This is a genomic window from Hansschlegelia plantiphila (assembly GCF_027922265.1).
Lineage (GTDB): Bacteria > Pseudomonadota > Alphaproteobacteria > Rhizobiales > Methylopilaceae > Methylopila > Methylopila plantiphila.
Window position 1 is genome coordinate 333384 of the sequence record NZ_BSFI01000007.1, and the last position, 220756, is coordinate 554139.

The window sequence follows — 220756 nt, forward strand, 5'->3', positions numbered from 1 at the left end:
CGGCGGTCTTCCGGAAGGCCGAGGATGTTGCGGTTGGCGAGCCAGGTGAGCTGGGCTGCGAACTTGTCGCGCTTGCGGATCGTTGCGCCGACGGTCATCGCGAAGCCGTTTGCGATCGGGCGCACCATCACGCCCTCGACGCGGCCGATGTGGTCGAGATAGACCACGACGCGCTCGCCCTGCTGCGCGGGAACGGGGGCGATCAGAGCGAGGCCGCCGGGCGACATGTCGAGCGACTGGCAGGGGTATTCGCGCCGCGACGACAGCATGTACCGGCCAAGCAGCGCGACCTTCACCCGCTGATGCCGGCGGCGCTCGTCCGACATCGGGATCTTGAGCGAAAACATCGGGGTTGTTCCCGTGGGCGCGACGCCTGTGTTCGCCCGATACCGGACGCCAGAGCGACGCTAGACCAGCGGGGTTAACGCGTCGTAACTCTGTTACGTGCGATCATCTGCCGCCGTCGAACACCAGGAAGCGGCCGATGCGCCGGCCAAGACCCGCGATCGCGCTCGGCTCGGGCAGAGCAGGCTCCAGGTCGTCGTCATGCGAGCTCGCAAGAGGCTTCCGGCGTCCGCTTGGCCATATCATCCGCAGCGACGTCAGCTCGAACCGGGTCACCGCGCAGGCGCCGAGCCAGTACGGCGTCTCGACGGGAGCCACGGAGCCGAGCACGCGGGAATGCGTGCGCCCGCGGTGCCGCAGCGGCAACAGCGCGAGCTCGAGATCGATCTTGCGGTTGAGATCGGTCGACCCTTGCGCTCCGACCACGGCGACGGCGGCGTCGTCCGAGACCGTTGAAAGCGCGCCGAGCAGCGTCGCCCGGTCCGGGCCGCTCCACAGGCCGAGGAACTGCTCGCCCTTCATCTCGTGCCCCGTTATGGCGCAGATCCGGGAGCCAGCGAGCCGGAACGGGAATCCGCTCGTCGCGTCCGCCTCGAGGATGAAGGTGTCGCTCAGGATCGACCGGATCTGGCCGGGGTCGACGTCGGATCGCTCGGGCGCCGCGCGGGCGCCGCGGATGCGGTTCCAGTAGCCGAACAGCTCCTTGGTGGCGGCGGATTTCATACTCTTGACGTTCCTTGGCATCCGTTTGGGCCGCCGGATGTGCCGGTATGGCACGGACCCGGCCGCCGAATGGCGATTAACCAGTTATTCAGCACGAGCCGTGCCACGGCTCCTCCAGCACGCCGCCTTGCATTCGCCCGAACTTTCCGCGAGCACTCGGTTTCCTGTCTCCCAGGTGGGCGAAACCCCACGAAACGATTGGTCCGAAGGCACGTGCGATCCTCCCGCGAACCGGCCTTCAATGCGCCACGCATCATCATCGCGACCCTGGCCGCGTTCGCCGCGGTCCACGTCGCACGCATGTTTCTGAGCGACGAGCAGGACGTGCGGATCCTGCTGCGCTTCGCCTTCATCCCCGGACGCTACGACCCAGACTTCGCCTATGCCGACGAGCTGCTGGGAGGGGAGGGCGCTAAAGTCTGGACCTTTGTGACCTACGCTTTCCTGCACGGCAACCTGACTCATCTCGCTGTCAACAGCGTTTGGCTGCTCGCCTTCGGAAGCGCGCTCGCATGGCGTGTCGGGCCCTGGCGTTTCGCCTTGTTTTCGGTCGTGACCGCCGCGGCGGGGGCCGCCACGCATCTCGCTCTGCACCCTGGCGAAGCGGTCCCGGTGGTCGGCGCGTCGGCCGCGATCTCCGGCCATATGGCGGCGGCGATGCGTTTCATGTTCGAGACCGGCGGGCCGCTCGGCGCGTTTCGCCGTCACGGCCGCGAGGCGTTCTCCGTGCCGGCTGAGCCCCTCAGGGTCACGCTCCGTCGCCCTCAGGTCCTGGCCTTTCTGTTCGTCTGGTTCGGCGCGAACGCGCTGTTCGGCCTCGGCGGGATCGCGATCGGCCAGGGCGACGCCAACGTCGCCTGGGAGGCGCATATCGGCGGCTTCCTCGCCGGCATGCTGCTGTTCCCGCTGATCGACCCGGCCGCCCGGCGGAGCAGCCCTGCAGCCCCCCTCCAGGAGGAGGGGTTGCAGGGCTCGCCGCAGCCCCCGCATGATGGCGACACGAGGGCCGGAGACCCCAGCTGAGATCGTCACGAGCGCCGCACGTCGGCGCCTGTTGATCGGAGGTCCGTCCGGCCCGACGACGAGAGCACGTCGAAGGGAGGACGAGATGAGAGTTCGCGCAATTCTCGAGGCCAAGGGCCACGCTGTCGTCACGGCCGCGCCAAGCGCCACGGTGACCGAGCTGGTCGACGTGCTGGCGCGGAAGAGCATCGGCGCCGTCGTAATCGACGACGGGGAGGGCGGCCTCGCGGGCATCATGACCGAGCGTGACGTGGTCCGGGCGCTCGCGGCGCACGGCCCCTCGGCGCTCGATCGGCCGGTCGCCGACTTCATGACCCGCGACGTGGTGACGGCGGGCTTCGAGGAGACGGTCGACGAGATCATGGACCGCATGACCAACGGCAAGTTCCGCCACGTCCCGATCATGGACGGCGTCCGGCTCGCCGGCATGGTGTCGATCGGCGACGTCGTGAAATGCCGGATGGAGCTGATCGAGGCGGAAGCCTCCGCGATGCGGGACTACATCGCGACGGCGTGAGGGAGCGGACGCGTGGGCGGCGTCTTACCCGAAGCGGACGCCGCGTCGACAGCTCTGCGCGCCGGCGGCTTCAGCATTCGCCTGGAACGCTGAGACCAGGCGGCGCCAAGCCTTGGCCGGCGCCGCGCGGAATTACAGATCCAGCAGTTCCGCCGCATTGTCCGGCAGGCGGCCTTCCATCGGCTTGTGGGGCGTGACGGCCCGCGCCCGCTTGAGGTCGGGCGGGGTCGCCTCGTCGACCAGCGAGGCGAGGCAGGCGTCGAGCGACATCGGCGTCTGGTTCTGCGAGCCGAGACGGCGGACCGAGACCGAGCGCGTCTCGGCCTCCTTCCGGCCGACCACGACCAGGGCCGGAACCTTGGCCAGCGAGTGCTCGCGGACCTTGTAGTTGATCTTCTCGTTCCGGACGTCGAGATCGACCCGCAGGCCCGCCGCCCTGAGCTCGGCGGCGACTTCGGCGGCGTAGTCGTCGGCCTCCGACGTGATCGTCGTCACCACGACCTGCACGGGCGCGAGCCACAGCGGGAAGTGGCCGGCGAAATGCTCGATCAGGATGCCGGTGAAACGCTCGAGCGACCCGAAGATCGCACGGTGGATCATCACGGGATGGTGCTTGTCGCTGTCGGCGCCGATGTAGAACGCGCCGAACCGCTCCGGCAGGTTGAAGTCCACCTGGATCGTGCCGCATTGCCAGTCGCGGCCGATGGCGTCGCGCAGCACATATTCGAACTTCGGGCCGTAGAAGGCGCCTTCGCCGGGATTGACCTCGGTGGTCACCCGGTCGCCGTGCAGGCGCGCAATCTCCTTCAGCGCGTCGCCCATCACCTGCTCGGCGCGGTCCCACAACGCATCGGAGCCGACGCGCTTCTCCGGTCGCGTCGAGAGCTTCAGCACGATGCGGTCGAAGCCGAAGTCGGCGTACATCGACAGGATCAGCTCGTTGAGGGCGAGCGTCTCGTCCATGAACTGCTCGTCGGTGCAGAAGATGTGCGCGTCGTCCTGCGTGAAGGCGCGCACCCGCATCATGCCGTGCAGCGCGCCCGAGGGCTCGTAGCGATGGACAATGCCGAACTCGCCCATCCGGATCGGCAGCTCGCGGTAGCTGCGCAGCCCGTGCTTGAAGATCTGGACGTGGCCGGGGCAGTTCATCGGCTTGATCGCGAAGACGCGGTCGTCCTCGGTCTTCGTGACGAACATGTTCTCGCGATACCAGTCCCAGTGGCCGGACGTCTGCCACAGCGAATGGTCGAGAATCTGAGGCGTGTTGACCTCGACGAAGCCCGAGCCCGCGGTGCGGCGCCGGGAGTAGTCCATCAGCGTGCGGAACAGCGTCCAGCCCTTCGGGTGCCAGAACACGGCGCCGGGGCCTTCCTCCTGGAAGTGGAACAGGTCCATCTCGCGGCCGAGCCGCCGATGGTCGCGCTTCTCGGCCTCCTCCAGCATGTGGAGATAGGCGTCGAGCGCGGCGCGGTCGGGGAAGGCAGTGCCGTAGATGCGCTGGAGCATCGGGTTGTTCGAGTCGCCGCGCCAATAGGCGCCCGCGACCTTCATCAGCTTGAACGCGTCGCCGACCTTGCCGGTCGACGTCATGTGCGGGCCCCGGCAGAGGTCCATCCACTCGCCCTGCGCATACATCTTGAGCGCCTGGTCGGCGGGGATCGCGTCGACCAGCTCGACCTTGAAGGTCTCGCCCTTGGCGGCGAACCAGTCCCTTGCCCGGTCGCGGGACCAGACGTCCTTCGTGAAGGGCTTGTCGCGCGCGATGATGCGGCGCATCTCGGCCTCGATCGCGGCGATGTCGCCCGTCGAAAACGGCTCCTCGCGCGCGAAGTCGTAATAGAAGCCGTTCTCGATCACCGGGCCGATCGTGACCTGGGTCTCCGGCCACAGCGTCTGCACGGCCTCCGCCAGCACATGGGCGCAGTCGTGGCGGATCAGCTCCAGCGCCCGCGGGTCGTTGCGATCGAGGAACTCGATGCGGGCGTCGCGCTCGATCGGATCGGCGAGGTCGACGACCACGCCGTCGAGCGCCATGGCCACGGTGCGCTTCAGCAGCGACTTCGAGATTTCGCCCGCGATCGCGGCGCCGGTCGTGCCGGCGTGATAGGATTTCTGCGCGCCGTCAGGGAATGTCAGGATGGGCATGGCGTCTCTCCGCTCACTCTCTGCCTACGAATGCAGGTAAGCGCTTCAGGGGTTCATCCGGCGGCCGTCGGATCCCTCCGGGACGGCCTCGCAGACCGGCGTTTCCGCCCGGCCCGCATAGGCCCACGGCCTAGACCAGCGGGCGTTCGATGGCAATTCCCGCGGCACGGGATCGTAGCCCGATCCGCCCCACGGGTGGCACCGGCAGATGCGCGCGCCTGCGATCCAGCCGCCGGCCCATGCGCCGTGCCGCGCGATCGCCTCGTCGGCGTATTCCGAGCATGTCGGCAGATAGCGGCACCGCCGGCCGATCAGCATGGAGAGCGAATAGCGGTAGGCGAGGATGACGAGGCGCATGAGCGTCGCCACGGGCGCGCGCAGAAGGCCGGCCGTCGAGGAGCGCCATCGGAACGTCATCGAAGCGCTTCTAGCATGCGCGGATCAAAGCCATCTTCGGAAGTGAAATCCATGCGCGCCTTTATCGCCGCCTGCTCGTTCGCGCTGATCGTCTTTACGGGACCCGCGCATGCCGACCCGAAGCCGGACGGCTTCTATGTGAAGAGCGCCGACATCGACCTCGTCGCCCTGTTGCCGCCGGCGCCGGTCGCCGGCTCGCCGACCGACAAGGCCGACATCGCGGCGGTCCAGGCCTACGAGAAGGCCCGTACGCCCGAGACTTCCGAACGGGCCAAGGCCGACAACGAGATGACCGTCTTCCGCCTCGCGGGCGTCGTCCTCGGTGCGGATTTCACGCCCGAGAAGCTGCCGGTCACGACCGCCTTTTTCGCCAGGGTGAAGCTCGATTCCGGCCAGCCGACCGAAGCCGCGAAGGCCTATTACAATCGCCCGCGGCCTTCCGTCGCCGAGCCGTCGATCCAGCCTCTGCTGCCCCTGCCCAAGAACGCCGCCTATCCGAGCGGCCACACGACATGGTCGCGGCTGAACGCCATCGTGCTCGCCGGCATGGTCCCCGAGAAGCGCGTCGAGATCTTCGCCCGCGCCGACGAATACGCCGACGACCGGATCGTGGCTGGCGTGCACTACCCGACCGACATCGCCGCGGGGAAGGTCGCGGGCTCGCTGATCGCCCAGAAGGAGCTCGAAAATCCCGACTTCCACAAGGATTTCGAGGCGGCGAAAGCCGAGCTGCGCTCAGTGCTGAAGCTCAACGCGACGCAGTGACCGCTCACGCCGCGGCGCGCTTGGCCTCAATCTGGTCGAGCGCGTCGACGACGGCGTCGAACGTCAGCATCGTCGAGGCGTGCCGCGCCTTGTAGTCGCGCACCGGCTCGAGCGCGGCCAGATCGGACCAGGCGCCGTCCGGCGGCGCGCCATTTTCCTTCAGCATCCGGCGCATGGTCTCGCGGATCCCACGCAGTTCATCCGCCGACCGCCCGACGATCGTGCGCGCCATCACCGAGGAGGACGCCTGCCCGAGCGCGCAGGCGCGAACCTCGTGCGCAAAGTCGGTCACACGCTCGCCGTCGTAGGCGAGATCGATGGTGACGGTCGAGCCGCAGAGCTTGGAATGGGCGGTCGCGCTCGCGTCCGCCGCGGGCAGGCGGCCGAGCCGCGGGATGTCGGCCGCGAGCTCGAGGATCTTTCTGTTATAGATGTCGTCGATCATGATCGGCTTGGTCCGGTCGGCGGCTCTTTCCCTCGACAAGATCGATTGTTCGCCGCCGCTGGTCCATTATATAAGCGTCGCCGGCGGCGTCGCCATGTCCTTGCGGGTCGCCATGTCCTTGCGGGAAGCCCTCCTGGGAACGTTGCTTTGATTTATGTCGCCGGGCGTTGAGGGATGGATAATCCCCCGAAGAGGTTTCTCATGGACGCTGTCGTTCAGCACCCGTTTGCGCGCGTGCCCATTCCCGCTCCCAAGGGCCACCAGACCTTCCGCAAACCGACGCGCGAAGAGGCGGAGGCCGCCGTCCGCACGCTGATCGCATGGGCCGGCGACAATCCGACGCGCGAAGGCCTGATCGATACGCCCAAGCGCGTGGTCAAGGCCTATGCCGAGCTGTTCGGCGGCTACGCTAACGACGCGGCGAAGGACCTCGAACGGGTGTTCGAGGACGTGCAGGGCTACGACGACATGGTCGTGCTGCGCGACATTCCGTATTTCTCGCATTGCGAGCACCACATGGTGCCGTTCTTCGGCAAGGCGCACGTCGCCTATTTCCCGATGAACGGCGTCGTCGGCCTGTCGAAGATCGCCCGCGTGGTGGACACCTACGCCAAGCGCCTGCAGACGCAGGAGACGCTGACCGCGCAGATCACGGCGGCGATCGACGAGCACCTCCAGCCGCGCGGCGTCGCCGTGATGCTCGAGGGCGAGCACATGTGCATGTCGATGCGCGGCATCCAGAAGGTCGGCGTCTCGACGGTGACGACGCAGTTCACCGGCCTGTTCCGCGACGACCCCGCCGAGCAGGCGCGCTTCATCAGCCTCGTCCGCGCCGGCCATCCGCCACGCTGACGGGGCGCCGCCGAGCCGGGTCGCCCGCGCGCTCGGCCTTCGTGGCGATCGCCGATGACATCCTCCTTCTTAGCTCCCGGCTCCCATGACGAGCTCGAGGAAGGGCTTCAGCTGACGCCCAAATTCGACCGGGACGGCCTCGTCGCGGCGATCGTCACCGACGCCGACGGCGGCGGCGTGCTGATGTTCGCCCACATGAACGCTGAGGCGCTCCGGGCCACGATCGCGACCGGCGTCGCGCACTTCTGGTCGCGCTCGCGCGGCAAGCTTTGGCGCAAGGGCGAGACCAGCGGCCACGAGATGACCGTGCTCGAGTTGCGCGTCGACTGCGACCAGGACGCGCTGTGGCTCTCCGTGCGCGTCGCCGGAACAGGCGCGGCCTGCCACACAGGTCGAAGATCCTGCTTCTACCGCGTTGTTCCCACCGGCGAAAATGCAGCTGGCCGATCTCTGGAGCCGGTTGACGACGAGCGCCTGTTCGACCCCAAGACCGTTTATTCCGGCTGAGGCGCTCGCGGGCGCCTAGCGCGCCTCGACCTCGACCGCTTCCTCGACGCCGGTCTTCACCGCGAAGTTGCGCTGGAACATTCGCCCGTCATGGCGGGCGATGGCGGTGTAGTCGCCCTCCGCCAGCACGATCTTCGGCAGCGCCCCGATCGAATCCCGGATGACGTCGCCGCCGGGCGTCAGGATGGTCCACGAGGTGTCGCCGAGTTCGGGGCCGCCCGGCCGGTCGACCAGCCGCAGAGTGACCGGCGCCGCCTTGTGGTGGACCTGCGCGTTGGTGAGCTTGCCGGCCGCCACCTGGAGGTCGACCTCGACGGTGGCGTTGGCGTCGCCGTAGTTCGAGACGACGTGATAGGAGCCCGCCGGCAGGCGGAGCAGGACGCCGGGCTTCACCTTCTCGGCGACGGCGTGCATGACCCCGCCCTCGTCGCGCGAGAGCGTGAAGGAGATGTCGCGGTCCGGTGGCGTGTGCTCGCCGACGAAGCCCGAGAGCCTCAGTCCCCCTGCGTTCAGCACCAGCTTTTGGGCGCTCGGTGTGGTCGGGGAGATCGTCACGAATTTCGCCGCGCTGACCAGTCCATAGACGGCGTGGACGATGTAGTTGCCGGGGTCGAGCTCGAACCTCGGCGCGGCGTCATTCGACTCGGCGACCAGCAGATGCTCGCCATTCGCGTCCGGCTGGTCGGTGAAGACGCGCCATTTGACGCCGCCCGGCACCTTGGCGTCGTTCTCGCCGAACGTCGCGGTGAGCGCCAGCGGCTGCTTCACGACCGGCGCGGTCAGCGCCGGCGACGGGAGCGCGGCCTCCATCGGCGCAGGGGCCGGGGCCGCCGGCATGTCGGCCGGGCGAGGCGCCCGCAAGGGACCGCGCGGGTCGAGCTTCGGCATCTTGATGCCGTCGATCACCGAAGGCGCGATCCTGTCGAGCCGTTCGGGGGTGAACATAGAATTTGACGGGAGCTCGGTCGCCGGCAGTCCGGAGGTCGGGCCAGTCTCCGTCGTCGGCGGCCCGATCAGGTTCATCCGGCCGCCGATCTGGCCGCCGAACGAGCGCCGGTCTTCGCGCGCGCCGGGACCGGATCGCGGCGCCGACATGCCGCCGCCGCCGACGCCCGGCGCGCCTTGCGCGGTCACGGCGCAGGGCGTCCAGGCGAGCGCAGCGCCGAACGCCGATGCGGCCAGGAGACGCGCGAGATGGCGAAAGCGACCCATGACCGGAGCGATGCCATCGACGGCGGTTCGTGGCAAGCCGGTCGACCGCATGCTTTCAGGCCGCCCGGGTTCCGAGCGGCTTCCTCGCCGCGAGCAGTAGAGAAGCGCGCCCGTCGCCCGCCCGCTGGGATGTCCTGCCGGGCCGGGCATTTTTGTGGGCGCGCGCGCGGGGTTTACGGGTCGCCGCGGGACCGCCGCCAGTTTATTCATGCCTCGGTCGCGCGTGTCGAAACGCGCGCAAACCTTGAGACGAGCGAGACCCAATGACCGAGACCCTCCATCTGCTGGCGGCCCGCCGGTCCGTCCCCGCCAACGCGCTGGGCGAGCCCGCGCCGTCGCAGGACGAGCTCGACCGCATGCTCACGGTCGCCGCCCGCGTGCCCGACCACGGCAAGCTCGCGCCCTGGCGCTTCATCGTGATCGAGGGCGAGGGACGGGCAGAGCTCGGGGCGAGGCTCGCGGCGCTCATGAAGGAGATAGACCCCGAGACGCCCGAGGCGAAGGTGCAGGCGCAGTCGAAGGTCTTCTCGCAGTCGGCGCTCGTCGTCGCGGTCGTCAGCCGCGCGGCGCCCCATGTGAAGATCCCCGAATGGGAGCAGGTTCTGTCCGCCGGCGCGGTCTGCATGAACCTCTCTATCGCGGCCACCGCTCTCGGCTACGGCGCGCAGTGGCTGACCGGCTGGGCGGCGTATGAGAAGCGGGCGCTCGAGGCGCTCGGACTTCAGCCAGGCGAGCGGATCGCGGGCTTCATCCATATCGGCGCCCCGACCGAGCGCTGGCCGGACCGGCCGCGCCCGGCGCTCTCCGACGTCGTCACCCGGTGGCGCGCCTGACGTGTTCTACGAGACCGCGCGCGGCCACGGACTGCCGCACGACCCGTTCAAGGCGATCGTCGCGCCGCGGCCCATTGGCTGGATATCGACGCGCGACCTCGAAGGCCGCGCCAACCTCGCGCCCTACAGCTTCTTCAACGGCGTCGGCGGCGAGCCGCCGATGGTGATGTTCTCCTCCGAGGGCTGGAAGCATTCGGCGGCGAACGCGCAGGCGACCGGCGAGTTCGTCTGCAATTTCGCGAGCTACGCTCTCCGCGACGCGATGAACGCCAGTTCCGCGCCGCTCGGCGCAGGCGAGGACGAGTTCGCCTTCGCCGGGCTCGAGCCCGCGCCGTGCCGGCTCGTGCGAGCGCCGCGCGTGGCGCTCAGCCCGGCGGCGCTCGAGTGCCGTACGCTGAGCGTGACGGAACTGACCACGATCGACGGCGTGAAGACGGGCCGCTTCGTGGTCATGGGGCAGGTGGTCGGCGTCCATATCGATGAGGAGTTCCTGACCGACGGGATGTTCGACACCGCGAAGGCCGTGGCGCTGGCGCGCTGCGGCTATCGCGATTACGCCGCGGTGTTCGAGACCTTCGGGATGACGAGGCCGACGGGCGCCTGAGACGCCTCAGCCGCGCATCCAGACCGCGCGAACGGCCTCGATCTGCCCGGGGTCGCCAGCGATCTTCGCGGCGAAGCCGTCGCGACGGGCTTGCTCCGCTTCGCGGCGGAAAGCCTCCTGATCGTCGCCGACGAACGGACAGTCGATCGCCGGCAGCCCGGCCGCGGCGGCGGCGGCGAGCGTCAGGCTGCGGGCCGTGCGGCAGGGATCGATCCAGTCTCCGTCGTCGCCGCGGGCGGAGGCCGCGCCGATGTCGTGCGCAAGGGCGTCCGCGTCCCAGCAGACGGCGCGGAGCCGGTCGCTGGCGCCCGCGAACGTCGCGAGGCGCAGAAGGCCGGCGCCGGACGCGATCTCGGCGACGATTCCGATCGAACCGTCCTCAAGTCCGATCCGCGCCTCGACGACCGCGAGCGAGGCGGCGAGATTCTGCACCTCCGCTCCGTCCGCGGCCCTGCCGAGCACGACGCCCGCGAGGCGGCTGGAGGCGGCGGCCGCTAGGTCGCCAGCAAGGCTCGGGACGAGCCCGTCGATCCGGAGATAGATCCCGAGTTCGGACGGCGCGGGGCGGGCGTCCGCCACTTCGCGCGCCTGTCCGATGTCGAGGATCACCGCGTCGGCTCCGCTGCGCCAAGCGGCGTCCAGGGCGGCTTCGGACAACGGCTGGACGAGCAGCGGGGCGCGCGGCCTCGGGCCGTTCGGATCGCGCAGCCGAGCCTCCGGTGTGTTCATACTTTCTCCCCGTTCGGCCGCGCCGTTAACGCGCGGTTTACCATACCGGACCGATCGTTTCGGCGATGGCTCCGCTTCGCGCGCCGCGAGTGGCGTCGCCAGAACGTTGGCCGACGGACGTTCATCGATGCAGCTCATCTCTCCGGCGGACGCCGCCGGGCGCGTGACGGCCGCGCTCAGCCACGCCGCCCAGGCGACGGGCGCGGGCCTTGAATACCTTCTCCAGACGGCGAAACGCGAATCGTCGCTGAGCGCCGCCGCGCAGGCCCCGACGTCCTCAGCCCGCGGCCTGTTCCAGTTCATCGATCAGACCTGGCTGCAGGTCCTGAAGGAAGAAGGCCCGAGCCCCGGACCTGCGGGCGAGGCGGCGGACGTCTCGCGGACCGCGTCCGGCAAATACGCCGTCGCCGATCCGCGGCGCCGCGCCGAACCGCTCGCGCTGCGCGACGATCCGACCGCGTCCGCTCTGCTCGAGCCTGCCGTTTCGCTCCCGTCCCCGGCCCCGTTCCGGGCCTTCCGGATCGCCCGCCAATGATCATCCAGCGCTATTTCGAATGGGCCGCCTCCGCTTCCGCCGATCTGAGGGCGGAGGCCGCCGGCGCGCTCGCGCGGTCCTACCTCCACGGCGATCTCGAGCCCGAGGTGCGGAGCGGCGTCGCGGACGTGCTGACCCGAAGTCTCGACGACCCGGCGCTTTCGGTGCGCTGTGCGATCGCCGAGGCGTTCGCCTCATCGCCCGAAGCGCCCCACGCGATCGTGCTCTCGCTCGCCCAGGACGCGGCGGACGTGGCCGAGCCGGTGTTGCTGCGATCGCCGCTGCTGAGCGACCTCGAACTCGTCGACCTCGCGGCGCAGAGCGCCCCGCGCGCCCAGATCGCGATCGCCCGCCGCGCCGAAGTCTCCGCGCCGCTCGCCGCAGCAATTTCCGAGGTCGCCGGCGCTCGCGCCTGCGAGGCGCTTCTCAAGAATTCCGGCGCCCGGATGACGCGCTCCGCGGCCGCCCGCATCGCCGCCCGTCACGGGGACGACGGCGCGGTGCGGGACGCGCTGCTCGCGCATGACGGCGTCGGCGTCGAGCTCCGGCTCATCCTGATGCGTTCCGTCGCGGCGGCGTTGTCCTCCTTCGTCGCGCAATGCGGCTGGCTCGGGCAGGACCGGGCGCGCCGCACCGCTGACGAGGCGTGCGACCGCGGCGCGCTCGCGATCGCGGCGGACGCCGACGATGCGCAGGGCTTCGTGCTGACGCTCGCCGAGCGCGGCGAATTTTCGCCGGTGTTCGCGCTCCGGGCTCTGCTCTGCGGCAACGTCGCGCTGTTCGAGGCGGCGCTTGCCGCGCTCTCCGGACAGTCGTCCCGGCGGGTCGCCGGCTTCGTGCGGGATTTCGGGGGACGGGGCTTCGAGGCGCTCTATCGCCAGGCCGGCTTCCCGCCCTCGGCGCTGCCGGTGTTTCGCGCCGCTCTGGAGGCTGGTCGCGAGGTGGGATTCGTCGGGTCGACGGCCGGCGGGCTCGCCTTGTCGCGGCGCATGGTGGAACGCGCGCTCAGCGCCTGCGAGGGCGCGGACATCGATGCGGAGCCGCTGCGCGCGCTGCTCCGCCGCTTCGCAGCCGAAGCTGCGCGCGAAGACGCACGCCGCAGTTTTGCCGAGCCGAGGCTCACGGTCGCCGAGGCGGCCTGACGGGCGCAGACGGAGACCGCCGAAGCGGCGGCCTCATTTCACCGCGAGGCGCGTCGCGACCGCCTCGCGGAGTTCTGCGAGATGGCCGACGAGCGCGACGCCGACAGGATTGTCCCGACTGCGCACCTGTTCCCGCACCATGGCGCGGATCGCCTCGACATGAGGATCGACCACGGTCGGCGGCGGCGGCAGGTCGCCCAGCCGCTCCATCAGGCTGCACAGCCCGTCGGCGATCTCGCCCACCAGCGGGAAGCCGAGCGTGGCTGCCTGGCCTCTGAGGTCGTGGACTGATCGGTAGAGCGCCTCGGTCGCGGGCTTCGACCGGGTCTGCGCGAGGTCGATCCTCGCCTGCTCCAGGCGCTCCATTTCGACGTCCATCCAGACGTCGAACTCCTGCGACAGCAGCTTGAGCGCGTGCTCGGCGCGGACGACGACCGCGCGTTCGCCGCCGTCGCGGACCTGAGCCGGCCGGGCGGCCTTCGCCCCCAATTCGTTGGGCGGGCGGATGACGACATGATCGGCGAACACCTCCGTCGGGACGGGATCGGCGGCGGCAGGCCTGAAGGCGTCGGGAGGCGTCTGCTGCACGGGATCGGCCCTCAGGAGATCGCGCTGTCGCGCAGCTGCAACGGGGCGGTGTCGACGACCATTGCGTCGTCGGATAGGCGCCGCTCCTCCCCGGCATAGACGCCGCTCACGTTGCGGCGGCGATCGGGTCCGAAATAGTCGCGGGTCTTGATGAACGGCCGCGGGTTGAGCACGCAGTTCAGCAGCCGCTGATGCAGCGACTTGGCCGAAATCGGCTTGCACAGGAACTCGGTCACGCCGGCGTCGCGCGCGCGCATCACCTTGCTCTTCTCGGAATGTCCGGTGAGCATGATGATCGGCACATACGGGTTCACCGCGCTGTCCGGGCGGCGGATCATGCCCGTCAATTCGATCCCGTCCAAGATCGGCATCGACCAGTCGACGATGATGATGTCCGGCAGATGGGTGGCGAACAGTTCGAGCCCGGCTGCGCCGTCCCCGGCCTCGTAAACTTCGCGCGCGCCGAAGCCGTGAAGCAGCGTGCGGACGATGCGGCGCATATGCGCGTTGTCGTCCACCACGAGAAACCGAAGCTTGGTAAAATCGACGCGCATCATCCTGCAGGCAGGATTTACGGCAACGTCCTTAACGCCCCGTTTGCGACGTGGAGGCGGCTCCCCGTCACCAGCCGAATTGTTCGGACAGGATCCGTTCGTCGAGCCCGTGGCCGGGGTCATGAAGCATGGTCAGGCTGGTCTTGCGGTCGAGCGAGATCTCGACCCGTTTGACGTCGCGGAATTCGGTGTTGTCGGCCACCGCGGCGACCGGCCGCTTTTCGGGCTCCAGGACCTCGATTGCGACCGCCACGCGGTCCGGCAACAGGGCGCCGCGCCAGCGCCTGGGGCGGAACGGCGAGATCGGCGTCATCGCAAGCAGCGGGCTTGCGAGCGGCAGCAGGGGGCCATGGGCGGAAAGATTGTAGGCGGTGGAGCCTGTAGGCGTGGCGACCAGGATGCCGTCGCAGATCAGCTCGGCCAGCCGCGGCGTGCCGTCAACCTCGATCTTGAGCTTCGCCGCCTGGAAGCTCTGGCGCCAGAGCTGGACTTCGTTGATCGCCTTCGCGACATGGATGCGGCCCTCGCGATCGCGCGCGCGCATCGTCAGCGGGTGGATCACGGTGCGCTCCGCCGCCTCGAGGCGTTCCAGCAGGTCGTCTTCCGCATATTCGTTCATGAGGAAGCCGACCGAGCCGCGGTTCATGCCGTAGATCGGCAGGCCGCGTCCCATCACGTCGTGCAGCGTCTGGAGCATCATGCCGTCGCCGCCGAGCGCCACGATCGCCTGCGCGTCGGCGAGCGGCGCGTCGCCGTAGCGCGACACGAGCGAGACGCGCGCGGCTTCGGCGTCTTCGGCCGCGCTCGCGACGAAAGCGATGCGTTCGAAACGTCGGTCGGTCATACGCCGGAGCCTGCCTTCTCTTACGCCGGGGAGGGCGTGAGGTGCTTTACACGCCGGACCGGCGGAACGTCCATGCGGGAGGCCGACGAGCCGACGTCAGAGCGCCGGGTTCCACATCACGGGCACGAAGTCGTAGTCGGTGCCGCGGCGGGCGATGTGCCCGACTGCGGGGAAGGGGAAGTGATAGCCCGCGACGAGCGACTGGTCGGCGGCGACCATGTCGAGCATCCGCCGCCGCGTGGTCTCGGCAAGATCCGGATCGATGTCGAACACCGCATGCCAGCCGGGATGGCGGACGAACAGCGCCGGATGGTTGGTCGTGTCCGACCAGATAATGAGATCCTGGCTGTTCGAGCTCAGGCGGAAGGCGGTGTGTCCGGGCGTATGGCCGGGGGCCGGTATGGCGACGATCCCGGGGGCGACCTCGGCGTCCCGCTGGAAGCGGCGGACCTCCTTGGTCATCGGTCCGAACACGCGGCGCGCCATCTTGAAGGCCGGTTGCAGCGCCTCCGGCGCGCGGCTCATCTGGCCGTCGTCCATCCAGAACGCCCACTCCGCGTCGGGGACGACGACCTCGGCGTTGGGAAAGGCGAGGCTCCCGTCCTTCAGCCGGACGCCGCCGATGTGGTCCGCGTGGAAATGCGACACCAGCACGGTGTCGATCGCGCGCTGGTCGACCCCGGCAGCGGCCAGGTTCTCGTAGAGCTGCCCTGCGGTGGGCGCGAGGAAGCCGCCAGTGCCGGCGTCGATCAGGATGAGCCGGGCGCCGGTGTTCACGACGACCGCCGTGAACGAGATCGGCACCTTGCCGTCCTCGGCCAGGAACGCGTCGGCGAGGGCCTCGCGCACCCGCTCGATCGGCGCGTTGCGCACCAGGCTGTCGTCGAGCGGCCGGCGGGCGACGCCGTCGGTGATCGCCGTCACCTCGAAAGCGCCCACCTTGTAACGATAGACGCCAGGGGCCTGGCGGCCGGCCGCAGGGATCGCGGCGTTCGCCACGCCCGGCGCTGACGCCGCGGTCGCCGCCGCGGTCGCCGCGGCCAGGACGGTCCTTCTCGACATGACGTTCATTCTCGTCGGTCTCCGGCGTCCGCGGACGGCGCAACCGTCCTCGCGCACGACGGATAGGTCAGCGCCTTGGCGCGGGCAATCCGCTACCCCGCCATACGGCTCAATCCTGCGTGACGCCGCGGCGAAGAGTCGGTCTCGGAAGCCGGTTATGGCGCGGGCGAGGCCGGGGCGCCACCCGCCCGGAGGCGGCGAAATCACGCGGCGGCGTGGTCCCAGCCGAAGGCTGCGGTCTTCACGATGTCGCCCGCGACCGCCTCCGCGTGCCGCGCGACCTCGGGCAGGCCCATCAGTTCGCCGACCGAGCCGCGGGCGAGCGGCCCCGCGATCCAGAAGGTCGGCGACGCCGATCCATCGGCGCCGATCGCCCGGTTCTGCGGGTCGACGGCGAGGCCGAGGCCCACCGTGTCGAGCCCGATGACGCCGGCCTTCGCGAGACCGGAGATCAGCGGATCGTCGTGAACGAGGCTGCGATGGCCGGGGCCCGTGGCGAGCATGACCGCGTCGAAGGTTCGAATCTCCGTCGCGCCGCCGCGGCGCCGAAGCGTGACGGAAATCCCGTCGGCGGACGCGGCGGAGGAGACGGGTTCGCCGACCACGATCTCGAGGCTTCCCTCCTCGCGGCGGCGGCGCAGGACCGCCTCGACCTGCGGGGCGACACGGAAGCGGTGGACGTCCCAGAACGGGCGGAGCCGGCGGACGATCTTGCGGCGCTCGCTCTCGGGCAGGTTCGCCCAAATCGCGTGGCCCTGCGCGCGCACGGCGTCCAGCACGTGCTGCCAGGGCCGCCCCTCCGCTCGGGCGGCGGCGACCGTGCGCCGGATGCGCCGGAGGATCGCAATCGCGGTCCTGCTGGGCGGGTCGGAGAAGACGCCGTATTCGTCGCCTGGCGTCTCGGCGTGTCCGCGCGAGAGCAGTCCGCGGCGCGACACGGCCACGATCGGTCCCCGGTGGCCGCGGGCGTCGAGCGAAGCGACGATGTCGGCCATCGTGAGCCCGGTCCCGACGATCAGGACGCGCGCGTCCGTGGCGACGCCGTCGAGCGAACCGCGGGGCTGCGTGTCCTGAACGAGGCGCGGATCGTCCGCAATCGGACGGAACGCGGGGAGCAGCGAGGGCGCGGGGTGGCTGGCCGCGAGCACGACGTAGTCCGCCCGAAGCGCGCCGCCGTCAGAAAGGGCGATGTCGTATCCGGCGGCCGGGTCGCCGCCGATCGCGCTTGCGCGCGCGCAGAGATGTTCGATCTGTCCCGCCAGCAGATAGGGCTCGATGGTCTCGGCCACGTAGCGTCCGAACACCGATCGGCTGGGAAACGCGCGGCGATCCGGAAGCAGCGCCTCGGGATCGTTGCCCAGCGCGCCGTCGGCCTTAAGCCAGCGGTCGAAATGACAGGGGTCCGACTGGATCAAGGTCATCCGCGACGCCGGCACGTTGATGCGGTGCGCCGGGTTGGGGGTCGAATAGGCCACGCCCGCCCCCAGGCGCTCGCGCGGCTCGATCACGACAATGCGGAACGCGCCCGGCGCGCGCCGGGCGAGCTGATGGGCGACCGCCGCGCCCGTGAATCCGCCCCCGACGATCGCGACGGTCGGCGCGTCGTCACGCCGCCCGTCGCGGAAGGGGCCGGCGGCGGCGTTCACGACTGGGCGACCCTCAGGGCGGGCCGCGAGGTGTTCGCGATGGTCTCGCCGAACGGTCCCATGTTGACGCTGGTCGCCTCCGGCTGGGTTGCGGTGGACAGGGGCAGCAGCGGGAACACGAGCTCCGCGAAGCGATAGGCCTCCTCGAGATGGGGGTACCCGGACAGGATGAAGGTGTCGATCCCGATCGCCATGTATTCCCGGATGCGCGCGGCGACCGTCTCGGGATCGCCGACCAGGGCGGTGCCTGCGCCGCCGCGGACGAGGCCGACGCCGGCCCAGAGGTTCGGGCTGACCTCGAGCTTGTCGCGCCGTCCGCCGTGGAGCGCAGCCATGCGTTGCTGGCCCACCGAATCCATGCGGGCGTAGACCTTCTGGGCGGCGGCGATGGTCTCGTCGTCGAGATGGCTGATCAGCCGGTCGGCGGCGGCCCAGGCCTCCTCATTGGTCTCGCGCACGATGACATGCAGCCGGATGCCGAACGACACGTCGCGTCCCTGCGCCTCGGCGAGCGCGCGGACGACGCCCAGCTTCTCGGCGACGGCGGCGGGCGGCTCGCCCCAGGTGAGGTACTTGTCGATGGTCTTCGCCGCGACGTCGTTTGCCGCCGCCGACGAACCGCCGAAATAGAGCGGCGGCCCGTTGTCCTGGTAAGGCGCGAACAGCAGCTTGCCTTGTTCAATGCGGAGGTGCTCGCCTTCGAAGTCGACGGTTTCGCCCGCGAGCAGGCCTCGGTAGACCTCAAGGAATTCGCGAGTCACCGCGTAGCGCTGGTCATGGTCCAGGAAGACGCCGTCGGCCGCGTTCTCCGCAGGATCGCCGCCGGTGACGACGTTGATCAGCAGCCGGCCGTTCGAGATCCGATCGAGCGTCGCCGTCATGCGGGCCGCCAGCGTCGGAGACTGCAGGCCGGGCCTGACCGCAACGAGGTAGCGGAGACGCTCCGTCAATGGGACCAGCGCGGAGGCGACGACCCACGAATCCTCGCAGGAGCGGCCGGTCGGCAGCAGCACGCCGAAATAGCCGAGCCTGTCGGCCGCCTGAGCGACCTGCGCGAGATAAGGAAGATCGACCAGGCGGCCGCCCTTGGTCGTGCCGAGATAGCGGCCGTCGCCGTGGGTCGGGAGGAACCAGAGGACGTTCGCCTGCTCGGCGGCCGGGATCTTCGCGGTCATTGGGTCACCTGCACGATCGCATCGGAAACCGTGATGGGTTTCGGCAGCAGCTTGAGCTCGAGGAAGGTGTCCGCGATCTTCTGCTGCTGCGCGGCGACTTCCGGCGTCACCGGCTTCACGCCGAACCCCTGGCGGGCGATGGCTTTCTCAAGCAGCGGCGCCGGAATGCCGACGATCGGGGACAATTCCTCCGCGGCCGCCTTCGGCTCGGCGATCACCCAATCGTCGATCTTCTTGAGCTCCTCGAGGGTGGCGCGGATGATATCGCTGTTCTTTTCGACGTAGCGACGGTCCGACAGGAAGAACTGATAGTTCTGCACGATGCCGTCGCCGTCCGTCAGCGTACGGGCGCCCGCCGCTTCCGCAGCGGCGTAATGAGGGTCCCATATCGCCCAGGCGTCGACAGAGCCGTTCTGGAACGCGGCGCGCGCATCGGCGGGCGCGAGATAGGCCAGCTTGACGTCGGCGAGGCTGAGGCCGCCCTTTTCGAGCGCCTTCACGAGGAAATAGTGGGTGTTGGAGCCCTTGGCGACGGCGACGGTCTTGCCCTTGAGTTCGGCGATCGACTTGATCTCGCTCTTGCCGGGGACCAGGAGCGCTTCGCTCTTGGACGACGGCGGATCGTTCGCGACATAGGCGAAGTTCGGGCTGGCGACCTGCGCGAAAACGGGCGGCGACTCGCCGGTCGTGGCGAAATCGATCGCCCCTGCGTTCAGCGCCTCGAGCATGGGCGGTCCGAACTGGAACTCGGCCCATTTGACGCTGACGCCGAGCGGCTTGAGTCGCTCTTCGAGGGCGCCTTTCCCCTTGAGCAGGATCAGCGCGCCGGACTTCTGGTAGCCGATCCGGATCTCGCGATCGGCGGCGCTTGCGGTCGCCGCGCCCAGGCCGGCGAGCAGCAAGCCTGCGGCGAGCAGCTTCGCGGGGAGGGCGAAGCGGGAGAGGGTGGTCATCTCGGGGTTCCTGTCGGCGCGTGGCTGGGTCGTGAGGTGATCTTGGAATCTCAGGCTGCGACCGACTGCCGGGCGAGGGCGGCGGTGGCTTCGTGCACCAGCCGGTCGATCCGCGCCTGAACCGCCTCGTCCGTCACGCGGCCGTCGGCGATGTCGCGGTCGACGACGAATACGGCGGTCGGCAGCGTGTGGGCGTCGAAGGAGCCGAACAGCGGCCGCATCTGATGCTCGACCGCGAGCGCATGCCGGTCGCTGCCGCCGGTGGCGAGCAGGGCGACCGGCGCGCCCGCCAGCGAGCGGTAGTCGACGAGGTCGATCAGATGCTTGAAGAACCCGGTGTAGGAGCCTTTGTAGATTGGAGAACCGGCGACGATGATGTCGGCGTTCTCGATCGCCTTCAGCGCGTCTTCGAGCGCCGCGGTGGCGGCCGGACGCGAATAGCTGCGGCCGAGATCCGGCGCGAGTTCCGCGACGTCGATGATGGTGAGGCTCGCAGCGCTCGCGGCCTGAATGCGGCGCGCGACGTCTTCGACGAGGCGACGGGTGCGCGACGGCCGGGACAGGCTGCCGGCGATTGCGACGATCTTGCGCTGGGTCACGCCACAGCCTCCCGATGGAGCGGCGACTCGTCGGTCGGCCGCTCGATGTCTCCAAAAAGCTTGTCGAGGATGGCGCCCTCGAGCTTCGCGATCTCGACCGAGCCGCGCCGACGCGGTCGGGGCAGGTCCACCGCGACGTCGAGCGCGATCGCGCCGTTCTCGATCAGCACGACACGGTCGGCGAGCGCGAGCGCTTCCGAGACGTCGTGGGTGACGAGCACGGCGGTGAAGCCCTGTTCGCGCCAGACCCGCTCGAGCAGGGTCTGCATTTCGATCCGCGTCAGCGCGTCGAGCGCGCCGAGCGGTTCGTCGAGGGCGAGAACCTGCGGATGGCTGACCAGCGCCCGGGCGAGCGCGACGCGCTGCTTCTGCCCGCCGGAGAGGACGGAGGGCCACTCGCCGGCGCGGTCGGCGAGGCCGACCTCGTCGAGCGCCGCCAGCGCAGCCTTGCGGGCGTCGGCTTTCGATCCGCCGTTGCGGACGCCCACCCGCACATTGTCGACGATGCGCGCCCAGGGAAGCAGGCGCGGCTCCTGAAACATGATGCGGCCGGCGTCGGAGCGGCCGCCCGCCACTTGGATCGTTCCCGACGACGGCCCTTCGAGGCCGACGATCGTGCGGAGCAGCGTGCTCTTGCCGCAGCCGCTGCGGCCGACGATCGCCAGGAACTGGCCAGCCGGCACATGCAGGTCGATGTCGCGGAGCACCGGCTTGTCGCCGAACGACTTCGACAGGCCGCGCAGCGTGATCGAGGCGTTCGGGGCGTCGCGTCGCAGCGCGACCGGCCGGCCGACGCCGGGCGCGAAAGCGACGGTGGAAAGGGAGCGTGCGGTCATCGGGGAGGGGCCTTCAGACGGAGAGATAGGCCGGGTGCCAGGACAGGGTCGCGCGTTCGAGCAGCTTCGCCGCGGAATCCGCGAGCTTGCCGAGCAGCGCGTAGATCAGGATCGACAGCACCACGACGTCGACCATCATGAATTCGCGGGCGTTCATCGCCATGTAGCCGAGGCCCGAGGAGGCCGAGATCGTCTCGGCGACGATCAGCGTTAGCCACATGATGCCGAGCGCATAGCGCAGGCCGACGAAGATCGAGGGCAGGGCGCCCGGCAGAACCACCCGGGTGAACAGCGCCCAGTTCGACATGCCGTAGGCCCGACCCATCTCGACCAGCTGGCTGTCGACCGTGCGGATGCCGTGAAGCGTGTTGAGATAGACAGGGAAGAACACGCCGAGCGCGACGAGGAAGATCTTGGCGGTCTCGTCGATGCCGAACCACAGGATCACGAGCGGGATCATCGCCAGGTGCGGGATGGTGCGGATCATCTGCAGGGTCGGGTCGGTCAGCCGCTCGAAGAGTCGGGACGCGCCGTTCGCGAGGCCGAGCGTGAAGCCGATGCCGCCGCCGATCGCCAGGCCGATCGCCGCGCGCCAGGCGCTGACGCCGATGTTGCTCCAGAGCTCGCCGGAAAGCGCGAGCCGCCAGCCGGCCGCGAACACCGCGGTCGGCGCCGGCAGCACCGTTCCCGAGATCTCGCCGGCGGTCGCGAGCGCCTGCCAGACGAGAATCAGTCCGACGGGGATGATGAAGGACTGGAGAGACCGGAGATCGAGCCGCATCGCATTTCCTGGATCTGGTTTCGCCGCCCCCAGACGTGGCGTCGTCAGGGAACTCAGGGGCGCCCGGACGCGGCGAAGTCATCGTATTCCACACAGTCTATAGATCGTGTCAACTTTGAATTCGAAATTGGCATGTGGGCGCCCGGGTCGGCTTTTCAAACGATCCCGGGTGGATAACGCCGCTCGAATCCGCCAAGGACGGATGGAGCCCGTGGATCGTCCGCCGGCCTGACGTCAGGGATCGCGGTGTCCGAACACTCGCAAGCCCAAGCGACCGATCGTCGCCCGCCCGCCTCGACCCTCGCCAAGCGGCTGGCCAGCGGCCTGCTCGGTTACGCTTCCGGCCTGCCGTTCCTGCTGGTGCTGTCGACGCTCGCGATCTGGCTGCGCGAGCGCGGCGTCGGGCTGACCGAGATCGGCCTGATGTCGTGGGCGAGCGTCGCCTACAGCCTGAAATTCCTCATCGCCCCCTTCATCGACGCCTATGCGCTCGGGCCGATCGGCCGGCTGATCGGCCGCCGCCGGGCGTGGATCGCGGTCACGCAGATCGGCGTCGCGTTCGGGCTCGTGCTGATGTCGATGACGGACCCCGGCCTGAACCTGTGGGTCGTCGCCGCCGCGGCGTTCGCCACTGCGATGTTCTCCGCCGTGCAGGATGCGGCGATCGACGGCTGGCGGATCGACGTCGCCGAGGTCGAGGAGCAGGGTCTGCTCGCCGCCGGCTACCAGCTCGGCTATCGCCTTGCGGTGCTGACCTCGGGCGCCGGGGCGTTGCTGCTGGCCGAAGGCTTCGGCTGGTCGACGGCCTATCTTTCGATGGCTGCGATCATGATCGCGGTCGCGGCGCTGACGGTGTCGCTGATCCCTTCGGTCGAGAAGCCGGTGGCCCGCGCGGAGGGACCGGTCCTCGCCGCGCCGCTGCGCGATCTGAAGGATCTCTTGAAGACCGTCCCGATCGCAGTTCTCGCACTGATCGCCTGCTACCGCGCCCCTGACCTGCTGGCCGGCGCGATGGCGTCCGCGCTCTATGTCGACGCCGGCTTCACAAAGGCGGAAATCGCCAGCGTCACAAAGGTGTTCGGCGTGCTGCTGACGATCGTCGGCTTCTTCGTCGGCGGCTTCATGCTGAAGCGCTATTCGATGCGCACGACGCTGATCGTCGGCATCGTGGCGTCGTCCGCCACCAACCTGTTCTTCTCCGCGCTTTCGGCGGTCGGCCACAGCATTCCGATGCTGATCGCAGCGATCTCGTTCGACAACGTCGCCTCGGGGATCGCGGGCACCGTGCTGATCGCCTTCATGTCGAAGCTCGCGTCGTCCGGATTCTCCGCGACGCGCTATGCGGTGCTGAGCTCGATCTACGCGCTGCCGGGCCACCTCGTCGGCGGCGCCTCGGGCAAGGCGGTCGAGACCTTCGGCTTCGGGACCTATTTCGTTCTGACCTTCCTGTCGGGCGTTCCCGCGCTGCTGCTCTGCCTGATGGTGAAGGAGGCCAGGGAGCCTAGACCGCCCGGCGCCTGATCGCGCCCGCCACCGCCCCGACCGTCAGCGCGAGCCAGCTGAGGATCAGGATCGCGCCGCCGGTCGGCGCCGCGATCGGCAGCGGGCTCGACCCATGGATCACCCGCACCAGCAGGTCGCCGCAGAACAGCAGCGTTCCGAGCGCCAGCCCCCATGCGGGCGCCAGAGCGAGCCAGCTGAGGCCGAGCGCTGCGCTCGCCGCAACGACCGCGGGCAGGGCGGCGGCGTGGAGCATGAGAAAGGTCGCGACCGTCGCCAGACGCGGATCGCCGGACATGTGCGCGCCGGCCGCGGCGGCCGCGACGCCTAGGGCGCCGTAGACGCCGGCGACGGCGATGAGGATGAGAGCGGAGCGGGGCATGGCGGGATCCTGAGGCCGTGCGTGCGGGTCGTCCAGGCGCTCAAAGCGGCGCGCAGGCCGATTCCAGCCAAATCCGCGTCGCTTCGTCGACCAGCGGCCCGACCTCCGCGAGAACACGCGCGTGGTAGCGGTCGAGCCAGGCGCGCTCTTGGCGGTCGAGGAGCGCCGGCTCGATCCCGCGCTTGTCGATCGGAGCGAGCGTCAGCGTCTCGAAGCCGTACATCTCCCGTTCGGCGCCGGGAATCGCTCGGCGTTCGACCAGCACCAGCGTCTCGATGCGGATGCCGTAATGGCCTTCGCGGTAATAGCCGGGCTCGTTCGAGAGGATCATTCCGGGCTCGAGCGGAGTCGTGCCGAGCTTCGAGATGCGCTGCGGGCCCTCGTGAACCGAGAGGTAGGAGCCGACGCCGTGGCCCGTGCCATGGTCGAAGTCGAGCCCGGCCTCCCACAGCGGCCGACGCGCGAAGCCGTCGATCTGCGCGCCGCTGACGCCCTTCGGGAACACGGCCGTCGAGATCGCGATGTGGCCTTTCAGCACGCGGGTGAAGCGGTCGCGCATCTCGTCAGTCGCGGCGCCGATCACCACGGTGCGGGTGACGTCGGTCGTGCCGTCCTCGTACTGCGCCCCGGAATCGATGAGGTAGAAGCCAGGCGTCAGCTTGATGTTGGTCGCGCGGGTCACGCGGTAGTGCGGCAGGGCGGCGTTGGGACCGGCGGCCGAGATCGACGCGAACGAGACGTCCTTGAGCTTGCCGGTCTCGCGTCGGAAGGTCTCGAGCGCTTCCGCCGCTCCGATCTCGTCGAGCGCGCCCTTCGGCGCTTCTGCGTCGAGCCAGGCGAGAAAGCGGCAGAGAGCGGCGGCGTCGCGAAGCTGAGCGGCGCGGGCGCCCGCGATTTCGGCGACGTTCTTCACGGCCTTGAGCTTCGCGATCGGGTCCGCCCCGCGTTGAAGCAGCGCGCCGGCTTTTTCGAGGGTCCGCGCGAAGGCGACGGCCGAACCGGCGGGGTCGAGCCGCACCGTCGCCTGCTCGGCGCCGAGCGTCTGCAGCGCGTCGGCGAGGGCGGAGGGCTCCGCGATTTCCGACGCCTCCGACAGCGCGTCGCGCACGGCGTTCGAGAGCTTGCGGCCGTCGAGGAAGACGCTCGGACGCCCCTTGGCGGGGATGACGGCGAAGCCGAGCGGTAGCGGGGTGTGCGCGACGTCGCTTCCCCTGATGTTGAACGCCCAGGCGAGGCAGTGCGCGTCGGTCACGAGCAGCGCGTCGGCGCGCGCCTTGGCGAGCTCGGCCTGAATGCGGCCGAGCTTGGCCGCGACGCCTTCTCCGGCGAAGGATTCGTCGTGCAGCGAGACCGCCGACAGCGGCGGGGCCGGGCGGTCGGCCCAGAGAGCGTCGACCGGGTTGGCGTCGAGCGGGATCAGTTCGACGCCCGCGGCCTTCGCCGCCTTCTCGAAGCGCTCGAAGCCGTCGAGGGTGTGCAGCGTCGGGTCGTACCCGATGCGCTGGCCCGACGCGGCGTTGTCCCTCAGCCAGTCGGCGGGCGACGAGTCCGCGACGTTGACGGCCGCGAACGCGGCGGGATCGACCTGCGCGCGGGCCTGCACGGTGTAGCGGCCATCGACGAACAGCGCCGCCTTCTGCGGCAGGACGATCACGAAGCCGAAAGAGCCGGTGAAGCCGGTCAGCCACGCCAGCCGCTCGGCGGAAGGCGGCAGATATTCGTTCTGATGCTCGTCCGCCCGCGGCAGCAGGAAGCCGTCGAGGCCTTTTTCGGAAAGCGCGGCGCGGAGCGCCGCCAGCCGAGGGACGCCCTGGCTCGGATCGGCGGTCTCGTCGAACGACTGGTAACGGGCTTCGAACATCAGGACGATCCTAGGGCGCAGCGCGTTTACCGACCAAGCACCAGCGTCGACCAGCCTTCCAGCCTGCGCGCGGACGTGACGTTCAGCCCCTGCGCCGCATAGGCCGCGGAGACTCGGTCCTCCTCCTCGTTCATCAGGCCCGAAAGCACCACGGCGCCGCCCGGCGCGAGATGCGCCGCCACGTCGCCGGACAGATCGACCAGCGGGCCGGCGAGGATGTTGGCGACGATCAGGTCGAACGGGCCGCGCTCGGCGAACAGCGGATGGTCGAAGCTCGTCGCATGGATCGATTCGACGAACTGGCCGGCGCCGTTCGCCTCGGCGTTCTCCTGCGCGATCCGCGCGGAGACCTCGTCGATGTCGGTCGCGAGCACCGGCGTCTGCTGGGCGATCGCGATCGCGATCGCCAACACGCCGGTGCCGGAGCCGAGGTCGAGCACGCGCTCGAAGCGGCGTTGGGTCAGAAGCTCGTCGATCGCCAGCAGGCAGCCGCGCGTCGTGCCGTGATGGCCGGTGCCGAAGGCCAGCGCCGCCTCGATCTCGATGCCGATGACGTCGGCCGGGATCTTGTCGCGGTCGTGGGAGCCATGGACCACGAAACGGCCGGCCGGCACGGGGTCGAGCCCCGCGAGGCTCTTTGCGACCCAGTCCGCCTCGTCGATCGCGCCCGCCTCGATGCGCAGTCCCGCGCTTTCCGGCCCAAGCGCCTCGCGCATCGCGGCGGCGAGTTCGTCGGTGGAGAGCTCGGGGCTTCCATAGACTTCGACCGACCAGGCGTCCTTGCCCGTCTCGAAGGCCGAGATCGACGTCTCGCCGAACGGGAAGGCGTCCTCCAGCACATCGACGACGCGTTTGGCGGTGGCCTCGTCGAGATGGAGGCGGATGACGGGGGTTTGGGTCAAGGCGGCGTTCCGGATGCGGAGGAGGCGGGAGCCATAAACGCTGTTGGCGAAGGAAGGAACCGGCGGGCTATCTTCGTGGGGCCCAGGCGCAAGACGGTCGCAGGGATCCGCGCGATGACGACGCTCGACGAAGACGCGAGAGCCAAGCTTGTCGAAAACGAGCGCATCAAGCTGAGCGCCGCCTTTTTGAATGGCGCTGCGGTCGCCATATTCGCAGTCGGGTCGTTCGCTCCCATGGTGACTGCGATGGCGCAGCAGCATTCCGGATTATTTCCGTTCGTAATTGGATTGGTCAGCCTGATTTTTTCGATTTACACTCATTTTCAGGCCCGCAGGACGCTCAGGGACCTCAAGCCATGAACTGGATACAGATCGGTTCAATGCTGTTCATGCCAGCGGCTGGTGCGCTGACCGCCTTCATCATGCGCGTGGCGCTTCACCGACGTGCAGAGAGAATGGAGGCGGAGCGGATTCACGCGACGCATCCTGCGCTCGTTCGAAAGCGATAATCCCCGCCGTCGGCTGTCAGGACAATACGGCTCACGCCGCCTTCACGAACCCGTCGAGCACCTTCTTGTGCCCCGCCTTGTCGAAGGCGACGGTGAGCTTGTTGCCGTCGATCTCGACCACCGTTCCGTTGCCGAACTTCTGGTGGAACACGCGCGAGCCGCGCGAGAACCCGGCCGACTTCGCGCTCGACGAGGCGACCAACTCGCCCTCGATGGTCATCGGGCCGCTCCTGCGCGCGCCGGGGCCGGGGGAGGGCTGAGTTCCCCGTTCCTGCGCGCGGCGCCAGCCCGGCGTGTCGTAGGTCGAGTTGAAGGGCTCGGCGCGGTCGAAGCGGCTCGCGCCATAGGAGCCGCCCATGCCTCCGCCGCCGCCGAAGGTCGCCGGCGCCTCGATCACGTCGACATCGGCCTCCGGCAGTTCGTCGAGGAAGCGCGAGGGGATCGAGGACTGCCACATGCCGTGGATGCGGCGGTTCGAGGCGAACCACACCTTGGCGCGGCGCTTCGCGCGCGTCAGGCCGACATAAGCGAGCCGCCGCTCCTCCTCGAGGCCGGCCCTGCCGCTCTCGTCGAGCGAGCGCTGGTGGGGAAACAGGCCTTCCTCCCATCCGGGAAGGAACACGGTGTCGTATTCGAGTCCCTTCGCCGCGTGCAGCGTCATGATGGTGACGGCGTCTTCGCCAGGTCCGCGGTCGGCGTCCATCACCAGCGAGACATGCTCGAGGAAGCCGCGAAGGTTCTCGAACGGCTCCATCGACCGCACCAGCTCCTTGAGGTTCTCAAGCCGGCCCTGCGCTTCCGCCGTGCGGTCCTTGGCCCACATGTCGGTGTAGCCGCTTTCCTCCAGCACCGTCTCTGCGAGCTGGGTGTGGGGGATCCTGTCGATCTGGCCGGACCAGCGGTCGAAGGACAGCACCAGATCCTTCAGCGCCGAACGGGCCTTCGGCTTCAGCTCGCCGCCGTCGCAGAGGCGCCGCGAGGCTTCGACCAGCGTGATCCCGTCGGCGCGGGCGCGGTCGTGGATCAGCTTGACCGTCGCGTCGCCGAGCCCCCGCTTCGGCGTGTTCACGATGCGCTCGAAGGCGAGCGCGTCCGCCGGGCTCGCGATCACCCTGAGATAGGCCATCGCGTCGCGCACTTCGGCGCGCTCGTAGAACCGCGGGCCGCCGATGACGCGATAGGGCAGGCCGAGCGTGATGAAGCGCTCCTCGAATTCACGCATCTGGAACGAGGCCCGCACCAGGATCGCCATGTCGTCGAGCTTGCAGCCCTTCGACTGCAGCGCCTCGATCTCGTCGCCGATCGCCCGCGCCTCCTCGCCGGAATCCCACGAGCCGGCGACCGTCACCTTCTCGCCGAGCTCGCTCTGCGGCCTGAGCGTCTTGCCGAGCCGGCCCGCGTTCTTCGCGATCAGGCCGGAGGCGGCGTTCAGGATGTGCCCGGTTGAGCGGTAGTTGCGCTCCAGCCGGACGACCTTGGCGCCCGGGAAATCCTTGTCGAAGCGCAGGATGTTCTCGACCTCGGCGCCGCGCCAGCCATAGATCGACTGGTCGTCGTCGCCGACGCAGGCGAGGTTCTTGGAGCCCTGGGCGAGCAGCCTCAGCCACAGATACTGCGCGACGTTGGTGTCCTGGTACTCGTCGACCAGCATGTAGCGGAAACGGCGGTGATACTGCTCCAGTACGTCCGGGTGCTCGCGGAACAGCCGGATCGGCTCCAGCAGCAGGTCGCCGAAGTCGGTCGCGTTCAGCTGCTTCAGCCGCGCCTGGTAGATCGCGTAGAGCTCGGCCCCGCGCCCCGCCGCGAAGGCCTGCGCCTCGCCGGCCGGCACGTCCTTCGGCTGCAGGGCCCGGTTCTTCCAGCCGTCGATCGCGAAGGCGAGCTGGCGCGCCGGCCAGCGCTTGTCGTCGATGTTCTCGGCGGCGAGCACCTGCTTCAGCAGCCGGATCTGGTCGTCGGTGTCGAGGATTGTGAAGCTCGACGACAGGCCGACAAGCTCCGCGTGCCGCCGCAGGATGCGCGTGCCGATCGAATGGAAGGTGCCGAGCCACTGCATGCCCTCGGCGGCCTGGCCGAGCAGCTTGCCGACGCGTTCTCGCATCTCGCGCGCGGCCTTGTTGGTGAAAGTGACCGCAAGGATCTCGAAAGGCCGGGCCTTGCCGAGCGCGAGGATGTGGGCGATGCGGGTCGTCAGCACCCGGGTCTTGCCCGTGCCTGCGCCGGCCAGCACTAGCAGCGGTCCGTCGAGCGTCTCGACCGCCTCGCGTTGCTCGGGATTAAGGCCGAGCAGATAGTCGGGCCCTGTCGCCCTCAGGCCTGCTGCGGCGCGCGCGGCGATGCCGCCCGGCCGGGGGGGCGGGGCGTCCGCGGACAGGCTATCGGGATAGGACTCGGCCAAGAGCAGGCGACGCTCCGTCTGGATTTTCGCTAAGGCGAATCGGCCGCGCCGACACGAGCCCAACATGGCGCCGCCCGCGCGCGATTTCGAGGGCGCGACGATAAAGGCGTCGGTCAGCCGCGCCGCATCGACACCCGGCGCCCGAGCCAGTCGAGCCCCGCCGCCGCTTCGGCGTCGCGCGCCACGACCGCTTCGATGCGGGCGCGGACGTCGTCGGGGAACGGGGCGACCCGCCGGGACTCGGCCGACACGGAGAGCGACACGCCTTCGGCGGTCGTGACGACGGCGCCGTCCGACGCGCGGATGATCTCCACCGCCCAAAGCGCCCGCTTGGCGTCGCTCTCGACCAGGATCACCCGGCCGCGCACTTCGTCCTCGGCGTTCACCTCGCGGAGGTAGCGGACGTGCACCTCGCCGGCGAAGGTCGTCATGCCCCGCCCGGCGAGATAATTCGGGCCCTTCAGCGGCTCGAAGGCGAGGTCGAGCGCGCGGTCGACCAGCACGAGGTGGTAGGCCATGTTGACGTGGCCGTTGTGGTCGAGGAACGCCTGCTCGATGGCGAGCGGCGGCGAGACGAAGGCGTCGGCCAAGCTGCTGGGCTCCGGCGTCGTTGCTGGGCAGAGCGGCCCATAGCACGGCTGCCGGCGCTAAACATCGTCCGTCCGGGCGAGATCGTGATTCCGTGAAGCGCGCTCGACCGTATAGTGAGGCGGCGGGAAGGCGGCGCAACGCCGTCGTCGAGGGAAAGCGGTCGGGCGCACGTGAACAATACGCTCACCGGTCTTGGTCTTGCGCTGGTGATTGCGCTGGTCGCGGCGCTGATCGGACCTCAGTTCATCAACTGGACCGCCTATCGCGGAGATTTCGCGGGCGCCGCGAGCGCCGTGCTCGGCGCGCCGGTGACCGTCGCAGGCTCGGTGGACGCACGGCTGCTGCCGAGCCCCTATGTCCGCTTTCGCGACGTCACCGCCGGCGCCGGCAAGCAGCGTCTCGCCGTCGCCGAAGTCGAGATCCAGCTTGCGGTCGCTCCGCTGCTGCGCGGCGAGTTCAAGGCCGAGCGCCTGAAGCTTCGCCGCCCCCGGCTCGATGTCGCGGCGGCCGCCGACGGGACGGTCGAAACGCCGTTTTCGAGCAGCGGTCGGGGTTCGGGCGAGGCCGAACGAATCTCGTTCGATCGCGCCGAGATCGTCGACGGCGCCGTGACGGTGGCGTCGCCGGCGGGCTTGGTCATGATCCACCACATCGACGGCGTCGCGGAGGCGGGCTCGCTCAAGGGCCCGTTCCGCTTCGAGGGGGTCGCGCGGTCGCGAGGCGTGACTGCGGCCGTCCGGCTTTCGACGGGCCGCGTCGACCCGGACGGGGCGATCAGGCTCAAGCTCGACGCGGCGCCCGAGGGGCGGCCGGAGACAGTCGCGCTCGACGGCGCGCTGACGCTGTCGGGACGGCCAGCCTTCGACGGCCAGATCGTCCTCGCGCGTCCCCAAGCCAAGGCCGCCGAGGGTGGTTCTCCGGTTGAGCCATGGCGGATGGCGGCGCGGCTGAAGGGCGACGCCGCCAAGCTTTCGATCGGGTCGCTCGACCTGTCCTACGGTCCGGACGAACGCGGCCTGCGCCTGGCGGGACAGGGCTCGGTCACGCTCGGCGCTTCGCCGCGCTTCGATCTCGCCGTCGAAGGCCGTCAGCTCGATCTCGATCGTTTGACCGGCGCCGGCGGTCCGCGCGCGCCGGGGGACATGCTCGCGGCTCTCGGATCCCGCTTCGCCGCGATCGTCCAGCCGCCTCTGCCGGGGCGGATGACCGTCGATCTCGGCGGCGTCCTGATTGCGGGCGACGTCGTCCAGGATTTCAGCGCCGCGCTGTCGGCCAAGGACGGCGGGTGGAGGATCGAAAGCCTGTCGGCGGAGCTTCCGGGCGCGGCGTCGATCAAGACTGCCGGAGCGGTCGCCTTTGGCGAGGCCGGGCCGGGATTCGCCGGCCGGGTCGACTTCGGCTCGCGCGACCTTGCCGGCTTCCGGCGCTGGCTCGCCGCCGGGCCCGACCAGAGCGGCGGCGCGGGCGTCGTCAAGCGGGTCGCGATCGGCGGCGACGTCACCGCACGGATCGGATCGGTCGCGGTCGAGAACGCCGTGGTGACGGTCGATGGCGCCGCCTCGAAGGGCCGCGTCGCCTGGCGCGGCGGGAACGATCGCCCGCAGATCGAAGCGTCGCTCGTTTCCGACCGGCTGGATCTTGACGCCCTGGGACTCGACCGCCTCGTCACTGCGGGCCTCCACGGCGCCGCCGCGGCGGATGTCGCGCTGTCGCTCGACGCCAAATCGCTGGTGTTCGGCGGCGTGACGATGAGCGGTGTCCGGATCGACGGCGCTCTCGATGAGCAGGGCGTCGACCTGACACGTCTGAACGTCGCGGACGTGCAGGGCGCGGCGCTCTCCGGCTCCGGCCGGGCGGAGCTCGGGGATGGGGCGGGCGACGGCAAGTTCGACTTTCAGGTTTCTGCCCGTAGCCTTGCGCCGTTCGCGGCGCTCGCGCGGGCTGCGGGCGCGCCTGAAACGGCGGTCGCGGCCTTCGAGGCGCGGGCCTCGGCGCTGGCCCCGCTGAAGCTTCAGATCGGCCTGAAGGCTGACGCCGACGGGTCGCGTCTCGTCGCGACCGGCGACGGCGCCGGAGGCTCGATCGAACTCGCGCTGTCGTCCGCGGCGCTTTCGCCCGACGCCGAGAGCGACCTTACCCTGAAGATCGCCTCGCCCGACGGAAAGCGCCTCGCGTCGCTCATCGGCCTCGAACTCGGCCCGCTTGCTGATCCCGCCGGCGGAGAAATCTCTCTCAAGCTCAAGGGAGCTCCCTCGACCGGCATGCGGGGCGAAGGGCGTTTCTCAAGTCTTGGCCTTGAGCTCTCAGGGCGTGGGGCCGTGGCCCTTGCGCCATTGGCGGGCCTTAGCGCCGAGGGAGACGTCGCGCTGAAAAGCGACGATCTGTCGGCGCTCGGCGAGGCGCTCGGTCGGTTCACGCCCGGCGTCGCGCCCGCCCTGCCTGTCGCGCTGACGGCCAAGGCGCGGTTCGGCGCCGAAGAGGCGAGCTTCGAAGGCGTGAAAGGCGAGGTGGCGGGTCGCGCCCTGAGCGGCTCGATCGTCGTCCCCTACGACGCCCGCGCCGGATTCCGCGGCGAGGCGTCGCTCGACAGACTGTCCTTCGCGGAGCTGGCGGGCCTCGCCGTTTCGCCCGACGCGTTCGGAAGGGCCGTCGACCGGCGCTCGGCGTGGCCGGCCGCCACGTTCGCGCCGTCGCCCGCGCGGGGGCTTTCGGGACGGATGAACCTCGCGGTGGCCGAGGCCGCGCTGACCGGCGGTCAGGTCGCGACCGGGGCGCGTTTCACGCTTGCTTTCCGCCCGAACGCCGTCTCGGTCGACGGGTTCTCCGGCGATCTCGACGGCGGCCGCCTCACCGGCTCGCTCTCCATCAGCCGTTCGGGTCCCGACGCTTCGGTGGCGCTGAACGGCGCGCTTTCAGGCGTCTCCGCCGACCGCCTGCTTGGGCTTGCGCCGACCTCGTCGCCCTTGTCGGGCGCGGCTGATATCGCACTGGAGGCGCAGGGTGCGGGACGGGGGCTCGCAGGGATCGTCGCGTCGCTCAATGGCGCGGGGTCGGCGACGCTCTCGAACGGCGCGATCAGGCGGCTCGACCCCGCGGCTATCGAGGGCGTCGAGCCGCAGGTCGAAGCCGGCCTCGCGCTGGAGGCGCCGAAGATCGCACAGGCGATCGATCGCGCCCTGGGAGGCGCGGATCTTCCGGTCGCGCGAGCGACGCTGCCCTTCACGATGGCTGGCGGCGTCGTGCGCTCGGGCGCGCTTGCAAGCGACGGTCCGGCCGCAAAACTCGGCGGCGGCGTGGTTCTCGACCTGAACCGACTGACGCTCGACGCCGACCTGACGCTCTCGCCGGCGCCTCCGGACGCCCCGCAGATCGGCGTCTCGTTCGAGGGGCCGCTTGCAGCGCCCCGCAGGCGCGTCGACGCGACTTCGTTCACGGGTTGGCTGTCGGTGCGGGCCGTGGAGCGGGAGACGCGACGGATCGAGGTGATGGAGGCCGACATGCGCGCGCGCGCGCAGGCGGCGCGTCAGCGCGCGGACGAAGCGCGCCAGAAAGCCGAGGAAGCCCGACAGAAAGCTGAGGCCGAACGCAGGAAACAGGAGGCCGAAGACCGTGCGCTGATCGACGCCATGCCCCGGCCTGCGTCGCCCGCGACGCCGGCCCCGATCGCGCCCTACAGTTCTCCGGCGCTGCCGTCGCCCATGATCATCAGCCCGACGGGCCGGTGATCAGCCGGCCGCTATGCTGATCGCTGCGCCTGCCCGACGGCGGTAGTGGTCGAGCACGAACAGCCGGACAGCCGAGGACAGGTTGCCGCCGCTGCGGCCCGAGTCGATCTCCGCGACGAGCCCGCGCAGCGACTGTCTGCGCTCCCGCGCGATGTCCTTCAGGGCGTGCCAGAACGCGTCCTCGAGGCTGACGCTGGTCTTGTGACCGGCGACCACGATCGACCGCTTGACGATGTCCGGATTGAGTTCGTTCGCCGCGACGCCCCCCGGCGTCGAAGAGGCTTCGGACAGGATCTCCTGCACGACCACGCCCTCGGCCCCTTGCGACGGCACGGCCCGGAGTCCGCTGTCCGACGCAGGTTCGCCGATCTCGATTTTGATGCCAGGTTCGCTCATCAGTCCGCGTCGCCCCCGTTTTCGCGACGATGTTCGTCAAGACGCCGCTCGGTCCGCGCGCGACGCGCCGACTCGAGCGTCTTCTCCTGCTTCGTCGTCCCGAACCGGACGCGGTTCTCCGCGGCCTGCTTCTCGGACGCTGCGCGCTGATGCTGTTTCCGCGCGCGTCGCAGATTGACGATCTCAGCCATGCTTCCGCTCTTTACACGGAGCGGCTGTGAAAATCGAGCGCCGGGAGCGACAAGCCGGCCTGCTTTCCGAACATGGTCATTCAGCCGGGCCGGATCATCGCCTCGGGCCGTACGATCCGGTCGAAGTCTTCCGCCGTCACGAGGCCGAGACGCACGGCCTCTTCCCGCAGCGTGGTGCCGTTCTTGTGCGCGGTCTTCGCGACCTTGGTCGCGTTGTCATAGCCGATGGTCGGGGCGAGCGCCGTGACGAGCATCAGCGAACGACTCATCAGATCGGCGATCCGCGTCTCGTCGGCCTCGATCCCGACCACGCAATTGTCGGCGAAGCTGATCGAGGCGTCGGCGATCAGCCGGATCGACTGCAGCATGTCGTAGGCCAGCACCGGCTTGTAGACGTTGAGCTCGAAATGGCCCTGGCTGCCGGCGAAGGTGATCGTCGTGTGGTTGCCGAACACCTGCGCGCAGACCATCGTCAGCGCCTCGCACTGCGTCGGGTTCACCTTGCCCGGCATGATCGAGGAGCCCGGCTCGTTCTCGGGAAGCTTGAGCTCTCCGAGACCCGACCGCGGCCCGGAGCCCAGCAGCCTGATGTCGTTCGCGATCTTGAACAGGCCGACGGCGACCGAGTTGAGCGCTCCGTGGGCGTAGACATAGGCGTCGTGGGCCGCGAGCGCCTCGAACTTGTTGGGCGCGGTGACGAAGGGCAGGCCGGTGATCTCCGCCGCCTTTTCCGCGAAGCTCTCGGCGAAGCCGACCTTGGCGTTGATCCCTGTGCCGACCGCCGTGCCGCCCTGCGCCAGCGGCCAGAGATGCTGGAGGCCTTCCTTCACGCGGGTGATTCCAAGCCTGACCTGCGCGACGTAGCCGGAGAACTCCTGGCCGAGCGTCAGCGGCGTCGCGTCCTGCGTGTGGGTGCGGCCGATCTTGATGATGTGCTCGAAGGCTTTCGCCTTGTCGTCGAGCGCGGCTGCGAGATGTTCGAGCGCGGGGATCAGGCGGCGTTCGATCTCCTCGGCCGCGGCGATGTGCATGGCCGTCGGGAACGTGTCGTTCGACGACTGGCTCATATTGACGTGATCGTTCGGATGGATCGGCTTCTTGGAGCCCAGCTCGCCTCCGAGCATCTCGATCGCCCGGTTCGAGACGACCTCGTTGGCGTTCATGTTGGACTGCGTGCCGGAGCCGGTCTGCCAGACGACCAGCGGGAAATGATCGTCGAGCTTGCCGTCGATCACCTCCTGCGCCGCCGCGGCGATGGCGTCGGCGAGGTCGGGCTTCAGGACGCCGAGGTCTCTGTTGGCGAGCGCGGCGGCGCGCTTGATGATCCCGAGCGCGCGGATCAGCGGCTTCGGCATGGTCTCGCCGCCGATCTTGAAATTCTGTAGAGACCGTTGGGTCTGCGCGCCCCAGTAGCGGTCGGAGGGAACCTCCAGCGGACCGAAGCTGTCGGTTTCGGTGCGGGAAGCGGTCATCTCGGGTGCTCGCGGCTGGATGCGTCGATGCGCCGGGGCTCGATCCGCCCGGCGCAGCGTCACTAGCACGCAGTCTCGCCCGCCGTCACGAGGACGGCGGAAGGCCCGTTATTTCTTGCGGAACTTGTCGAGGCTCACGACCTCGGCGCCGCCTTCGGGCGGGGCGGGCTTGTCCGAATCGTCCGCATTCTCGGCTGCGGCGGCGGGCTCCGGCGCGTTCAGAGGCTCGATCGTGGCCGACGTCTCCGCCTCTTCGGCGCCGGCTTCAGCGTCCGGATTGTCGAACTTCAGCCCGAACTGCACCGACGGATCGAAGAATCCGGTGATCGACGCGAAGGGAACGACGAGCTTCTCCGGAATATTCTGAAAGGAGAGGCCGACCTCGAACCCGTCGTCGCGAACCTCGAGATCCCAGAACTGGTGCTGCAGGACGATCGTCATTTCGGCCGGATACTTCTGGCGAAGCCGCGAAGACACCTTCACGTCCGGGTCCGTCGTGCGGAAGGAGATGTAGAAGTGGTGGTCGCCCGGCGCGCCTTCGCGGGAGACGCGCACGAGCACGTCGTGCACCACGCCGCGCAACGCCTTCTGAGTCAGAAGGTCGTAGCGGATGAAGTCCTGGGCGGGCGGGCTCGGGGGCGGCGTGCTCATGAGTGCTACATAGTGGGATTCGTCGGCGGGGAAACATAGCGACCGCTCGTCGCGCAGGACGAGACCGGCCGGTATTTGGCTTGAACCGTCGGCTCAGGTCGGGCGAACTCCCATTCTCCAGCAGTTAACCCGCCCGCAGCCTAGCCGGGGACGGGAGATGATTTCCAGTTAAGCGTGAGGTAATTCGATGCCAATCGACGATCCGGTCGGCGCATTCGTGGCTCATGGCCGCGTCGAGCGCGAGGGCGCCCCCTCCGGTCCGCTCGCCGGCCTCACCTTCGCGCTGAAGGATCTTTTCGATCTCGACGGCGTCCCGACCGGCGCCGGCAACCCGGACTGGCTGTCGAGCCACGAGGTCCCGACCCGGACCGCGCCGGTCGTTCAGCGGCTGCTCGACGCCGGGGCGCGGCTGGTGGGCAAGACCCACACCGACGAGATCGCCTGGAGCCTGAACGGCGAGAACTTCCACTACGGCGCGCCGGTCAACGTCGCCGCGCCCGGACGCATTCCGGGCGGCTCGTCGTCGGGGTCCGCGGCGGCGGTCGCGGCGGGACTGGTCGACTTCGCGATCGGCAGCGACACCGGCGGCTCGGTCCGGCTGCCGGCGAGCTATTGCGGGCTCTACGGCCTCAGGCCCACCCACGGCCGAATCCCGATCGACGGCGCCGTGGCGCTGGCGCCGAGCTACGACGTCGTCGGCTGGTTCTCGCGCGACCCCGAGCTTTTCGCGAAGGTCGGCAAGGTGTTGCTGGGCGAGCCCGAGACGCCGCCCGAGCCGACGCGGCTGCTGATCGCCGACGACATGTTCGAGAAGGCCGAGCCCGCAGTCCGCGAGGCGCTGAGGCCGGCGCTCGAGCGCATCGAGGCGCTGTTCGGCGAGGTCGAGCATGTGGTGGTCGCGGGCGAGCGGGCGTCAGCGTGGCGCGACGTGTTCCGCGTCCTCCAGTCGAGCGAGGCCTGGGCGCTCCACGGCGAATGGGTCGAACGGGTGCGGCCGTCCTTCGGGCCGGGCGTGAAGGAGCGCTTCGAGGCCGCCTCGAAGCTCACCGCCGCCGAGATCGGCGCGGCTCAGGCGGCGCGCGCCGAGATCAAAGCGCGGATGGAGGACCTTGTGCCGCCGGGCTCGATCCTCGTGCTGCCGACGACGCCGGGGATCGCGCCGCTCCTCAACACTCCCGAGCCCGAGCTCAACGTCTTCCGCGCCCGCGCGCTGGAGATGCTCTGCCCGGCCGGTCACGCCGGCATGCCGCAGATCTCGCTGCCGTTTGCGACCGTCGACGGCTGCCCGGTCGGCCTCTCGCTCCTAGCGCCCCGCTTCCACGACGAGACGCTGCTGGAGCTCGCGATCAAGACGAGCGCGACGACGCGGATCGTCTGACGGTTCCAGCCGTCTCAGGCTGAATCACCATCGTCATCCCGGGCTTCAACGACGCGGGTGTGCAATCAGTCGCGTCTAACCCGGTCAGGCTGTCACGGCCTGCGGGCGATCAGGTCGATCTCGATCAGCGCGTCATAGGCGAGGCCGGTGACGCCGACGCAGGTGCGCGCGGGCAGGCGCCCCTCCGCGAAGAAGCTGCGATAGACCGCGTTCATCTCGGCGTAGTCCTCCTTGAAGCGCGTGATGTAGACCCGCGCCATCACGACGTGTTCGAGGCCGAGCCCAAGCCCGCCGAGCACCGTCGCAAGGTTCGCCATGACGTTCCTGGTCTGCGCGGCGATCCCCTCCGGAAGCACGCCGGGGGCGTCGGGCGTGTCGGGCATCTGGCCGGTGACGAAGACGAAGCCGTCGGTCTCGACCGCATGGCTGAAGGGGGCGACCGGCTGCGGGCCGCCGGCGATCATGTGGAACAGCATGGGAGCCTCGCTCAGTCGTTCGCTTTGAAACAGACCATGTCGATCTCGACGAGCGCCTTACGGCCGAGCGCGGAGACGCCGACGGTGGTGCGGCTCGGGAGCGGCTGGTCCTGAGGAAAATGGCGGACATAGACGCCGTTGAAGGCCGCGAAGTCGCGCTCGAAGTCCGAGAGGTAGATGCGGACGAACATCGCGTCGGAGAGCGCGTAGCCGGCGTGGGCCAGGATGCGGCGCAGGTTCTCGAAGCACATCCCGGCCTGCGCCTCGACGCCCTCGACGAGCGGCGCGTCGGGCGCGTCGGGGTCGGTCGGGAGCTGGCCGGTGACGTAGAGGAAGCCGTTCGCCTCGACCGCGTGGGAATAGAGCGAGGACGGCGGCGGCGGCGCGGCGTCGGGAACGACGTGATGGATTTTGGGGGGCATGCGGGTGTCCTGGAGGTCTATCGGCTCATACGGAGCCACGGCGTCATGCCCGGCGCAGCCCGGTATCCACGCCTGGATCGTGAAGCTCGACGCCGAAGGCGTGGATACCCGCGAAGGCGCGGGCATGACGGCGTGTTTCCGAGTGAAACGCCCACCCCCTCAAATCCCGTAGCGCGTCAGGAAGCGGCGGGCGCGGTCGGTCTGCGGGGCGGTGAAGAACGCCTTCGGGTCGCCGGTCTCGATCACCCGGCCGGCGTCGAAAAAGGCGATGGTGTCGGCGACGTCGCGGGCGAAGGCCATCTCGTGGGTCACCACCATCATGGTCATGCCCTCCTTCGCGAGATCGCGCATCACCTCCAGCACCTCGCCGACCATTTCCGGGTCGAGCGCGCTGGTCGGCTCGTCGAACAGCAGCACCTCGGGCTTCATCGCGAGCGCCCGGCTGATCGCAACGCGCTGCTTCTGGCCGCCGGAGAGCGTGTGCGGAAAGGCGTCGGCCTTGGCCTCCAGCCCGACGCGCGCGAGCAGGCGGCGCGCGTCCTCGACCGCCTCGTCCCTCGGGCGGCCGAGGACGTGGACGGGCGCCTCGATGACGTTGCCGAGCACGGTGAGGTGCGGCCAGAGCGCGAAATGCTGGAACACCATGCTGACGCGGGTGCGGGCGAGCGCCAGCTCCTTCGCCGTCATCGGCCGCGTCCCGCCCTTCGGGGAGGGGACGACGCCCATCGGCGCGCCGTTCAGCAAAATCTGCCCCGTGGTCGGCTGCTCCAGCCAGTTCACGCAGCGCAGGAAGGTCGACTTGCCGGAGCCGCTCGGGCCGACGATGCAGGCGGTCGAGCCCTTCGCGACGTCGAGGGAGACGTCGCGCAGCACCTCGATCCCGTCGAACTGCTTGCAGACGAGGCGTGCGGAGACGGCGGGCGCGGCGTCAGCCATATCGGAGGCGCGCTCCCGAGGCGACGCGGCGCACCCAGGCTTCGACGATAAGAGACAGCATCCAGTACATCCCGATGGCGACGACGAAGGGGGCGAAGGGCGTGAAATAGTTGGCGTTGATCGAGTTCGCGGCGAACGAGATCTCGCGGACGGTGATGATCATCAGCAGGGCGCTGTCCTTGATCATGACGATGATCTGGCCGCCGACCAGCGGCGCCGAGGCGTAGGCGATCTGCGGCAGCACGATCCTTCGGTACAGGGTCGCCGGCCGGAAGCCATAGGCGCGCGCCGCCTCGAAACCCTCCTTCGGCAGAGCGAGCCACGCCGAGCGGAAGATCTCGGCGAGATAGGCGGCGTTGTAGAGCGTCATGGTGACGAGGCCGGCCCACCAGGCGTCGAAGCGGAGGCCGAGCTGCGGCAGGCCGTAATAGATCACGTAGGCGAGCAGCAGGAACGGCACGCAGCGCGTCAGGTCGATCAGCGCGCGCGCCAGGCGGGCGACAGGCCTCGGCGCCTCGACCAGCACGACGGCGCCAAGCGCGCTCAAAGGCACGCTGATCGCGATCGCGGCGACCACGAGGGAGACCGTGTTCCAGAGTCCTTCGAGGAACAGCGCGCGCTCCTGCCAGACGATCGCGAATCCGTTCATGGCGCGGCGTATCCGTAGCGGCGGGCGATCAGCGCCTCGATGACCCGCTGGGCCTGCACGATGACGGCGATCAGCAGGGTGTAGATCACGGTCGCGGCGAGGAAGGGCGGCAGCGGGTCGTAGGTCGCAGCGCCGATGCGGCTCGCGGCCCGCGTGATCTCGACGACGCCGATGACGGCGACGGCGGGCGTCGCCTTCAGCAGGATGGTCATCTCGCTGACGAGCGGCCCGAGGCAGACCCGCCAGAGCTGCGGCGCGACGATGCGCCGGAACGCCAGCGTCCGCGTCATGCCGCAGGCTTCCGCCGCCTCCAGCTGGTCGCGCGGGAAGTTGGTGAGCCCCGCCCGCCAGATCTCGCAGTTGAACGGCGCGGTGTTGAGCGCGAGCGTGACGATCGCGGCCGGGACGGGGTCGAGCTCCAGGCCCATCGTCGGCAGCACGAAGAACACGAACAGCACGAAGGTCAGCAGCGGCGTCGCGCGGACGAGGCTGACATAGGTCGCGACCAGCTGGTCGGCGACCGGAATCCGCGCCCAGCGGATCAGCGCGAGCGCGAGGCCGAGCGGCACGCCGATCGCGAGCCCCGCAAGGGACAGCGCCACGGTGGTTCCCGCGCCGGTCAGCAGTGTCTCGAAAGCGGCCCAGGTCATGGTGGTGCGCCGGGTAGGACTCTAGGGAAGCGAGACTTCGGTTGGTCGGGTCTCGCGGGCTGGTTCGGCGAAAAAGACCCTCACCCGGGCCTTCGGCCCGACCTCTCCCCACCGGGGAGAGGTGAAGGAAGAGCGCCGCCGCCTCTACACCTCTCCCCGGCGGGGAGAGGTCGACATGGCGAAGCCATGGCGGGTGAGGGGGCCCTTCGATCTCCGGAGATGTCCGCCTTACTTCGTCACGGTCTCCGGCATGTCCTCGAACGACTTGCCGAGCCACTTCTTCTGCAGCGCGTAGAGCGTGCCGTCCTTGCGCTTGGCGAGGAGGAAGGCGTTGACGTAGTCGAGCAGCGCGTCGTTGCCCTTGGCGACGGCCCACGCCGCGTAGCTCGGCGCGGTCACGGCCTGGCCGAGCTTGAAGCGCGTCGGCGCGTCGTTGGTGATGCTGACCGAGTTGACGACGCCGTTGACGACGTAGTCGACGCGGCCGGACGCCAGATCCTGATAGGCCTCGGGGAAGGAGGTGTATTCGACCACCTTGCCGACCTTGCCGCCGGTCTTCTCCAGGATCGGCTCGAGCTCCTTGATCGCGAGCGCCGAGGCGCCGCCGGACTGCACCGCCGCCGTCTTGCCGGAGAGGTCGGCGACGCTCTTGATGCTGTCGTCGTCGGCTCGCGCCACATAGTAATGCGTCGCTTCCGCGATCGGCGACGCGAAGCTCAGGCTCTTGACCCGATCGCCGGTGATGACGACGGCGGTCAGCGCCATGTCGTACTTCCCCGTCGAGACGCCGGCGAGCAGGCCGGTCCACGGGATGATCTGCTGCCTGATCTCGAACGGCGCCTCCTTGCGCAGCAGGGCGAGGAGTTCGTGGTCGAGGCCCATCGGCTTGCCGTCCTCGATGAATTCGAACGGCTTGTAGCTGTCCTCCGTCGCGACCGTCATGCCCTTGCCGGCCTTGATCTCGTCGAGGGTGGCGGCCTGCGCGGCCGTTCCGATCATGAGAAGCGCCAGAGCGGCGAGGCCGCGGCGAAGGAGGGTGTGACTGGTCATTGAACATCCCTGATCATGTTTTGCGCAGAATACGCAGTATGCCCCGTAATTCGGGGCGGACGCCGGCGGCTTGGGATGGTTCAAGCAAGGCCCACGCCATCCACCGCCGTCATGCCGGCCGAAGCGCCGGCATCCAGACGCACGACCATGAATCCAGTCCGGCGCCGTCGGTGCGTCTGGACCCCGGGACAAGCCCGGGGCGACGGCGGCGGTTTCGTTATTCTACAGGAAGGTGGAGGCGATCTCGGGGGCTTCCGTCAGCGCGTGGGCCATGAACTCCAGCGCCCGGCGGATGTCGGCGCGTGAGGTCGGGCCGCCGAGGCAGACGCGCACCGCTTCGGTCGGCGCCCCGTTCGCGCAGAAGGCGTCGCTCGCGACCACGCCGACGCCGGTCGCCCGCATATGGCCGACGAAGGCCGAGCGGGTCCACGGCTCGGGCAGGGGAACCCAGAGGTTGAAGCTGAGCGGATCGGCCCGGAACGAGCCGCCCGGCAGGATCTCGGTCGCGAGCGCCTGCCGGGCGGTCGTCTCTGCGCGGATGAAGCGCAGCATGATGTCGGCCGTGCCGTCCTCGATCCAGCGGGTGGCGAGCGCGACCGTCAGCGGCGAGGCCATGACGTTCGCGACCCGGAGCGCCGCCGCGAACGGCCAGGCCGCGCGGGCGCTCGGCGCCACGACATAGGCCGCGCGAAGCCCCGCGCCGATGCATTTCGCGAGGCCCGCGACGTGCCAGGTGATGTCGGGCGCGATCGCGGCGAAGGGCGAGATCTTCGACGTCGGGATGAAGCCGTAGGCGTCGTCCTCGACGATCGGCACGCCGAACTGGCGGGCGACGGCCGCGAGCGCCGTCCGCCGCTCCTCGGGGATGGTGAGCGTGGTCGGGTTCTGCAGCGTCGGGTTGAGGTAGATCGCCTTTGGGGAAAATCGCCCGCAGGCTTGCGTGAACGCGTCGGGCGTGACGCCGTCCTCGTCCATCTCCAGCCCGACGAGCTTCAGACCGAGCTGGGCCGCGATCGAGCGCGCGCCGGGATAGGTCACGGCCTCGCACAGCACGACGTCGCCGGGCTTCGCGAGAATGCCGAAGACGCCGAGCAAAGCGGGGTGGGCGCCCGGCGTCACGAACAGCCGGTCCTGGCTCGGCACCAGCGCGCGGCGGCCGAGCCATGCGGTCGCGGCGTCCTTGTCGGCCGGCGAGCCGCCGAAACCCTGATAGCGCAGCAGCGAGACGAGGTTGCGGCCGACCTCGGCCAGCCCCTCGCGCATGAGGTCGATGAGCTCCGGATCGTCCGGCTCGGGCGGCAGGTTCATCGAGAGGTCGACAAGCTCGGGGCGCGCCGGCGCCGCGGCGCGCGAGCGGCTGGGACGACCGCTGACGAAGGTGCCCTGGCCGACGCGCGACTCCACCAGCCCGCGCTTCTGCGCCTCGACATAGCCGCGGGCGACGGTGGTGAAGTCGATCGCCAGGCGGCTCGCGAGCTTGCGCTGGGGCGGGAGGCGGTCGCCGATCGACAGACGGCCGGCCTTGACGTCGTCCTCGATCAGGTCGGCGATCGCGAGATAGCGCGGCTTGTCACTTTTCGTCAGGTCCGGCGTCCAGTCGCGCATGGTCGTCCCCCAGTTCCCGCATCGGGCGCCGATCTCAGTGGCGCCGAAATTGACTGTATAGTGTTGCACGCGATTTTTGTCACGCCGGAAAGTCAGGGTAGGGGAGAGGGCGGGCCGGATTGTCGGTCTCCATCTCCGTCCATGGCGCCTGTGTTTTGAACAGGAGATCGCTCGTTTTATGGGCGTGCGAGGCGGTCCGTCGGCCACGTAAACCGACGCAAGACGGCTTATTGAATGCATTATTGAATGGCTTTTGACTGTTATCGCGCGGGTTGACGCATTCCATCAATTGGCACGGCCGTTGCACCGTCGTCGCCAGACCGGCGGCCGACGTGAGGGCCGCTCGCACCGAGGAGACTGCGATGCCAGCCGTAACGAAGGAAGCCAACAAGAAGGGCGATTTCCTGGTCGACTACGAGACCAAGGTGTTCGAGGACGTGAAGGCCGAGCCCGGCGAAAAGGCGCTCGTCACCTTCCACACCGTCGCCTTCGAAGGCTCGATCGGCCTCGTAAACCTGCTGCAGGCCTCCCGGCTGATCCAGAAGGGCTTCGAGACCTCCGTCCTGCTCTACGGCCCCGGCGTCACGCTCGGCGTGCAGCGCGGCTTCCCGACCCTCGGCGACGAGGCCTTTCCCGGCCACCTCAACTTCAACAACCGCATCGAGAAGATCATCGCCGACGGCGGCAAGGTCTACGCCTGCCGCTTCGCGCTGCAGGCGCTCTACGGCCACGGCGAGGGCGCGCTGATCCCGGGCGTGATCCCGATCAGCCCGCTCGACGTGCTCGACGTCGTGCTGCTGCACCGCAAGGCGAACGCCTTCATTCTCGACACCTGGACGCTGTGATCCCGGCGTCGTCCCGGCCGAAGCGAAGCGCAGAGCCGGGATCGCGCGCCGGATGAGCGCCTGAGATGTCCGCCTCTTTCTGAGAACGATCCCGGATCGGCGGCGATGTCGCCGTCCGGGATGACGAGGACATGAGCATGACCGACAAACGCACCGTCCGCGCCGCGGCGGTCCAGATCGCGCCGGACCTCGACGACGGCGCCGGCACGCTCGGTCGCGTGCTGGCCGCGCTCGACGAGGCGGCGGGCAAGGGCGCCCAGCTCGTGGCGTTCCCCGAGACCCTTCTGCCCTGGTACCCCTACTTCTCCTTCGTGCACCCGCCGGTCGCGACCGGCGCGGAGCATCTGCGGCTCTACGAGCACGCGGTCGTCGTGCCCGGCCCGGCGACGGACGCCGTGTCGGCGGCCGCGCGCCGCCATGGAATCGTGGTCGCGCTCGGGGTGAACGAGCGCGACCACGGCTCGCTCTACAACGCGCAGCTGATCTTCGACGCCGACGGCTCGATCCGGCTCAAGCGCCGCAAGATCACGCCGACCTATCACGAGCGGATGATCTGGGGGCAGGGCGACGGATCGGGGCTCAAGGTGGTCGACACCGCCGTCGGCCGGGTCGGGGCGCTCGCCTGCTGGGAGCACTACAACCCGCTCGCCCGCTACGCCCTGATGGCGCAGCACGAGGAGATCCACGTCGCGCAGTTTCCGGGCTCGATGGTCGGGCCGATCTTCGCCGACCAGATGGAGGTGACGATCCGTCACCACGCGCTCGAAAGCGGCTGCTTCGTCGTCAACGCCACGGGATGGCTGACCGACGAGCAGCGCGCGCGGATCTCTCCCGACGAGAAGCTCCGCAAGGCGCTGACCGGCGGCTGCATGACGGCGATCGTCTCGCCGGAGGGCGCCCATCTCGCGCCCCCGCTCACCTCTGGCGAGGGCGTCCTGATCGCCGACCTCGACATGGCGCTGATCACCAAGCGCAAGCGGATGATGGATTCGGTCGGCCACTACGCCCGTCCCGAGCTCCTCAGCCTTCTCCTCGACGACCGGCCGCAGCCGACCGTCCGACAGTTCGCCGAAACCGCCGCCACGACCTCAGGGAGCGCGCGCGATGAAGCCGATTCCACGCAAGCCCACGACCAGCCTCTCGACGGAGGAGCTGATCAACGAATTGCAGTCCTTCGGGGTGCGGCTCGTCGACCCTAGGGCCGGCGCCGACAGCAGGCGGGGAGGGGCCGGCCCCTCCGACCACAAGGCGATCACGATCGACGGCATGACGGTCATGGCGCCGGTGCACACCGCCCCGTCGTTCGACAGCCCCTATCTCGTCGAGAAGCCCGACGCCTTCGGCCGCAGCCGCGTGACCCGCGACGGCGAAGCCCTGGGCGAGGTCAGCTTTCCGATGCGGCCGCGGTTCTATGAGCTGACGACGGCGGAGGGCGTGCCCTACGGCCATATCGCGACCCTGCACGGCCGCGACGTGCTGGCGACGACGGTGCTTCAGACCTGCATCCGCTACGCCAGCCGCACCAAGACCTGCCAGTTCTGCGCGATCGGCCAGTCGCTCGCGGCGGGCCGCACCATCGCCCACAAGACGCCGGCCCAGCTCGGCGAGGTGGCGGAAGCCGCGGTCCGGCTCGACGGCGTGCGCCACATGGTGATGACGACCGGCACCCCGAAGGGCTCCGATCGCGGCGCCGCCGTGCTCACTGATAGCTGCGTCGGCGTGAAGGCGCGGGTCGATCTGGCCATCCAGGTGCAGTGCGAGCCGCCGGACGACGACGCCTGGTTTGGCCGGATGCGCGACGCCGGCGCCGACGCGCTCGGCATGCATCTGGAGGCCGTCACCGAGGAGGTCCGAGCCCGCGTGATGCCGGGCAAGGCGCAGGTCTCGGTCGCGCGCTACTTCGAGGCCTTCGCCGCTTCCGTTCCGGTGTTCGGGCGGGGGCAGGTCTCGACCTACATCCTGGCCGGGCTCGGCGACAGCCGCGAGGACATCCTGTCGGTCTGCGAGCGGCTGGTTTCGCTCGGCGTCTATCCCTTCGTCGTGCCGTTCACGCCGATTTCGGGCACGCCGCTCGAAAGCCACCCGACGCCGGGCTCGGGCTTCATGGCGTCGATCCTCGCGCCGCTCGCGGGAATGCTCGTGAAGGGCGGCCTCAAGGCGACCGACGTGAAGGCGGGCTGCGCCAAATGCGGCGCCTGCTCGGCGCTCGCGACCTATGAACGGAGGCTCGCCTCCTGATCGCTTTCGTCTTTCAGGCCTGACCGTTCCAGGTCGCTCTGGTCGTCATGCCCGCCTTCGCGGGCAACCACGACTTCGTCGCGCACAGCGCCGCCCAAGTCGTGGACACCCGGCTGCGCCGGGCATGACGGCGGTGGGCCGCGTCAGGCGCTTGTTTATCGGGAGCCATCGGCGAGATGGCCGCCTCCTGAACGCATGGCATGCCCGTCACCCCTCATCGCCCTGGCCCCAACGAGGTCCGGGAGGAGTTCGCTCTCATGACCGGAAATGCATCCAACCACAGGACGGTCGCCGTGATCGGCGGCGGACAGGCCGGGCTTTCGATCAGCTACTGGCTTCAGCAGCGCGGGATCGATCATCTGGTGTTCGAGAAGCGCACGGCCGCCCACACCTGGGAGACGCAGCGCTGGGACACGTTCTGCCTCGTGACGCCGAACTGGCAGTGTCAGCTGCCGGGCCACCCCTATGAGGGCGCAGACCCCGACGGCTTCATGAAGAAGGACGAGATCGTCCGATATCTGAAGGGCTTCGTCGCCAAGGTGAACCCGCCGATCCGCGAGGGCGTCTCGGTCACGCGCGTCGCGCCCCGCGCCGAAGGCGGCTTCGACGTCGCGACCTCCGAGGGCGACTTCACCGCAGACGAGATCGTGGTGGCGTCGGGCGGCTACCACACGCCGATCATCCCCCGCATGGCCGAGAAGCTCCCGAAGAGCGTCACGCAGATCCACTCCGAACAGTACCGCAACCCGGCGCAACTCCCCGAGGGCGCCGTCATGGTCGTCGGCTCCGGCCAGTCGGGCGCGCAGATCGCGGAGGATCTGCATCTCGCCGGCCGCAAGGTCCATCTCGCGATCGGCGACGCTCCCCGCTGCGCCCGGTTCTATCGCGGCCGCGACGTCGTCGCCTGGCTCGCGGACATGGGCTATTACGAGATGGGCGTGGACGAGCACCCCTTGAGGGAGGGCGTGCGCGACAACACCAACCACTACGTCACCGGCCGCGACGGCGGCCGTGACATCGACCTGCGGAAATTCGCGAGCGAAGGCATGGAGCTGTTCGGCGCCCTCGAGGATTTCGAGCACGGAGAGCTCCGCTTCCGCGACAATCTCGCCCGCAGCCTCGACGCAGCCGACCAGACCTACAACGGCATCAACGCGGCGATCGACAAGCACATCGCGGAGGCCGGCGTCGAGGCGCCGCCGCCCTCCCGCTACGAGCCAGTCTGGACGCCTGGCGAGCCGCGGCTGTCGCTCGATCTCGCGGCGTCGGGGATCGCTTCGGTGATCTGGTGCATCGGCTTCCGACCGGACTTCCGCTGGCTCGACGTTTCCGTGTTCAACGGCGCGGGCCATCCGAAGCACCGCCGCGGCGTGACGGCTCATCCCGGCGTCTCCTTCATCGGGCTGCCCTGGCTGCACACCTGGGGCTCCGGCCGCTTCGGCGCGGTCGGCCGCGACGCCGAGCATGTGGTGGCGAAGATCGCCGAGCGGCTCGGGAGCGAGCGCGCCCCTTTGGCGATGGCGGGTTGAGCCGGTGAACGTCGCCGTCTCTCCGCGACTGTTGACCGGCGCCCTGCCGGTCGAGCCCCGGCGCCGCCCGATGCTTCGCAGCGCGCTCACCCTCGGCATGCCGCAGCTCGGACCCGCAGGGGTCTCGGAGACGTGGCTGCTGAAGGAGTGCGGTGACCGACACTGGCGGCTGCTCGGTGAGCTCGCGGGGGCGACCGGCGCCGGCTTTCGGGACGAGACCGGCGCTCCGGTCTACGCCGCGTTCTGCGCGGTCTCGGCCGAAGGGCTCAAGCTCGACGCTTTCGCCGAACACGACGCGCTCGAGATCCAGTCCAGCATCGAGCGGTCGTCGCGGACGCGTTTCGTCAGCCGGCACGCCCTGTCGCGCCACGGCGCGCCGGCGGGCGAGATCGAACTGCTGTCGGCTTTCGTCCGACGGACCGAGCCCGGCCGCAACCGCTCGATCGCCCGCGTCGCGCTCGACGGATTTCCCGAGGTCGAGCCCGCACAGCCGCCCGGCCGGGCGCTCCGGCTCGCCGCGCATCTGCGCGCCGATCGCTGGAGCTCGCATATGGGGTTTGAGCGCGACGGCGCGCGCCCGTTGGTCAGAACGACGATCCGGCCGTGCCCTTCGCAGGACTTCAACGGCGCCGGCCTGATGTATTTTGTCTCGTTCCAGTCGCTCGCCGACCGGGCCGAATGGGAGCTGCTCGACCCGCCCGCCACTGGAGTGACGACCCGTGCGCGGGACATCGTCTATTACGGCAACGTCGAGCCGGGCGAGCGCCTGTCCTTCTCGGTGATGGCCGCGAGACGAACCGGAACGGCGCTCGACCACTGGATCCGCATCGAGCGCGAAGCTGCTCCGATTGCAGACGTATTCACCTCCCGCGGATTCTGACTCCGAACCGCGGGCGCGCTCACGCGCTGACGCGGCGCATCACGGCGATCCGGACGAGATCCTGCAGGGTCGTCGCCTTCAGTTTCTCCTTGAGGTTCGAGCAGGTGTTGGCGACGGTCTTGTAGCTGATGCCCAGTTCGTCGGCGATCTGGCCATAGGCCTTGCCCTCGCCGAGCAGCGCGAGGGTCTGGATCTCGCGCGCCGTCAGGTTCGACGGGTCGCGGCGCGCGCGGCTGCCGAGCAGCGCGACCTGCACCGCCATCTCGTGGCCGATATAGGGCTGGCTGCGCCGCACCTTCTCGATGGCCTCGAGGAAGGTCTTCGGCCCCATGTCCTTGGCGAGGAAGCCGGTGGCGCCGGCCTTGAACGCCCGGCTCGCGATGATCGGGTCGCCATGCATGCTGAAGACGAGGATCGGGGTCGTCTCGTCGTGCAGGCGCAGGCGCCGGATCAGCGACAGGCCCGCGAGACCCGAACCGCGGATCGCGAGGTCCACGATCACCAGCTCCGGGCGGAACTGCCGGTAGAGCTGAAAGCCGGAGAGCACGGTCGCGGCCTCCAGCACCTCCTGGAAGCCGGCGTCGAGCAGCACGCGGCGGCAGCCTTCGAGGACGATGGGATGATCGTCGATCACCAGAGCGCGGTTCATTGGCCTGGGCTCCGGCTGTCGCGGGCGATCGGGATCGTCACCTCGAGCGCGGCGCCCTGCGGCGTCGTGCGCAGTTCGAAGCCGCCCTGCAGAGCCTGCAGGCGGTCGCGCAAGCCGACGAGCCCGAAGCCGGCGGACGCCGCGTCCGGCACGCCCTCGCCGTCGTCGACGACCCTCACCAGAATGTCGCCGTCGCGCTCCCGGACATGGACCGAGACCGCCGAGCACGCCGCGTGGCGGAGCGCGTTGGTGACGCCCTCCTGCACCGAGCGGTAGACCGTGAGGTCGGCGACGTCGCCATAGCCATTGGCGAGATCCTCGGCGAACAGGGCGAAGCCGTGCCTCGGATGGTGGCGCTCGAACTCCGCGAGCAGGCCGGCGAGCACCTCCGCCAGCGGCGCCTCGCCGAGCGCCATGGGCCTCAGCTTGCGCAGCAGCCTGCCGTTCACGCTCTGCAGCCGCTCCGCAATCTCGACCGCCGCTTCAAACCGGTCCCTCGAATCGCTCCCTATGAGTCCGGAGTCGATGTCGCGTCCGAGCAGGCCGAGATTGGCCCGCAGGCCGAACAGGCAGGGCCCGAGCTCGTCATGCAGCTCCGCCGCGATCTGGCGGCGTTCGTCGTCCTGCAGCGTGACCATCCGGCGCGACAGCAGCGCATTGGTCTCGCGCTCCGCGGAGAGCGCCTTCGCGAGCGCGTTGAAGCGTCTGGCGAGCGCCGCGAATTCGAAGATGCGCGGAATCGAGAGACGGCGTTCGAGCCGCTGCCGCTCGAGGTCCGAGAGCCCGTCGGCGAGCGCTCCGAGCGGCGCCAGAATGCGGCCGAGCGCCAGCGCGAAGGCGGCGAGCCCGACCCCGTTCAGAATCGCGAACAGGATCGCGAGGCTCGTCATGTCCTCCCAGACCTCGGCGATCTCGTCGGAGGCCTCTCCGTGGATCGCCACCAGCGCAACCGGATTGCCGGCGACGATGACCGGGATCGCGAGCCGCTCCACCTCGCCGGAGATCAGCGCCGCGAACCACGCCGGCGCGCGCTCGGCGTCGGAGACCTGCGCGGGCTCGCGCGAGCCGATGAGCGAGCCGTCCGGACGGTGGACCGCGATCCGGACGTGACGGATGCCGGGGAGGGCGAACTGCAGGTCGGAGACGTCGCGGCCGACGTCGCGCTGGAAGCTCGTCACCGTCTCCCGCACCAGCGGCTCGGCGATCTCGAGCGAGGCCGCCATCTCGACCCTTGTGGCGCGGCGGGCGTTGACGATCTCGACAGCGGCGGCCGCGAGGCAGCAGCCGACGTCGATCAGCACGACGACGGTGAGAATCCGCCGCCTCAGCGTTTCGGCCGGTCGCGCCTCGGGGGTCCTGCCGGCGCGCGAGATCGGCGGCGCTGCGCCGACGGCCGCTCCGCCGTCGATCGCGCTCATCGCTCGTCGCTTTCGACGGGGGCGGGCAGACCCTTGCGCTTCAGCAACGCGAGCGCGTCGGGCCGCGACAGGCCCTGGACGCGCGACGTCACGTAATGCTGGCAGGTCTCGCCGAAGCCCGCATGCTCGCCGGGCTGGGCGATGCCCGACAGCGCCTCGATCACCGAGCGGGCGCTCTCCTTGATTCCGTTCTCGCGCAGCATCGCCTCGACCTGCACGGCGCGGTTCGCGATCATGCGCTGGCCTTCGTAGAAGCGCCCGTCCGCCTCGACGAGCGTCCGACGGATGTCGCGGGCGGCGTCCTTCCGTGCCTCAGGCGCGCTCTCCTCATCCTCACGGCTGGCGAGCCAATCGGCGGGATCGACCTTGTCCTTCACCTGAAGCCAGGGGAGTTCGGAGACCGGCTTGTCGCGCCTCAGCGCGGCTGGAGCCTCCGGCTGCTTCTGCGGCGCCGGATCGTCATCGCAACCAACAAGAAATAAACCCGCGATGATGATCGCGGGGCCCCACATCTTTTTAATAAGGGAATATTGAAACATCATTCAAACGCGGATCCAGAGCATGATCGAATGCTATGTAGTCGATCGCCGTCCGGGGATAAACTGCTAAAGCGGACCGCGTGAAGCCAAGGCTCTCATGGAGCCGCGCAGTTTCGGCCAACGCGCGGCGTCTCTATAAGACGTTGGTATAATTTATGAATTCCACATAAGCCGCTGTGCGGCCGGGCCCTTATGAGGTCCGCCCCAAAGCGGGGAAATGTTCCCTGAACAATTTTCTACTCTATCCAAAGACAGTCTTCGTCTCATCGGAAAGAGTTGCGCCGCTGCAGACGCAAGAAGCGCCCGAGGCGCAGATCAAGAAAACGGTTCGACGCGTCGCTTCGAACCCTCACGCGTGGCAGCGCGCCGCGGAGACCCGTCCAAGGGGTCGCCCGTCGGCGCCGCGCTCAGGAACGGGAAACGCAAGGGGTCTCACATGGTCAACCTTAGAACGTCGGCGTCGGCGTTCGCGCTGGTCGCCGCCGCAACATTGGGCGTGGCGGCGTCCGGTCTTCCGGCGCGCGCCAACGACAAGCTCGTCGATCTGTCGAAGAGCGACGAGAACTGGGTGATGACGGGCAAGAACTACAGCGCCCAGAACTACAGCCCGCAGAAGCAGATCAACGTCGACAACGTCAAGGATCTGAAGCCGGCGTGGTCGTTCTCGACCGGCGTGCTGCACGGCCACGAGGGCACGCCGCTCGTCGTGGGCAACAAGATGTACGTCCACACGCCGTTCCCGAACATCACCTTCGCCCTGTCGCTCGACGAGCCGGGCAAGATCCTGTGGATGCACAAGCCCAAGCAGTCCCCGACCGCGCGCGCGGTGGCCTGTTGCGACGTCGTCAACCGCGGCCTCGCCTACTGGCCGGGCGACGGCGACAAGCCGGCCGAAATCCTGAAGACGCAGCTCGACGGCCACATCGTGGCGCTCAACGCCGAGACTGGCGAAGAGCTTTGGAAGATGGAGAACTCCGACATCAAGGTCGGCTCCACCCTCACGATCGCGCCTTATGTCGTAAAGGACACCGTGCTGGTCGGCTCCTCGGGAGCGGAGCTCGGCGTTCGCGGCTACGTCACGGCCTACGACGTCAAGACCGGCGCTCAGAAGTGGCGCGCCTACGCCACCGGCCCCGACGAGGACATCAAGCTCGCCAAGGACTTCAACGCCGCCAACCCGCAATACGGCCAGTTCGGCCTCGGCACGAACAAGACCTGGGAAGGCGACACCTGGAAGATCGGCGGCGGCACGAACTGGGGCTGGTACGCCTTCGACCCGGACACCAACCTCTTCTACTACGGCTCGGGCAACCCGGCGCCGTGGAACGAGACGATGCGTCCCGGCGACAACAAGTGGACGATGACCATCTGGGGTCGCGACATCGACACCGGCGAGGCCAAGTTCGGCTACCAGAAGACGCCGCATGACGAGTGGGACTACGCCGGCGTCAACGTGATGATGCTGTCTGAGCAGAAGGACAAGGACGGCAAGCTGCGCAAGCTGCTGACCCATCCCGACCGCAACGGCATCGTCTACACGCTCGACCGGACCAACGGCGACCTGATCTCGGCCAACAAGATGGACGACACGGTCAACTGGGTGAAGCAGGTCGACCTGAAGACCGGCGTTCCGATCCGCGATCCCGAGTTCGCGACCCGGATGGACCACAAGGCGACCGAGATCTGCCCGTCGGCCATGGGCTACCACAACCAGGGCCACGACAGCTACGACCCCGAGAAGCAGCGCTTCTTCCTCGGCATCAACCACATCTGCATGGACTGGGAGCCCTTCATGCTCCCGTATCGCGCGGGCCAGTTCTTCGTCGGCGCGACCCTCTGGATGTATCCCGGCCCGAAGGGCGACCGTCAGAACTACGAGGGTCTCGGCCAGATCAAGTCGTATGACGCCATCACCGGCAAGTTCGACTGGGAGAAGATGGAGCGCTTCTCCGTCTGGGGCGGCACGATGGCGACCGCAGGCGATCTCGTGTTCTACGGGACGCTCGACGGCTTCCTGAAGGCCCGCAACTCCAAGACCGGCGAGCTGCTCTGGAAGTTCCGCCTGCCTTCCGGCGTGATCGGTCACCCGATGACCTACACGAAGGACGGCGTCCAGTACGTCGCCATCTATTACGGCGTCGGCGGCTGGGCGGGCGTCGGCCTGGTGTTCGACCTGACGGATCCGACGGCCGGCCTCGGCGCGGTCGGAGCGTTCAAGAACCTCCAGAACTACACCCAGATGGGCGGCGGCGTGATGGTGTTCTCGCTCAACGGCAAGGGCCCGTACGACGATCCGAACGTCGGCGAATACAAGGGCAAGTCGCTCTGATCGCTGACTGATCGACGACAGCGACCCCGCCGGCCGACGGTCGGCGGGGTCCGCTTCAAGAACCACCAAGAACGTCTGAAGGCGTCTCGCGACCGGCATGATCGGGCTTGTCCGACCGTGGCGAACGGCAGGGAGAATTTGCAAATGACGGCTCTCAACCGCGGCATGGCGGGCGCGGCGATCCTGGCGAGCCTGGGCATGTCCTCATGGACCGCGTGCGCCGCCGAGAGCGGCGTTGCGAAGGCCGCGGGCGGCGCGTCGCTCCGGGTCTGCGCCTCGACCGTGGAGGCGCCCTATTCGATGGCGGACAGCAAGGGCTTCGAGAACCGGATCGCCGCCCTCGTCGCCGAAGCCATGGGACGCAAGATCGAGTTCGTCTGGTCGAAGCAGCCCGCGATCTATCAGGTCCGCGACGGCCTGGACAAAAACCTGTGCGACGTCGTCCTCGGCGTCGACGAGGGCGACGAGCGGGTGCTCTCGACCAAGCCTTATTTCCGGACCGGCTACGTCTTCGTGACGCGGACCGACGAGGCCGATATCGGCCCCAGCTGGAAGGACGCCGGCAAGAGCGACTTCAACAGATTCGCCGTGCGCTTCCAGACTCCGGCAGAACTGATGCTGAAGCGGCTCGGCAAATACGAGGAGAACGTCTCCTACGGGCTGTCTCTGGTGAACTTCGAGGACAAGCGGAACAAGTACACCCAGGTCGCGGCCGACAAGCTGGTCAGCGAAGTGGCGAGCGGAAACGCCGACGTGGCGATCGCCTTCGGCTCTGACGTCGGGCCCTACGTCCGGACGTCTTCGAAGCCGCTGAAGGTCACGATGATCGAAGACGACTTCAGCCTCGAAGACGGAACCAAGGTTCCGCTGCACTTCAACCAGGCGATGGGCGTCCGCAAGGACGACGAGGACCTTGCGAAGGCGCTCGACGCCGCGATCGAGAAGGCCCGGCCGCAGATCGACGAGTTGCTGAAGGCCGAGGGCATCCCGGTTCTCGCCCCGAACACCTGATGCGGCGGCGTGGCCGCTCAGGGTCTTGAAGGAAATCAGTATGATTGGGTTGCCATGAGAAAGAAGATCTGGATGGCCGCACTCGCGTCGGCGGCGGTCGCTTTCAGTATTTCGGCCGCAAGCGCCGCGATCGAACTGCACAACACCATTACGGGCGAGCCGCTCAGCCTCGACGACGCGCCGCCCGAGGGCAAGGACGTGCCCGCCTTCAAGGAGTTCATCGAGACCGGCCGCAACCCCTATCTCAACGAGCCGAACTGCCTGGCGAAGGGTCAGCAGCTGTACCTCGGCGCATGCTCGGGGTGCCACGGGCATGTGGCCGAGGGCAAGATCGGTCCGGGTCTGAACGACGACTATTGGACCTATCCGGACAACAACACCGACAAGGGCATGTTCGAAACCGTCTTCGGCGGCGCAAGCGGACAGATGGGCCCGATGTATCAGGTCGTAAACGTCGACGAGATACTGATGGTGATGGCCTGGGTCCGGCACATGTACAAGGACAAGGTCGAGGACGCCGCGTGGCTCGACGACGCGCAGAAGGCGAAGTTCCAGCCCTATGACGGCAAGGACGCGCCGAAGCCCGACCCGGCGAACACGCCGGCGGAATGCAAGATCGAGTGATCACGAATCTCCGCCGGTCTCCGGCGCGGGACGAGGGTCGGCCGGAGGGGGCCGGACCTGACGGTGCAAGAACGCAAAGCAAAACGCGTCTAGGAGGAATGCCAATGTCTATGATCAAGACTTTCTGCGGCGTCGCGGCGGCCGCTGCATTCATGACCGTCGCGGCCGCGGCTCCCGCGCTCGCCTATGATGGGACGAAGTGCAAGGAGCCGGGCGTGTGCTGGGAGCCGAAGCCCGGCTATCCCGCCAAGGCCGAGATCAAGGGCTCGAAGTACGACCCGAAGCATGATCCGAAGGAAGTCGCCAAGCAGGGCGACTCCATCAAGGCCATGGAGCAGCGCAACAAGCAGCGGGCCGACAACTACGCCAAGACCGGCAAGTTCGAATACGACGTCTCCAAGATCAAGACGAACTGACGTCTCTTCGGACGGGGCCGGCGCGCGAGCGCATCGACGCGCCGGCCCTTCGAACCGATCCCATGTGGTCCGGGCGCATCCGGATCGCTCCCTCCGGTCGTCGGGGCGGCGTCTTCCGGCCGTCCCCGGGATGACGACACGCACCTAGCGGCCGCCGGCGGACGGGACGTCGCCTGATTGTCCCGCCCCGGTGGCCGTCTTTTCCCCAGAGATGAGGCGAGGTGTCATGAGCGTTTCGACGGCGGCCGGACTACGGCCCGAGACCGCGTCGACCGACCTCTCGCTCGACGCCTGGCGCGACCGCGCCCACGCTTTCGAGGCGGAAGTCGGCCGCGCGGTCGTGGGCCAGCCCGGCGTGGTGCGGCTGCTGACGGTGGCGCTGTTCGCGCGCGGCCATGTGCTGCTCGAAGGCGACGTCGGCGTCGGCAAGACCACGATCCTGCGCGCCGTGGCGCGCGTGCTGGGCGGTCCGTTCGAGCGGATCGAGGGCACGGTCGACCTGATGCCGACCGACATGCTGTACACGGCCTTCGTCGACGACGACGGCAAGCCGCGCGTCGAGCCGGGCCCGGTGCTGCACCATGGCGAGGATCTCGCCGTGTTCTTTTTCAACGAGATCAACCGCGCCCGCCCGCAGGTGCATTCCCTGCTGCTGCGGCTGATGGCCGAGCGCAGCGTGACCGCCTTCGGCAAGGAATGGTCGTTCCCGCATCTCCAGGTTTTCGCCGACCGCAACCGGGTTGAGAAGGAGGAGACCTTCGAGCTCCCCGCCGCCGCCCGCGACCGCTTCCTGATGGAGATCGCGGTCGAGGCGCCGTCGGAGACGGAGGTCCGGCGCGACCTGGTGTTCAACCCGCGGTTCCACGACGTCGACCGCCTGATCGGGGGCTTGGCCGAAGGCGTCGTCGATCACCGGCGGCTCGGCGACGTCGGCCGGGCGATCCAGTCGGCGGTCCACGCCAGCCCGACGCTCGAAACCTATGTGCTCGGCCTGTGGGACGCGCTCAGGGCGCCAAAGGCCGCGGGCGTCGACATCGCCGGCGCCGACATGGACCGCCTGCTGCAGGGCGGCGCGAGCCCGCGCGGCGTCAGCGCGCTGGTGCGCGCGGCGCGCGTGACCGCCTGGCTCGCGGGCCGCGACATGGTGCTGCCCGAGGACGTGCGGGCGGTGTTCTCGCCCGTCATGGCGCACCGGATCTTCCTCGATCCGATCTACGAGATCAGGCGCGACCGCATCGTGCCGGACCTCTGCCGGCAGGTGTTCGAGAGGGTGCCGGCGCCGTGAGCCTCGCCCGCGAGCCGGCCGGGCCGCCGAGGCGCGATCTGCCGTACCGGCTGTTCGGCCGGGCGCGCGGCGTCGCGCCGGGCGCGCACCGGGCGGTCGGCTCGGGCGCCAACGGCGCGTTTCTCCGCCACGTCTCGCTGCTCGAGCTGCCCGACGCGCGGCGTATCGACATGCGCGCCTCGCTGCTCGATCCGCTCGGCGGCGTGAAGGTCCGTCGGTTCGAGCGCCGCGCCCGGATCGACGTCTTCGTGGTGCTCGATCTCTCGGGATCGATGGCCTTCGGCCGCTCGCATCGCGACGACGACCCTGTCGCCGATCTCTGCGCGGCGATCGCCCACGCGGCGATCAGAGGGCAGGACCGCTTCGGCCTGATCGCGGCCGGACCGACCCCGCGCGCCGATTTCGTGATCCGGGCGACCCGGCGGCGCGGCGTGCCCGACGAGGTCTGGACGCGCCTGCGCGCAGAGGCCGGCGCGGGCCGGGGCGTGGGCGGACTGCTCCGCTCGATCGAGGAGCTGCCGACCCGCCGCTCCCTCGTGTTCGTCGTCTCGGACTTCCTCATGCCGCCGGAGGCGCTCGACGGTCTGCTCGGCCAGCTCTGGAGGCACGACGTCGTTCCGGTCGTCGTGCGGTCGAGCGCGGTGGAAAGCCGGCTGCCGCGCTTCGGGCTGATCGAGACCCGCGACCTCGAGACCGGCCGGCGCCGGCTGGTGCTGATGCGGCGCTCGCTGCGCGAGCGGTGGCTGGCGGAGGCGCGCGCGCGCCGCGCGGCGCTCGATCTCGTCTTCCGCAGCTACGGTCGCCCGGGATTCGACCTCGTCGACCGGTTCGACGGCGACGCATTCGCCGATTTCCTGCTCTCGGGCGGCGTCTGATGCGCCGCCTCCTGCTCGCCGCCGCGATCGCGCTGTTCGCGCCGGCCGGCGCCGGCCTCGCGCAGGTGCGCAGCGTCGAGACCTATGGCCCCCGCCCGTTCGGCGTGCTGCTCGGCGACGTCCTGAAGCTGCAGTCGGTCGTCGTGGTCGACGCCCCGTTCAAGCTCGATCGCTCGACGCTGCCGCAGCCCGGAGCGGTCACCTATTCGCTCGAGCTGCACAAGATCGACGTCACGGAAGAGCCCGCCCCGGACAATGGGACGCGCTACCGGATCGAGACCGAGTACCAGACGTTCTTCTCCGCCCTGGAGACCGGCGAGCAGACCGTCCCCGCCTACACGATCGCGGTGTCGGACGGGACGCGTCGCGAGGAGGTCCAGGCGGGCAAGTGGACCTATGTCACCTCGCCGCTCCGGCCGATCCAGGGGCAAGCCGGCGAAAGCAATCTCCGGCTGCGGCCCGACGTCCGGCCGGCGATCCCGTCGACCAGGGCGGCCCGCATCCAGCTCGGCGCGGCGCTCGCGCTGGTCGCCTTGCTGTTCTGCGCGCTCGCCTGGCAACGGTCCTGGTGGCCGTTCCACCGCCGGGCGTCGCGGCCCTTCGGCGCCGCCGCGCGCGAGATCGGCCGGCTCGCGGGTCGGGGAGAGGAGGGGCGTCGCGCGGCGCTGCTGCGGCTCCACCGCGCGTTCGACGTCGCGTGGGGCAAGCGGCTGCTCGGCGACGACATCGGCGCCTTCCTGCGCGACCGGCCCGCCTTCGCGCGGCACGGCGAGGCGATCCGCTCCTTCTTCGAGGCGTCGCGCGCGGCCTTCTTCGGGCCCGCCGGCGCGACCGCGTCGATCGCGCCCGACGCGCTGACGCGGCTGGCGCGCGACCTCGCGAGCGCGGAGCGGGCGTCGTGACCGCGCTGTCCGCTCTCGGCGTCGATCTCCCGTGGGTCCTGCTGCTGCTGCCGCTGGCGCTGCTGCCGGTCCTCGTCTCGCCGCTGCGCCTGTCTTCGGCGCCGGCGGACGAGGTCGTCCCGCGCGACCCGCTGTCGAGCGCGATCGGGGCTGCGATCATCGCGGCCGGGGCGCTCGCGATCGCCAGCCTGATCTTCGGCCTCGCAGGCTTTCATCTGCGCGAGCAGAGCATCGAGCGTCGCGGGTCCGGGGCCAACATCGTGCTGCTGATCGACCGGTCGAGCAGCATGGATTCGACCTTCGCCGACCGGCTGCCCGACGGCGCGGAGGAATCCAAGTCGGCGGCCGCCAGGCGGCTGCTTACCGATTTCGCGTCGCGCCGTCCGGCCGACCGGGTCGCAGTGGCGGCGTTCTCGACCTCGCCGATGCCGATCGTGCCGATGACCGACGAGCATGAGGCGGTCCGCGCCGCGATCGCGGCGATCGATCATCCCGGCCTCGCGAAGACCGACGTCGGCCGCGGCCTGCTGCTCGCCTTCTCGATGTTCGACGCCTCGTCGAGCGAGAGCTCGCGCGCCGTCGTGCTGGTGTCGGACGGCGCGGCCGTGATCGACCGCCGCGTCCAGGACGCGTTGCGCGACGCCGCGGCCCGCTCGCCCGTCAGCCTCTACTGGCTGTTCCTGCGGACCGAGGGCGCCAAGGGCATCTACGACGCGCCGGCGTCGGGCGAGGAGGACTCGCCGTTCTCCAACCCCGAGCGGCACCTCAACATCTTCCTCAAGAGTCTCGGCCTGCCGTACCGGGCCTTCGAGGCGAACAGCGCGGCGCAGGTGTCGGACGCGATCCGCGAGATCGACCAGCTCGAGCAGCGGCCGACCTTCTACAAGGAGACCATCCCGAAGCGCGATCTCTCGCCTTGGTGCTTCGGCCTCGCGGCCTTCGCGATCGCTTTGCTGCTCGCCGCCAAGCTCTCCGAGCGCCGCCTCGACGAGGACGTCGCTCCCGCAGGCGCTGCGAGGGCGCAGTCGTGAGGGCGCTCGCCGCGCTTCGCGCCGCGGCCGTTCCGGCCGCGCTCCTCGCTGCGATCGTCTTCGCGGCGGTCTCGGCATGGAAGCTATACAACGGTCTTCAGGAGCGGCGGTTCGTGGTGGCTCTGCTGCAGAACCACGACGTCAAGCCGGCGAACGACGCCGGCCCCGCGGCGCTGTTCGCCCGCGGCTACTATCTGCTGATCCGCGACCTGATCGACGAAGGGCAGGGCTATGCGCAGCCGCTCAGCGAAAAGGGCGACGTCGGCGCTGCGGCCGCCTTCTATTACGACCTCGGCAACGCGCGCCTGAGGCGGGCGATCGCGCATGTCGAGGCGAGCAAGATCGACGCCGCCATTCCGGAGGTGCGGCTGGCGAAGGAAGCCTACCGGACCGCGCTGACCGCCGACCCCGAGCTCTGGGACGCCCGCTACAATCTCGACGTCGCGATGCGGCTGGTGCGGGATTTTCCGGAGCTCGAGCGCGACGAGGAGGAGGCGAAGGGCAAGCCGAAGAAGCTCTGGACCGACCTGCCGGGCCTGCCGCGGGGCCTGCCGTGACGCGGCCCGACGCAAGGACGCTGGCGCTCGCAGCGGCCTTCCTGCTTGCGATCGCCGCGGCCTTCGGGCCGACGACCCGAGCGGAACGGCCGGTCTACGACCTCGTCGCGATCGTCGACATCACGATGAGCATGAACGCGCGCGACTACGTTCGGGACGGCAGGCCGCAAAGCAGGCTGGACGCGGTGAAGGAGCGCCTGGTCGCCGCCGCCGCCCGCCTGCCGTGCGGCACCAGGATGGGGCTCGGCGTCTTCACCGAACGCCGGTCGTTCATGCTTCTGGCGCCGCTCGACGTCTGCGCGAACTTCACCGCCTTCACCGGCGCCGTCTCATCGATCACCTGGCGGATGGCGTGGGAGGGGGACAGCCGGGTGTCGTCGGGCCTGTTCGAGGCGGTCCAACTGGCCCGGGAGAGCCATGCGGATCTGGTGTTCCTGACCGACGGGCAGGAGGCGCCGCCGCTGCGCGCCGATCAGCCGCTGACCTATGACGGCAAACGGGGCGACGTCCGCGGCCTGCTGGTCGGCGTCGGCGGCGACCAGCTGACGCCGATCCCGAAATACGACGATTTCGGCCGTGAGACCGGTTTTCTGTCGATGACCGATGTGCCGCAGGAGTCGCGGCTCGGTCCGCCGCCGGCGGACGCCGAATCCCGCCCCGGCTACAACCCGCGCAACGCGCCGTTCGGCGAGATGCCGGGGGGCGAGGAGCACCTCACGTCCGTCCGCGAGCCTCATCTGCGGGAGCTCGGCGGCATGACGGGCCTCGGCTACACGCGCCTCGGCGCGCCCGAGGCGCTGGCCGAGGCGATCGAGGCGAACGCGGTCGCCCGGCGCGTGCCCGTTCGGATCGACCTTTCGCCCATTCCCGCAGCGGCGGCGCTTCTGGCGCTCAGCCTGGTCTATGGCGCGCCATTCGCCGCCGGCATCCGCCGGCGCATGCGCCCGCACGCAACTTAAGGAGTCTGCCCCCATGTCAATCCGAAGCCTCGCCGCGGCGACTGCGTTCGCGCTCTCCATCGTCCCGGCGCTCGCCCACGGCCCGACTCCGCAGAAGGTAGACGAGACCGTCACGATCGCCGCCGAGCCAGCGAAGGTCTGGGCGGTCGTCAAGGATTTCGGCGCGCTCCAGTCGTGGCATCCGGACGTCGCGAAGAGCACGCTCGACGGGACCGACCGCACCGTCACTCTGAAGAAGGGCGGCGAGTTCAAGGAGGGCCTCGACGCGACCGACGACGCCGGGATGGAGATCGACTACCGCCTTTCGGGAGACGCCGGCGAGGCGCTCCCCGTCAGCTCCTACAGCGTGTCGATCAAGGTCGCGCCGAAGGACGGCGGCTCGCAGGTGACGTGGGAGGGGCGGTTCTACCGTGCGGACACCAACAATGAGCCGGAGGAGGGCAAGGACGACGCCGCTGCGGTCGCCGGCATGACGGAGTTCCTCAAGACCGGTCTCGAGGGCCTGAAGAAAAAGATCGAGGCCGGCGGATGATCTCCGCCCGACGGCTCGCGGCCGTCGCGGTTCTGTTCGCGCTGGCCGGTCCGGCCCGCGCCGACGGCGCGGCGTTCGCGATCGTCTCGCAGGCGGGCGCCGCCGTCTCTTTCCTCACCGCGAAGGGCGAAGCCGACGGCGAGCCTGTCGCGGTGGGCGAGGTTCCGGCCTCGATCGCAGCAGGCCCGGACGGCCGCACGCTTTATGTGAGCCACCCCGACCGCGGCCGCATCTCGGTGGTCGACGCGGTCACGCGGCGCGTGACCGCCACATTCCAGATCGACGGCAGCCCGTTCGGGGTCGCGGCGACGGACGAGCGGGTCTATGCGACCGACTGGACCAACAACCGGCTCGTGCGGATCGACGCGCTGACCGGCGCCTCGGACGGCGCGGTCGGGATCGGCAAGTCTCCAGCCGGTCTCGCCTTCGACGCGCGCAGGGCCCGCGCCTATTCCGCGGACCGCGAGAGCGACGCGGTGAGCGTGATCGATCTGACGCGCATGGCGGTCGTCGGCTCCGTGAGGGTCGGCCGCGCGCCGTTCGCGCTCGGCCTTTCGCCGGACGGCGCGCGGCTCTACGTCGCGAACGTGCAAAGCGGCGACCTCTCCGTGATCGACACCGACACGAGGCGGGAGGTCAGGCGCGTCAAGGTCGGCCGGATGCCCTACGGCGTCGCCGCGACGCCGGACGGGATGCGGATCCTGGTCACGCTGCAGGAGGAGGGCGCCGTGGTCATCCTCGACGCCGCGGCCTTCGAACCGTTGGGTCGGGTGAAGGTCGGGAAATATCCCGAAGGCGTCGCGCTTTCTCCGGACGGGGCCACGGCGGCCGTCGCGAACTGGTTCGACGACAGCGTCTCGCTGGTCGACGTCGCGGCGATGAAGGAGCTCTCGAAATCCGACGCGCCAGCCGGCCCGCGCAACGCCGCGGCGATCGCGCCGTGACGGCAGGCCGCGCGTCTCGGCGCATGGTCGGCTTGATCGCGCCGTGCGGATGACTGATAACGGCCTCAGATAACGTAAGTATAAAAATAGAATAATTTAATAAGAACAAGCAATCGCCGGCAAATTGCTGCTGGCGGTAAGAGGAGGCACTGGCATGGGTATCGGCTTGATTCACGCGGCGGGCGTCGCGATCGCCATCGGCGGCCTGATGGGGGCGGCGGAGGCGCAGATGAGGCCGCCGGTGAACATCGGCGCGGCCGTCGGCGACGTCGGGCCGGGCTGGAAGAAGCAGCCGGGGAGCGACGAGGGCATAACTTACGTCTGCGATGCGGAGTCCTGCGGCGGGCGAGGGGTGCTCGGCCTCAGCCAGGCCGCCGCCACCCCGGATTACGTCAAGGGCGTGATCGCCGACCCCGACAAGATGCTGGCGAGCTACCAGTACGCCTCGGAGGAATCCATGAAGCCGACCGGCTGCGCCTTCGTGAAATACGAGGTGAAGCGGCTGGGCGACCGGCGCGTGCGGTATGACAGCACGGGAAAATGCCCGCAGGGATCGTTCGCCGCGATGACCACGATCTTCGACGCCGACCGCCCGACCATGATGGCGGTTCAGGTGCTCACCGGCAGCGAGAGCGGCGCGCTCAAGCTGCGCGACGCCTCCGCCGACAAGATCGTTCACGCGCTCGAGCAGGACGCGGCGGCGCCTGCGGAGAAATGACCGGCGCCGCGTTTTGGCGATGGGTCGGCGGCGACCTCGCGGGATCGCCGCCTGATGCTCAGAACTGTCCGAGGTAGTCCCGCTTGCCGATCTCGAGCCCCTTGTGCCGGAGGATCGCGTAGGCGGTCGTGACGTGGAAGAAGAAGTTCGGCAGGGCGAAGGTGAGCAGGTAGCTCTTGCCGTCGAACTCCACGGGGTTGGGGCCGATCTTTAAGGAGACCGGCCGGCTCTCGGCGCCGTCGAACCGCGCGGGGTCGAGGCTCCTGAGATAGGCGACGGTCTTCTCGATGCGCTGCTGAAGGTCGGCGAAGCTCGCTTCGTCGTCCGGGAAGCTCGGCATGTCGGCTCCCGTCAGCCGGGAGGCCGCGCCCTTCGAGGTGTCGCTCGCGCGCTGCACCTGGCCGGCGAGCGTCAGCATATCGGGCGCAAGCCGTGCGCCGACGAGCTCCTCCGGCGCGAGCCCGTGCGCCGTGGCGTAGGCCTCCGCCTTCGAGAGCAGGGCGGAGAGCACGCCGAACGCCCGGATGAACACCGGCGCCGAGGCGTCATAGATCGAAAGGGACATGGCTTCACCTGAGAAAAGGAAATGGTCCGGTTCGGACCCGAAGGGCTGGACGACGCCCTTCGTCGCTCTCAGTTGTCGGGTCAGGCGGCGGCCTTCAAGGGCGCGATCGCGTCCTTCGGCTCGCGCAGCGTGACGACGAAGCCGGCCGCGAACAGGCAGAGCGCGCCGGCGATGAAGAACGCCGGCAGGTAGCTCTCATAGAAGGTGCGGCTGAAACCCGCGCCATAGGCCGCAAAGGCCGCGCCGAGCTGATGGCCGGCGAAGATCCAGCCGAACACCAGCGTCGCCTTCTCGCCGAAGCGGTCGGCCGCGATCTTGATCGTGGGCGGCACGGTCGCGACCCAGTCGAGCCCGTAGAACACGGCGAACAGCGACAGGCCGTAGAAGGTGAAGTCGGTGAACGGCAGATAGAGCAGCGAGAGGCCGCGCAGGCCGTAATACCAGAACAGCAGCCAGCGGCTGTCGTAGCGGTCCGACAGCCAGCCGGAGCCGACGGTGCCGGCGAAGTCGAACACGCCGATCATCGCGAGCACGCTCGCCGCCGTCACCGCCGCCATGCCGTAGTCGCCGCAGAGCGAGATGAAGTGGGTCTGCACCAGCCCGTTGGTGCTGGCGCCGCAGACGAAGAACGAGCCGAACAGCACCCAGAACGTCCGGGAGCGCGCGGCCTCGCCCAGCGCGACCACGGGCGACGCCAGCATCGCGACGAGGCTCGCCGGCTGCGCGGGCGCTGGAACGATCGCCGCGCCGCCATAGGGCGGCAGGCCGATGTCTGCCGGGCGGTCGCGCATCAGCAGGAGCACGGCGACGACCGCGAGAATCAGCATCGCCAGCACGAAGGTCAGCGCGCCGCGCCAGCCGACGCTGTCGGTCAGAGCAGCGAGCAGCGGCAGGAAGACGAGCTGGCCGGTGGCGGTGCTCGCCGTCAGAAGGCCGAGCACCAGTCCGCGCCGCTCGGAGAACCAGCGGGTCGCGACCGTCGCGCCGAGCACCATGGCGGTGAGCCCGGTGCCGAGCCCCACGACCACGCCCCAGAGCAGCAGCAGATGCCAGAGCCTGGTCATCGCGAACGAGCCGAGCACGCCGGCCGCGATCAGCGTCAGCGCGACGCTCGCGACCCGGCGCACGCCGAAGCGGTTCATGAAGGCGGCCGCGAACGGACCCATCAGCCCGAACAGCACGAGGCGCACGGCGAGCGCGGATGAGATGTCGGCGGTCGCCCAGCCGAACTCGCGCTCCAGCGGGCCGATCAGCACGCCCGGCGCCCCGACCGCGCCCGCCGTCACCAGCATGGTGAGGAAGGTCACGCCTGCGACCACCCAGCCGTAATGAACGCCGCGTCTGGCGAAGGCCGCCGCGAGAGGCGACGCGCTGTCGGCGCTGCCGGTGAGGGACATTCGAGCCTCCGTCTGCGGGTCGAGGCCCGCTAATCCAAGAGAAGTCAGAGCGCGGCGAGCGTCGCGCGCATGTCGCGGGCGGCGTCCGCGCCCATCCGGTCTTCGAGCGTTTTCTGGACGCCGTCCCAGAGCGGCGCGCCCTCGGCGAGAACCTTTCGGCCGGCCTCGTCGAGCGTCACCGTCGCCTCGCGCTGGTCTTCGCCGCGCCCGAGCCTGACCAGTCCCATCCGCTCCAGAACCCTTACGTTGCGGCCGACGGTCGAGCGGTCGAGGTCGGTGCGGCGGCCGAGTTCGGTCAGCGTCGGCGGGTCGGCGCGCTCGATCGTCCGCAACAGGCTGAACTGCGCGATGTTCACGCCGAGCGGCGCGAGCGCTTCGTCGTAAACCGCGCCGATCCGACGCGCCGCGCGGCGCAGAAGCGTGCAGTAGCAGGGTGAACTCATGTTGAGGGTATATGCCCGTATATCGGTGGGAGCAAGCCCTGACGGCGCAGACCTCCTCACTCCGGAGATGCGGCGGATTGACTCGGATCAGCCGGATTTCTATAAGAACAAAACAGGAACTTATGGCGAGTTTTGAAGCTTCATGAGCGCAGCGGCGGAGACGCTGGCCGCGCTGCGGACGGCTGTCGCCCGCATCGAGGGCCATGTCGAGGACGGGCTCGGCGAAACCGCGCGGATCGCGTTCGGGGTTCCGGACATCGACGCCGCGCTCGGCGGCGGGCTGCGCCGCGGCGCTTTGCACGCCGTGTCGGGAGCTTCCGCCGCAGGCTCCGCGGCGGCGACGGGATTTGCGGTCGCGCTGGCGGCGCGAGCGGCGCTGAAGGGGAGGGCGGTGCTTTGGATCAGGCAGGACATGGCGGGACGCGAGAACGGCGAGCCGTGGCCGGTCGGCCTCGCGGAGCTCGGGCTCGATCCGGCGAGGCTCGTCATGGTGCGCGCCGCAGACGAGGGGGCGGTGCTGAAGGCGTCGGAGGCGGCGCTCGCCTGTCGGGGGCTTTCGGTCGCGCTGATCGAGCCGTTCGGGCGCCTGGCCGCGTTCGACCGGGTGGCGGTGCGGCGCCTCTCGCTCGCTGCGGGACAGTCCGGCGTGACCGGGCTGATCGTGCGTGCGGGCGCCCCCTCGCTCGCGGTTCCCGTGGGGTTTTCGGCGGCCGAGACGCGCTGGCGCGTGAAGCCGGTCGCCTCGGGCGCCGGCGAGGACTGGGGGCGGCCTCGTTTCGCGGCGGAGCTCGTGCGCAATCGCCGTGGCGACCTCGGGCGCTGGACGCTCGGATGGAGCGGCGATGAGCGCAGCTTCAGCCTCCTCGATCGCGGGCGTTTCCTCGCCGCTCCCGAAGACGAGCGGGCGGCGGATTCTCGCGATCGTGCTGCCCAGCCTTTCGATCGACCGGATCAGGCGGCGGGAGGCGGCCGCCGCCTCCCGCTCCGGCGAGCAGGATGATCGTCCGCTCGTCGTCGTCGACCGGGTCGCGAACGCGCTTCGGATCGCGACGCTCGACCTGCGGGCGGCGCAGGCCGGCTGTCGGCCCTGCATGCCGCTCGCGGAGGCGCGCGCCGTCTGTCTGGACGTCCGCGCCGTTCCCGCAGACCCCGGCGCCGACGCGCTTCTGCTGGAGGGGATCGCCGACTGGTGCGAGCGCTACACGCCGCTGGTCGCGCTCGATCCGCCCTCGGGTCTGCTGCTCGACGTCTCCGGCTGCGCGCATTTCTTCGGGGGCGAAGAGGCGCTGCGCGCCGACGTGGTCGCGGCCTTGTCCGCACGTGGCTTCGGGGTGCGCGCCGCGGTGGCGGATACGCCGGGCGTCGCCCGCGCGCTCGCCCGCTTCACGGCCGGAGACAGGACGGAGGAGGACGAGGCCGCTGTTCTGGGCGGCCTGCCCATCGACGCGCTCGATCCGTCCGAGGACGTCCGCATCGGCCTGCTGCGCGCCGGATTGACGAGCGTCGGCGCCGTCGCGCGCCGGGGGCGGGGAGAGCTTGCGGCGCGGTTCGGGGCCGCCCTCGTCGACGCCCTCGACCGCACGCTCGGCCGCACCGACGCGCCGATCTCGCCGCGGCGGCCGGCGCCGTCGCGTCTGGTCGAGCGCCGCTTCGCCGAGCCGGTGCTCGCCCTCGACGCGGCGCTTGCGGCGCTCAGGGCGCTCGCGGACGCGCTCGGCCGGAGGCTGGAGGCGGCCGGCGAAGGCCTCAAGGCGGCGGAGGCCACGTTCTTCCGCACCGACGGCCGGGTCGCGCGCATCGCGGTCGCTTTCGGACGCGCGACGCGCGACCCGGACCTTGTGCTCCGGCTGCTGCGCGAAAAGCTGGACGCGCTCGCCGACCCGCTCGATCCGGGCTTCGGGTTCGATCTCGTGCGGCTGTCGGCGCTCGCCGTCGAGACCCTCGCTCCCGAGGCGCGCAGCCTGGACGCGGCGGGCGACGCGGACCAGGCCGTCGTCGCCTTGATCGACCGTCTCGCCGCCCGCCACGGCCGGCGGCGGATCCTGCGTTACGCGCCGCACGACGCGCATCGGCCGGAAGCCGAGGCGCGGGCCGCACCCGCCCAGGCCGCTTCCGCGACGTCGTGGCCCCAGCCGTTCGAGAGCGAACCGCCGCGCCGCCCGCTCAGGATGTTTGCGGCCCCCGAGGCGATAGACGTCATCGCCGAGGTTCCGGACGGCCCTCCGGTCCGTTTCGTCTGGCGGCGCGTGACCCATGCGGTCGCGCGCGCGGAAGGGCCGGAACGCATCGCGCTCGAATGGTGGCGGCAGGACGCGGCGGCGCTGACGCGGGACTATTTCCGTGTCGAGGACGCCGAAGGCGCCCGCTTCTGGCTCTACCGCGACGGGCTCTATGTGCGCGAAGTGGAGCGCCCGCGCTGGTTCCTGCACGGCCTGTTCGCATGAACGGCTTCGTCGAGCTCGCCGCGACGACAGCCTTCTCCTTCCTGCGCGCGGGCTCGCGGCCGGAGGAGTATGTCGCCGCGGCCGCCTTCCACGGCATGCAGGCGATCGGGATCGCCGACCGCAACACCGTGGCGGGCGTGGTGCGCGCCTATTCCACTTTGCAGAACAAGGAGCTGCCGCAGCCCGTCCCGAAGCTCGTCGTCGGCGCGCGGCTGGTCTTCACGGACGGGACGCCTGATGTCGTGGTCCATCCGCGCGACCGGGAGGCGTGGGGGCGGCTCTGCCGGCTGCTCACCATCGGCAAGGCGCGGACCGAGAAAGGCGGCTGCGATCTCGGCTTCGCCGACCTCATGGAATGGGGCGACGGCCTGCTCGCGATCGTCATGCCGCGGGCTAGGATCGACGCGGCGACTGAGGCCGCGCTGAAGGCGCTGGTCGACGTCAGGCCCGGCGACGTCTGGCTCGGCGCGACCATGCCGCGCCGCGGCGACGACGCCCGGCGGCTCGCCCGGCTGAAGCGCCTCGCCGCCCGCTGCGGCGCGCCGCTCATTGCGACCAACGAGCCGCTCTACCACACGCCCCACCGCAGGCCGCTGCAGGACGTCGTCACCTGCATCCGCGAGGGCGTGACGCTCGAACAGGCCGGCCGCCTGCTGGAGGCGAACGCCGAACGACATCTGAAGGCCGGCGCCGAGATGGCGCGGCTGTTCCGCGACGCGCCCGGGGCGATCGCGGAGACGCTGCGCTTTGCGGAGAGGATCGTGTTCAGCCTGGAGGATCTCAGATACGCCTATCCCGATGAGCCGGTGCCGCCCGGCAAGACTCCCCATGGCCATCTGAACGACCTGGTCCGGGAGGGCCTCCAGCGCCGCTATCCTGAAGGGGCGCCGCGCAAGGTGGTGGATACGGTCGCCAAGGAGCTCGCGCTCATCAAGCGCCTCGACTACGCGCATTATTTCCTGACCGTCCACGACATCGTGGCCTTCGCGCGGAGTCAGGACCCTCCGATCCTGTGCCAGGGCCGCGGCTCGGCGGCGAACTCCGCGGTCTGCTACGTGCTCGGCGTCACGGCGGTCGATCCGGCCGAGATGGACCTGCTGTTCGAGCGCTTCATCTCGCCGGAGCGGCTGGAGCCGCCCGACATCGACGTCGATTTCGAGCACGAGCGGCGCGAAGAGGTCATCCAGTACATCTACCGACGCTATGGCCGGGAGCGCGCGGCGCTCGCCGCGACCGTGATCCACTACAAGCCGCGCAGCGCCATCCGCGAGGTCGGCAAGGTCTTCGGGCTCACCGAGGACGTGACCTCGGCGCTCGCCAACACGGTGTGGGGCAGCTGGGGCGACGGGCTGAGCGAGGCCCAGGTGCGCCAGGCCGGCCTCGACCCAGCGAACCCCTATCTCGGCCGGACGGTCGAGCTCGCCTCGGAGCTCGTCGGGTTCCCGCGCCATCTCTCCCAGCATGTCGGCGGCTTCGTGCTGACGCAGGAGCGGCTCGACGAATATGTGCCGGTCGGACCCGCCGCGATGGACGACCGCACCTTCATCGAATGGGACAAGGACGACATCGACGCGCTGAAGATGATGAAGGTCGACGTGCTCGCGCTCGGCATGCTGACCTGCATCCGCAAGGCCTTCGATCTTCTGCGCCTTCATGGGCGCGGAGATTTCGACCTCGCCTCCGTGCCGCGGGAGCAGGAGGACGTCTACGCCATGCTGTCGCGCGGCGACTCGCTCGGCGTGTTCCAGGTCGAAAGCCGGGCGCAGATGAACATGCTGCCGCGGCTGAAGCCCCGGACGTTCTACGACCTCGTCATCGAGGTCGCGATCGTGCGGCCCGGCCCGATCCAGGGCGACATGGTGCACCCCTATCTCAAGGCGCGGGCATGCGACCCGGACACGATCGTCTATCCCGGTCCCGGACCCGGGCACGACCGTGACGAACTCAAGAACGTGCTGCAGAAGACCCTCGGCGTGCCGCTGTTCCAGGAGCAGGCGATGCGGATCGCCATGGTCGCCGCCAGGTTCACGGGCGAGGAGGCGAACGGCCTCAGGCGCTCGATGGCGACCTTCCGCAACATCGGAACGATCGGCGCGTTCCGTGACCGGATGGTCGGGAACATGGTCGCGCGCGGCTATGAGCCGGACTTCGCCGAGCGCTGCTTCAAGCAGATCGAGGGGTTTGGCTCCTATGGCTTCCCCGAGAGCCACGCGGCGAGCTTCGCGCAGCTCGTCTATGTCTCGTCATGGCTGAAACGCCGTTATCCGGCGGCCTTCGCCTGCGCGCTGCTGAACGCCCAGCCGATGGGGTTCTACGCCCCCGCCGAGATCGTCCGCGACGCGCGCGAGCACGGCGTCGAGGTCCGCGGGGCGGACGTCGCGGTCAGCGTCTGGGACAACGCCCTCGAGCCGCGCCCGGACGATGCGCTGCGGCTGAGGCTGGGTTTCCGCCAGATCGACGGTTTCCGCGAGGAGTGGGCGGAGATGCTGGTCAAGACGCGCGAAGGCTGGTTCGGCTCGATCGAGGAGCTGCGGCGCCGCACGCGCCTGCCGAAGGCGGCGCTGGTCAGGCTCGCCGACGCCGACGCCTTCCGCTCGATGGGGCTCGACCGGCGCGCCGCGCTCTGGGAGGTGCGGCGGCTGGCCGACGACGTGGCGCTGCCGCTGTTCCAGGCTGCCGACGCCGCCGATCAGGGCGAGGAGGAAGCCGCAGTCGCGCTGCCGGAGATGGCGCTGTCGGAGCACGTCGTCGCCGACTACCAGACCACGCGGCTGTCGCTGAAGGGCCACCCCATGCAGTTCCTCCGCACGCTGTTCAGGGCCGAGGGCGCGGCGACCTGCGCCGAGACCAGGTCGGCGCGCGACGGACGGCGGCTCACCACGGCCGGGGTCGTCCTGGTGCGGCAGAAGCCCGGCAGCGCCAAGGGCGTCGTGTTCATGACGATCGCCGACGAGACCGGCGTCGCCAACGCCGTGGTCTGGCCGGCGGTGCTGCTGCGCTTCCGCAAGGAGGTGATGGGCGCGCGGCTGATCGCGATCGAGGGTCGCGTCCAGCGCAGCCCGGAGGGAGTGGTGCATCTGGTCGCCGAACGGCTTGTCGACCGGACCTCCGAGCTGTCGCGCCTTTCGGAACGCAAGCTGTCCCCGCCGCTCTCCCGGGCAGACGAGGTGATCAACCCGCCGCCCGACCGCTCCCAGCGCCCACGCATCCACCCGCGCGAGGTGCGCATCCTGCCGAAGTCGCGGGACTTCCACTGATCGCCCGAACCCCCTACGGCCGTCGGGGTTGCTTCCCTTCCGCGGGCGGGCTTAAGGCTTTGGCGTTCGGTGCCTGCCCTCGGGCGGGAGAATCGGAAACGCGGTGAAACTCCGCGGCGTGCCCGACGCTGTAAGGGGGACTGCCCGGCGATACGCCACTGGCTTCGGCTGGGAAGGCGCCGGGCGGGACGAACCCGAGCCAGAAGACCGGCCGAACACAACAGCCATGACCGCGCGGACGGCGGGACCGGCGTTGCATTCGCGAGGAGCGAAGCGATGTCGTTCGCCAATCCGTCCTCGGGCGCGCCCGTCGACGCAATGCGTTCAACGCCCCGGGAGGGGGAGGGAGCGTCCGAGCCCTCGGGGCTGTCGCCGGCGCAGCCGTTCTCGCGCGCCGAACGCGCCGCGGTCTATCGCGCGATCGAGACCCGGCGCGACGTGCGCGACGAATTCCTGCCCGAACCCGTTCCCGACGACGTGCTGCTCCGCATCCTGCAGGCGGCGCATTGCGCGCCGTCCGTCGGGCTGATGCAGCCGTGGAACTTCATCCTGATCCGCGATCCCCGGCAAAAGGCTGCGGCGCACGATCTCTTCACGCGAAGCAACGCCGAGGCCGAAGCCCTGTTCGAGGGCGACCGCGCGGCGCTTTACCGCTCGCTTAAGCTCGAAGGCATCCGCAAGGCGCCGCTCAACATCTGCGTCACCTGCGACCGGTCGCGCGGCGGGCCGGTGGTGCTCGGCCGGACGCATCAGCGCGACACCGACCTCTACAGCGCAGTGTGCGCGGTGCAGAACCTGTGGCTCGCCGCACGGGCCGAGGGGGTCGGCGTCGGCTGGGTCAGCATCTTCGATCCCGACGACCTGAGGCCGCTGCTGGGCCTGCCGTCCGAGGTCGTCGTGGTCGCCTATCTCTGCGTCGGCTATGTCGACCGCCTCTATCCGCTCCCGGAGCTCGAGGCGAAGAACTGGGCGAGGCGGCTGTCGCTGGACGACCTCGTCTTCGAGGGGCGATGGGGGAGGCGGGACGCCGTCGACTGACCATGCGACGCGCTGCGCGGCCGTCACGCGTCCCCAGTTCCGCAGGCGCCAGGCCTCAGTGGCTGATCATCCAGGGTCTGGCCTTCGGGAAGCTCTTCGCCGCGCTGGCGGCGGACGCCGGGATTTTCAGGCCGCGGCCGGAGCAGCAACCGCAGCCGGGCGCGTGCGAAGCCTTCCGGGGCTCGTTCGATGAGCGCTCGTTCGTCGCCGCGGCGCGCCGCCGGGTCTGGTCCATGCCGGCGATCGCCGGCGCCGTCAGCATCACGCGCGGCGCGTCCGTCCCGCAGTCGGGACAGGCGAGCGGGTCCTGATAGGCGGCCATCGGCCGAAGCGCGGTGAAGACGCCGCAGTCGGCGCAGGCGTAGTCGTAGACGGGCATCTCTGGTCTCCGCGACAGCTGCGGTCGGGTCGGATCGTGACGCGTCATCCCGGACGGCGGCGGCGCCATCGTCCGGGATGACGGCAAGTAAGCTTCGTCAGAGGTCCGGCGCGAGCGGCATCTGGATGGAGCCGTCGAGGAACTTGGTCGGACCGGCCGCGCCCGGGTTGATGTCGAACTCGAAGATCTTGGTCGGAATCCAGAGCGTCGCGCAGGCGTTCGGGATGTCGACGACGCCGGAGATGTGGCCCTGCACGGGCGCGGTGCCGAGGATCGAATAGGCCTGCGCGCCGGAATAGCCGAACTTCTTCAGGTATTCGATCGCGTTGAGGCAGGCCTGCCGGTAGGCGACGCCGACGTCGAGATAGTGCTGGCCACCCTGCTCGTCGACCGAGATGCCCTCGAAGATCAGGTAGTCGTCATACTTCGGCGTGATCACCGACGGCTTGAAGATCGGGTTCTTCACGCCGTATTTCGACATGCCGTCCTTGATCAGGTCGACCTTGATGTGCACCCAGCCGGCCATCTCGATCGCGCCGCAGAAGGTGATCTCGCCGTCGCCCTGGCTGAAGTGCAGGTCGCCCATCGAGAGGCCCGCGCCCGGCACATAGACGGGGAAGTAGATCTTCGAGCCGCGCGACAGATCCTTGATGTCGCAATTGCCGCCATGCTCGCGGGGCGGAACGGTGCGCACCGCTTCCGCGGCCGCCTTGTCCTTCGCCTCTCCGGTCAGCCGGCCCATATGGGCGGTCGGCCCGAACGGCTTGGTGCCGAGCGCGGGGATGCGGTTCGGCTCGCTGTCGACGAACGGGATTTCGCGGTCGTTCCAGGTCTTCAGCAGCTTCGGGTCCGGCAGGCAGCCGATCAGGCCGGGATGGATCAGACCGGGGAAGCGGACGCCCGGAATGTGCCGCGACTTCGTGAACATGCCCTCGAAGTCCCAGATCGACTTCTGGGCCTCAGGGAAATGCTCGGTCAGGAAGCCGCCGCCGTTCTGCTTGGAGAAGAAGCCGTTGAAGCCCCACTGGCTCTCGGCCTTGGCGCCGATGTCGAGCAGGTCGACGACGAGCAGGTCGCCGGGCTCCGCGCCCTCGACCGCGATCGGGCCGGACAGGAAGTGCACGATGGTGAGGTCGATGTCGCGGACGTCGGAGGCGTCGTCGTTGTTCTTGATGAACCCGCCGGTCCAGTCATAGGTCTCGATGATGAAGTCGTCGCCGGGCTTCACCGTCGCGACCATCGGGATGTCGGGGTGCCAGCGGTTGTGCACCATGTCGTTGTCGTAGGCCGACTGCGACAGGTCCACCTTGATCAGCGTCTCGGTCATGTTTCTCTCCCTCCGAAAGTTTTGAAACGGGCTGTTCAGCTCGCGAGCAATTCCTTGAGCGCGTCGTCGAGGATCTTGATGTCGTCGGGGCTGGTGCCCGGGCCGCCGGCGAAATGGCCCCACCAGGTGTCGATCGTGCGCAGCTCGGCGTTCGGCATCGCGGCCGCCTCGATCTCGTTATCGGCCGGCGGGAAGTAGAGGTCGGTGGAGGCCGGCATCAGGATCGCCTTGGCGCGGATCGCGCCGAGCGCGGCCTTGATGTCGCCCTTGAAGACCTCGTTCGCGCTGATGTCGCCGTTCTGCCAAGTCCACAGCATCGTCAGCAGGTTGTTGGCGTCGCGCTCGTAGAACAGGCCTTCCCAGAACCCGACGAGGAAGTCCTCGAGCGAGGCGTAGCCCATGTGGGTGACGTCCGCCTCGAGACGGTAGAAGGTCTGCGACAGGCCCCAGCCGGCGTAGACGCGGCCGAAGGCGCGCAAGCCCTTATAAGGCGGGCTCTCGTACCAGCCGTCCTCGTAGGCGGCGTCCGCCTGCAGCGCGGCCTTGGCGCCTTCGAGGAAGACGAAGTTGTGGCGCGAGCATTTGGCGGATCCCTGAAACGGCAGGATCCGCGGGACCATGTCCGGATAGAGCGCGCCCCAGTGATAGGTCTGGAGGGCGCCCATCGACCAGCCGGTGACGAGCGCGAGGGTCTCGATGCCGAAATGCTCGGTGACCAGCCGATGCTGCGCCTTGACGTTGTCGTAGGCGGTCACGTTCGGGAAGCGCGGGCCGTTCCACGGCGCCGGCGTGTTGCTCGGCGACGACGACAGACCGTTCCCGAACATGTTCGGAATGATGATGAAGTACTTCTCGGGATCGAGCGCCATGCCGGGCCCGATCAGCCACTCGTTCTCGGTGTGCTGTCCCGAATACCAGGTGGGATAGACGATCGCGTTGTCTTTCGCGGCGTTCAGGGTCCCGAAGGTCTTGAAGGCCAGTTTGGCCGAGCGGAGCGTCTTGCCGCATTGAAGGACGAAGTCGCCAAGTTCGAAGATTTCGTAGTCAGCCATCATCTGCTCCGTCACACCGACAGGTATTTGGCGACCTTCGCCTCATCGACGGCGTCGCGTTTCTCGTCGTGGACGATCTCGCCGTTCTCCACGACCAGCACCCGGTCGGCGACGTCGAGCGCGAAGCTCAGGACCTGCTCGGAGACGACGATGGACAGGCCGCGGTCGTCGCGGATGCGGCGGAGCGTGCGGGCCATCTCGCGGATGATCGAGGGCTGGATGCCTTCGGTCGGCTCGTCGAGCAGGAGCACCTTGGGCTTGGTCGCGAGCGCGCGGGCGATGGCGAGCTGCTGCTGCTGCCCGCCGGAGAGGTTGCCGGCGCGGCGGCCCTTCATCTCCAGCAGCACCGGGAACAGCTCGTAGATGTCGGACGGAACGTTGCGCTCGCCGGACGCCACGAGCCCGGTCTCGATGTTCTCCTTCACCGTCATGGTCGAGAACACCATCCGGCCCTGCGGCACGTAGGCGACGCCCTTCTTCACCCGCTGATGGCTCTTCAGCCCGTTGATGTCCTCGCCGCCGAGCCGGATCGCGCCAGCGGTCGTCGGCAGGATGCCCATCATGGTCTTCATCAGCGTGGTCTTGCCCATGCCGTTGCGACCCATGATCGCGACGATCTCGTTCGGCGCGACCGTGAAGTTCATCCCGTGCAGGACTTCGCTCTGTCCGTAGGAGACGCGCAGGTTTTCGACGTCGAGCATCGTGGTCGCTCCCCTCAGTGGCCGAGATAGACTTCGACGACCTTCGGGTCGTTCTTGACCTTCTCCATCGAGCCCTCGGACAGGATCTTGCCCTGGTGCAGGACGGTGACCTTGTGGGCGATGTCCTCGACGAACTTCATGTCGTGCTCGATCACCAGCACGGAGCGGTTCTTGATGATGGTGTTGAGCAGCTCCGCGGTCTTGATCCGCTCGCTCACGCTCATGCCGGCGACCGGCTCGTCGAGCATCAGCAGCTCCGGATCCTGGATCAGCAGCATGCCGATCTCCAGCCACTGCTTCTGCCCGTGGCTGAGGAAGGCGGCGTTGTCGTGCAGCCGGTCCTTCAGGAAGATGATCTCGGCCACCTCCTGCACCCGGTCCTTCACGGCCTGATCGCGCTTGAAGGTGAGCGCGCCCCAGACCGAGCGGCCCTTGGGATAGGAGATCTCGAGGTTCTCGAAGATCGTCAGGTCGTCGTAGATCGACGGCGTCTGGAACTTGCGGCCGACGCCGGCGAGCACGATCTGGCTCTCGCTCATCTTGGTCAGCTCCTTGTCGCGGAAGCGGATGGAGCCGGAGCTCGCGGCGGTCTTGCCGCAGATCAGGTCGAGCACGGTGGTCTTGCCGGCGCCGTTCGGGCCGATGATCACGCGGATCTCGTTCTCGTCGACGTAGAACGACAGGTCGTTGACCGCCCTGAAGCCGTCGAACGAGACGGTGAGGCCTTCGACCGAGAGCAGGTAGTCCTTGGGCTGCGCGCCGATGGGGGGCATGGGCTGGTCCTCACTCGGCCGGAGCGGTTGAAGACTTGCCGGCTTCCCACGCCGGGTCCGACGGCTTGCCGCGCAGTTTCAGCACGCGATCGACGGTCGGCTGGACGTAGTCGCGCCAGATGCCGGCGAGGCCGTTGGGGAAGAACAGCACCGTCGCGATGAACAGGGCGCCGAGGCCGAGCAGCCAGAGCTGCGGGAAGCTCTCTGACAGGCTGGTGCGGGCGAACGACACCGCGAGCGTGCCGTAGACGGCGCCGAACAGCGAGAAGCGGCCGCCGACCGCGGTGTAGATCACCATCTCGATCGACGGCACGATGCCGGTGAGCGAGGGCGACATGAAGCCGACCTGCAGGGTGAACATCGCCCCGCCGATCGCCGCGAACACGCCGGCGAGGCAGAACACGAAGATCTGGAAGTTCGCGACCGAATAGCCGGAGAACCGCACCCGGTCCTCCTTGTCGCGCATCGCGACGAGGATGCGGCCGAGCTTCGAATCCCGCACGAACATCGCGATCAGGATGACGCCGAGCAGAAGGACCGCGTTGACGAAGTAGAGGATGAACTTCGCGCTGTCCGTCCGGATGTCCCAGCCGTGAAGGGTGCGCAGGTCCGTGATGCCGTTGACGCCGCCGGTGTAACCCTGCTGCCCGATGATCAGGATCGTCATGATCGCCGCGATCGCCTGCGTGATGATCGCGAAATAGACGCCGGACACCCGACGCTTGAACATCGCCGCGCCGATCACGAAGGCGAACAGCGCGGGCACGACGAGGATCAGGATCAGCGTCAGCGGAAAGGAGTGGAACGGCTGCCAGAAGTACGGAAGCTCGGTGATCTGGTTCCAGTCCATGAAGTCCGGGATGCCGGGTGTGGACTGGATCTTGGTGTTCTCGACCGACGACGCCTCGAGCTTGAGGTACATCGCCATGCCGTAGCCGCCGAGGGCGAAGAACACGCCCTGGCCGAGCGACAGGATTCCGCCGTAGCCCCAGCACAGCACCAGGCCGAGCGCCGCGAAGGCGTAAGTCAGGTACTTGCCGACGAGGTTGAGGCGGAACCCGTCGAGCGCGAACGGGAACACGACGAGCAGGAGAAAGGCGAGGACGGCGAGGAACAGGACGTCGCGGCGGCTGAGGAAGGCGAGCTTCATGGGCGTCTAGCTCCTCAGCGCCGGACTTTGAGGGTGAAGAGCCCCTGCGGGCGCAGCATCAGGATCGCGACCACCGCAAGCAGCGTGATCACCTTCGCCATCGAGCCGGAGAGGAAGAACTCGAGCGTCGACTGGGTCTGCGAAATCGTGAAGGCGGAGGCGATGGTGCCGAACAGGCTGGCCGCGCCGCCGAACACCACGACGAGGAAGGTGTCGACGATGTAGAGCTGGCCCGAGGTCGGCCCGGTCGAGCCGATCATCGTGAAGGCGGAGCCCGCGATCCCCGCGATGCCGCAGCCGAGGCCGAAGGTCAGACGGTCCACCTTCTCGGTGTCGATGCCGACCGCGCCCGCCATGACGCGGTTCTGCACGACGGCGCGCACCTGCTGGCCCCAGCGCGAGCGGAAGATCAGCAGATAGACGGCGATGGTGATCAGGATGGTCAGAGCCATCACGAGCAAGCCGTTGATCGGCACCTCGATCGAATCCGTGACCTGGAGGGAGCCGAGCATCCAGTCCGGCAGGTTCACGCCGACCTCGCGCGGGCCGAAGATGGAGCGGTAGGCCTGCTGCAGGATGAGGCTGAGGCCCCAGGTCGCGAGCAGCGTGTCGAGCGGGCGCTTGTAGAGCCGCTTGATCAGCGCCCATTCCACCAGCATCCCCAGACTGCCCGAGGCCACGAAGGCGAGCGCCATCGCGACGAAGAAGTAGATCCCGAACAGCGAGGGCAGGTAGGCGGCGAAGAACTCCGAGCAGAGCCAGGTCATGTAGGCCCCGAGGATCATGAACTCGCCGTGGGCCATGTTGATGACGCCCATCTGGCCGAAGATGATCGCGAGGCCTAGCGCCATCAGGACATAGACGGAGAACAGGATCAGCCCCGCGAAGCCCTGCATCGCGAAGATCGAACCGAGGTCGCCGAGGGAGTAGTCGCCGAACATGGATGTCTCCGCTTCCGCTCTCGCGGCGTGTCTTCAGGAGGAGGCTCGTCATGGTCCGGCTTGACCGGGCCATCCATGCCGGGCGTGGAGCTCGACGCCCGGCATGGGTCCTCCGGTCAGGCCGGAGGACGGCGCGGCGTTTGAGACGGGGCGGCGGCGCAGCCCCGTCTCGTCAACTCACTGGTAGCCCTTCGGGAACGGGTTCGGCTCGATGAGTTCGGGGCTCTCGTAGACCACCTTGAACTGACCGTCCTTCTGGGCGAGGCCGACGCGGGTCTTCGACCAGAGGTGGTGGTTCTCGTGGATCTTGACGTAGCCTTCCGGCGCCTTGGTGAATTCGATCCCGGGCGAGGCCGCCGCGATCTTGTCGACGTCGAACGAGCCGGCCTTCTCGACGGTGAGTTTCCACAGCCACGGCCCGAGATAGGCCGCCTGGGTGACGTCGCCGATGACGGTCTTCTCGCCCCACATCTTCTTGAACGCCGGGACGAACTCCTTGTTGTTCGGGTTGTCGAGCGACTGGAAGTACTTCATGCAGGCGTAGGCGCCCGCGATGTTGTCGCCGCCGATGCCGTCGATCTCGTCCTCGGTGACGGAGATCGTCATCAGCGTCTGCTTCGACATGTCGATGCCGGCCGCCTTCAGCTGCTTGTAGAACGCGACGTTCGAGCCGCCGACGATGATCGCGTAGATCACGTCGGGCTTCTTCAGCTTGATCTTGTTGATGACCGAGTTGAACTGGGTGTGGCCGAGCGGGAAGTAGTCCTCGCCGACGACGCTCGTGCCCGTCATGTGGTTTTCGATGTGCTTGCGCGCGATCTTGTTCGAGGTGCGCGGCCAGATGTAGTCGGAGCCGAGCAGGTAGAAGGTCTTGGCGCCCTTCTCCTTGGTCACCCAGTCCAGGCCGGCGAGGATCTGCTGCGTCGCCTCCTGGCCGGTGTAGATGACGTTCTTCGACTGCTCGAGGCCTTCGTAGAAGGTTGGATAGTACAGCATGCCGTTATACTGCTCGAAGACCGGCAGAACGGCTTTGCGCGAGGCGGACGTCCAGCAGCCGAAGACCGCGGCGCACTTGTCGTTGACGAGAAGCTTCTTCGCCTTCTCGGCGAAGGTCGGCCAGTCGGAGGCGCCGTCCTCCTGGATGAAATTGATCTTGCGGCCGAGCACGCCGCCCGCGTCGTTGATCTGGCTGATCGCGAGCTTCTCGGCCTGCACCGAGCCGGTCTCCGAGATCGCCATGGTGCCGGTGACGGAGTGCAGGATGCCGACCGTCACGTCCGTGTCGGTCACGGCGAGGCCGGTGGTGTTGATCGCCGCGGTCGCCGGGGCGTCGGCGAGCGCGATCCTCGGCAGAAGCCCGGAGAGCGGCACGGCGGCCATGCCCATCAGCAGCCGCCGACGCAGCCTGGAATGCGTTCCGTCGTCGTTCCCCGCCATCGAACTCTCCGTCTGGAAACGCCTCTCGGTTGGAGGCGACGGAAGCTGACGTCGATTTTGCACTGCAGCACATACGTCGGTTGACGTATGTTCGACCGCGATCGCCGGCCCCTATCGTGCGTAAGCGCGCGCAGGGGCGGCCGCGCGCGACGCCGCGCTTTCCTGGTCAAGCGGCTGGACGGCAAGCTTTTTGCGTCGCAGGTGACGACGGCTTACAGCGATCGGCGGACATCCGCCGGGAAATACGAGCCGGCGGGGATGTCGAGCGGGGGGCTATCACAGAGATGACGGACCGACTCCGGATCGTGCCCGTCCGCCGGCGGTACAATCAGTGGGTCGCAGACGAAACGCTCGAGGATTACGCGCTCCGTTTCACGGCGAAGCGCGCCCGGCGCTGGTCGTCCGTGCGCGTCGGCAACACCGCGCTCGGGGCGGTCTCGTTCCTCGCCCTGGAGGCGATCGGTGGCGCGATAACGCTCAGCTATGGCTTCGAAAACGCCGTGGCCGCGGTCCTCGTCGTCTCGGCGCTGATCTTCTTGACCGGCCTGCCGATCGCCTATTACGCCGCCCGGGACGGCGTCGACATCGATCTGCTGACGCGCGGCGCCGGCTTCGGCTACATCGGCTCGACCGTCACCTCGCTGATCTACGCCTCGTTCACGTTCATCTTCTTCGCGATCGAAGCCGTGATCATGGCGCTCGCGCTGGAGCTCTGCTTCGGTCTTCCGCTCGGCCTCGGCTATGTCGTGAGCGCGATCGTGGTGATCCCGATCGTCACCCATGGCATCACCTGGATCAGCCGGTTCCAGCTCTGGACGCAGCCGGTCTGGATCGTGCTCCACCTCGTGCCGCTCGGCTTCATCGCCGTGCAGGACCAGGCGGCGTTCGCCCAGTGGACCGGCTTTACGGGCTCGCACGGCTCGGCGGACCACCTCAACCTCGTCGCCTTCGGCGCGGCGAGTTCGGTGGTGTTCGCGCTGGTCGCCCAGATCGGCGAACAGGTCGACATCCTGCGCTTCATGCCGGTGCGGTCCCGCGAGAACCGGGTCGCATGGTGGTCATCGCTGCTGGCGTCGGGAGCCGGCTGGATCGTGCCGGGCGCGGTCAAGATGCTGATCGGGTCGTTCCTGGCGGTGCTCGCGCTCCGCCATGGCGTGGCCGCCGGCCGGGCGAGCGAGCCGACCCAGATGTACAACGTCGCCTTCGGCTACGTGACGTCGCAGCCGCAGGCGGCGCTCGCCCTGACCGGCGCCTTCGTCGTGCTGTCGCAGCTGAAGATCAACGTGACCAACGCCTATGCGGGCTCAATCGCGTGGTCGAACTTCTTCTCGCGCCTGACCCACGCCCATCCCGGCCGCATCGTCTGGCTGGTGTTCAACGTCGCGATCGCGCTGATCCTGATGGAGGCCGGGATCTACAAGACGCTCGAGCACACGCTCGGGCTCTACTCGATCGTGGCCGTGGCCTGGGTCGGCGCGCTGGTCGCCGATCTCGCGGTCAACAAGCCTCTCGGGCTGTCGCCGCGCGGCGTCGAGTTCAAGCGCGCGCATCTCTGGGACATCAATCCCGTGGGCGTCGGCGCCATGCTGCTCGCCACGCTGGTCGCAATGCTGGCCTATGCCGGGGCGTTCGGGCCGACGCCCCAGGGGTTGGCGCCCTTCGTCGCGCTCGCCGTCGCCTTCGTCACCGCGCCGGCCATCGCGGCGCTGACCAAGGGACGGTTCTACCTCGCGCGAAAGCCCCGGGCCGACTGGCGGCTGAGACCGTCGATCCGCTGCGTGATCTGCGAGAACGGTTTCGAACCCGAGGACATGGCGCACTGTCCAGTCTACAGCGGGCCGATCTGTTCGCTCTGCTGCTCGGTGGACGCCCGCTGCCGCGACGGCTGCAAGCCGCATGCGCGGTTCCAGCGGCAGCTGGTCGACGCGCTGACCTCAGTGCTGCCCGACTGGGCGGTGGGCGGTCTCAACTCCCGCACCGGCCATTATCTCGGCGTCATGACCCTGCTCGGTTCGGTGCTGGCGATGGTGCTCGCGCTGGTCCACTTCCAGGCCGTCGCCGAGGCGCCGGCGGAGGCCGGCGTGATCGCGGGCGCCCTGTCGGCGGTGTTCCTGATCCTGATGATGATCGCGGGCATCGCCGCCTGGCTGTTCGTGCTCGCCCATGAAAGCCGCGAGTTCGCTCAGGATGAGAGCTCCCGCCAGACCGCGCTGCTGGTGCGCGAGATCGACGCTCACAAGCGCACCGACGCGGCCCTGCAGCGGGCCAAGGAGGTGGCGGAAGCCGCCAACCTCGCCAAGAGCCGCTATGTCGTCGGCATCTCCCACGAACTCCGCACCCCGCTCAACGCCGTCATGGGCTACGCCCAGCTGCTCGACGCCGACGACACGCTGCCGCCGCGCGGGCAGAAGGGCGTGCGCGTGATCCGGCGCAGCGCGGAGCATCTCTCCGGGCTGATCGACGGTCTGCTCGACATCTCCAAGGTCGAGGCCGGCCGGTTGCAGCTGACGCGGGACGAGATCCGCGCCCACGACTTCATGGACCAGCTCGCGGACATGTTCCGCCTTCAGGCCAACGCCAAGGGCATCGACTTCCGCTTCGAGGGCGCCGAGACCCTGCCGGCGGTTGTGCGCAGCGACGAGAAGCGGCTCCGTCAGATCCTGATCAACCTGCTGTCCAACGCGGTCAAGTTCACAGAGTCAGGCGGCGTCAGCTTCCGCGTGTCCTATCGCAGCCAGATCGCCGAGTTTGAGGTCGCCGACACCGGCATCGGCATCCGCGAGGCCGATCTCGCGCGCATCTTCGAGCCGTTCGAGCGCGGCGAGATGACCCGCGCCCAGCTTCAGCCGGGCATGGGGCTCGGGCTGACCATCACCAAGCTGCTGGTCGAGATCATGGGCGGCGACATCACGGTCGTCAGCAACGCCGGCCTCGGCAGCACGTTCAGGGTGCGGCTGATGCTGTCGCAGGTCGCCTCGCCCCGTCCGATTCCGATCCCGCAGGCGAGGGTGGTGAGCTATGAGGGCCCGCGCCGCCTGATCCTGGTGGTCGACGACGACGGCGACCACCGCGAGCTGATGCGCGAGACGCTGGAGCCGGTCGGCTTCACCGTGATCGCCGCGCCCGACGGCGTCGCCGCGCTCACCATCGTCGACGAATGCGCGCCGGACCTGTTTTTGGTCGACATCTCGATGCCCGGCATGTCCGGCTGGGACGTTGCGCGGCGGCTGCGCGAGACCGGTCACGCGGCGCCGATCGTGATGCTTTCCGCCAATATCGGCGACAGCGCCTCGAAGCCGGTCAACCCGCCGGACACCGACGGGGCGCTGTCGAAACCCTGCGACCTGACCGCGCTGCTCGACCGCGTGCGCGACCTGCTCGACCTGACCTACGCCTACGACGCCCCCGACGTCGTCGCGCCGAGCCCCGCCGGCTCCGTCCGCCCGAGCGAACGGCACGTCGAGGATCTCAGGCGCCTCGGCGAGATCGGCTATGTCCGGGGCATCGAGGCCAAGCTCGCCGAGATCGAGGAGTCCGACGCCGACGCCGGGTCCTTCGTCGCGACCGCGCGCGATCGCATCCGCGCGTTCGACCTCACGGGCTACATGGCGCTGCTCGGGGCCCGCGCGGCCCGGGAGACGGTCGATGAGTGAGACCGATCCGCCGACCGTGGTGCTCGTGGTCGACGACAGCCCGGAGACGCTCGGCATGCTGACGGAGGCGCTGGAGCGGGTCGGCTGGACCGTGCTGGTCGCCCCCGGCGGCGCGGAGGCCCTGCGCGTGGTCGAGCGCGTCACGCCGGACATCGTGCTGCTCGACGCCGTCATGCCCGGCATGGACGGCTTCGAAACCTGCCGGCGGCTGAAGACGCAGCCCGGCCTCGCCCATGTTCCGGTGATCTTCATGACGGGCCTGCGCGAGACCGGCCACATCGTGGAGGGGCTGGAGGCCGGCGGCGTCGACTACGTCACCAAGCCGATCTCGCTCGACGAGATGATCGCGCGCATCCGGGTCCATCTCGCCAACGCCCGGCTCACCAGCAGCGCGCGGGCGGCGCTCGATTCGACCGGCCGGTTCCTGCTCGCGGCCGGCTCCAACGGACGGCTGCGATGGTCCACCCCGCAGGCCGCCCGCCTGCTCGCGACGGTGTTTCCCGACTTCAACCCCGAGGGGTTCGACCTGCCGGACCCGGTTCGTCTCTGGCTCGCCGCCCGGGCCGAAGGGCGCAGCGACCACCAGTCGGCGCAGCTGCCCGGCCCCGCCGGCGGACCGCAGCTCACGCTGAGCTTCATCGGCCGCATGGAGCGGGACGAGACCCTGCTCCGCATCACCGACGACAGCGCCTCGAGCGAGCTCGGCGCCCTGAAGGACCGCTTCGGCGTGACGACCCGCGAAGCGGAGGTGCTGCTGTGGATCGCCCGCGGCAAGGCGAACCGCGACATCGCCGAAATCCTCGGCATGAGCCCGCGGACGGTGAACAAGCACCTCGAGCAGATCTACGTGAAGCTCGGCGTCGAAAACCGCGCCGCCGCCGCGGCGACCGCGGTGCGATCGCTGGGGTAGCAGTGGCTGGATAAAGTGTCGGAGACGGAGGGAGACGGCCTGGCGGCTCTGCAACCATCACATTTTCAGGCGTTTCTTCATCCGTCGGTCGACCGGAAGATCTACCTTCCGAAGGGCGCCAGGCCGGCGTCATCGGCGCATTCTGCTGTTGACCGATCATGATAGATACGCCGCCTTAGCCGCGAAGCCGACGGAGCAAGCGGGCCACGCAGATACGTGGAGGCAGGAAGTGCGGACGGCGGACGTCGATATAAGGCAGATCAGGGTGTTCCTTGCTGTCGCCCAATGCGGCGGGTTCTCGGCCGCCCAGGACATGCTTAGCCTCGCGCAGTCCACCATCAGCGCCGAGGTGGCGGCGCTGGAGGCGCGCCTTGGCTACGTGCTGTGCCGGCGCGGACGCGGGGGGTTCCAACTGACGCCGCAGGGCGAGGCCTTCGTGGCGGACGCCACCACCCTGCTCGCCGCGCTTTCGAACTTCGAGACCAATGTCGCGAAGCAGCGCAAACAGGGTCTCGGCGCTGTCCGGGTCGCGATCATCGACAACCTGGTGACGGACCCGATCTGCCCGCTCATCCCGGCGCTCGACCGGTTCCACGGCCGCACCGGCGGCCGCGCGCACATCGCGATCGACGTGCTGGGGCCGAGCGAGATCGAGCATGGCGTCGCGTCCGGCAAGATCGATCTCGCGATCGGCATCTTCGCCGAACCGTCGCCGCAGCTCGCCTATCACACGCTCTACCAGGAGCGGGACGTGCTGGTCTGCGGCCGGCGCCATGCGCTTTACGGCGAGACCGACGACCTCGAACTGTTCTCGCAGGTTCGCGGGGCCGAGAAGGTCGTGCGCAGCTTCCTGAGGCTGCAGGACTTCTTTTTCCTGAGCGACCAGCGCGACAGCATCACCGCGCATGTGGACAGCGTGGAGGCGGCGGCCCTGCTGATCCTCGCCGGCCACCACATCGGCTTCCTGCCCGATCATTACGCCCGCCGCTGGATCGAGAACGGCGAGATGCGCGTCCTGTTGGAGAAGAGTTACACGCGGATCTCCAAGCTGATGCTGGTCCACCGCAAGGATGCGTCGAAGCTCAGCGCGCTGGCCGCCATCCTCATCCGCGAGCTGCTGGGCGATGCATCGCGGACGCCGATGAAACGATTGACGTTCGCAGATTGAACGAGGGACGGCGGCGGCGGATCGTCTCGATGATTTAAAGCCTCCGTCCGGAACACGACATGCCGCTGCGCCTCCACGGCCGAAGCTCACCGCCGCCGACATCCATCGACGCGCGACCGTATCGCTGGCCGCATGGGCAAGATCTCGCGCCCACGGCGACCGCCCTGATCATCATCGATATGCAGCGCGACTTCTGTGAGCCGGGCGGATACATCTCGACGATGGGATACGACGTCGCGCCTGCGCAGGCGCTCATCCCGCGCATCGCGGCGTTGCGGGACGCCGTGCGCGCGTGGGGCGGGCTGGTGGTCTACACCCGTGAAGGCCATCGCTCCGATCTCAGCGACCTCGTCTCCCATAAGCTGTTCCGATCGCGGGCCGGGGGAGGCGAGATCGGATCCCGCGGCCCTCTCGGCCGGCTCCTCGTGCGGGGCGAGCCGGGCTGGGACATCGTGGCGGCGCTGACGCCTGCGGACGGCGAGCCGGTCGTCGACAAGCCGGGTTTCAGCGCGTTTTACGCGACCGACCTTGACCGGATTCTCGGCGCCCGCGGCGTACGCCATCTCATTATCTGCGGCGTCACGACCGATGTGTGCGTCCACTCGACCCTTCGGGACGCAGTGGATCGGGGCTACGAGCCGCTGCTCGTCTCCGACTGCTGCGCCGCGACCGACACGGCCAACCATGTCGCGTCGATCGAGACGATCTGCTCGGAAGGCGGCATCTTCGGCGCCGTCGCCTCGAGCGCGACGATCGCAAGCGGGCTGTGGGAGGCCGTTTCGGGCTGACGGCCGCGTCTCAGGCGGCGGTCGCTGGATCAATCATCAGCGGCGCGATCTTCAGTCGGCCGTCTGCGCCGCGCGCGGACAGATGTTGGTGCGCCTTGCGGGACGCCGCGTCACGGACGATGTCCGTCTCGGCGTCCGGTATCTGCCCCGCGGGCAGCACCCCGCGCGCCGCGAGCATGTCCTGCAGGGCCTCAATCCAGCGGGTGTAGTAATCCTCATCGCCCGCGAGGCTGGCTGTCGTCTCATACGCGCCGATGCGCGCGATCAGCGCCTGCTGGAACTCTTCGAGCGTGAAGACCCCCCGCTCCGACAGGGCGAGCGTCATTGCGAAGGCCTGCGCTTCCCACGGCTGCCCGAAGGCGGCTGCCTGCTGCGTCGGCGGCGCGAGCGTGCGATCGAAAGCGTGAGCCTCGTCCATGGCTGCCTCCCCTAGACCTGAACACGCGCAACGCCGATCATGGCGTCGCGCGTGACGATGTCGGCGAGCTCGGCCTCGGTCAGGCTCTCCGTTCCCGCGGGGCGCTCCGGCAGCACGAGGTAGCGGATCTCCGAAACGCTGTCCCAGACCTGGATGGTGACGTCGTCGCCGAGCGAAAGCCCCATTTCCGCCAGCACTTTGCGCGGCTCGCGGACCGCGCGGGAGCGGTAGGCGCTCGATTTGTACCAAGCCGGCGGCAGCCCCAGAATCGTCCACGGGTAGCAGGAGCAGAGGGTGCAGACGACGATGTTGTGCAGCGTCGGGGTGTTCTCCACGACATGGAGATATTCGGTCTCCGGGCCGCCGAGTCCGAGCTCCGCGCAGGCGGACAGTCCGTCCGCCAGCAGCCGCGCCTTGAAGGCGGGGTCTGTCCACGCCCGCGCCACCACCCTGGCGCCGGACTTCTGTCCAATCTTGTCCTCGTAGTAGGCGACGATCTCGTCGACGCGGGAGGACGAAAGCACGCCCAGCTCGTTCAGGATCGATTCCAGCGCTTCCGTGCGCACCGCCTGCCAGGGCTTCGCGGCGCGGTGGTCGTGGTGAGGATCATGGTCGTGGCCGTCGTGATCGTGTCCGCTCATGCGACTGCGGCCTCCAGGTCCAGATAATCTTCGCTGAGGTCGACCCGAACGACGGTGTTGGGTTCGGCGGCGTCGCCCCAGACCTCCTCGCTGGTGAACGCGACATTGTAGACCGGCTGCAGGTTCTCGCCCGCATTGTGGGCGCGGGTGTCGGGATAGACCCAGGCCTGGGCGTTCACCACCGTTACGGTCCCGACCTTGTCGCGGACGTAATGGGTCAGCCGGGTGTGTCCGGCGGGCTGGTGGTTGCGCACCCGCACCCGATCTCCGACTGCGAACTTCGGCGCAACCTCGACGTCCTTGCGCCACGCGCCCCAGGGAATTCGCCGCTCGTCAGGCAACGGCCAGCCGCGATCAGCGGGATCGACCGGAGCGACCTCGCCATCGGCGCTCTGCGCGATCCGCTGGTCGACCTCGGCGCGCCGCACGACGCCCTTGCGGTTCAGGATGCGCTCCATCGCGAACAGCCAGCGGCCATAGTAACCGTCGGTCAGGTAGGCGGCGGCGTCCATCAATTCGATCTCGTGCCGGTGCTCGTCGAGATTGTAGAGGCCGGTCGTGTCCATCACCTGCGTGATGGCGTAGACGCGCCCCTCCCAACGAGCGTGGAACACCGGTTCGTTCGGCTCCACGGCGACCGGGCCGAACCCATGCAGGCCGCCCATGTCATGGATCCCGTTCATGCCGCCTCCGTGCAGGCTATCCGCTGCTCGATCAAACTCTTCGCGATTCGATAAGGTCTTCGATCCGCCGCTGCAGCGCCAGCGTCTCGGGCGCATAGCGATCCTTCGGAATCGCGTCGGTGCGTTCGTCCAGCAGAACGCTCATCGGGCGGCCGCCCAGCACGATGACGCGGTGGCCGACCATGATCGCCTCCTCGACATTGTGGGTGACCATGACGAAGGTCGTGCGCGTGCTCGCCCAGATCGCGCGCATCAGCTCCTGCATCCTCCGCCGCAGCGCCACGTCGAGCGCGCTGAAAGGTTCGTCCAGCAGCAGCACCTTGGGATCGACCATGAGCGCGCGGGCGATCGCGGTCCGCTGGCGCATGCCGCCCGAGAGCTCGCGGGGATACTGGTCCGCCGCGGCCTCCAGGCCGACATGGCGGAGCATCGCCTCGACCCGCCCGCGCTTCTCCTCGCGCGTCCCCTCGCAGTAGGGCAGCCCGAAGGCGACGTTCCGGCGGACGGTCAGCCAGGGATAAAGGTTGTTCTCCTGGAAGATCATGACGATGTCGGATGTCGGCGCCCTAAGCCACTGGCCCTGGAACAGCACGCCGCCGGTGTTCTCGGCGCGGGCGAAGCCTCCGAGCGCCCTGAGCAGAGTCGTCTTGCCGCAGCCGGAGGGGCCCAGCAGGCAGGTGATCTCGCCGCGGGCTATCTCCAGCGAAAAGTCCATGATCGGCGACCGCGCCCCAGCGTCCGCGCCTGGAAACGTCACGGTGAGGCGATCGACCTTAAACGCGGGATCCTGGAGCGGCGGCGGAGCCAACATGATCAGATCCGCCACCACAGCACTCGGGTGGCGATCATGGCGAGCAGGCGGTCCACGATGAAGCCCGACACGCCGATGATCGCCATGCCGAACATGATGAGCTCATTGTTGAACAGGTTCCGACCCATCATGATGATGGCGCCGAGGCCGTCGCGCAGCCCGACCATCTCCGCGACCAGCACCGCCATCCAGGCCGCGATGAAGTTGGTGCGCAGCAGCGTGAACACGCCGGGAAGGATGGCGGGGAGCACCACCCGGAACCAGCGATCCACCGGACCCGCGCCGAGATTTCCGGCGATGGTTGTGAACTCCTCCGGCAGTCGGCGGATTTCTGCGAGCGTCGCGATTGTCAGGATGAAGTAGACACCCATGAAGACGATGAACACCGCGGTGACGTTGGAGATGCCGAACACAACGATCGCGGTCGGAATCCAGGCGATCGGCGCGATCGGCGCAAGCACGTAGAGCAGCGGCGTCAGGCACCATGTGGCGACCTTCGATAGGCTGAGCAGGGCCCCCGTGACGATCGCCGCGACGAAAGCGATCCCCATGCCGGCGAACACCCGGAAGAAGGTGGATGCGATGCTCTGCGCGAGCGGCGCCGCCTGCGAACCGAGGCCGATGCGGAACCCGCTCTCGGCTACGGAGGAGATGAAGCGGCTCGGCGGCGGCAGCACCGAGGTCAAAGCCACGCCTCCTCCGGACCCGAGATACTCCCATAGCCCCAGCAGCAGCGCGAGCGTGCCCGCGCCGAAGATCGCCGGAGCCAGGGAGGCGGCGCGGGTCATTTTTGCAGGGACGTGATCATGTCGAGACGGAAGATGTCAGAGGCCTTGGTCGCGCCTTTGACATAGCCGAGCTTGGTCAGGTCGGTCACGACGCTCTGGATTGAGTCCACGTCGGGAATGAAGGAGACCGGCGCCGGCGCCGATTTGAAGGCCTGCAGAAGCACGGCCGGCTTGACGCGGAAATACGTGCCTTTGGTCAGCAGGTCGACGGCCTTCTCCGGCGTCTCGTTGATGATCTTGGCGCCACAGATCAGGCCGCTGAGATAGCCCCTCACGACCTCCGGCCGTTCCGCCAGCGTCTTGTCCAGCACGCTCACCACCGTGTTGGGGGAGTACGTGGTCCAGGTCTGGGCGTCGGTCGTCAGCACGACGGCGCCCTTATCGGCGACCATTTCGGTGGTGTAGGGCTTGATGTGGCTCAGGATGTCGACCTGCCCCGCGCGGAACGCCTCGACCATCGCGAGCAGGTCGTTGAAGTAGACGAACTCGGTCGCCGCCGGGTCGATGCCGGCCTTTGCGAAGGCGCGCGTCAGGATCAGCTCCAGCGTGTCGCCCTGCAGCGTCGCGATCTTGAGCTTCGGCTTGCCCGCCGCGATGTGCGCCTTGACGTCGTCGAGCGTCTTCAGGCCCGAGGCCTTCTGAGCGATCACCTCGATCACGCCCCAACCGCCGGCGGCCGCGACCACGCGGATCGGCACGCCGCTGTTGGCGGCGAAGAATGGCAGCGTGAACGGGTTGGTGCTGAAATCGATGGCGCCGCCCGCGAGCGCGGCATTGTTGTCGCCGGGGTTGGCGAAGAACACCGTCTCGACGTCCAAGCCTTCCTTCTCGAAGCAGCCGCTCTCCTTGGCTACGAACAGCGGCGCCATGTCGATGGCGACGAGGTGGCCCGCCTTCACCTTGACCAGCGCCGCCAGGGCGGGCGCCGGCGCGATCATACCAGCAAGAGCCAGGCCCAGGCCGGCGACCCCGGCGAACAGGGCCTTCGTGCGCAGCGCAGGTCGTGAGGCTGTCATGATGCTGGTGTCCCGCGGAAGTGGTTTGAAAGACCGTCGAGAAGCGCCGGCTGACGTCTCTCTCGAGCCTTTAGGTGCGCCGATGCTGCACCGCATAACAGTCGCGATGGCTGATCGATCCATCGCAAAACACGAAGTATGGCCGACGCCGGCCGCGTCCTCGAGCCGGATATGAAGACCGGCATAGTCGAGCGTTGCGCGACCAAGATCGTGCTCGCCGAGTTCGGCATCTACCCATTCAGGATGGCTCTTCCGGTCATTGAAGATGATACTAGAGATGGAAAGATCGAGCTTCGACGCGGCTATGTGGACACGCCAGCGAATGACAGCAGCGAAGAAGACGAGGCGGCATGAGCAAGATCGAAATAACGACCGCCGACTGCGCGGCGGTGGAGACCTTCATCGGCAAGGTGCTCGACGCTTACAAGGCCGGGCAGATTGACCTTAGCCGAGCAACCGGAGCGCTTCAGCATCCGATGTTTGCGGCGCTTCGTGGCGACGTTGAAGAGCTTAAAGGCTACGTGCGGCGGGCAGGCGACGATCTGATGGACTGAAACACCTGGACGCCCGTCTCAACGGTGGGCGTCGGCCTTCTGCGCCTGATAGGTTTCCACAAGGAAGGTCGCGATCGAACCGGCCGTGTTGACCGCGAGGCTGGCATGGGGCGGCGATGGCTTCACGGGCAGCTTGCCGCCGCGCCCGTGCGAGTCGGACAGGCGGTTTCGCAATGTCCCGATCCCGTTCACGAGGTTCATGGCTCCGCCGAGGATCGCTTTGATCGGCTCTTCGGTGTGTTGGTTCGGCGCTAGGTTCAGCACCTTCGCGGCGCCGGCGTAGAGCTTCGGAAGATCGTCCTTGTCGGAATACGTCGCGCCCGTTTCGTCGAGGATGCGCTTTGTCACTGTCTCAAGAAGCGTCCGCGCAACCGTTATCGCGCCTTCAGGATCGCTATTTCGGCGAGCGATAGCTTTCACCCAGATTGCATGAACGCCGTCCGCGTCGAACGTTTCAAGAGCATCGGAGGCAACTTGATCGCCGGGCGCGGAATTTCGCCCTTCCAAGTGATCCACGAGAGGTGTGAAAGCCGCGCTTATGATCTGCCGGCGCTCTGCATAGCTTCCGGCCTCATGCTTGATGAAGGGCCAAAAGGCATCGAGGTTGCGGTAGGTGCGCACGAACTTCGGCAGCAAGTCCCGGATAACCGGATCGGCCATAAATTCGCGGCGAAGGTGCTCGTAAACGTGGTTGTCAGGTGAGCCGCCCGTCGCCGAAGCGGTGAGGATGCCCTCCATCATCGTGACCTGTTCGATGATCGAGTCTGGGATGTCGGTCATTTGGCTACCCACGGTGCGCGTCCCGGAGTTGCCACCACGCCAGCCCGCCTGTTTTTATATCCGTTTCAATGTAGCAGTTGTGATACTAATCCCGCGCTAAGTAGCTCAAATTATTGAAGAAAAACGGGTGGCGGAGACGGAGGGATTCGAACCCTCGAGGCCCGTTTCCAGGCCTGCTCATTTAGCAAACGAGTGCCTTCAGCCTCTCGGCCACGTCTCCACGCGGCGCAGGGGTACACGGGGGCGTCTGGGCGGTCAACGCCCGCAGGCGGCGTTCGTCGCCCTCGTGGCGTTCAGTTCGCCGAAATCCACTCGCGCGCCGCGCGCTGGGCCTCGGCGACCTCATGGGCCGTCATCTCCAGCGCCAGCTCCCGGCGCAGCCGGGCGGCGTCGGCGACGCCGGCCCGCGCCGCGAGATTGAACCATTTGTGGGCCGCGACCCGGTCGATCGGCGTCGAGCGTCCGATCGCGTGGCTGAGGCCGAGCTGGAGAAAAACCGAGCCCGAGCGAACCGCGCCAAGCGCGCCGTGCTCGATAAAGGACATGTCGAAGCGAGCCATCTGCCTGATCCCCTGTCGAACGACCTGTCAGAGGCCGTTCTCATCCTGGGCGGACATCTGAAGTCCGTCTCTGTAGTTCGGAGTATCGGAGCGGCTCTCTACCATGCGATTAAAACTTTACATGAATACGCGATAAATGAGATGAAAACAGATCGTAAAATTAGCCTCCGATTTACCGTGCCGTCTCAAGGCGATCTTGAAATCGTCCTGATGAGCGCGCGCGTGCGGGGTGTGACCGGGTTCACCTCCGGTCAACCATCGCCGCCGATCGAGCGGCGCAATCGGCGCGATCCCGAAAGTGACGAATGCGGCGCTGCGCTCCAGCTTCCGACGAACGGTCGTCGTGGGTCGCGGAGCAGGGCCAGGCAGGCGCGCGGAAAGCGCGGACCCGCTGCGTCGCGCGGTTAGGGAAAGCGAATCGACCGAAGGCCGCCGTGACGCAAGCCACGGCGACGCTGGCGTCGGCTTAGAGGCGCCGGCCGAGGATCACGCCCGCGAGGGTCGCGATCAGCACCATGTTGAGCGCGCGCTTGCGCCGCGCGCCCGGCGGGCGGGGCTGGGCCGGATCGGCGATCCGGGCAGCGCGCGCGCTGGTGATCGCGGCGCCCGCCGCGCCGACTTCCGCCCGCACCCGCTCGACAATCGGCGTCCGCGTGGGCTTCACGATCCGGGGCTCTCTCGTCCCGATGAAGGCGACAAGCGCCGCCACCAAGACAAGGAAGCCTCCGACCGCCGCGGCCGCTCCCGCCGGACCGAGCCAGGGTTCGACCGCGATCGCGGCGGCCGCGACCAGCGCGCCGAGACCGAGAAGCCCGACAACCCCTGCGAGCGAGAGATAGACGGCGGTGCGCTTAAGCCGGGCGATGCGACGCCCGACGTCCAGTGTGGCTATTCCGAATCCCGCCTGCAGCAGCAGGCGCCACATCAGCGCCGGCTCCGGCCGAGCGCGCCGACGACGTAGCCGACGCCGAGCGCGATCAGGACGGAGGTGAGCGGGTTCTGTTCGATCGTGGCGCTCAGATCGTCGGCGGCGGCCACGGCCCTGTCCTTCGCGTCGCCGGCCACGGCGGCGGCCTTGTCGACGCCCTCGCGGGCCGCGCTACGCGCCGTCGCGGCGCCGTCGGCGAGCAGGGTGGAGATCGTGTCGGTCAGCCGCGAGACGTCGTCCTTCAGCGCAGCGATGTCGGCGTTGAGCGCCGACGTGTCTGATCCGCCGGGGAGGGTGTCGGACATGATCTATTCTCCTGATGAAATTCCAAGGGGACGCTGAGCCAGACCGCTCCGCAAGAGGCGTCGTCATAAACCGCCGTACAAGCGAACGCATCTGCGGGCCGGATGTTCCGGAGTCTTCGGCTCAGGCGGTGCGGGCGCGCTGGCCGAACAGCATCTTCTGGGCGTCCTTGTCGTTGGCGAGGTCGAGCGTCGGAGCGTCGACCTTGATCGCCAGCCCCCGGGCTACCGCCGGCCGCGCCAGCATCGTCTCGAGCCAGCGCGCGACGTCGGGGAATTCGGCGATGTCCTGTCCCTGCTTGTCCCATAGCTTCGCCCAGCCGATCACGGCCATGTCGGCGATCGAATAGTCGCCGCAGATGAACTCGCGCCCCTTGAGCCGCGTATCGAGCACCCCGTAGAGCCGGTGCGCCTCGTTCACATAGCGGTCGATGGCGTAGGGGATCTTCTCCGGCGCATAGTTCCGGAAGTGATGGACCTGGCCGAGCATCGGCCCGAAGCCGCCCATCTGCCAGAACAGCCACTCCTCGACCTCGACGCGCGCGCGTTCCTCCGAGGGATAGAACCTGCCGGTCTTGCGGCCGAGATATTGCAGGATCGCGCCGGACTCGAAGACCGATATCGGCTGGCCGCCGGGACCGTCGGGATCGACGATCGCCGGCATCTTGTTGTTGGGAGAGATCTTGAGGAACGACGGCTCGAACTGCTCGCCCTTGCCGATGTTCACGGGGCGGACCTGATAGGGCAGGCCGCATTCCTCCAGCATGATGGCGATCTTCCAGCCGTTTGGCGTCGGCCAGTAATGGAGTTCGATCGGCGGGGTCGTGGCTTCGGCCATCGATGGCCTCCTGCGTCTGAAGTGATCGCGGCGGACGAAATCGAGGTCCGCATCGCTGGAAAGCTAGACGGCGCAGCGCCATCGGCAAGCGCCAAGACTCTGCGTTACGTCAGCGCGGCGCGTCCTCCGCCGGGGATGCGTCATGACGCGCCTCCCGCTATGGTTCGATCGAGAGCGCCGATGGACGCTCCTCGCTCTGGACCGGACATGCTGGATAAACTCGATTTTCTGCTGGCGCTCGCTCAGGAGCGCCACTTCGGACGCGCGGCGGAAGCGTGCGGAGTCACTCAGCCGACCCTGTCGGCCGGCGTCAAGCAGCTCGAGGATGTGCTCGGGGTGCGCCTCGTCGAACGCGGATCCCGGTTCCACGGCTTCACGCCGGAGGGCGAACGGACGCTGGAATGGGCGCGGCGTATCGTCGGGGACGCCCGCGCGATGCGGCAGGACATCGACGCGCTGAAGCGCGGCGTCGTCGGGCACCTCCGGATCGCCGCGATCCCGACGGCGCTGCCGATGGTGGCGCAGCTCACGACGCCTTACCGCGCCCATCATCCGGACGTCCGCTTCACGATCCTGAGCCGGACGTCGCTCGAGATCGGGACCGCGCTCGACAATCTCGAGATCGACGCCGGCGTCACCTATCTCGACAACGAGCCGATCGGTCGGGTCTCCGCGGTGCCGATCTGGCGCGAGGGCTATCGCCTCCTGACGGCCGCGGACTCGGCCCTCGGCGATCGTGAGACCGTGACCTGGCGGGACGTCGGCCGCGTGCCGCTCTGCCTGCTCACGCCCGACATGCAGAACCGCCGGATCGTCGAAGGATTGCTGCGGGAGGCCGGCGTCGCCCCCGCGCCGACGCTGGAGTCGGACTCCACCGTGGTGCTGTTCGCCCACGTGCGGACCGGGGCCTGGGCCAGCATCATGCCTCAGACGTTCGGCGAGACGATGGGGCTGCCCGACAACATCCGCTCCATTCCGATCGTCGATCCGGAAGTGGTGCACACGGTGGGTCTGGTGGTGCCGCACCGTGAGCCCATGACGCCGGCCACGAAGGTGCTGGTCGCCGAGGCGAAAGCGCTCGCGGCGCGTCTGGACCCCGCGAGGCGCGCCATCGAGGTCGCGTGATAGGACTTTCCTATGACGTGACGGGAAACTGGCATTGATAATGGAGTAAGGAAGACCCACAGTCTGGGATAAGAAAAAATATAGAGTGGAGGATGCGCAGCCCCATGGCTATCGGCCAACTTGCCGCATTGGGCTCAGCGCGCGGACGGTTCGAAACCTGGACGCCTGCGCGTGGCTCGGAGATCATAGCGGATCATATTGCGCTGGAGGGGCCGGCGCTGCCGATCCTGCACGCGATGCAGGAGGCGTTCGGCTACGTCCCTCAGGACGCAGTGCCGATGATCGCGGAGGCGCTGAACCTCTCGCGCGCCGAGGTGCACGGCACCGTCACGTTTTATCACGACTTCCGGCATGAGCCCGCGGGCAAGCACGTCGTGAAGGTGTGCGTCGCCGAGGCCTGCCAGGCCGCCGGCGCGAACGAGACCTCCGCCAAGGTCGCGAAGGCGCTCAACGTTGGCTTCGGCGAGACCCGCCCCGACGGCCAGGTGACGCTGGAGCCGATCTACTGCCTCGGGCTGTGCGCTTGCTCTCCGTCCGCGATGGTCGACGGACGCCTGATCGGCCGGCTCGACGACGATGCGATCGAAGAGATCGCCGCCGAGGTGCGCCAGTGACCGCGCGTATCTACGTTCCCGGCGACGCGGGCGCGGTCGCGCTCGGCGCGGACAGGGTCGCTCGGGCCTTCGCCGACGCGTTCGCGCGCCGCGGACTGGACGTCGAGATCGTGCGCAATGGGTCGCGCGGCATGTTCTGGCTCGAGCCGCTGGTCGAGGTCGTCACTCCCTTCGGCCGTCGCGTCGGTTACGGACCGGTCAAGGCCCGGGACGTCGAGACGCTGATCGACGACGGCCTTCTCGAGGGCAAGGGCGACGCGCTCAGCCTCGGCGACGTCGAGAAAATCCCGTTCTTCGCCAAGCAGGAGCGCTTCACCTTCAAGCGGGTCGGTCTGACAGACCCCGTGTCGCTCGACGACTACCGCGCCTATGGCGGCTACAAGGGCCTCGAGCGCGCGATCGAGCTCGGCGCGCCGGCCACGGTCGAAGAGGTGTTCAATTCCGGACTGCGCGGCCGCGGCGGCGCCGGCTTCCCGACCGGCATCAAGTGGCGGACGGTCGCCGCCTGTCCTCCGGGCCAGAAATACATCGTCTGCAACGCGGACGAGGGCGACAGCGGCACCTTCGCGGATCGCATGCTCATGGAGGGCGACCCCTTCCAGCTCATCGAGGGCATGACGATCGCGGGGCTCGCGGTCGGCGCGACCAAGGGCTACGTCTACTGCCGCTCCGAATATCCGCACGCGATCGCCGCCATGAACAAGGCGATCGTCGCGGCGCGCAGGGGCGGATATCTCGGCAGCCGCGTCGCGGGCTCCGACTACGACTTCGACATGGAGATCCGCCAGGGCGCGGGCGCCTATGTATGCGGCGAGGAGACCTCGCTGCTCGAGAGCCTCGAGGGCCGCCGCGGCCTGGTCCGCGCCAAGCCGCCGCTGCCGGCGCACAAGGGCCTGTTCGGCAAGCCCACCGTGATCAACAACGTGATCTCGCTCGGCTCCGTGCCGTTCATCCTGGCCGAAGGCGCGAAGGCCTACGCCGACGTCGGCTTCGGCCGGTCCCGCGGCACCATGCCGATCCAGCTCGCGGGCAACGTGAAGCATGGCGGACTGTACGAGATCGCCTTCGGCGTCACGCTCGGCGAGCTTGTGGACGACGTCGCAGGCGGAACGTTCACCGGCAAGCCGGTTCGCGCCGTGCAGGTCGGCGGTCCGCTCGGGGCCTACCTTCCCCGCCACCAGTTCGACACGCCGTTCGACTACGAGTCCTTCGCCAAGCTCGACGCGTTGATCGGGCATGGCGGCGTCGTCATCTTCGACGAAGACGTCAACATGGCTCACATGGCCCGGTTCGCCATGGAGTTCTGCGCGGTCGAAAGCTGCGGCAAGTGCACGCCCTGCCGCATCGGCTCGACCCGCGGCGTTGAAACTCTCGACAAGGTCATCGCCGGCGTCGATCGCGAACGAAATCTCGCGATCGTGGAAGACCTCTGCAACACCATGAAGCTCGGTTCGCTGTGCGCGCTCGGGGGCTTCACGCCTTATCCCGTCATGAGCGCGCTCACCCATTTCCCCGAAGACTTCGGAAGGGGCTCGCCCCTGTCCGTGGCAGCGGAGTGAGGAGGAACCAATGTCCCTCATCCATGAGATCGACTACGGCACCCCGGTCTCCAAATCGGAGAAGATGGTCACGCTGACCATCGACGGAGAGAAGATCACCGTCCCCGAGGGCACCTCGATCATGCGGGCGGCGATGGACGCCGGCAACGCGATCCCGAAGCTCTGCGCGACCGACTCGGTCGAGGCCTACGGCTCCTGCCGGCTGTGCCTGATCGAGATCGAGGGCCGCAACGGCACCCCGGCGTCCTGCACCACGCCCGTCCAGGACGGCATCGTGGTCAAGACCCAGACGCCGCGGCTGAAGCAGCTCCGCAAGGGCGTGATGGAGCTCTACATCTCCGATCACCCGCTCGACTGCCTGACCTGCTCGGCGAACGGCGACTGCGAGCTGCAGGAGCAGGCCGGCGTCGTGGGCCTCCGCGAGGTCCGCTACGGCTACGAGGGCAACAACCACATCGTCTCCAAGAAGGACGAGTCGAACCCGTACTTCACCTACGACCCGTCGAAGTGCATCGTCTGCTCGCGCTGCGTCCGGGCCTGCGAGGAGGTGCAGGGCACCTTCGCGCTGACGATCTCCGGCCGCGGCTTCGAGAGCCGGGTCTCGCCGGGCATGGACGAGGCCTTCATCACCTCCGAATGCGTCTCCTGCGGCGCCTGCGTGCAGGCCTGCCCGACGGCGACGCTGATGGAGAAGTCCGTCATCGAGATCGGCACGCCCGAGCATTCCAAGGTCACGACCTGCGCCTATTGCGGCGTCGGCTGCACCTTCAAGGCCGAGATGCGCGGCGACGAGCTCGTCCGCATGGTCCCCTACAAGGACGGCAAGGCGAATCACGGCCATTCCTGCGTGAAGGGCCGCTTCGCCTACGGCTACGCCCAGCACAGGGACCGCATCCTCAAGCCGATGATCCGCGCGCAGATCACCGATCCCTGGCGTGAAGTCAGCTGGGAGGAGGCGATCGAATACACCGCGTCCGAGTTCAAGCGCATCCAGGCCAAGCACGGGCGGTCGTCGATCGGCGGCATCACCTCGTCGCGCTGCACCAACGAGGAGACCTACCTCGTCCAGAAGCTGGTGCGGGCGGGCTTCGGCAACAACAACGTCGACACCTGCGCTCGGGTCTGCCACTCGCCGACCGGCTACGGCCTGAAGACGACCTTCGGCACCTCCGCCGGCACGCAGGACTTCGACAGCGTCGAATTCTCCGACGTGATCCTCGTCATCGGCGCCAACCCGACCGACGGCCATCCCGTGTTCGGCAGCCGGATGAAGAAGCGCCTGCGCGACGGTGCCCGACTGATCGTCGTCGACCCGCGCCGCATCGACCTCGTGAAAAGCCCGCACATCCGCGCGGACCATCACCTGCCGCTGAAGCCGGGCACCAACGTCGCGCTGGTGACAGCGCTCGCCCACGTCATCGTCACCGAGGATCTGGTCGACCACGACTTCGTCCGCGAGCGCGCGGACCTCGACACGTTCAACGACTGGGCCGCCTTCGTCGCCGAGGAGCGGCATTCTCCGGAGGCGACCGAGCTCGTCACCGGCGTGCCGGCGAACCTCGTGCGCGACGCCGCCCGGCTCTACGCCACCGGCGGCAACGCGGCGATCTATTACGGCCTCGGCGTCACCGAGCACAGCCAGGGCTCGACCACCGTCATGGCGATCGCGAACCTCGCGATGGCGACCGGCAATATCGGCCGTGAGGGCGTCGGCGTGAACCCGCTGCGCGGGCAGAACAACGTGCAGGGCTCGTGCGACATGGGTTCGTTCCCGCACGAATATCCCGGCTATCGCCACGTCAGCCAGGACGACACGCGCGAGCTGTTCGAGAAGCTGTGGGGCGTGCCGCTCGACCCGGAGCCGGGCCTGCGCATCCCGAACATGCTGGACGCCGCGGTCGACGGCACCTTCCTCGGCCTCTACGTCCAGGGCGAGGACATCGCGCAGTCCGACCCCGACGCCAAGCACGTCATCGGCGGCCTCAAGGCGATGGAATGCGTCGTCGTGCAGGACCTGTTCCTGAACGAGACCGCGAACTACGCGCACATCTTCCTGCCGGGCTGCTCCTTCCTCGAGAAGGACGGCACCTTCACCAACGCCGAGCGCCGCATCCAGCGCATCCGCAAGGTGATGGCGCCGAAGAACGGCTACGCCGACTGGGAGATCACGCTGATGATCGCCAAGGCGATGGGCTACGAGATGGACTATAGCCATCCCTCGGAGATCATGGACGAGATCGCCGGCGCCACGCCAAGCTTCTCAGGCGTCTCTTTCGCCAAGCTCGAGGAGCTCGGTTCGATCCAGTGGCCGTGCAACGACGAGGCGCCGCTGGGCACGCCGACCATGCACATCGGCGAGTTCGTCCGCGGCAAGGGCAACTTCGTGTTGACCGAATATGTGGGCACCGACGAGAAGGTCGGCCCGCGTTTCCCGCTGCTGCTGACCACCGGCCGCATCCTCAGCCAGTACAATGTCGGCGCGCAGACCCGCCGCACCGAGAACTCGCGTTGGCATGAAGAGGACCGGCTGGAGATCCACCCGGCCGACGCCGAGGATCGCGGCGTTCGCGACGGCGACTGGGTGATGCTCAGGAGCCGGGCCGGCGAGACCAGCCTTCGCGCGCTGATCACCGACCGCGTGGCGCCGGGCGTCGTCTATACGACGTTCCACCATCCGAATACGCAGGCCAACGTCATCACCACCGACTTCTCGGACTGGGCGACCAACTGCCCGGAATACAAGGTGACGGCGGTGCAGGTCGCGCCTTCGAACGGGCCGAGCGCCTGGCAGGAGGAGTACGAGGAGCACTCCAAGGCCAGCCGCCGGATCCTGGCGGAAGCCGCGGAGTAAGCGGGTGGTCCTCGGGGGCCGGGAATAAACCTCGTCGTCCTCCGGCTTGGCCGGAGGACCCATCGTTGGCGTGAAGCGCGTGGGTCGGCATCGATGGGCCGGTCAAGCCGGGCCACGACGAGCTTTAATCTTCACCCTGAGAGCCCTACCTCGACGCTATGAGCACTCTACCGCCCCCCATCGCCCGTATCTCCCGCGCCGTCTGGCGCGACGGGGAATTGCGCGAAACCTCCGACCGGGCGACGCCCGAGGAGACCGCGATCGCGATGGTCTATGACGGCGGCACCCAGGCCGTGATGATGGCTACGCCCGCCGACGTCGAGGATTTCGCGGTCGGCTTCAGTCTGACCGAGGGCATCGTCGCGGGCCTGGACGAGATCGAGAGCCTCGAGGTCGTCGATCATGACGGCGTCGGCCTCGAAGCGCGCATGTGGCTCGCAAAAGACCGCGCGCGCAGCCTCACCAGCCGCCGCCGCAACCTCGCCGGCCCGACGGGCTGCGGCCTGTGCGGGATCGACAGCCTCGAGCAGGCTGTGAAGGCCGCGCGGCATGTGACGGCCGAGACGGTGTTTTCCGCGCAGGATATCCACGATGCGCTCGACGCGCTGTCACGCGCGCAGTCGCTCAATTTCGCCACCCGCGCGGTCCATGGCGCCGGCTTTTATCGGCCGGGGCAGGGGCTGATCGCGGCGCGCGAGGACGTCGGGCGCCACAACGCGCTCGACAAGCTCGCCGGCTGTCTCGCCCGCACGGGCGAAGACGCGACGACCGGATTCGTCGTGCTGACGAGCCGCGTCTCCGTCGAGATGATCCAGAAGGCCGCCGTGATCGGCGTAGGGCTGGTCGTCGCCGTCTCTGCGCCGACGGCGCTTGGAGTGCGCATGGCCGACGAGGCCGGGATCACGCTGGCGGCCATCGCCCGCGGCGACGGTTTCGAAGTCTTCACCTATCCCCACCGCATCGTCGCCGCTCCCGGAGCAGCGCTTGTCGCCGGAGCATCCGCACCATGAGCGAACTTTCCCACGCCGACGCGGCCCATGACGAAGGTCATCCTCACAAGACCACCCTCGACCGCCTGATCTACATGGCGAACCAGATCGGCTGGTTCTTCAATAGCCAGCCGGAGGAGAAGATCGTTCCGGGCATCCTCGACCACATCCAGCACTTCTGGGATCCGCGGATGCGCTCCGAGATCTTCCGGCATCTCGCAAAAGGCGGCGCGGGTCTCGAGCCGCCGGTGCTGGAGGCCTTGACGATCCTGAAGGAAGCCGATGAAGGCAGGCGCGCGACGCGGGGCGAGGCCGAGATGGTGCCGACCAACCAGCCGCGCACCGGAGAGGCTTCGCAGGACCATCCGGGCCCGTCGAAGGACAAGCACGGCGTGACGCCGAAGCCGAAGTTCGACTCCTGACGCTGACGCAGTCTGCTCTGTCGCCTCGCGCGCGCTATCTGCATCCCGGGCAGGGCGGCCGCAGGGTGAAATCGTGACGCTGAACAGTAAGCCGCTTTTCTCGGTCGCCCGCTGGACGCCGTCCTGGCGTCTGCCGGAGTTCGGCACGCTGATCGCGTTCCTCGCCTGCTCCGCGCTCGGCTTCGCGTTCCTGCGCATCGCCGAGGAGATGGCGGAGGGCGATGTCCGCGGGTTCGACGAGGCGATCCTTCTCGCGTTCCGGAACCCGCTCGACACCGCGCGGCCGATCGGCCCGTCCTGGCTCGAAGGCTCGATGATCGACATCACGAGCCTCGGCGGCGTGACCGTGCTGACGATGATCGCGACGCTGGTGGTCGCCTATCTGGTCGTCACGGCACGGTACGCGAACGCCGCGCTGGTGACGGCGTCCGTGGTCGGCGGGGCGATCCTGACGAGAGCCATGAAGTTCAGCTTCGCCCGCCCGCGGCCGGAACTCGTCGACCATCTCGTGCCGGTCAGCTCGATGAGCTTTCCAAGCGGCCACGCGATGACGTCCGCGATCACCTATCTGACGCTGGGCGCTCTGCTCGCCCGGACCGAGAAGCGGTTCCGGGTCCGGGCTCTGATTTTCTCGGTCGCGGTGTTGCTCACGCTCGCAATCGGGGTCAGCCGGGTGTATCTCGGCGTGCATTATCCGACCGACGTGCTCGCCGGCTGGAGCCTCGGCGGAGCCTGGGCGCTGCTCTGCTGGACGGTGGCGCGCGTGCTGCGGCCCGCCGACAACGCGGTGAACTCGGGCTGACGCAACGGGCGTTCCGAACTTTCAGACGAGGCCGCTTGGCCTCCGGGCTTTAGCTGGGTATTCCGCGTCCATGGCTCCCATCGCGCTCACCATCGCCGGATCGGACTCCTCCGGGGGCGCCGGAATCCAGGCGGACCTCAAGACCTTCTCGGCGCTCGGCGTCTACGGCGCCTCGGTCGTCGTCGCGCTGACCGCGCAGAACACGCACGGCGTGACCGCGATCCACGACGCGCCGGCCGAGTTCATCACAGCGCAGATCGACGCCGTGATGACCGATCTCGACGTCAAGGCGGTCAAGATCGGCATGGTTTCGCAGGCCGCCTCCATCGAGGCCATCGCCGCGGGCCTCGACCGCCATGGTCCCGAATGGATCGTGGTCGACCCCGTGATGGTCTCGACCTCCGGCGCCAAGCTGCTTTCGGATTCAGCCGTCGAGGCGCTGATGACGCGGCTCGTGCCGCGCGGATCGCTGCTGACGCCGAACCTCGCGGAAGCCGCGGCGCTGCTCGACCGGGCTCCGGCCCGCGACCTGGAGGAGATGGAGGGGCAGGGCAGGGCGCTGCAGGCGCTCGGCGCGCGCGCGGTGCTGATCAAAGGCGGGCACGGCGAGGGGCCGGAGAGCATCGACGTTTTCATCGACGCCGACGGCCTGGCGCACCGGCTCGCCGCCCCGCGGCGGACGACGCGGAACACTCACGGCACGGGCTGCACGCTGTCCTCGGCGATCGCGGCCGGGCTCGCGCTCGGCCGCCCGCTGGAGCGTGCGATCACGGAGGCGAAAGCCTATCTCGGCGAGGCGCTCGACGGGGCCGACCAGCTCCGGATCGGCTCGGGTCATGGGCCCGTGCACCATTTCGTCCGCTGGTGGTCGGATGAACCGTCGCTTGCGCGCAAACCCGCCGCCGAATAGGTTTGTCCGCTAAGCCGGACGTTTGTTCGGCGCATCAAACGGAGCGGGGACGGATGGCTGGGCGTGGACGGGCCGAGATCGAGAGCGGGGCGTCATTCGTCTCCGGGCAGCTCGGCAAGACGGTCCAGCGGCTGCGCAAGGCCTACAATCTCTCGCTGTCGGAACTCGCCGAGCAGTCCGGGGTCGCGAAGTCGATCATCAGCCAGATCGAGCGCAACGAGACCAATCCGACGCTCGCCACCATCTGGCGCCTCAGCCAGGCGCTCGACGTGTCGATCGAGCGGGTGCTCGCCTCCGCCGACGAGGAGCCCTTCGTCGAGAAGCTGGCGCGCAGGGACACCCCTTACATCGTCTCCGACGACGGCAAGATGCGGCTGTCGATTATCGGCTGGATCAAGACCGTCGAGTGGCTGCAGTGGTACGACGTCGCCGCCGAGCCGGGCGGGACGCTCGAGTCCGAAGGCCACCAGCGCGGCTCCCTCGAATGCCTCTCCGTGCTGTCCGGCGAAGCAGAGGTCACGGTGGCGGGCGTCGTCGAGCACGCCAAGGCCGGCGAGACGCTGCGCTACCGCTGCGACCGGCCGCACCTCATCCGCGCCGTCGGCAAGACCCCGCTGCACGCGACCATGGTGTGCATCATGAAGGCCGCAGTGATGGAATGAGAGACCTTCTCTCCCGGCTCATCCGGGAGAGAAGGCCTGATCGGTCGTCAGGCAGGAACCACGGCGCGCTTCGGCGTCGCGACATTGACCACCACCGCCACCACGATGTTCAGCGCGAGCGCGATCAGCCCGATATAGACGGTCGTGCCCGCCGGGCCGCCGAAGGGCAGCGCCTGCAGCGGCTTGAGGCCGTCCGGTCCCCACGCCATCCAGCTCCCGCTGACGAAGCCGACCGCCCAGCCGACGAGCAGACCCGGCGCGCGGAACCAGTTCGTGTAGAGCCCGAAAACCAGCGCCGGCAGCGTCTGGAGGATCCAGATTCCGCCCAGAAGCTGGAGGTCGAGCGCGAACTTGGTGGGCAGGTAGATGATGACCAGCAACGCGCCCACCTTGACGACGAGCGAGGTGAGCTTGGCGACCGCCGCCTCCCCCGCGGGCGTGACCTGCGGATTGACGTAGGCCTTCCAGAAGTTGCGGGTGAAGAGGTTCGCGGCGCCGATGGACATGACCGCGGCCGGCACAAGCGCTCCGATGCCGATCGCGGCGTAGGCGAAGCCCGCGAACCAGCCTGAGAACAGCGTGTCGAACAGCGCCGGCACGATGTCGTTGTTGGTGGCGACCTTGATGCCGGCCGCGTGGCCCATGTAGCCGAGCATGGCGATGAGGCCGAGCAGCAGGGTGTAGGCCGGGAGCAGCACAGCGTTCTTGCGGATGGTGTTGGCGCTGTTCGCGGCGAAGATGCCGGTCAGCGTGTGCGGATACATGAAGGCCGCGAGCGCCGATCCGAGCGCGAGCGTCGCGTAGGCCACGACCTGGTTGCCGCCGAGCGTGAGGCCGCCCTTGCCGGCGGTCGCGAAATCCGCGCCCGCTTTCTCGAACACCGCGCCGTAGCCGCCGAGTTTCATCGGCACGACGATCACGGCCACGATCACCACGATGTAGATCATGATGTCCTTGACGAAGGCGATGAGCGCCGGCGCCCGCAGGCCCGAGGAGTAGGTGTAGAAAGCGAGGATCAGGAAGGCGACGGTCAGCGGGAAGTTGTGGATCGGCCCGAGCGAGATGCCCGAGAGCCCGAGCGCCTTGATCACCGCCTCCATGCCGATGAGCTGCAGCGCGATGTAGGGCATGGTCGCGACCACGCCGGTGATCGCCACGACGAGCTCGAGCGGGCGCGAGCCGTACTTGCCGTGCACGATGTCGCCCGCCGTCACGTAGTTCATCTCCTTGGCCTTCTTCCAGAGAAGCGGCATCACGAGGAAGACGAAGGGGTAGACGACGATCGTGTAGGGCAGGGCGAAGAAACCGTAGGCGCCGACGGCGTAGACCAGCGCCGGCACCGCGATGACGGTGTAGGCGGTGTAGAAGTCGCCGCCGACGAGGAACCAGGTGATCCACGTGCCGAAGTTGCGGCCGCCAAGGCCCCATTCGTCGATATGGGCGAGCGTTTCGGGCTTGCGCCAGCGGGCCGCAATGAAGCCCATCACGGTCACGAGCGTGAAGAAGAACAGGAAGACGGCGAGCGCCGGGTAATTGAGCGTCGGCGTCCAGACCGCGGGCGCGGCGGCTGCGTCAGGCGTCATCGCGCACGCTCCTGTAGGCGATCCATGTGATCAGCGCGGTGATCGGAACGAAGGCCAGCTGGTACCAATAGAAGAACGGAAAGCCGAACAGCCTCGGCTCGAGGAAGTTGTAGAACGGCACCCACAGCAGCCCGATATAGGGGATGACGAGAAGCCAGAGCGCTATTCGTGATTTTCGCCGGTCCATGATCTGGCACTCCCTCGTTTCTGGTTGGCGCGTGACAGGCGGCATGACCGCCTCGGTCGCGTAGATGATCGAGCGGGTCGCTTCAACGCGGAATGTCGAAGCCCGAGGGGTAGGCGTGCGCGCGGTGGGCGCCCGCCTCCTCGCTGAAATTGACGACGTTCTGCGTCTGCTCGCCGAGGCCGGTGATGCCGAGCCGCATCGTGTCGCCGGCCTTGAGGTAGGTCGGAGGGGTCTTGCCCATGCCGACGCCTGGGGGCGTTCCGGTGGTTACGACGTCGCCGGGGTCCAGCACCATGAAGCTCGAGATGTAGCTCAGCAGGAACGGCACCTTGAAGATCATCGTCGACGTGTTGCCGGTCTGCATCCGACGGCCGTCGACGTCTAGGAACATGTCGAGCGAATCGAGGTCGCCCGCCTCGTCGAGCGTCACCAGCCAGGGCCCGAGCGGCCCGAAGGTCGGCGAGCTCTTGCCCTTGACCCACTGGCCGGAGCGCTCGGTCTGGAAATGCCGCTCCGAGACGTCATTGCAGACGCACACGCCCGCGATGTGCTTCAGCGCGTCCTCCGGCTCGACATTGTAGGCGCGGTCGCCGACGACGAAGGCGAGCTCGACCTCCCAGTCGGTTCTCTGCTCGGCCTTCGGCAGCATGACGTCGTCGTTCGCGCCGACGATGCAGTTCGGCGCCTTGTTGAACAGGATCGGTTCGCGCGGGATGCGCAGCCCGGTTTCAGCCGCATGGTCAGCGTAGTTCAGGCCGACGCCGATGAAGTTGCCCACGCGGCCGACGCAGGGGCCAAGCCTTGCGTCCGCCGGAGCTTCGGGCAGGCTCGCCGGGTCGACGGCGCGGATGCGCGCAAGCCCTTCGGAGGTCAGCGCAACGCCCGAAATGTCCGGTACGACGCCGCTCAGGTCACGCAACGCGCCGTCGGCGCCGATCAGCCCCGGCCGCTCCGCGCCCGCCTCCCCGAAACGCACCAGCTTCATCGACGTCTCCCGTATGTTTTTATTGCGCTCGTTGGACTCCTTTTAACCTGCTGAGCGCCGCCGCCAAGCGGCGAGCGGCCCGGATGACGAAAGGAGAAAGCGCCCGGTGGAAGGTGGTGCTCGGGCGCCACGCTTGCGGCGAAACTGCGGCGAAAACCTGCGAATCGGTTGCTCCGGCGCGCGGGCGCCCACACCCTGATCAAGAAGCCGCATAAAGGTGCGGCGACGCGCATGACCGGTTTCCGCGGCCGGCGATTTCGGGGTTGTAATGTCGGTCACGAGGCTGGGGCATCGTTCGTCACTACTCATGGCGGCGGCGGTAGCGCTCGCAGTCGCCGGGGCCTCCACCGCAGCGGTCGCGGGCGCGTTCGCGCTTCGCGAGCAGAGCGCCACCGGCCAGGGCGTGTCCTTCGCCGGCATGGCGGCGGGCGGCGGCGACTCGATCTCCGGCATGTTCTGGAATCCGGCCGTCGTGAATCAGGTCGAGGTCTTCCAGGGCGAGCAGCACGTCACCGGAATCCTCCCGACCTCGAAGGTCGACGTCGGCGGGCCGTTCTTCGACGCGTTCGGCGACGGCGGGAACATCGGCAAGAACGCGGTCGTGGCCTCCGGCTACAACGCCTACCGAATCAACGACAAGGTCGCGATCGGTCTCTCGATCACCACGCCGTTCGGTCTCGCGACCGATCCGCACAGCGATTGGGGCGGCCAGCTGTACGCCCGCTCCTCGCGGGTGCGTTCGATCAACGCGACGCCGACCATCGGTTACAAGGTCAACGACTGGTTCTCGATCGCCGCCGGCGTCCAGGTGGAGTACTTCGACATCCGCCTGAAGCAGGCGACGGGCCTTGCGCCGACCGCGGCCACTTCGACGCTGAAGGCGGACGACGTCGGCGTCGGCTTTACGGCGGGCTTCACCGTGGCGCCGTGGGAAGGCGGCAGCGTCGGCGTCGGCTATCGTTCGGCGATCACGCACAACGTCTCGGGCGATCTCTACACCCCAGGCCCCGACTTCAAGGTCAAGGGCAAGGTGCCGCTCCCGGAGACCGTCTCGGTGGGCGTCCGCCAGCGGGTGACGCAAGACCTCACGCTTCTCGGCGGGGTCGAGTGGACCAACTGGAGCCGTCTCGACAAGGTCAAGGTGAAGAACAAGTCCGGCGGCGGGACGATCACCTCGCTGCCGTTCAACTATGACGACGGCTGGTTCTTCTCGGGCGGCGTGGAGTACGCGTTCCGGCCCGACCTGACGCTGAGGACCGGCGTCGGCTACGAGCTTTCGCCGGTCAACGACAAGAACCGGACCAACCGTCTGCCGGACGACGACCGCTGGTGGCTCTCGGCGGGCGGCTCATACAAGTACAGCGACCGCCTGAGCTTCGACCTCGGCTACACATACGTCTTCGTGCCCGGCAAATCGAAGATCCAGATCAACCCGGGCGATCCTGACGCGTTCCCTGGTCAGTCCATAGGCTACAACGCGGACGCCAAGTCCCATGTCCATCTGGTCTCCGCGTCGGTGCGGTACACCTTCGGCGGCCCTGCGCCGGCGGCGCTCGTCACGAAAGACTGACGCGCCGCAGCGCTGGCTTCCGGATGGGGCCGGCTTCGGGGGAGGCCGGCCCCTTTTTTTACAAGGCGTCAGACGCCGTGCCCGCGGCCGGACATGAAGCGCTCGAACTCCTCGCGCTGCCGGGTGGCGTCATAGGCCCCGCGCTCCGCGCGCATGTGCGCCTCGAAGGCGGCGACCGTTTCGTCGATCTTGCGACGCTCCTCGGCGAGCCGCGCGAGCTCCGCATCCCGCCAATCGTCGAAGGCGGCGTTGCCGGTCGGCCCGGCGCCGAGACCGAAGCCCTTCGGCGGAAATTCAGTGCGGAAGTTCCGCCCGAAATCGTCCGCCGCCTGCCTGAACTTCGACACCGCGCCGCCGGAGCCTCGCGCCCAGGCCGAAATCTTCTCGCCCCACAGCACATAGGCGACCATGGCGAGGCCGAGCGGCCAGAACACCACGAAGCCGATCGCGGTCAGGGCGACGGTGAGCGCGGTCCAGCGGTGAGGCACGCCGGGGATGGCCGCGGTCGCCGCGTCATCCGCAAAAGGGTTCGAGGTCATCGCAGTCTCCTGAAACTCGGCCGCCCGACCCGATCGCCGGCGGTAATCGCTTACGGTGGATTTGGCGATGCGGGGATTCTCATTCAAGCGGCGAGACGAGCAATGCTGGCGATGAACCCGCTGCGCCCCATTTCCATTGGGCGCCTAAGCCGCAGGCGCCCATGTCATATGCGTGAGACGAATCGAGATTAACCGCGGGCGGACGCAGAGGATGCAAAACAGAATGATGTCCGAAGAGCCCGTGACGCGACGTTTCCGGACCCTTTTCATCTCGGACGTCCATCTGGGCACAAAGGGCTGCCAGGCCGAGATGCTGCTCGGCTTCCTGCGCGCCCATGACGCCGAGGTCATCTATCTCGTCGGCGACATCATCGACGGCTGGCGGCTGAAGCAGACGTGGTACTGGCCCCAGACCCACAACGACGTCGTCCAGAAACTGCTGCGCAAGGCCCGCCACGGCTCCAAGATCGTCTATATTCCCGGCAACCACGACGAGTTCCTTCGCAGATATTACGGCTCTCACTTCGGCGGCATCGAGGTCGCGGAGACCGCGATCCACGAGACGGCCGACGGCCGACGGTTCCTCGTGATCCACGGCGACTTTTTCGACATGGTGGTCCGGCACGCCAAGTGGCTCGCCTTTCTCGGAGACTGGGCCTACGAGACCGCGTTGACGCTGAACACCCATCTCAACGCGCTCCGGCGCAGGCTCGGCCTCAGCTACTGGTCGCTGTCGGCCTGGGCCAAGCTCAAGGTCAAGAACGCGGTCAACTTCATCGGCCGGTTCGAGGAGATACTTTCAGCCGAGGCGCACAAGCACCGCGTCGACGGCGTGATCTGCGGGCACATCCATCACGCGGCGATCCAGGACATGAACGGCGTCGCCTATGTGAACACAGGCGACTGGGTCGAGAGCTGCACCGCGATCGCCGAGGATTTCGACGGCAGCCTGCGCCTGATCCGTTGGGGCGAGAGCCGGCCCGTCGCCCGCCCCGAACCGGAGCCGGCGTCCGGCCTGCACGCAGCAGCGTGACCGCCGCGGCGGGAAACGGCGCGGGGCGTCCGATGCGCGTGCTGGTCGTCACCGATACGTGGCGGCCGCAGGTCAACGGCGTGGTGCGCACCATCGAACAGATCGTCCTCGGCGCCCCGAAATTCGGCGCCGAGATCACGCTGCTGACGACGGAGGGTTTTCGGACAGTTCCGCTGCCGACCTATCCCGAGATCCGGCTCGCGATCGTGGGCGCGTCGCAGGTTGGCCGCATCATCGACGCCGCCGCGGTCGATCATGTCCATATCTCGACCGAGGGCCCGCTCGGGCTTGCGGCACGGAGGGCCTGCCTGCGCGCCGGGCGGTCGTTCACCACGAGCTACCACACCCGGTTTCCCGAATATGTCAGGCGGCGGGTCCCCATCCCGGAATGGCTGACTTACGCCTGGCTGAGGTGGTTTCACAACGCCGGCGACGGCGCGATGGTGGCCACGCAGTCGCTCGCCGACGAACTCGCCGCCCGCGGCTTCCGGCGTCTGCTGCGATGGACGAGGGGCGTCGACGCGGACCGCTTTCGGCCGAGACCCGGCGCCGACGTCTTCGGCAGGCCGCGCCCGGTGTTTCTCTTCGTCGGGCGCGTCGCGACGGAGAAGAACCTCGAGGCCTTCCTCTCGCTCGACCTGCCCGGGTCCAAGGTCATCGTCGGCGACGGTCCGGCGCGGACGGCGCTCGAGGCGGCCTTTCCCGACGTGCTGTTCGCCGGCGCGCTCGAGGGCGACCGGCTGGTCGACGCCTACGCTTCGGCCGACGTCTTCGTGTTCCCGAGCCGCACCGACACCTTCGGCATCGTGATCCTGGAGGCGCTTGCGAGCGGGTTGCCGGTGGCGGCGTTTCCCGTCGGGGGCCCGGCGGACATCCTGCAGGGCTCGGAGGCGGGCGTGCTTGACGAGGACCTCCGCCGCGCCGCGCTTGCGGCTCTCGACATCCCGCGGGAGATCCCGCGGGCGCTCGCCCTCAAGCATGGCTGGGACGAGCCGACCCGCCTGTTCGTCGAGAACGTCCGGACTGTGACGCGACGACGCGCCGAGGGCGCGGAGCCCAGGGGCGGAGAGCCGACGCCCTAGGACGCTGGGTGAACGCCTGTCAGGCGAACAGGATCGCCTTCTCCGCCTCCGACAGGCTTTCCAGCAGGCCGGGCGTCCAGGCCGCCGGCTGGTGCGGGCGGGGGCAGGGCGCCGCATCCTGGACGGGCGGCTCGGCCTCGAGCGCCAGCACGGGCGCGTCCTCGGCCACGATGATATCGTTCAGCTCCTCGAAGACGCCGAAGTCTCCGCTCTCGAACGAAGCAGGGTCGCAAGACGGCTCAGGCTCAGATTCAGGCTCGGCAGGTTCCGGAGCCGCCATCCGCCCCGGCCACGGGACCGGCGTTTCGCCGACGGCGAGCGCGACCAGCCTGTCGAGGCGGTCGAGATGGCGCAGCGCGCGATCGACATGGCGGTCTCCCTTGGCGTCCTCGAGTTCCTCGCGGATCAGGGCCGCGCGGGTCGAGACGCCGCGCATGAGCTCGGAAAGCTCCATCGTCTCCCGCTCGACCGCGCGGTCGTGGGAAAGCCGGCGCTCCAGCTCGTTCAGCGCGTCGAGGACGGCGCCCGTGTCGGCCGCGCGGTTGCGCCGGGCGTATTCAGCGAGGAACCAGCGACCTCGCTCCGTCTCCATGACGGCGTCGGCGATCGCTTCGTAGTCATCGGGGAAAGGCGGGACGGGGAGGCTCATCGATCGCAACGTCCATGCGCCCCGATCCGTCAGTTCCTAGCGGAATCAGGACGCTACATTTTAGGGGGGATTCCCCGTCATCGGCCAGCCGAAACGGGTCGACCGCCGGTCATCCCCAAAGGGCTGCGTCCGGCGGGTGCAGCAGGCTGCCGTCGTAGCGAATGCCGTGCTCCCGGTCCCGGGCGAGCAACAGCGGGCCATCGAGGTCGACCACGGCCGCCCCTTGCGCCAGAAGCACTGCGGGCGCCATGGCGAGCGAAGACGCCAGCATGCAGCCGACCATGATCGTCAGGCCCGCCGCGCGGGCGTCGCTCGCGAGCGCCAGCGCCTCGGTGAGGCCGCCGGTCTTGTCGAGCTTGATGTTGATCGCGTCGTAGCGGCCGACCAGACTGGCGAGGCTCGCTCGGTCGTGGGCGCTCTCGTCCGCGCAGACCGGGATCGGCCGCTCGATCAGGCGGAGCGCCTCGTCGTCGCCCGCGGGGAGCGGCTGCTCCACCAGCGTGACGCGCGCCGCCGCGCAGGCCGCGAGATTCTCCATGAGCGCGTCGCCGGTCCAGCCTTCGTTGGCGTCGACGATCAGCTCGGCGTCCGGGGCGCCCGCCCGCACCGCGGCGATCCGCGCGGGGTCGAGCCCATCGCCGCCGCCGAGTTTGACCTTGAGCAAGGGGCGGCCGGCGGCCCCGCGCGCGGCGGCGCCCATCGAGTCCGGGCTTCCGAGGCTGAGCGTGTAGGCGGTGACGAGCGGAGCCGGCTCGGGCAGTCCGCAGAGCGCCGCCACGCTTACGCCTGCGCGCTTCGCCTCGAGATCCCACAGCGCGCAGTCGAGGGCGTTGCGGGCGGCGCCGGGATGGAGGCGCGACTGCAGACGAGCCCGGTCGAGCCCGGCGGCGATCGCCTCGCCCAAAGCGTCGATTTCCGCCTTCACGCCTTCGGGCGTCTCGCCGTAGCGTGGATAGGGCCGGCACTCGCCACGGCCCCGATGCGCGCCGTCGACGAGTTCGGCGACCACGGTCACCACTTCGGTGACCGAGCCGCGGGCGATCGAGAATGCGCCGGCGACCGGCCAATGCTCGATGCGGGAGGTCAGCGTCACCGTCATGCGCCAGCCCTCACGGAAACTCCGCCAGCAGCCGGTCGACAATCGCCGCGACCCCGAAGCGGACAGGATCGCAGGCGGGCAAGCCGTACGCGCCGGCGGCCGCGTCGAGAGCGGCGAGCGCCGGCCCCTCCTCGAGCGCGACCGTATTGATCGAAATCCCGACGCAGCGGATGTCCGGATTGGTCAGCCGCCCCGCGGCGACGGTCGCGTCGATCACCTGCCCGATGGTTGGCAGGGCATGCGTCACGTTCCGCATCGTCTTTCGGGTTGGCTCATGGCAGACGACGAAGGCGTCCGGCTGCGCGCCGTGCAGCAGGCCGAGCGTGACGCCGGCGAAGGAGGGATGGAACAGCGAGCCCTGGCCCTCCACGACGTCCCAATGGTCGGCGGGGGCCGAGGGCGTCAGCCATTCGGCAGCTCCCGAGATGAAGTCTGCGACCACGGCGTCGATCGCCACGCCGCGGCCGGCGATCAGCACGCCGGTCTGCCCGGTCGCGCGGAATTCGGCGTCGAGTCCGCGGCCCGTCATCTCGGCTTCGAGCGCAAGCGCCGCATATTTCTTGCCGACCGCGCAGTCGGTCCCGACCGTCAGCAGGCGGCGTCCCGGCCGCTTCACGCCGGAGCCGGTGCGGAACCGTTCCGTCGAGTGGCGGACGTCGAACAGCTTGCGGCCATGCGCCTCGGCCGCCGCGGCGATCCGGGGAATGTCGCCGAGCTTCGTGTGCAGGCCGTTCGCGACGTCGAGGCCGGCCTCGACCGCCTCGACGATCGCATCGACCCAGTGCTCGGGCAGCGTTCCTCCGGGGTTCACGACGCCGATCACCAGCGTCTTGGCGCCGTTCGCCAGCCCTTCGGCGAGATCGAGATCGGGCAGGCCGACATCCGCCTGGCATCCAGGCAGCCGAATCTGGCCGACGCACCAGTCGCGTCGCCAGTCCACGACGCCGGCGGCGGTCTTCGCCGCGAGTGCATCCTTGGCGTCGCCCAGAAACAACAGGTAGGGCTTCGTGATCTCCAAGCGCGTCTCCCGAGGGGCGGCCGCCTCGACAGACCGCGACGCCGCTGAGTATTACGAGCAGGACGCGCATCGGCAAGACAGCCGGCGCGCTGGAAAATACGGACGAATTTCAGGTGCAGGTTGAGGACGACGTCGCCGACCTGAAAGTCGAGACCTTCGATGAGGGCCTCGTCGTGACGCCGCTCGGGGAATGGACCGCCGAAGCCGGCGACCGGCTCCAGCACAAGATCGACGTCATCGATTTCAGATCGGCCTCGGGCAAGACGGTTGCGATCGATCTCGCCGAGATCTCCCGCATGGACACCGTCGGGGCGCTGCTGATCGAGCGGCTGAAGGCGGCCGCCGAGAGCGCGGGCGCGAAGTTCGAAAGCCACGGCGCCCGGCCGCAGCAGGCGCGCCTGATGGAGGCGCTCGGCGAGCGCGGCAAGGAGCCGCCGCCCCCGAGCCGTAACGAGTCCGGTCCCGTCACGCTGCTTGCCGACATCGGCGGCGGGGTCATCGAGATCGGCGCCGACGTCAAGCGAGGCGTCGGCTTCCTCGGCGCCGTGGTGATGGTGACCGCGAGGCTCTCGCTCACGCCATGGCGCTTCCGGTTCACCTCGACCGTGAGCCACCTGGAGCGCGTCGGCCTGCGCGCGGTGCCGATCATCGCCCTGATCTCGTTCCTCGTCGGCGCGATCGTCGCGCAGCAGTCGATCTTCCAGCTCAAGAATTTCGGCGCGACCCTGTTCGTCGTCGATCTGCTCGGCATCCTCGTGCTGCGCGAGCTCGGGGTGCTGCTCACCGCCATCATGGTCGCCGGCCGCTCGGGCTCGGCGTTCACGGCCGAGATCGGCTCGATGAAGATGCGCGAGGAGATCGACGCCCTGAAGACCATGGGCCTCGATCCGATCGAGGTTCTGGCGATGCCGCGGCTCGTCGCGCTGGTGATCGCGATGCCGTTGCTGTCGTTCATCGCGGCGATGGCGGCGCTGCTCGGCGGCGGCCTGGTCGCGTGGATCTACGGCGACATCACGCCGATCACCTTTCTCCAACGGCTGAAGGACGCGCTCAGCCTGCAGACCTTCTTCGTCGGCATCGTCAAGGCGCCGTTCATGGCGGTGATCATCGGCCTGATCGCCTGCACCGAGGGCATGAAAGTGGAGGGCTCCGCCGAATCGCTCGGCGCGCGGACCACGTCCTCCGTCGTGAAGTCGATCTTCGTGGTGATCGTGATGGACGGTCTGTTCGCCATGCTGTTCGCGGCTATGGGGATCTGACGTGGCGGACGTGACCCCCCCCGCCGCAACGACGGACCGCGGCGCTGGCGACGAGCCGGAACTCGTCATCAAGGTTCGCGACCTCGTCGTCGGCTTCGGTGAGCGCAACGTCATCGACGGCATGGACATGGACGTCCGCAAGGGCGAAATCCTCGGCGTGGTCGGTCCGTCCGGCACCGGCAAGTCGGTGTCGCTGCGCGCCATCATCGGCCTGACGCCGAAGCGCGCAGGCACGGTCGAGGTGTTCGGCGTCGACCTCGACGCGGCGTCCGCCGCCGACAGGCTCGCGGTCGAGCGGCGGTGGGGCGTGCTGTTCCAGCAGGGCGCGCTGTTCTCCTCGCTGACTGTGCGGCAGAACATCGAGATGCCGTTGCGGGAGCACACCAATCTCAGCCCGAAGCTCCGCGAGGAGATCGCGCGCGTGAAGATCGACCTCGTCGGCCTGAAGCCGGAGGCCGGCGATCGTTTTCCCTCGGAGCTCTCCGGCGGCATGATCAAGCGTGCGGCGCTCGCCCGGGCGCTCGCGCTCGATCCCGATATCGTGTTCCTCGACGAGCCGACGGCGGGGCTCGACCCGATCGGCGCCAACGCCTTCGACCGGCTGATCATGACGCTGAAGGACGCCCTGGGGCTGACCGTCTACCTCGTCACCCACGATCTCGACACGCTGACCACGGCGTGCGATCGCATCGCTGCGCTGAAGGGCGGCAAGGTGCTCGCGATCGGACCGATGTCCGAGATGGTCAAGAATGACGATCCCTGGATGAAAGAATATTTTCGTGGCGAGCGGGCCCGCGCGGCCGGCATCGGCGCAACAGCGGCCTGAGGCGGGGATCGGATAGACCATGGAGACCCGCGCAAACCACGTCCTTGTGGGCGCCTTCACGCTGCTGGTGCTGGCGGCCGCCTTCGGCTTCGTCTGGTGGTTCACCTCCGCCGGCGCGAACCGGGAGCGGGCGATCTACCGCGTGCAGTTCCAGGGCGCCGTCTCCGGCCTCACGCCAGGATCCGGCGTGCTGTTCAACGGCATCCGCGTCGGCGACGTGACCAATCTCAACTTCGACCCGCAGGATCCGGCGAAGGTCGTCGCGCGCGTCGAGGTGTTCAAGAACACGCCGGTGCGCACCGACACCCGCGCCCGGCTCGAGATGACGGGCCTGACGGGCGGCGCCGTGATCCAGCTGACCGGCGGCGCGCAGACCTCGCCGCCGCTGCCGCTCGTCACCACCGAGAGCGGCGATCCGAACAACGCGCCGGTGCTGATCGCTGAAGGCTCGGCGTTCCAGGACATCCTCGAGGGCGCGCGCACCGTGCTGCAGCAGGCGCAGACGACCTTCGGCGACATCCAGGGCCTGGTCGGCAACAGCCGCGGCTCGGTCGAGCGCTCCCTGCAGAACGTCGAGCAGTTCACGGCGGCGCTGTCGGCGAACTCCGACGACCTCAAGACCTTCATGCAGAGCACGGGCGTCGCGGCGCGCCAGATCGGCAACCTCGCCGACAATCTGGTGCCGCTCGTCACCGACGTGCAGAATCTCGTGCGCGCGGTCGACGTGAATAAGGTCGACCAGACAATGACAAACGCCGTCGCCTTCACCGACAATCTCAAGAAGGCCGGGCCGAAGGTCGAGAAGGCGCTGGGCGACGTCGCGGCTCTCGCCGAGCAGTTGCGCGGCTCCGGCCAGCGCGTCGACGACGTGCTGAAGCAGGTCCAGTCGGTCGTCGCCGCGGTCGATCCGTCCAAGGTCAACGCGTCCGTCGACCGCTTCACCGCGGTGCTCCAGTCGATCGATCCGGCCAAGGTCTCGAGCACGATCTCCTCGGTCGAGGAAGCCTCTCGCAACGCCAACCGCACGATCGCGGCGATCGATCCCGAGAAGATCAACCGCGCGGTCGACGGCTTCACCGGCCTAGCGACCTCGATCGACGGCCCGACGATCAACCGCGCCGTTGCGAGCATCGACCGCGCGGTCTCCGCGGTCGACGGCGACAAGGTCCGCTCGACCATCGACAACGTGAACCGCTTTTCCGAGGCGCTCGGCCGGAACTCCGAGAACGTCGACCAGATCGTCGCCGACGCCCGCAGCATCTCCGAGCGCCTGAACGGCACCGCCGCCAAGCTGGACGGCCTGATCGACGACGCCCGCAAGCTCGTCGGCGGCGGGCAGGCGCAAGGCGCGGTAGCGGACTTCCAGAAGACCAGCCAGGCGATCCGCGAGCTCGCGCTCAAGCTCGACGGCCGGACCGCCGAGATCACTGCGGGCGTCAACAAGCTGTCGAACTCCGGCGTTCGCGACCTCCAGGGCTTCGTCTCCGACGGCCGGCGCACGCTGAACAACCTCGACAGCGTGCTTCAGGATCTCAAGAGGAACCCCCGCCAGTTCCTGTTCGGCAGCGATGGCGGCGTCCCGGAGTATCGCGGCCGATGAGCAAGGATCGCAGCATGGTCAAGGCGCCTCGAACGGTCCTTCTCGCCGTCGTCGCGGCGGCCGCCTTTGCGCTCGCGGGCTGCGGAGGAGGCACGCCGCCCAGCACCTTCGATCTCACGGCGCCGGCGCGCCTGCCCGGCGCCGGCGGCGTGCGCGGCACGCTGGTGGTGGCGGAGCCGGTCGCGGTCGCGGTGCTCGACGGCCAGCGGGTCGTCGTGAAGCCCGACGCCGGCACGGTGACCTACCTGCCGAACGCGCAATGGTCGGATCGCCTGCCCAAGCTGGTCCAGTCCAAGATCATCGAAGCTTATGAGAACTCGAACCGGCTGCGCGCGGTCGGCCGTCCGGGCGACCGGCTCTCGGTCGACTATCAGCTGGTGAGCGAGCTCCGCGCCTTCGAGATCGACGCCGCCACGGGCCAGGCGAGCGTGGAGCTGACCGCGAAGATCGTCAACGACAAGACCGGCAAGATCGTCTCGGGGCAGGTGTTCTCCGCCCGCCGCGCGCTCGCCGGTCCGCTCGACGGCCCGACGGCGACCCGGGCGCTCAACGAAGCGCTGGCCGAGGTGCTGGCCCGGCTCGTGGCCTGGACGGGAAACGGGGCTTAAGCGCTCCGGGGCCCTCCCTAGGTCCGAGGCCCGGCTATCTTCGCCCGAACACGGCGACCGCCTCGACATGGGCGGAATGGCGGAACTGGTCGACCGGCGTGATCCGCTCCAGGACGTAGCCGCCGCGCGTCAGGATCGCGGCGTCGCGAGCGAGCGTCGCGGCGTTGCAGGAGACGGCGACCACCCGGCGGACCTTCGAGGCGGCGATCGCCCGCGCCTGAAGCTCGGCGCCGGCGCGCGGCGGATCGAAGGTCACGGCGTCGAAGCGGGCAAGTTCGGCCGCGGTCATCGGGCGGCGGAACAGATCGCGCGCCTCTGCCTGAACGCGCTTGAGGCCGGAGGCCGAACGCGCCGCGGCCGACAACGCCTCGACTGCGGGCCGGTCGGCGTCGGCTGCGAACACCTCCGCCGTCTCGGCCAGCCGAAGAGCGAACGCGCCGGCGCCGCAGAACAGATCGGCGACCCGCTTCGTCCGCCCTATCGCGGCCTGCACGAGACGGGCGAGCGTCTCCTCGCCCAGAACCGTCGCCTGCAGGAACCCGCCCGGCGGCGGCGTGACTCTCGCCCGGCCGACGGAAAGCAGCGGGCGGCGGCGCTCGACGACGACGTCGCCATGGATCGACAGGCGCGCGAGATCGAGCCGTCCGGCGAGATCCACCAGCTTCAGCAGCAGCGGTTCCGGCAGCGGCCCGGTCCCGCGGACGTCGAGGTCGAGTCCGGTCGCCGTGGCGGACGCCACGAGGTCGAGCGGCTTGCGTTTCCCCTTCAGCGCCTCGGCGATGGCGCGCGCCGCCGTCAGCGCGCCGCCGAGCTGCGGGGCGAGCAGGGGACAGACCCGGATCGGGACGATGGTGTGGGCGCGCGCTTCGGCGAAGCCGACCGCCAACCGTCCGTCGGCCTCGAAGCGGGCGTGGAAGGTGGCGCGCCGCCGTCCGGCGCCGTGGGCGTCGATGCAGGGGTCGACGCGGTCGGCGACCTCCAGTCCTTCGCGCTGGAAGGCTGCGATCAGCAGGCCGCGCTTCCATTCAAGCGCTGCGGCTTGCGCGAGCTCCTGCGTGGCGCAGCCGCCGCAGCGGCCGACTTCCGGGCAATAGGCGGCGACCCGGTCGGGCGACGGCTCGACCACGCGGAGCAGCCGCGCGCGGTCCCCGCCGAGCCGTTCGGCCTCCACGAGCTCGCCCGCGAGAGTGCGCCCGACATAGAGGGGGCCGTCCGCGACGCCGTCGCCGCGGTGGCCGAGTTCGGAAATCCGCAGCAGCTCAGCCATCGGCGCGCCGCGCGGCTATGAGGAATTCGACATTGCCGTCGCCGCCGGCGATCGGCGACTGCGCGACGCCAAGCACGGTGAAGCCGAGCGTTGTTATCAGCGCTCCGGCCGCCTCCACGACGCGGGCGCGCACCGCCTCATCCTTCACGACGCCGCCCTTGCCGATGTCGCGCCGCCCCGCCTCGAACTGGGGCTTCACCAATGCGACCAAGGTGGCGCCAGGCGCCGCGAACGCGAGGGCGGGCGGCAGCACGACCGCGAGGGGGGCGAAGCTCACGTCGACCACGATAATCCGGGGCGGGTGGGGCAGAGCCCCGGGCGACAGCCGCCGGATGTCCGTCGCCTCGAGCGACAGGACCCGTGCGTCGTTTTGGAGGCGGGGGTGAAGCTGACCCCGGCCGACGTCGACCGCCGTGACATGCGCGGCGCCCCGGGCCAGCAACGCATCGGTGAAGCCTCCGGTGGAGGCGCCGACATCGAGCGCATGGAGGCCGCTCACCTCGATCGCGAAATGGTCGAGCGCGAAGGCGAGCTTCACGCCTCCGCGAGACACGAAGGGGTGGGCCGCCGACGCCGCGATCACGGCGTCGGGCCGCAGCGCGTCGGAGGCGCGCGCGACCGGAGCGCCATCCGCGCTGACGAGGCCGGCGGTGATGGCGGCCTGCGCCCTCGCGCGGCTTTCGAAAAAACCGCGCTCGACGAGCAGCAGATCCGCGCGGCGGCGGGGTGGGGACATTTGAACGGTTCTCGGTGAGTGGCAATCCTTAGGACATGACGGCGCCGGACGGAACCGCGATCGGGCCTTCGGCCGCGCTGCGTCCGGATTGCGCGGCCGCCCGGCCACCTACGCAAATGTTTCCGCCGCCGCCCTCCGCCGACGATAGACTGCGGCTGGCGTTGGGGACCATGCGGTGCAGGACGAGATCGAGGATCTGAGGGCGGTCTCCCGCCGACGTTTCATGGCGGCGACGGCTTCCTTCGCGGCGTTGGCGGTGGCTCCGGCCTGGGCGCAGGGGATCGTCGGGGCGCTCGACGGGGCCGCGCTCGGAGTGAAGCCTGGCGACGCCGACCAGAGCAGAGCGCTCGCCCGCGCGCTTGAACGCTCAGCCCGGGAACGTCGGCCGCTCGCTCTCGGTCCGGGCGTCTACCGCGTGGCGAACGTGACGATGCCGGACGGCGCCGTGCTGATGGGCGTTCCCGATGCGACGCGGCTCGAGCTCTCCGGGAGCGGCGCGCTGCTCAGCGCCAGGGGCGCACGCCGGATCGCCCTGCGCGGCATCACGCTCGACGGCGCCAACATCCCCGGCGACGAACGCGCGGGCGTGATCGAGGTTCAGGACGTCGCCGCGCTGACGCTGGACGAGGTCACGATCGTCGGGGCAGGCGCGAGCGCGGTGGTGATGAGCCGCTCCGGCGGAACGGTTCGCAATTCGCGCTTCGAGAACGCGCGCCAGTCCGCGCTGTTCTCGATGGACGGCAAGGGCGTCTCGGTCACCGACTGCGTGATCCTCGGCTGCCGCAACAATGGAATCCTGATCCGGCGCACCGACAAGGGCGACGAGAGCTCGATGGTCTCGCGCAACCGCATCGAGGACACCGGCGCGCTCGACGGCGGGCTCGGCTGGAACGGCAACGCGATCAATATCTCAAAGGCGGCCGGGGTCGTGGTCTCTGGCAACGCGATCCGGCGGTCGGCTTTCACGGCGGTCCGCGCGCACCAGGCCGACGACGTCATCATCTCAGATAATCTGTGTCTCGATAGCGGCGAGACCTGCCTCTATGCGGAGTTCGGCTTCTCTGGCGCGGTGATCTCCGGAAACCTCGTCGACGGCGCGGCGAGCGGGATCGCGGTCGCGAACTTCAACGAGGGCGGCAGGCTCGGGACCGTCGTCGGCAACGTGGTCCGCAATCTGTTCCGGCGCAGGAAACTCGATGGGCCCGGCGAAAGCTATGGTCAGGGGATCGGGGTCGAGGCGGACGTCGCGGTCACCGGCAACGTCGTCGAGAACGCGGCGACCGTCGGGATCACCGCCGGCTGGGGGCCGTACCTCCGCGACGTCACGATTTCCGGAAACGTGGTCCGCGGCTGCGACGTGGGAATCAGCGTGTCGGTCGTCGAAGGCGTGGGGCCGGCGACGATCGTCGGCAACACGGTGACCGGATCGCGGCGCGGAGGGGTTTTGGGATACCGCTGGGACCAGGTCTCGACGCCGGATCTCGCCGTCGGAGGGTCTGGCGGCCTACCCGGTCTGACCGTGTCCCAAAACACGCTCAGGTAGCAAACGAAGCCGTCGCCTTCGTCGGCACGGGCCCGGCCAACTCTTTGAAGCACTTATAATTTGCACAAAGAGGAGGCGCCAAGGGTTGTTTCGCCTCGCCCGGAAAACGCCGCGATTTGGCCCTTTCAGCGCTGCGACATTTTGGCGACAGTGCGTCCGGAACAGTCAGTTCCCGCCTTCTTTGCCATAGCAATCAGCGCGGGAAAAATGTCCTCTGCAGTCAGCGGCGCCGAGTCGGGGGCGCTTGTTGAGCCATCGGTTCAGTTTCCGACAGATTTCGCACCGGCACGTCAAGAAACCGGACCGCATGGCGAAAACGACATCGTGCTCGGATAGGCGGCGTTCCCAGCAGGGCGCCGATCGGAGGAAAAGGCAACATGCTGAATAAGACGATTAAAATTGCAGCAGCCGGCGCATTCATGCTCGGCGCCACGACGACCGCGGCTTTCGCCGGCGCAACCGCGCAGCCGGGCGAGACCGCCGGCCTCGCCGCCGGCGCCCCGCTGCCGGAAGGCGTGTATTTCGTGAACACGCTCGACTGGGGCGTTCGCAAGCTCCCCGGCACCGACGCCAAGCTCCTCGTCGACATTCCGGTGCTCGCCTGGTCGACCCCTTGGACCATCCTCGGCGCCAACTTCCAGGTGCTCGGCGCGCTGCCGATGATCCATTCCGACGCCGGCACCAGCGACTACGGCCTCTACAACCCGTTCGCGGCGGTTCGCTTCGCGTGGGATCTGGGCGGCGGCTTCGGCGCCAGCTACCTCTCCGGCTTCTACTTCAACGCCGGCGACAAGGGCATCCGCGTCCCGGCCACGACCTGGCGTCAGGACTTCGCGGTCAGCTACACCGGCGACGGCTGGAACCTGACGGCGAACCTGCTCTGGGGCATCACCTTCGACACCTCGAAGTACTCGCCCTTCAACTCGACCCCGAACGGCTTCAACCTCGACCTGACGGCGACGAAGACCTTCGGCAAGTGGGAAGTCGGCGCGGTCGGCTTCGGCTCGACGCAGTATGACCTCCCGACCGGCTACGGCGGCAAGCAGAAGCAGTTCGCCCTCGGCCCGCTCGTCGGCTACAACTTCGGCCCCGTCATCCTCCAGGCCTTCGTGACGCGCGATGTCTACCAGCGCAACATGGGCGGCAAGGACACCCGCTTCTGGTCGCGCATCATCATCCCGCTGTGGACCCCGACCCCGGCCGCCGCTCCGCTCGTCACCAAGTACTGAGACGACGGAACACCGGACGGTCCAATCGGATCGATCTGACGGAACGGGGGCGCCAAGCGCCCCCGTTTTCGTTTGTGCGGCGAGCGGCGGCGTGTTCCGAGCGGTCTGTTCCGCCCGGGGCGTCACCGTTTGCGATCGAACCACGCCCTCATGCTGCGCCGTCCCCAGCAGCCGCCGCTCAGCGCAGAGCCCTCCGATCTGGCGCAGCCCGAAGACGAGTTGGTCGCCCGGGGGTGACGGGGGCGATCCGACCCTGTCACGGTCTTGCTTGTCCGCAGCGCTGGTCAGATCGAGCCGCGACCGCTCCGGTCCTCGAGCCAGAAACGAAAACGGGGCCTTGCGGCCCCGTTCGTGGTTCACTCCGGATCAGTCGAGTTCACTTCGCTTCTGAGAACAGCTTTTCAACATATTCCCAGTTCACGAGATTTTCGATGAACGCCTTGAGATAGTCGGGGCGACGGTTGCGGTAGTCGATATAGTAGGAATGCTCCCAGACATCGACGCCGAGCAGCGGGGTCGCGCCGTGAACCAGCGGGTTCTCGCCGTTCGGCGTCTTCATCACCGCGAGCTTGCCGTCCTTGAGCGCGAGCCAGGCCCAGCCGGAGCCGAACTGGCCTTTGCCCGCCTCGATGAAGTCCTCCTTGAACTTGTCGACGCCGCCGAGATCCTCGGTGATCTTGGCCTCCAGCGCGCCGGGGATCGCCCCGCCGCCGTTCGGCTTCATCCAGTTCCAGAAATGGAGATGGTTGAAGTGCTGGCCGGCGTTGTTGAAGAGCGGCGCGTTCTTGCCGTAGGACTCCTTCACGATCTCCTCGAGCGACTTGCCCTCGAGCCCTGAACCGGCGAGCAGCTTATTGCCCGTCTCGACATAGGCGTTGTGGTGCTTGTCGTGATGGAACTCCAAGGTCTCCTTGGACATATACGGCTGCAGCGCGTCATAGGCATAAGGGAGTTCGGGCAGTTGGAAGGCCATCGAAATATCTCCGGGACAATGAATGGGGTCCGGCGTTACGCAGGCCGCGAGGCGAACCCGCTGCACCGACGGTTCGCAGGCGGTAGATAGGCCCTGGGCCCGACGTGACAACGCCGCGGCCAGGGCCGCATCGCTTCATCTCCTGCTAACGCCTGTCCGGTCAAGAAACCTGTTCAGTCCCAAACAGCGAGACGCCACGCCAATGCCCGTCGTCCTTTATGTTCTCGGCGCTGGCCTCCTCGCCTGGAGCGGTGTGATGCTCCTGAAGGGCGACGCTTTCGCGACGCTCGACATCGCGACGACGCTCGCCGGCGCGGGGGTGATCGCGATCGGGCTCGGCGCGGTGGCGGGGGCGGTCGCCCGTCTGGGACGGACGATTTCGTCAGCTGCGGAAGGACGCTCAGCGCCCGGCGAACCATCGGTCCGGCCGACGTCGGCCCCGGCCGCGCCGTCTGGTCCTGCCGAAGCGCCCGCCGCGCCGGAGCCGAAGCGGCGCGCCGAGCCGAGGTTGCCTCCGGCGCCGACGCTCCCGGCCGATACGCCGGAAACTGCGCCCGAGCCGAAGCCCGCCGCGCCGGACGTCAAGCTCGACGTCGCCGCCGCACGCCCCCAACGGCCCCCGGTGGTGGTCGCCCGCCCGCGCCGCGCGCCGAAGGCTGAGCCTTCGGAAGCCCGCGACGAACAGGCGTTCGAGGGACCGATCGTCGTCGCGCCGAAATTTTCGGGCTTTGCAGTCCAGCGGCCCGAGGCGCCGCCGGCGGAAGTCGCCCGACCCGAGGTCACCCCGCCGCCAGCAGAGCCGTCGCCTGGGACGCAGCCGTCCGAGGTTGCTGCCGTCGAGGACGTCGAGGCGGCGCCGGTCGAGCCGCCCGTTGTCGAGGCCGCCACGGAGGGCGTGGCCGACTCGGCTCCGGAGGCCTCCGCCGGGCCGGAGCCTTCAGTCGCCGCGCGGGAGGATGACGTCTCGCCGCCTGCAAAAACGCCGCCGCCCGACTGGCTGGTCCGCGCCCGGGCGCGGAGGGAGGCCCGTGCAAAGAGCGAACCTGTTGTCGAGGCGCCGACGACGCCCGTCCCGCCGGCTGCCGAAGCCGAGGAGCCGTCCCGCATCGTCATCCGCGAGGGCGAACTGAACGGCGTGACGTATCGGTTTTTCCAGGATGGGTCCGTCGAGGCGCAGTCCGCTCACGGCGTCAGGCGTTTCCCGACCGTGGAGGCGTTGCGCGCGACGGTGCTCGGCGCCCGCGGAAAGGACGGCGCGCCGCCCGATCCGTCCCGACCCGATTTCGCCGAGGCCGCTGACATCGACGGCCGAACGACGCCAGAGGACGGCCCTGCGGAGGGCGAGCGGATGGACGCCCCACGCTTTAGGGCGGCGGGGGCCGACGAGCCGGCGTCCCCCGACCAGAGCTTCGACGAAAACGAGGCGCTCGACGCCGCGATCGCGGAGCTCGAAGGCGGACGCGATCCGGCTGCCACCGGTCGGTGAAGCCGACGCTTGGCGGAGTCGGCTTTCAGTCCGTCGCTGCGTCTGGGTGTCCGACAGCCTTCAGCGCGAAGGCGTAGGACAGGCCGACCTCCTCGAGCCGGTCGAACCGCCCCGCCGCGCCGCCGTGGCCTGCGTCCATGTTGGTCTTGAGGGCGATCGGCTTCTCCGACGTGGTCGCTTCGCGCAGCCGGGCCACCCATTTCGCCGGCTCCCAATAGGTCACGCGCGGGTCGGTGAGGCCCGCGAGCGCGAGGATTGCGGGGTAGGGCCGGGGTTTCACATTGTCGACCGGGCTGTAGCCGAGGATGCGGTTGAAGGCGCCCTCGTCGCGGATCGGGTCGCCCCATTCCGGCCATTCCGGCGGCGTCAGCGGCAATGTGTCGTCGAGCATCGTCGTCAGCACGTCGACGAAGGGAACGTCGGCGATGATTCCGGCGAACAGCTCCGGCCGGAGGTTCGCGACCGCGCCCATCAGCATGCCGCCCGCGGAGCCGCCATGGGCGACGATCCGGCCGGCGCTGGTGAAGCCGTCGGCGATCAGCTGGTCCGCGCACGCCGCGAAGTCGGTGAAGGTGTTGGTCTTGTGGGCGAGCTTGCCGTCCAGGTACCAGCCCCAGCCCTTCTCGGCGCCGCCCCGAACATGGGCGATGGCGTAGACGAAGCCGCGATCGACCAGCGACAGCCGTCCTCCCGAGAAGCTCGCGGGCAGCGCGACGCCATAGGCGCCGTAACCGTAGAGCAGGCAGGGCGCGGAGCCGTCGAGCGGCAGTCCGCTCTTATGGATGACGGTGATCGGAACGGACGCGCCGTCCGGCGCGCGGGCCTCGAGGCGCCGCACGACATAGGCTGCGGGGTCGTGGCCGGACGGAATCTCCTGGCGCTTGCGTAGGGTCCGGTCACGGCTCGCCATGTCGTAGTCCCAGACTTCGGAGGGTGTCGAAGGCGAGGAGTAGGAGAAACGCGTGAGATCGGTGTCGAATTCTCGGCCGGACTCGACGCCGAGCGAGTAGGCCGCCTCGCCGAACGAGATCCGGTGCTCCTCGCCGTCCGCCAGCGCCCGCACCACGATCCGCGGCAGCGCATTGACGCGCTCGAGCCGCACGAGATGACGAGCCGTCACCGCGTGGTCGAGCATGTAGACCCCGGGCGCGTAAGGCGCGATCTCGCGCTGGGGTCCGGCCGGGTTGTCCGAGTCGACCGCGACCAGCTTGAAGTCGACCGCGCCGTCGGCGTTCGTCCGCAGGATCAGGCTGGACCGTCCGTCGAGCGCAGGATGGTGGTCGAGCTCGTAGCGGACGCCGGCCTCCCGCGGCCAGACGACGCGCGGGGCCGCAACGGGATCTGCGCGCTCGATCAGGTGCGCCTCGGTCGTGTCGTGGTCGGAGACCGTGATCACGCAATATGTCCCGGATCGGGTCTCCTCGACGCCGACGAACCAGCCGGGATCGTCCTCCTTGAATACGAGCATGTCCGCGTCCGGAGTCGTGCCGAGCAGGTGACGGTAGACCTCCAGCGCGCGATGCTGTTCGTCGAGGCGGACATACCAGAAGCTACCGCAGTCCGCGGCCCAGACGGCGGCGCCCGTCGTGTCCGGCACGACATCGGAGAGGGCTTCGCCCGTCGCGACGTCCTTGACGCTGATCGTGCGGAACTCGGATCCCTTGTCGTCCGCGCTCCAGGCGAGCAACGCATGGTCGGGCGAAACGCGCCACGACCCGAGCTGGAAATAGGCGTGGCCTTCGGCCAGCGCGTCGCCGTCGAGCAGGATGGTCTCCTCGCCGCCTCCTATCGGCGTGCGGACGACCAGCGGATGCTGGCCGCCGGCGCGGTGACGCACAGCGTATGCGAACGGACCCTCGACGACCGGCGCGCCGGAATCGTCCTCCTTGATACGCCCGCGCATCTCTGCCACCAGCCGTGTCTTCAGCCCGTCGAGCGGACTGAGCAGCGCGGCGGCGTAGGCGTTCTCAGCTTCCAGGTGGGCGCGAATGTCGGTCGGCAGCAGCGAAGGATCGCGGATCGCCTCGCGCCAATTATCCGCACGCAGCCAGGCGTAGGGATCTTCGAGCGACTGGCCATGAACGACGCGGCTCGTCGGCCGGCGCTCGGCGCGGGGCGGAGAAGCGACGGTTGGCGTCGCCGTCTCGGGTCCGGACATGGCGGATGAGTCCTCATGCGATGGGGCGCGTCGGGGAAATCGACGGGAGATCCGGCCGCGAACCGGAGAGCGACTTGCGCAGTCATCGGTTATGCGATGATGCGGCGGTTTTATGGCCAGTCATCACTGACCTCGTCAAACAAAGCTGCAGGAAAGATCGGACAAGAACTTGCGCCGCAGTCGAGGATTGTCTATCTAGCGAGCATGATGGTTCGCTTCGAGCGATGAACGCTGTAACGGCGTGATAAGCTGTCCAATGATGCAGTGATATGACCGACGGGTGGGCTTATACCTTCGAGGTCGGTCAGCCCCCAACACATTTACGGAACCAGATTTCATGAGCGACGACGCGCTTTCCTCGAACTACGTCGAACTCGCAGCCGACATCGTGTCTGCTTACGTCAGCAACAATTCTGTTTCGGTGGCCGATCTGCCGGTGCTGATCAACGAAGTCCACCTCGCGCTGACGCGGGTTTCTTCCGGGGCAGCGGCGCCTGCGACCGAAGCGTTGAAGCCCGCGGTGCCGCCCAAGAAGTCGATCACGCCCGACTACGTCGTCTGTCTCGAGGACGGCAAGAAGTTCAAGTCCCTCAAGCGCCACCTCCGCACCCAGTACAACATGTCGCCGGAAGACTATCGCGAGAAGTGGGGTCTGCCGCCGGACTATCCGATGGTCGCGCCGAACTATGCGGCGGCGCGTTCCGAGCTCGCGAAGAAGATGGGACTCGGCCAGCAGCGCAGCAAGCGCGCCTGACCAGCGCGTCGTCGTTTCAAGCGAGCCCACCGGCTTTCTCGATGAACGCCACGATGGGGTCCACGCCAATCCCGTTCCGCACGCTCGCGAACACGTAAGGCGCGCCCTTGCGCATCCGGATGGTGTCGGCCTCCATCACCGCGAGGTCGGCCCCCACCATCGGCGCGAGGTCGGTTTTGTTCACCACCAGCATGTCGGAGCGGGTGATGCCGGGACCCCCTTTGCGCGGGATCTTCTCGCCGCCGGCGACGTCGATGACGTAGATCGTGATGTCGGCGAGCTCCGGCGAGAAGGTCGCCGCGAGGTTATCGCCGCCGGACTCGATCAGGATGAGGTCGAGCTTCGGGAAGCGCCGACTCATCTCGGCCACCGCCGCGAGGTTGATCGAGGCGTCCTCGCGGATCGCGGTGTGCGGGCAGCCGCCGGTCTCGACTCCCATGATGCGGTCTTCCGCCAAGGCGCCGGCCTCGACCAGGATGCGCGCGTCCTCCTTGGTGTAGATGTCGTTCGTGATCGCGCAGATCTCGTAAGAGTCGCGGAAGGCGCGGCAGAGCGCCTCCATCAGCGCGGTCTTGCCGGAGCCGACCGGGCCGCCGACGCCGATCCTGAGAGGTCCGTTAGAGGAGGTCATGAGCGGAAAAGCCTCGTGTACTGGGTCTCGTGCCGGGCGGAGCCGAGGTCGAGCCGGAAGGTGGCGTTGGCGAGATCGTCGAGCGTGGCGTGCGCGGCGGCCGCCGCAAGCCGGTTCGCGAGCGGCGCGATCCGCCCGACGATCTTCGCGCCGGATGTCTGGCCGATCGGCGCCAGGCGCACCCCCGCGGAGACCAGCGCCTGAGTGAGCGCGACGAGGTAGGCGGAGGCCGCCGTCTCCGGCGGCACGCCGTGGCAGGCGGCTGCCGCGCCGACCGCGACGGGGTAGGCGACCTCGCCGCCAAGCCTTTTCCCGACCGCCAGCAACCGCTCGTTCGGCCACGCCGCGAGCACGGCGTCGAGGAAGCTGCGGCCCTGCTGGCTGGTCTCGAGGTGCAGTTCCCGCGTGGGCGCGAAGGCGAGCGCGAGTTCGTTGGCTTCGGCCAGCATTCCGAAATCCTCGGCCGCGGCCGCCCGATGCGCGACCTGCAGCAGGATGGCGTCGTTGCGGCCGAGGCCGAGGGAGAGGGCGTCGGTCAGCCAGATCTCCAGCGTCGCTTCGTCCCTGACGTCGCCGTCCTCCACCGCCTGTTCGAGGCTGTGGCTGTAGGCGTAGCCGCCGACGGGGAAGGCGGGCGACAGCCAGGCGAGGAGGGTGGTTACGGCGGCCGCGGGTCCGTGCGCCGAACGCGTCTCCGCATGCTCCGCCGTCATGCCGGGCTTGTCCCGGCATCCATTTCCGCGCCGGGCGCAAGGTCGCGTCGGCCGTCGCGGAAATGGGTTCCGGGACAAGCCCGGAACGACCGCCTCAGCCGGTCGTCGGCTTCACTCATGCGCATGATCGTGGCCGCTATACGCCCCTGTCTCCGGCTGGAACGGGCGCCTCACGACCCGCGTCGCGCCGCCGAGGCCGCGGACCATCTCGACCAGCACGTGATCGGGCGCGACGTAGATCGCTTCGTCGGTCACCTCCGCCGGCGTGTGGCGGTTGCCGAGGTGCCAGGCGATCTTGGCGAGACGGAGCGGGGTCGCGGCAGTGACCTCGACGAGCTCCTCCTCGGCCGCGCGGACGAGAACCAGCCGCCCGTCCTCGAGCTGCAGCGCGTCGCCGTCGTTGAGGTTCGCGGGGCGGGGGAGATCGAGCAGGAAGTCGAGGCCGCCGTCGGCCGTCATCGCGAGACGCCGCCGCCCGCGCGCCTCATGGTCGAGCGTGATGGCGTCGGCGACGGTGGCAGTTTTTACCGCGGGGCGGCGGAGGATGGATGTGGCACGTGCTGTCGATACTGATTTAAGCTGCAACATTACGCGCCAATCTTCATTTATAGCAGCAATTCTATCTTCTTTACTTGCCTTCGGCAGGCGCATGTTTGTACCTAAAACGCCCGGATGGCTGTGTGCGTAAATAGAAAAATTCCGACCTAGATTATTATCATTTATCTTAATTGCATTTCTTGAATCTCTTGTTGTCTTCCAATCTGTAGATAAAGAATATCGATCTAGAACAAAATTAAATGATAGCTGACCAAGGCAGGCAATTTTTTTGAGATTCGGCATATAGGAAAGAACGAAATCAAAAACCTGATGAGATCCTTTTTTCCAGCCTCGAGGCAATCTCGTTGATGCGCCTACGCCGACCCTTAGGAAGAAACATGCGCTAATGTAGAGCGCCCCACAGGTCGTATTGCTACTACCATCTATGCGTGCAATGCGATTGTTCTTTGTAAGAAGCTCGGCAATACGTTGATTAGTGAAGAATGTAGGATCATGGCTGTAGGGATCTGCCTTGCCAGCGGCTAGGCGGTCATCAATGACGTGATCAGGTGCAAAATGCTCAGCGACAATGAGAAGGTCGCCGTTCCAATCGCCGCAGAGGCTCTCCGTCCCGAACAAGTTTCGTTGTCCAATTTTCCATTCATAGATGTTCTTAAATCCGGTTGCTCTTAATTCGCGAATGCTGTCGGGGACAGGGGGCGTTATGAAGTGAGGCATGCTCAAAACATAAAGTACCGCTGCGCCATCGGCAGCACGTCTGCGGGCTCGCAGATCAGCAGCTCGCCGTCGGCGCGGACGTCGTAGGTCTCGGCGTCGATCTCGATGACGGGGGTGGCGTCGTTCAGGATCATCGACTTCTTGCCGATGCCGCCGCGGACGTTCTCGACCGCGACCATCGGCTTGGCGGATCGGATCCTGTCCGGCAGCCCATCCTCGATCGCGGCCTTGGACACGAAGGTCAGCGAATTCGCCAGCGGCGCCGGGCCGAAGGCGCCGAACATCGGGCGATAATGCACGGGCTGCGGCGTCGGGATCGAGGCGTTGGGGTCGCCCATCGCCGCCATCGCGATCACGCCGCCCTTGATGACGAGGTCCGGCTTCACGCCGAAGAAGGCCGGCGTCCACACCACGAGGTCGGCGAGCTTGCCGGCCTCGACCGAGCCGACGTGCCGCGAGACGCCGTGCGCGATCGCGGGGTTGACCGTGTATTTCGCGATGTAGCGGCGGGCGCGAAGATTGTCGTTGTTTCCGGTCTCGCCGGGCAGGGCGCCGCGCTGGCGCTTCATCTTGTCCGCGGTCTGCCAGGTGCGGATGACGACCTCGCCGACGCGGCCCATCGCCTGGCTGTCGGAGGACATCATCGAAAGCGCGCCGAGGTCGTGCAGCATGTCTTCGGCTGCGATCGTCTCTTTCCGGATGCGGCTCTCGGCGAAGGCGAGGTCCTCCGGGATCGACGGATCGAGGTGATGGCAAACCATCAGCATGTCGAGATGCTCGTCGATGGTGTTCTTGGTGTAGGGCCGCGTCGGGTTGGTCGATGACGGCAGCACGTTGGCGAGCCCCGCCACCTTCATGATGTCCGGCGCGTGGCCGCCGCCGGCGCCTTCGGTGTGGAAGGCGTGGATTGTGCGGCCCTTGAAGGCCGCGATCGTGTCCTCGACGTAGCCGCTCTCGTTCAACGTGTCTGAGTGGATCATCACCTGTACGTCGAGTTCGTCGGCGACGGTGAGGCAGCAGTCGATCGCGGCGGGCGTCGTGCCCCAGTCCTCGTGCAGCTTGAGCGCGCAGGCGCCGCCGCGGACCTGCTCCTCGAGCCCGGCAGGCAGCGAGGCGTTGCCCTTGCCGGCGAAGCCGAGGTTCATCGGGAACGCGTCGGCCGCCTCGATCATCCGGGCGAGATGCCAGGGCCCCGGCGTGCAGGTGGTCGCGTTGGTGCCGGTCGCCGGCCCCGTGCCGCCGCCGAGCATCGAGGTGACGCCGGACGCCAGCGCCTCCTCGATCTGCTGCGGGCAGATGAAGTGGATGTGGCTGTCGAAGCCGCCGGCGGTGATGATCTTGCCTTCGCCGGCGATCACCTCCGTGCCGGGGCCGACCACGATGTCAACGCCCGGCTGGACGTCCGGGTTGCCGGCCTTGCCCAACTTCACGATGCGCCCGTCGCGGATGCCGATGTCGCATTTGAAGACGCCGGAATGGTCGAGCACCACCGCGTTGGTGATGACGGTGTCGACCGCCCCTTGCGCCCGCGTGGCCTGGCTCTGGCCCATGCCGTCGCGGATCGTTTTGCCGCCGCCGAACTTCACCTCCTCGCCATAGGTGGTGAAGTCGCGCTCGACCTCGATGATCAGCGTGGTGTCGGCGAGCCGGATGCGGTCGCCTGTCGTCGGGCCGAACATGTCGGCGTAGGCCGAGCGGGAGATTTTTGCGGGCATTTAGGCGACCCCAGATTTAATGGGCCAAAAAGGCCCGTGACAAAGAATCACGAGAAAAAATAGTAACGTTCCAATAATCAAGCCCAGCCACACGATCAACCTTGAAGTTTTCATGATCGCAGATCTATGAAGTCGATAGTAAGATGTGTAACCGAGAATTTCGACGTTCCTGGCCTCGATCTCTGCTATGTAATTGTTCAAGACGCCAATTGTGCTATCTATAGCCGAGGTCCTAATAGCCCCAGCGCCCGCTAACGCAAGTGGGATAAACGATAGGTAAGGTATAAGCCCGGCAGCGGCTTGCGTTATTATAAAAATATATACGGCGGAAATCGCGCCAATAACGTATATCTCAAGCTGATCCATCCATTTTATGTCTTCGAGTATAAGCTGTTTGCAGAACTTATATTCTTCGACTTCTAAGGGATGAGTCATCTTAAAGCTCACCCATGACGTCCTGGCGAAACCCATAGACCTTCCGCGCTCCGGAGAACGGCACGAGCGTCACCGTCCGCGTGGCGCCGGGTTCGAAGCGGATCGCCGTCCCGGAGGCGATGTCGAGGCGCATGCCGCGGGCGGCGGCGCGGTCGAAATCGAGCGCGGGGTTGGTCTCGAAGAAGTGGTAGTGGCTGCCGACCTGGATCGGCCGGTCGCCGGTGTTCGCGACCGAGACGGTGACGGTCTTGGCGCCGGCGTTGAGTTCGATGTCGCCCGGCGCGGCGATGACCTCGCCGGCCGACAATTCGGAAGCCTCGCCGCGGATCGGGTGATGGACGGTGACGAGCTTCGTCCCGTCCGGGAAGGTCGCCTCGACCTGAATGTCGTGGATCATCTCCGGCACGCCGTCCATCACCTGGGACGCGGTCAGCACATGGGCGCCGGCGGACATCAGGTCCGCGACCGTGCGGCCGTCGCGGGCGCCCTCGACGACGAAGTCGGTGATCAGCGCGATCGCTTCCGGATGGTTCAGCTTCACGCCGCGCTCCAGCCGGTTGCGCGCGACGATCGCGGCCATCGCGACCAGCAGCTTGTCCTTTTCGCGGGGGGTGAGATTCATGAAGCCTCAGCAGGACCAGACGCGGGGGAGGGGGCGGGCGAGCAGCAATGGCAGAACGGCGTGGGCGGCGTCGCGCAGGCGTTCGCCGAACGGGCTCAGCAGGCGCAGGACGAGCATGCCGTTCCAGGCGCTGGCGCCGGCTTCGACAGCGTGATGCTCCAGCGCCTCGCGGACCGCGGCGAGCCGGGCTTCCGCGTCCGGCGCGACATAGAGCAGGGTGGCGAGCGCTACGGAGCCCGCGGCGACCGTGCGCTTCGCCAGAATCTCGCGGATCGGGCCGACGAAGCTCAGCGTCTCGGCGAAGACCAGCCCGCCGCCGCGGCGCACGCGCCAGCGGTCGTCCAGCATGCCGCCCTCGACCGTCTCTCCGCGGGCGACGCGCCCGAACACCAGCGCCTCGTAGACGAGCAACCGGCCGTCGGAGGCGACGTCGGCGTCGAGCCGGCGGGACAGGCGCGAGCGGTCGAACAGAATCGTCTCCTGCGGCAGCCAGCCGAGCGTCGCGCCGGCCTCGACGGAAAGCCTCGTCTCGACATGGGTCGTCGCGCCGTCGGAGCGATAGACGCGCTCGGCGCCGGGGGTGGAGAGGGCGACCGCGGAGTCCGGGCCGGCCTCGACCGAGACCGTCATGCGGTCGCCGCAGGCGAGGCCGCCCGCGACGTTCAGCATTACGGCGTCGAGGCCGTGCTCGGCGCGGGGGATGCGGATGCGCGAGGCGCCGCCTTCGGCAAGGCGGGTCACGCGCGAACCGCCGCCGGAGGTCTCCACGCGCAGCGCGATCGAGCCTTCCGAGCGCTGGCGGGGCGGGGCGGGGACGCCGCCCAGTATCTCAGAAGGCGAGTCGCTGGCGTACATCGTTCCCTTCGAGCGCCTTGGCGTCGCCGCTCTCGATCACCTCGCCGCGCTCCATCACGATGAAGCGGTCGGCGAGCTCCTGCGCGAAATCAAAGTACTGTTCGACCAGCACGATGGCCATCGTTCCCTTGCTGCGCAAGTAGCGGATGGCGCGGCCGATGTCCTTGATGATGGAGGGCTGGATGCCCTCGGTCGGCTCGTCGAGCACCAGCAGCTTCGGCCGCGTCACCAGCGCCCGGCCGATCGCGAGCTGCTGCTGCTGGCCGCCGGAAAGGTCGCCGCCGCGCCGGTGCATCATCGACTTCAGCACGGGAAACAGCTCGAAGATGTCGTCCGGGATCGTCCGCTCGCCGCGCTTCAGCGGCGCGAAGCCGGTCTCGAGGTTCTCGCGCACGGTGAGCAGCGGAAAGATCTCGCGGCCCTGCGGCACATAGCCGATCCCGAGCGCCGCGCGCTCATAAGGCCTCAGGCCCGCGAGCGAGGCGCCGTTGAGGCTGATCGAGCCGCCGGAGATCGGCCGGTGGCCCACGATGGCGCGCAGCAGCGACGTCTTGCCGACGCCGTTGCGGCCGAGCACACAGGTCACTTCGCCCGGCGCGGCGGTGACCGACACGCCCTTCAGCGCGCGCGCCGAGCCGTAATAGAGCGAGACGTCCTCGACGTTCAGCATGCGGGCGCCCTCAGGGGATGAAGCTCGTCATGGTACGGCTTGACCGGACCATCCACTGCTTCCTCGCGCGCGACGCGCGAGATGGGTCCTCCGGTCAAGCCGGAGGACGACGCCAGGGTCTGAAGGCGTAGATGCATCCTCACCGCCCGAGATACACTTCGATGACGCGCTCGTTCGACGACACCGCGTCGAGCGAGCCTTCGGCGAGCACCGACCCTTCGTGCAGGCAGGTGACCTTCACGCCGAGGTCGCGCACGAACACCATGTCGTGCTCGACCACCACGACCGAGCGGGTCTTGGCGATCTCGCGCAACAGGTCTGCGGTGTCGGCGGTCTCCTGGTCGGTCATGCCGGCGGCGGGCTCGTCGACCAGCAGCAGCTTCGGCTCCTGCGCGAGCAGCATGCCGATCTCAAGCCACTGCTTCTGCCCGTGGCTCAGCTCGCTGGCCAGTCGATCGCGCGAGCCGGTGAGGCGAACGCGCTCGAGAAGGGCGTCGATGCGCTCCTTCTCCTGCCGCGTGCGGCGGGAGAACAGCACGGGGAACGGTCGCCGGTCGGTTTTCAGCGCGAGCAGGATGTTGTCCTCGACCGTGTGCATGTCGAAGACAGTGGGGGTCTGGAACTTGCGGCCGACGCCAAGCTGGGCGATCGCGGCCTCGTCGAGTCTGGTCAGGTCGTGGGTGGCCTCGAACAGGGCTTCGCCCGCGTCCGGCCGGGTCTTGCCGGTGATCACGTCCATCATGGTGGTCTTGCCGGCGCCGTTGGGCCCAATGATCGCGCGCATCTCGGCGTGGTCGATCGAAAGCGACAGCCCGTTCAGCGCCCGGAAGCCGTCGAAGGCGACCGAGACGTTGTTCAGGTAGAGCAGGGCGTTGGTGACCGGGCCGCCGATCGTCATCCGCGTCACTCCGCTGGCGTCGGTTCGGCGGGGGCGCCGGACGCGAGGGCGCTCGGGCCGGCGGGCAGATCGCTCTTGCGGCGGATCCCGAGCAGGTCCGACGCCGCGCCCACGATGCCCTTGGGAATGAGCAGCGTCGTCGCGACGAACAGGCCGCCGAGCGCGAACAGCCACAGCGACGGCAGCACGCCCGTGAACCAGGTCTTGCCGGCGTTGACCGCGAAGGCCCCGAGCGCCGCGCCGACCAGCGTGCCGCGGCCGCCGACGGCGACCCAGATCACCGCCTCGATCGAGTTCGCGGGCGTGAACTCAGACGGGTTGATGATGCCGACCTGCGGCACGTAGAGCGCGCCGGCGACGCCCGCCAGCATGGCCGAGAGCGTGAAGACCGTGAGCTTGTAGTTCTCGACCCTGTAGCCGAGGAAGCGCGTGCGGCTCTCCGCGTCGCGGATCGCGACGACAACCTTGCCGAGCTTCGAAGTCACCACCCAGCGGCAGAGCAGGTAGGAGCCCGCGAGAGCCAGCGCCGTGGCGGCGAACAGCGCCGCGCGCGTCGATTGCGCCTGCACCGAGAAGCTGAGGATCTCCTTGAAGTCGGTGAGGCCGTTGTTGCCGCCGAACCCCATGTCGTTGCGGAAGAAGGCGAGCATCAGCGCGAAGGTCATGGCCTGCGTGATGATCGAGAGGTAGACGCCCGTCACGCGTGAGCGGAAGGCGAGCCAGCCGAAGCAGAAGGCGAGCAGGCCGGGGACGGCGACCGCCATCATGGTGGCGAACCAGAAATGGTCGAAGCCGAGCCAGAACCATGGCAGCTCCTGCCAGTTCAGGAACACCATGAAGTCGGGCAGGATCGGGTTGCCGTAAACGCCGCGCGAGCCGATCTGGCGCATCAGATACATGCCCATCGCATAGCCGCCGAGCGCGAAGAACGCGCCGTGCCCGAGCGAGAGGATGCCGCAGTAGCCCCATACGAGGTCGAGCGCGAGCGCGAGCATCGCGAAGGCGAGGTATTTGCCGAGGAGCGGCACCAGGTAGTCCGGCACATGCAGGGCGGAGTCGGGCGGGAGCAGCAGGTTCGACGCGGGGATCAGCACGGCCATGGAGAGCACCACGGCGAGGAAGAGCAGGCCGGCCCCGTCGAGGAAGCGATACCGGCTCATGGGCAGGACCCCGCGGTTCTGATCCCTCCCCGCCGCCGCGAGGAGGGATCAGGAAGGCGGCGCTGGTTCCGGATCCTGCTCATGCCTCCACCGCCCGGCCCTTGAGCGCGAACAGGCCTCGCGGCCTCTTCTGGATGAACAGGATGATCGCGACGAGCAGGACGATCTTGCCGAGCACGGCGCCGGCCCACGGCTCCAGCAGCTTGTTCGCGACGCCGATCGACATGGCGCCCACAAGCGTGCCGTAGAGGTTGCCGACGCCGCCGAACACCACGACGAGGAAGCTGTCGATGATGTAGCTCTGCCCGAGGTTCGGGCTGACATTGTCGATCTGGCTCAGCGCCACCCCCGCGATGCCGGCGACGCCCGAGCCCAGGCCGAAGGTCAGCGCGTCGACCCGCGCGGTGCGGATGCCCATCGAGCCCGCCATGCGGCGGTTCTGGGTGACTGCGCGCACCTGCAGGCCGAGGCTGGTGCGCCGGAGCAGCAGCTGGAGCGCGGCGAATACGGCGAGCGCGAACAGGATGATCGCGATCCGGTTCCAGGTCAGCGAGACGCCGAGAATCTCGACCGAACCCTGAAGCCATTCCGGCGTCGAGACCTCGCGGTTCGACGGGCCGAACAGCGTGCGCACCAGTTGCTGGAGGATGAGGCTGACGCCCCAGGTCGCCAGCAGCGTCTCGAGCGGTCGTCCGTAGAGGAAGCGGATCACGGTCCGCTCGATCAGCACGCCGACGCCGCCTGCGACGAGGAAGGCGACCGGGATCGCGATGACGAGCGACGCGTGGTTCAGCGCCGGAACGTGGTCCGCGATGAAGGCCTGAGTCAGGAATGTCGCGTAAGCCCCGATCATCACCATCTCGCCATGGGCCATGTTGATGACGCCCATCACGCCGAAGGTGATGGCGAGCCCGATGGCGGCGAGCAGCAGGACCGAGCCGAGCGAGAGGCCGTAAACGAGGTTCTGGACGACGTTCGCGACCGACTGCCAGCGCTCGATCGCGGCGACGCCGGCGGCGGCCGCCGCCGAGACCGCGGGCGGCGAATCCGCCGGGAGGTTCGTGAGCGCGGCGAGCGCGTCGGCGTCGCCTACGGCCGCGACTGTCGCGGCGGCGGCGGCGCGATCCGCTTCGGGCGCGTCGGCCTTTCCGACCACGATGGCGGCGCGCGCTTGGGTCAGGATCTCCTTGACCTTCGGGTCGCTCTCGGCGGCGAGCGCAGCCTCGATGGAGGGCAGCGCGGTCGGTTCGCGCGTCTTGAAGATCGCCTTCGCCGCGCCGATCCGCTTGGCGCGGTCGGGCGAACGCAGCTCGAAGGCGCCGGAGGCGGCCTCCACCGCGCGACGCAGCCGGTTGTTGAGGCGCACCGTCTTGAGGGGTTTGCCCGCGAGTTCGGCGGGCGCGGGCTCTCCGGTCTTGGCGAGCTTCAGGGCCCCGGAGGCGTCTTTGTAGAGAACGGTCTTGCTCTGGGGATCGAAGACCAGGCGACCGGCGCCGAGGGCGTCGAAGATCGCCCCGCCCATGGCGGCGCCTGACAGGATGACCCCCTGGATCGCCTTATCGGTGTCGTCGTATTTATCGGTCGTGAAGCCGGCGAGCGCGTCGTCCACCGCATCGGCGCGCGCGGGCGACGCCGCGATTGCGCCGAAGACGAGGAACGCGAGGGTCAGAACGAACCGGAGCGCCTTCGAGACAATGAACGTGAACGGCATCGGCTCCCCGATCGAACGCTGACTGGAGGCGTCCGGACTCAGGCCGGACGCCTCTTCGACGCCAGGAGGATCAGGTGCCCTGACCGCCGCACTTCTTCGTCTTGGTGTTGTAGTTGCCGCACTTCAGCGTCACCCAGTCGGCCTCGAGGTCCTTCGAGCCGGGCAGGAAATCCGACCAGGCGTCGCCCGGCACGAGATCGTCGGTCCTGGACACGACGTCGAACTGGCCGTCGTCCTTGATCTCTCCGATCAGCACGGGCTTGGTGATGTGGTGGTTCGGCAGCATCTTGGAGACGCCGCCGGTGAGGTTGGCCTGCTCGATGCCGGGAAGCGCGTCGATCACCTTGTCGGCGTCGGTGGTGCCCGCCTTCTCGACCGCCTTCACCCACATGTTGAAGCCGATGTAGTGGGCCTCCATCGGGTCGTTGGTCACGCGCTTCGGGTTCTTGGTGAAGGCCTGCCACTTCTCGATGAACGCCTTGTTCTCAGGCGTGTCGACCGACATGAAGTAGTTCCACGCCGCGAGATGCCCGATCAGCGGGGCGGTGTCGATGCCCGCGAGCTCCTCTTCGCCGACGGAGAAGGCGATGACGGGAATGTCGGTCGCCTTCACCCCCTGATTGCCGAGCTCCTTGTAGAACGGCACGTTGGCGTCGCCGTTGATGGTCGAGACCACCGCCGTCTTCTTGCCGGTCGAACCGAACTTCTTGATGTCGGAGACGATCGTCTGCCAGTCGGAATGACCGAACGGGGTGTAGTTGATCATGATGTCTTCGTCCGCGACGCCCTTGCTCTTGAGGTAGGCCTCGAGGATTTTGTTGGTCGTGCGCGGATAGACGTAATCGGTGCCGGCGAGCACCCAGCGCTTCACGCCTTCTTCCTTCATCAGGTAGTCGACGGCGGGGATCGCCTGCTGGTTCGGCGCCGCGCCGGTGTAGAACACGTTCCTCTCGCTCTCCTCGCCCTCGTACTGGACAGGATAGAACAGGATCGAGTTGAGCTCCTTGAACACCGGCAGCACGGACTTGCGGGACACCGAGGTCCAGCAGCCGAACACCACGACGACCTTGTCCTGCGCGATCAGCTCCTTGGCCTTTTCGGCGAACAGCGGCCAGTTCGAAGCGGGGTCGACCACCACCGGCTCCAGCTTCTTGCCGAGCAGGCCGCCCTTTTTGTTCTGCTCGTCGATGAGCATCAGCATGGCGTCCTTCAGCGTGGTCTCGCTGATGGCCATGGTGCCGGAAAGCGAATGCAGGACGCCGACCTTGATCGTGTCGTCCGCCGCCAAAACCGGTGATCCGCCGAACAGCGCGGCCGCCGCCAGCGCTCCGGCCGCGATTACTCCCCCGAAAAACCTGCGCATATCGATCTCCGTCGATCCGTCCCGAATGTTTCGGACAGGCCCGGTCTCGCAAGCGGAATGCCAGTCGAAGGATTGCAGGAGGCGCGGAACAAAACCTGGGGGATGCAGGCGGCAGATCCTGCGCGGCGCCGAAGGCGGGATGCGGACGCCCGCTTGTTGCCTAAAATTTGGGCGGGTAGCGCAGTCTCTCGGCGCTCAAGTCGGACGAACGGTCATCCACAGGCCGGCCGGTTGAAGCGTGATGCGCGCCTGTGGGAACACCTTCTCCGGCGCCGCCAGCGTGAAGCGGAAGGCCGGGAGTATGCGGGCGAGCACGATCAGAATCTCCTGCAGCGCAAACCCCTGTCCGATGCAGATGCGCGGCCCAAGTCCGAACGGAATGAACGCTCCGCGCGGGATTTCCGGCGCGCCCGGCAGGAAACGCTCCGGGCGGAACTGGTCCGGCTCGTCCCACAGCGCCCGCCTGCGGTGGACGATCCACGGCGAGATCACGACCTCGTCGCCTCTGGCGATGCGCTGACCTGAAAGCTCGTCGGCCTCGAGGGCCTCACGGCCGATGAACGGGGCAGGCGGATAGAGCCGCATGGCCTCGTTGACGACGGCTCGCGAGAATGTGAGCCGCTCGATCGCCTCGCGGTCCGGCGTCGCGCCGGAAAGACCTTCAAGCTCCTCGCGAATCCGCGCCTCGGCTTCGGGAAACAGCGCGAGCAGATACAAGATCCAGGCGAGCGCATTGCCCGTCGTCTCATGACCGGCGGAGAGGAAGGTCAGGACGTTGTCCGCAACCGCGTGCGTCGGCAGCGTGCGCCCGGTGACCGGATCGGGCGCGCGCATCAGCCGGTCGAGCAGGTCTGCGGCCTCACGTCCGGGAGCCGCCGAACGCTCTCGCACCACCCGGTCGACGACGCCGCGGAACACGCGAAGCGACGGCCTGGCCCGGACCGCCGAAAGGCTCGGCCACCACTTCGGCAGGCCGAGCACCGACGCGACGTCGATGCGGCCGAGGGTGTCGAAATAGATCGCCATGCTGGCGTGGATGCGGACGCGGTCCTCGTCGAGGGCGCCGGAGAAGACCGTGCGCGATACGATCTCGTAGGTCAGGCGCTGAAACTCGGCGGAGAGGTCGAGCGGCGTGTCGTCAGCGCGTTCCAGCCAGCGCCGGGCCATAGCGTCGGCGGCGAAGCGCATGTCGGAGGAGAGCGCCGCGATCGCGCGAGGACTGAACAGCGGCGCAGCGACCCGGCGGGCGCTCCGCCACTCGTCGCCTTCCGCCGTCAGCAGGCCGTCCTTCAACGCGGGCTTGAGCCGCCGCTGCTGCTGGTCGCTCTTGGCGTATCTTTCGGCGTTCCTGACGAGCACCTGCTCGATGTCGGCGGGATCGTTGACGAGCGTCACGCGCTTGCGTCCCCGGCCGATTTCGAGGGACGGCGCGTCATAGGCGACGGCCGCAAAGGCGGTGATCGGGTTGTCGCGCAGCAGCCGGAGCGCGGTGAGAAGGGATGGCGTTCTCCTCCGTGGCCACGGCGCGGCGGGACGGATGAAAGCCGGGGCGTCCATGGCGAAGTCGGTCATGATCCGGGCTCGCTCTTCACTGCAGCGCCGTAGCGGCGGACATCCGGACGGACTCCCGTCGCCCGGTTGAGGATCATCTCTGCGCAGCGAAGTTGGGCGCCATGGCGGCGCTCACAAGGCCGAAAGCCACGCCTTCGCGATCTGCACGTCGGCTTGCGTCAGCCCATGGGCGGCAGGCAGCGTCTGATGGTCGACGACGGCGCCGTCCGCTTTCAACGTCGCGGCGAGACCGCCGACGTCGGCCGCCGGGACGATCGGATCGAAGGCGCCCGAGAGCATCAGGACCCGCGTTCCGTCGAGCCGCGCGGGCGGCGGCGCCTTGAGCGGCGACATCGCCCGGAGCAGCACGGTGCCGCTGAGCGCCCGCGGCCTCAGCAGCAAGGTCGCCGCCGCGATGTTCGCGCCGTTCGAGAAGCCGACCGCCACCGGCGCCGCGATTCCGTAGGCCTCGCGGGCGTCCTCGACGAAGTCTGCGAGGCGGTTCGCCTGCAGGCGGACGTCGTCCTCGTCGAACACCCCTTCGGCGAGCCGCCGGAAGAAGCGCGGCATGCCGTTCTCCAGCACGCCGCCGCGCGGCGACAGAAGGGCGGCCCCCGGCGCGAGCGCGGCGCCCAGCGGCAGCAGGTCGTTCTCGTCTCCGCCCGTGCCGTGAAGCAGAAGCAGAGGCGGAGAATCCCGCCCCGTCGCGGGGACGAAGCGATGCGCATGCGAAAGAGCGTGAACGACGGCCATGACCGACCTTTCCGCGCTGCGGGGCGCGATCTCGGGAAAGGAAAGCGGGCGGACAACCGTGTCCGCCCGTTGGAACTTGTTCAGGCGTTCGCCTTTTCCGGCGAGATGTCGGGCAGCGTCGCCTCGATCCGCTCTCGGTGCGGCTCCAAGAACTTCGGCAGCTTCAGCGCTTGGCCGAGGCTTTCCGGCGCTTCGTCGACCGCAAAGCCCGGACTATCGGTCGCGATTTCGAACAGCACGCCGCCGGGTTCGCGGAAGTAGACCGACCGGAAATAGTCGCGGTCCTTCTGTTCCGTGGCGCGTACGCCGTGGTTCTGGCCAAGCTTGCGGACCATCTCGGCCTGCGCCGCGTCGTCGCTCGCGCGGAAGGCCACGTGGTGCACCGAGCCGCCGCCCGGACGTCCCGGCAGGAAGCCGCCGACCGCGCGAAGATCGACGACGCCGCCGATCGGCGTGTCGCCGGCCTGCAGGCGGATTATCGAACCCTCGCGGGCCGTCTCGGCGAAGCCGAGGACGTCGGTGAGGATCGCCGCCGTCGGCTCCGCCTTGTCGAGCATCAGCGTGACGCCGTGGAAGCCACGGATGGCGTGCTCGGACGGAACGTCGCCGCCGCTCCAGCCGGCCTCGGCTTCAGCGCCCGGAACGGCGACGAGAACGAGGCGCATGCCGTCGGGGTCGCGGAACGGGATTACCGTTTCGCCGAAGCGCGTCTCCGGGGCCTCGTGACGAACGCCTTCCGCAACGAAGCGGTGCGTCCAGAAGCCGAGCGAAGCTGCCGGCACGCGAAACGCCGTCTCGGACGTCTCGCCGACGCCGACCCGTCCCGGCGCGACATCCGCCCAGGGGAAGAAGGTGAGGATTGCGCCCGGCTGGCCGGCTTCATCGCCGTAATAGAAGTGATACGTGCCCGGGTCGTCGAAGTTGACCGTCTTCTTGACCATCCGCATGCCGAGCACGCGGGTGTAGAAATCCAGATTGCCGCGCGCCGAGCCCGCGATCGCCGTGACGTGGTGGACGCCGTGGTAGGCCATGATGGCTGCTCCCGATCTTCGTTTGCGCCGATGACCGGCGCCGTCGGCACAACAGATAAGACCGCAGGCGTGGAGCGCACGCTCTTTTGCTTGCGCAAGTGCAAGGAAAGGATTGTCGATCCCGATAATCCAATGCGACGGGAAGAAAATATCGTTGAATAATGAGCTTATTCTTTCGTTCTCATACTATTTGGAGACGTGCGCCGCCCGCAGCCTATGATCATCGGCTCGGCCGGGGACCGGTTCCTGCTTATCGAAAGGCGTCGACGAAGTGACGGAAGCGCATATCCATCACGACCACGACCGCCATCATGGCGATGACCACGCCGCAGCGCAGGGGCATGGCGGCCACGGCCATTCGCATGCGCCAGCCGACTACGGCCGGGCGTTCGCGATCGGCGCGGCGCTCAACATCGCGTTCGTCCTGGTGGAGGCCGGGTTCGGAATCGCTGCGAACTCGACCGCGTTGCTGTCGGACGCCGGCCACAATCTGTCGGACGTGCTCGGTCTCGGCGCAGCCTGGCTGGCGCATGTGCTGTCGTCCAAGCCGCCGAGCGAACGCTTCACATACGGACTGAAGGCGTCGTCGATCCTCGCCGCGTTGTTCAATGCGGTGTTCCTGCTGGTCGCGGTCGGCGCAATCGCCTGGGAGGCCGTGACGCGCCTGTTCCATCCTGCGGAAACTTCGAGCGGAACCGTGATGGCCGTCGCCGCCGCGGGCATCCTCGTGAACGGCGTCACCGCCTGGCTGTTCTTCGGGGGGCGGAAAGGCGACCTCAACGTGAAGGGCGCCTACCTGCACATGGCCGCCGACGCCGCGGTCTCGGCGGGCGTCATGGTCGCGGGCCTGGTGATCTGGCTGACCGGCTGGTTCTGGCTGGATCCAGCGGTGAGCCTCGTGATCGCAGGGCTTATCATCTGGGGCACATGGGGCCTGCTGAGCGACAGCGTGGCGATGTCGTTGAACGCCGCGCCCGAACGATGCGATCCGAAGCAGCTCGAGGCGTTTCTGGCCGCCTTGCCCGGCGTCAGCGAAGTGCACGATCTGCACGTCTGGTCGATGAGCACGACCGACGTGGTGCTGACCGCCCACCTTACGATGGCCGGCGGCCACCCCGGCGACGGCTTCCTGATCGGAGTCGCCGAAGAGCTTCGCAAGCGCTACGGGATCGGCCATTCGACCGTGCAGATCGAGACCGATCCCGCGACACCGTGCGTGCAGCGATCGGCGAACGCCGTCTGAAGACAGCGCTGGAGCTAACCGGGGCCGCGTCAGACATTGACGTCGAGCAGCCCGACAGATGAGGACGGCGCGGCGTTCGTCGTGCTGGTCGTCGTGGCGGCTGTGCTGCTCGACGAAGCGAGAAGGCTTGAGGCGGCCAGGCCGCGCAGGGCGTCAACGCTCGGTTTGTCCGTCGCGATCTGCAGCTATCCCGCCAGGGAGAAGTGAAGGCGGGCTTAGACGCCGTTCCATGGATAGGTTCGACCGCCGCCGGTCAGGCCGCGCCGCAGGCGGTCACCGAGTCGTAGCGGCGGCCAACATAGATCAGTCCCTCCGTCGGCTCGCCGCCGCCGATCTCCAGCACCTCGCAGAACAGGACGGCGTGGGTGCCGACGTCCACGACCTTGGAGATGCGGCAATCGAACGAGGCCAGCGCCCCTTCGAGCACCGGAGCCCCCGTGCAGCCCGTCGTCCAGGTCGCGGCGGCGAAGCGCTCGTCGGAGGGCGTGCGGCCGCCGAACATGTTCGAGAGCGGCTGGTGTTCCGGCGCCAGCGTGTTGACGCAGAGCGAGCCGTTCGCGCGAAAAGCCTCGCCGACCGAGCTGTCGCGCTTGACGCAGACCAGCAGCGTCGGCGGGGAATCCGTCACGCTGCAGACCGCGGTCGCGGTGAAGCCCGCCCGGCCGCCGGGGCCGTCGGTGGTGACGACGTTGACCGCGGCGGCGACGCTCGCCATCGCATCGCGATAGCGGTCTTTGGTGACCGTGGCGTCGGCCGCGTAGCACAATTCACTCATTGTCCAATGCCCGCTCAAGCGGGACCTCTGACTGTTCAGAAGTCCAGCAGATTGTCCCTCAGCCGCTCATGCGCATAGGAGGTGCGCGTCAGGCCCCGCTTCTGCAAGGCAGGCACCAGCCCATCGGCGACTTCGATGATGAAGCGCCGGCTGACCCGGAGCACCGGCGTCGTGATCAGGAAGCCGTCGCCGCCGACCTCCTCCATGATCTCGCCCATGCGCTCCGCGACGGTGTCAGGCGTCCCGACGAGCTCCACGGACGACACGAGGCCGCCGCCGCCGTCGACGACCAACTCGCGCAACGTCTTGCCGCTGCCCCACTGCTGGAACTTGTCGAGCGTGCCGGATTCGCCGTTGGTCACGAGCTTTTCGGGCAATGGCTTGTCGATGTCGAACTGCGCGAAGTCGATCTCCGTGATCGCGGACAGCGAGGCGAGCGTGTCCACGATGAAGTGCGGAGAATTCAACATGCGTTCATACTTGGCGCGCGCTTCCTCGTCAGTCTCGCCCAGCACCGGCGTCACGCAGAACATCACCTTGATCGTGTCTGGATCGCGGCCGAGCGCGGCGGCGCGGCTGCGGATGTCGTCGCGGAATTTCTTCATCTCCGCAACGCCGCTCGCGACCGAGATGATCGAGTCGGCGTGGGTCGCGGCGAAGTCGCGGCCCTTCGGCGACGCGCCCGCCTGCACATAGAGGGGCTTGCGCTGCGGCGAGGGCACCGTGTTGAGCGGTCCGCGGACCTTGTAGTATTTGCCCTCGAAGTCGATCGGCGTGACCTTGGTCTCGTCGGCGTAGATTCCCGCGTCCCGGTCGAGCACGACGGCGTCGGGCTCCCAGCTGTGAAACAGCTTGTCCATGACCTCCATATATTCGTCGGCCATCTCGTAACGCTGGTCGCGTGGCGGCAGCCGGTCCATGCCGAAGTTCTTCGCCATCAGGTCTTCGGCTGAGGTCACGATGTTCCAGCCGAAGCGGCCCTTGGTCAGGCTGTCGATCGTCGAGGACAGGCGCGCCATCATGAACGGCGGATAGGCCATCGTGGACATGGTCGCGATCACGCCGAGCCGCGAGGTGGCCATGCCCATGGCGACCGCAAGCGGCGCCGGGTCGTGCTTCGGCACCATCATGCCGTGGTTGAGCGAAGCCTTGGACGAGCCGCCATAGGTCTGCGGCACCATCAGCTTGTCCTCGATCATGATGTAGTCGAAGCAGGCGCGCTCGAGCGTCTTCGCCATCTCTACATAGAACTGCCCGTCCCACGGCCTGCCGCCCTGGCCGAAGGGCTCACGCCATTCGTCGGGCGTGAAATTCATGAACCAGGCGAGATGGAAACGCTTGTCGGCCATTGTCTCAGTCCCTTTCAGAAGCCGATGACGGGACGGCCGAAGCGGCTTCAGCCGCGCGCAGGCGCGCGGTCTCGAAGCGGCGGCTGTCCCGGACGATGCGCGGCTTGGCGCAGAAGTCGGACGTGATGGTCGCGCCGAAGCGCTCGGGCGCCTGGGAATCCTTGCGCGCCTTGTCGATCGCGATGACCCTCGTGCCGAGATGGAAGGCCTCCATCAGGTCGTGCGTCACCATGACGATGGTCATGGCGTGCTCCTCCCAGAGCTCGCGCACGAGGCTGTGCATGGCGCGCCGCGTGCCAGGGTCGAGAGCGCCGAACGGCTCGTCCAGCAACAGCACCTTCGGCTGGTTCATGAGCGCCTGGGCGATCGCCAGCCGCTGCTGCATGCCGCCGGAAAGCTGCTGCGGATATTTCTGCGCGTGCTCGGCGAGCCCCACGCGCGCCAGCAGCGCCATGGCGCGCTCGGCGAGCGCGCGCTTGGGCGCTCCGAACAGCCGGCCGAGCAACGGCGACGCGGCCCATTGCGGGCCGACCATGACGTTCGCCAGCACGGTCTTGTGCGGAAACACCGAATAGCGCTGGAACACTACGCCGCGGTCGGCCGTCGGCTCGCCTGCGATCGGCTCGCCGTCGAGCAGAATGCGACCGCGCGTCGGGCGCTCCTGCGCGAGCAAAAGACGGAGCAGCGTCGTCTTGCCGACGCCGCTTGGTCCGATGACGACCAGGAACTCGTGATTGTCGAGCGTGAAATCGACGTTCTCGAGCACGATCGAGGAGCCGTATTCCTTCCAGACGTGCTCGAAGCGGATCTCGGTCATCGCCTCATGCCTCCTTCAGGTGCTTCCACGGGAAAGCCCGCTGCGAAAGCTGTCGGAGGGCGAAGTCGAGCACGAAGGCGAGAATGGTGATCCAGGCGACGTAAGGCAGGATGACGTCCATCGCGAGGTAGCGGCGGACGAGGAAGATCCGGTAGCCCAGACCGCCTTCCGCGGTGATCGCTTCGGCTGCGATCACGTAGAGCCAGGCGGCGCCCAGCGAGAGCCGAACCGAGTCGATCAAGCGGGGCATGATCTGCGGAAGCACGACGCCGATGATCATCTGCCAGGTCGAGGCGCCGAGCGTCTGCGCCTTGATGATCTGCTCCCTGGGGATCGCCATCACCGTCAGAACGATGTCGCGCACCATCACCGGCGCGATTCCGAACACGATGAGAATGACCTTCGACGTCTCGCCGAGGCCGAAGGCGATGAACAGGATCGGCAGCACCGCAAGCGGCGGGATCAGCGAGAGCGTGGCGATCATCGGGTCGAGCGCCGACCGGACGTACGGGATGAAGCCGACGAGAACGCCGAGCGTCAGCGCGAGGAGCGCGGAGATCCCGACGCCGGCGCCGAGGCGCGCCAGGCTGAACCAGGTGTCGAACCAGAACAGCGGCTGGCCGACGGCCGGATCGGACCGGAAGACTACCCGCTGCATCGCCGCGACAAACGACGAGAAGGCGGGCATGATCTTGTCGCCGGGATTTGCGGCGAGCCGCGCGTCCGAGACAATGACGTAGGCGATGACCGCGATGGCGAAGGGCAGGGCTCCGAGGAGGAGCCTGCCGCCCGCGCTCGGAGCGTAGTTTACGATACGCCGCATGGGATCAGCCCGCCCCGATCGTCAGAGCTTGCCGTCCATGGCGAGCTTGGCGAACGTGGGGTCGACGCGGATCTTCACGGCTTTCGGCGATCCGAGCACCGACTTGTCGGCGAGCTCGATGCCGATCGCGTCGACGCTGTCGGCGCCCTGTCCATAAAGGCCCTGCTCGAAGCAGAAGGTCCGGACGTAATCCCAGATCTCTTTGGTCTTGGCGGCGGTCAGGAACTCGTAGGCCTCGGCGGGGGTCCAGAAGAAATGCGTGGTCGCCATCTGCGCTTCGGTTCCCGCGACGTCGGTGCCGAGACGGCCGGCCATCGCCTGCTTGATCTCGGCGGCGGTCGCGTCGTTCGCCTTCAGATGGCCGAGAGCCTCGTACCAGGCGCCCGTGAGGGCCTTGGCGAAGTCCGGGTTGTCCTTTAGCGTCGCGGTGTTTCCGACGAAGACGTCCATGATCTCGCCCGGAATTTTCGAGCTGTCGAAAATGATCTTCGAGCCGGGAGCGCCCTTGACCATGTCGGGGATCATCGGCTTCCACGACACCGCGTGCGCCATGTCCGGCTGGCTGATGAAGGCGGCGGAGATCTCGGCGTCGGAGATGTTCGTCGTCTTGACGGCGCCGACCCCCTTCATGCCGTTCAGGATGAGGGCCCGGTTCAGCAGGTAATGCGAGACGCTGTACTGGAGCAGGAAGATGTTCTGTCCTTCAAGCTCCTTCACCGAATTGGCCGTCTTCGATACGATCGCGTCGTTGCCGTTCGAGTAGTCGGTGATGAGGAAGATCGAGCTGTCGACGCCGCCGGCGGCCGGCATCGTCAACTGGTCCATGTCCGTCATGGCGAAGGCGTCTAGATCGCCCGCGATGAACTGGTTGATGCCGCCGACATAGTCGTTGATCTGCACGATCTGGACGTCGATGCCGTATTTGTCGGCCCACTTCTTCAGAACGCCGGAAGTCTTCAGCCACTGGAGGGGCTCGAAGCCGACATAGATGGAATAGCCCAACTTGAAGGTCTTCTTGCTTGCGGCCTCGGCTGGCTGGGCGAATGCGGCGATCAGCCCAAGACCGAGCGCTGCGGTGACAGCGGCTGCGCGAAAGAAACGGTGCATCGCATGCTCCTGATCGGCGCGCCCAGGGTCGACGGCGCTATTAAACAGGTGTTTAATATGACTCACAAGCGATGCCTTGTGCAGCGCAAAAACTAGGCGCCTTTCAATGGGCAAGACCGTTGATATTGCTGGGAAGGCGCCTGCTGGCGCGCCGCGCGCTGCGCAATCTGCGGCCATCCGAAAACCCAAAGCGAAGAAGGCGGCGCGGACCCGTTTGGACCCCGCAATCCGAGCCGAACAGATTCTCGACGAGGCGCTCAGGCTGTTCGCCGAGCGCCATTACAGCAACGTCACGATCCGCGACATCGCGCTCGCGAGCGCCGTCAATCCGGCGCTGATCTATTATTACTTTGAGAGCAAGGAGCATCTGTTCAGCCGGGCGCTCGGCCACGCGATCGATCAGCTCAACGCCGGCTACGAGACGCTGCGGGGGGGCGCAGGCGACGCCAGAGCGGAAATCATGGCGTGGCTTGACATCCACATCTCGATCGCGCCGACGCTGACGCGCATGACGAAGCTGATGGCGGACCACGCCGCGTCGAACGCCGGTGAGACCGCGGCGAGCGCTCTGATCGCCCGGTTCTACGAGCGAGAGCAGGCGCTGCTCGAGGACTGCATCGGCCGAGGGGTCGCGAGCGGCGTGTTCCGCGAAATCGACGTCAACAAGACCGCGCGCACCATCAGCCTGCAGCTCGACGGGATTTTCTACGCCTCCACCAGCCGCGGCGACGAACGTATCGCGGAGGACATCGGCGACCTGCGCTGGCTGGTCGGGGCGCTGCTCGACCCGCCGTCGCCTCAATAATGCGGGGGCGGGCGGTCGACGGGGCCCGGGCCGCTGACAGCGTCCTCCAGCCGCTCGAGAAGGTTCGCGACCTGCCGCTTCAGGGCGTCGATCGTCGTCCACTGCGCGGTGATCGTCTGGTTCAGCGCCTCGATGGTCTCGTCCTGATAGGCGAGACGCTCCTCGAGCGCGTCGACCCGCTCGGTCAGCCGATCGGCGTCGTCAGACATCGGCGTGCTCCGGCGTCTGTTCGACCAGGCCATGGCCAAGCGCGACGCGCTCGTCGAACACGAAGCACGAGCCGCGCCACAGGCTGTCGGCCGGATCGACCTCTTCGAGATATTTGAGGATGCCGCCCTTCAGCTGGCACACGTCGGAAAATCCGTTCGCGAGCAGGTGCGAGCTCGCCTTCTCGCAGCGGATGCCGCCGGTGCAGTAGAGCGCGACGGTCTTGGGCCTCGCGCCCGCGAGCGTCCCAGCGGCGAAGCCTTTGAAGTCGCCGAAGCGCTTGGTCCGCGGGTTCACGGCGCCGTCGAACGAACCCATCGCAACCTCGAACGCGTTGCGGACGTCGACGACGACGACATCGTCGCGCGCGATCAGCGCGTTCCATTCGCACGGCGCGACATAGGCCCCGGTCCGGACCGTCGGATCGGCCGCGGGATCGCCAAGCGTCACGATCTCGCGCTTCAGGCGCACCTTGAGGCGCTTGAAGGGCTGCGCCTCCGCGTTGGAGAGCTTCGGTTCAATGTCGGAGAGCCGGCCGTCGAACAGCGGCCCGAAGCGCAGCCCTTCCAGCAGCGCGTCGATCGCGGCGGACTCCCCCGCGACCGTGCCATTTATCCCCTCGGGGGCGAGCAGCAGCGTCCCCGTCACGCCGAGCTCCGCGCAGAGATCGCGCAGCGGCGCCTGTAACGCGCGGAAGTCGGGAAGCGCGACGAATTTATAGAGGGCGGCGACGGCGAGCGGCATTCGCGTCCTCTAGCAGCGCCGCCGGCGGGAGAACAGCCCGCGGGATCGGTCGGACTTGCGAGGACGGCGCCTTCGGCTCACGCATATCTCCCGGCGCGACAAAGATCTCGTAGAGGATGAGCGGTCCGGGATAGAAGGACCGGGACGACGCCCCTTCGACGCCTCGGCCGTCTTGGTCGGCGGCGCGGACAAACGTCCTTATATGCTGGACTGCCAATCAGGATCCGATCCGATGCCCGCCTATCGCTCCCGCACCACCACCCACGGCCGCAACATGGCCGGCGCGCGCGGCCTCTGGCGCGCGACCGGCATGAAGGACGGCGACTTCGGCAAGCCGATCATCGCGGTGGTGAACTCCTTCACGCAGTTCGTGCCGGGCCATGTCCACCTCAAGGATCTTGGCCAGCTGGTCGCGCGCGAGATCGAGAAGGCGGGCGGCGTCGCCAAGGAGTTCAACACCATCGCCGTCGACGACGGCATCGCGATGGGCCATGACGGCATGCTCTACAGCCTGCCGTCGCGCGAGCTGATCGCCGACAGCGTCGAATACATGGTCAACGCGCACTGCGCGGACGCCATGGTCTGCATCTCGAATTGCGACAAGATCACGCCCGGCATGCTGATGGCCGCCCTCCGGCTGAACATCCCGGCGGTGTTCGTCTCCGGCGGCCCGATGGAGGCGGGCAAGGTCGTCCTCAAGGGCAAGAAGGTTGCGCTCGACCTCGTCGACGCCATGGTCGCCGCCGCCGACGACCGCGTGTCGGAGGAGGACGTCGCCACCATCGAACGCTCGGCCTGCCCGACCTGCGGCTCGTGCTCGGGCATGTTCACGGCGAATTCGATGAACTGCCTCACCGAGGCGCTCGGCCTGTCGCTGCCCGGCAACGGCTCGACGCTCGCGACCCACGCCGACCGGGAACGCCTGTTCGTCGAGGCCGGGCATCTGATCGTCGACATCGCCAAGCGCTGGTACGAGAGCGACGACGCCAGCGTGCTGCCGCGCTCGGTCGCGAGCTTCAACGCCTTCGAGAACGCCATGAGCCTCGACATCGCGATGGGCGGCTCGACCAACACGGTCCTCCATCTGCTCGCCGCCGCCCACGAAGGCGAGGTCGATTTCACGATGGACGACATCGACCGCCTCTCGCGTCGCGTGCCGGTGCTCTGCAAAGTCGCGCCGGCGAAGTCCGACGTCCACATGGAGGATGTCCACCGGGCCGGCGGCGTGATGGGCATTCTGGGCGAGCTCGGACGGGGCGGCCTGCTGCACCTCGGCGAGCCGACCGTGCACAGCTCGACGCTTGGCGAAGCGCTGAAGCGCTGGGACGTCGCCGAGACCAAAAGCGAGGCGGTGCAGTCTTTCTACCGCGCGGCCCCCGGCGGCGTGCCGACCCAGGTCGCCTTCAGCCAGGACGAGCGCTGGGACGAGCTCGACCTTGACCGCGACTGCGGCGTCATCCGCGACGTCGAGCACGCCTTCTCGAAGGACGGCGGCCTCGCGGTGCTGAAAGGCGACCTCGCGCTCGATGGGTGCATCGTGAAAACGGCGGGCGTTGACGACGCGATCCTTAAGTTCTCAGGGCCTGCGAAGGTGTTCGAAAGCCAGGACGACGCGGTTTCGGCGATCCTGACCGGCAAGATCGTGGAGGGCGACGTCGTCGTCATCCGCTATGAGGGCCCGCGCGGCGGACCGGGCATGCAGGAGATGCTCTATCCCACGAGTTACCTCAAATCGAAGGGGCTCGGGAAAGCCTGCGCGCTGGTGACCGATGGCCGTTTCTCCGGCGGATCATCGGGGCTTTCGATCGGCCACGTCTCGCCGGAGGCCGCGGAAGGCGGGCTGATCGCGCTGGTGCAGGATGGCGACGCCATCGAGATCGACATCCCGAACCGCTCGATCCGTCTTGCCGTCGCGCCCGAGGTGGTTGAGGCCCGGCGATCCGCGGAGATCGCGAAGGGCGCCGAAGCTTGGAGGGCTAAGGGGCGGAAGCGCAAGGTGTCTTCGGCCTTGCGGGCCTATGCGGCATTCACGACGAGCGCCGCCCGCGGCGCCGTGCGCGACGTCGACCAGATAAGATAGCGGTCGCCGGTCTTCGGTCGACAGAGGCGAAGCGCCGCCGCGATCTGGGCGGCGGCGCATCGTGGCTGTTGAGGGTAGGGCGGGTGCCAGCCGGCGGCTGCGAGGCTCTCAGGGGCAGAACCAGAGGGGGCCGACCTGGACGCAGCCGCGCGTCCGCCAGTCTCCGGGCCGGGCGCCGTAGCGCCGCCAGCCGGACGGTGCCGAACGATAGCGGCCGCCAGGCGTAAACCGCTGATTTCGGCCGTTTCGGTTTTTCATCGCCGGCCCATGGCGCATCTCCCGATGCGGAGCCGCTTTCTTTTCATGCCGAAGCTGCACCAGTTCGATGGATCCAGCAGTCGGTGAGAAGAAGTCGGCGGACGACGTGGCGGGCGAAGCCAACGCGGCGGAGGCCGGGAGAAGTGCAGCAAGCGTCGCGGGGATCAAAAATTTCAGCAAGGACAATCTCCTGATTGGAACCTCCTTACACGCGGAGAACCGTTCGACCCCGCGGTCCCTCCCGCACCTGCTATCGATGGGCCCGCGTGGCGCCGGAGCGCTGTAGATTCTTCCGTCCGGTTTAGGTGGCTCATCACGCTTGACTGCGGAGCGGCCGATGTCTCGCCTTGACAGCGCGATCTCGCACTGCAGTATGCACATATAAAGCTGCCGTTATATGTTCATCGGGCGTCGCCGCCTGCGCCGGACGACCAGTCTTTGCAGGCTGGTCAGGAAAGGGCCGATCGAATGGTGACTTTGTCCAATGGTATCTGACGACTATGCCGATTTTACGCGCCTTCGCGAGCTCAGATGCTGAGGGCCGGATGTAATGCTTGGTGGCCAATTGCTCACCATTGAATTCTGTTTGTCGCGCAGTTCGGCCCCGGCGGATGACGACGATATCCGCTGGATTTGACAGATCATTGCGCGATGCAATATATACTTTGAATCTGAGCATTAAAACTACGGACGATCACGCAATATTCGAGGGTTAACATGACAGACGTCGCAGTGATGGACGATGAGGCAGCTCGGACGAAGGCCTATTGGGACAAGTTCTACGCCCAGACTTGGTACTCCGACTCTTCGACGTTCTGCCGTTATGTCGCCGAGTCCGCTTTCTTTCGCGACGTGGTCGTCGACCTCGGGTGCGGCAATGGACGCGACTCCTTCGGCTTCGCGAAACGCGCCAGCAAAGTGGTCGCGGTCGACCAATCCGCAGTGGCTGTCGAGAACGGCAACAGAAAGGCGGCGGAGGCGAGCCTGCCCGGTTTGTCTTTCGCGCAGTGCGAGCTTCAGGATGGGGAGAAGCTCAGCGCCATCTTCGAGGGGCTGAAAGGGTTGTCGCCCCAGGGCGTGTTGTTCTATTGCCGCTTCGTCCTGCACGCGATCGATGAGCCCACCCAGGATATCCTGCTGTCCACTGTCGCGGCCGCCATGGGCCCCGGCGACGTCTTCGCGGCGGAGTTTCGCACGAGCAAGGACGCCAACAAGAACCACGTGCACGGCGATCATTATCGGCGGTACCAGGACGCTCCGGCGCTCGCCAAGCAGTTGTCGAGCCGATGGGGCCTTACGGTCCGCGTCTATCAGGAAGGCAACGGCTTCTCGCCCTATAATGAGGAGGATCCGGAGCTCTGCCGTCTGATTGCGCTGAGAAGCTAGGCTCACCATCCTGCAGCGGGGTTTCCGGTGCGTCCGAGGCGGGCTCGATTTTCTTGGATCGATCCCGTCTCGTCGGCGGCTAGCCCGGGTCGACACGGCGACCCAGGCCGGCGCGGGCTCGGCGGCGCTGTCTGCGTATGGCGGGGCGCTGCTCCATCGGTCGAGCGCGGTGGTCAGAGGCGGCTCGCGAAGTCGGGCGCTGCGATCTCCACCCGCGATCCGCTTCCGGCGCACCGCCGGCAGGCTGCGTCCAGGTATGCGTATGGCGGATTGCGCAAATAAACTCCCGCGCGGCAATTCATGTGGCCGGGCAATACCCGCAAGATCCCGGCGACGCAGACAGCATTGACGCGAGCCGCCGAGCATTTTTATCGCCGATGGCTTCTGAGCGAACGAGGGAGTCATGAAATGGAAAACGTCGCCGCGCAGCTCCGGATTGAAAGTCTGGATAAGTCGACATTATCCGGCTCGGTGAGCGCTACGGATAATGCGCCGGTCCGGGTTGAATTGACGCTTGACGGGCTTCGCGTTGCGTCGACCTGGGCGACACGCGCCGTCCCGGACATGGGTGTCCACCTCTTTCGGTTTAACCTTCGAGATATCTGGAAGTATTGCTCTTCGTCACGGCAGCTCGGCGTTCGGGCGGCGGGGGAGCAGCCCGTCCCGCATGAAGATCATATCGAAGAGCTTCGTGGGCTACCTTTATTTCCAGCCGAGAAGCTTCAGGCTCTTCTCGAAGACGGATTTATTTTCAATCAGTTTGGCCGTCTGCAGCTTTCGAAATTAAAAGATGTGCAATGGCGGACAGGCATCCTCGACCTGTACGCGCGTCTCGCGGACTTTCTTGAAGAAAGGTACGCGATCAAGCTCATCGTCTGTTACGGCACGATGTTGGGCGCCGTTCGCGGCGGCGATTTCATTGGCCACGATCATGATTTCGACGCGGCGTACATCTCGAATTCGCAGGATCCAGTTTCCTGTAGAACGGAGCTGATGCGGATAGCGCGGGATTTGATTGCCGAAGGATTCAAGGTCACAGCGCGCAGAACATGCATCTGGGTCTACGACCCGACCAATACGTCGTTGAAGATCGACATCTTCCATTTGTTTTTTGACGAGGAGGGAGTGCTTCAGTTCCCATTCGGCGTCGCGGGGCCAAGGCCGTTCACCCTCTCTGATTTCAAAGGCTACGACGAAGCCATTCTCAACGACCGGGCGGTCAATATTGTGGACGACCCCAGGCTGTTCGTTGAACGGATATATGGCCCAAGTTGGGGAACGCCGAATCCCGGCTTTAACTGGGATAAAGACCGTCTGAGCGATAACAAGGATGCATGGCTCGTTTTGTCCGAAAGGGCGGAGATCTATTGGGATGCGTATTATGGTCTAAAAGATCCGACGCCGCCCTCCGACTTCGCCCACATGGTGATCAAGCTTCCGGACATTCCGGACCGTATCGTCGACATCTGCTGCGGCCACGGCGCCGATATGCTGATGTTCGCGGAGGTCGGAAAGAGCGTTGTGGGATACGACGGGTCGATCAACGCCGTTAAAGCTGTCAAACGTGGGGTTAGTTCCTATTCGGGACGCCTGGATGCTGAGGTCCACCACGGCACAATTGATGGTACGGACGGATTTCGGCGTTTGCTGGCGGACACGGCACGCCGCGGCGATGAGCCCATTATGTTCTATCTTCGGTTCGTTCTGCACGCGCTTTCGGACAGAGGCGAGAGGGCGCTAATGAGCGCAATACGGGAGGTCAGCAGGCCTGGCGACGTCATCGCTTTCGAATTCCGAACGACGAAAGACGAAGAAAGAAAGAAGAACAACAACAAGGCGCCATTCCGCCGGTATATTGATGTAGACGCTTTTCTGGGTCGCCTCCATAAGTCCTACAAGTTTCGTCCGCAGGTGGTCCAAGAGGGCAATGGGTTTGCGCGGTTCGGACGAGAAGATGCGCATGTCGCGCGGGTCATCGGGAAACGACGCTAAGGTGCGGGTTTAGGGACGTGAACCGCCCGGGGTTGATCTCCGATCGCCAGCGTCCGACGGAGGCCAAGCGGGTCAGGATATTGAGCCATAAGCGGGAGAGGACTTTCCTGCCCCCACACCTGACCACGATGTGGCTTGCACCACGACGGTTCGTCCGACCCTCGGTCGGCCGCCGCCCTTCGTTAGCTGGTGAGCAGCACGGCTCGGCTTGCTTTCCAGTCGTGCCGCCAATTCTTTTGCGGCACCGGCCATGACGGTCCATAGACCTGTTCAAGATAACGGATGGTCTCCCGCGGGAAGGGGCAGTCAACCCCGCAGAACGGTTCGAGGGACGCAGGAAAGATGCTCGCCAATTCGATTGCGTCTATCGGCCCAGGTCTCCAGTTCCCGTAAGGGCCGCTCTCAAGACCAATGAATACGTCGATAATCTCGCCACCGTCTGACACATGCAGATGTGTCCTCAGACGCTTAACAGTATAACCCTTTTCCTGGAGAAGGCTGGATACAACGCGTATTCCGTCTGGGAAATTCGTAACTCCGGGAACTGCGACTATGATATCGACATCGTCATCATGAGCGATCAAATTCTTCTCGCGGACATGACCTAATACCGCGCCGAATCCGAAGCATACATTTGGCGTGAGGGTACGGAGATCCTCCACCAGCCTGTTGCACGTTGTTAAATAGCGGGCGACTTCCTCCGGACTCCAGAAGCGGAAGGTGCGGGTGATGCCATGCTGGTTCCACTCCAGCTCGTGTTCAAACAGAGCTTCAGGTCCGATGGCGTCCGCCAGTCTCTGATAGTCAAGGTCGTGAAGCCATCTCTTGTTGGCCTGCATCAGCGAAAGAGCGTCGTCAATTCGGCCGAGAGAAGCGAGAGACATGGTCTCGTAAGCGACCGTCAGCCGCTTCACGACCTTAGTGAGGGACCACAATTCCTTGGCCTGCGCCGCAAGTTGCTGCTGAAGGTCGTCTTGCGTCATCCCGGGCCCAAATCCACGCTTGAATGAAGATTTCGGCCGTCGAAGCCGTTTCTCGGTGGTGGTTCGCAATCGACGTTCCTGTGAACGGAACGCCCAGTGCGTCTTTCCCTAGACAGCATCGCTCATCGCCAGTTCCTGCGGGAGCCGTTCGTCCCTTTCGCCGAACGCCCGGTCCAGGGCGGCTCTGAGCGGTTCATCGCGCACATGCCGCGCGGGGTCGTATTTCACCACGCGGCTTCGGTCGAACTGCCAGTTGGTGTTTATGCCCTTTAGGTGACGAAATTGCACGGCGGGGCTGGTGGGCAGTTGGAGATCCTGGATCCAGTGCGTGCGCCACGCGCACTTCTCCTCAATACGCGAGGGGATCAGCGCCCACTTCGTAGCGCACGCATCAGTGTCCGGGTTGAAAAGGTCGTAATCCGAGTGCCTTGGAGTCCTGTCGGCGGGAAGCTCGGTGGCCTCGATCCACCGGCCTGCAAACAGGATGCCTCCGAGGGCGCTGTCCCCGACATGCTCGAAGACGGAGCGTCCATCCTGGGTCACTGCAAGCTCGTCGATGTCCGCGTTGATCACGCCCGCCGCTTCCGAGAGGAACCGCCTGCGTGCATGCTCGAGCATCGTGGCCTGGCAGAAATTCCCGAACGGACCGATGCCTCTTGTCTGGGGACCATAGAAGTAAGGCCAGTGGACCACGACAGCCGCGGCGAGACCGTCCACCTGGCGTAACTCCGCCAAGATGTCGCGGAGGCGGTAACGGTCAGACGCATTGTCGTAAATAAGCACCGCGTCGACTTCGTGCTCCTTTACGTAATATCGAGCCCAGTCCGAGATCCAATGAAGATCATTGTTCTTTGACAGCGTCATAAGGACACGTCGCCCTTTGAAGGTGTCCGTGTCAGCGCCATTCACCCGGACGGCGCTGCGGACGATGTCCGAATGCAGTTCCAGTATCTTGGCCGGTCTCTGCGTCCAGAGGTGCGAACGCTGGGTTCGCCTGATGTCCTCGAGCACCGGCTCTTGAAGCGCCGGCACCCCGTCTATTAGAAACTCGGCGCTGCGGAGCTCCTTCGCCAGGTTGTATAAAGGAGGGCCTGCGAGAATGATTTTATCTTTGAAGTTGAATACGTCATAAAAGATTCCCCGATAGTCGTATCTCTTCAGATCGGCGGGGTTTCCGCGGCGAACAGACTTGCGGACGTTGCGCCTGACATCTAGCGCTTCGGGAATGAATATGCTCGAAACGTCCGCGATATAGAAATTCATGCTACCTTTCCCGGAATGCAGCGCCACAGCCCGCTCGCGATACGGCGCCCGGAGCCGGCTGTCGAGACGCGGCTCAGGCCAGAGCCGTCAGACACTCGGAACGGCGCTCTGGCTGAGAATCCTCGCTTCGAGGTGATTGATCAACCGGGCGCAGTTCTGCTCATCACCGAACGCGGTGAATTTGTCTCGGACGTCGTCGATTTTTTGGATCATCGTCTCCATTTGCCCCACTCCCCAATCTTCGACGACGCGCTCGAAACCCTGCAAATTTTCCACGATCGGGCCAGGCAGGATCTCCAGGTTGACGTAAGGCGCCTCCGCCAGAAAGAATTCGTCGCGATCAAACATGAAGAATATAGTGGGACGTTCTATATACAAAAGATCAAAACAGAGGGACGAATAGTCCGTAACGAAAAGGTCATACTCGGGCAGCCCGCTGACCACCTCCCTTAAGGTTTTCTGTTGAACGCCTTTTGTCGCAAATATAGAGGCGAACCGTTCGAAAATGCTATGAACGCAGAAGACCACCTCAAAATTGTGAGCGTCCGCCCGCCGGGCCATAATCTCAAGCGCGGCCTTCCATTGTTCGAAAAAGCCGGACTGTCGGAAGTCGTCGAAGCTGAGCTTGTCGAGCCGCTTTCTCCATGTGGGAAAGACCAGCACCTTCCTTCGACGGGCCTCCCCCGCAGGTCGGTGCTGCTGAACCCGCTCGGAGAGCCGATCCCACCGCGGAAGCCCCGACACAATGACATCGTTGGGAGAAAAACTGCATTCTCTCACAACAAGGTCCTGCTCCCGCCGTGAGCTGACATTAAACAGATCATAGCCACATGTTCTCTTATGGTAGTCGCGCAGAACTGGCTTGATGGCTAAAACGCCGTGCTGAAGGAAGAGCGTAACCGGCTGGGTTTCGTCCTCCTCGCTGGCGCGGCGCATCAGATTGGGCATGACATAGACGGCGTGGTGGGTGAACAGCAGCGCGCGCGCCTGTCGGCACGCCCGCAGATGCTCTACGCTTCCGTATTCGAGGATATGCGTCCCGTCCGGCTCGAGGCCGTCGTGGTTGTGACGATCGATGATGTACGCGGGTTGTCTCTCTGCGCGGTGGTGGCGGAGATAGTTGAATATCTCCCAACCATTGTCGCGCGCAGTGGTGGTGTATTCCCCGCACAGCCAGCGTCTCTTTTCATCGTTGCGTGTCCGGAAGCTCGGATCGACGAGCCTCGACACTTCCTCCGCGTCGTCCTGCTGGAAGGAGAAGTACTCAAGGCGGATATTCTTGGTCGCACGATCCTGAAACGAATGAACGAGGGCGAAACGATCGTCGATCGTGCCGCTGAAAAGATCGGGCTTTTTGAAGAAGTTACTGTTGTAAGGGAAGATCCCGCGGAGGCGTCCGGAATCGACCCTCACCATTACGCTGTATAGGCCTGGGCTCTGAAAGCAGGAGCGCACATCGACGATCGCCTCGCCGTGGAGCACGGTCTGCCCACTGAAGTGGTGATGCAGAGCCGCGCTGACGCGGTACGCCTTTTTTGCCGGCGACACGGTCACCGGAATTTCAAAGGATCGCGCCTCGTCTCTAAATTTGTATACGACCAACTCCATCGACTGCGGCTGCGTAAAGCCGAACGACGTGAAAGTAAACGTCAGATGGCCGTTGACCAGATTGATCCGCTTGATGTAGTGCCGCCAGTCGTCTTCGACGGCGGTGGGCGGCGCGGCGTCAGGATCGAAGCAGAGATGAAGGTGGTGCCTCGTGCAGTACCATCCCGCGGGCAGCCGCATAATCGTGCCTGCGACCCAGATGCGCGTCCTTTCGCCGTCCCTGCGGTCCGCATAGAACGTCACTCGCTTTCCGAGGATCGCATCAGGTATAAAGGCGTGATAATATATCAGGCCCTCGGACCGATGCAGAGCTTGATAATAGATTGGGGTCCGACGGCGATCCTTATCCACAGCTACAATCGACCGCATGTGCCGGAACGATTTAGCTTGGCAAGCCCCGGTGATTCGAACGCCGTGCCCGGTTCTCTCGACCTCCAAAGCAAGGTGCAGAGGGTCGTTCGGCAGGAGGCCCGTCATCAGTCTCGGTGTCTGAGGACCGTCGTCGACGTCGCCTTCGACCTGACGCTCGGGCATACTGATAACGTTCACAATATTGATAATCCCCGATCAGCCCTGCGGGCGAAGGGTTGCAAACGGGGGTCACGCTTGTCAAGCTGTCTGGCGCCCGGCTTGCTTATCCACCTCGCTAACGGTGAACTCGGCGGACGCGCTCGCGTCCGCGCTTAAGGTATTCACGCGCGGAGATTTGTCGATGCCGCTTTTTGTCCGGACGCCGCATAATGATGTGGTTATCAAAGCACATGGGACCTATAGACGATATCTTAATGTTCTTGATCGGAAACAAACAGCCGTTCAACGAGCATTGCGACGGGGCGGTCTCAGCGAGTACGAACCGGCGGTGCAAGCCACTCTTCTGGCCTTGGTCGAGGGGGCGCCGGCGTCCCATGTCTTTTATGACGTCGGGGCCCACATCGGGCTTTATTCTGCCCTTATCAATGCGGTCTATCGCCGATCCCACATAAAGGTCGTCGCGTTCGAAGCGGCGGCTGAGACCGCCGCCATATGCAGACTGCTCGTGGCCAAGAACAGACTCGATTTCGAGGTGGTTGAACTTGCTGTGTCTTCTACGGCGGGAACGAAAAAATTCTTCATTTCGCCCAAGGCCGAGACGTCGAACTCTCTGAATCCGAAATTTCGTACGGGGGCGCAGTTCGTTGAAGTTCAGGCGACCACGATCGATCAGTTCGTCGCTCTCGGCGGCCCGGCGCCCACAGTGATGAAACTCGACGTCGAAACGCACGAGCCTGACGTTATAAAGGGCGCCGCAGCGACGATAGAGCGATGCCGGCCATGGATCGTGTGCGAGTTTCTGGATAAGGCGAACAGGCGCAAAGTACAGAATGCCGTGGAGACCCTGAAGGGATTGAACTACAGCTTCTATCGTCTCTCCGACCCGCTGTGGCATCCTCACTCGGTGGATGAGGTCGTGAACGACCTCGACACCAAGGACCGCGACTGGCTATTGGCGCCAAGTCCGGTTTGGGACGGGCTAAAGACGCGCATTCGCTCATGGAGCAATGCGATCGCGGAATGCACGCCGGTGACAAATCTGGTGGTGAATTCCGGCGAAGCGGCGCCGCCGGAGGTGAGCGCAAGCTGGTGAAGAGGCTAGGCCGGGAGCCGCGGACGGAGCGTCTATGATCTTTTTCCGCTCGGAGCTGGTCCTGTTCCTATCAGTCGTTCTCCGAACTCGTCTTCAGGATATCGGCCAGGCGGAGCCCCGGCCGGGCCAATCGGTCGAACACGGGGGCGGTTGGCCAAAACGTGTCCCTCAGGCGATTCCGCGACGACCAGGGTCAGGGGCGAGGCCACACATGCCCGCATGCGCTTGATGGAACTGGTGGGCCCGGCAGGCCTACCGGTCGCAAGTAGCATCAGGCACTTAGATCAAGGTGGGGCAAGCGGAAAACCTAAGGGTTTTCAGAGCCGCACAACCCAGCGTGTCCCACTCGCGGCGCCGCCTGAACGCCAAAAGCGAAACGCCGCGGCCCTGGCAGGGGCACGCGGCGCGGATCGCTTACAGGATGGCTGGCTGGCCGATGCGGAAGATACCGCGGCACCGCACGATCGGCAAGCGTTGCGAGTGGCTCGCAACTACGGGCTTGCCGAAGCGAGTGCCCGCCTGATCGCGGAGCACGCGTGGGGGTGCGGCCGATGAGCTGCCTTCCTCCCGACTACGATTTTTGGCGCGACAGCGCGAACATCGTCGTCCCGAGCCAGCCGCCCGTCGCCATCTACACGAACACGGCGGACGAAGTGGTGCTTCGCCAGGTCGAGGATGACGAGGACGTCGTCGTTCGCGTTCGCCCGGAACACGTCATGGCTATCTGCCGGGCGATGCTGCGGGAGATCGGCCGCACCCTGTCCGATGGCGCCCCGCAGCCTGTTCCTGCCCCGGAGCCGGTCGCGAAGGACCGAACCGGAGCAGAGAGGCAACGCCGTTACAGGGCGTCACGCCGTAACGGAGGCCGTGACGTAACGCCTCGTAACGGTGACGCTCCGAACCTCTTCCGAGAGGCGGCCGAATAGCCGCCGACGATCCGGCTTTCCCTGAAAGCTCAGGGGAAGTCCCGCGATCGTCGGCGGCGCGCTGTCAGGCGTCGTCGCTCGGAGGTCCCTTCGACGCCTGTTCGCTCCGTCCCGATCGCGAAGCACCTCGCGACGGGTCTTCTGCCGTTCTTGCCCCCGCCGCCGCGTGATCGCTGGTCCGCCGACGATCGCCGTCCATGAAGAGCTCACGGCCGCCTAGGGCCGAAGACAACCCAGGACGCTCCGCCGGAACTCACCTCGAGAGAGGGCTCCGACGGCCCCGTAGCGGATGCGCGCGAGGGGATAGCCCGCCCAAACGACCCCCTATGCTGGCCGACATGGCTGGGGAGGCGACTGGCCCACGATACGGGCAGGCGGGGTAAACGGAGCTGAGAGCATCCCTCCCAGGCCGCGACCTACCGAAGGGTAGGGGAGGAAGCGGAGGCGGAGCTATGCCAAAGCTTATGCGAACAAGCTATCGAAGCTCGCGCCGCTCCATGACAGCTTAGGTACTGCCGGGATTGGAGGCACGCGCGGAACGGCGGGCACTGGTGGAATACGAGGAATGCGCTTAAGCGGCGGGACCTTGGGAACAGGAGGAAGCGGTCCACCGCTGGTGAGATTACCAGGGCTGTAAAGCACTGCCGCGCCTTTATGATCGCGGATCCATCCGCCACTCACCACAGCTACGTGGATGCCCCGGTTGGAATATACGTTTTGCCCTCGTACAAAGCCGAGGGGTGTTCCGTCCCACCGATAGAGTGTGCCGTTGTTGTTGATGTAGTGCGAAGCTCTGCCAGAGCGATCGTAGAAGTCCATGATAGTCCTCGTGAAAAACCAGTAATATAAAGCGGCGCACGGCTAAGCCGCCGTACTCCGATGCTATTTATGGTGTGCGTCTTCACGGATTTGAAGCCCTGCGGCGCGCCTATCTGCGCCCATCCATGGCTCGCGTGAAACCCATGAGCGCCGGCATCATGGCGCATGCTTCAGGACACAAGCGAGCGGATTGAACCGCGGCCCCGGCTCTGCCCGGCAGAGAAGGCGCGCCTCGTCGTCGCCGCGACGGAAGTCGGCCAGCGCATCGGCGCTCAGACGCCTAAGCTCCGCGAGGATCTGAAGCGAGCGATCGGCCGCGAGCCGACCTTCGCGGACATGATGGGCTTCTGCCTCGTCGTCATGACCGACGCGATGAACACGATCGCCGCCGGCGTGATCGCGCTAGGCGGGACCGACGAGGATGCGGAGGACGTCTGCCTCGCGGTGCAGGACGGCATCAGCAGCGCTGTTGGGGGCACGCTCCATTGAGCCGCCTGACCGCACGCAAGCGAGGTTATGGAGCGAAGTGGGAGAGAGCCCGTCTCGGCTTCCTGCGCGATCACCCATTCTGCGTCGCGTGCGCTTCCGAGAACCGTCGCCGCCTTGCGACCGTCGTTGACCACAAGCGTCCGCACCGTGGCGACCAGCGCCTGTTCTGGGACCCGACCAACTGGCAGGCCCTCTGCGCCGAGCATCACGACCGCGACAAGCAACAGGCCGAAACCTGGGGCTACAGCAACCGCGTCGGGCCGGACGGCCTCCCGACGGACCCGCGACATCCGTTCAACCGAGGCGAGCCGAACGTCGACGACGTCTTCCCGCCGAAGGGCCGGGGGGTCTCAGAGTCCGGGCCGATGGGGGCCGGACCGGCATGGGCGCTTGCGACAGAGTTAGTTTCAGATCGGGGGCGCTGCTGATGGGCGCGCGCGGTCCCGGCGCTCGAGCGCGGCTTGTCGCTGCGGCGCAGCTTCCGAAGCGCCAGCGTGCGCTGCCGTGGGCGCGGAAGGGCTTATCGCGCGTCGCGCGCGTTATCGCCTTCCTCGAGTTCCTGCCGATCACGAAGGGGTCGCTCGCCGGCCGGCGGATGAAGCTGCTCGTTAAGCAGCGGGAGTTCGTCGAGCGGGTTTATGGCGACCTCGACGCCAAGGGACTGCGGCGCCGGCGGATCGGCGTTAAGAGCGAGCCGAAAGGCAACGGCAAGAGCGGCCTCTGCGCCGGGCTCGCGCTTTGTCACCTGCTTGGCCCTGAGAGCGAGCCGCGCGGCGAGGTCTATTCGGCGGCTGTCGACCGCAACCAGGCCGGCCTGATCTTCCGGGAATGCGAGGCGATCATCCTGCAGGTTCCGGAGTTCGCCGCTCGCGTGAACGTCGTGCGCTTCCACAAGCGAATCGAGGTGCTGGACGGAGACGGCAAGGGCTCGACCTATGAGGCCATGTCGGCGGACGCCCGCTCGGCTCACGGGCTCGCGCCAAGCCTCTTCGTCTATGACGAGCTCGCGCAGGCGCCGAACCGCGAGCTGCTCGACGCGCTGATCAACGGCTGGGCAAGCGCAAGGAAGCGCTCGGGCTGATCATCTCGACGCAGGCGCCGAGCGACGATCATCCGCTCTCCCAGATCATCGACGACGGGCTGACCGGCGCCGATCCCTCGATCTTCGTGCAACTCCTCGCGGCGCCCGCCGACGCCGACCCGTTCGCCGAGGAGACATGGAAGGACTGCAACCCTGCGCTCGGCAAGTACCTGTCGCTCGCCGAGATGCGGCAGGCGGCCTGGCGCGCGCGGCGCATGCCGGCGTTCGAAGCCGGCTTCCGCAACCTGCGCCTCAATCAGCGAGTCGACGCCAACGAGGAGGAACGGGTCGCGACGCTTCCCGTCTGGAAGCGCGGCGACCATCCCGTCGACCGCGAGCGGCTGAAGGGCCGCCTGTGCTTCGCCGGGCTTGACCTGTCGGGCAAGCACGACCTCACGGCCGCGGTGTTCGTCTTCCCGAGCGACGACCCGGCGCCGGTCTATGACGTCGTGCCGCTGTTCTGGACGCCCGAAGATCAGCTCGCACAGCGGAAGGCCGCCGAGCAGGAGCGGTTTCGCCTCTGGATCGACCAGGGGTTCATGATCACCACGCCCGGTCCGACCGTCCGCTATGACTTCGTGGCGGCGCAGCTCGCGGCGTTCGCCGCCGAGCACGACCTCCAGGCGATCGCCTATGACCGCTGGCGGATCGAGGATCTGAAGGCCGACCTCGCGAAGATCGACGCGCACTTCCCCGTTCCGCTCGAGGAGTTCGGTCAGGGCTATCAGAGCATGTCGCCGGCGATCGAGTGGTTCGCCGAGCTCGCGCTGACCGGCCGGCTGCGCCATGGCGGGCATCCCGTGCTGACGGCCGCCGTGTCGAACGCGATCACGGTCCCGGACCCCGCCGGCAACCTCAAGATCGAGAAAGGCAAGTCGAACCGCCGCGGTCCGGTCCGGATCGACGGCGCGGTGGCGCTGATCATGGCGCTGTCGATCGCCAAGCGCTTCGAGAGCGAGCCGCGGGGCAACGTCGACGACTTCCTCGCGAACATGGTGTTCGCCTGATGGCCGGCGCGTTCGGGACGTTCCTGCGCAACTTCACCCTTCGCGAGCGGAAGGTGTGGCTGTCGTTCTTCGGCCGGGAAACCTGGGCGGGGAGGGCGGTCACGCCGGCGACTGCGATGGAGGTGGCGGCGTTCTGGGCCTGCGTCCGGCTGCTCGCGCAGACGATCGCGACGCTGCCGCTGGGCGTCTACCGGCGCCGCCCGGACGGCGGCCGGATCCTCGCGAGCGACCATGCGCGAACGCCGACCAGACGGCGTGCGAGTTCTGGGAAGGCGTCGTCGCCTGCCTCTGCCTCTGGGGCAACGCCTATGTCGAGAAGTCGCTCAGCGGCGGGCGGCTGGTCGCGCTGACGCTGCTCCGGCCGGACCTGATGCAGGTCGACCGCCGCGAGGATGGCTCGCTCCGCTACCGCTACAGCGATCCGAGCGGCGCCATCGAATACGACGAAGGCGAGCTGATGCACGTCCGCGGCTTCGGCGTCGGCGGCGACCTCGGCTTGTCGGTCCTCGCACACGCCCGCCAGACGATCTCCTCGACGATCGCGACCGACGAGGCCGCGGCGCGCACCTTTGCCAACGGCATGCGGCCGGGCGGCTTCTTCACCTACGAAAAGGGCTCTCTCGCCCCCGAGCAGCGCGAGCAGGCCCGGAAGGCGCTGATCGAGCCGATGCAGGGCGTAGAGAACGCCGGTCGGATCGGCCTCCTCGAGGCCGGCGGCGGCTTCAAGTGGCAGGAGGTCGTGATACCGCCGGCGGACGCCGAGCTGCTCGCGTCTCGCCGCTGGCACGTCGAGGAGGTCGCGCGCTGGTTCGGCATTCCGCCGATCCTGATCGGGCACGCCTCCGAAGGCCAGACGATGTGGGGCAGCGGCGTCGAGCAGATCATGCTCGGCTGGCTCACCCTGGGCCTGCGCCCGTATCTCACGCGGATCGAGCAGGCGGTGAAGCGCTCGCTGATCGCGCCGGCGGAGCGCGCCACGCTCTACGCCGAGTTCGCCGTCGAGGGCCTGCTCCGCGCCGACAGCGCTGGCCGCGCCGAGTTCGCGTCGAAGATGATCCAGAACGCCGGCATGACGCCGAATGAGTGGCGCGCCAAAGAGAACATGCCGCCGATCGAGGGCGGCGATCAGCTCTTCATCAACTCGACGCTTGTCCCGCTCGCGATGGCCGGCCAGCGGCCGAGCCGCGTCCAGCCGGCGCCGGGCGAGCCGATCCCGGAGGATGTGTGATGGCGCTGTCGCTCAAGACCCGCGACCTCGGACTTTCCGTGAAGGAGATCCGGCCGAACGGCGTGTTCTCCGGCTACGCCTCGCTCTGGGGTGCGATCGACACCTATCGCGAGCGCGTCGAGCGCGGAGCGTTCGGCGAGAGCCTGGCCGCAGCGGCGGAGAAGAACCGGGCGCTCCCGATCCTCTGGCAGCATCGCACAGCCGAGCCCATCGGCGTCTGGACGAAGCTCGAGGAAGACGAGCGCGGCCTCTACGGCGAGGGTGAGCTCTGGCTCGACGAGGCGCCCTATGCTCGTGTTGCGCACAAGGGCATGGCGTCGCGCTGCGTCACCGGCCTGTCGATCGGCTACTTCGTCCAGGACGACAGCTTCGACGACAAGGAGCGGGTCCGCACGCTGAAGAAGCTGGATCTCCGCGAGGTGTCGATCGTGACCGACCCCGCGCTCGAGGAAGCGCGCGTCGACACCATCAAGGCCAAGCTCGCTGCCGGCGAGCAGATCAGCGAACGAGAATTTGCGCGGGTCCTGCGGGAGCGGGGCTTTTCGCGAACAGCGGCCGACGAGATCGCCGTCGTCGGCTTCACGGAATGGTCGCGTCGGGAGACGGGGACCGTGACGGCGAACAGCCCGGCCGGCTGGGGCGACCTTGCGAAGGCGCTCGGCGGCCTCTCCCTCCCGAAATTCGGAGACTGAACATGAACGCGATCATTCACCCCCGCCTCTTCAATGACGGCCCGATTGAGTTCGGCCGCAAGGACGGCGGCCAGCACAGCGCCGGCGGCGCTGCCGACGACAATCTCGAGCTCAAGAGCGTCATCGAGGCAATCGGCAAGCGCGACCGCGAGATGGTCGACTTCGCCAAGAAGGCCGACGCCGAGATCAAGGCGACCGGCCAGATGGCGACCGAAACCAAGTCGGCGCTCGAAAAGCTGGCGACCGACGCCTCCGGCCAGCAGGCTCGGCTCATGGAGCTGGAGCAGAAGCTCGCACGCCGCGGCGGAGCGCAGGGCGCCGAGGCGCTTCCCTCGCTCGGCGAGCAGCTCTCCGGCAGCGACGACTTCAAGGCGCTCCAGCTCCGCGGCAAGGGGCGCGCCGTCCTCAAGGTGAAGGCGGTGACGTCCGTCACGTCGACGACCGCCGGCACGGGCGGCGTCGGCGCCGCGGTCCAGCGCACGCGCCTGCCGGGCGTCATCGCGCCCCCGGACCGGCCGATGACGATCCGCGACCTGCTGATGCCCGGCCGGACCGACTCGAACGCGGTCGAGTACGTCCGGGAGACCGGCTTCCAGAACATGACGGCGCCGGTCGCCGAAGGCGATCTGAAGCCGCAGAGCGATCTCTCTTTCGACCTGCAGACGACGCCGGTTCGCACGCTCGCGCACTGGGTGCTCGCGTCCAAGCAGGTGCTCTCAGACATCCCGCAGCTTCAGAGCTACGTCGATCAGCGGCTTCGCTACGGCCTGACCTACGTCGAGGAAATGCAGCTCCTCGCCGGCAACGGCGCGGGCCAGAACCTCAACGGGCTCATCCCCCAGGCGACCGCCTACGGGTTCGCGGCCTACTCGAAAGCGGCCGACACAAAGATCGACCGGCTGCGGCGCGCCATGCTGCAGATGCGGATCGCCGAGTATCGGGCGAGCGCGATCGTCATGAACCCCATCGACTGGACCGACATCGTCCTGACGAAGGACTCGATCGGCCAGTACGTCTGGTCCGACCCGACGGTGAATAACGGCCAGAACCTCTGGGGCCTGCCGGTGGTCGACACGAACGCCATGGCGACGGGCAAGTTCTTGGTCGGCGCCTTCAACATGGCCGCGCAGATCTTCGACCGCGAGGACGCCAGCGTCGAAGTGTCGACGGAGGACAGCGACAACTTCCGCCGCAACATGGTGACGATCCTCGGCGAGGAGCGTCTCGCCCTCGCGGTCTTCCGGCCGCAGAGCTTCGTCTACGGCAACCTCGTCGACGGTAACGCGAGCTGAGGGACGTCGGACCTTCGGGGGTCCGGCTCCGGCCGGGCCTCCTCAACCCTGAGGAGACCGCAATGTCGAAAGCGAAGATCCTGAAGCCGTTCAACCAGCACGCCGCCGGCGGGATGGTGCATCCCGGCGATCCGGACATCGAAGTCAGCGACGCCGAGCACGACGAGCTCGCGGTGCTGGGGCATGTCGAGCCGCGGAAGCGAGACGCCAAGGTCGCGCCGGCCGCGGACAACAAGATGAAGCCGGCGCCGGCGAGCAAGGCGGGGGCCTGACGCGATGCTGACCGTCGTCACCCCCGCGACCTCAAGCCTGCTGACGACGGTCGAGCGGGCGCGCTCGCTGCTTGGCCTGGACGCCGGCGTCGACACGGCCGCCGCGCTCCAGCGACACATCGCGACAGCGTCGCGCGTGATCGCCGACTACTGCCGTCGGCCGTTCGGCGTCGAGACGCTGAAGCAATGGGGAGAGGGCGACGTCCTCAACGGGATCGCCTTCGCCCGCACGCCGGTCCGCTCGATCGCCAGCGTCTCGATCGGGAACGCCGACCTCGCGCCGGACGAATACGCGATCGACGCAGGCTCGGGCTCGCTGCTGCGAATGGGCGAGTGCGACGTCGTGCTCTGCTGGTGGACGGCGCCGACGATCGTCTACGAGGCGGGCTATCAGCTCCCGACCGACAACAACGCCGGCGATCTGCCCGAGTCGGTTGAGCGCGCCGCGATCATCCTCGCAGGCAGCTACTTCGCCGGTGCCGGCCGCGACCCGCTGCTGAAGAGCGAGGACATCGACGGTTTGGCGTCGGCGTCCTGGTACGTGCCCGGCGCGGCCGACCAGGTGCTCGTCCCTGAGGTCGCGCAGATCCTCGCGCCTTATCGGAGGTTCTGGCCATGAAGCGCGGTTCGCTCAGGCCGGACGGACCAGTCGGCCAGTGCCCGAAACAACCCCGACAGCCTGCGGCGACTAGTTCCGGGGGCGTGGTCCGCGACCATTTCACTCTGGATGCGGCTTGAGCATGAGCAAGATTGACGATCTCTGCGCCCGCGCTGGCGTTCGCATCGTGCCGAGGAGGAAGCGGCGCCACGGACGCGAGACGCATGCTCGTCAGACGCTGACGAAGCTCGCGAGTGAGTGCGGACCCGGCCACGTGCTCTTCGTGCTAAGGGCGATCGCTGAGAACGATAGGAACAAGGCCGCGCTCTGGAGCGAGATCATCTGGGCAGTGTCCGACATCGTCATTATGCGGCCGGACCTCGCGGACCGCGGCCTCGCGTTCATGGAGGCGCTCGACGGGATCGACCTGAACGAGCTCCGGCTGGCGGCAAAGGCGATGCGCATCGGCGCGGCGCGGGACGTGCTTCGAGTGATGCTCGCTGAGCGGCTCGCAAAAGCGCTACTCTTGCGCGAGACTGCGACGCGCCTGCGGGCCTCCTTAAGAGCCGCGGAACTTCCGATGGCTGCTTGAGCTGCGCGAGGTCACCGAGTCGGGCCTCCACTTCTCCTTGGCATTTCGTGAGGATCGTACGCGGCGGCAGCGGTCAAGGCTGGCGTCCAGAAGTCACGGGATAAGCGGGTAAAAAATTCGTCGTGCTCATCGAACGACCCGTTCGCCCCTCGGATAGCCAAGTCCGCGTGCTCCAAGAAGGCCTGCGCGATGTCGACCAGGGCGAACAGATCGTTGTAGCGAGGGCGCGGGACCAAAGCCTCTGTCCACAGCGAATGCGCAAGCTCCTTGTTCCGGAGCATCTGGAGGGCGTTCCTGGCCTCGCCGAGCTCACTTCCCGACTGGAGCTGTTGGTAGACCCCTAGAGCGCGGCGGATTGCGCGCCCGCAAGAACGGGCTTGTGAGCGACCCGACCACGTCTTCAGAGCAGTCCAAATCAGGAGGCGCCTGACGTCTCGCATCTCCAAGAGCCGGGCAAGTTCCGGAATAGAGGCGACGTCGGTGTCCTCGCGCCACGGTCGCTCCATGATCTTTGCGACGGCGACCGCTAGCGTGAACTGTTGTGCGTGTTGAACCAGATCGAGAACGGTAGCGGTTTCCGCATGGAAGCCCTTCTCCCGCACCAGCCTGTTCGCTTCTTCCAGCGAAGCCTCTAGCCGGATCGCATGAATGGTTTGAGGCCTCAGCAGCCAGACCATTCGCTCGAGCCGTTTCGGGCTGACGGGGCAGTAGGCAGGTCGCGGCTTAGACTTCATCGATCAATACCACGTTGAGAAGCGCGGCCACCCAATATCGCTGCCGCGAGCGGAAGTGGAAGGCCTTCCTTGGCTCCTATCGCCGTTCGACGATGTCGGGGCGTGCGCCGACTGACGATCCGGGGTTGGGTCGCCTCGGCGTCAACCTCGTACGCTTGGGCGATGAATGACACAGTGCGATGCGGCTTCGTTGGCAAGCATTATCCCGATGACAGGGGATGCATGCTTGCACCTCTGAGGCAAGCATGCCAGCATTCACTATCGGCAAGCATGGGAGGTCGACATGCCTACGGGTTCGAGCAAAGGCGGTAGGGCCCGAGCAGCGAAGCTCTCGTCAGAACAGCGGCGCGACATAGCCAAAGCCGCTGCGCAAGCGCGGTGGGATCGGATCAAGAATCCTTCCGGCCTTCCAGAGGCGGATAGCGACGGCGTGCTGAAAATTGGCGAGGTTTCCCTTGAGGTTTACCGCCTCAAGGATGGTCGGCGAGTGATTAGCAAAAGAGCCATGGCGGCCGCCCTTGGACTGCAGTCTCAGGGCGGCAACGCCTTCATGCGGACCATGAGCCGCAAAGGGCTACGATCCGGTTTGACCCAAAAACTGCTATTTAGGATCGAAAACCCTATACACTTCAGAGGGTTGGGGACGGATTTGGCAGACGGGTACGACGTGGAGGATCTGATTGAGGTATGCGACGCCCTGATCGTCGCCAGGAATGAAAAACGCCTTCACCCTTCTCAGTCTTTCCTAGCTCAACAGGCGGAAATTATCGTTCGTTCCTGCGCTAAGATCGGCATTATCGCGCTGGTGGACGAAGCTGTAGGCTATGTTGACCGTCGAAAAGACGAATATCGCAAACTGTTCGATACATTTGTAAGCGGCGAAGTTCGGCAGTGGGGCAAGGAATACCCGCCGAAGTTCTTTGATATGATTTATGCACTATATGGGCTGAAGAGATCTGATCCAAATCAAACGAGGCACCCTCAGTTCTTCGGCCATTTTATCCGGCGCTTCGTATATTTCCCTTTGGCGCATAGCCGAGGCGCAATATTAGAGATGCTTGATGAGAAGAATCCGGTCGTCTATGCGGGCGGAGGACGTCGATATAAGCTTTTTCAGTTCCTCTCGGATGAGATCGGAATAGACGCACTCCGTCAGCATCTGTGGCAAACAATCGGCATCGGCTCCGCGGCACGTGATCGAGGGCAATTTGAGCGAGCATTCTATCGAGCTTTCCCAGAAAGTGTGCCTCTCCATCATCAATGGGATTTACTCAACGATCTTAGCGACGGCTGACGATCTGGGGCGAGGCAGGACTGTCAGCTACTGGACAGATGCGCAATACAGACGGATACCTAAGCCATCGCCAGCCACCCTTTGTCGTTCAGCGTGTTGAAGGCAATACCGAGTTGCCTCGGGGTGAAGTGCCTCTTGCGTTCATTCCACGAATAGACCGCTTCCACCGCCTTTTGCGGATCATCGACGCCTTCGTGGGCGGCAACCCAATGGACCGTCGCCAACAACTCGAGCCCGAACGGCGACTCGAACCCGTCGACCAGCTCACCGACGCGTCCGAAGCGGCCGATCGTCTCGTCACGACCGACCAGGAAGGCCTCGGCTTCCCGAATGGCCCCTGGAACAAGCTCAACCTGCTTTTCCGGGATGTCGCCTCCGTCGGCATACCCAGAGAGCAGGTGACCCTCAATCGCGCTCAGCACGTGCCGGAGGTTCTCGGCATACGGACCATAATGGCCCTTCGCGTATTTCAGCCGAAGCGGCTCGCCCGCCACCTGCATGAAGTACATGAGCTTATGGATCTCGAGCAAAGACACGAATGGGTCCATCAGGCCGGCTAGGTAGCGGTTCGTCAGCGCAACCAAGGCCGCCCTTCCTGGCGTCATATTCGGCACTTCGCGGGACTTCGTCTTGACGGGCGCCGCTGTAGGCTCGAACAGCAGGATTTCGACGTCATTGATCCCGCCGAGGGCTTCGATGATGCGTGGACGTACATCACCCCAGTCCAGACCGCCGAGGCCGCTCCCCAGCGGCGGGATGGCGATCGACCTAATCTTGCGGTCACGTATCTCCGACGCGAGCGCAGCAAGGCCTGACTCGATGTCCTCCATTCGGCTCTTGCCGCGCCAGTGGCGTTTGGTCGGAAAATTGATGACGTAGCGAGGGTTGTTCACCGTCATGCGGTCGTAGACGAACATCCGCCCAGGCTGAACCATGCCGGCCTTGCAAGCCTCGGCGTAAGCTTTGAAGTTGTTTGGGAATGCGTTCTTGAACTGCAGCGCGACGCCGCGTCCCATGATGCCCACGCAGTTGACCGTGTTGACGAGCGCCTCGGCGTCGGCGGTCAGGATGTCTCCGGTGGTGAAGCTGATCATTGCGGTCGGTCCATCAGTAGTACCATTCGCGCCTGATCTCGACCGGAGGCCGGTGCGCGGCACCACGCAAGGTGTTCGCTACCTGCTGAGCAACCGCACTGGAATAGACGCCGATTCGGCGCACGAGGTGCCATGGGAAACTCCGTTCCATCAGAAATTCGGCCTGCTTGCCTTCTTTGATCTCCGAGTCCCGGAAGTTGCCAGCGGCTATCGCGTCCCAATTAATGTCGCCGAGATCGGCTAGGTCGTCTCGGTCGTCGAAGTAGGAAGATCCGGCGTTCGACAGCGTGAAAGCCCATCGCCGGTCCTTCGCCCCTGCCCATTCGACAGCTTCCTGGAGGTCTGCTTCAAGCGTGACGATTGGGGCCTGGCCGCCGCGGTAGCTTAGCTCCGGATGGTTCGCCATAGATATGATGTAGAGCATGATCGACCGGGGGCAGAAGTAGAACGGTGCACAATCGCCGACAGCCAGATCGGGGTGGCTGTCGAGCTTGGTCCGGAGCCGCCGCGCCTTGATGCCGCTCATGCCAATGGTCGTACCAGGCGAAGCTCGTGCAATTACCTCGGCGTCCGACCAAATCCGGCCATCCAGCACGATCGACGCCAGCCGATCGACATGCACGATGTGGTAGATCTTGGGGCGCGCCGGGACGGCCATTCCTACATACCTGCCTTCTTCAGTCGAACACCCGGCCCCTCGCCGTTCTCGGCGACAAAGATGACGCCGGCGGTTTCGAGAGCCTTGCGGATCGCTGTTAGCGTCGATGCTTTCGGATCGGCCGTCCCGCGCTCGATGTTATTCAGTGCAGTGGTCGAGAGCCCCGCGGCTGCCGCTAGGGCAGCCTGCGTGAGGCCAAGCATCGCGCGTGCGCCGCGTATCTGTTGAGGCGTGATCATGCGCCTCTTGTACGCTGCGCTTGATTTTTCCTCAAGCGCGCTTGACGTCCACTGAAGTTACATTTAACTCAAGCCTACTTGATTATTTCTCAAGTGGAGGCTTTTAGATGCCGAAACACAGCGTTCCGGCCCCGGCCGCGGGCGGAGCTATGCCCGCCGCAGCCCAGACCGAGTACCGCGCGCTGACGATCTACAGCGCGCCGCCGACCGGCTGCATCGTCTTTCCGGTGACGCGAAACGGTTTCGAGCCGCACCTCCGACTCGGCGAGATCGCGATCGTCGATTCCGGAGACCGCGAGCTGCAGAACGGTGAGCTCTACGTCATCCGCTGGAACCATCCCCTTGAACCGGATGGCATTAAGGCGCTCGTCCAGATATGGCCGCGGACTCATCGCGGGACCGACGGCAACAGCTTTGCGGCTTGGTGGGTCGGCAGCCTCAATCGGCCCCGCGAAGCTGGCGAGGTTGAGCAGTGGCTGAAGGAACGGCGACCGCTATCCTGCTCAGAACGACCTTTCCGCGCCGATCATCTGCGCGAGAAGCTGGTCGGCCGCGTGATTGGGATCTACCAAGCGACCGACCCGGCCATTGCCGCTCTCAACGGGAGGGCCCAGTCGTGAACCGACGTGGATTTCTCATTGCGGCTTCGGCACCGGTCGTCGCCGTACCAGCGGCCGCACTAGCGACTCGCGGCGGCGTCGTCTCACCGTTCCCTGGTTTGTCGCTCTGCGAGGTGCCGCTCCTTAGATCTGAGTTGCCAAGGGAGGCCCTGGTCGACCGCTACGTCGCTTTCCTCGCCTACGAACACCGGATGGCTCTTTGGGAGCAGATGCCAGCCTACGCGAGGGAGGGTCGTCGGGCTTACGAAGTGCCACTGTACTGGTCGCCCGAGAACGACGAGGTGCTCGGCGTCGTCAACGACGGGCGCCTGGTCGAGCGGGCGTCGCGCGTTTTAGCGGCAGTCGGCCTATGAGTATCGGGCTCCGCCTCGCCGTCTGGCTTGCGGTCGCCGTTTCTTGGACAAAGTACGTCCTCGTGCCAATAGCCCAGCGCAGAATCACGAGGCGGACTTCCGGACGAAGAATTGACTGAAACGTTTTGGTCAGATATGTGCCCATAGCAACGGACGATTATCCGACCGAAAGGCCCTGCTATGCCGCCCGCAACTGCTGCCGATCTCGTCGGCGCTATCCAGCCCCTCACTCAGCTGACTGACCGGTGGCTGAAATCAGCAACGCTCAACTTATTCGAGAACAAGGTGATTGAGCCGGGTCCCGCGGGTCGTGCGGCTCTCAAAAGAAATCCTCGAGAAGCAGCGGCGCTCGCGGTCGGGCTTTTGGCTGCTCCGTCGACCGCACAGGCGGGCCGATATGCTCTTGGGATCTTGGGTGCTGGCCGTCAGCGAGGTTCTCGCATCGATCCACATGAATGCCGACACAGCCATGAACTTGGAAAGCTGATCGAGGTGGCTCTTTCGCGGCCTTACTTCATCGATGCGCTTAGCGTGATGATCCAGGAGTGGAAAATCCTTGAGTCTGGGCTCGCCTATTATGCCGGACTGCCGACCTCCCGTGGGCTAACAGGTGAATGGAAGGCGGAACTCACCGTCCAGGTCTGGGGAACGCCTAACTTCGGCGCCCACATCGAACTCGACGTTCGGGAGGTATTCCCTCTCTCGGAGTCGGGTTTCGACCAGCATCACACGTTCCTCGGCATCGAGGCAGATTGGCTTGGAGACGCAACCGAAGATCTTGAATCGGGCGACCCGAGCGATGTGGTCAAGCGCCTCGCACACCAGGCGACGCACGGTTTTGATCAGCGTGTGATCATCGCTCTCGGACGTCGCCTCGGCGAACGCGGCGTTGATTACTGAGGCCGCTATGAAAAGCCAAGCCGTTCTCCTCACGCGCAAGCAGATAGCCGCTGCCTATGGAGTGGACGTTGCCACGGTGCAGCGCTGGAAGAAGCGCGGCCTGCTTCAGCCGGAGCAGCCGGGGGGCCGCGGCGGCACTTGGCGCCTGCCGGCCTCGGTGGTGAAATCGAAGAAGGGCGAGGAGAACTGACGTGAGCCGGTCGCTCCGCGAGCAGTCTCTTCCCCGCTTTGCGCTTAGGCGCGAGGAAGCGGCCGCGAGCCTCAGTGTCTCGGCCGGGACCTTCGACGGCTGGGTGGAAGACGGCAGGATGCCGAAGCCTTACAAGCCGAATGGCGGCGTCGCTCTTTGGGACGTCGACGAGATCCGCGCCTGCTGGCAGGCGATGAAGGACGGCACAGTCTTGAACAATCCGCTCGATCGGCTGGTGCTCTGATGGTGCAGCTCGATCTCCGCTACCTCTCCCGAGACATCGACCGGCACGGCAACGTCCGGTTCTACGTGCGCGTGCCGGGCCGGAATAAGGTGCGGATCCGAGCTTCGCTCAACGAGGACGGGACTGCATCCCCGGCCTTCATGGACGCTTATTGGAAAGCCGTCCGCGCCGAAGAGGAGGCGACCCGACCGCAAGTGCGGCGCGTCGCGGAAGGCTCCTTCCAGGCGGCGCTGAACCGCTACTACGGCTCGAGCAAGTTCAAGAGCTACGATCCCGACACACAGCGCGATAAGCGCGGCGTCCTCAACCGCTACGCGGACAGTGCTGGACCGATCGCGCTGAAGGCCTTTCGGCAGCAGGACGTCGAGCGGAGCCGCGACAAGCGACGAGACACGCCCGCGGCCGCCGACAAGCTCGTGAAGTACCTGCGGACCTTCTTCGCGTGGGCGATGAAGGAGAAGCTGATCGGCGCCAACCCCGCGGTCGGCGTCGAGAAGATCAACACAGGCTCGGAAGGCCATCATACTTGGAGCGTCGAGGAGATCCGGCGGTACGAGGAGCGGCACCCCGTTGGGACTACCGCACGCCTCGCCCTCGTCCTGCTCATGTGCACCGGTGGCCGCCGCGGCGATGTCTACGCCCTCGGCCGGCAGCACGAGACCGACGGCTACCTTTCGTTCTTCCAGGAGAAGAATCGGGCGCGGCAGACTGAGCCCATCGTCATCCCGATCCGGCCGGAGCTGAGGGGGGCGCTGGACGCGACCCCGACCGGTGATCTCGCCTATATCATCGGCTCCCATAGCCGGCCCTACACGAAGGAGAGCTTCGGCAATCGCTTCCGCGAATGGTGCGATCAAGCCGGCCTTCCGCAATGCTCGGCTCATGGTGTCCGGAAGGCGGCGGCCACGATCCTCGCCGAGAACGGCGCCTCCGCCATGGAGCTCTGTTCGATCTTCGGCTGGAGCAAGCTGGAGACCGCCGAGATCTACGTTCGTAAGGCGCAGCGGAAGCGCCTGGCGGCGAATGCATTCGCCCGGCTCGACGCGGCGACGTCCCCGAAGATTGTCCCACTTCGTGGCCGGAAGTCAGTCAGTGGGACAAACAGGAGAAAAAGTCTTGTTGGATCAACGCCATCAGATGGCGGTGGTGGGCCCGGCAGGACTCGAACCTGCAACCAGACCGTTATGAGCGGTCGGCTCTAACCATTGAGCTACAGGCCCCCGCCGCAGGCATACGCCGAGAGCGGGCGGTTTGTCATCGCCCGGATGTGCTGAAGCCGCTGAAGGATGCGCGGCGCCCGCTATATAGGTCTGCGACGCTGGTCTCAGGGAGAGGCATGGGGCGGATCGGACTGGTCTTCATGGCGGCGACCGCAGCTCTCGTCCTCGGCGTGGCGGCGCTCGTCGTCGGCGGGCCGGGGCGGACGGCGATTCCCGCAGACGCTCTGGTCGTCGGCCAGCTCGCCGAGCCCCGCTCGCTCGATCCGGCGACGGCTCAAGCGCCTCCGTGCTGAGACGGGGCTCACCATGGTCTTCGTCAGCCACGATCTCGCGGTCGTCGAGAGGCTCTGCGATCGGGTCGCGGTGATGCGACGCGGCCGGATCGTGGAGCAGGGCGCCTGCCGCAAAGTGCTTTCAACGCCGCGCGAACGCTACACCCGAGAGCTCGTGGCCGCCGCACACGTCGTCGTCGCTTGACGAGGCTTCCCGTCGCCCGATGTGGGTTCGACTCCCCCGTTTCCGGCACTCACCATGACCACCGTCACCCAGCAGCGCCGACGCGAAATCGAACGAGGCTTCATCGTCAGTCTCGGCCGCGCGGCGGGCGGCTCGATCGTGTTCGTCCTGCCGGTCCTCATGACCATGGAGATGTGGACGCTGGGAGCGAGCATGGATCGCTGGCGGCTCGCCCTGCTGCTCGCGGCCGTGGTCCCGCTTCTCGTCGGCCTGTCGCATTACATCGGCTTCGAGGAGACCGAGACCGTGGTCGACGACATCCGCGACGCCTTCGTCGCGATCCTCGTCGGCTTCGTCACATCGACGTTCATCCTGACGTTGTTCGGCCTGATCGGGCCGACCCGCTCGCTCGACGAAATTCTGGGCGCGATCGTCATCCAGACGGCGCCGGCGAGCTTCGGCGCCGTGATCGCGCAGGGGCAGCTCGGCCAGTCGGACGAAGGAGACAAGCGTCGCAACCGCGAGGCTGATTATTTCGGCGACCTGCTGTTCCTCGCGAGCGGCGCGGTCTTCCTGTCGTTCAACATCGCGCCGACGGAGGAGGTCGATCTGATCTCCGCATCGATGACGCCGTATCATACAGTCGCGCTGGCGCTGCTCTCGATCGCGTCGATGCACGTTATCGTCTACGGCGTGGAGTTCAGTGGCCAGAACGCCTTGATGCGCGACGGCCGCGGCTTCTGGAGCGTCTTCCTGCGATACAGTCTTGTAGGCTACGCGATCGCCCTGCTGGTCTGCGCCGCCATGCTGTGGCTGCTCGGGCGAATCGACGATCTCGGGCCGGAGGCCGCGTTGAGGCTCATTGTCGTGCTCGGCTTCCCCGCCGCGATCGGCGCCGCCTTCGCGCGGCTCATCGTCGGAGGACAGAGCTGATGGCGGAAAAGCCTATGCAGGAGCCGGAAGCGGACGAGAAGCCGGATCAGCCGTCGCGCGAGGTCGGGCGGATCGAATGGATCGTCGGCGCGGCCGGCGCCCTGATCACCATCGCCGTGCTGGCGACGCTGATCCATGAAGCGCTGACCTACAAGGAGGGCGCGCCGGTGCTCGTCAGCCGGGTGATCGGCGTGACGCCGACGGAGGGCGGTTTTGTCGTTCGCTTCGAGACCGAGAATCGTGGCCCTTCCACCGCGGCGGAAGTCGTCGTATCCGCGACGCTGAAGGACGGCGAGCGGGTCGTCGAGCAGGCGGAGGCGACGCTCGACTACATCGCGCGGCAATCGAGCCGTGACGCCGGGATCGTCTTGCGGCGCGATCCCGCTTCCGGAACGCTCGAACTCGCGGCCACGTCCTATCGCGCGCCGTAACGGATGACTGGAGACGACATGGACGACCGGGCTTCCAAAGATGCGAAGGTCGCGGACGCTGCGCGGTTTCTTCTGGAGGCGCGAGCGTCCCGCAGATCGGCGCCGCCGCCCGAAGAGCTCGCCCCGGCGGACGAAGCGGAAGCATGGGCGATCCATGAGGCGGTCGTCGCATCGCTTGGTCCGGTGGTCGCCTGGAAAGTCGGGGCCGCGTCGCCGCAGGCCGCGCCCGGTTTCGGCCTGATCACGGCCGACACGCTGTTCAAAAGCCCGGCCCGCTTCGCCGCCGACGCCTTCGTGCTGACGGCGGTCGAAGCCGAGATCGCCGTCACCTTCCGCGACGACATGCCGGCGCGCGAGGCGCCTTATTCCGTCGAGGAGGTTTTCGGCGCGATCGCGAGCTGGCACGCGGCGATCGAGGTGCTGGACACCGCCTTCGCCGACTGGAAAGCGACGCCTGCGTTGTGGAAGGTCGCCGACCGCCAGAGCCATGGCGGGCTCGTGGTCGGTCCCGGCGTATCCGCACCGCCGGCCGGCCCGCTCGGGCGGCTGGCGGTGAAGCTCGAGATCGACGGCGAAACCGCCTTTGCGCACGAGGGCGGCAACAGCGCGGGCGATCCCACGCGTCTGCTCGTTCATCTCGTCAACGCCCGTCGCGCGACCGCCCGGCCGATCCTTGCCGGCGACGTCGTCACCACGGGCTCGGCGACGCCTTTCCTTCAGGCGACGCCCGGCCAGATGGTCCGCGCTAGCTTCGACGGGCTCCCGCCCGCAGAACTCTCGATCAGCGCTGGCTGAGAGGCGCCGTAGTGTCCTCGATATTGCCGCCGATCGCCCTCATCTGATCGCCATAGGCTCGGCGGACCTTGGGGTCGAAGATTGCGATCGGCGCGTTGATCGCGGCGCCGGCGACCGAGCCCGCGGTGGTCGCCACACCCGCCGCGACCTGGCCGACGCGCTCGCCGAGGCTGAGTTCGTTCTGGGAAATCTCCTGGCCGGCGATCAGCCGCCCGCCGATCGCCCTGACCACCTCCGGGCTCGCCGCGAACTTTCCGTGCGCCAGCGCGTCGTCGGCGCGCAGATCCGTGAGGTCGAGCGCGTCGATCTTCGCCGTCGAGAACTCGGTCTTATAGGGTTCGGCCTTCGGATCGATCGCGCCGAGCCGCGGGACCTCGCCTGCGATGCGGCTCGAAAGGCGCAGCGCCCGGTCATCGCGCGAGACGAAAATCGTGAAGCGCGGCCGCTCATTGGCGGGCCCCATCTCTCCGAGCTGTTGCTTGAAGACGTCGACGTCGACGTCCGGGGCCGCCAGGATCACATTGCGGATTTTCGGCGCGATCCTACCGTCGCGGATCGCCATCTGGCGCAGCGACTCCAGCGCGAGGAAGCTGCCCATGGAATGCGCGAGCACCGAGACGTCCTGGATCTCCGGCGCGTGCGCCAGCGCCTGGAGCGTCTCCTCAAGCGCGTCGCGGGAATAATTCGTGCTCTCGCGGTCGTAATTGTAGGCGAACACGCTGGCGCGCGACGGCCAGGTGAACAGAATCGGCACCGCGTCCGTGCCCGAATCATGGACGATCTGCGCGAAGCGATAGACCGCGTCGTCGTAGGTGTTGTTGAAGCCGTGCACGAACAGCAGCACGTGCTTCTTGCCGTGCGCCTCCCTGCGGAACCAGGCGCGCGCGCCGCCGGCGTCCGTCTCTCGCGTCGAAAGCGTGGTGAATTCAGTCGCGGGGTTCGCGGGCAGCCGCTTCGGCCATTGCACCTCGCCGATCTTGCGGGCGCTGTCCGGCGGAATCGACACCGCGATGTCCGTCCATGAGATCTTCGCCGCCCGCTCGCCCGAAAACAGTACGCCTGGCTGAGGGGTCCGCTTGCGGGTTGTGACGACGAGCAGATCGACGCGCGACGCGCCGGGAGCGCTGGCGGCCTGCGGCACGAGCACGCCTTCAGGCCGGCCCGCGCATGCGGCGAGTGCGAGAGCCGCGGTCACCCATAGGACGCCAAACCGCAACCGCGCCGTCTCCTCAGCCCATGCCGCGTTTCTCGCGCCGGTCAGGGTCTAGCCCAGCGGGCGCTCCGCGGCGACTCGAAAGTTCGGCGCGACGAAGCTGAATGAATATTCACGGAACTGACGTGTTGAGCGGACGTTTAGTTGCGCCGCAATAAAGCTGAGGCGGGAAGGGGTAGCTTATTACGCGCCTTTTCGGCGCACGTTTGCGCCTATGTCGAAATATCGACAACAACAGGTCATTGACTGGCCTCGTTTGTTGTCCAGATGAACACTGGGGCGAGGCGGCGCTCGCGAGCAACGCAAGCAGCCGAGCCGGAAACGCAACAAGGTCGATTATGAAAAAGACAAAGCTCCTTTTGTTGGCGGGAACCGTCCTGCCCGTCTTCGCGCTCGCCGCGCCCGGATACGCCGACACGGCGACGCCGCACGCGCCGATCGTTCTCGCGCAAGGTCTGGATACGTCCGGCGGCGGAGACGACAAGAAGTCGCGTGACCGTTCCGATCGCGGCGACAAGCCCGATCGTGGCGACAAGGGGGGCCGCGAAAAGCCGGACCGCCCCTCTCGCGACGAGACGCGCGGCGGCGGGGATGACTCTCGTCCGGCGAAACGCCAGAAGGACTCAAGCGACGGCGACGCCAGCGATCAGCTGCGCCAGCAGCGCAAGCAGGATGCTCCGTCTGATCGTGACGTCGCTCCGCAGCCGAAGAAGTCGCGCGACGACGCCGCGCCGGACCGGATCAAGTCGCGCGACGCGGGCGACGACAGGCCCGATCGCGGAACGCGCGACCTGTCGACGGAGCCGCGCGAGCAGCGCGCCAAGGATCGTCCGGATGCTCGCGACGCCGACAAGCCGTCGAAGGCCGACCGCGATGGCAAGCCGGATCTGCGGCCTGACGCGGACCGCTCGAAGGACATTAAGGACGCCCCGACCGACCGAAAGGGCGCGGGCCGCGACGACAAGCCGGACTCGGCCACCACCGCCAAGCCCGACTCTAAGAGCGACGCCAAGAGCGACGACCGCTCCGATCGTCTGAAGGATCTGCGCGACCGCGACCGTCCCGACGGCGGGCGCTCCAAGGATGACGCCAGAGACGTCCAGCAGGACCGACAGAAGGATCTGCGGGACCGCCAGGACGACGAGTCCGATCGCAAGGACAAGGCCGACCGCAAGGAAGACGGCGGCAGGCGCGATCCGTCCGACGCGGACGCCGACCGCTCCGGCCGCAAAGACCGGCTCGACGATCTGCGCGATCAGCGCCGGGATGACGCCCGCGATCAGCGAAAGGACGACCGCGACAATGCGCGCGACGACCGCAAGGATGGTCGCGACGACCTCCGCGGCCGTGACGATCCGCGTGATCGCGACGCGACCCGCGACGAGCGCCGCGATCGCTTCGAGCGCCGCATGCGCGAGGAGCCGCGCGACGCTCGCCGCGACGATGATCGCATCGACCGTCTGCGCAGCGAGCGCCGCGAACGCCGTGAGGGGAGCCAGGTCATCATCACCGAGGGCGATCGCACGATCATCCGCGAAGGCGACCGGTCCTACATTCGTCGTGACGAGAACGAACGGTTCCGACGCGGCGCCCGCGACGTCCGCGAGGAGCGCGACGGCGATCGCATCAAGACGGTCGTGACGCGTCCGGACGGCTCGAAAGTGGTGACGGTGACGGACGGCGACGGCAGGCTCATCAGCCGCACCCGCACCACCGTCAGCGGCGAGGACTATGTGCTGATCGACAACCGCCCGCGCGGCGGCGGTCGTCCCGGCGCGTTCATTGATCTTGGCCTGCCGCCGCCCCGCGTCTCGATCCCGCGTGAGGAATATATCGTCGACGCCGACGACGCCTCCTACGACCAGATCCAGGACGCGTTCCGGGCGCCGCCGGTCGAGCGGCTCGACAGGAGCTACTCGCTCGACGAAATCCGGCAGAACGCTCCGCTGCGTGAGCGGGTCCGAAGCGTCGACCTCGACACCATCACCTTCGACACCGGTTCGTGGGACGTCAGGGACGACCAGATCAAGAAGCTCGAAAATGTCGGCCTCGCCATGGAGGACGCGGTCAAGAAGCAGCCAAAGACCGTGTTCATGGTCGAGGGTCACACCGACGCGGTCGGGGCCGACGACGACAACCTGTCGCTCTCGGACCGCCGCGCTCAGTCGGTCGCCGAGATCCTGACCAAGTATTTCAACATCCCGGCGGAGAACCTGACGACGCAGGGCTACGGCGAGCAGTTCCTGAAGGTGAAGACCGACGGACCGGAGGAGCGCAACCGGCGAGTCACTATCCGGAACATCACGCCGCTGCTCACCAGCGGCAACTGATCGATCCGACTGCGACGAGAGCGGCGCGCGGGGCTCCCCCCGCGCGCCGTTCGCGCGTCTGGAGCTGGACGCGCGCCGGTTGGCGGCGCTTCCCGCCGCCCTAGCTGCATAAACCGGCGGCGTTGTGCGGCGCCGCGGCGAGGGGAGCGGAATGGCTGCGATCAACGTCAATCAGGTGGCCTCTCGCGTGACGGAGCCGTCCTTCGATCGTTCAGTTGGACTCCGGCGGCCGACGCATTGCGGCCTCCACGCGCGACCGTCCGGTGGGGCTCCGACGGCGACGTGAGCATCGCCTGGGGTATGTTTCGATGAAGGTGGCGCTCGTGTTGAACGCGTCGTCCGGCGCGCTGATGGGCCGGACGGACGCAGCCGCTGAAATCGAGCGCAAGCTGCGTGACGCGGGCATGGAGGTCGGCTCGGTGCTTGACGGCGACGCCACCGACATTCTCCAGCGGATGCAGCGCGCGCGGGATCTTCCGGTTGAGGCGATCGTCACCGCCGGCGGCGACGGCACCATCTCGGCCGCGGCCCAGGTTCTGGTCGGAACCGGCGTCGCGCTTGCGCCGCTCCCGCTCGGCACGATGAATCTTCTGCCCAAGGACCTGCGCATTCCCCTCGATCTCGACGCGGCCATCGTTGCGCTCGCGGACGGAGAGAGGGCGGAGATCGACGTCGGCGACGTGAACGGGCACGTTTTCCTCTGCAACTCGATGCTCGGCATGCCCGCCCGCCTCGCGGAGCGCCGCGAACGCAACCGCCGGAACATGGGCTTTGGCGGCTGGTGGCGTCTGGTGGCCGCAGGGCTCAAAGGCCTCTACCGCTATCCGCCAATGCGCGTCGGGCTCGATCTCGGCCACGGCTCGGTGACCCTGCGGTCCAAGGCGGTGGTCGTCGCCAACAACGCCTACGACGAAGGCTTCGGCCAGATGCTCACCCGCTCGCGCCTCGACCGCGGCGAGCTCACGCTCTACGCCGCGCGCCGTCTGAGCGCCTGGCCGCTTGTGCGCATCTCCGCCGGCATGGCGCTGGGTGTCTGGCGGCAGGACCCCGATATCGAGACGCACAGCGTGCGAGAGCTGACGGTGACGAGCCGCCGGAAGCTGATCCGCATCATGAATGACGGCGAGACCATGCTTCTGCCGCCGCCGCTGCGCTATCGGATCCGCCCGCTCGCGCTGACAGTGCTGCGGCCGAGGCGCGAGCCGGTGGCGTTCGTGGAGGATGCGGCGTGACGCGGATCGTCCACCTCTCGGACCTGCATTTCGACCGGGTCGACCCGGTCATCGTCAATGCGTTGCGCGACGAGATCAACGCCGACCCGCCGGATCTCGTCGCGGTCTCGGGAGACCTCACCCAGCATGCGCATCGTGAAGAGTACCGAACCGCGGGAGCCTTCCTGCGGAGTCTCGACGCGCCGGTGCTGGCGGTGCCGGGCAATCACGACATCACCTATTTCCATCCGCTGCAGCGCTTCGTCGATCCCTATCGGCGCTGGCGGCGTTATGTCAGCCGGGAAATCGAGCCGACCTGGTGCGACGATACGGTCGCGGTCATCGGCATGAATACGGCGCGGCGCGCGGCGCTCGCGCTCGACTGGTCGAACGGCCGCTTCGGCCTCCGCCAGCTCATCCGCTTCCGCAAGCGGGTCGACGCGCTGCCGAGCGGCCTGTTCCGGATCGTCGTCGCCCATCACGCGCTGCATCCGCCGGACGCCGAGCCCGATCTCGACGTCGTCGGCCGCGCCTCGATCGCGCTCGACGTCTTCAGGCAGGCGGGCGTCGGGCTGGTGCTCGCGGGCCATCACCACCGCGGCTATCTGCACGCCCATGAGCCGATCGGCTCAGCGCCGCCCCTCGTCGTGGCGCAGGTCTCGACCGCGACCTCGACCCGGCTGCGCGGAGAGCCGAACGCCTATCATCGCATCTCGGTCGATTCCGCAGGCCATGTCGCAATCGAGGTCCGCGCCTGGGACGGCCGCCGCTGGCGCGAGATCCCGGCCCGCACGCAGGGCGCGCCGCTGCAGAAATCGGAGAAGGCGCCGTTTGCAGCGCCTACCGTGACGGACGTCGCGATCAGGCAAAACGCGCCCGCCGGGCTCGGCTGATCAGCCTCCCGCCAACACTTGATAAATTTAATTGATTATATCAAGTTGAGGCGCCGCTATTCAGGCGGTCGACCTTTCGCGAGACGATCCCATGCGCAAAACCTTGATTGTCTCAGGCCGCTTCTGGCGGGTCTTCGCGCTGTGTGCGGTCGTCCTGGCCGCCGCCGTTCCTGGTCTTCGGGCGAACGCCGACGCTCCGACCACGGTGCGTATCGGCTATCAACGCTCTTCGACTTTGATCAGCCTGTTGAAGGCGGACGGCTCGCTGGAAAGGGCGCTGGCCGAACGTGGGGTGAAAATCTCCTGGCACGAATTCACGAGCGGCCTGCCGCTGCTCGAGGCGCTCAACGTCGGCGGCGTCGATTTCAGCGCGGACGTCGCCGACACGGTGCCGGTTTTCGCGCAAGCGGCGGGCGCGAAGCTCGTCTATGTCGCGGAGGAGGCGCCGTCTCCCGCGGCGCAGGCGATCCTCGTCCACGGAAATTCCCCGATCTCGTCGGTCGAGCAGCTGAAAGGCAAGAAGATTGCGGTGACGAAAGGCGCTGGCAGCCACTATCTGCTGCTCGCCGCGCTCGCCAAGGCCGGGCTCACCATCAAGGACGTCACGCCCGCCTATCTGACGCCCGCGGACGGACGAGCGGCGTTCGTCAGCGGCGCCGTCGACGCCGTCGTCATCTGGGATCCGTTTCTGGCCAGCATCCAGGCGCAATCCGACGCGCGCATCCTGGCGGACGGAACGGGACTCGCGAGCTACAAGCGCTATTACCTGACGACCAAGGACTTCGCCGAGCGCGGCGGCGACCTCGTCGGGATCATCGTCGCCCAGCTCAAGGAGGCGGGCAGCGCCGTGAAGGCCGATCCCAAGCAGGCCGCGGAGAAGCTGTCGGGCCTCTGGTCGATGGACGCCGCCACCGTCGAGAAGGCGAATGGCCGCCGGTCCTACAAGGTCGGGCTCGTGACGCGCGACGGCCTCGCCGAACAGCAGAACATCGCCGACGCCTTCGCCGCGGAAGGGCTCTTTCCGAAGAAGGTGGACGCCTCCGACGTCGCGATCTGGAGCCCGTCGACGCAATAGGGCTACGATCGAGGCGGGGTGACGGGCGGGCGACGCGCGTGTAAGCCAGCGCTGGTCCCCGCATACCGGCCATGGCTGGGTCGAGGGGCCGCCTCCTCACGCCAGACCCCTTATCCGATGACCGACGCCGCCCTCGCACCCGCCGCAACGAACCTCGCCCGCGAGGTGGAGCGCAGGCGGACCTTCGCCATCATCTCGCATCCCGACGCGGGCAAGACCACGCTGACGGAAAAGCTGCTGATGTTCGGCGGCGCGATCCAGCTTGCCGGTCAGGTGCGCGCCAAGGGCGAGCGGCGGCGCACGCGGTCGGACTGGATGTCCATCGAGCGCGAGCGGGGGATTTCCGTCGTCACCTCGGTGATGACCTTCGAGTACCGCAACTGCGTCTTCAACCTGCTCGACACGCCGGGTCACGAGGACTTCTCCGAAGACACCTACCGGACGCTGACGGCGGTCGACAGCGCCGTCATGGTGATCGACGCCGCCAAGGGCATCGAGGCGCGGACGCGAAAATTGTTCGAGGTCTGCCGCCTCCGCGACATCCCGATCGTCACCTTCATCAACAAGATGGACCGCGAGAGCCGCGACCCGTTCGAGATTCTCGACGAGATCGAGAAGACGCTGGCGCTGGACGCCACGCCGCTGACCTGGCCGATCGGCCGCGGCCGCGACTTCGCCGGCACCTTCGAGCTGAAGACCGGCCGCATCCGGCTGGTCGACGGCGGCGACGAGCCCGCGGGCGCAGGGCTCGAGGCGCTTGGCGGGCTGGTGTCCGAGCATCGTCTGACCGAAGTCACCGAGGAGCTGGAGCTTGCTCAGGGAGCGCTCAAGCCTTTCGACCTCACCTCGTTCCGGGAGGGCCATCTGACGCCGGTGCTGTTTGGCTCGGCGCTGCGCAACTTCGGCGTCCGCGACCTGCTCGATGCGCTCGCAGATCTCGCGCCCCCGCCGCAGGGGCTCGACAGCGACAAGCGCCCGGTCGCGGCCGACGAGCCGCGGATGACCGCCTTCGTGTTCAAGGTCCAGGCCAACATGGACCCCAACCACCGCGATCGCATCGCGTTTGTGCGGCTTTGTTCGGGCAAGCTGACGCGCGGCATGAAGGCGCTCCAGACGCGGACGTCGAAGACCATCGGGCTGCACGCGCCGCAGTTCTTCTTCGCACAGGACCGGCAGCTCGCCGAGGAGGCCTATGCCGGAGACGTCGTCGGCATCCCGAACCACGGGCTGCTCCGCATCGGCGACACGCTGACCGACGGCGAGAACCTTTCCTTCCTCGGCGTGCCGAGCTTCGCGCCTGAAATCCTGCGCCGCGTCCGGCTCGAGGACGCGATGAAGGCGAAGAAGCTCAAGCAGGCGCTGCAGGAGATGGCGGAGGAGGGCGTCGTGCAGGTGTTTCGCCCGGTCGACGGCTCGCCGGCGCTGGTCGGAGTCGTCGGCTCGCTGCAGCTCGACGTGATGGAGGGCCGGCTGAAAGCCGAATACGGCCTGGATGTCGGCTTCGAGCAAAGCCAGTATTCGCTCGCCCGCTGGGTCTCGGCTCCGAACAAGGTGGATCTCGCCGAGTTCCTTGCTGCGAACCGCGCGAGCACGGCCGACGACCTCGATGGCGATCCCGTGCTGCTCGCAGGCTCCGCCTTCCAGATGGCCCGCGCCCAGGAGCGCTGGAGCAAGGTGGCGTTCACAGACATCAAGGACGTGCGCAAGGTCGCGGCCTGAAGGGCCGAGATTGGACTCAGCGCAATTTGCGCGGTCGGGGTCGGCCGGACACGGCGCGTTGCGCGGGATTTTACGCTGGAATGATCACGGCCGAGGCCGGTGGGGACGGCTAGCCTTACGCAGGCTCCCGCTCCCGAACGCCTTCGAAGCACGCGCGGCGCTTGGCGAGTTCCGCCGAGACGTGGTCCATGAACGCCCGGACCCGCGCGCTGGAGCGCAGGTCGGGATGCGTCAGGATCCACAAGCCGGGCGGCTGCTGGCCCGGCGGATCATAGAGCCTAACCAGACCCGGAAAGCGGTTGCCGATGAAGCAGGGCAGGGGACCGACGCCCACCCCCGCCTTGATCGCCTCGGCCATGCCGAGAACGGTCGACAGCCGGTACACGAGCTTGTGCTCGCCCACCACGTCGCGCAGCCAGCGCTGGAGCGGCGCGAGCAAGTCGCCTGGGCCGATCCAGGGAAGGTGATCGAGCTCCTCGATGGAATCGACCGGCTTCAGCGGCTCCGCGCCATAGACCGCCCAGAAAATCCCCGCGAGCCGCCGTCCGACCAGCGTCTCCGGCGGCGACGAGGTGACGCGCAGCGCGATGTCGGCGTCACGCTTCGAGAGATTCAGCACGGCGTTGCCGACGACGATGTCGAGGGTGATCTCCGGATAGGCTTTGCGGAAGCTGGCGAGCACGTCGGTCAGCGCGTGGACGAGCATCGTGTCGTTTGTAGTGACGCGAAGTTCCCCCGCCGGCGCCAGATCCTGGCCGGAGACGCGGCGCTCGAAGGCGACGATGTCGTCCGCCATCCGGTCGGCGATCGAGGCCATTTCCTCGCCGGCGGGCGTCAACCCGTAGCCGGCGCGGCCGCGCTCGAACAACCGCGCGCCCAACCGGTCCTCGAGCGCGCCAAGGCGGCGAAAGACGGTCGAGGCGTTGACGCCGAGCACATCCGCGGCGCCGGCGAGCGAACGTCGCTCCGAAATGGCTTTGACGAGTCGGAAATCGTCCCAGGCGAGCATGAAGAGAGGCTTCGTCGATGGAGGATCGTTGCACGCGTGCAAGCGCCATGTAGCTTATTCCGGAACCGGAGTCATGCGGGCGGCGCGGAGGATTTCAGCCGCGGCCGAAACGCAGGCCGGGCGCCGGACGCTCCTCGATCACCTCGCTCCGGAAGCGGTAGAGCTGCGCTGGACGCCCGCCGGTCGCGGTCTCCGCCGCGCCCGTGGGCTCAACGAGCGCTGTGCTTTCGACCAGCCGCCGGAAGTTCTGCTTGTGCAGCTTGCGACCGGCCACCGCCTCCACGGTCTGCTGCAGGGCCGTCAACGTGAAGCGCGGCGGCATCAGCTCGAACACGACCGGACGGTACTTGAGCTTCGCGCGCAGACGTCCCATCGCGGTCGCCAGGATGCGGCGGTGATCGTCGCGCATCGGCTCGCCAAGCCTCGGCAAGGCGTCGCGCGCAAGTGCCGCCGGGCGGCCGTCGCGCAGCGCTTCCTCGACGAGGCCGGCTTCGTAGAGCAGTTCATAGCGGTCGAGCACCTTCTCCTCATCCCACGGCGCGCCGTCGAAGCCGAAGCAAAGCCGCGCGCGGGCGAGCCGCGGCAACGCGCGGCCAGTCTCAGCTTCCGGCGCCTCGGAGGTCCAGCGCCCGAGCGCGGGCAGGATAGCGGCGTCCAGCACTTCGGGGCGTCGGCGCCGCCAGTCCTCCCAAGGGAAGAAGCCGTACCACGGGCGGAAAGCGGCGCCGGCGGCGGCGAGCGCGGCCCCGTCGCGGGGGCGCCGCGTCAACGCGAGGTAGCCGATCGAGACCATGTGAGGCCCGACGTCCTCGCGCCGCGCCGCGCGCCCGCGATCGCCAAAGGTATAGAGCTGCTCGACATAGCCGACGTCGAGCGCGGTCTGGGCGGCTACCGAGCTGCGGAGCGCGATCTCGAGCGTGCGGTCGCGGCGGGGTTCGAACGTGCCGGCCGGCAGAGCCGCCGGGCCGTCGCCGGCGCGCGCCACGAGGATTTCCGGGGCGTCTCCCTGCACCGCGACGACTGCGGCTGTCAGGCCGATGCCGATTGTGGTCGGATCGCTCATCCTGTCGGGGCGGACGAGAGCGCGAACGGCTCGCCCTCGAATGCGTCGGCGCCGCGCCCGATCTCGGCGATGGCGGCGACCATGCGGCCCTCGCGGCCGAGCGCCTCGTCGGCGAGCCGCACGATCAGCCGGTTCGGCGTCGCGGTCCGACTCGCTTTGCGGAGCGCCGACGCGATGAGCCGCTCATCCCTTGCAGCGTCCCGGGCGCAGGCGATCGCGAACGCCATCGCCGTCGAGCGGCTGATCCCGGCGTAGCAATGCACGACGATCGGGCCATCGGTCGAGGCGGCGAAGGCGAGCGCGTCGGCGATATGGCTTTCGGACGGGTGGACGTGTCCCTCGAGCGGCTCGGCGATGTCGTGAAAGGTGAGCGTAAGGTGGTCGACCGGCGCGACCGGCGCCGGCCGCTCCACCGTCGTCCCTGCGGAGACGAGCGAAAGCACGCGTCGCGCGCCGACCGAGGCCACCGTCTCCGACAATTTCGATATGGGGCAAACGACGATCATGGCGTCCTTCCGCTCGAACCCGCGTCTATCGGTGTAGCGCGGCGAAGCGGTCGAGGAAGCGGCTTTCGGCGTCGACCGCCGGCCATGGCTTCAGCTCCGACGAGACCGGCGCGCCTTCCGGGCGGCCGAAGAAACCGCGCGCCTCCGCGATCGAGAAGCCGGCGAGCTGGACGGCTTCGAGGAACGCCGCCGTCTTGTCTGCGCGCTTGATCAGCTTGGCCGCGGCGAGCGCGGGCTCAGCCGGCAGGCCGAACCGCAGATGGACCGCCGCCATAAGGCGCGCCTCGACCAACCGGTAGTCGCCGCCGAGCACCGCCTTGAACGGACTGATCATGTCGCCGACGACGTACTCCGCGGCGTCGTGCAGCAGCGCCGTCAGGCGAAGCCGAGGCTCGGCCGCCGGCGCGAGGCGGCCCACAATGTCTTCGACCAGCAGCGAGTGCTGGGCGACCGAGAAGATGTGGTCTCCGGCGGTTTGCCCGTTCCACCGCGCGACACGCGCCAGCCCGTGCGCAATGTCCTCGATCTCGACGTCGAGCGGCGAGGGATCGAGCAGGTCGAGTCGTCTGCCCGACAGCATCCGCTGCCACGCCCGCGGCTTGGCTGGAGCTCTGCGGGGCGAGAATGGTGCGGGAGCGGTGGCGTCGGCCATTTTGCCTTTGACAGTGGTGATGGCTGCCCGAAGGATGCCGCCGAAACTTCACAGATGGAAAGAGCTGAGCGCTCTAACGAATCCGTCTTAATGAAGTCGATCAACGCGCGGCAGGCGCGGTAAGAAGACGTTGGGACGGAGACGACGCATGGCGAGCACGACGATGGAAACGGGCGCTGCGCGCCCGACGCCTTGGTACAAGGTGCTCTACATCCAGGTTCTGATCGCGGTCGCGATCGGCATCCTCCTCGGCTGGTTCGATCCGGGCCTTGGCAAGGCGATGAAGCCGCTCGGCGACGGCTTCATCAAGCTCGTGAAGATGCTGATCGCGCCAGTGATCTTCCTCACCGTCGTTCACGGCATCGCCTCGATGAGCGACATGAAGAAGGTCGGCCGCGTCGGGCTGAAGGCGCTCATCTATTTCGAGGCGCTGACGACGGTGGCCCTCGTCATCGGACTCGTCATCGTCAACGTGCTGAAGCCCGGCGCCGGGATGAACGTCGACCCCAGCAAGCTCGACGCCGCTTCGGTGGAGAAATATCAGACGGCCGCCAAGGGGCAGACCGTCACCGACTTCTTCCTGCACATCATCCCCGACCAGGTGGTCGGGGCTTTCGCGCAGGGCGAGATCATCCAGGTTCTTCTCGTGGCCATACTGTTCGCCTTCGCGCTGCATTCGCTGGGCGAGCGCGGCAAGCCGGTGATGGCGATCATCGACGGAACGATGGAGGTGTTCTTCCGCATCGTCTCCATCGTCATGCGCGCCGCGCCGATCGGCGCCTTCGGCGCGATGGCCTTCACCATCGGCTCGCAGGGGCTTCAGGCGCTTGCGCCGCTCGCCTACCTCATGGCCTCTTTCTACCTGACCTGCCTGATCTTCATCTTCGGCGTGCTCGGGGTCGTGTGCTGGCTCTGCGGGTTCTCGATCTTCAAGTTCGTCCGCTACATCCGCGAGGAGCTTCTCATCGTGCTCGGCACCTCCTCCTCGGAGTCGGTGCTGCCGCGCATGCTGGACAAGATGAAGCGCGCCGGGGCCGAGGAATCGGTCGTCGGCCTCGTCATTCCCGCCGGCTACTCGTTCAACCTCGACGGCACCTGCATCTACCTGACGATGGCCGCGATCTTCCTCGCCCAGGCGACCAACACCGACCAGACGCTGTGGCAGCAGATCGTGATCCTCGTGATCCTGCTTTTGACCTCGAAGGGCGCGGCGGGGGTCACGGGCTCCGGCTTCATCGTGCTCGCGGCGACGCTGCAGTCGGTCGAGCACATCCCGACGGTGGCGATCGCGCTGATCCTCGGCATCGACCGCTTCATGTCGGAGGCGCGCGCGCTCACCAACCTGGTGGGCAACGGCGTCGCGACCATCGTGGTGGCGAAGTGGGAGGGCTCGCTCGACGAGGCCCGTCTGCATGCCGAGCTCGACGGGAGGAAGGCGACGCGAGAGCCGGTTCGGGTCGCGGCGCAGGCCTGACGGCGCTGGAGGCGCTAGCGCCGCTCGCCGGCTGGGCTCCCGCCGCATCACGCGGGAGCACAAGCCGGTCTATCGATGACGGGCTCGGGGGCGGAGCAGCGCATCGAAATGCCGACCTGCCGACCTCCTTGCCGAGGACGCTTCAGGAGAGCGCCTGAACCTCGGAATGCCGGTAGCAGTCGGTCACGTGATCGTTGACCATGCCGACCGCCTGCATGAAGGCGTAGACGATAACGGGTCCGCAGAACGTGAATCCGCGGCGCTTCAGGTCCTTGGCGAGCGCCTCGGAGATGGGCGACGCAGTCGGCGCGTCCGTCGTCGAGCGCCACCGGTTCACGACCGGTTTTCCATCGACGAAGCCCCAGAGATAGGCGGAAAAGTCTTCGCCATCGTCGCGCATCGCGAGAAACGCGCGGGCCGATTTGATCGCGCCTTCGATCTTGGCGCGGGAGCGGACGATGCCGGCGTTCGCCATCAGCCGCGCGACGTCGGCCTCGCCGTAGCTTGCGATGCGCTCGGGCTCGAACCCCTCGAACGCTTCGCGGAAGGCGTCGCGCTTTCTGAGGATCGTGATCCAGGCGAGGCCGGCCTGAAAGCCGTCGAGCACGAGCTTCTCGTAGAGCGCCCGCGGGTCACGTTCGGGCACGCCCCAGTCGGTGTCGTGGTAGGCGACGTAGAGCGGGTCGGCTCCGCACCAGCGGCAACGGCGTTTGCTGTCCGCATGTTCCGGAGCGGCCTCGCTCACGCGGCGTGGATTTCGTCGGGGAAGTCGAAGCGCGCCCACGGCGCCTTGACGACTGTCAGCATCGCCGCGCCTGCGATCAACGGCGTGCCCGCCGCCCGCGCGTCCGCGACCCGATCGAGCCGCAGCAATGCGAGGCCGCGGCCGTCGGCCGAGGAGCCCATCCGCCCTATGGTTCGCTCGCCTGCGGTGACGGCTGAGCCGATGGGGGCCGGAAGCCCGTCGAGCAGCACCGGCGTCACACGGGTGCGCGCCGTGCCGCGGTGCTCCATACGGCTCACGACCTCCTGGCCGACGTAGCAGCCTTTCTTGAAGTCGACGCCGCCGAGCTGGTCGAGGCAGGCCTCGTGCGGAAAGGTCTCGCCATAGACGAAGTCCAGGCCGCCATAGGGCACGCCGAGCGCGACGCGATGGGCGCGCCATGCGTCGAGACCGCCCGACAGACCTTCGGGCAGCGCGGCGCCGGTGGGCAGATAGGCCCGCGCTCCGAGCGCCGGAAGCCGCGGGTCCGACACGAGGTCGCCCTCGATCCGAGGCAGCAGTCCGTCGCCCCACAATGCCGCAACACGGAACTCGTCGCTCCGGTCCGCGATCTCCACCTTGGAGCGGAGCCTGTAGAGCGCGAGCCTGCGCGCGACGTCCGCGACCAGCGGGCGGGGCAGGTCGAGTCGAAAGCCGTCCCCGCTCCGTGAGGCGATCATGTCGACGATGATCTTGCCCTGCGGCGTCAGCAGGGCGGCGTAGGCGGCGCGGCCGGGCGCGAGGTCCGCGACATCGCTCGTCAGAAGATTGTCGAGGAAAGCGCCCGCGTCGGGGCCTGCGACGTGCAGAACGCCACGTCCATCTAGAAAAGCGCCGCGCATCCGGCTTCTCCGTCCGTGTTGCCATCAGGCTCGTGCGAGGGTAGCCACCCCATCGTCCCGCCTCAAGCCGATCCTTCGATCGAGGAAGCCCAATGGCCGAAACCTTCGACCTCATTCTCAGGAACGGGACCATCGTCAATCAGGATGGCGAGCATCGCGCCGACATCGGCGTGCGAAGCGGACGCATCGCGCACATCGGCGATCTGTCGCAGGCCGACGCCGGCGAAACGGTGGATTGCCCGGGGCTTCATCTCCTGCCTGGCGTTATCGACACGCAAGTCCATTTCCGCGAGCCCGGGGCGACCCACAAGGAGGATCTGGAGACGGGCTCGCGCGCCGCTGTTCTCGGCGGCGTCACGGCGGTGTTCGAGATGCCGAACACCAATCCGCTCACCGTCACGCCGGAGGCCCTCGCCGACAAGCTCGCGCGCGCCAAGGGCCGGATGCATTGCGACCACGCCTTTTTCGTCGGCGGCACCCACGACAACGCGAACCACGTCGCCGAGCTCGAGCGACTGCCGGGGGCCGCCGGCATCAAGATTTTCATGGGATCGTCGACCGGTTCGCTGCTGGTCTCCGACGACGCCGGCGTCGCGGAGATCCTGAAACGCGTCCGCCGCCGGGTCTCCGTGCATTCGGAGGACGAGCCGCGTCTCTCCGAACGCAAGGATCTGCGCGTCCCGGGCGATCCTTCGAGCCACCCCGTCTGGCGCGACGCCGAGGCCGCCCTGAAATGCACGCGGCGGCTGGTGGGGATCGCGCGGGAGCACGGCGCCAAAGTTCACGTGCTCCATATCTCCACGGCGGACGAGATGCGCTATCTCGCCGATTTCAAGGATGTAGCGACCGTCGAGACGACGCCGCATCATCTGACGATGGGCTCCGACGCCTACGCCCGCCTCGGAACCCGCGCGCAGATGAATCCCCCGGTCCGCGACGACGCGCATCGCGCAGGGATATGGTGGGGGCTTCGGCAGGGCGTGGTCGACGTGCTCGGCTCCGACCATGCGCCGCATACCTTGGAGGAGAAGGCCAGGCCCTATCCCGAGAGTCCCTCCGGCATGACCGGCGTCCAGACCCTCGTGCCGATGATGCTGGACCACGTCGCGAAGGGCCGCCTCAGCCTCGCACGCTTCGTCGATCTGACGAGCGCAGGCCCGGCCCGCATCTTCGGCATCGCGCGGAAAGGCCGGCTCGCGGTCGGCTTCGACGCCGACATAACGCTGGTCGATCTGAAGCGGCGGGAGACGATCACGAACGCGTGGATAGGCTCCCGCAGCCGCTGGACGCCGTATGACGGCGTCGAAGTGACGGGCTGGCCGGTTGCAACGGTGGTTCGGGGGAAGACCGTCATGCGCGACGGAGAGATCGTCTCGGGCGGACTAGGCGAACCTGTGAGATTCCTCGATACCTTGGGATCTTGAGCATCGTCGCCGCGTCGTCTCAAGGGTTGTCCCGGTCCGCCCGGGCTCCACTTGGGGTCTGGAACGGCGCGGTCAGCGAGAGCCGGGACGGCGGGAGACTGCGCACGTGATGGACGTGTCGCTCGTTGCGACGGGCATCATCATCGGCATCGGCGTCAACGCTCCGGTCGGGCCGACCAACGTTATGTGCATCCACCGGGCGATCCGGAACGGCCCGACATCGGCGATGGCGGCGGGAGCCGGAGCTTTTACGGCCGATGTGCTGTTCGCCGGGCTCGCGGCTTTCGGGGTGACGGCGATCGCCACCTTCGTGCAGGGGCATCTGCCGGTCATCAAAGTGGTGGGCGGCGCGGCGCTGGTCGCGTTCGGCGTCAAACTGCTCTGTGCGCCGACCTCGCTCAGCAAAGCTCCGAAAAACGACACCGCGCTCTCGCTGTTGCGCGCGGCGGTCACGTCGTTCGCGCTGACCGTCACCAACCCCGCAGTGCTGCTCGGCTTCTTCGCGATCTTCGGAGGTCTCGCGGGCATCGGCGAGAATCCGGGCGACTTCGGCGCCGCGGCCCTGTTGACGCTCGGCGTCGCGATCGGCAGCGCGGCCTGGTGGACAGGATTGTCGATGGGCGCGAGCCGGCTGCGCGAGAAGCTCGCGGAGCGCTGGCTGGGGCGGATCAACACGCTGTCCGGCGGCGGACTGGCGGTCTTCGGTTTCGCCGTTCTTCTGAGCGTGGCGCTGGGATTCTAGCGGCGACGCCTCAGTGCGGCAGGCTCGGCAGCGTGTAGCCGCCGGAGCGGATGCTCGCAGGAAGCTTCTCGGCGAAGCGAGCCGTCGCTTCCTCGCCAAACGCCATCACGAGCTCCTTCAGCGCAGCGAACAGCGCGGCGTGGGCCACGCAATCCGGCGCGATGCCGTCGAGCAGCGCCTCTTCCCACGCCTCGTCGAGGTAAGCGAGAGCTGCGCGCCGTCCGTCGATCACGTCTTCCGCGGTCGAATCGTCGTGTGTCATGTCAGCCCTATCCTTCGCGACCTCGACCCTAGCCATTTTGAGACGCGCCGGGAGCGATTCCGGAAGAAAGGGTTAACAAAACGGGGAAAACCGTAATCATCCGGTTCATGGTCCGTAACGAACTCTGACGTCCGCCGCGATCCTCGACGCCTCGGCCAGGAAGCGGCGAACCGCAAGCTCGGCGGAGGGCGTGCAGGCTCGGTAGCTTCTCGCCCAGGTCCGGAAGCTGGCGTTGAAGGCGCCGGCCAGTCTGTCGCGCCGTTCCGGCGTCGGCGCGTCCGCCTCGATCAGCGCCGCCATCCGATCGCGCCAGACGTTGGCGTCGGGCGCGCCGCAGACGGTGCGCAGGTGGTGGAGCGCGCCGAGCACTTCGGCGAGCCGCATGAGCTGGGTTTCGTAGGGCGGCGGCGGAGCGATGGCAGGCTCGCTCTGGGTCTCCGTCGGGGGAGGCGGGGGGGCCTGCTTGGCCTTTCGGTCGGTCGCGGCCGAGAAGGCCCCGTTCGACGCGGAGGAGAGAAGCGCCGCCGCGAGCGCCATCCGCGCCAGAACGATCCGCGCCCTGCGGACGTTCATAGGGCCATCTCCGCCGCACGGGCAACGATCTCGGCGAGGCCGTCGGTGACGTCGAGGGCGGCCACGTCGGCGGGCGCCACCCAGGCGACCTCCTCGGCCTCGGGACCCGGCCGCGGCTCGCCTTCCGTCCATCGGCCGACATGCACGAGAATCACGACGTGGCGCTCGACCGCGCCGTCGGCGTCGCGCCGGATGACCTCGACGACGTCGACGAGGTCGAAAATCTCGGCCTGCGCGCCGGTTTCCTCGAAAAGCTCGCGCGCGGCGGCGTCGGCCGCGGTCTCGCCGATCTCGACGAGGCCGCCCGGCAGGGACCAGAGGCCTTTCGACGGGGCGCGGCCGCGCCGCGCCAGCAGAACCGCGCCGTCGCGGAAACAGGCCACGCTCGCCGCCAGAAGCGGGCGGGCGGGACGCAGGCGGTCGTCGGATTGCTGGGTCATCGGATGCTTCTTGTTCCGCGAAGAGCCTCTTGATCGTGAACGCGCGCCGGTGCAAGCACCGAAGCGTCGCCGCCCGGGCGGCGCTCGTCACCAGCCCTGGACGCCCCAGCATGTGCGGACGCTACGCCCAGACTTCGTCCATCGAGGCGCTCGCAGCGCTTCTGGGCGCAACGCCGATCGCCGATTTCAGGCCTCGCTACAACATCTCGCCCAGCCAGTCCGCCCCGGTCGTGCTCACGGAGGGCGGCGAACGCCGGATCGCGCTGCATCGCTGGGGACTTGTCCCGGCGTTCGCGACCGACGAGTCGTCCCACCCGCTGCTTTTCAACGCCCGCGGCGAGACTGCCGCCCAGAAGCCGGCCTTCCGGACCGCCCTGCAGAAGCGGCGCTGCCTCGTGCCCGCGGACGGCTGGTACGAATGGCGCACGATCGGCCGCTTCAAGCAGCCGTATCTCGTCCGGCGCGTCGATCGCGCGCCGTTCATGTTCGCTGGACTCTGGGAGAGCTGGCGGAGGCCCGACGACTCCGACCTCAGGTCGTTCACAGTGCTCACGGTGGCCGCCAGCGCGGATCTCGCCGCCATCCACGAGCGGATGCCTGCGGTGCTGCCGAGCGAGCACTGGGACGCCTGGCTCGATATGCGGGTCGACGGCGGCAGCCTCGCGATGCGTTGCCTTGGCGGGGAGCCGCAGGGCGTGTTCGAGACGATCGCCGTCGGGGCTCGCGTCAATCAGGCGAGCAACGACGGTCCTGAGGTGCAGGAGCCGGCGTCCGAGCAAGACCAGCCGGTCGAACTCACGCAGCCCCGGTTGATCTGAACGTCGGGCGACGGATCACTTCCTGACGAGGCCGTAGGGAACCGCCCGGTCCCTCGGGCAGGTCGAGGGAATGGTGACGATATGCTGGCGCGGCAGCCAGCGGCAGGCCTCGTAACCCGACGGGCCCAGATAGCAGACCTGCTCCTCGAAGCTGGTCGTCACCGTCTCGGCCGGCGCGCAGGTCGCGACCGTCTCGCTGCCCAAGATATGGTCCGCCGCGCGTGCGGGGCCGAGCGCGGCCACGCCCGCAAGGGCGAGCAGCGCGAGGCGGCCTGCATGTCGGGTCATCGGTCGGCTCCCGGAAACATTCGTGTCCATCAAGCCGGAAGCGTAGTTAAGGCGGGGTTTCTTCGAACAGCACGCCGGGGTTGAACAGGCCTGCGGGGTCGATCGCACGTTTCACCGTCAGCATGAGGTCGAGCTCCACCTCGGATTTCACCCCGCTGAGCAGCCCGCGCTTGAGCCGTCCCACGCCATGCTCGGCCGCGATCGAGCCGCCATGAGCTGCAACGATCGCATGCACGACCTCGTTCATCGCCGACCAGCGCCCGAGATAGGCGGTCTTGTCGGCGCCCGGCGGCTGGCTGACGTTGAAATGGATGTTGCCGTCCCCGAGGTGGCCGAAGGCGACCACGCGGGCTCCGGGCTCGAAGCGCTCGACCGCCTCCGTCGCTTCGGCGATGAAAGCGGGGACGCGGCGAAGCGGGACCGAGACGTCGTGCTTGATCGAGCCGCCCTCCCGCCCCTGGGTCTCCGACATCCCCATCCGGATCCGCCAGAACGCTTCGGTCTGCTCGACCGAGGCGGCGATCGCAGCGTCGCGAATGACGCCGCTCTCAAACGCTTCGCCGAGCTCGGTTTCAAGTGTGGTTGCAAGGCCGGTCTGTAGCGGGGAGGAGAGCTCGATCAGCACGTACCAGGGATGGGCTTCGCCGAGCGGATCGCGCGCGCCCGCCAAGTGCTTGAGGGTGAGGTCGATCCCGATACGCGGGATCAGCTCGCAGCCTGTCAGCGCGCTTCCCGCGCGCGCCCGGACCAGCCGGAAAAGCGCCAGCGCGGCGTCGGGAGACGCAAGCCCCACGAATGCGGTCGCGACCTCCCGAGGCGCGGGAAACAGCTTCAGCACCGCCGCGGTCACGATACCAAGCGTGCCTTCGGAGCCGATGAACAGGTGCTTGAGGTCGTAACCCGTGTTGTCCTTGCGGAGCCGGCGCAGTCCGCTCCAGATCCGCCCGTCGGGCAGCACGGCCTCGACCCCGAGCACGAGGTCGCGCATGGCGCCGTAGGCGAGCACGCCCACCCCGCCGGCGTTGGTCGCGATGTTGCCGCCGACCGTGCAGCTGCCCTCCGAGCCCAGGCTGAGAGGGAACAGCCTGTCCGCGTTTCGCGCGGCGTCCTGCGCCGCCGCGAGCGTGACGCCCGCCTCGACGATCATCAGGTTCTCGTCGGCGTCGACCTCGCGGATGCGATTGAGACGCGAGGTCGAGAGCACGAGCGCCGAGCCGCTGCCGTCTGGCGTCTGGCCGCCGACGAGTCCCGTGTTTCCCCCCTGCGGCACGACCGGCGTTCCGGTCTCCGCCGCGAGCCGAACGATCGCGGCGACCTCTTCCGTCGAGCGCGGACGGATCACGAGGCCGGCGCGCCCATGATAGAGCCCGCGCGGCTCGACGAGCAGCGGAGCCGACTCTTCGGCGTCGAGCAGGTCCCGCGGCGCGACGAGCGCCGCGAAACGGCTGACGATTTCTGGGGACATCGGAGCGGTCATGGCTCCGCCATCCTAGAACAACTTTGGGCCGCGGCGTCACGTCAGGCGGGAGCCGTTCGCGGCTTTCTTGACTTCCACGCACACGCTCGATCTAGGTCGCGATCTTGAGCGGGAGGCTCGAGCGACATGGCCCTGAACGACCAACTCACCGGCGATCGCAAGGCGAAATCATCGTCCAGGCGGCTCACGCGCAGCCTGAGCGCACGCGCGCTGGACGCTCTCGGCCTGCAGCGCAAGAAGACCCGGCCGCCCGAATGGCGGAAGCGCGACTATTTTCAATCGGCGCTCTCCCGCGGCATCAAAGGCATCCCGGACGAGCGGTGCTTCGTGCTGCAGAACGTTGTCCGCGGCCTGCGCAACGTGCCCGGCGATGTGGCCGAATGCGGCCTGCGCTTTGGCAAGAGCACAGCCTTCATGCTGACCGCGGATGAAGCGCCGGGGCGAACCTACTGTCTTTTCGACAGCTTCGAAGGCCTGTCGGAGCCGCAGGCCGAGGACTTCGTGCAGGAGTCCGGCAAGGCGTATTGGGGACCGTCCGATCTTGGCGTTCCCGAGGATCGCGTCCGGCAGAACCTCGCCGGCTTCGACAACATGCTGTTCTTCAAGGGCTGGATTCCTACGCGATTCCCGGAGGTCGCCGACCGCTCATTCGCGCTGCTGCATGTCGACGTCGATCTCTACCAGCCGACGAAGGATGCTCTGGAATTCTTCTGGCCCCGCATCGCGCCGGGCGGCGTCGTGGTTTGCGACGACTATGGCTCGCGCAAATGCCCCGGCGCCAAGCGCGCCTTCGACGAATTCTTCGCGGACGGCCGGGGCCGCCTGATCGAGCTGCCGACGGTGCAGGCGCTGGTCTTCAAGCCCGGCTGACGAGCGCTCGGCGTCACCGCGGCGCGGCCGCGCGCACCAGCCGGTCGCGGATGGCTTCGCCGAGGCCTTGGTCCGGAATCGGCGCGACCGCGATGCGGTCCACGCCTGTCGCATCCAGAGTTCTGAGGGCTGCGAACAGGCGGGCGGCCGCCTCCTCGAGGTCGCCGGAGGCGCTCAGCGTCTCGTAGGCCGCGGCGACCCCCCGCGCGTCGCCGCTGTCCGGTCCAAAGTCGAGATAAGCCTCGCCGTCTTCCGGCGCCGCCGCGTCGAGCCGGAGCATCGCCGCCGGCGCGTAATGCGAGGCGAGGCGCCCCGGCGCGACCGGCGCCCCGGAATCATTCATCGGCTCCTCGAGCTGCCGGCCGATCGCCGCTTCGATGTCGGCGCGAGGCAGGGCGCCTGGCCTCAGCAGCCGGGGAGCCCCTCCGAGACAGGCGATGATGGTGGATTCCAGCCCTACATGCGTGGGTCCGCCGTCGACCACCGCGTCGATCCGGCCGTCCAGGTCGGAAACCACATGGGCCGGGGTCGTCGGGCTGACGCGTCCAGAGCGGTTGGCGGAGGGGGCGACGATCGGGCGACCGGCGGCGGCGAGAAGCGCCTGCGCGACGGGATGGCGGGGCACGCGGATCGCGACGGTGTCGAGCCCCGCGCGCGCGAGGTCGCAGACCGGGCAGGCGTCGATCATGGGAACGACGATTGTCAGCGGGCCCGGCCAGAACGTTTGGCCGAGCTGGAGGGCGGTCTCATCGAAGCGGCCGATGGCGCGTGCCGCGTCCAGCGACACGACATGGGCTATCAGCGGGTTGAACGACGGCCGGCCCTTCGCGGCGTAGAGCGCGGCCACCGCCGTAGGGCAGGTCGCGTCCGCGCCGAGCCCGTAAACCGTTTCTGTCGGGAAGGCGACCAGCCTTCCGTCGGCGAGCATCGCGCCGGCGGTCGCAGCGTCTCCGGGCCCTAGATGAAGGGTGGGGCGCGGCGACGACGCGCTTTTTGCTTTGGCGGACACCGAACCGTCCTGCATTTGGGAAAAACAGCGGTGAGCGGCATTGACGGGCGCCAGGCCGCGGCGTCAAGCGAGTGAGGGAGAGTATCCGACATGAGCTATCGCGCGCCGGTCGCCGACATGCTGCTCACGCTGTCTCACGCCGGCGGACTGGCGGCCGCCCTGGATGAGGGGCTTTACGGCGATCTCGACGCGGACACGATGGCGGCGATCGTCGAGCAGGCGGGCGCCTTCGCCACCGATGTGATCGGGCCGCTCAACCGCGTCGGCGACCGCGAGGGCGCGACCTTCTCGGGCGGCGAAGTCGCGACTGCGACCGGTTGGCGCGACGCCTATCGCCGCTGGGCGGAGGCCGGCTGGAACGGCGTGCTCGCCGATGAGGCGTTCGGCGGGCAGGGGTTGCCGACCGCGGTCTGGGCCGCGACCAGCGAGCTCTGGGCGCAGGGGTCGATGGCCTTCGGCCTCTGCCCGCTGCTCAGCCAGGGGGCCATCGAATGTCTGGAGCGGCACGGATCGCCCGAGCTCCAGCATCGCTACCTGCCCAGGCTTGTCTCCGGCGAGTGGACCGCGACTATGAACCTGACGGAGCCGCAGGCCGGCTCCGACCTCGCGCTGCTGCGTTCGAAGGCCGAGCGGGCGGGAGACGGGTCCTACCGGATCCGAGGCCAGAAGATCTTCATCACCTATGGCGAGCACGACATGGCGGAGAATATTCTCCACCTTGTGCTCGCGCGTCTGCCAGACGCGCCGGAGGGCACGCGCGGCGTCTCGCTATTTCTCGTGCCGAAGCGGCATGTCGCCGACGACGGCGCGCTCGGCGCCCGCAACGACGTCGTCTGCGCCGGGATCGAGGAGAAGCTCGGCATTCACGGCAGCCCGACATGCACGATGGTGTTCGGCGAGGGCGACGGCGCGGTCGGCTATCTGATCGGCGAGGAGCATCGCGGGCTCGCCTGCATGTTCACGATGATGAACAACGCCCGGCTCGCCGTCGGCCTGCAGGGCGTGGCGGTCGCCGAACGGGCGACGCAAGGCGCGCTCGCCTACGCCCACGACCGTCGGCAAGGCAGAGCGGGCGACGTCTCCCCGAGCCCGATCGTCGTGCATCCCGATGTGAGGAGGATGCTGCTCACCATGCGCGCGCTGACGTCGGCGGCCCGCGGAATCTGCCACCGCGCGGCCGTCGAGATCGACCGGTCGCGGTTCTCCCCCGATGATGCGGCGCGAAAGGCGGCGCATGAGCGCGCCAGCCTGCTGATTCCGATCGCGAAGGCGTTCGGCACGGATGTCGGCTGCGCGGCGGCGTCTCTCGGCGTCCAGGTGTATGGCGGAATGGGCTATGTCGAGGAGACGGGCGCCGCTCAGCATCTCCGGGACGCCCGCATCGCGCCGATCTACGAGGGCACGAACGGCGTGCAGGCGATCGACCTCGTGACGCGCAAGCTTCCCCAGTCGAAGGGCGAAACCGTCTCCGGGCTGATCACGGACCTCCGACGCACGGTGCAGAGCGTGGCCGACCTCGGCGCGCCGGCGCTCGGCGCGACCGGAGCGCGGCTGGATGAGGCGATCGACGCGCTCGACCGCGCCACCTCATGGGTCGCATCGCCAGGACGCACGCAGCAGGAGATCCTCGCCGGCGCTGCGCCCTATCTCAGGCTCTTCGGTCTGGCTGCGGGCGGCGCCGCGCTCGCCGAGGACGCGCTGGCGGCTCTGAGACGCAACGAGGCGGGGGGCGCTTTGGCGAAGCCCGTCGCGCTCGCCCGCTTCTTTGCGGAAAACCTTGTGATCGAAGCCGGCGGGCTGGCGGAAGCGGTGGCGGGCGGCGCCGGCTCGCTGGTCGGCGAGAGCGTGGACGCGGCGCTCGCCCTGTAGACGCTCGCGACGGTGCGCGTTGCGGCTGGAGCTGGTATGCCAGAATGAAAATCTGGGAGGGCCAATGAGCACGCTCTACGTCACGCATCCCGCCTTCGCGGGCCACATCGTGCCGCAGGGGCACCCTGAGCGCCCCGAGCGCATGCGCGCGGTCGAACAGGCTTTGGAGGCCGAGGTCTTCCAGCCGCTCATCCGCGTCCAGGCCCCGCTCGCGGAAGCGAGCGTCGCGACGCTCGCCCACCCCGAGTCCTTCGTCGAAGCGCTCGATCATACCCGTCCGCGCGAGGGCATGGTGATGATCGACGGCGACACCACCATGAGTCCCGGCACCTGGGAGGCGCTGCTGAGAGCGCTCGGCGGCGTGACGCTTGCAGTGGACGAGGTGATGGCCGGCCAGGCGCGGAACGCGTTCTGCGGCATGCGGCCGCCCGGGCACCACGCCGAGGCCACGACCGCGATGGGCTTCTGTTTCTTCAACAATGCGGTCGTCGCAGCCCGCCATGCACAGAGGACGCACGGCGCCGAGCGCGTTGCGATCGTCGACTTCGACGTCCATCACGGCAACGGCACGCAGGCGCTGGTCTGGGACGATCCGTCGCTGTTCTACGCCTCCACCCACCAGATGCCGCTGTTTCCCGGCACCGGCGCGCGCTCGGAGACCGGCTGCGGCAACGTCGTCAACGCGCCGATGCGGGGAGGCGATGGCGGCGCGAAGTTCCACGAGGCGTTCGAGGACCTCATCCTGCCGGCGCTGAAGACCTTCTCGCCCGATCTCCTCATCATCTCCGCCGGCTTCGACGCGCATGAGCGCGATCCGTTGGGCGGTCTGCTTCTCAAGGGCGGCGATTACGCCTGGATGACGCGGGCGCTGATCGACGTCGCGGACGAAACCGCCGGCGGCCGGGTCGTCTCGGTGCTCGAAGGCGGCTACGACCTGCGCGGCCTCGCTGAATCGACCACCGCGCATGTCCGCGCCTTGATGGGCGCATGATGCTCCGTCACAAAGGCGTCCTCGCCGAAGAGGAAGGATCAGCGCTCATGACGGATGCGCCCGCGGACGTTTCGACCCTGACCTTCGAAGTCGCGCTCGCGGAGCTCGAGAAGATCGTCGCACGGCTCGAGCAGGGGCAGGCGCCGCTCGAGGAATCGATCGAGATCTATCGTCGAGGCGAGATGTTGAAGGCCCGCTGCGACGAACTGCTGAGGCGCGCCGAAGCGCGGGTGGAGACGATCACGGTCGGGGCCGACGGGGCGGCGACCGGCGTTCGGCCGCTCGACCCTGAGTAGCAACCGCGCCGACCTTCTCTCCCGTTCGTCGCGCTCTGGCGCGGCTGATGGCGGCATGATACCGCCGCCATCCCGGGTTCTCGCGGGCGGAGCGGCGTCGCCATGATCATCGTCTATGCGGCCCGCGGCGGCGCCCTGATGCAGATAGACGTCTCCTCCGGGCGTCTGCCCGACGACGCCGTCTGGATCGACCTCTTCGAGCCGACTCCTGAAGAGGATCGGCTCGTGGAGTCGACGATCGGGGCTAGCGTGCCCACTCGCGACGAGATGGTCGAGATCGAGCCGTCGAGCAGGCTCTATGTGGAGCGCGGCGCGAAATACATGACCGCATCGTTGCTCTGCCGCGTCGAGACCGCCGCGCCGAAGCTGAGCCCGGTGACCTTCATCATTTCGCCGAGGGCGCTCGTCACCGTCCGCTACGACGATCCGAAACCGTTCGCGCTGTTCGCCTCCCGCGCCTGCAAGGAGGACGCCGGCGAGCGGACGCCGGAGGGCGTGCTGACCGGCCTGCTGGACGCCGTCGTCGACCGGCTCGCCGACATCCTCGAACACGTCGGGACCGATGTCGACGAGCTCTCGCAGATCATCTTCCAGAGGGCTGGCGCGCAGGCCTACCGCAAGCCCTACCAGGAGCTTCTGAAGATGATCGGCCGCAAGGGTGAGATCGCTTCGAAAGCCAGGGAAAGCCTCGTGACGCTCCACCGCGTCTTTCTTTATCTGTCGGCCGAGATCGAAGGCCAGAAGCCGTCCAAGGAGGTCAAATCGCAGCTTCGGACGATGCAGCGGGACGCGGAATCGCTTACCGAGCACGCGAGTTTCCTGAACGACAAGATCACCTTCCTGCTCGACGCCATGCTCGGGATGGTGGGCATTGCACAGAACGACATCGTCAAGCTGTTCTCGGTGATGGCTGTCGTTTTCCTGCCGCCGACGCTCGTCGCATCGATCTACGGCATGAATTTCGAGGTGATGCCGGAGCTCAAATGGTCTCACGGCTATCCGTTCGCGCTCGGGCTGATGATCGTGAGCGCGGTCGTTCCATACCTCTTCTTCAAATGGCGCCGCTGGCTGTAAATTCTCTCATAGGCTCTGCGCTCAGTCGCGGGCAGAGGCCGGATCGCCGCCGGCGGACATCGGCCGGTCCCATAGCCCGTCCGGTGTGTTGTCTCCGCGCGCACCGCTTGCCTGGCTTCACGCTGACAGGCGCGGCGTCGGACGCGCGATCAGCAGCCACGATCGCAGAGTGGCTCTCCAGGCGCTCCTAATCGTCGAGGAAAAAATCCGCCGCGCTGATCGTTGCGTGGTTTGCGAGCGTGGCGAACTGCACGGCCTTGATCGAGCCCGTGCCGTCCTCGTCGAACAACAACGCCCCGCTCGCCTTGTTGTAGATGATGCGGTCGGAAGCGTCATGGGCGGCCGTGCCCGCATAGAAGCCGTCGGCCGACAGATAGCCGTAAGGCAGCGTGGGAAAGGGGGTGTGCCACAACGAGATTTCGTCATCTGTCGCTACGAAATCTGTGATGACGTCAACGTTGGACGGGCCTAGCGCGGTCGAAAAACGAAAGAGGTCGTGGCCGGCGCCGCCCGCCAATTGGTCAGACCCGGTGAGGCCGTCGATGATATTGTCGTGCGCGTTCCCGGCGATGAGGTTGTTTAGCGAATTGCCGCTTCCGTTGATATTATCGTCGCCGGACAGCCGCAGACGCTCGATGTACTCGCCGGAGAGCGAATAAGTGACTGTAGCGACGACCCGGTCGTCGCCCTGACCATTCTTCTCGGTGACGTGGTCGCCAAACGTCTGGATATAATAGTCGTCGTCGCCCTTGCCGCCCTTCAGGACGTTCACGCCGGCATTGCCGGTCAGAACGTTGTCCAGAGAGTTGCCCGCGCCGTCTATGTCGGCGTTCCCGGTCAGGGTCAGGTTCTCGACATACTGGCCCGCCAGCGAGAAGGTGACGGAGCTGTTCACCGTGTCGACGCCCGCGACGTTCGCCTCGATCACCCTGTCGCCGGGGTCGTCGACCGTATAGGTGTCCGCGCCTGAGCCGCCCTGCATCGTATCGGCGCCGATCGCGCCGTTCAGCCGGTTCGCGCCCGAATTGCCGGTGAGGACGTTCGCGAGGTCGTTTCCGCGGATGTTGAGCGAGGCGCTTCCTGTCAGCGTCGCGTTCTCGATGTCGCCGAGATAATTGCCGCCGTCGGCGAAATCGATCGTGACCGTCGAGGACTGGACCAGATCGACGCCAGCGCCGCCGGCCTCGTCGACCACGTCGCCCGTATTGTCGACGACGTAAAGGTCTGCACCGGCTCCGCCCGTCAGGTGGTCCTTGCCGCCGCCGCCGTTGAGCGTGTCGTTGTCCGCCCCGCCGTCGAGCGTCTCCGCGCCCGCGCCGCCGTAGAGCGTGTCCTCTCCGGCGCCGCCGAGCACCGAGCCGACGAGAGCGCCGCCGCGACCGTCATAGAGGTCGGCGCCCGCGTCCATATCCACGGCGACGCCGGCTCCGCCTTGAATCTCACCGGTGTTGGTGATCGTGTCGACGCTGACGCCGCCCGAAACGCCGAAACTCGTCAGGCCGGTGATTGATCCTAGGTTCGTCAGTGAGAGCGACGTCGCCACGTCGACGCCGGTCGCCGCCTGGATCGTTCCGGTTTCGAAGTTATAGGCGTTCAGCGATCCCAATGACCGAACGCCAAACTGATGGGCCGCGTCGATCAATCCGAGATTATCAAGGACTCCTGTCGACGTTGTCGACTGGAAGTATAGTCCGGACCCAAACGCCGCCGACAACGTTCCGTTGTTCCGAACGTAATCGCTCTCTCCTGTGAAGGCTACCGTGTGCCCATATGCCGACACATAGCCGTTGTTTGTAATGTTTGAACCGGAACCGTCGATTCTCAACGCGCTGAAAGCGCCATAAATGGTGGCGTCCGTGTTGACGAAGATATCGTTGTTTCCGGTGCTCGCATAAACGCCATAGCTTTGGCGGGAGAAGACGTGCCCCGATATGTTCAGCCTGGAATGTCCCGCCACGTCTATTCCGTAGGCGTTTCCGCCTCCGGCGGCGTACAGCGTCGCGGAGCTTGACAGGTCGAGCGTCTCCCCGTCCGCCAGAGTGAAAGCGGATACGTCGTCGTCGCTCACGGCCACGCTTTGGCTGACGGTCGGCACTGTAGCGCTCCTCGCTCTGTCATCGAAAAACGCAACCTGAGCGGGAGATTAACGGGGGCGGCGGTCGCCTCCAAGAGGCCCATCGGCCTGTTTGAGCCTTTTGGCGTCAAAAAGCGCAGCGTTGACAGTATCGCTGCGCGCCGGAGGGCGATCCGTGATCCGGCGCGCCCCGTAGCGGCGGGCGCCAGGGGCCGGCCGCCAAGCGGAAATCGCCGGCGGTGTCGGACGATGATAATTCGCGTCGGAGATGTCGCTTGGTTCTCTGCGCCGCGCCCCGGACGGTCCGCGAGGTCGAGGCTGCGCCGCCGTTGCGGTCGGAAAGCAGCGCGCCGACGGCGCGTTGCATGTGACGCGGCTGGAGGCTTGTACGCTTCGGCCCCCGGCATGGAACGCGCCGGCCGAGGGCTGCGCCTTCAGACGTGCTGACCGCCGTTGATATGGATCTCGGCGCCGGTGACGTAGGACGACGCCTCCGTACAAAGGAAGTAGATGGTCTTCGCCACCTCGTCCGGCGTGCCGAGCCGGCGGAGCGGGATCTGCGAGACCAGCTTCTCGGTGCCCGGCGACAGGATCGCGGTGTCGATCTCGCCCGGCGCGATGGCGTTGACGCGCACCCCGAGCGGGCCGAAGTCGGCCGCCATCTCGCGGGTCAGCGCGACCAGCGCCGCCTTCGAGGTGGCGTAGGCGGCGCCCGCGAACGGATGGACGCGGCCGCCGGCGATCGAGGTCACGTTGACGATCGAGCCGCGGGCCGCGGTCAGCTCCTCCGACAGGCCGCGCGCCAGCATGATCGGGGCGAAGAAGTTCACCTGGAAGACGGTTTTCCAGTCTTCGAGAGCGGTGTCGAGCGCTCCGAGCCGTTCGCCCCCGTGTCCCTTGGGCGAGATGCCGGCGTTGTTGACCAGCGCCTGAAGCGACCCGCCCTCGAGCCGTTCGCGGATGTCGGCGATCGCCGACATCGTGTTGTCGGTGTCAGCGAGGTCGACCTGGATATGGTCTTCGGGACCCGCGCCCCAGGGGCATTCCTCGGGAAAGGCGTGGCGCGAGCAGGTGATGACCCGCCAGCCCGCTGCGGAGAACCGCTTCACCGTGGCGTGTCCGATCCCACGACTGGCGCCGGTCAGCAACAGCGTCTTGCGGGGCTCGTTGGAGCCGGAGGACCGGACGCGGGCCGCCGCCGCAGGGGCGGGCTTCGAGATGGCGCCGGTCGTCATAGCAGGGGTCGCGCTGCCGGAGGGCATCGGACCGCCGGCGCGGGCGCCGGACATCGGGCACGTCGCGGGCGCTGTTCCAGCCTTGGGGTCGTCGCTGTTCATCGGGCTGGTCCTGAACGGTTCACGGATAAAGTCTGACCCGGCTCCAGCCGCCGTCGCCGTCGCGGCTGAACAGCGCGCGGTCGTGCAGACGGTAGGGCATGTCGAGCCAGAACTCGATCGAGATGGGTACGATGCGGAAGCCCGTCCACCATGCCGGGCGCGGCGGCTCGACGCCCTCGAACTGCTTGTCCCGCTCAGCCACCGCCTGTTCGAGAGCGGCTCGGTTTGCAAGCGGCGTCGATTGCCTCGAGGCCCACGCCCCGATGCGGCTGAGCCGGGGCCGCGTCGCGTAGTAGGCGTCGGCCTCGGCGTCGTCGACCGTTTCGACGGTTCCACGCACCCGCACCTGCCGCCGCAGCGACTTCCAGTGGAACAGTCCAGCAGCCTTCGGCTGCGCTGCAAGCTCCACGCCCTTGGCGCTGCCTCGGTTGGTGTAGAAGACCAGTCCGCGCCTGTCGTACCCGTTCATCAGGACCATGCGGACGTCGGGCAGACCTTCCGAATCGACGGTCGCGAGCGCCATGGCGTTGGGGTCGTTCAGTTCGGAGGCGCGCGCCTCCTCGAGCCATTGCTCGAACACAGGGAAAGGGTCGTGGGCTTCGTGAAAGTCACCCGGCATTAACTGCTCCTGCCGTTCTCTGATCAGGCGATCAAGGAGTTTTTGAGTTGTGATGCGTAGCCTCGATCAGCATGCGCCGAGACGTGCTTCATCTACACGAGCGATGACCGGCCCGCGAGCGCGGCTCGTCCGCGCGGCGGCGGCTGCGTCTCTCGCGCTCGCGGCGTCCGGCTGCAGCGTGTCCTACCCGCTGTTCGGCGCCGACAAGGACGACATCAAGACCGGCAGCATCGATCCGCGTCCAGCCCCGGCCCATGCGGTCGTGGCCAAGCGCGACGAGATCGTCTCCACGCCGCTCGCGCCGCCGCCGGGCTCGGCTGCGCCGGCCGCTCAGCCCGGCGCCGCCACGCCCGCGGCCTATTCGCCGGACGCCAGGCAGGATACGGCCGCGCTCACCCCTTCCGACTGGGCCTATGCGCGCGGCGCGCTCAGCATCGCTATGGGGGCCGAGGCCACCAACGCCTCCGTCCCCTGGGCCAATCCAGATTCGGGAACCTATGGCTCGTTCAGCGCGGTCGCCGGCGCCACCAGCGAAAACGGCGCGACCTGCCGCGCCTTCGCGGCCACCCATAGCGCCGCCGGCCAGGAAAAGCGGCTCGAAGGCACCGCATGTCGGACCGCTGCGGGCTACTGGGAGGCGGTCGCCGTCCGCACCACCGCGAGCCGCACGCTGTGAGCTCAAGCGCTGTTGCATTCAGGCAACAGAAACCCACATTGAGGACGAACAGCGTCTCGCGCTAGATTGTGCGGGAAGCCCCTCGAACGAATGGAATTTCTGACGCGATGCGCGATCCCTATGACGTGCTCGGCGTGGCGCGTTCGGCGACCGCGGCCGACATCAAGAAGGCTTACCGGAAGCTCGCCAAGACCTGGCATCCCGACCAGAAGCCCGACGACCCCACGGCGAAGGAGCGCTTCGCCGAGATCGGCTCGGCCTACGAACTGCTGTCCGACGCGGACAAGCGCGGCCAGTTCGACCGCGGCGAGATCGACGGCGAGGGCAAGCCGCGCTTCCAGGGGTTCGCAGGTGGCGGGCAGGGCGGCCCTTGGGGCTCGGCCCAGGGGGCGGGCGGGCCGTGGGGCCAGCGCGGCCAGCGCTTCGAGTTCGACATGGGCGCCGGCGGCCCGTTCGGGGGCCGCGGCCGCGCTCCGGGCGGCGAAGACATCATGGACGAGATCCTCGGCGCGTTCGGCGGCCGCAGGCCGCGCCGCGGCGCCGGGCTCGGCGGCGAGCCCCCGCGCGGCGAGGACGTGCGCGTCGAGGTTCTTGCGCCGTTCCGCGACTGGGCGCGCGGCGCCAAGCAGCGTGTCCGGCTGCCGAACGGCAAGGAGCTCGACGTCGCGATTCCCGCCGGCATCGAGGACGGCAAGACCATCCGCCTCAAAGGGCAGGGCATGCCGAGCGGCTTCAACGGCGAACCGGGCGACGCGCTCGTCGTGGTGCATGTGAAGCCGGATCCCGCGTTTCGCGCCGAGGGCAAGGACGTGCGCGTCGAGGTGCCGATCACGCTTTACGAGGCGGTGCTGGGCGGCAAGGTTCGCGTGCCCACCCTCGACGGCGCGGTCGAGATGACCGTGCCCCCGGGCTCCGACGGCGCCCGCACGCTGCGCCTGCGCGGCAAGGGCGTCGCCGCCAAAGGCTCGCCCGGCGACCTGCTGGTCGAGCTCAGGATCGCCCTGCCGAAGGGCGGCGATCCGCGGCTTGCGGCCCTCGCCGAGACATTGAGGGACGACGCGCCCTACGATCCCCGGGCGTGATCGCCCTCGCGCGTTTCCGACGGAGCTCATTCGCCGCAGCGGCCGCGCGCGCCCCCATGGCGGCCGCGGCTGGCTTCTCTCGCGATTCTGTGTTCCAGCGGACGTCCGCTGCGCGCGGAAGCCGGGAGAATGGCGTCGGCCGTCTGCAAGTGAAACGCGCTGTGACTGAGGGTCTGGCCGCCCGGCTTGATGGCCAAAACGCCGTATGCCATAGGCAACGCCTTCCCCGCGTTGCGCACGCTTCAGAGGTTGTTTCATGACCGACGTCCAGGGCCTTATGGCCGGCAAGCGCGGCCTGGTGATGGGCGTCGCAAACAACCGGTCGATCGCCTGGGGCATCGCCAAGGCCGCCGCCTCCGCCGGCGCCAAGCTCGCCTTCACCTATCAGGGCGACGCGCTGAAGAAGCGCGTGGAGCCGCTGGCGGCCGAGCTTTCGGCCCATGTCGTCGGCCATTGCGACGTCACCGACCCCGCGACGATCGACGCGGTGTTCGAGAAGACCGCCGAGGCCCTTGGCGGGCTCGACTTCCTGGTCCACGCCGTCGCCTTCTCCGACAAGGACCAGCTCGACGGGCGCTATATCGAGACAACGGCCGAGAACTTCCACAAGACGATGTTCATCTCCTGCTACTCGCTGACGGCGGTCGCCCAGCGGGCCGAGAAGCTGATGACCAGCGGCGGGTCCATCCTGACGCTGACCTATTACGGCGCCGAGAAATGGATGCCGCACTACAACGTCATGGGGGTGGCGAAGGCCGCGCTCGAGGCCAGCGTCCGCTATCTCGCGGCCGATCTCGGGCCGGGCGCGATCCGCGTCAACGCGATCTCCGCCGGCCCGATCAAGACGCTGGCGGCCTCGGGGATCGGCGACTTCCGCTACATCCTGAAGTGGAACGAGTACAATGCGCCGCTGCGGCGGACGGTCTCGATCGAGGAAGTCGGCGATTCCGCGCTCTACCTGCTCTCCGACCTCGGGCGCGGCGTCACCGGCGAAGTCCACCACGTCGACGCCGGCTACCACATCGTCGGCATGAAGAACCCGGAAGCCCCGGACATCTCGGTGACCGGCTGAGGCTTTCCGCCGTTCATCGGCAATTCAGGCCGCGCCGGGCATAAACGCCTGCGAGCCGCCGTGGTCCTGGGAAAAATTATGCACATGCTTTGGGTTTTCCTGACATGGCCCGGCCAGCTGGTTCGGCTGGTCGCGCTGGTCGGCGGTTCGGGCACCTGGAGCGTGATGGGCTCGCCGCTCGGCGTGCTGATGAGCTCCACCGTGCTCTACATGCTCGGTTATCTGCTGTTCTTCAGTCCGGGCCCCTGATATCGACTGCGCTCGCATGACGAGCATCGCCCCGCCGCTTCCGCTTCTGTTCGTGCGCCATGGCGAGACGGACTGGAACGTTGACTCCAGGCTGCAGGGCCGGACCAACGTTCCCCTCAACGCCCGTGGTCGCGACCAGGCCGCAGCGGTCGGTCGCGCTCTGGCGGCGGCCTTCCCCGACATCGCGGACAGAGGCTTCGTCGCGAGCCCGCTGCTGCGGGCCCAGGACACCATGCGCCTGATGCGCGAGGCGATCGGCCTCGATCCGCAAGACTACGAGCTCGACCCGCGGCTCGCCGAGATGTCCTTCGGAACGTGGGAGGGCTCGACCTTCCGCGAGATCCGCGCGCGGCAGCCGCGCGAGATGCTGGCCCGCGACGCGGAGCGCTGGACCCATCGGCCTCCCGCCGGCGAGAGCTACGCCGACCTCACGCTGCGGGTGGAGGACGCGCTTCGGGCGCTCACCCGGCCGAGCGTGCTGGTGTCGCACGGCGGCGTGGCGCGGGCCGTCCTCGGACTGGTCGCCGGCGCCCCGCATCAGAAGCTGCCGGCGATGCACATCAAGCAGGGTCGAGCCATCCTGTTCGACCAGAGCGGCTGGCGCTGGATCTGACGGGCCGAAGCGCTCGTCAGATCCAGAAAGCGCGTCTCTCTCCTCAGGGCTTCCCGAACTTGCCGGCCGCGTGGGCGAGCATCGTGTAGACCTTGCCGGTCTCCGAGGTCAGGTAGGTCTGCGCCAGGGCGTCGTCGCGGCCTTGCGGGGCGACCTCGTCCAGAAGCCGCTCGAACTCCTCGATGTAACGATCGACGGTCGAACGGAATTCCGGCTCGCCGGCATATTTGCGACGGATTTCCTCGAACGTTTTCTGGCCCTGCAGCGTGTAGAGCCGCCGGGTGAAGACGTTGCGCTCGCCGCGCCGGTAGCGGTCCCAGAGATCGGCGACCGCCTGGTGATCGATCATCCGGGTGATGTCGACCGAGAGGCTGTCGAGCGACTCCATCGCCTGCGAGGTCGCGTCGACGCTCTCCGCGCCATGGCGACGCGGAGCGGTTTGTTCGTCCTCGCGGGATGCGCGGGCGAGCAGGCCCGAGATCCAGCTGCCGCCTTCCTCCTCGCTCGCAGGCGCCGCCGCCTGCGGCTCCTTGCGGGCAAGAGCGGGATTCGCCGCCGCGGGCTGAGGAGCCGGAGCTTTCGGCGCCGACGCAGGCGGAGTCGCGGCGCGCGCAGCCTGGGACTGAGCGGGCCGCGCGGCTGCGGGGGCCGCCGACGCAGGGCGCGACACGGGCGATGCGGCGGTCGCCGCGCGGACCGAGCGCTGTCCCGCCTCTGCAACGTCGAAGCTCGCTCCATGGCGCGAAGCGATTTCGCCAAGCGCCGTCAGCGCCTTGATCTGATCGGCGACCACACGCCGAAGCTCGGCGGCGTTCTCCTCGGCCTCCTTAGGCATTTCGAGCACGCCGCGGCGCAGCTGTTCGCGCGTTGCGTCAAGCTCCGACTGAATCGACGCAGTCATCGTCCGCATCTCGCGGGCGACTTCGCCGAAGCGGCCGCTCGCGTCTGTCAGCATCCGGCCGATTTCGCGGGAGGCTTCGTCGTTCGCGGCCTTCATCGAGGCCGCCGTCTTCTGCCGCTCGGCTTCGCTGGTCTGGCGCACCTTTTCGAACTCGGACGCGATCGACTGCGTCGTTGCGCCGACCTGCGCCGCCAGCCCTTCGGCGACCAGCCTTGCGCGTTGCTCGGACTTCGCGAGCGAGGCGTCGATGGAGGTCGTGAAGCCCTCGAGAGCGGCGCCGAGCTCCTGCGCCTTCTCGCCGAGGCCGGCCGCGAGCGAATCGAGGGCGGCGCGCCGCTCCTCGAGCGCGCCGGCGAGGCGGCCCTGAGTGCCGTCGAGCGACTCTGTGATCTTGCCGATCGCCTGCGTCTGGCCTTCCAGCTGGCGGGCGACGTCGCTCACGCGATCGAGGACGCTGGTCGAGACGTCGCGGAGCGATGCGACCTGGGTCCCGACGCGCTCGCCGGTCCGCGTCGTCGTCTCGGCGATGTCGGCCATGATCTCCTCGAAGGCCGTGACGCGGCCGGAGAGGTCGGTCTCCACCGCGCCGAGCTTGCGGCCCGCGCCGTCAAGCAGGCCCTGGAGCGCGGTGTTGGCGTCGGTGAGCTTGACCAGCGCTTCAGCGAGCTCGTTCGTCAGCGCGCCCTGCGTCTCCGTGAGGTCGGCCACGGCGCGGCGGCTCTCGCGGGAGATGGTGCGGGCGAGCACGGAGGTCGCTTCCGTCACGGCCTCCTGCAGCTTCTGGCTGGAGCCGTCGAGCTGTTCGACGGCCTTCGCCGTTTCAGCGCCCATCGTCTCGCCGAGGCGCTGCGATGTGAGCCGCAGCCGGTCGGCGACCTGGTTGAGGTTCGCGACGGTGGAGGCCCCGCGGGTCTCGAAGGTCGCGACAAGATCGCCGTTCAGCGAGTCGATCGCGTCGCGCAGCGAGTCGCCGCGCTGGCCGAGCATCTCGACCAGGGCGTTCGCCCGTTCGTCGAACTTGCCGACCACGCTGTCGCCGACGCTCGCGAGCTCCCGCGTCACCGCGCCGCCCTGGCGTCCGAGGCGCTCGAGCAGGCCCGAGCCGTTGCGGTCGATCGTCTCGGAGAGCTCGCCGATCCGGGCGTTGAGGGCGTCGGCCGTCTCGGCGGCGAGTTTCGCAAGCTCCGCCTCGACGCGGACCGAGGCTTCGGTGAGCGCCTGAGAGACGCCCTCGACCTTTCCGGACAAACGATCGGCGAGCCCGTCGCCGCGTTCCTCCAGCGACGTGCTGACGGAATCGAGGCGGCCGAGCACGGTCATCTCGAACCGCGCGATGCGGGTGTCGAGCGTGTCGGCGACTTCGATCGCCTTCGAGCCGAGCGTGCGGTTGATCGCCTCCGCCTTGCCGTCGAACGACGCGACGAGCTCGTCGGTGCGCGACGACAGGGTGGCGGCGAACTCCGCCGCCCGCTGGGCGAGCGCCGAGGCCACGCTGGTCGAACCCTCGCCGAGCGTGCGGGCGAGTTCGAGCGTGCGCTGGGCGAGCGTCTCGTTGAGGCTGCGGGTGCGCGAGCTCAGGCCGTCGTCGATCCGCGTGATGCGGTTTTCAAGCGAGAGCGCAAGGTCGCCCATGCGGGTCGACATCTGGTCGTCGAACGAGCCGAAGCGGCTTGCGAGCAGGCTGTCGAGGTCGGCCGCGCGGGTCGCGAATGTGTCGGCCCGCTCCGCGATCGCGCGCTCGAGATCGGCGGCCTTGGAGTCGAAGACCGCGACATGCGAGGCGACCGCTCTGGTGAGCTTGTCGGCGCTGTCGTCGAAGCCCTCGAAGCTCGCGGCGACCGCCGCTCCGACCGCGCCGGCGCGCTCGCCGAGCGCCTCGATGCGGGCGTCGAGCGCGCCATCAAGCGCGCCGATGCGGGTGGAGAAGGT

At 67.7% G+C, this 220756-nt stretch carries 222 protein-coding genes, 2 tRNA genes, 2 pseudogenes and 1 riboswitch (2 of these 227 only partly in view); of the genes and pseudogenes, 108 read left to right on the forward strand and 118 right to left on the reverse strand.

Translation table 11 applies throughout. The features are described 5' to 3' along the window. Together PKE75_RS07935 and PKE75_RS07940 are read right to left on the reverse strand one after the other, a co-directional pair. On the reverse strand, positions 1-347 hold the 5' portion of the coding sequence (locus PKE75_RS07935) for a PilZ domain-containing protein (RefSeq protein WP_271168174.1). Its footprint begins 250 nt before the window's first position; 347 of the gene's 597 nt are visible here — the first part of the coding sequence; its start codon is at positions 345-347; the stop codon falls past the left edge of the window. 103 nt (positions 348-450) lie between these two features. Then, positions 451-1068: a PAS domain-containing protein gene (locus PKE75_RS07940; RefSeq protein WP_271168175.1), complete on the reverse strand. Its 618-nt coding sequence runs from the start codon at positions 1066-1068 to the stop codon at positions 451-453. A 213-nt stretch (positions 1069-1281) separates the two neighbouring features. Between PKE75_RS07940 and PKE75_RS07945 the strand changes: the two genes are divergently transcribed. Further along, complete coding sequence (locus PKE75_RS07945) at positions 1282-2091, forward strand: rhomboid family intramembrane serine protease (RefSeq protein ID WP_271168176.1); 810 nt, start codon at positions 1282-1284, stop codon at positions 2089-2091. 85 nt (positions 2092-2176) lie between these two features. Further along, the gene (locus PKE75_RS07950) at positions 2177-2608 is read left to right on the forward strand and encodes a CBS domain-containing protein (protein WP_271168177.1); all 432 of its coding nucleotides are present in this window, start codon (positions 2177-2179) and stop codon (positions 2606-2608) included. Positions 2609-2740: 132 nt separating this feature from the next. Here the strand turns inward: PKE75_RS07950 and thrS are convergent, their stop codons facing one another. Together thrS and yidD are read right to left on the reverse strand one after the other, a co-directional pair. Continuing rightward, a complete protein-coding gene (gene thrS, locus PKE75_RS07955) occupies positions 2741-4753 on the reverse strand; it encodes a threonine--tRNA ligase (RefSeq protein ID WP_271168178.1) in 2013 nt (670 codons plus the stop codon). 45 nt (positions 4754-4798) lie between these two features. Continuing rightward, entirely contained in the window at positions 4799-5170 is a 372-nt protein-coding gene (gene yidD / locus PKE75_RS07960) for a membrane protein insertion efficiency factor YidD (RefSeq protein WP_428979120.1), read from the reverse strand. 51 nt (positions 5171-5221) lie between these two features. On the opposite strand from yidD, the gene PKE75_RS07965 reads away from it, so the two are divergent. Next, positions 5222-5935 (forward strand): acid phosphatase, encoded by a 714-nt coding sequence (locus PKE75_RS07965; protein ID WP_271168179.1) that lies wholly within the window; start codon positions 5222-5224, stop codon positions 5933-5935. Between the two features lie 4 nt (positions 5936-5939). Here PKE75_RS07965 and PKE75_RS07970 read toward each other — a convergent pair whose 3' ends face one another. After that, complete coding sequence (locus tag PKE75_RS07970) at positions 5940-6380, reverse strand: iron-sulfur cluster assembly scaffold protein (protein WP_271168534.1); 441 nt, start codon at positions 6378-6380, stop codon at positions 5940-5942. A 201-nt stretch (positions 6381-6581) separates the two neighbouring features. Here PKE75_RS07970 and folE point away from each other — a divergent pair, with 201 nt between their 5' ends. Together folE and hisI are read left to right on the forward strand one after the other, a co-directional pair. Then, positions 6582-7232 (forward strand): GTP cyclohydrolase I FolE, encoded by a 651-nt coding sequence (gene folE, locus PKE75_RS07975; RefSeq protein ID WP_271168180.1) that lies wholly within the window; start codon positions 6582-6584, stop codon positions 7230-7232. A gap of 54 nt (positions 7233-7286) precedes the next feature. After that, complete coding sequence (hisI, locus tag PKE75_RS07980) at positions 7287-7739, forward strand: phosphoribosyl-AMP cyclohydrolase (protein WP_271168181.1); 453 nt, start codon at positions 7287-7289, stop codon at positions 7737-7739. 15 nt (positions 7740-7754) lie between these two features. Here hisI and PKE75_RS07985 read toward each other — a convergent pair whose 3' ends face one another. Beyond that, positions 7755-8951, reverse strand: coding sequence for a hypothetical protein (locus PKE75_RS07985; protein ID WP_271168182.1), 1197 nt, complete (start codon positions 8949-8951; stop codon positions 7755-7757). A 263-nt stretch (positions 8952-9214) separates the two neighbouring features. Here PKE75_RS07985 and PKE75_RS07990 point away from each other — a divergent pair, with 263 nt between their 5' ends. Together PKE75_RS07990 and PKE75_RS07995 are read left to right on the forward strand one after the other, a co-directional pair. Further along, entirely contained in the window at positions 9215-9784 is a 570-nt protein-coding gene (locus tag PKE75_RS07990) for a nitroreductase family protein (protein WP_271168183.1), read from the forward strand. 1 nt (position 9785) lies between these two features. Beyond that, complete coding sequence (locus PKE75_RS07995; protein ID WP_271168184.1) at positions 9786-10388, forward strand: flavin reductase family protein; 603 nt, start codon at positions 9786-9788, stop codon at positions 10386-10388. A gap of 6 nt (positions 10389-10394) precedes the next feature. On the opposite strand, the gene PKE75_RS08000 is transcribed toward PKE75_RS07995, so the two are convergent. Further along, entirely contained in the window at positions 10395-11117 is a 723-nt protein-coding gene (locus tag PKE75_RS08000; RefSeq protein WP_271168185.1) for an aldolase/citrate lyase family protein, read from the reverse strand. Between the two features lie 127 nt (positions 11118-11244). Here PKE75_RS08000 and PKE75_RS08005 point away from each other — a divergent pair, with 127 nt between their 5' ends. Together PKE75_RS08005 and PKE75_RS08010 are read left to right on the forward strand one after the other, a co-directional pair. After that, positions 11245-11652, forward strand: coding sequence for a hypothetical protein (locus tag PKE75_RS08005; RefSeq protein ID WP_271168186.1), 408 nt, complete (start codon positions 11245-11247; stop codon positions 11650-11652). Next, positions 11649-12794, forward strand: coding sequence for a DUF2336 domain-containing protein (locus PKE75_RS08010; RefSeq protein WP_271168187.1), 1146 nt, complete (start codon positions 11649-11651; stop codon positions 12792-12794). Before PKE75_RS08005 ends, PKE75_RS08010 begins: the two co-directional genes overlap by 4 nt. Positions 12795-12827: 33 nt before the next feature. On the opposite strand, the gene PKE75_RS08015 is transcribed toward PKE75_RS08010, so the two are convergent. From PKE75_RS08015 to ssuC, 10 genes are all read right to left on the reverse strand, one after another. After that, the gene (locus tag PKE75_RS08015; RefSeq protein ID WP_271168188.1) at positions 12828-13382 is read right to left on the reverse strand and encodes an Hpt domain-containing protein; all 555 of its coding nucleotides are present in this window, start codon (positions 13380-13382) and stop codon (positions 12828-12830) included. 11 nt (positions 13383-13393) lie between these two features. After that, positions 13394-13939, reverse strand: coding sequence for a response regulator (locus PKE75_RS08020; RefSeq protein WP_271168189.1), 546 nt, complete (start codon positions 13937-13939; stop codon positions 13394-13396). A 64-nt stretch (positions 13940-14003) separates the two neighbouring features. Further along, positions 14004-14780, reverse strand: a complete 777-nt coding sequence (locus PKE75_RS08025; protein WP_271168190.1) for an NAD kinase — start codon at positions 14778-14780, stop codon at positions 14004-14006. Between the two features lie 96 nt (positions 14781-14876). Further along, complete coding sequence (locus PKE75_RS08030; protein ID WP_309298806.1) at positions 14877-15842, reverse strand: MBL fold metallo-hydrolase; 966 nt, start codon at positions 15840-15842, stop codon at positions 14877-14879. Positions 15843-16045: 203 nt separating this feature from the next. Continuing rightward, positions 16046-17488, reverse strand: coding sequence for an FAD/NAD(P)-binding protein (locus PKE75_RS08035; RefSeq protein WP_271168192.1), 1443 nt, complete (start codon positions 17486-17488; stop codon positions 16046-16048). Beyond that, the gene (gene ssuD, locus PKE75_RS08040; RefSeq protein WP_271168193.1) at positions 17485-18663 is read right to left on the reverse strand and encodes an FMNH2-dependent alkanesulfonate monooxygenase; all 1179 of its coding nucleotides are present in this window, start codon (positions 18661-18663) and stop codon (positions 17485-17487) included. Before ssuD ends, PKE75_RS08035 begins: the two co-directional genes overlap by 4 nt. Continuing rightward, complete coding sequence (locus tag PKE75_RS08045; protein ID WP_271168194.1) at positions 18660-19616, reverse strand: sulfonate ABC transporter substrate-binding protein; 957 nt, start codon at positions 19614-19616, stop codon at positions 18660-18662. Before PKE75_RS08045 ends, ssuD begins: the two co-directional genes overlap by 4 nt. A 50-nt stretch (positions 19617-19666) precedes the next feature. Next, a complete protein-coding gene (gene msuE / locus PKE75_RS08050; RefSeq protein ID WP_271168195.1) occupies positions 19667-20215 on the reverse strand; it encodes an FMN reductase in 549 nt (182 codons plus the stop codon). Then, positions 20212-21051 carry an ATP-binding cassette domain-containing protein gene (locus PKE75_RS08055; RefSeq protein WP_271168196.1) on the reverse strand — a complete coding sequence of 280 codons (840 nt, stop codon included), beginning with the start codon at positions 21049-21051 and terminating at the stop codon, positions 20212-20214. Before PKE75_RS08055 ends, msuE begins: the two co-directional genes overlap by 4 nt. A gap of 13 nt (positions 21052-21064) precedes the next feature. Next, positions 21065-21832 carry an aliphatic sulfonate ABC transporter permease SsuC gene (gene ssuC, locus PKE75_RS08060; RefSeq protein WP_271168197.1) on the reverse strand — a complete coding sequence of 256 codons (768 nt, stop codon included), beginning with the start codon at positions 21830-21832 and terminating at the stop codon, positions 21065-21067. A 246-nt stretch (positions 21833-22078) separates the two neighbouring features. Between ssuC and PKE75_RS08065 the strand changes: the two genes are divergently transcribed. Further along, positions 22079-23353: an AmpG family muropeptide MFS transporter gene (locus tag PKE75_RS08065; protein ID WP_271168198.1), complete on the forward strand. Its 1275-nt coding sequence runs from the start codon at positions 22079-22081 to the stop codon at positions 23351-23353. Here PKE75_RS08065 and PKE75_RS08070 read toward each other — a convergent pair. From PKE75_RS08070 to PKE75_RS08080, 3 genes are read right to left on the reverse strand one after another with little or no spacing between them, the layout of a single operon-like run. Then, on the reverse strand, positions 23334-23714 hold the full coding sequence (locus PKE75_RS08070; protein ID WP_271168199.1) for a DUF423 domain-containing protein: 381 nt from the start codon (positions 23712-23714) through the stop codon (positions 23334-23336). The two genes, PKE75_RS08065 and PKE75_RS08070, sit on opposite strands and share 20 nt — an antisense overlap. Before the next feature lie 40 nt (positions 23715-23754). Continuing rightward, positions 23755-25575: an aminopeptidase P family protein gene (locus PKE75_RS08075; protein ID WP_271168200.1), complete on the reverse strand. Its 1821-nt coding sequence runs from the start codon at positions 25573-25575 to the stop codon at positions 23755-23757. A gap of 26 nt (positions 25576-25601) precedes the next feature. Next, on the reverse strand, positions 25602-26477 hold the full coding sequence (locus PKE75_RS08080) for a 50S ribosomal protein L11 methyltransferase (protein WP_271168201.1): 876 nt from the start codon (positions 26475-26477) through the stop codon (positions 25602-25604). A gap of 114 nt (positions 26478-26591) precedes the next feature. On the opposite strand from PKE75_RS08080, the gene PKE75_RS08085 reads away from it, so the two are divergent. Beyond that, positions 26592-26837 (forward strand): amino acid transporter protein, encoded by a 246-nt coding sequence (locus tag PKE75_RS08085; RefSeq protein ID WP_271168202.1) that lies wholly within the window; start codon positions 26592-26594, stop codon positions 26835-26837. Between the two features lie 180 nt (positions 26838-27017). Here the strand turns inward: PKE75_RS08085 and PKE75_RS08090 are convergent, their stop codons facing one another. Further along, the gene (locus PKE75_RS08090) at positions 27018-29450 is read right to left on the reverse strand and encodes an ATP-dependent helicase (RefSeq protein WP_487326346.1); all 2433 of its coding nucleotides are present in this window, start codon (positions 29448-29450) and stop codon (positions 27018-27020) included. A gap of 47 nt (positions 29451-29497) precedes the next feature. Then, positions 29498-29974 (reverse strand): acyl-CoA thioesterase, encoded by a 477-nt coding sequence (locus tag PKE75_RS08095; protein WP_271168204.1) that lies wholly within the window; start codon positions 29972-29974, stop codon positions 29498-29500. Between the two features lie 171 nt (positions 29975-30145). Here PKE75_RS08095 and PKE75_RS08100 point away from each other — a divergent pair, with 171 nt between their 5' ends. Continuing rightward, on the forward strand, positions 30146-33700 hold the full coding sequence (locus PKE75_RS08100; RefSeq protein WP_271168205.1) for an AsmA family protein: 3555 nt from the start codon (positions 30146-30148) through the stop codon (positions 33698-33700). Here PKE75_RS08100 and PKE75_RS08105 read toward each other — a convergent pair whose 3' ends face one another. The 4 genes from PKE75_RS08105 to PKE75_RS08120 form a co-directional block, all read right to left on the reverse strand. Further along, a complete protein-coding gene (locus PKE75_RS08105; RefSeq protein ID WP_428979129.1) occupies positions 33701-33934 on the reverse strand; it encodes a ribbon-helix-helix domain-containing protein in 234 nt (77 codons plus the stop codon). Positions 33935-34095: 161 nt separating this feature from the next. Beyond that, on the reverse strand, positions 34096-34287 hold the full coding sequence (locus tag PKE75_RS08110) for a DUF4169 family protein (protein ID WP_271168206.1): 192 nt from the start codon (positions 34285-34287) through the stop codon (positions 34096-34098). Between the two features lie 80 nt (positions 34288-34367). After that, positions 34368-35759 carry a class II fumarate hydratase gene (fumC, locus tag PKE75_RS08115; protein ID WP_271168207.1) on the reverse strand — a complete coding sequence of 464 codons (1392 nt, stop codon included), beginning with the start codon at positions 35757-35759 and terminating at the stop codon, positions 34368-34370. Positions 35760-35867: 108 nt separating this feature from the next. Then, positions 35868-36410, reverse strand: a complete 543-nt coding sequence (locus PKE75_RS08120) for an SspB family protein (protein WP_271168208.1) — start codon at positions 36408-36410, stop codon at positions 35868-35870. 187 nt (positions 36411-36597) lie between these two features. On the opposite strand from PKE75_RS08120, the gene PKE75_RS08125 reads away from it, so the two are divergent. Continuing rightward, positions 36598-37788 (forward strand): amidase, encoded by a 1191-nt coding sequence (locus PKE75_RS08125; protein WP_271168209.1) that lies wholly within the window; start codon positions 36598-36600, stop codon positions 37786-37788. A gap of 92 nt (positions 37789-37880) precedes the next feature. Here PKE75_RS08125 and PKE75_RS08130 read toward each other — a convergent pair whose 3' ends face one another. The 7 genes from PKE75_RS08130 to PKE75_RS08160 all read right to left on the reverse strand — a co-directional run bounded on the left by PKE75_RS08130 (position 37881) and on the right by PKE75_RS08160 (position 43576). Then, positions 37881-38264, reverse strand: a complete 384-nt coding sequence (locus PKE75_RS08130; RefSeq protein WP_271168210.1) for a RidA family protein — start codon at positions 38262-38264, stop codon at positions 37881-37883. Between the two features lie 11 nt (positions 38265-38275). After that, positions 38276-38812 (reverse strand): RidA family protein, encoded by a 537-nt coding sequence (locus PKE75_RS08135; RefSeq protein WP_271168211.1) that lies wholly within the window; start codon positions 38810-38812, stop codon positions 38276-38278. Positions 38813-38845: 33 nt separating this feature from the next. Then, a complete protein-coding gene (locus PKE75_RS08140; RefSeq protein ID WP_271168212.1) occupies positions 38846-39622 on the reverse strand; it encodes an amino acid ABC transporter ATP-binding protein in 777 nt (258 codons plus the stop codon). After that, on the reverse strand, positions 39615-40271 hold the full coding sequence (locus PKE75_RS08145) for an amino acid ABC transporter permease (protein WP_271168213.1): 657 nt from the start codon (positions 40269-40271) through the stop codon (positions 39615-39617). The genes PKE75_RS08140 and PKE75_RS08145 overlap by 8 nt, the downstream gene beginning before the upstream one ends. Further along, positions 40268-40921 (reverse strand): amino acid ABC transporter permease, encoded by a 654-nt coding sequence (locus PKE75_RS08150; RefSeq protein ID WP_271168214.1) that lies wholly within the window; start codon positions 40919-40921, stop codon positions 40268-40270. The genes PKE75_RS08145 and PKE75_RS08150 overlap by 4 nt, the downstream gene beginning before the upstream one ends. A 228-nt stretch (positions 40922-41149) precedes the next feature. After that, positions 41150-41971 (reverse strand): transporter substrate-binding domain-containing protein, encoded by an 822-nt coding sequence (locus tag PKE75_RS08155; RefSeq protein ID WP_271168215.1) that lies wholly within the window; start codon positions 41969-41971, stop codon positions 41150-41152. Between the two features lie 222 nt (positions 41972-42193). Continuing rightward, positions 42194-43576: an aminotransferase-like domain-containing protein gene (locus tag PKE75_RS08160; RefSeq protein ID WP_271168536.1), complete on the reverse strand. Its 1383-nt coding sequence runs from the start codon at positions 43574-43576 to the stop codon at positions 42194-42196. Positions 43577-43938: 362 nt separating this feature from the next. On the opposite strand from PKE75_RS08160, the gene PKE75_RS08165 reads away from it, so the two are divergent. From PKE75_RS08165 to PKE75_RS08185, 5 genes are all read left to right on the forward strand, one after another. Then, complete coding sequence (locus PKE75_RS08165) at positions 43939-44421, forward strand: MSMEG_0572/Sll0783 family nitrogen starvation response protein (RefSeq protein ID WP_271168216.1); 483 nt, start codon at positions 43939-43941, stop codon at positions 44419-44421. Positions 44422-44558: 137 nt separating this feature from the next. After that, entirely contained in the window at positions 44559-45620 is a 1062-nt protein-coding gene (locus tag PKE75_RS08170; RefSeq protein ID WP_271168217.1) for a Nit6803 family nitrilase, read from the forward strand. Further along, entirely contained in the window at positions 45526-46659 is a 1134-nt protein-coding gene (locus PKE75_RS08175) for an MSMEG_0568 family radical SAM protein (protein WP_271168218.1), read from the forward strand. Before PKE75_RS08170 ends, PKE75_RS08175 begins: the two co-directional genes overlap by 95 nt. A 257-nt stretch (positions 46660-46916) precedes the next feature. After that, on the forward strand, positions 46917-48188 hold the full coding sequence (locus tag PKE75_RS08180) for an MSMEG_0569 family flavin-dependent oxidoreductase (RefSeq protein ID WP_271168219.1): 1272 nt from the start codon (positions 46917-46919) through the stop codon (positions 48186-48188). Positions 48189-48258: 70 nt separating this feature from the next. Then, the gene (locus PKE75_RS08185) at positions 48259-49068 is read left to right on the forward strand and encodes a Pnap_2097 family protein (protein ID WP_271168220.1); all 810 of its coding nucleotides are present in this window, start codon (positions 48259-48261) and stop codon (positions 49066-49068) included. Between the two features lie 19 nt (positions 49069-49087). On the opposite strand, the gene PKE75_RS08190 is transcribed toward PKE75_RS08185, so the two are convergent. From PKE75_RS08190 to PKE75_RS08200, 3 genes are read right to left on the reverse strand one after another with little or no spacing between them, the layout of a single operon-like run. Continuing rightward, a complete protein-coding gene (locus tag PKE75_RS08190) occupies positions 49088-49717 on the reverse strand; it encodes a response regulator transcription factor (RefSeq protein WP_271168221.1) in 630 nt (209 codons plus the stop codon). After that, positions 49714-51135: an ATP-binding protein gene (locus PKE75_RS08195; protein WP_271168222.1), complete on the reverse strand. Its 1422-nt coding sequence runs from the start codon at positions 51133-51135 to the stop codon at positions 49714-49716. Before PKE75_RS08195 ends, PKE75_RS08190 begins: the two co-directional genes overlap by 4 nt. Next, the gene (locus tag PKE75_RS08200; RefSeq protein WP_271168223.1) at positions 51132-51677 is read right to left on the reverse strand and encodes a hypothetical protein; all 546 of its coding nucleotides are present in this window, start codon (positions 51675-51677) and stop codon (positions 51132-51134) included. The genes PKE75_RS08195 and PKE75_RS08200 overlap by 4 nt, the downstream gene beginning before the upstream one ends. Before the next feature lie 433 nt (positions 51678-52110). Here PKE75_RS08200 and PKE75_RS08205 point away from each other — a divergent pair, with 433 nt between their 5' ends. The 13 genes from PKE75_RS08205 (at position 52111) to PKE75_RS08265 (ending at position 63857) form a co-directional block, all read left to right on the forward strand. Then, positions 52111-54003, forward strand: a complete 1893-nt coding sequence (locus PKE75_RS08205; RefSeq protein WP_271168224.1) for a methanol/ethanol family PQQ-dependent dehydrogenase — start codon at positions 52111-52113, stop codon at positions 54001-54003. 144 nt (positions 54004-54147) lie between these two features. Further along, positions 54148-55014, forward strand: coding sequence for a methanol oxidation system protein MoxJ (moxJ, locus tag PKE75_RS08210; protein ID WP_271168225.1), 867 nt, complete (start codon positions 54148-54150; stop codon positions 55012-55014). 72 nt (positions 55015-55086) lie between these two features. Next, positions 55087-55638: a cytochrome c(L), periplasmic gene (moxG, locus tag PKE75_RS08215; RefSeq protein WP_271168226.1), complete on the forward strand. Its 552-nt coding sequence runs from the start codon at positions 55087-55089 to the stop codon at positions 55636-55638. Positions 55639-55748: 110 nt separating this feature from the next. After that, positions 55749-56054 carry a methanol dehydrogenase gene (locus tag PKE75_RS08220; RefSeq protein ID WP_271168537.1) on the forward strand — a complete coding sequence of 102 codons (306 nt, stop codon included), beginning with the start codon at positions 55749-55751 and terminating at the stop codon, positions 56052-56054. 226 nt (positions 56055-56280) lie between these two features. Next, positions 56281-57339, forward strand: coding sequence for an AAA family ATPase (locus PKE75_RS08225; RefSeq protein WP_271168227.1), 1059 nt, complete (start codon positions 56281-56283; stop codon positions 57337-57339). Further along, complete coding sequence (locus PKE75_RS08230; RefSeq protein ID WP_271168228.1) at positions 57336-58214, forward strand: DUF58 domain-containing protein; 879 nt, start codon at positions 57336-57338, stop codon at positions 58212-58214. The genes PKE75_RS08225 and PKE75_RS08230 overlap by 4 nt, the downstream gene beginning before the upstream one ends. Beyond that, on the forward strand, positions 58214-59116 hold the full coding sequence (locus tag PKE75_RS08235) for a hypothetical protein (protein ID WP_271168229.1): 903 nt from the start codon (positions 58214-58216) through the stop codon (positions 59114-59116). Before PKE75_RS08230 ends, PKE75_RS08235 begins: the two co-directional genes overlap by 1 nt. Next, positions 59113-60147: a vWA domain-containing protein gene (locus PKE75_RS08240; protein ID WP_309298807.1), complete on the forward strand. Its 1035-nt coding sequence runs from the start codon at positions 59113-59115 to the stop codon at positions 60145-60147. The genes PKE75_RS08235 and PKE75_RS08240 overlap by 4 nt, the downstream gene beginning before the upstream one ends. Then, positions 60144-60704 (forward strand): hypothetical protein, encoded by a 561-nt coding sequence (locus tag PKE75_RS08245; protein WP_271168230.1) that lies wholly within the window; start codon positions 60144-60146, stop codon positions 60702-60704. Before PKE75_RS08240 ends, PKE75_RS08245 begins: the two co-directional genes overlap by 4 nt. Next, complete coding sequence (locus PKE75_RS08250) at positions 60701-61663, forward strand: vWA domain-containing protein (RefSeq protein WP_271168231.1); 963 nt, start codon at positions 60701-60703, stop codon at positions 61661-61663. The genes PKE75_RS08245 and PKE75_RS08250 overlap by 4 nt, the downstream gene beginning before the upstream one ends. A 13-nt stretch (positions 61664-61676) precedes the next feature. Next, on the forward strand, positions 61677-62195 hold the full coding sequence (locus PKE75_RS08255; protein WP_271168232.1) for an SRPBCC family protein: 519 nt from the start codon (positions 61677-61679) through the stop codon (positions 62193-62195). After that, positions 62192-63139 (forward strand): YncE family protein, encoded by a 948-nt coding sequence (locus PKE75_RS08260; protein ID WP_271168233.1) that lies wholly within the window; start codon positions 62192-62194, stop codon positions 63137-63139. Before PKE75_RS08255 ends, PKE75_RS08260 begins: the two co-directional genes overlap by 4 nt. A gap of 154 nt (positions 63140-63293) precedes the next feature. Next, complete coding sequence (locus PKE75_RS08265) at positions 63294-63857, forward strand: hypothetical protein (protein ID WP_271168234.1); 564 nt, start codon at positions 63294-63296, stop codon at positions 63855-63857. A gap of 58 nt (positions 63858-63915) precedes the next feature. Here the strand turns inward: PKE75_RS08265 and PKE75_RS08270 are convergent, their stop codons facing one another. The 3 genes from PKE75_RS08270 to PKE75_RS08280 all read right to left on the reverse strand — a co-directional run bounded on the left by PKE75_RS08270 (position 63916) and on the right by PKE75_RS08280 (position 66262). After that, positions 63916-64422, reverse strand: coding sequence for a DUF1993 domain-containing protein (locus PKE75_RS08270; RefSeq protein ID WP_271168235.1), 507 nt, complete (start codon positions 64420-64422; stop codon positions 63916-63918). Between the two features lie 80 nt (positions 64423-64502). Then, positions 64503-65819, reverse strand: coding sequence for an MFS transporter (locus tag PKE75_RS08275; RefSeq protein WP_271168236.1), 1317 nt, complete (start codon positions 65817-65819; stop codon positions 64503-64505). A 44-nt stretch (positions 65820-65863) separates the two neighbouring features. Next, entirely contained in the window at positions 65864-66262 is a 399-nt protein-coding gene (locus PKE75_RS08280; RefSeq protein ID WP_271168237.1) for a MarR family winged helix-turn-helix transcriptional regulator, read from the reverse strand. 142 nt (positions 66263-66404) lie between these two features. Between PKE75_RS08280 and PKE75_RS08285 the strand changes: the two genes are divergently transcribed. From PKE75_RS08285 to bluB, 4 genes are all read left to right on the forward strand, one after another. Further along, positions 66405-67262: an ImuA family protein gene (locus tag PKE75_RS08285; RefSeq protein ID WP_271168238.1), complete on the forward strand. Its 858-nt coding sequence runs from the start codon at positions 66405-66407 to the stop codon at positions 67260-67262. After that, complete coding sequence (locus PKE75_RS08290; protein WP_271168539.1) at positions 67186-68706, forward strand: Y-family DNA polymerase; 1521 nt, start codon at positions 67186-67188, stop codon at positions 68704-68706. Before PKE75_RS08285 ends, PKE75_RS08290 begins: the two co-directional genes overlap by 77 nt. Then, the gene (locus PKE75_RS08295) at positions 68703-71963 is read left to right on the forward strand and encodes an error-prone DNA polymerase (RefSeq protein WP_271168239.1); all 3261 of its coding nucleotides are present in this window, start codon (positions 68703-68705) and stop codon (positions 71961-71963) included. Before PKE75_RS08290 ends, PKE75_RS08295 begins: the two co-directional genes overlap by 4 nt. 50 nt (positions 71964-72013) lie before the next feature. Next, positions 72014-72193, forward strand: a riboswitch (cobalamin riboswitch). A gap of 88 nt (positions 72194-72281) precedes the next feature. Then, positions 72282-73001 carry a 5,6-dimethylbenzimidazole synthase gene (bluB, locus tag PKE75_RS08300; protein WP_271168540.1) on the forward strand — a complete coding sequence of 240 codons (720 nt, stop codon included), beginning with the start codon at positions 72282-72284 and terminating at the stop codon, positions 72999-73001. A 55-nt stretch (positions 73002-73056) separates the two neighbouring features. Here bluB and PKE75_RS08305 read toward each other — a convergent pair whose 3' ends face one another. From PKE75_RS08305 to urtA (PKE75_RS08340), 8 genes are all read right to left on the reverse strand, one after another. Continuing rightward, positions 73057-73380 carry an FmdB family zinc ribbon protein gene (locus PKE75_RS08305; RefSeq protein WP_271168240.1) on the reverse strand — a complete coding sequence of 108 codons (324 nt, stop codon included), beginning with the start codon at positions 73378-73380 and terminating at the stop codon, positions 73057-73059. Positions 73381-73477: 97 nt separating this feature from the next. Next, positions 73478-74707 carry a formamidase gene (gene fmdA / locus PKE75_RS08310; RefSeq protein WP_271168241.1) on the reverse strand — a complete coding sequence of 410 codons (1230 nt, stop codon included), beginning with the start codon at positions 74705-74707 and terminating at the stop codon, positions 73478-73480. A 35-nt stretch (positions 74708-74742) separates the two neighbouring features. Beyond that, the gene (locus PKE75_RS08315) at positions 74743-75759 is read right to left on the reverse strand and encodes an alpha/beta fold hydrolase (protein ID WP_271168242.1); all 1017 of its coding nucleotides are present in this window, start codon (positions 75757-75759) and stop codon (positions 74743-74745) included. Positions 75760-75770: 11 nt separating this feature from the next. Beyond that, the gene (gene urtE / locus PKE75_RS08320; RefSeq protein ID WP_271168243.1) at positions 75771-76460 is read right to left on the reverse strand and encodes an urea ABC transporter ATP-binding subunit UrtE; all 690 of its coding nucleotides are present in this window, start codon (positions 76458-76460) and stop codon (positions 75771-75773) included. Between the two features lie 14 nt (positions 76461-76474). After that, the gene (gene urtD / locus PKE75_RS08325; RefSeq protein ID WP_271168244.1) at positions 76475-77233 is read right to left on the reverse strand and encodes an urea ABC transporter ATP-binding protein UrtD; all 759 of its coding nucleotides are present in this window, start codon (positions 77231-77233) and stop codon (positions 76475-76477) included. Positions 77234-77243: 10 nt separating this feature from the next. Further along, entirely contained in the window at positions 77244-78383 is a 1140-nt protein-coding gene (gene urtC, locus PKE75_RS08330; RefSeq protein ID WP_271168245.1) for an urea ABC transporter permease subunit UrtC, read from the reverse strand. A gap of 14 nt (positions 78384-78397) precedes the next feature. Next, the gene (urtB, locus tag PKE75_RS08335) at positions 78398-79324 is read right to left on the reverse strand and encodes an urea ABC transporter permease subunit UrtB (protein ID WP_271168246.1); all 927 of its coding nucleotides are present in this window, start codon (positions 79322-79324) and stop codon (positions 78398-78400) included. A gap of 177 nt (positions 79325-79501) precedes the next feature. Next, positions 79502-80761: an urea ABC transporter substrate-binding protein gene (urtA, locus tag PKE75_RS08340; protein WP_271168247.1), complete on the reverse strand. Its 1260-nt coding sequence runs from the start codon at positions 80759-80761 to the stop codon at positions 79502-79504. 284 nt (positions 80762-81045) lie between these two features. On the opposite strand from urtA (PKE75_RS08340), the gene PKE75_RS08345 reads away from it, so the two are divergent. From PKE75_RS08345 to PKE75_RS08360, 4 genes are all read left to right on the forward strand, one after another. After that, on the forward strand, positions 81046-84414 hold the full coding sequence (locus tag PKE75_RS08345; RefSeq protein WP_271168248.1) for an ATP-binding protein: 3369 nt from the start codon (positions 81046-81048) through the stop codon (positions 84412-84414). Continuing rightward, entirely contained in the window at positions 84407-85324 is a 918-nt protein-coding gene (locus tag PKE75_RS08350) for a response regulator transcription factor (RefSeq protein ID WP_271168249.1), read from the forward strand. Before PKE75_RS08345 ends, PKE75_RS08350 begins: the two co-directional genes overlap by 8 nt. Before the next feature lie 229 nt (positions 85325-85553). Next, the gene (locus PKE75_RS08355; RefSeq protein WP_271168250.1) at positions 85554-86492 is read left to right on the forward strand and encodes a LysR family transcriptional regulator; all 939 of its coding nucleotides are present in this window, start codon (positions 85554-85556) and stop codon (positions 86490-86492) included. A gap of 59 nt (positions 86493-86551) precedes the next feature. Next, a complete protein-coding gene (locus PKE75_RS08360) occupies positions 86552-87280 on the forward strand; it encodes a cysteine hydrolase family protein (protein ID WP_271168251.1) in 729 nt (242 codons plus the stop codon). Positions 87281-87290: 10 nt separating this feature from the next. Here the strand turns inward: PKE75_RS08360 and PKE75_RS08365 are convergent, their stop codons facing one another. Genes PKE75_RS08365 through PKE75_RS08390 form a run of 6 tightly spaced genes read right to left on the reverse strand, consistent with a single transcriptional unit; the run spans position 87291 to position 91637 of the window. Beyond that, on the reverse strand, positions 87291-87698 hold the full coding sequence (locus PKE75_RS08365; protein ID WP_271168252.1) for a nitrile hydratase accessory protein: 408 nt from the start codon (positions 87696-87698) through the stop codon (positions 87291-87293). Between the two features lie 11 nt (positions 87699-87709). Continuing rightward, positions 87710-88339, reverse strand: a complete 630-nt coding sequence (gene nthA / locus PKE75_RS08370) for a nitrile hydratase subunit alpha (protein ID WP_271168253.1) — start codon at positions 88337-88339, stop codon at positions 87710-87712. After that, the gene (nthB, locus tag PKE75_RS08375; protein ID WP_271168254.1) at positions 88336-89022 is read right to left on the reverse strand and encodes a nitrile hydratase subunit beta; all 687 of its coding nucleotides are present in this window, start codon (positions 89020-89022) and stop codon (positions 88336-88338) included. Before nthB ends, nthA begins: the two co-directional genes overlap by 4 nt. A 31-nt stretch (positions 89023-89053) precedes the next feature. Then, positions 89054-89848 carry an ABC transporter ATP-binding protein gene (locus PKE75_RS08380; RefSeq protein ID WP_271168255.1) on the reverse strand — a complete coding sequence of 265 codons (795 nt, stop codon included), beginning with the start codon at positions 89846-89848 and terminating at the stop codon, positions 89054-89056. Continuing rightward, positions 89836-90621, reverse strand: coding sequence for an ABC transporter permease (locus PKE75_RS08385; RefSeq protein WP_271168256.1), 786 nt, complete (start codon positions 90619-90621; stop codon positions 89836-89838). Before PKE75_RS08385 ends, PKE75_RS08380 begins: the two co-directional genes overlap by 13 nt. Next, complete coding sequence (locus tag PKE75_RS08390; protein ID WP_271168257.1) at positions 90618-91637, reverse strand: ABC transporter substrate-binding protein; 1020 nt, start codon at positions 91635-91637, stop codon at positions 90618-90620. Before PKE75_RS08390 ends, PKE75_RS08385 begins: the two co-directional genes overlap by 4 nt. A 138-nt stretch (positions 91638-91775) precedes the next feature. Here PKE75_RS08390 and PKE75_RS08395 point away from each other — a divergent pair, with 138 nt between their 5' ends. Together PKE75_RS08395 and PKE75_RS08400 are read left to right on the forward strand one after the other, a co-directional pair. Then, positions 91776-91991: a hypothetical protein gene (locus PKE75_RS08395; RefSeq protein ID WP_271168258.1), complete on the forward strand. Its 216-nt coding sequence runs from the start codon at positions 91776-91778 to the stop codon at positions 91989-91991. Continuing rightward, entirely contained in the window at positions 91988-92191 is a 204-nt protein-coding gene (locus PKE75_RS08400) for a hypothetical protein (protein WP_271168259.1), read from the forward strand. The genes PKE75_RS08395 and PKE75_RS08400 overlap by 4 nt, the downstream gene beginning before the upstream one ends. Positions 92192-92209: 18 nt before the next feature. Here PKE75_RS08400 and PKE75_RS08405 read toward each other — a convergent pair whose 3' ends face one another. The 6 genes from PKE75_RS08405 to PKE75_RS08430 form a co-directional block, all read right to left on the reverse strand. Then, on the reverse strand, positions 92210-92971 hold the full coding sequence (locus PKE75_RS08405; RefSeq protein WP_271168260.1) for an abortive infection family protein: 762 nt from the start codon (positions 92969-92971) through the stop codon (positions 92210-92212). Between the two features lie 128 nt (positions 92972-93099). After that, positions 93100-93191 (reverse strand) — tRNA-Ser (locus PKE75_RS08410). A gap of 73 nt (positions 93192-93264) precedes the next feature. Continuing rightward, the gene (locus PKE75_RS08415; RefSeq protein ID WP_271168261.1) at positions 93265-93531 is read right to left on the reverse strand and encodes a sel1 repeat family protein; all 267 of its coding nucleotides are present in this window, start codon (positions 93529-93531) and stop codon (positions 93265-93267) included. 466 nt (positions 93532-93997) lie between these two features. Continuing rightward, positions 93998-94456, reverse strand: a complete 459-nt coding sequence (locus PKE75_RS08420) for a phage holin family protein (RefSeq protein WP_271168262.1) — start codon at positions 94454-94456, stop codon at positions 93998-94000. Next, on the reverse strand, positions 94456-94764 hold the full coding sequence (locus tag PKE75_RS08425) for an ElaB/YgaM/YqjD family protein (RefSeq protein WP_271168263.1): 309 nt from the start codon (positions 94762-94764) through the stop codon (positions 94456-94458). The genes PKE75_RS08420 and PKE75_RS08425 overlap by 1 nt, the downstream gene beginning before the upstream one ends. 121 nt (positions 94765-94885) lie before the next feature. Beyond that, positions 94886-95599 carry a glutathione S-transferase N-terminal domain-containing protein gene (locus PKE75_RS08430; protein WP_271168264.1) on the reverse strand — a complete coding sequence of 238 codons (714 nt, stop codon included), beginning with the start codon at positions 95597-95599 and terminating at the stop codon, positions 94886-94888. A gap of 207 nt (positions 95600-95806) precedes the next feature. Here PKE75_RS08430 and PKE75_RS08435 point away from each other — a divergent pair, with 207 nt between their 5' ends. From PKE75_RS08435 to PKE75_RS08475, 9 genes and pseudogenes are all read left to right on the forward strand, one after another. Further along, the gene (locus tag PKE75_RS08435) at positions 95807-96724 is read left to right on the forward strand and encodes a LysR family transcriptional regulator (protein ID WP_271168265.1); all 918 of its coding nucleotides are present in this window, start codon (positions 95807-95809) and stop codon (positions 96722-96724) included. A gap of 104 nt (positions 96725-96828) precedes the next feature. Then, a complete protein-coding gene (locus PKE75_RS08440) occupies positions 96829-97338 on the forward strand; it encodes a formate dehydrogenase subunit gamma (protein WP_271168266.1) in 510 nt (169 codons plus the stop codon). Next, positions 97335-98897, forward strand: coding sequence for a formate dehydrogenase beta subunit (locus PKE75_RS08445; protein WP_271168267.1), 1563 nt, complete (start codon positions 97335-97337; stop codon positions 98895-98897). The genes PKE75_RS08440 and PKE75_RS08445 overlap by 4 nt, the downstream gene beginning before the upstream one ends. A gap of 10 nt (positions 98898-98907) precedes the next feature. Then, positions 98908-101748 carry a formate dehydrogenase subunit alpha gene (gene fdhF / locus PKE75_RS08450; RefSeq protein ID WP_271168268.1) on the forward strand — a complete coding sequence of 947 codons (2841 nt, stop codon included), beginning with the start codon at positions 98908-98910 and terminating at the stop codon, positions 101746-101748. Between the two features lie 158 nt (positions 101749-101906). Beyond that, on the forward strand, positions 101907-102758 hold the full coding sequence (gene fdhD / locus PKE75_RS08455) for a formate dehydrogenase accessory sulfurtransferase FdhD (RefSeq protein WP_271168269.1): 852 nt from the start codon (positions 101907-101909) through the stop codon (positions 102756-102758). Positions 102759-102832: 74 nt separating this feature from the next. After that, positions 102833-103018: pseudogene (locus PKE75_RS08460) on the forward strand (formate dehydrogenase subunit delta); the annotation flags it as partial. Between the two features lie 214 nt (positions 103019-103232). Continuing rightward, positions 103233-103961, forward strand: a complete 729-nt coding sequence (locus tag PKE75_RS08465) for a phosphatase PAP2 family protein (RefSeq protein ID WP_271168270.1) — start codon at positions 103233-103235, stop codon at positions 103959-103961. Between the two features lie 70 nt (positions 103962-104031). Further along, positions 104032-104871: a bifunctional hydroxymethylpyrimidine kinase/phosphomethylpyrimidine kinase gene (thiD, locus tag PKE75_RS08470; RefSeq protein ID WP_271168271.1), complete on the forward strand. Its 840-nt coding sequence runs from the start codon at positions 104032-104034 to the stop codon at positions 104869-104871. Between the two features lie 53 nt (positions 104872-104924). Further along, positions 104925-105533, forward strand: coding sequence for a helix-turn-helix domain-containing protein (locus PKE75_RS08475; protein ID WP_271168272.1), 609 nt, complete (start codon positions 104925-104927; stop codon positions 105531-105533). 47 nt (positions 105534-105580) lie between these two features. On the opposite strand, the gene mctP is transcribed toward PKE75_RS08475, so the two are convergent. The 3 genes from mctP to PKE75_RS08490 all read right to left on the reverse strand — a co-directional run bounded on the left by mctP (position 105581) and on the right by PKE75_RS08490 (position 108288). Continuing rightward, positions 105581-107116, reverse strand: coding sequence for a monocarboxylate uptake permease MctP (gene mctP / locus PKE75_RS08480; RefSeq protein WP_271168273.1), 1536 nt, complete (start codon positions 107114-107116; stop codon positions 105581-105583). Then, a complete protein-coding gene (locus PKE75_RS08485; protein WP_271168274.1) occupies positions 107106-107303 on the reverse strand; it encodes a DUF3311 domain-containing protein in 198 nt (65 codons plus the stop codon). Before PKE75_RS08485 ends, mctP begins: the two co-directional genes overlap by 11 nt. A gap of 82 nt (positions 107304-107385) precedes the next feature. After that, complete coding sequence (locus PKE75_RS08490; protein ID WP_271168275.1) at positions 107386-108288, reverse strand: fumarylacetoacetate hydrolase family protein; 903 nt, start codon at positions 108286-108288, stop codon at positions 107386-107388. A 307-nt stretch (positions 108289-108595) separates the two neighbouring features. Here PKE75_RS08490 and PKE75_RS08495 point away from each other — a divergent pair, with 307 nt between their 5' ends. Then, positions 108596-109858, forward strand: a complete 1263-nt coding sequence (locus tag PKE75_RS08495; protein ID WP_271168276.1) for an OmpP1/FadL family transporter — start codon at positions 108596-108598, stop codon at positions 109856-109858. Positions 109859-109926: 68 nt separating this feature from the next. Here PKE75_RS08495 and PKE75_RS08500 read toward each other — a convergent pair whose 3' ends face one another. After that, the gene (locus PKE75_RS08500) at positions 109927-110397 is read right to left on the reverse strand and encodes a DUF2852 domain-containing protein (protein WP_271168277.1); all 471 of its coding nucleotides are present in this window, start codon (positions 110395-110397) and stop codon (positions 109927-109929) included. Positions 110398-110623: 226 nt separating this feature from the next. Between PKE75_RS08500 and PKE75_RS08505 the strand changes: the two genes are divergently transcribed. Together PKE75_RS08505 and PKE75_RS08510 are read left to right on the forward strand one after the other, a co-directional pair. Next, complete coding sequence (locus PKE75_RS08505) at positions 110624-111430, forward strand: UDP-2,3-diacylglucosamine diphosphatase (protein ID WP_271168278.1); 807 nt, start codon at positions 110624-110626, stop codon at positions 111428-111430. Between the two features lie 32 nt (positions 111431-111462). Next, the gene (locus PKE75_RS08510) at positions 111463-112512 is read left to right on the forward strand and encodes a glycosyltransferase family 4 protein (protein WP_271168279.1); all 1050 of its coding nucleotides are present in this window, start codon (positions 111463-111465) and stop codon (positions 112510-112512) included. Positions 112513-112531: 19 nt separating this feature from the next. Here the strand turns inward: PKE75_RS08510 and PKE75_RS08515 are convergent, their stop codons facing one another. The 3 genes from PKE75_RS08515 to dgcN all read right to left on the reverse strand — a co-directional run bounded on the left by PKE75_RS08515 (position 112532) and on the right by dgcN (position 115278). Continuing rightward, positions 112532-113161, reverse strand: a complete 630-nt coding sequence (locus PKE75_RS08515) for a hypothetical protein (protein WP_271168550.1) — start codon at positions 113159-113161, stop codon at positions 112532-112534. A 109-nt stretch (positions 113162-113270) separates the two neighbouring features. Continuing rightward, entirely contained in the window at positions 113271-114260 is a 990-nt protein-coding gene (gene dgcA, locus PKE75_RS08520) for an N-acetyl-D-Glu racemase DgcA (RefSeq protein ID WP_271168280.1), read from the reverse strand. A gap of 10 nt (positions 114261-114270) precedes the next feature. After that, positions 114271-115278 (reverse strand): N-acetyltransferase DgcN, encoded by a 1008-nt coding sequence (gene dgcN / locus PKE75_RS08525; protein ID WP_271168281.1) that lies wholly within the window; start codon positions 115276-115278, stop codon positions 114271-114273. A gap of 113 nt (positions 115279-115391) precedes the next feature. On the opposite strand from dgcN, the gene PKE75_RS08530 reads away from it, so the two are divergent. Genes PKE75_RS08530 through PKE75_RS08545 form a run of 4 tightly spaced genes read left to right on the forward strand, consistent with a single transcriptional unit; the run spans position 115392 to position 119571 of the window. After that, complete coding sequence (locus PKE75_RS08530) at positions 115392-116537, forward strand: ABC transporter permease (RefSeq protein WP_271168282.1); 1146 nt, start codon at positions 115392-115394, stop codon at positions 116535-116537. Position 116538: 1 nt separating this feature from the next. Further along, positions 116539-117363: an ABC transporter ATP-binding protein gene (locus PKE75_RS08535; protein WP_428979121.1), complete on the forward strand. Its 825-nt coding sequence runs from the start codon at positions 116539-116541 to the stop codon at positions 117361-117363. Between the two features lie 19 nt (positions 117364-117382). Continuing rightward, the gene (locus PKE75_RS08540; protein WP_271168283.1) at positions 117383-118963 is read left to right on the forward strand and encodes an MlaD family protein; all 1581 of its coding nucleotides are present in this window, start codon (positions 117383-117385) and stop codon (positions 118961-118963) included. Next, entirely contained in the window at positions 118960-119571 is a 612-nt protein-coding gene (locus PKE75_RS08545; protein ID WP_271168284.1) for an ABC-type transport auxiliary lipoprotein family protein, read from the forward strand. The genes PKE75_RS08540 and PKE75_RS08545 overlap by 4 nt, the downstream gene beginning before the upstream one ends. A gap of 34 nt (positions 119572-119605) precedes the next feature. Here PKE75_RS08545 and PKE75_RS08550 read toward each other — a convergent pair whose 3' ends face one another. Both PKE75_RS08550 and PKE75_RS08555 read right to left on the reverse strand, forming a co-directional pair. Next, the gene (locus tag PKE75_RS08550; RefSeq protein WP_271168285.1) at positions 119606-120838 is read right to left on the reverse strand and encodes a class I SAM-dependent RNA methyltransferase; all 1233 of its coding nucleotides are present in this window, start codon (positions 120836-120838) and stop codon (positions 119606-119608) included. Next, complete coding sequence (locus PKE75_RS08555; protein ID WP_271168286.1) at positions 120831-121574, reverse strand: TlyA family RNA methyltransferase; 744 nt, start codon at positions 121572-121574, stop codon at positions 120831-120833. The genes PKE75_RS08550 and PKE75_RS08555 overlap by 8 nt, the downstream gene beginning before the upstream one ends. A 175-nt stretch (positions 121575-121749) precedes the next feature. Between PKE75_RS08555 and PKE75_RS08560 the strand changes: the two genes are divergently transcribed. Together PKE75_RS08560 and PKE75_RS08565 are read left to right on the forward strand one after the other, a co-directional pair. After that, on the forward strand, positions 121750-123117 hold the full coding sequence (locus tag PKE75_RS08560) for a TIGR03808 family TAT-translocated repetitive protein (protein ID WP_271168287.1): 1368 nt from the start codon (positions 121750-121752) through the stop codon (positions 123115-123117). A 377-nt stretch (positions 123118-123494) separates the two neighbouring features. Then, positions 123495-124346 carry a transporter gene (locus PKE75_RS08565; protein WP_271168288.1) on the forward strand — a complete coding sequence of 284 codons (852 nt, stop codon included), beginning with the start codon at positions 123495-123497 and terminating at the stop codon, positions 124344-124346. Between the two features lie 376 nt (positions 124347-124722). On the opposite strand, the gene PKE75_RS08570 is transcribed toward PKE75_RS08565, so the two are convergent. Beyond that, complete coding sequence (locus tag PKE75_RS08570; protein WP_271168289.1) at positions 124723-125319, reverse strand: superoxide dismutase; 597 nt, start codon at positions 125317-125319, stop codon at positions 124723-124725. Between the two features lie 202 nt (positions 125320-125521). Between PKE75_RS08570 and PKE75_RS08575 the strand changes: the two genes are divergently transcribed. Next, positions 125522-126805 carry a hypothetical protein gene (locus PKE75_RS08575; RefSeq protein ID WP_271168290.1) on the forward strand — a complete coding sequence of 428 codons (1284 nt, stop codon included), beginning with the start codon at positions 125522-125524 and terminating at the stop codon, positions 126803-126805. Positions 126806-126830: 25 nt separating this feature from the next. On the opposite strand, the gene PKE75_RS08580 is transcribed toward PKE75_RS08575, so the two are convergent. Further along, the gene (locus PKE75_RS08580) at positions 126831-128963 is read right to left on the reverse strand and encodes a S9 family peptidase (RefSeq protein WP_271168291.1); all 2133 of its coding nucleotides are present in this window, start codon (positions 128961-128963) and stop codon (positions 126831-126833) included. Positions 128964-129300: 337 nt separating this feature from the next. Here PKE75_RS08580 and PKE75_RS08585 point away from each other — a divergent pair, with 337 nt between their 5' ends. Next, complete coding sequence (locus PKE75_RS08585; protein WP_271168292.1) at positions 129301-129717, forward strand: Ros/MucR family transcriptional regulator; 417 nt, start codon at positions 129301-129303, stop codon at positions 129715-129717. A gap of 16 nt (positions 129718-129733) precedes the next feature. Here the strand turns inward: PKE75_RS08585 and ureG are convergent, their stop codons facing one another. The 14 genes from ureG to PKE75_RS08655 all read right to left on the reverse strand — a co-directional run bounded on the left by ureG (position 129734) and on the right by PKE75_RS08655 (position 145100). Next, positions 129734-130348, reverse strand: a complete 615-nt coding sequence (gene ureG, locus PKE75_RS08590) for an urease accessory protein UreG (RefSeq protein ID WP_271168293.1) — start codon at positions 130346-130348, stop codon at positions 129734-129736. Further along, the gene (locus PKE75_RS08595; RefSeq protein WP_271168294.1) at positions 130345-131061 is read right to left on the reverse strand and encodes an urease accessory protein UreF; all 717 of its coding nucleotides are present in this window, start codon (positions 131059-131061) and stop codon (positions 130345-130347) included. The genes ureG and PKE75_RS08595 overlap by 4 nt, the downstream gene beginning before the upstream one ends. Positions 131062-131172: 111 nt before the next feature. Then, positions 131173-132237, reverse strand: coding sequence for an urease accessory protein UreE (locus PKE75_RS08600; protein ID WP_271168295.1), 1065 nt, complete (start codon positions 132235-132237; stop codon positions 131173-131175). A gap of 101 nt (positions 132238-132338) precedes the next feature. Then, a complete protein-coding gene (gene ureC / locus PKE75_RS08605; protein ID WP_271168296.1) occupies positions 132339-134051 on the reverse strand; it encodes an urease subunit alpha in 1713 nt (570 codons plus the stop codon). A 436-nt stretch (positions 134052-134487) separates the two neighbouring features. Beyond that, the gene (locus tag PKE75_RS08610) at positions 134488-135108 is read right to left on the reverse strand and encodes an urease subunit gamma (RefSeq protein ID WP_271168297.1); all 621 of its coding nucleotides are present in this window, start codon (positions 135106-135108) and stop codon (positions 134488-134490) included. 6 nt (positions 135109-135114) lie between these two features. After that, positions 135115-135963, reverse strand: coding sequence for an urease accessory protein UreD (locus tag PKE75_RS08615; protein ID WP_271168298.1), 849 nt, complete (start codon positions 135961-135963; stop codon positions 135115-135117). Next, entirely contained in the window at positions 135938-136633 is a 696-nt protein-coding gene (gene urtE / locus PKE75_RS08620; protein WP_271168299.1) for an urea ABC transporter ATP-binding subunit UrtE, read from the reverse strand. Before urtE (PKE75_RS08620) ends, PKE75_RS08615 begins: the two co-directional genes overlap by 26 nt. Before the next feature lie 139 nt (positions 136634-136772). Then, on the reverse strand, positions 136773-137531 hold the full coding sequence (gene urtD / locus PKE75_RS08625) for an urea ABC transporter ATP-binding protein UrtD (RefSeq protein WP_271168300.1): 759 nt from the start codon (positions 137529-137531) through the stop codon (positions 136773-136775). Positions 137532-137536: 5 nt separating this feature from the next. Next, positions 137537-138691 carry an urea ABC transporter permease subunit UrtC gene (urtC, locus tag PKE75_RS08630; RefSeq protein WP_271168301.1) on the reverse strand — a complete coding sequence of 385 codons (1155 nt, stop codon included), beginning with the start codon at positions 138689-138691 and terminating at the stop codon, positions 137537-137539. Positions 138692-138770: 79 nt separating this feature from the next. After that, positions 138771-140402 carry an urea ABC transporter permease subunit UrtB gene (gene urtB / locus PKE75_RS08635; RefSeq protein WP_271168302.1) on the reverse strand — a complete coding sequence of 544 codons (1632 nt, stop codon included), beginning with the start codon at positions 140400-140402 and terminating at the stop codon, positions 138771-138773. Between the two features lie 70 nt (positions 140403-140472). Further along, positions 140473-141765: an urea ABC transporter substrate-binding protein gene (urtA, locus tag PKE75_RS08640; RefSeq protein WP_271168303.1), complete on the reverse strand. Its 1293-nt coding sequence runs from the start codon at positions 141763-141765 to the stop codon at positions 140473-140475. Between the two features lie 195 nt (positions 141766-141960). Then, the gene (locus PKE75_RS08645; protein ID WP_271168304.1) at positions 141961-143337 is read right to left on the reverse strand and encodes a cytochrome P450; all 1377 of its coding nucleotides are present in this window, start codon (positions 143335-143337) and stop codon (positions 141961-141963) included. A gap of 111 nt (positions 143338-143448) precedes the next feature. Continuing rightward, on the reverse strand, positions 143449-144069 hold the full coding sequence (locus tag PKE75_RS08650) for an alpha/beta hydrolase (RefSeq protein WP_271168305.1): 621 nt from the start codon (positions 144067-144069) through the stop codon (positions 143449-143451). Positions 144070-144149: 80 nt separating this feature from the next. Next, a complete protein-coding gene (locus tag PKE75_RS08655) occupies positions 144150-145100 on the reverse strand; it encodes a ring-cleaving dioxygenase (protein WP_271168306.1) in 951 nt (316 codons plus the stop codon). A gap of 271 nt (positions 145101-145371) precedes the next feature. Between PKE75_RS08655 and PKE75_RS08660 the strand changes: the two genes are divergently transcribed. Together PKE75_RS08660 and PKE75_RS08665 are read left to right on the forward strand one after the other, a co-directional pair. Next, positions 145372-146343, forward strand: a complete 972-nt coding sequence (locus PKE75_RS08660; RefSeq protein ID WP_271168307.1) for a cation diffusion facilitator family transporter — start codon at positions 145372-145374, stop codon at positions 146341-146343. A 36-nt stretch (positions 146344-146379) separates the two neighbouring features. Then, positions 146380-146550, forward strand: coding sequence for a hypothetical protein (locus PKE75_RS08665; RefSeq protein WP_271168308.1), 171 nt, complete (start codon positions 146380-146382; stop codon positions 146548-146550). Between the two features lie 46 nt (positions 146551-146596). Here PKE75_RS08665 and PKE75_RS08670 read toward each other — a convergent pair whose 3' ends face one another. From PKE75_RS08670 to PKE75_RS08690, 5 genes are read right to left on the reverse strand one after another with little or no spacing between them, the layout of a single operon-like run. Further along, positions 146597-147118, reverse strand: a complete 522-nt coding sequence (locus PKE75_RS08670; RefSeq protein ID WP_271168309.1) for a flavin reductase — start codon at positions 147116-147118, stop codon at positions 146597-146599. Positions 147119-147153: 35 nt separating this feature from the next. Next, positions 147154-148467 (reverse strand): NtaA/DmoA family FMN-dependent monooxygenase, encoded by a 1314-nt coding sequence (locus PKE75_RS08675; RefSeq protein ID WP_271168310.1) that lies wholly within the window; start codon positions 148465-148467, stop codon positions 147154-147156. A 4-nt stretch (positions 148468-148471) separates the two neighbouring features. Next, the gene (locus tag PKE75_RS08680) at positions 148472-149284 is read right to left on the reverse strand and encodes an ABC transporter ATP-binding protein (RefSeq protein WP_271168311.1); all 813 of its coding nucleotides are present in this window, start codon (positions 149282-149284) and stop codon (positions 148472-148474) included. A 4-nt stretch (positions 149285-149288) separates the two neighbouring features. Next, positions 149289-150107 (reverse strand): ABC transporter permease, encoded by an 819-nt coding sequence (locus PKE75_RS08685; protein ID WP_271168312.1) that lies wholly within the window; start codon positions 150105-150107, stop codon positions 149289-149291. 21 nt (positions 150108-150128) lie between these two features. Further along, complete coding sequence (locus tag PKE75_RS08690; protein ID WP_271168313.1) at positions 150129-151214, reverse strand: putative urea ABC transporter substrate-binding protein; 1086 nt, start codon at positions 151212-151214, stop codon at positions 150129-150131. 214 nt (positions 151215-151428) lie between these two features. On the opposite strand from PKE75_RS08690, the gene PKE75_RS08695 reads away from it, so the two are divergent. Then, on the forward strand, positions 151429-152019 hold the full coding sequence (locus PKE75_RS08695) for a TetR/AcrR family transcriptional regulator (protein WP_271168314.1): 591 nt from the start codon (positions 151429-151431) through the stop codon (positions 152017-152019). On the opposite strand, the gene PKE75_RS08700 is transcribed toward PKE75_RS08695, so the two are convergent. Next, entirely contained in the window at positions 152013-152228 is a 216-nt protein-coding gene (locus tag PKE75_RS08700; protein ID WP_271168315.1) for a SlyX family protein, read from the reverse strand. The genes PKE75_RS08695 and PKE75_RS08700 overlap by 7 nt on opposite strands. After that, on the reverse strand, positions 152221-152970 hold the full coding sequence (trhO, locus tag PKE75_RS08705) for an oxygen-dependent tRNA uridine(34) hydroxylase TrhO (protein ID WP_271168316.1): 750 nt from the start codon (positions 152968-152970) through the stop codon (positions 152221-152223). Before trhO ends, PKE75_RS08700 begins: the two co-directional genes overlap by 8 nt. Before the next feature lie 232 nt (positions 152971-153202). Here trhO and ilvD point away from each other — a divergent pair, with 232 nt between their 5' ends. Further along, positions 153203-155050, forward strand: a complete 1848-nt coding sequence (gene ilvD, locus PKE75_RS08710; protein WP_271168317.1) for a dihydroxy-acid dehydratase — start codon at positions 153203-153205, stop codon at positions 155048-155050. A gap of 108 nt (positions 155051-155158) precedes the next feature. Here ilvD and PKE75_RS08715 read toward each other — a convergent pair whose 3' ends face one another. Next, positions 155159-155488, reverse strand: a complete 330-nt coding sequence (locus tag PKE75_RS08715; RefSeq protein WP_271168318.1) for a hypothetical protein — start codon at positions 155486-155488, stop codon at positions 155159-155161. Between the two features lie 537 nt (positions 155489-156025). Between PKE75_RS08715 and PKE75_RS08720 the strand changes: the two genes are divergently transcribed. After that, positions 156026-156694: a class I SAM-dependent methyltransferase gene (locus tag PKE75_RS08720; protein ID WP_271168319.1), complete on the forward strand. Its 669-nt coding sequence runs from the start codon at positions 156026-156028 to the stop codon at positions 156692-156694. Positions 156695-157102: 408 nt separating this feature from the next. Then, positions 157103-158686 carry a LicD family protein gene (locus PKE75_RS08725; RefSeq protein ID WP_271168320.1) on the forward strand — a complete coding sequence of 528 codons (1584 nt, stop codon included), beginning with the start codon at positions 157103-157105 and terminating at the stop codon, positions 158684-158686. A gap of 182 nt (positions 158687-158868) precedes the next feature. Here PKE75_RS08725 and PKE75_RS08730 read toward each other — a convergent pair whose 3' ends face one another. The 3 genes from PKE75_RS08730 to PKE75_RS08740 form a co-directional block, all read right to left on the reverse strand. After that, complete coding sequence (locus PKE75_RS08730; RefSeq protein WP_271168321.1) at positions 158869-159669, reverse strand: LicD family protein; 801 nt, start codon at positions 159667-159669, stop codon at positions 158869-158871. Positions 159670-159777: 108 nt separating this feature from the next. After that, entirely contained in the window at positions 159778-160932 is a 1155-nt protein-coding gene (locus PKE75_RS08735; protein WP_271168322.1) for a hypothetical protein, read from the reverse strand. 87 nt (positions 160933-161019) lie between these two features. Beyond that, positions 161020-163074: a CDP-glycerol glycerophosphotransferase family protein gene (locus PKE75_RS08740; protein ID WP_271168323.1), complete on the reverse strand. Its 2055-nt coding sequence runs from the start codon at positions 163072-163074 to the stop codon at positions 161020-161022. 178 nt (positions 163075-163252) lie between these two features. Here PKE75_RS08740 and PKE75_RS08745 point away from each other — a divergent pair, with 178 nt between their 5' ends. Continuing rightward, positions 163253-164164, forward strand: a complete 912-nt coding sequence (locus tag PKE75_RS08745) for an FkbM family methyltransferase (protein WP_271168324.1) — start codon at positions 163253-163255, stop codon at positions 164162-164164. A gap of 1388 nt (positions 164165-165552) precedes the next feature. Here PKE75_RS08745 and PKE75_RS17925 read toward each other — a convergent pair. Further along, positions 165553-165909: a 4-fold beta flower protein gene (locus PKE75_RS17925; RefSeq protein ID WP_428979122.1), complete on the reverse strand. Its 357-nt coding sequence runs from the start codon at positions 165907-165909 to the stop codon at positions 165553-165555. Positions 165910-166074: 165 nt separating this feature from the next. On the opposite strand from PKE75_RS17925, the gene PKE75_RS08750 reads away from it, so the two are divergent. The 10 genes from PKE75_RS08750 (at position 166075) to PKE75_RS08790 (ending at position 173160) form a co-directional block, all read left to right on the forward strand. Beyond that, positions 166075-166398, forward strand: coding sequence for a hypothetical protein (locus PKE75_RS08750; protein ID WP_271168325.1), 324 nt, complete (start codon positions 166075-166077; stop codon positions 166396-166398). Next, on the forward strand, positions 166395-166826 hold the full coding sequence (locus PKE75_RS08755) for an HNH endonuclease signature motif containing protein (protein WP_271168326.1): 432 nt from the start codon (positions 166395-166397) through the stop codon (positions 166824-166826). Before PKE75_RS08750 ends, PKE75_RS08755 begins: the two co-directional genes overlap by 4 nt. Continuing rightward, complete coding sequence (locus PKE75_RS17815; RefSeq protein WP_309298808.1) at positions 166826-167479, forward strand: terminase large subunit domain-containing protein; 654 nt, start codon at positions 166826-166828, stop codon at positions 167477-167479. Before PKE75_RS08755 ends, PKE75_RS17815 begins: the two co-directional genes overlap by 1 nt. Before the next feature lie 86 nt (positions 167480-167565). Further along, positions 167566-168486 carry a terminase TerL endonuclease subunit gene (locus PKE75_RS17820; RefSeq protein WP_309298809.1) on the forward strand — a complete coding sequence of 307 codons (921 nt, stop codon included), beginning with the start codon at positions 167566-167568 and terminating at the stop codon, positions 168484-168486. Between the two features lie 55 nt (positions 168487-168541). Beyond that, on the forward strand, positions 168542-169714 hold the full coding sequence (locus PKE75_RS08765) for a phage portal protein (protein ID WP_271168327.1): 1173 nt from the start codon (positions 168542-168544) through the stop codon (positions 169712-169714). Then, entirely contained in the window at positions 169714-170406 is a 693-nt protein-coding gene (locus tag PKE75_RS08770; protein ID WP_271168328.1) for an HK97 family phage prohead protease, read from the forward strand. Before PKE75_RS08765 ends, PKE75_RS08770 begins: the two co-directional genes overlap by 1 nt. A gap of 2 nt (positions 170407-170408) precedes the next feature. Further along, complete coding sequence (locus tag PKE75_RS08775) at positions 170409-171698, forward strand: phage major capsid protein (protein WP_271168329.1); 1290 nt, start codon at positions 170409-170411, stop codon at positions 171696-171698. Positions 171699-171760: 62 nt separating this feature from the next. Continuing rightward, on the forward strand, positions 171761-171970 hold the full coding sequence (locus PKE75_RS08780; RefSeq protein WP_271168330.1) for a hypothetical protein: 210 nt from the start codon (positions 171761-171763) through the stop codon (positions 171968-171970). 4 nt (positions 171971-171974) lie between these two features. After that, positions 171975-172589: a hypothetical protein gene (locus tag PKE75_RS08785; RefSeq protein WP_271168331.1), complete on the forward strand. Its 615-nt coding sequence runs from the start codon at positions 171975-171977 to the stop codon at positions 172587-172589. Between the two features lie 121 nt (positions 172590-172710). Then, the gene (locus PKE75_RS08790) at positions 172711-173160 is read left to right on the forward strand and encodes a hypothetical protein (protein WP_271168332.1); all 450 of its coding nucleotides are present in this window, start codon (positions 172711-172713) and stop codon (positions 173158-173160) included. Between the two features lie 11 nt (positions 173161-173171). Here PKE75_RS08790 and PKE75_RS08795 read toward each other — a convergent pair whose 3' ends face one another. Beyond that, the gene (locus PKE75_RS08795) at positions 173172-173837 is read right to left on the reverse strand and encodes an AbiU2 domain-containing protein (protein WP_271168333.1); all 666 of its coding nucleotides are present in this window, start codon (positions 173835-173837) and stop codon (positions 173172-173174) included. Between the two features lie 340 nt (positions 173838-174177). Here PKE75_RS08795 and PKE75_RS08800 point away from each other — a divergent pair, with 340 nt between their 5' ends. Then, the gene (locus tag PKE75_RS08800) at positions 174178-175188 is read left to right on the forward strand and encodes a P63C domain-containing protein (RefSeq protein ID WP_271168334.1); all 1011 of its coding nucleotides are present in this window, start codon (positions 174178-174180) and stop codon (positions 175186-175188) included. A gap of 59 nt (positions 175189-175247) precedes the next feature. On the opposite strand, the gene darG is transcribed toward PKE75_RS08800, so the two are convergent. Genes darG through PKE75_RS08815 form a run of 3 tightly spaced genes read right to left on the reverse strand, consistent with a single transcriptional unit; the run spans position 175248 to position 177179 of the window. Then, positions 175248-176282, reverse strand: a complete 1035-nt coding sequence (gene darG, locus PKE75_RS08805; protein WP_271168335.1) for a type II toxin-antitoxin system antitoxin DNA ADP-ribosyl glycohydrolase DarG — start codon at positions 176280-176282, stop codon at positions 175248-175250. A 13-nt stretch (positions 176283-176295) separates the two neighbouring features. After that, on the reverse strand, positions 176296-176940 hold the full coding sequence (gene darT, locus PKE75_RS08810) for a type II toxin-antitoxin system toxin DNA ADP-ribosyl transferase DarT (RefSeq protein WP_271168336.1): 645 nt from the start codon (positions 176938-176940) through the stop codon (positions 176296-176298). Between the two features lie 2 nt (positions 176941-176942). Next, a complete protein-coding gene (locus tag PKE75_RS08815; protein WP_271168337.1) occupies positions 176943-177179 on the reverse strand; it encodes a helix-turn-helix domain-containing protein in 237 nt (78 codons plus the stop codon). Between the two features lie 107 nt (positions 177180-177286). Here PKE75_RS08815 and PKE75_RS08820 point away from each other — a divergent pair, with 107 nt between their 5' ends. The 5 genes and pseudogenes from PKE75_RS08820 to PKE75_RS17930 all read left to right on the forward strand — a co-directional run. Next, a complete protein-coding gene (locus tag PKE75_RS08820) occupies positions 177287-177799 on the forward strand; it encodes a hypothetical protein (protein ID WP_271168338.1) in 513 nt (170 codons plus the stop codon). A 533-nt stretch (positions 177800-178332) separates the two neighbouring features. Then, positions 178333-179052, forward strand: a complete 720-nt coding sequence (locus tag PKE75_RS08825; protein ID WP_271168339.1) for a hypothetical protein — start codon at positions 178333-178335, stop codon at positions 179050-179052. A 7-nt stretch (positions 179053-179059) separates the two neighbouring features. Then, a complete protein-coding gene (locus PKE75_RS08830) occupies positions 179060-179242 on the forward strand; it encodes a helix-turn-helix domain-containing protein (protein WP_271168340.1) in 183 nt (60 codons plus the stop codon). Position 179243: 1 nt separating this feature from the next. Further along, positions 179244-179486 (forward strand): helix-turn-helix transcriptional regulator, encoded by a 243-nt coding sequence (locus PKE75_RS08835; RefSeq protein ID WP_271168341.1) that lies wholly within the window; start codon positions 179244-179246, stop codon positions 179484-179486. Between the two features lie 449 nt (positions 179487-179935). Next, a pseudogene (locus tag PKE75_RS17930) lies at positions 179936-180478 on the forward strand (tyrosine-type recombinase/integrase); the annotation flags it as partial. A gap of 152 nt (positions 180479-180630) precedes the next feature. Here PKE75_RS17930 and PKE75_RS08840 read toward each other — a convergent pair. Next, positions 180631-180706: transfer RNA gene (locus tag PKE75_RS08840), tRNA-Ile, on the reverse strand. Positions 180707-180822: 116 nt separating this feature from the next. Here PKE75_RS08840 and PKE75_RS08845 point away from each other — a divergent pair. Genes PKE75_RS08845 through PKE75_RS08865 form a run of 5 tightly spaced genes read left to right on the forward strand, consistent with a single transcriptional unit; the run spans position 180823 to position 183321 of the window. Then, positions 180823-180999 (forward strand): hypothetical protein, encoded by a 177-nt coding sequence (locus PKE75_RS08845; RefSeq protein WP_271168342.1) that lies wholly within the window; start codon positions 180823-180825, stop codon positions 180997-180999. A gap of 13 nt (positions 181000-181012) precedes the next feature. Beyond that, positions 181013-181183, forward strand: a complete 171-nt coding sequence (locus PKE75_RS08850) for a hypothetical protein (protein WP_271168343.1) — start codon at positions 181013-181015, stop codon at positions 181181-181183. A 54-nt stretch (positions 181184-181237) separates the two neighbouring features. Beyond that, positions 181238-182095, forward strand: coding sequence for a TIGR02587 family membrane protein (locus tag PKE75_RS08855; RefSeq protein WP_271168344.1), 858 nt, complete (start codon positions 181238-181240; stop codon positions 182093-182095). Next, positions 182095-182526 (forward strand): TIGR02588 family protein, encoded by a 432-nt coding sequence (locus PKE75_RS08860; RefSeq protein ID WP_271168345.1) that lies wholly within the window; start codon positions 182095-182097, stop codon positions 182524-182526. Before PKE75_RS08855 ends, PKE75_RS08860 begins: the two co-directional genes overlap by 1 nt. A gap of 18 nt (positions 182527-182544) precedes the next feature. Then, a complete protein-coding gene (locus PKE75_RS08865; RefSeq protein ID WP_271168346.1) occupies positions 182545-183321 on the forward strand; it encodes a 2-keto-4-pentenoate hydratase in 777 nt (258 codons plus the stop codon). Here PKE75_RS08865 and PKE75_RS08870 read toward each other — a convergent pair. After that, positions 183308-184516, reverse strand: coding sequence for an alpha/beta hydrolase (locus PKE75_RS08870; protein ID WP_271168347.1), 1209 nt, complete (start codon positions 184514-184516; stop codon positions 183308-183310). The two genes, PKE75_RS08865 and PKE75_RS08870, sit on opposite strands and share 14 nt — an antisense overlap. Before the next feature lie 380 nt (positions 184517-184896). Between PKE75_RS08870 and PKE75_RS08875 the strand changes: the two genes are divergently transcribed. From PKE75_RS08875 to PKE75_RS08895, 5 genes are all read left to right on the forward strand, one after another. After that, positions 184897-186864: an OmpA family protein gene (locus PKE75_RS08875; RefSeq protein ID WP_271168348.1), complete on the forward strand. Its 1968-nt coding sequence runs from the start codon at positions 184897-184899 to the stop codon at positions 186862-186864. Positions 186865-187172: 308 nt separating this feature from the next. Then, positions 187173-188096 carry a diacylglycerol/lipid kinase family protein gene (locus PKE75_RS08880; RefSeq protein WP_271168349.1) on the forward strand — a complete coding sequence of 308 codons (924 nt, stop codon included), beginning with the start codon at positions 187173-187175 and terminating at the stop codon, positions 188094-188096. Next, positions 188093-188968, forward strand: coding sequence for a metallophosphoesterase family protein (locus PKE75_RS08885; RefSeq protein ID WP_271168350.1), 876 nt, complete (start codon positions 188093-188095; stop codon positions 188966-188968). Before PKE75_RS08880 ends, PKE75_RS08885 begins: the two co-directional genes overlap by 4 nt. 91 nt (positions 188969-189059) lie before the next feature. After that, complete coding sequence (locus tag PKE75_RS08890; RefSeq protein WP_271168351.1) at positions 189060-190043, forward strand: aliphatic sulfonate ABC transporter substrate-binding protein; 984 nt, start codon at positions 189060-189062, stop codon at positions 190041-190043. A gap of 117 nt (positions 190044-190160) precedes the next feature. Beyond that, a complete protein-coding gene (locus tag PKE75_RS08895) occupies positions 190161-191762 on the forward strand; it encodes a peptide chain release factor 3 (protein ID WP_271168352.1) in 1602 nt (533 codons plus the stop codon). A gap of 115 nt (positions 191763-191877) precedes the next feature. Here PKE75_RS08895 and PKE75_RS08900 read toward each other — a convergent pair whose 3' ends face one another. The 4 genes from PKE75_RS08900 to PKE75_RS08915 form a co-directional block, all read right to left on the reverse strand. Then, entirely contained in the window at positions 191878-192771 is an 894-nt protein-coding gene (locus PKE75_RS08900; RefSeq protein WP_271168353.1) for a LysR family transcriptional regulator, read from the reverse strand. Positions 192772-192865: 94 nt separating this feature from the next. After that, complete coding sequence (locus PKE75_RS08905; RefSeq protein ID WP_271168354.1) at positions 192866-193834, reverse strand: NUDIX hydrolase; 969 nt, start codon at positions 193832-193834, stop codon at positions 192866-192868. Beyond that, positions 193831-194340: a tyrosine phosphatase family protein gene (locus tag PKE75_RS08910; RefSeq protein ID WP_271168355.1), complete on the reverse strand. Its 510-nt coding sequence runs from the start codon at positions 194338-194340 to the stop codon at positions 193831-193833. The genes PKE75_RS08905 and PKE75_RS08910 overlap by 4 nt, the downstream gene beginning before the upstream one ends. Before the next feature lie 25 nt (positions 194341-194365). Further along, positions 194366-194992, reverse strand: a complete 627-nt coding sequence (locus tag PKE75_RS08915; protein ID WP_271168356.1) for an HD family hydrolase — start codon at positions 194990-194992, stop codon at positions 194366-194368. 148 nt (positions 194993-195140) lie between these two features. Here PKE75_RS08915 and PKE75_RS08920 point away from each other — a divergent pair, with 148 nt between their 5' ends. Beyond that, positions 195141-196466, forward strand: a complete 1326-nt coding sequence (locus PKE75_RS08920; protein ID WP_271168357.1) for a dicarboxylate/amino acid:cation symporter — start codon at positions 195141-195143, stop codon at positions 196464-196466. A 142-nt stretch (positions 196467-196608) separates the two neighbouring features. Here PKE75_RS08920 and PKE75_RS08925 read toward each other — a convergent pair whose 3' ends face one another. Together PKE75_RS08925 and ygfZ are read right to left on the reverse strand one after the other, a co-directional pair. Further along, positions 196609-197211: a DNA-3-methyladenine glycosylase I gene (locus PKE75_RS08925; protein ID WP_271168358.1), complete on the reverse strand. Its 603-nt coding sequence runs from the start codon at positions 197209-197211 to the stop codon at positions 196609-196611. Beyond that, positions 197208-198071: a CAF17-like 4Fe-4S cluster assembly/insertion protein YgfZ gene (gene ygfZ / locus PKE75_RS08930; protein ID WP_271168359.1), complete on the reverse strand. Its 864-nt coding sequence runs from the start codon at positions 198069-198071 to the stop codon at positions 197208-197210. The genes PKE75_RS08925 and ygfZ overlap by 4 nt, the downstream gene beginning before the upstream one ends. A 92-nt stretch (positions 198072-198163) precedes the next feature. Here ygfZ and PKE75_RS08935 point away from each other — a divergent pair, with 92 nt between their 5' ends. Together PKE75_RS08935 and PKE75_RS08940 are read left to right on the forward strand one after the other, a co-directional pair. Then, positions 198164-199495 carry a dihydroorotase gene (locus PKE75_RS08935; protein WP_271168360.1) on the forward strand — a complete coding sequence of 444 codons (1332 nt, stop codon included), beginning with the start codon at positions 198164-198166 and terminating at the stop codon, positions 199493-199495. 109 nt (positions 199496-199604) lie between these two features. After that, on the forward strand, positions 199605-200237 hold the full coding sequence (locus PKE75_RS08940; RefSeq protein WP_271168361.1) for a LysE family translocator: 633 nt from the start codon (positions 199605-199607) through the stop codon (positions 200235-200237). 10 nt (positions 200238-200247) lie between these two features. On the opposite strand, the gene PKE75_RS08945 is transcribed toward PKE75_RS08940, so the two are convergent. The 3 genes from PKE75_RS08945 to PKE75_RS08955 all read right to left on the reverse strand — a co-directional run bounded on the left by PKE75_RS08945 (position 200248) and on the right by PKE75_RS08955 (position 201512). After that, positions 200248-200499, reverse strand: a complete 252-nt coding sequence (locus tag PKE75_RS08945; protein ID WP_271168362.1) for a hypothetical protein — start codon at positions 200497-200499, stop codon at positions 200248-200250. Between the two features lie 105 nt (positions 200500-200604). After that, a complete protein-coding gene (locus tag PKE75_RS08950; protein WP_271168363.1) occupies positions 200605-201072 on the reverse strand; it encodes a TIGR02301 family protein in 468 nt (155 codons plus the stop codon). After that, positions 201069-201512, reverse strand: coding sequence for an NUDIX hydrolase (locus PKE75_RS08955; protein ID WP_271168364.1), 444 nt, complete (start codon positions 201510-201512; stop codon positions 201069-201071). Before PKE75_RS08955 ends, PKE75_RS08950 begins: the two co-directional genes overlap by 4 nt. 35 nt (positions 201513-201547) lie before the next feature. On the opposite strand from PKE75_RS08955, the gene PKE75_RS08960 reads away from it, so the two are divergent. Further along, a complete protein-coding gene (locus PKE75_RS08960) occupies positions 201548-202330 on the forward strand; it encodes an SOS response-associated peptidase (protein ID WP_271168365.1) in 783 nt (260 codons plus the stop codon). A gap of 15 nt (positions 202331-202345) precedes the next feature. On the opposite strand, the gene PKE75_RS08965 is transcribed toward PKE75_RS08960, so the two are convergent. Then, positions 202346-202618, reverse strand: a complete 273-nt coding sequence (locus tag PKE75_RS08965; protein ID WP_271168366.1) for a hypothetical protein — start codon at positions 202616-202618, stop codon at positions 202346-202348. A gap of 46 nt (positions 202619-202664) precedes the next feature. Next, on the reverse strand, positions 202665-204095 hold the full coding sequence (locus tag PKE75_RS08970; RefSeq protein ID WP_271168367.1) for an FAD-binding oxidoreductase: 1431 nt from the start codon (positions 204093-204095) through the stop codon (positions 202665-202667). Positions 204096-204221: 126 nt separating this feature from the next. On the opposite strand from PKE75_RS08970, the gene PKE75_RS08975 reads away from it, so the two are divergent. Next, the gene (locus tag PKE75_RS08975) at positions 204222-204965 is read left to right on the forward strand and encodes a TylF/MycF/NovP-related O-methyltransferase (RefSeq protein WP_271168368.1); all 744 of its coding nucleotides are present in this window, start codon (positions 204222-204224) and stop codon (positions 204963-204965) included. A 13-nt stretch (positions 204966-204978) separates the two neighbouring features. Here PKE75_RS08975 and PKE75_RS08980 read toward each other — a convergent pair whose 3' ends face one another. Next, the gene (locus PKE75_RS08980; protein WP_271168369.1) at positions 204979-205893 is read right to left on the reverse strand and encodes an L-threonylcarbamoyladenylate synthase; all 915 of its coding nucleotides are present in this window, start codon (positions 205891-205893) and stop codon (positions 204979-204981) included. A gap of 171 nt (positions 205894-206064) precedes the next feature. Here PKE75_RS08980 and PKE75_RS08985 point away from each other — a divergent pair, with 171 nt between their 5' ends. From PKE75_RS08985 to PKE75_RS09000, 4 genes are all read left to right on the forward strand, one after another. Beyond that, positions 206065-207843, forward strand: a complete 1779-nt coding sequence (locus PKE75_RS08985; RefSeq protein WP_271168370.1) for an acyl-CoA dehydrogenase family protein — start codon at positions 206065-206067, stop codon at positions 207841-207843. A gap of 64 nt (positions 207844-207907) precedes the next feature. Beyond that, entirely contained in the window at positions 207908-208834 is a 927-nt protein-coding gene (locus PKE75_RS08990) for a histone deacetylase family protein (RefSeq protein ID WP_271168371.1), read from the forward strand. Between the two features lie 47 nt (positions 208835-208881). Beyond that, the gene (locus PKE75_RS08995) at positions 208882-209130 is read left to right on the forward strand and encodes an exodeoxyribonuclease VII small subunit (RefSeq protein WP_271168372.1); all 249 of its coding nucleotides are present in this window, start codon (positions 208882-208884) and stop codon (positions 209128-209130) included. A gap of 102 nt (positions 209131-209232) precedes the next feature. Further along, positions 209233-210204, forward strand: coding sequence for a magnesium transporter CorA family protein (locus tag PKE75_RS09000; RefSeq protein WP_271168373.1), 972 nt, complete (start codon positions 209233-209235; stop codon positions 210202-210204). 187 nt (positions 210205-210391) lie between these two features. On the opposite strand, the gene PKE75_RS09005 is transcribed toward PKE75_RS09000, so the two are convergent. The 3 genes from PKE75_RS09005 to pdxH all read right to left on the reverse strand — a co-directional run bounded on the left by PKE75_RS09005 (position 210392) and on the right by pdxH (position 214234). Further along, entirely contained in the window at positions 210392-211810 is a 1419-nt protein-coding gene (locus PKE75_RS09005; protein WP_271168374.1) for a calcium-binding protein, read from the reverse strand. Positions 211811-212712: 902 nt separating this feature from the next. Beyond that, on the reverse strand, positions 212713-213615 hold the full coding sequence (locus PKE75_RS09010) for an SDR family NAD(P)-dependent oxidoreductase (RefSeq protein ID WP_271168375.1): 903 nt from the start codon (positions 213613-213615) through the stop codon (positions 212713-212715). 19 nt (positions 213616-213634) lie between these two features. Next, complete coding sequence (gene pdxH, locus PKE75_RS09015; RefSeq protein ID WP_271168376.1) at positions 213635-214234, reverse strand: pyridoxamine 5'-phosphate oxidase; 600 nt, start codon at positions 214232-214234, stop codon at positions 213635-213637. A 103-nt stretch (positions 214235-214337) separates the two neighbouring features. Between pdxH and PKE75_RS09020 the strand changes: the two genes are divergently transcribed. The 5 genes from PKE75_RS09020 to PKE75_RS09040 all read left to right on the forward strand — a co-directional run bounded on the left by PKE75_RS09020 (position 214338) and on the right by PKE75_RS09040 (position 217926). Further along, positions 214338-214910 (forward strand): RT0821/Lpp0805 family surface protein, encoded by a 573-nt coding sequence (locus PKE75_RS09020; protein ID WP_271168377.1) that lies wholly within the window; start codon positions 214338-214340, stop codon positions 214908-214910. Positions 214911-215017: 107 nt separating this feature from the next. Then, positions 215018-215992, forward strand: a complete 975-nt coding sequence (locus PKE75_RS09025; protein ID WP_271168378.1) for a DnaJ C-terminal domain-containing protein — start codon at positions 215018-215020, stop codon at positions 215990-215992. A 256-nt stretch (positions 215993-216248) separates the two neighbouring features. Next, positions 216249-217064: an enoyl-ACP reductase FabI gene (gene fabI, locus PKE75_RS09030; RefSeq protein WP_271168379.1), complete on the forward strand. Its 816-nt coding sequence runs from the start codon at positions 216249-216251 to the stop codon at positions 217062-217064. Positions 217065-217148: 84 nt separating this feature from the next. Further along, on the forward strand, positions 217149-217313 hold the full coding sequence (locus PKE75_RS09035) for a hypothetical protein (protein ID WP_271168380.1): 165 nt from the start codon (positions 217149-217151) through the stop codon (positions 217311-217313). 16 nt (positions 217314-217329) lie between these two features. After that, positions 217330-217926, forward strand: a complete 597-nt coding sequence (locus tag PKE75_RS09040; protein WP_271168381.1) for a histidine phosphatase family protein — start codon at positions 217330-217332, stop codon at positions 217924-217926. 43 nt (positions 217927-217969) lie between these two features. On the opposite strand, the gene PKE75_RS09045 is transcribed toward PKE75_RS09040, so the two are convergent. Continuing rightward, positions 217970-220756, reverse strand: partial view of an apolipoprotein A-IV repeat region-like domain-containing protein gene (locus tag PKE75_RS09045; RefSeq protein ID WP_271168382.1) — the end only. 4020 nt of this gene lie beyond the right edge of the window; the window shows 2787 of its 6807 coding nt (coding positions 4021-6807); its start codon lies off the right edge, out of view; it ends in the stop codon at positions 217970-217972.

Bases quoted from the DNA above. Each gene is read 5' to 3' on its own strand.
- PKE75_RS08675 (WP_271168310.1), bottom strand. From the start codon at position 148,467: ATGGCCGACAAGCGTTTCCATCTCGCCTGGTTCATGAATTTCACGCCC.
- PKE75_RS08495 (WP_271168276.1), top strand. From the start codon at position 108,596: ATGGCGGCGGCGGTAGCGCTCGCAGTCGCCGGGGCCTCCACCGCAGCG.
- PKE75_RS08865 (WP_271168346.1), top strand. From the start codon at position 182,545: ATGGACGACCGGGCTTCCAAAGATGCGAAGGTCGCGGACGCTGCGCGG.
- PKE75_RS08260 (WP_271168233.1), top strand. From the start codon at position 62,192: ATGATCTCCGCCCGACGGCTCGCGGCCGTCGCGGTTCTGTTCGCGCTG.
- PKE75_RS08825 (WP_271168339.1), top strand. From the start codon at position 178,333: ATGCCGCCCGCAACTGCTGCCGATCTCGTCGGCGCTATCCAGCCCCTC.
- PKE75_RS08575 (WP_271168290.1), top strand. From the start codon at position 125,522: ATGCCCGTCGTCCTTTATGTTCTCGGCGCTGGCCTCCTCGCCTGGAGC.
- PKE75_RS08475 (WP_271168272.1), top strand. From the start codon at position 104,925: ATGGCTGGGCGTGGACGGGCCGAGATCGAGAGCGGGGCGTCATTCGTC.
- PKE75_RS08510 (WP_271168279.1), top strand. From the start codon at position 111,463: ATGCGCGTGCTGGTCGTCACCGATACGTGGCGGCCGCAGGTCAACGGC.
- PKE75_RS08570 (WP_271168289.1), bottom strand. From the start codon at position 125,319: ATGGCCTTCCAACTGCCCGAACTCCCTTATGCCTATGACGCGCTGCAG.
- PKE75_RS08770 (WP_271168328.1), top strand. From the start codon at position 169,714: ATGGCGCTGTCGCTCAAGACCCGCGACCTCGGACTTTCCGTGAAGGAG.
- PKE75_RS08965 (WP_271168366.1), bottom strand. From the start codon at position 202,618: ATGACCCGACATGCAGGCCGCCTCGCGCTGCTCGCCCTTGCGGGCGTG.
- PKE75_RS08185 (WP_271168220.1), top strand. From the start codon at position 48,259: ATGCTTCGCAGCGCGCTCACCCTCGGCATGCCGCAGCTCGGACCCGCA.
- nthB (WP_271168254.1), bottom strand. From the start codon at position 89,022: ATGAACGGGATCCATGACATGGGCGGCCTGCATGGGTTCGGCCCGGTC.
- PKE75_RS09020 (WP_271168377.1), top strand. From the start codon at position 214,338: ATGACCGGCCCGCGAGCGCGGCTCGTCCGCGCGGCGGCGGCTGCGTCT.
- PKE75_RS08880 (WP_271168349.1), top strand. From the start codon at position 187,173: ATGAAGGTGGCGCTCGTGTTGAACGCGTCGTCCGGCGCGCTGATGGGC.
- fmdA (WP_271168241.1), bottom strand. From the start codon at position 74,707: ATGACCGAGACGCTGATCAAGGTGGACCTGTCGCAGTCGGCCTACGAC.
- PKE75_RS08985 (WP_271168370.1), top strand. From the start codon at position 206,065: ATGAGCTATCGCGCGCCGGTCGCCGACATGCTGCTCACGCTGTCTCAC.
- PKE75_RS08390 (WP_271168257.1), bottom strand. From the start codon at position 91,637: ATGACAGCCTCACGACCTGCGCTGCGCACGAAGGCCCTGTTCGCCGGG.
- PKE75_RS08900 (WP_271168353.1), bottom strand. From the start codon at position 192,771: ATGCTCGCCTGGGACGATTTCCGACTCGTCAAAGCCATTTCGGAGCGA.
- PKE75_RS08285 (WP_271168238.1), top strand. From the start codon at position 66,405: ATGAGCGCAGCGGCGGAGACGCTGGCCGCGCTGCGGACGGCTGTCGCC.
- thiD (WP_271168271.1), top strand. From the start codon at position 104,032: ATGGCTCCCATCGCGCTCACCATCGCCGGATCGGACTCCTCCGGGGGC.
- PKE75_RS08775 (WP_271168329.1), top strand. From the start codon at position 170,409: ATGAACGCGATCATTCACCCCCGCCTCTTCAATGACGGCCCGATTGAG.
- darT (WP_271168336.1), bottom strand. From the start codon at position 176,940: ATGGCCGTCCCGGCGCGCCCCAAGATCTACCACATCGTGCATGTCGAT.
- PKE75_RS08540 (WP_271168283.1), top strand. From the start codon at position 117,383: ATGGAGACCCGCGCAAACCACGTCCTTGTGGGCGCCTTCACGCTGCTG.
- PKE75_RS08855 (WP_271168344.1), top strand. From the start codon at position 181,238: ATGACCACCGTCACCCAGCAGCGCCGACGCGAAATCGAACGAGGCTTC.
- PKE75_RS08815 (WP_271168337.1), bottom strand. From the start codon at position 177,179: ATGATCACGCCTCAACAGATACGCGGCGCACGCGCGATGCTTGGCCTC.
- PKE75_RS07990 (WP_271168183.1), top strand. From the start codon at position 9,215: ATGACCGAGACCCTCCATCTGCTGGCGGCCCGCCGGTCCGTCCCCGCC.
- PKE75_RS07970 (WP_271168534.1), bottom strand. From the start codon at position 6,380: ATGATCGACGACATCTATAACAGAAAGATCCTCGAGCTCGCGGCCGAC.
- PKE75_RS08270 (WP_271168235.1), bottom strand. From the start codon at position 64,422: ATGTCCCTTTCGATCTATGACGCCTCGGCGCCGGTGTTCATCCGGGCG.
- PKE75_RS08505 (WP_271168278.1), top strand. From the start codon at position 110,624: ATGTCCGAAGAGCCCGTGACGCGACGTTTCCGGACCCTTTTCATCTCG.
- PKE75_RS08515 (WP_271168550.1), bottom strand. From the start codon at position 113,161: ATGAGCCTCCCCGTCCCGCCTTTCCCCGATGACTACGAAGCGATCGCC.
- PKE75_RS08750 (WP_271168325.1), top strand. From the start codon at position 166,075: ATGCTTCAGGACACAAGCGAGCGGATTGAACCGCGGCCCCGGCTCTGC.
- PKE75_RS17815 (WP_309298808.1), top strand. From the start codon at position 166,826: ATGGGCGCGCGCGGTCCCGGCGCTCGAGCGCGGCTTGTCGCTGCGGCG.
- ygfZ (WP_271168359.1), bottom strand. From the start codon at position 198,071: ATGCGCGGCGCTTTTCTAGATGGACGTGGCGTTCTGCACGTCGCAGGC.
- dgcA (WP_271168280.1), bottom strand. From the start codon at position 114,260: ATGACGGTGACGCTGACCTCCCGCATCGAGCATTGGCCGGTCGCCGGC.
- PKE75_RS08280 (WP_271168237.1), bottom strand. From the start codon at position 66,262: ATGAGTTCACCCTGCTACTGCACGCTTCTGCGCCGCGCGGCGCGTCGG.
- PKE75_RS08345 (WP_271168248.1), top strand. From the start codon at position 81,046: ATGACGGACCGACTCCGGATCGTGCCCGTCCGCCGGCGGTACAATCAG.
- bluB (WP_271168540.1), top strand. From the start codon at position 72,282: ATGCGTTCAACGCCCCGGGAGGGGGAGGGAGCGTCCGAGCCCTCGGGG.
- PKE75_RS08170 (WP_271168217.1), top strand. From the start codon at position 44,559: ATGACCGACAAACGCACCGTCCGCGCCGCGGCGGTCCAGATCGCGCCG.
- PKE75_RS08305 (WP_271168240.1), bottom strand. From the start codon at position 73,380: ATGCCCGTCTACGACTACGCCTGCGCCGACTGCGGCGTCTTCACCGCG.
- PKE75_RS17925 (WP_428979122.1), bottom strand. From the start codon at position 165,909: ATGGACTTCTACGATCGCTCTGGCAGAGCTTCGCACTACATCAACAAC.
- fumC (WP_271168207.1), bottom strand. From the start codon at position 35,759: ATGACCGCTTCCCGCACCGAAACCGACAGCTTCGGTCCGCTGGAGGTT.
- PKE75_RS08165 (WP_271168216.1), top strand. From the start codon at position 43,939: ATGCCAGCCGTAACGAAGGAAGCCAACAAGAAGGGCGATTTCCTGGTC.
- PKE75_RS08555 (WP_271168286.1), bottom strand. From the start codon at position 121,574: ATGTCCCCACCCCGCCGCCGCGCGGATCTGCTGCTCGTCGAGCGCGGT.
- PKE75_RS09010 (WP_271168375.1), bottom strand. From the start codon at position 213,615: ATGAACAGCGACGACCCCAAGGCTGGAACAGCGCCCGCGACGTGCCCG.
- urtD (WP_271168244.1), bottom strand. From the start codon at position 77,233: ATGCCCCCCATCGGCGCGCAGCCCAAGGACTACCTGCTCTCGGTCGAA.
- PKE75_RS08150 (WP_271168214.1), bottom strand. From the start codon at position 40,921: ATGACCTGGGCCGCTTTCGAGACACTGCTGACCGGCGCGGGAACCACC.
- PKE75_RS08935 (WP_271168360.1), top strand. From the start codon at position 198,164: ATGGCCGAAACCTTCGACCTCATTCTCAGGAACGGGACCATCGTCAAT.
- PKE75_RS08085 (WP_271168202.1), top strand. From the start codon at position 26,592: ATGACGACGCTCGACGAAGACGCGAGAGCCAAGCTTGTCGAAAACGAG.
- PKE75_RS08490 (WP_271168275.1), bottom strand. From the start codon at position 108,288: ATGAAGCTGGTGCGTTTCGGGGAGGCGGGCGCGGAGCGGCCGGGGCTG.
- PKE75_RS08315 (WP_271168242.1), bottom strand. From the start codon at position 75,759: ATGGCTGACTACGAAATCTTCGAACTTGGCGACTTCGTCCTTCAATGC.
- moxJ (WP_271168225.1), top strand. From the start codon at position 54,148: ATGACGGCTCTCAACCGCGGCATGGCGGGCGCGGCGATCCTGGCGAGC.
- PKE75_RS08425 (WP_271168263.1), bottom strand. From the start codon at position 94,764: ATGTCCGACACCCTCCCCGGCGGATCAGACACGTCGGCGCTCAACGCC.
- PKE75_RS08010 (WP_271168187.1), top strand. From the start codon at position 11,649: ATGATCATCCAGCGCTATTTCGAATGGGCCGCCTCCGCTTCCGCCGAT.
- PKE75_RS08995 (WP_271168372.1), top strand. From the start codon at position 208,882: ATGACGGATGCGCCCGCGGACGTTTCGACCCTGACCTTCGAAGTCGCG.
- PKE75_RS08070 (WP_271168199.1), bottom strand. From the start codon at position 23,714: ATGCCCCGCTCCGCTCTCATCCTCATCGCCGTCGCCGGCGTCTACGGC.
- thrS (WP_271168178.1), bottom strand. From the start codon at position 4,753: ATGCCCATCCTGACATTCCCTGACGGCGCGCAGAAATCCTATCACGCC.
- PKE75_RS08155 (WP_271168215.1), bottom strand. From the start codon at position 41,971: ATGACCAGTCACACCCTCCTTCGCCGCGGCCTCGCCGCTCTGGCGCTT.
- ilvD (WP_271168317.1), top strand. From the start codon at position 153,203: ATGCCCGCCTATCGCTCCCGCACCACCACCCACGGCCGCAACATGGCC.
- PKE75_RS08830 (WP_271168340.1), top strand. From the start codon at position 179,060: ATGAAAAGCCAAGCCGTTCTCCTCACGCGCAAGCAGATAGCCGCTGCC.
- PKE75_RS08265 (WP_271168234.1), top strand. From the start codon at position 63,294: ATGGGTATCGGCTTGATTCACGCGGCGGGCGTCGCGATCGCCATCGGC.
- PKE75_RS08130 (WP_271168210.1), bottom strand. From the start codon at position 38,264: ATGCTGTTCCACATGATCGCCGGCGGCCCGCAGCCGGTCGCCCCCTTC.
- PKE75_RS08385 (WP_271168256.1), bottom strand. From the start codon at position 90,621: ATGACCCGCGCCGCCTCCCTGGCTCCGGCGATCTTCGGCGCGGGCACG.
- PKE75_RS08255 (WP_271168232.1), top strand. From the start codon at position 61,677: ATGTCAATCCGAAGCCTCGCCGCGGCGACTGCGTTCGCGCTCTCCATC.
- PKE75_RS08740 (WP_271168323.1), bottom strand. From the start codon at position 163,074: ATGCCCGAGCGTCAGGTCGAAGGCGACGTCGACGACGGTCCTCAGACA.
- PKE75_RS08850 (WP_271168343.1), top strand. From the start codon at position 181,013: ATGGTCTTCGTCAGCCACGATCTCGCGGTCGTCGAGAGGCTCTGCGAT.
- PKE75_RS08350 (WP_271168249.1), top strand. From the start codon at position 84,407: ATGAGTGAGACCGATCCGCCGACCGTGGTGCTCGTGGTCGACGACAGC.
- urtB (WP_271168246.1), bottom strand. From the start codon at position 79,324: ATGTTCGGCGACTACTCCCTCGGCGACCTCGGTTCGATCTTCGCGATG.
- PKE75_RS08090 (WP_487326346.1), bottom strand. From the start codon at position 29,450: ATGTTGGGCTCGTGTCGGCGCGGCCGATTCGCCTTAGCGAAAATCCAG.
- ssuC (WP_271168197.1), bottom strand. From the start codon at position 21,832: ATGCGGCTCGATCTCCGGTCTCTCCAGTCCTTCATCATCCCCGTCGGA.
- PKE75_RS08585 (WP_271168292.1), top strand. From the start codon at position 129,301: ATGAGCGACGACGCGCTTTCCTCGAACTACGTCGAACTCGCAGCCGAC.
- PKE75_RS08610 (WP_271168297.1), bottom strand. From the start codon at position 135,108: ATGAATCTCACCCCCCGCGAAAAGGACAAGCTGCTGGTCGCGATGGCC.
- PKE75_RS07950 (WP_271168177.1), top strand. From the start codon at position 2,177: ATGAGAGTTCGCGCAATTCTCGAGGCCAAGGGCCACGCTGTCGTCACG.
- PKE75_RS08970 (WP_271168367.1), bottom strand. From the start codon at position 204,095: ATGACCGCTCCGATGTCCCCAGAAATCGTCAGCCGTTTCGCGGCGCTC.
- PKE75_RS08435 (WP_271168265.1), top strand. From the start codon at position 95,807: ATGCTGGATAAACTCGATTTTCTGCTGGCGCTCGCTCAGGAGCGCCAC.
- urtC (WP_271168301.1), bottom strand. From the start codon at position 138,691: ATGAGCCGGTATCGCTTCCTCGACGGGGCCGGCCTGCTCTTCCTCGCC.
- PKE75_RS08175 (WP_271168218.1), top strand. From the start codon at position 45,526: ATGAAGCCGATTCCACGCAAGCCCACGACCAGCCTCTCGACGGAGGAG.
- PKE75_RS08190 (WP_271168221.1), bottom strand. From the start codon at position 49,717: ATGAACCGCGCTCTGGTGATCGACGATCATCCCATCGTCCTCGAAGGC.
- PKE75_RS08890 (WP_271168351.1), top strand. From the start codon at position 189,060: ATGCGCAAAACCTTGATTGTCTCAGGCCGCTTCTGGCGGGTCTTCGCG.
- PKE75_RS07985 (WP_271168182.1), bottom strand. From the start codon at position 8,951: ATGGGTCGCTTTCGCCATCTCGCGCGTCTCCTGGCCGCATCGGCGTTC.
- PKE75_RS08730 (WP_271168321.1), bottom strand. From the start codon at position 159,669: ATGACGCAAGACGACCTTCAGCAGCAACTTGCGGCGCAGGCCAAGGAA.
- PKE75_RS08220 (WP_271168537.1), top strand. From the start codon at position 55,749: ATGATCAAGACTTTCTGCGGCGTCGCGGCGGCCGCTGCATTCATGACC.
- PKE75_RS08140 (WP_271168212.1), bottom strand. From the start codon at position 39,622: ATGGCTGACGCCGCGCCCGCCGTCTCCGCACGCCTCGTCTGCAAGCAG.
- PKE75_RS09025 (WP_271168378.1), top strand. From the start codon at position 215,018: ATGCGCGATCCCTATGACGTGCTCGGCGTGGCGCGTTCGGCGACCGCG.
- PKE75_RS08005 (WP_271168186.1), top strand. From the start codon at position 11,245: ATGCAGCTCATCTCTCCGGCGGACGCCGCCGGGCGCGTGACGGCCGCG.
- PKE75_RS08940 (WP_271168361.1), top strand. From the start codon at position 199,605: ATGGACGTGTCGCTCGTTGCGACGGGCATCATCATCGGCATCGGCGTC.
- PKE75_RS08000 (WP_271168185.1), bottom strand. From the start codon at position 11,117: ATGAACACACCGGAGGCTCGGCTGCGCGATCCGAACGGCCCGAGGCCG.
- PKE75_RS08485 (WP_271168274.1), bottom strand. From the start codon at position 107,303: ATGGACCGGCGAAAATCACGAATAGCGCTCTGGCTTCTCGTCATCCCC.
- ureG (WP_271168293.1), bottom strand. From the start codon at position 130,348: ATGACCTCCTCTAACGGACCTCTCAGGATCGGCGTCGGCGGCCCGGTC.
- PKE75_RS08595 (WP_271168294.1), bottom strand. From the start codon at position 131,061: ATGACGGCGGAGCATGCGGAGACGCGTTCGGCGCACGGACCCGCGGCC.
- PKE75_RS08700 (WP_271168315.1), bottom strand. From the start codon at position 152,228: ATGTCTGACGACGCCGATCGGCTGACCGAGCGGGTCGACGCGCTCGAG.
- PKE75_RS08690 (WP_271168313.1), bottom strand. From the start codon at position 151,214: ATGCACCGTTTCTTTCGCGCAGCCGCTGTCACCGCAGCGCTCGGTCTT.
- PKE75_RS08680 (WP_271168311.1), bottom strand. From the start codon at position 149,284: ATGACCGAGATCCGCTTCGAGCACGTCTGGAAGGAATACGGCTCCTCG.
- folE (WP_271168180.1), top strand. From the start codon at position 6,582: ATGGACGCTGTCGTTCAGCACCCGTTTGCGCGCGTGCCCATTCCCGCT.
- fabI (WP_271168379.1), top strand. From the start codon at position 216,249: ATGACCGACGTCCAGGGCCTTATGGCCGGCAAGCGCGGCCTGGTGATG.
- PKE75_RS08400 (WP_271168259.1), top strand. From the start codon at position 91,988: ATGAGCAAGATCGAAATAACGACCGCCGACTGCGCGGCGGTGGAGACC.
- PKE75_RS09000 (WP_271168373.1), top strand. From the start codon at position 209,233: ATGATCATCGTCTATGCGGCCCGCGGCGGCGCCCTGATGCAGATAGAC.
- PKE75_RS07965 (WP_271168179.1), top strand. From the start codon at position 5,222: ATGCGCGCCTTTATCGCCGCCTGCTCGTTCGCGCTGATCGTCTTTACG.
- urtB (WP_271168302.1), bottom strand. From the start codon at position 140,402: ATGCCGTTCACGTTCATTGTCTCGAAGGCGCTCCGGTTCGTTCTGACC.
- PKE75_RS08990 (WP_271168371.1), top strand. From the start codon at position 207,908: ATGAGCACGCTCTACGTCACGCATCCCGCCTTCGCGGGCCACATCGTG.
- urtE (WP_271168299.1), bottom strand. From the start codon at position 136,633: ATGCTGAACGTCGAGGACGTCTCGCTCTATTACGGCTCGGCGCGCGCG.
- hisI (WP_271168181.1), top strand. From the start codon at position 7,287: ATGACATCCTCCTTCTTAGCTCCCGGCTCCCATGACGAGCTCGAGGAA.
- urtE (WP_271168243.1), bottom strand. From the start codon at position 76,460: ATGCTCGACGTCGAAAACCTGCGCGTCTCCTACGGACAGAGCGAAGTC.
- PKE75_RS08955 (WP_271168364.1), bottom strand. From the start codon at position 201,512: ATGACCCAGCAATCCGACGACCGCCTGCGTCCCGCCCGCCCGCTTCTG.
- PKE75_RS08235 (WP_271168229.1), top strand. From the start codon at position 58,214: ATGCGCCGCCTCCTGCTCGCCGCCGCGATCGCGCTGTTCGCGCCGGCC.
- PKE75_RS08360 (WP_271168251.1), top strand. From the start codon at position 86,552: ATGCCGCTGCGCCTCCACGGCCGAAGCTCACCGCCGCCGACATCCATC.
- moxG (WP_271168226.1), top strand. From the start codon at position 55,087: ATGGCCGCACTCGCGTCGGCGGCGGTCGCTTTCAGTATTTCGGCCGCA.
- PKE75_RS08735 (WP_271168322.1), bottom strand. From the start codon at position 160,932: ATGAATTTCTATATCGCGGACGTTTCGAGCATATTCATTCCCGAAGCG.
- nthA (WP_271168253.1), bottom strand. From the start codon at position 88,339: ATGAGCGGACACGATCACGACGGCCACGACCATGATCCTCACCACGAC.
- PKE75_RS08720 (WP_271168319.1), top strand. From the start codon at position 156,026: ATGACAGACGTCGCAGTGATGGACGATGAGGCAGCTCGGACGAAGGCC.
- PKE75_RS08440 (WP_271168266.1), top strand. From the start codon at position 96,829: ATGGCTATCGGCCAACTTGCCGCATTGGGCTCAGCGCGCGGACGGTTC.
- PKE75_RS08030 (WP_309298806.1), bottom strand. From the start codon at position 15,842: ATGTCGAGAAGGACCGTCCTGGCCGCGGCGACCGCGGCGGCGACCGCG.
- PKE75_RS08945 (WP_271168362.1), bottom strand. From the start codon at position 200,499: ATGACACACGACGATTCGACCGCGGAAGACGTGATCGACGGACGGCGC.
- PKE75_RS08195 (WP_271168222.1), bottom strand. From the start codon at position 51,135: ATGAGCGCGATCGACGGCGGAGCGGCCGTCGGCGCAGCGCCGCCGATC.
- PKE75_RS08145 (WP_271168213.1), bottom strand. From the start codon at position 40,271: ATGAACGGATTCGCGATCGTCTGGCAGGAGCGCGCGCTGTTCCTCGAA.
- PKE75_RS09035 (WP_271168380.1), top strand. From the start codon at position 217,149: ATGCTTTGGGTTTTCCTGACATGGCCCGGCCAGCTGGTTCGGCTGGTC.
- PKE75_RS07940 (WP_271168175.1), bottom strand. From the start codon at position 1,068: ATGAAATCCGCCGCCACCAAGGAGCTGTTCGGCTACTGGAACCGCATC.
- PKE75_RS08785 (WP_271168331.1), top strand. From the start codon at position 171,975: ATGCTGACCGTCGTCACCCCCGCGACCTCAAGCCTGCTGACGACGGTC.
- PKE75_RS09040 (WP_271168381.1), top strand. From the start codon at position 217,330: ATGACGAGCATCGCCCCGCCGCTTCCGCTTCTGTTCGTGCGCCATGGC.
- fdhF (WP_271168268.1), top strand. From the start codon at position 98,908: ATGTCCCTCATCCATGAGATCGACTACGGCACCCCGGTCTCCAAATCG.
- PKE75_RS08545 (WP_271168284.1), top strand. From the start codon at position 118,960: ATGAGCAAGGATCGCAGCATGGTCAAGGCGCCTCGAACGGTCCTTCTC.
- urtA (WP_271168247.1), bottom strand. From the start codon at position 80,761: ATGGCGGGGAACGACGACGGAACGCATTCCAGGCTGCGTCGGCGGCTG.
- pdxH (WP_271168376.1), bottom strand. From the start codon at position 214,234: ATGCCGGGTGACTTTCACGAAGCCCACGACCCTTTCCCTGTGTTCGAG.
- PKE75_RS08120 (WP_271168208.1), bottom strand. From the start codon at position 36,410: ATGAGCACGCCGCCCCCGAGCCCGCCCGCCCAGGACTTCATCCGCTAC.
- PKE75_RS08685 (WP_271168312.1), bottom strand. From the start codon at position 150,107: ATGCGGCGTATCGTAAACTACGCTCCGAGCGCGGGCGGCAGGCTCCTC.
- PKE75_RS08430 (WP_271168264.1), bottom strand. From the start codon at position 95,599: ATGGCCGAAGCCACGACCCCGCCGATCGAACTCCATTACTGGCCGACG.
- PKE75_RS08420 (WP_271168262.1), bottom strand. From the start codon at position 94,456: ATGTGGCGCCTGCTGCTGCAGGCGGGATTCGGAATAGCCACACTGGAC.
- yidD (WP_428979120.1), bottom strand. From the start codon at position 5,170: ATGACGTTCCGATGGCGCTCCTCGACGGCCGGCCTTCTGCGCGCGCCC.
- PKE75_RS08225 (WP_271168227.1), top strand. From the start codon at position 56,281: ATGAGCGTTTCGACGGCGGCCGGACTACGGCCCGAGACCGCGTCGACC.
- PKE75_RS08980 (WP_271168369.1), bottom strand. From the start codon at position 205,893: ATGCTCGCCGACGGAAGGCTGGTCGCCTTCCCGACAGAAACGGTTTAC.
- fdhD (WP_271168269.1), top strand. From the start codon at position 101,907: ATGAGCACTCTACCGCCCCCCATCGCCCGTATCTCCCGCGCCGTCTGG.
- PKE75_RS08500 (WP_271168277.1), bottom strand. From the start codon at position 110,397: ATGACCTCGAACCCTTTTGCGGATGACGCGGCGACCGCGGCCATCCCC.
- PKE75_RS08055 (WP_271168196.1), bottom strand. From the start codon at position 21,051: ATGACCGCACGCTCCCTTTCCACCGTCGCTTTCGCGCCCGGCGTCGGC.
- darG (WP_271168335.1), bottom strand. From the start codon at position 176,282: ATGATCAGCTTCACCACCGGAGACATCCTGACCGCCGACGCCGAGGCG.
- PKE75_RS08950 (WP_271168363.1), bottom strand. From the start codon at position 201,072: ATGAACGTCCGCAGGGCGCGGATCGTTCTGGCGCGGATGGCGCTCGCG.
- PKE75_RS08650 (WP_271168305.1), bottom strand. From the start codon at position 144,069: ATGGCCGTCGTTCACGCTCTTTCGCATGCGCATCGCTTCGTCCCCGCG.
- PKE75_RS08365 (WP_271168252.1), bottom strand. From the start codon at position 87,698: ATGGACGAGGCTCACGCTTTCGATCGCACGCTCGCGCCGCCGACGCAG.
- PKE75_RS08915 (WP_271168356.1), bottom strand. From the start codon at position 194,992: ATGGCCGACGCCACCGCTCCCGCACCATTCTCGCCCCGCAGAGCTCCA.
- PKE75_RS08860 (WP_271168345.1), top strand. From the start codon at position 182,095: ATGGCGGAAAAGCCTATGCAGGAGCCGGAAGCGGACGAGAAGCCGGAT.
- PKE75_RS08800 (WP_271168334.1), top strand. From the start codon at position 174,178: ATGCCTACGGGTTCGAGCAAAGGCGGTAGGGCCCGAGCAGCGAAGCTC.
- ureC (WP_271168296.1), bottom strand. From the start codon at position 134,051: ATGCCCGCAAAAATCTCCCGCTCGGCCTACGCCGACATGTTCGGCCCG.
- urtD (WP_271168300.1), bottom strand. From the start codon at position 137,531: ATGACGATCGGCGGCCCGGTCACCAACGCCCTGCTCTACCTGAACAAC.
- PKE75_RS08670 (WP_271168309.1), bottom strand. From the start codon at position 147,118: ATGAGTGAATTGTGCTACGCGGCCGACGCCACGGTCACCAAAGACCGC.
- PKE75_RS08020 (WP_271168189.1), bottom strand. From the start codon at position 13,939: ATGATGCGCGTCGATTTTACCAAGCTTCGGTTTCTCGTGGTGGACGAC.
- urtA (WP_271168303.1), bottom strand. From the start codon at position 141,765: ATGCGCAGGTTTTTCGGGGGAGTAATCGCGGCCGGAGCGCTGGCGGCG.
- ssuD (WP_271168193.1), bottom strand. From the start codon at position 18,663: ATGACCGCGAAGATCCCGGCCGCCGAGCAGGCGAACGTCCTCTGGTTC.
- PKE75_RS08415 (WP_271168261.1), bottom strand. From the start codon at position 93,531: ATGGCTCGCTTCGACATGTCCTTTATCGAGCACGGCGCGCTTGGCGCG.
- PKE75_RS08780 (WP_271168330.1), top strand. From the start codon at position 171,761: ATGTCGAAAGCGAAGATCCTGAAGCCGTTCAACCAGCACGCCGCCGGC.
- PKE75_RS08180 (WP_271168219.1), top strand. From the start codon at position 46,917: ATGACCGGAAATGCATCCAACCACAGGACGGTCGCCGTGATCGGCGGC.
- PKE75_RS08790 (WP_271168332.1), top strand. From the start codon at position 172,711: ATGAGCAAGATTGACGATCTCTGCGCCCGCGCTGGCGTTCGCATCGTG.
- PKE75_RS08845 (WP_271168342.1), top strand. From the start codon at position 180,823: ATGGGGCGGATCGGACTGGTCTTCATGGCGGCGACCGCAGCTCTCGTC.
- PKE75_RS08725 (WP_271168320.1), top strand. From the start codon at position 157,103: ATGGAAAACGTCGCCGCGCAGCTCCGGATTGAAAGTCTGGATAAGTCG.
- PKE75_RS08580 (WP_271168291.1), bottom strand. From the start codon at position 128,963: ATGTCCGGACCCGAGACGGCGACGCCAACCGTCGCTTCTCCGCCCCGC.
- urtC (WP_271168245.1), bottom strand. From the start codon at position 78,383: ATGAAGCTCGCCTTCCTCAGCCGCCGCGACGTCCTGTTCCTCGCCGTC.
- PKE75_RS08205 (WP_271168224.1), top strand. From the start codon at position 52,111: ATGGTCAACCTTAGAACGTCGGCGTCGGCGTTCGCGCTGGTCGCCGCC.
- PKE75_RS08160 (WP_271168536.1), bottom strand. From the start codon at position 43,576: ATGCGCGACTGGACGCCGGACCTGACGAAAAGTGACAAGCCGCGCTAT.
- PKE75_RS08075 (WP_271168200.1), bottom strand. From the start codon at position 25,575: ATGTTCGAAGCCCGTTACCAGTCGTTCGACGAGACCGCCGATCCGAGC.
- PKE75_RS08895 (WP_271168352.1), top strand. From the start codon at position 190,161: ATGACCGACGCCGCCCTCGCACCCGCCGCAACGAACCTCGCCCGCGAG.
- PKE75_RS08295 (WP_271168239.1), top strand. From the start codon at position 68,703: ATGAACGGCTTCGTCGAGCTCGCCGCGACGACAGCCTTCTCCTTCCTG.
- PKE75_RS08405 (WP_271168260.1), bottom strand. From the start codon at position 92,971: ATGACCGACATCCCAGACTCGATCATCGAACAGGTCACGATGATGGAG.
- PKE75_RS08905 (WP_271168354.1), bottom strand. From the start codon at position 193,834: ATGAGCGATCCGACCACAATCGGCATCGGCCTGACAGCCGCAGTCGTC.
- PKE75_RS08395 (WP_271168258.1), top strand. From the start codon at position 91,776: ATGGCCGACGCCGGCCGCGTCCTCGAGCCGGATATGAAGACCGGCATA.
- PKE75_RS08655 (WP_271168306.1), bottom strand. From the start codon at position 145,100: ATGGCCTACCACGGCGTCCACCACGTCACGGCGATCGCGGGCTCGGCG.
- PKE75_RS08645 (WP_271168304.1), bottom strand. From the start codon at position 143,337: ATGACCGACTTCGCCATGGACGCCCCGGCTTTCATCCGTCCCGCCGCG.
- PKE75_RS08550 (WP_271168285.1), bottom strand. From the start codon at position 120,838: ATGGCTGAGCTGCTGCGGATTTCCGAACTCGGCCACCGCGGCGACGGC.
- PKE75_RS08920 (WP_271168357.1), top strand. From the start codon at position 195,141: ATGGCGAGCACGACGATGGAAACGGGCGCTGCGCGCCCGACGCCTTGG.
- mctP (WP_271168273.1), bottom strand. From the start codon at position 107,116: ATGACGCCTGACGCAGCCGCCGCGCCCGCGGTCTGGACGCCGACGCTC.
- PKE75_RS08975 (WP_271168368.1), top strand. From the start codon at position 204,222: ATGGCCCTGAACGACCAACTCACCGGCGATCGCAAGGCGAAATCATCG.
- PKE75_RS08125 (WP_271168209.1), top strand. From the start codon at position 36,598: ATGCCAATCGACGATCCGGTCGGCGCATTCGTGGCTCATGGCCGCGTC.
- PKE75_RS08045 (WP_271168194.1), bottom strand. From the start codon at position 19,616: ATGACCACCCTCTCCCGCTTCGCCCTCCCCGCGAAGCTGCTCGCCGCA.
- PKE75_RS08200 (WP_271168223.1), bottom strand. From the start codon at position 51,677: ATGATGTTTCAATATTCCCTTATTAAAAAGATGTGGGGCCCCGCGATC.
- PKE75_RS08615 (WP_271168298.1), bottom strand. From the start codon at position 135,963: ATGTACGCCAGCGACTCGCCTTCTGAGATACTGGGCGGCGTCCCCGCC.
- PKE75_RS08745 (WP_271168324.1), top strand. From the start codon at position 163,253: ATGCCGCTTTTTGTCCGGACGCCGCATAATGATGTGGTTATCAAAGCA.
- PKE75_RS08820 (WP_271168338.1), top strand. From the start codon at position 177,287: ATGCCGAAACACAGCGTTCCGGCCCCGGCCGCGGGCGGAGCTATGCCC.
- PKE75_RS08275 (WP_271168236.1), bottom strand. From the start codon at position 65,819: ATGTCCCTCACCGGCAGCGCCGACAGCGCGTCGCCTCTCGCGGCGGCC.
- PKE75_RS08795 (WP_271168333.1), bottom strand. From the start codon at position 173,837: ATGGTCTGGCTGCTGAGGCCTCAAACCATTCATGCGATCCGGCTAGAG.
- trhO (WP_271168316.1), bottom strand. From the start codon at position 152,970: ATGCCGCTCGCCGTCGCCGCCCTCTATAAATTCGTCGCGCTTCCCGAC.
- PKE75_RS08025 (WP_271168190.1), bottom strand. From the start codon at position 14,780: ATGACCGACCGACGTTTCGAACGCATCGCTTTCGTCGCGAGCGCGGCC.
- PKE75_RS08565 (WP_271168288.1), top strand. From the start codon at position 123,495: ATGCTGAATAAGACGATTAAAATTGCAGCAGCCGGCGCATTCATGCTC.
- PKE75_RS08135 (WP_271168211.1), bottom strand. From the start codon at position 38,812: ATGCCCGCGCCTTCGCGGGTATCCACGCCTTCGGCGTCGAGCTTCACG.
- PKE75_RS08110 (WP_271168206.1), bottom strand. From the start codon at position 34,287: ATGGCTGAGATCGTCAATCTGCGACGCGCGCGGAAACAGCATCAGCGC.
- PKE75_RS08910 (WP_271168355.1), bottom strand. From the start codon at position 194,340: ATGATCGTCGTTTGCCCCATATCGAAATTGTCGGAGACGGTGGCCTCG.